The 227,171-nt window shown below is 61.8% G+C and carries 208 protein-coding genes, 1 tRNA gene, 6 pseudogenes and 1 riboswitch (2 of these 216 cut by a window edge); of the genes and pseudogenes, 134 read left to right on the top strand and 81 right to left on the bottom strand.

The genetic code is table 11. The features are described from left to right. The 8 genes from ASD03_RS03480 to ASD03_RS03450 form a co-directional block, all read left to right on the top strand. Nucleotides 1–1,534: the 3' portion of an ABC transporter substrate-binding protein gene (locus ASD03_RS03480; protein WP_025426001.1), read on the top strand. The gene continues 62 nt to the left of window position 1, outside the view; only the last 1,534 of its 1,596 coding nucleotides appear in the window; its start codon lies off the left edge, out of view; it ends in the stop codon at nt 1,532–1,534. A 214-nt stretch (nt 1,535–1,748) separates the two neighbouring features. Then, a complete protein-coding gene (locus ASD03_RS03475; RefSeq protein WP_025426002.1) occupies nt 1,749–2,753 on the top strand; it encodes an ABC transporter permease subunit in 1,005 nt (334 codons plus the stop codon). 10 nt (nt 2,754–2,763) lie between these two features. Further along, complete coding sequence (locus ASD03_RS03470; RefSeq protein ID WP_025426003.1) at nt 2,764–3,672, top strand: ABC transporter permease subunit; 909 nt, start codon at nt 2,764–2,766, stop codon at nt 3,670–3,672. Nucleotides 3,673–3,674: 2 nt separating this feature from the next. Beyond that, nucleotides 3,675–4,529: an ABC transporter ATP-binding protein gene (locus ASD03_RS03465; RefSeq protein WP_025426004.1), complete on the top strand. Its 855-nt coding sequence runs from the start codon at nt 3,675–3,677 to the stop codon at nt 4,527–4,529. Further along, on the top strand, nt 4,526–5,353 hold the full coding sequence (locus ASD03_RS03460) for a dipeptide ABC transporter ATP-binding protein (protein WP_025426005.1): 828 nt from the start codon (nt 4,526–4,528) through the stop codon (nt 5,351–5,353). Before ASD03_RS03465 ends, ASD03_RS03460 begins: the two co-directional genes overlap by 4 nt. Nucleotides 5,354–5,624: 271 nt before the next feature. Next, nucleotides 5,625–5,972 (top strand): RidA family protein, encoded by a 348-nt coding sequence (locus ASD03_RS03455; protein ID WP_025426006.1) that lies wholly within the window; start codon nt 5,625–5,627, stop codon nt 5,970–5,972. Nucleotides 5,973–6,063: 91 nt separating this feature from the next. Next, complete coding sequence (locus ASD03_RS38660) at nt 6,064–6,378, top strand: hypothetical protein (protein ID WP_144239133.1); 315 nt, start codon at nt 6,064–6,066, stop codon at nt 6,376–6,378. A gap of 207 nt (nt 6,379–6,585) precedes the next feature. After that, the gene (locus ASD03_RS03450) at nt 6,586–7,716 is read left to right on the top strand and encodes an AI-2E family transporter (protein WP_025426007.1); all 1,131 of its coding nucleotides are present in this window, start codon (nt 6,586–6,588) and stop codon (nt 7,714–7,716) included. Between the two features lie 11 nt (nt 7,717–7,727). On the opposite strand, the gene ASD03_RS03445 is transcribed toward ASD03_RS03450, so the two are convergent. Next, a complete protein-coding gene (locus tag ASD03_RS03445; protein ID WP_025426008.1) occupies nt 7,728–8,525 on the bottom strand; it encodes a response regulator in 798 nt (265 codons plus the stop codon). 164 nt (nt 8,526–8,689) lie between these two features. Between ASD03_RS03445 and ASD03_RS03440 the strand changes: the two genes are divergently transcribed. Next, nucleotides 8,690–8,914, top strand: a complete 225-nt coding sequence (locus ASD03_RS03440; protein ID WP_025426009.1) for a NepR family anti-sigma factor — start codon at nt 8,690–8,692, stop codon at nt 8,912–8,914. Nucleotides 8,915–9,037: 123 nt separating this feature from the next. On the opposite strand, the gene ASD03_RS03435 is transcribed toward ASD03_RS03440, so the two are convergent. Then, complete coding sequence (locus tag ASD03_RS03435; protein WP_025426010.1) at nt 9,038–9,286, bottom strand: glycine zipper domain-containing protein; 249 nt, start codon at nt 9,284–9,286, stop codon at nt 9,038–9,040. 527 nt (nt 9,287–9,813) lie between these two features. Here ASD03_RS03435 and ASD03_RS03430 point away from each other — a divergent pair. The 5 genes from ASD03_RS03430 to ASD03_RS03410 all read left to right on the top strand — a co-directional run bounded on the left by ASD03_RS03430 (nt 9,814) and on the right by ASD03_RS03410 (nt 13,234). Continuing rightward, nucleotides 9,814–10,137 carry a hypothetical protein gene (locus ASD03_RS03430; RefSeq protein ID WP_025426011.1) on the top strand — a complete coding sequence of 108 codons (324 nt, stop codon included), beginning with the start codon at nt 9,814–9,816 and terminating at the stop codon, nt 10,135–10,137. 58 nt (nt 10,138–10,195) lie between these two features. Further along, complete coding sequence (locus ASD03_RS03425; RefSeq protein ID WP_025426012.1) at nt 10,196–10,393, top strand: CsbD family protein; 198 nt, start codon at nt 10,196–10,198, stop codon at nt 10,391–10,393. A gap of 639 nt (nt 10,394–11,032) precedes the next feature. Beyond that, entirely contained in the window at nt 11,033–11,197 is a 165-nt protein-coding gene (locus ASD03_RS37330; RefSeq protein WP_025426013.1) for a DUF1328 domain-containing protein, read from the top strand. Between the two features lie 219 nt (nt 11,198–11,416). Beyond that, a complete protein-coding gene (locus ASD03_RS03415) occupies nt 11,417–11,920 on the top strand; it encodes a TIGR00645 family protein (RefSeq protein ID WP_081788838.1) in 504 nt (167 codons plus the stop codon). 60 nt (nt 11,921–11,980) lie between these two features. Further along, complete coding sequence (locus ASD03_RS03410) at nt 11,981–13,234, top strand: FAD-binding oxidoreductase (protein WP_025426015.1); 1,254 nt, start codon at nt 11,981–11,983, stop codon at nt 13,232–13,234. Nucleotides 13,235–13,301: 67 nt separating this feature from the next. Here the strand turns inward: ASD03_RS03410 and ASD03_RS03405 are convergent, their stop codons facing one another. Next, nucleotides 13,302–14,075, bottom strand: a complete 774-nt coding sequence (locus ASD03_RS03405) for an SDR family NAD(P)-dependent oxidoreductase (protein WP_051509154.1) — start codon at nt 14,073–14,075, stop codon at nt 13,302–13,304. A 73-nt stretch (nt 14,076–14,148) separates the two neighbouring features. Between ASD03_RS03405 and ASD03_RS03400 the strand changes: the two genes are divergently transcribed. Then, nucleotides 14,149–14,769: a TetR/AcrR family transcriptional regulator gene (locus tag ASD03_RS03400; RefSeq protein WP_025426017.1), complete on the top strand. Its 621-nt coding sequence runs from the start codon at nt 14,149–14,151 to the stop codon at nt 14,767–14,769. A 161-nt stretch (nt 14,770–14,930) separates the two neighbouring features. On the opposite strand, the gene ASD03_RS03395 is transcribed toward ASD03_RS03400, so the two are convergent. Next, nucleotides 14,931–15,332, bottom strand: coding sequence for a hypothetical protein (locus tag ASD03_RS03395; protein WP_113567036.1), 402 nt, complete (start codon nt 15,330–15,332; stop codon nt 14,931–14,933). A gap of 254 nt (nt 15,333–15,586) precedes the next feature. On the opposite strand from ASD03_RS03395, the gene ASD03_RS03390 reads away from it, so the two are divergent. Further along, nucleotides 15,587–16,726 (top strand): fumarylacetoacetate hydrolase family protein, encoded by a 1,140-nt coding sequence (locus ASD03_RS03390; protein WP_156407900.1) that lies wholly within the window; start codon nt 15,587–15,589, stop codon nt 16,724–16,726. Nucleotides 16,727–16,836: 110 nt separating this feature from the next. Here ASD03_RS03390 and ASD03_RS03385 read toward each other — a convergent pair whose 3' ends face one another. Then, a complete protein-coding gene (locus ASD03_RS03385; RefSeq protein ID WP_025426020.1) occupies nt 16,837–17,019 on the bottom strand; it encodes a YegP family protein in 183 nt (60 codons plus the stop codon). Nucleotides 17,020–17,208: 189 nt separating this feature from the next. Between ASD03_RS03385 and ASD03_RS03380 the strand changes: the two genes are divergently transcribed. Continuing rightward, nucleotides 17,209–17,847, top strand: coding sequence for a class I SAM-dependent methyltransferase (locus ASD03_RS03380; RefSeq protein ID WP_025426021.1), 639 nt, complete (start codon nt 17,209–17,211; stop codon nt 17,845–17,847). A gap of 209 nt (nt 17,848–18,056) precedes the next feature. Here the strand turns inward: ASD03_RS03380 and ASD03_RS03375 are convergent, their stop codons facing one another. Together ASD03_RS03375 and ASD03_RS03370 are read right to left on the bottom strand one after the other, a co-directional pair. Beyond that, nucleotides 18,057–18,896, bottom strand: a complete 840-nt coding sequence (locus ASD03_RS03375) for a hypothetical protein (protein ID WP_025426022.1) — start codon at nt 18,894–18,896, stop codon at nt 18,057–18,059. Between the two features lie 207 nt (nt 18,897–19,103). Then, nucleotides 19,104–19,177 (bottom strand) — tRNA-Gln (locus ASD03_RS03370). A 63-nt stretch (nt 19,178–19,240) separates the two neighbouring features. Between ASD03_RS03370 and ASD03_RS38655 the strand changes: the two genes are divergently transcribed. From ASD03_RS38655 to ASD03_RS03355, 4 genes are all read left to right on the top strand, one after another. Beyond that, nucleotides 19,241–19,501: a hypothetical protein gene (locus ASD03_RS38655; protein WP_128090403.1), complete on the top strand. Its 261-nt coding sequence runs from the start codon at nt 19,241–19,243 to the stop codon at nt 19,499–19,501. Between the two features lie 5 nt (nt 19,502–19,506). Further along, a complete protein-coding gene (locus tag ASD03_RS03365; protein WP_025426023.1) occupies nt 19,507–21,057 on the top strand; it encodes a Ppx/GppA phosphatase family protein in 1,551 nt (516 codons plus the stop codon). A 112-nt stretch (nt 21,058–21,169) separates the two neighbouring features. Then, nucleotides 21,170–21,907, top strand: a complete 738-nt coding sequence (locus ASD03_RS03360; RefSeq protein ID WP_025426024.1) for an RlmE family RNA methyltransferase — start codon at nt 21,170–21,172, stop codon at nt 21,905–21,907. 3 nt (nt 21,908–21,910) lie between these two features. Continuing rightward, entirely contained in the window at nt 21,911–22,294 is a 384-nt protein-coding gene (locus ASD03_RS03355; RefSeq protein ID WP_025426025.1) for a VOC family protein, read from the top strand. A gap of 4 nt (nt 22,295–22,298) precedes the next feature. On the opposite strand, the gene ASD03_RS03350 is transcribed toward ASD03_RS03355, so the two are convergent. Further along, nucleotides 22,299–23,708 (bottom strand): DHA2 family efflux MFS transporter permease subunit, encoded by a 1,410-nt coding sequence (locus ASD03_RS03350; protein ID WP_025426026.1) that lies wholly within the window; start codon nt 23,706–23,708, stop codon nt 22,299–22,301. Nucleotides 23,709–23,888: 180 nt separating this feature from the next. On the opposite strand from ASD03_RS03350, the gene ASD03_RS03345 reads away from it, so the two are divergent. The 5 genes from ASD03_RS03345 to ASD03_RS03325 all read left to right on the top strand — a co-directional run bounded on the left by ASD03_RS03345 (nt 23,889) and on the right by ASD03_RS03325 (nt 29,553). After that, the gene (locus tag ASD03_RS03345; protein WP_025426027.1) at nt 23,889–24,881 is read left to right on the top strand and encodes an MBL fold metallo-hydrolase; all 993 of its coding nucleotides are present in this window, start codon (nt 23,889–23,891) and stop codon (nt 24,879–24,881) included. Between the two features lie 197 nt (nt 24,882–25,078). After that, on the top strand, nt 25,079–26,581 hold the full coding sequence (gene guaB / locus ASD03_RS03340; protein ID WP_025426028.1) for an IMP dehydrogenase: 1,503 nt from the start codon (nt 25,079–25,081) through the stop codon (nt 26,579–26,581). 104 nt (nt 26,582–26,685) lie between these two features. Beyond that, the gene (locus ASD03_RS03335) at nt 26,686–27,102 is read left to right on the top strand and encodes an MAPEG family protein (RefSeq protein ID WP_057212481.1); all 417 of its coding nucleotides are present in this window, start codon (nt 26,686–26,688) and stop codon (nt 27,100–27,102) included. A gap of 304 nt (nt 27,103–27,406) precedes the next feature. Further along, on the top strand, nt 27,407–28,435 hold the full coding sequence (adhP, locus tag ASD03_RS03330) for an alcohol dehydrogenase AdhP (protein WP_025426030.1): 1,029 nt from the start codon (nt 27,407–27,409) through the stop codon (nt 28,433–28,435). A gap of 242 nt (nt 28,436–28,677) precedes the next feature. After that, nucleotides 28,678–29,553 carry a dienelactone hydrolase family protein gene (locus ASD03_RS03325; RefSeq protein WP_025426031.1) on the top strand — a complete coding sequence of 292 codons (876 nt, stop codon included), beginning with the start codon at nt 28,678–28,680 and terminating at the stop codon, nt 29,551–29,553. A 263-nt stretch (nt 29,554–29,816) separates the two neighbouring features. Here the strand turns inward: ASD03_RS03325 and ASD03_RS03320 are convergent, their stop codons facing one another. Beyond that, complete coding sequence (locus tag ASD03_RS03320; protein ID WP_025426032.1) at nt 29,817–30,767, bottom strand: LysR substrate-binding domain-containing protein; 951 nt, start codon at nt 30,765–30,767, stop codon at nt 29,817–29,819. A 208-nt stretch (nt 30,768–30,975) separates the two neighbouring features. Here ASD03_RS03320 and ASD03_RS03315 point away from each other — a divergent pair, with 208 nt between their 5' ends. Then, entirely contained in the window at nt 30,976–31,263 is a 288-nt protein-coding gene (locus ASD03_RS03315; RefSeq protein WP_025426033.1) for a DUF1127 domain-containing protein, read from the top strand. Between the two features lie 353 nt (nt 31,264–31,616). Here the strand turns inward: ASD03_RS03315 and ASD03_RS03310 are convergent, their stop codons facing one another. From ASD03_RS03310 to ASD03_RS03285, 6 genes are all read right to left on the bottom strand, one after another. Next, nucleotides 31,617–32,444 carry a DUF937 domain-containing protein gene (locus ASD03_RS03310; RefSeq protein WP_057212479.1) on the bottom strand — a complete coding sequence of 276 codons (828 nt, stop codon included), beginning with the start codon at nt 32,442–32,444 and terminating at the stop codon, nt 31,617–31,619. A gap of 300 nt (nt 32,445–32,744) precedes the next feature. After that, the gene (locus ASD03_RS03305; RefSeq protein ID WP_025426035.1) at nt 32,745–34,118 is read right to left on the bottom strand and encodes a glutamate--cysteine ligase; all 1,374 of its coding nucleotides are present in this window, start codon (nt 34,116–34,118) and stop codon (nt 32,745–32,747) included. Between the two features lie 144 nt (nt 34,119–34,262). Beyond that, the gene (locus ASD03_RS03300) at nt 34,263–35,000 is read right to left on the bottom strand and encodes a 16S rRNA (uracil(1498)-N(3))-methyltransferase (RefSeq protein WP_025426036.1); all 738 of its coding nucleotides are present in this window, start codon (nt 34,998–35,000) and stop codon (nt 34,263–34,265) included. Between the two features lie 11 nt (nt 35,001–35,011). Further along, entirely contained in the window at nt 35,012–36,517 is a 1,506-nt protein-coding gene (locus ASD03_RS03295) for an inorganic phosphate transporter (RefSeq protein WP_025426037.1), read from the bottom strand. Between the two features lie 114 nt (nt 36,518–36,631). Next, nucleotides 36,632–37,138 carry an NUDIX hydrolase gene (locus ASD03_RS03290; RefSeq protein WP_025426038.1) on the bottom strand — a complete coding sequence of 169 codons (507 nt, stop codon included), beginning with the start codon at nt 37,136–37,138 and terminating at the stop codon, nt 36,632–36,634. Nucleotides 37,139–37,343: 205 nt separating this feature from the next. Further along, a complete protein-coding gene (locus ASD03_RS03285; protein ID WP_025426039.1) occupies nt 37,344–38,132 on the bottom strand; it encodes a FadR/GntR family transcriptional regulator in 789 nt (262 codons plus the stop codon). 171 nt (nt 38,133–38,303) lie between these two features. Here ASD03_RS03285 and ASD03_RS03280 point away from each other — a divergent pair, with 171 nt between their 5' ends. Further along, nucleotides 38,304–39,578 (top strand): DUF3422 family protein, encoded by a 1,275-nt coding sequence (locus ASD03_RS03280; RefSeq protein WP_025426040.1) that lies wholly within the window; start codon nt 38,304–38,306, stop codon nt 39,576–39,578. A gap of 3 nt (nt 39,579–39,581) precedes the next feature. On the opposite strand, the gene ASD03_RS03275 is transcribed toward ASD03_RS03280, so the two are convergent. After that, a complete protein-coding gene (locus ASD03_RS03275) occupies nt 39,582–40,478 on the bottom strand; it encodes a LysR family transcriptional regulator (protein WP_025426041.1) in 897 nt (298 codons plus the stop codon). Between the two features lie 106 nt (nt 40,479–40,584). Here ASD03_RS03275 and ASD03_RS03270 point away from each other — a divergent pair, with 106 nt between their 5' ends. From ASD03_RS03270 to glcF, 4 genes are all read left to right on the top strand, one after another. Next, nucleotides 40,585–42,024, top strand: a complete 1,440-nt coding sequence (locus tag ASD03_RS03270; protein ID WP_025426042.1) for an FAD-linked oxidase C-terminal domain-containing protein — start codon at nt 40,585–40,587, stop codon at nt 42,022–42,024. Continuing rightward, on the top strand, nt 42,021–43,232 hold the full coding sequence (glcE, locus tag ASD03_RS03265) for a glycolate oxidase subunit GlcE (RefSeq protein ID WP_057211572.1): 1,212 nt from the start codon (nt 42,021–42,023) through the stop codon (nt 43,230–43,232). The genes ASD03_RS03270 and glcE overlap by 4 nt, the downstream gene beginning before the upstream one ends. A gap of 33 nt (nt 43,233–43,265) precedes the next feature. After that, a complete protein-coding gene (locus tag ASD03_RS03260; RefSeq protein WP_025426044.1) occupies nt 43,266–43,646 on the top strand; it encodes a DUF4870 domain-containing protein in 381 nt (126 codons plus the stop codon). A gap of 128 nt (nt 43,647–43,774) precedes the next feature. Next, the gene (gene glcF / locus ASD03_RS03255; protein ID WP_025426045.1) at nt 43,775–45,070 is read left to right on the top strand and encodes a glycolate oxidase subunit GlcF; all 1,296 of its coding nucleotides are present in this window, start codon (nt 43,775–43,777) and stop codon (nt 45,068–45,070) included. A gap of 63 nt (nt 45,071–45,133) precedes the next feature. On the opposite strand, the gene ASD03_RS03250 is transcribed toward glcF, so the two are convergent. Beyond that, nucleotides 45,134–45,829 (bottom strand): L,D-transpeptidase, encoded by a 696-nt coding sequence (locus tag ASD03_RS03250; protein WP_025426046.1) that lies wholly within the window; start codon nt 45,827–45,829, stop codon nt 45,134–45,136. 191 nt (nt 45,830–46,020) lie between these two features. Further along, nucleotides 46,021–46,791 carry a L,D-transpeptidase gene (locus tag ASD03_RS03245; protein ID WP_025426047.1) on the bottom strand — a complete coding sequence of 257 codons (771 nt, stop codon included), beginning with the start codon at nt 46,789–46,791 and terminating at the stop codon, nt 46,021–46,023. 251 nt (nt 46,792–47,042) lie between these two features. On the opposite strand from ASD03_RS03245, the gene ASD03_RS03240 reads away from it, so the two are divergent. After that, on the top strand, nt 47,043–47,678 hold the full coding sequence (locus tag ASD03_RS03240) for a DNA-3-methyladenine glycosylase I (RefSeq protein WP_025426048.1): 636 nt from the start codon (nt 47,043–47,045) through the stop codon (nt 47,676–47,678). Nucleotides 47,679–47,702: 24 nt separating this feature from the next. Here the strand turns inward: ASD03_RS03240 and ASD03_RS03235 are convergent, their stop codons facing one another. Together ASD03_RS03235 and ASD03_RS03230 are read right to left on the bottom strand one after the other, a co-directional pair. After that, nucleotides 47,703–48,086 (bottom strand): DUF305 domain-containing protein, encoded by a 384-nt coding sequence (locus ASD03_RS03235; RefSeq protein WP_025426049.1) that lies wholly within the window; start codon nt 48,084–48,086, stop codon nt 47,703–47,705. Nucleotides 48,087–48,236: 150 nt separating this feature from the next. Then, nucleotides 48,237–48,605, bottom strand: coding sequence for a hypothetical protein (locus tag ASD03_RS03230; protein WP_025426050.1), 369 nt, complete (start codon nt 48,603–48,605; stop codon nt 48,237–48,239). Between the two features lie 173 nt (nt 48,606–48,778). Between ASD03_RS03230 and hisS the strand changes: the two genes are divergently transcribed. The 6 genes and pseudogenes from hisS (at nt 48,779) to ASD03_RS03200 (ending at nt 57,489) form a co-directional block, all read left to right on the top strand. Further along, on the top strand, nt 48,779–50,293 hold the full coding sequence (hisS, locus tag ASD03_RS03225) for a histidine--tRNA ligase (protein WP_057212477.1): 1,515 nt from the start codon (nt 48,779–48,781) through the stop codon (nt 50,291–50,293). Between the two features lie 5 nt (nt 50,294–50,298). Beyond that, entirely contained in the window at nt 50,299–51,441 is a 1,143-nt protein-coding gene (locus ASD03_RS03220) for an ATP phosphoribosyltransferase regulatory subunit (RefSeq protein WP_025426052.1), read from the top strand. Continuing rightward, nucleotides 51,438–52,133 carry an ATP phosphoribosyltransferase gene (gene hisG / locus ASD03_RS03215; protein ID WP_025426053.1) on the top strand — a complete coding sequence of 232 codons (696 nt, stop codon included), beginning with the start codon at nt 51,438–51,440 and terminating at the stop codon, nt 52,131–52,133. Before ASD03_RS03220 ends, hisG begins: the two co-directional genes overlap by 4 nt. A 107-nt stretch (nt 52,134–52,240) precedes the next feature. Beyond that, nucleotides 52,241–52,949, top strand: a pseudogene (locus tag ASD03_RS03210) (glutathione binding-like protein). Between the two features lie 77 nt (nt 52,950–53,026). Then, nucleotides 53,027–54,265, top strand: coding sequence for an FAD-dependent oxidoreductase (locus ASD03_RS03205; protein ID WP_057212475.1), 1,239 nt, complete (start codon nt 53,027–53,029; stop codon nt 54,263–54,265). A gap of 425 nt (nt 54,266–54,690) precedes the next feature. Continuing rightward, nucleotides 54,691–57,489 carry an EAL domain-containing protein gene (locus ASD03_RS03200; RefSeq protein ID WP_025426055.1) on the top strand — a complete coding sequence of 933 codons (2,799 nt, stop codon included), beginning with the start codon at nt 54,691–54,693 and terminating at the stop codon, nt 57,487–57,489. Nucleotides 57,490–57,654: 165 nt separating this feature from the next. Here the strand turns inward: ASD03_RS03200 and ASD03_RS03195 are convergent, their stop codons facing one another. The 3 genes from ASD03_RS03195 to groES all read right to left on the bottom strand — a co-directional run bounded on the left by ASD03_RS03195 (nt 57,655) and on the right by groES (nt 60,863). After that, nucleotides 57,655–58,101: a hypothetical protein gene (locus tag ASD03_RS03195; RefSeq protein WP_025426056.1), complete on the bottom strand. Its 447-nt coding sequence runs from the start codon at nt 58,099–58,101 to the stop codon at nt 57,655–57,657. Nucleotides 58,102–58,866: 765 nt separating this feature from the next. Then, nucleotides 58,867–60,504, bottom strand: a complete 1,638-nt coding sequence (groL, locus tag ASD03_RS03190) for a chaperonin GroEL (RefSeq protein WP_025426057.1) — start codon at nt 60,502–60,504, stop codon at nt 58,867–58,869. 62 nt (nt 60,505–60,566) lie between these two features. Further along, the gene (groES, locus tag ASD03_RS03185) at nt 60,567–60,863 is read right to left on the bottom strand and encodes a co-chaperone GroES (RefSeq protein WP_004675403.1); all 297 of its coding nucleotides are present in this window, start codon (nt 60,861–60,863) and stop codon (nt 60,567–60,569) included. 468 nt (nt 60,864–61,331) lie between these two features. Here groES and ASD03_RS03180 point away from each other — a divergent pair, with 468 nt between their 5' ends. From ASD03_RS03180 to ASD03_RS03160, 5 genes are all read left to right on the top strand, one after another. Continuing rightward, nucleotides 61,332–62,180, top strand: coding sequence for a TIGR01459 family HAD-type hydrolase (locus tag ASD03_RS03180; RefSeq protein WP_025426058.1), 849 nt, complete (start codon nt 61,332–61,334; stop codon nt 62,178–62,180). 13 nt (nt 62,181–62,193) lie between these two features. Next, the gene (locus ASD03_RS03175; protein ID WP_025426059.1) at nt 62,194–63,177 is read left to right on the top strand and encodes a bifunctional riboflavin kinase/FAD synthetase; all 984 of its coding nucleotides are present in this window, start codon (nt 62,194–62,196) and stop codon (nt 63,175–63,177) included. Between the two features lie 345 nt (nt 63,178–63,522). Next, complete coding sequence (ileS, locus tag ASD03_RS03170) at nt 63,523–66,432, top strand: isoleucine--tRNA ligase (RefSeq protein ID WP_025426060.1); 2,910 nt, start codon at nt 63,523–63,525, stop codon at nt 66,430–66,432. A 128-nt stretch (nt 66,433–66,560) separates the two neighbouring features. Then, nucleotides 66,561–67,181, top strand: coding sequence for a hypothetical protein (locus tag ASD03_RS03165; protein WP_025426061.1), 621 nt, complete (start codon nt 66,561–66,563; stop codon nt 67,179–67,181). Between the two features lie 3 nt (nt 67,182–67,184). Then, nucleotides 67,185–67,664 carry a GNAT family N-acetyltransferase gene (locus ASD03_RS03160; RefSeq protein ID WP_025426062.1) on the top strand — a complete coding sequence of 160 codons (480 nt, stop codon included), beginning with the start codon at nt 67,185–67,187 and terminating at the stop codon, nt 67,662–67,664. A gap of 12 nt (nt 67,665–67,676) precedes the next feature. On the opposite strand, the gene ASD03_RS03155 is transcribed toward ASD03_RS03160, so the two are convergent. After that, nucleotides 67,677–68,126, bottom strand: a complete 450-nt coding sequence (locus ASD03_RS03155; protein ID WP_025426063.1) for a nucleoside deaminase — start codon at nt 68,124–68,126, stop codon at nt 67,677–67,679. Nucleotides 68,127–68,199: 73 nt separating this feature from the next. Between ASD03_RS03155 and ASD03_RS03150 the strand changes: the two genes are divergently transcribed. The 3 genes from ASD03_RS03150 to ASD03_RS03140 are packed head-to-tail and all read left to right on the top strand — an operon-like array spanning nt 68,200 to nt 71,720. Further along, complete coding sequence (locus ASD03_RS03150; protein WP_025426064.1) at nt 68,200–70,209, top strand: pseudouridine synthase; 2,010 nt, start codon at nt 68,200–68,202, stop codon at nt 70,207–70,209. Nucleotides 70,210–70,215: 6 nt separating this feature from the next. Then, complete coding sequence (gene rsmD, locus ASD03_RS03145; RefSeq protein WP_025426065.1) at nt 70,216–70,776, top strand: 16S rRNA (guanine(966)-N(2))-methyltransferase RsmD; 561 nt, start codon at nt 70,216–70,218, stop codon at nt 70,774–70,776. Between the two features lie 59 nt (nt 70,777–70,835). Further along, nucleotides 70,836–71,720, top strand: coding sequence for a patatin-like phospholipase family protein (locus ASD03_RS03140; RefSeq protein WP_025426066.1), 885 nt, complete (start codon nt 70,836–70,838; stop codon nt 71,718–71,720). Between the two features lie 114 nt (nt 71,721–71,834). Here ASD03_RS03140 and ASD03_RS03135 read toward each other — a convergent pair whose 3' ends face one another. After that, nucleotides 71,835–73,670 (bottom strand): monovalent cation:proton antiporter-2 (CPA2) family protein, encoded by a 1,836-nt coding sequence (locus ASD03_RS03135; protein ID WP_025426067.1) that lies wholly within the window; start codon nt 73,668–73,670, stop codon nt 71,835–71,837. A 161-nt stretch (nt 73,671–73,831) separates the two neighbouring features. On the opposite strand from ASD03_RS03135, the gene ASD03_RS03130 reads away from it, so the two are divergent. From ASD03_RS03130 to ASD03_RS03110, 5 genes are all read left to right on the top strand, one after another. Then, on the top strand, nt 73,832–75,178 hold the full coding sequence (locus ASD03_RS03130) for a TldD/PmbA family protein (RefSeq protein WP_025426068.1): 1,347 nt from the start codon (nt 73,832–73,834) through the stop codon (nt 75,176–75,178). A gap of 61 nt (nt 75,179–75,239) precedes the next feature. Then, nucleotides 75,240–76,055, top strand: a complete 816-nt coding sequence (locus tag ASD03_RS03125; protein ID WP_025426069.1) for a 3'(2'),5'-bisphosphate nucleotidase CysQ — start codon at nt 75,240–75,242, stop codon at nt 76,053–76,055. A 57-nt stretch (nt 76,056–76,112) separates the two neighbouring features. Beyond that, nucleotides 76,113–76,349, top strand: coding sequence for a DUF4170 domain-containing protein (locus ASD03_RS03120; RefSeq protein WP_025426070.1), 237 nt, complete (start codon nt 76,113–76,115; stop codon nt 76,347–76,349). A 91-nt stretch (nt 76,350–76,440) separates the two neighbouring features. Beyond that, nucleotides 76,441–77,754 (top strand): lipid IV(A) 3-deoxy-D-manno-octulosonic acid transferase, encoded by a 1,314-nt coding sequence (waaA, locus tag ASD03_RS03115; protein ID WP_025426071.1) that lies wholly within the window; start codon nt 76,441–76,443, stop codon nt 77,752–77,754. A 25-nt stretch (nt 77,755–77,779) separates the two neighbouring features. Continuing rightward, the gene (locus ASD03_RS03110; protein WP_025426072.1) at nt 77,780–78,484 is read left to right on the top strand and encodes an HAD family hydrolase; all 705 of its coding nucleotides are present in this window, start codon (nt 77,780–77,782) and stop codon (nt 78,482–78,484) included. A 55-nt stretch (nt 78,485–78,539) separates the two neighbouring features. Here ASD03_RS03110 and ASD03_RS03105 read toward each other — a convergent pair whose 3' ends face one another. Then, complete coding sequence (locus ASD03_RS03105) at nt 78,540–79,037, bottom strand: DUF2938 domain-containing protein (protein ID WP_025426073.1); 498 nt, start codon at nt 79,035–79,037, stop codon at nt 78,540–78,542. Between the two features lie 143 nt (nt 79,038–79,180). On the opposite strand from ASD03_RS03105, the gene ASD03_RS03100 reads away from it, so the two are divergent. Together ASD03_RS03100 and lpxK are read left to right on the top strand one after the other, a co-directional pair. After that, nucleotides 79,181–79,846 (top strand): metalloregulator ArsR/SmtB family transcription factor, encoded by a 666-nt coding sequence (locus tag ASD03_RS03100; protein ID WP_038575925.1) that lies wholly within the window; start codon nt 79,181–79,183, stop codon nt 79,844–79,846. A gap of 160 nt (nt 79,847–80,006) precedes the next feature. Continuing rightward, nucleotides 80,007–81,047 (top strand): tetraacyldisaccharide 4'-kinase, encoded by a 1,041-nt coding sequence (gene lpxK / locus ASD03_RS03095; protein ID WP_025426075.1) that lies wholly within the window; start codon nt 80,007–80,009, stop codon nt 81,045–81,047. Between the two features lie 70 nt (nt 81,048–81,117). Here the strand turns inward: lpxK and ASD03_RS03090 are convergent, their stop codons facing one another. After that, complete coding sequence (locus ASD03_RS03090; RefSeq protein ID WP_025426076.1) at nt 81,118–81,351, bottom strand: DUF2093 domain-containing protein; 234 nt, start codon at nt 81,349–81,351, stop codon at nt 81,118–81,120. 97 nt (nt 81,352–81,448) lie between these two features. Then, nucleotides 81,449–83,257, bottom strand: a complete 1,809-nt coding sequence (gene mutL, locus ASD03_RS03085) for a DNA mismatch repair endonuclease MutL (RefSeq protein WP_025426077.1) — start codon at nt 83,255–83,257, stop codon at nt 81,449–81,451. Nucleotides 83,258–83,565: 308 nt separating this feature from the next. On the opposite strand from mutL, the gene ASD03_RS03080 reads away from it, so the two are divergent. Next, entirely contained in the window at nt 83,566–85,290 is a 1,725-nt protein-coding gene (locus tag ASD03_RS03080) for a response regulator (protein WP_025426078.1), read from the top strand. Nucleotides 85,291–85,555: 265 nt separating this feature from the next. After that, nucleotides 85,556–86,902 carry an EAL domain-containing protein gene (locus ASD03_RS03075; RefSeq protein WP_225906253.1) on the top strand — a complete coding sequence of 449 codons (1,347 nt, stop codon included), beginning with the start codon at nt 85,556–85,558 and terminating at the stop codon, nt 86,900–86,902. 21 nt (nt 86,903–86,923) lie between these two features. Here the strand turns inward: ASD03_RS03075 and ASD03_RS03070 are convergent, their stop codons facing one another. Then, nucleotides 86,924–87,856, bottom strand: a complete 933-nt coding sequence (locus ASD03_RS03070) for a LysR substrate-binding domain-containing protein (RefSeq protein WP_025426080.1) — start codon at nt 87,854–87,856, stop codon at nt 86,924–86,926. Between the two features lie 90 nt (nt 87,857–87,946). On the opposite strand from ASD03_RS03070, the gene ASD03_RS03065 reads away from it, so the two are divergent. Both ASD03_RS03065 and ASD03_RS03060 read left to right on the top strand, forming a co-directional pair. Beyond that, the gene (locus tag ASD03_RS03065; RefSeq protein WP_025426081.1) at nt 87,947–89,497 is read left to right on the top strand and encodes a trimethylamine methyltransferase family protein; all 1,551 of its coding nucleotides are present in this window, start codon (nt 87,947–87,949) and stop codon (nt 89,495–89,497) included. A gap of 95 nt (nt 89,498–89,592) precedes the next feature. Beyond that, nucleotides 89,593–91,641 (top strand): NADH:flavin oxidoreductase, encoded by a 2,049-nt coding sequence (locus tag ASD03_RS03060; RefSeq protein WP_025426082.1) that lies wholly within the window; start codon nt 89,593–89,595, stop codon nt 91,639–91,641. Nucleotides 91,642–91,701: 60 nt separating this feature from the next. On the opposite strand, the gene ASD03_RS03055 is transcribed toward ASD03_RS03060, so the two are convergent. After that, nucleotides 91,702–92,343, bottom strand: a complete 642-nt coding sequence (locus ASD03_RS03055; protein WP_025426083.1) for a PRC-barrel domain-containing protein — start codon at nt 92,341–92,343, stop codon at nt 91,702–91,704. 365 nt (nt 92,344–92,708) lie between these two features. Here ASD03_RS03055 and ASD03_RS03050 point away from each other — a divergent pair, with 365 nt between their 5' ends. Then, a complete protein-coding gene (locus ASD03_RS03050) occupies nt 92,709–93,806 on the top strand; it encodes a hypothetical protein (protein WP_025426084.1) in 1,098 nt (365 codons plus the stop codon). 61 nt (nt 93,807–93,867) lie between these two features. Here ASD03_RS03050 and ASD03_RS03045 read toward each other — a convergent pair whose 3' ends face one another. From ASD03_RS03045 to ASD03_RS03025, 5 genes are all read right to left on the bottom strand, one after another. Further along, on the bottom strand, nt 93,868–95,592 hold the full coding sequence (locus ASD03_RS03045; RefSeq protein WP_025426085.1) for an IlvD/Edd family dehydratase: 1,725 nt from the start codon (nt 95,590–95,592) through the stop codon (nt 93,868–93,870). Between the two features lie 183 nt (nt 95,593–95,775). Next, nucleotides 95,776–96,660, bottom strand: coding sequence for an SMP-30/gluconolactonase/LRE family protein (locus ASD03_RS03040; protein WP_025426086.1), 885 nt, complete (start codon nt 96,658–96,660; stop codon nt 95,776–95,778). After that, on the bottom strand, nt 96,660–97,295 hold the full coding sequence (locus ASD03_RS03035; RefSeq protein WP_025426087.1) for a 2-dehydro-3-deoxy-6-phosphogalactonate aldolase: 636 nt from the start codon (nt 97,293–97,295) through the stop codon (nt 96,660–96,662). The genes ASD03_RS03040 and ASD03_RS03035 overlap by 1 nt, the downstream gene beginning before the upstream one ends. A gap of 16 nt (nt 97,296–97,311) precedes the next feature. Continuing rightward, on the bottom strand, nt 97,312–98,232 hold the full coding sequence (locus ASD03_RS03030) for a 2-dehydro-3-deoxygalactonokinase (protein ID WP_025426088.1): 921 nt from the start codon (nt 98,230–98,232) through the stop codon (nt 97,312–97,314). Further along, entirely contained in the window at nt 98,229–98,999 is a 771-nt protein-coding gene (locus tag ASD03_RS03025) for an SDR family oxidoreductase (RefSeq protein ID WP_025426089.1), read from the bottom strand. The genes ASD03_RS03030 and ASD03_RS03025 overlap by 4 nt, the downstream gene beginning before the upstream one ends. 167 nt (nt 99,000–99,166) lie before the next feature. Here ASD03_RS03025 and ASD03_RS03020 point away from each other — a divergent pair, with 167 nt between their 5' ends. From ASD03_RS03020 to ASD03_RS02960, 12 genes are all read left to right on the top strand, one after another. Further along, nucleotides 99,167–99,979 carry an IclR family transcriptional regulator gene (locus ASD03_RS03020; protein ID WP_025426090.1) on the top strand — a complete coding sequence of 271 codons (813 nt, stop codon included), beginning with the start codon at nt 99,167–99,169 and terminating at the stop codon, nt 99,977–99,979. 193 nt (nt 99,980–100,172) lie between these two features. After that, nucleotides 100,173–100,913: an autoinducer binding domain-containing protein gene (locus ASD03_RS03015; protein WP_025426091.1), complete on the top strand. Its 741-nt coding sequence runs from the start codon at nt 100,173–100,175 to the stop codon at nt 100,911–100,913. Nucleotides 100,914–101,082: 169 nt separating this feature from the next. After that, nucleotides 101,083–101,838: a LuxR family transcriptional regulator gene (locus ASD03_RS03010; protein ID WP_025426092.1), complete on the top strand. Its 756-nt coding sequence runs from the start codon at nt 101,083–101,085 to the stop codon at nt 101,836–101,838. Between the two features lie 449 nt (nt 101,839–102,287). Beyond that, nucleotides 102,288–103,448: an iron-sulfur cluster carrier protein ApbC gene (gene apbC, locus ASD03_RS03005; RefSeq protein WP_025426093.1), complete on the top strand. Its 1,161-nt coding sequence runs from the start codon at nt 102,288–102,290 to the stop codon at nt 103,446–103,448. A gap of 423 nt (nt 103,449–103,871) precedes the next feature. After that, nucleotides 103,872–104,849: a magnesium transporter CorA family protein gene (locus ASD03_RS02995; RefSeq protein WP_025426095.1), complete on the top strand. Its 978-nt coding sequence runs from the start codon at nt 103,872–103,874 to the stop codon at nt 104,847–104,849. 17 nt (nt 104,850–104,866) lie between these two features. Continuing rightward, the gene (locus ASD03_RS02990) at nt 104,867–106,768 is read left to right on the top strand and encodes a potassium transporter Kup (protein WP_025426096.1); all 1,902 of its coding nucleotides are present in this window, start codon (nt 104,867–104,869) and stop codon (nt 106,766–106,768) included. Nucleotides 106,769–107,005: 237 nt separating this feature from the next. Then, nucleotides 107,006–108,181 (top strand): cell wall hydrolase, encoded by a 1,176-nt coding sequence (locus ASD03_RS02985; protein WP_025426097.1) that lies wholly within the window; start codon nt 107,006–107,008, stop codon nt 108,179–108,181. A 297-nt stretch (nt 108,182–108,478) separates the two neighbouring features. Further along, entirely contained in the window at nt 108,479–108,838 is a 360-nt protein-coding gene (locus ASD03_RS02980) for an AtpZ/AtpI family protein (protein ID WP_025426098.1), read from the top strand. Between the two features lie 60 nt (nt 108,839–108,898). After that, nucleotides 108,899–109,651: a F0F1 ATP synthase subunit A gene (locus ASD03_RS02975; protein ID WP_025426099.1), complete on the top strand. Its 753-nt coding sequence runs from the start codon at nt 108,899–108,901 to the stop codon at nt 109,649–109,651. Between the two features lie 81 nt (nt 109,652–109,732). After that, the gene (locus ASD03_RS02970; protein ID WP_025426100.1) at nt 109,733–109,960 is read left to right on the top strand and encodes a F0F1 ATP synthase subunit C; all 228 of its coding nucleotides are present in this window, start codon (nt 109,733–109,735) and stop codon (nt 109,958–109,960) included. Nucleotides 109,961–110,036: 76 nt separating this feature from the next. Then, nucleotides 110,037–110,654: a F0F1 ATP synthase subunit B gene (locus tag ASD03_RS02965; protein ID WP_025426101.1), complete on the top strand. Its 618-nt coding sequence runs from the start codon at nt 110,037–110,039 to the stop codon at nt 110,652–110,654. Between the two features lie 13 nt (nt 110,655–110,667). Beyond that, nucleotides 110,668–111,153 (top strand): F0F1 ATP synthase subunit B, encoded by a 486-nt coding sequence (locus tag ASD03_RS02960; RefSeq protein WP_025426102.1) that lies wholly within the window; start codon nt 110,668–110,670, stop codon nt 111,151–111,153. Nucleotides 111,154–111,528: 375 nt separating this feature from the next. Here the strand turns inward: ASD03_RS02960 and ASD03_RS02955 are convergent. Further along, a pseudogene (locus tag ASD03_RS02955) lies at nt 111,529–112,050 on the bottom strand (ribonuclease HII); the annotation flags it as partial. Nucleotides 112,051–112,176: 126 nt separating this feature from the next. On the opposite strand from ASD03_RS02955, the gene gmtY reads away from it, so the two are divergent. Genes gmtY through ASD03_RS02925 form a run of 6 tightly spaced genes read left to right on the top strand, consistent with a single transcriptional unit; the run spans nt 112,177 to nt 120,639 of the window. Beyond that, complete coding sequence (gene gmtY, locus ASD03_RS02950; protein WP_057212473.1) at nt 112,177–113,610, top strand: gamma-mobile-trio recombinase GmtY; 1,434 nt, start codon at nt 112,177–112,179, stop codon at nt 113,608–113,610. Then, on the top strand, nt 113,607–116,765 hold the full coding sequence (locus ASD03_RS02945) for a VPA1269 family protein (protein ID WP_057212471.1): 3,159 nt from the start codon (nt 113,607–113,609) through the stop codon (nt 116,763–116,765). The genes gmtY and ASD03_RS02945 overlap by 4 nt, the downstream gene beginning before the upstream one ends. After that, nucleotides 116,762–117,145 (top strand): DUF6262 family protein, encoded by a 384-nt coding sequence (locus ASD03_RS02940; RefSeq protein WP_057212468.1) that lies wholly within the window; start codon nt 116,762–116,764, stop codon nt 117,143–117,145. The genes ASD03_RS02945 and ASD03_RS02940 overlap by 4 nt, the downstream gene beginning before the upstream one ends. Continuing rightward, nucleotides 117,142–119,301, top strand: a complete 2,160-nt coding sequence (locus ASD03_RS02935) for an AAA family ATPase (protein WP_057212466.1) — start codon at nt 117,142–117,144, stop codon at nt 119,299–119,301. The genes ASD03_RS02940 and ASD03_RS02935 overlap by 4 nt, the downstream gene beginning before the upstream one ends. After that, entirely contained in the window at nt 119,291–119,980 is a 690-nt protein-coding gene (gmtX, locus tag ASD03_RS02930; protein WP_057212465.1) for a gamma-mobile-trio protein GmtX, read from the top strand. The genes ASD03_RS02935 and gmtX overlap by 11 nt, the downstream gene beginning before the upstream one ends. Further along, on the top strand, nt 119,980–120,639 hold the full coding sequence (locus ASD03_RS02925) for a ribonuclease HII (protein ID WP_063997057.1): 660 nt from the start codon (nt 119,980–119,982) through the stop codon (nt 120,637–120,639). Before gmtX ends, ASD03_RS02925 begins: the two co-directional genes overlap by 1 nt. 399 nt (nt 120,640–121,038) lie before the next feature. On the opposite strand, the pseudogene ASD03_RS39875 reads toward ASD03_RS02925, so the two are convergent. Next, nucleotides 121,039–121,173 (bottom strand): annotated as a pseudogene (locus tag ASD03_RS39875) (ribonuclease HII); the annotation flags it as partial. A 450-nt stretch (nt 121,174–121,623) separates the two neighbouring features. Beyond that, nucleotides 121,624–122,781, bottom strand: coding sequence for a PA0069 family radical SAM protein (locus tag ASD03_RS02920; RefSeq protein ID WP_025426104.1), 1,158 nt, complete (start codon nt 122,779–122,781; stop codon nt 121,624–121,626). Between the two features lie 199 nt (nt 122,782–122,980). On the opposite strand from ASD03_RS02920, the gene ASD03_RS02915 reads away from it, so the two are divergent. Then, nucleotides 122,981–123,508: a glycosyl transferase gene (locus ASD03_RS02915; RefSeq protein WP_025426105.1), complete on the top strand. Its 528-nt coding sequence runs from the start codon at nt 122,981–122,983 to the stop codon at nt 123,506–123,508. Between the two features lie 308 nt (nt 123,509–123,816). Here the strand turns inward: ASD03_RS02915 and moaB are convergent, their stop codons facing one another. From moaB to ASD03_RS02895, 4 genes are all read right to left on the bottom strand, one after another. Beyond that, on the bottom strand, nt 123,817–124,359 hold the full coding sequence (moaB, locus tag ASD03_RS02910) for a molybdenum cofactor biosynthesis protein B (RefSeq protein WP_025426106.1): 543 nt from the start codon (nt 124,357–124,359) through the stop codon (nt 123,817–123,819). 1 nt (nt 124,360) lies between these two features. After that, on the bottom strand, nt 124,361–125,272 hold the full coding sequence (locus tag ASD03_RS02905) for a 4-(cytidine 5'-diphospho)-2-C-methyl-D-erythritol kinase (RefSeq protein ID WP_025426107.1): 912 nt from the start codon (nt 125,270–125,272) through the stop codon (nt 124,361–124,363). Nucleotides 125,273–125,279: 7 nt separating this feature from the next. Further along, nucleotides 125,280–127,112, bottom strand: coding sequence for a tetratricopeptide repeat protein (locus ASD03_RS02900; protein ID WP_025426108.1), 1,833 nt, complete (start codon nt 127,110–127,112; stop codon nt 125,280–125,282). Between the two features lie 164 nt (nt 127,113–127,276). After that, a complete protein-coding gene (locus tag ASD03_RS02895; RefSeq protein ID WP_025426109.1) occupies nt 127,277–128,293 on the bottom strand; it encodes a polyprenyl synthetase family protein in 1,017 nt (338 codons plus the stop codon). 108 nt (nt 128,294–128,401) lie between these two features. On the opposite strand from ASD03_RS02895, the gene ASD03_RS02890 reads away from it, so the two are divergent. The 6 genes from ASD03_RS02890 (at nt 128,402) to ASD03_RS02865 (ending at nt 132,367) form a co-directional block, all read left to right on the top strand. Beyond that, nucleotides 128,402–128,623 carry a DUF2007 domain-containing protein gene (locus ASD03_RS02890; RefSeq protein ID WP_025426110.1) on the top strand — a complete coding sequence of 74 codons (222 nt, stop codon included), beginning with the start codon at nt 128,402–128,404 and terminating at the stop codon, nt 128,621–128,623. Nucleotides 128,624–128,675: 52 nt separating this feature from the next. Further along, nucleotides 128,676–129,452, top strand: coding sequence for a methyltransferase (locus ASD03_RS02885; protein ID WP_025426111.1), 777 nt, complete (start codon nt 128,676–128,678; stop codon nt 129,450–129,452). Between the two features lie 76 nt (nt 129,453–129,528). Further along, entirely contained in the window at nt 129,529–130,395 is an 867-nt protein-coding gene (locus ASD03_RS02880; protein WP_025426112.1) for a S49 family peptidase, read from the top strand. Nucleotides 130,396–130,536: 141 nt separating this feature from the next. After that, complete coding sequence (locus ASD03_RS02875) at nt 130,537–130,728, top strand: membrane protein (protein ID WP_025426113.1); 192 nt, start codon at nt 130,537–130,539, stop codon at nt 130,726–130,728. Between the two features lie 110 nt (nt 130,729–130,838). Continuing rightward, complete coding sequence (locus tag ASD03_RS02870; protein ID WP_025426114.1) at nt 130,839–131,801, top strand: glycine--tRNA ligase subunit alpha; 963 nt, start codon at nt 130,839–130,841, stop codon at nt 131,799–131,801. Continuing rightward, a complete protein-coding gene (locus ASD03_RS02865) occupies nt 131,798–132,367 on the top strand; it encodes an AAA family ATPase (protein ID WP_025426115.1) in 570 nt (189 codons plus the stop codon). The genes ASD03_RS02870 and ASD03_RS02865 overlap by 4 nt, the downstream gene beginning before the upstream one ends. A gap of 87 nt (nt 132,368–132,454) precedes the next feature. On the opposite strand, the gene ASD03_RS02860 is transcribed toward ASD03_RS02865, so the two are convergent. Next, nucleotides 132,455–132,652: a hypothetical protein gene (locus ASD03_RS02860; RefSeq protein ID WP_025426116.1), complete on the bottom strand. Its 198-nt coding sequence runs from the start codon at nt 132,650–132,652 to the stop codon at nt 132,455–132,457. A gap of 248 nt (nt 132,653–132,900) precedes the next feature. Between ASD03_RS02860 and ASD03_RS02855 the strand changes: the two genes are divergently transcribed. From ASD03_RS02855 to ASD03_RS02835, 5 genes are all read left to right on the top strand, one after another. Next, complete coding sequence (locus tag ASD03_RS02855) at nt 132,901–133,449, top strand: LemA family protein (protein ID WP_025426117.1); 549 nt, start codon at nt 132,901–132,903, stop codon at nt 133,447–133,449. A 93-nt stretch (nt 133,450–133,542) separates the two neighbouring features. Next, nucleotides 133,543–134,811 (top strand): 3-phosphoshikimate 1-carboxyvinyltransferase, encoded by a 1,269-nt coding sequence (gene aroA / locus ASD03_RS02850; protein WP_025426118.1) that lies wholly within the window; start codon nt 133,543–133,545, stop codon nt 134,809–134,811. 108 nt (nt 134,812–134,919) lie between these two features. Then, nucleotides 134,920–136,860, top strand: coding sequence for a DUF2207 domain-containing protein (locus tag ASD03_RS02845; RefSeq protein ID WP_025426119.1), 1,941 nt, complete (start codon nt 134,920–134,922; stop codon nt 136,858–136,860). A gap of 113 nt (nt 136,861–136,973) precedes the next feature. Beyond that, nucleotides 136,974–139,139, top strand: a complete 2,166-nt coding sequence (glyS, locus tag ASD03_RS02840; protein WP_057212463.1) for a glycine--tRNA ligase subunit beta — start codon at nt 136,974–136,976, stop codon at nt 139,137–139,139. A 14-nt stretch (nt 139,140–139,153) separates the two neighbouring features. Continuing rightward, nucleotides 139,154–139,657 carry a DUF523 domain-containing protein gene (locus ASD03_RS02835; protein WP_025426121.1) on the top strand — a complete coding sequence of 168 codons (504 nt, stop codon included), beginning with the start codon at nt 139,154–139,156 and terminating at the stop codon, nt 139,655–139,657. A gap of 133 nt (nt 139,658–139,790) precedes the next feature. On the opposite strand, the gene ASD03_RS02830 is transcribed toward ASD03_RS02835, so the two are convergent. The 5 genes from ASD03_RS02830 to ASD03_RS02810 all read right to left on the bottom strand — a co-directional run bounded on the left by ASD03_RS02830 (nt 139,791) and on the right by ASD03_RS02810 (nt 146,718). Beyond that, complete coding sequence (locus tag ASD03_RS02830; protein ID WP_025426122.1) at nt 139,791–140,318, bottom strand: plant virulence effector HPE1-like domain-containing protein; 528 nt, start codon at nt 140,316–140,318, stop codon at nt 139,791–139,793. Between the two features lie 209 nt (nt 140,319–140,527). Then, entirely contained in the window at nt 140,528–141,799 is a 1,272-nt protein-coding gene (gene purD, locus ASD03_RS02825; protein WP_025426123.1) for a phosphoribosylamine--glycine ligase, read from the bottom strand. 148 nt (nt 141,800–141,947) lie between these two features. Further along, entirely contained in the window at nt 141,948–144,311 is a 2,364-nt protein-coding gene (locus ASD03_RS02820; RefSeq protein ID WP_025426124.1) for a bifunctional diguanylate cyclase/phosphodiesterase, read from the bottom strand. Next, nucleotides 144,308–145,348, bottom strand: a complete 1,041-nt coding sequence (locus ASD03_RS02815; RefSeq protein WP_057211582.1) for a spermidine/putrescine ABC transporter substrate-binding protein — start codon at nt 145,346–145,348, stop codon at nt 144,308–144,310. Before ASD03_RS02815 ends, ASD03_RS02820 begins: the two co-directional genes overlap by 4 nt. A 170-nt stretch (nt 145,349–145,518) precedes the next feature. Then, nucleotides 145,519–146,718 (bottom strand): MFS transporter, encoded by a 1,200-nt coding sequence (locus ASD03_RS02810; RefSeq protein ID WP_057211584.1) that lies wholly within the window; start codon nt 146,716–146,718, stop codon nt 145,519–145,521. Nucleotides 146,719–146,826: 108 nt separating this feature from the next. Here ASD03_RS02810 and ASD03_RS02805 point away from each other — a divergent pair, with 108 nt between their 5' ends. From ASD03_RS02805 to ubiA, 3 genes are all read left to right on the top strand, one after another. Further along, nucleotides 146,827–147,642 carry a helix-turn-helix transcriptional regulator gene (locus tag ASD03_RS02805; RefSeq protein ID WP_025426127.1) on the top strand — a complete coding sequence of 272 codons (816 nt, stop codon included), beginning with the start codon at nt 146,827–146,829 and terminating at the stop codon, nt 147,640–147,642. A 205-nt stretch (nt 147,643–147,847) separates the two neighbouring features. Beyond that, on the top strand, nt 147,848–148,615 hold the full coding sequence (locus tag ASD03_RS02800) for a MipA/OmpV family protein (RefSeq protein WP_225906245.1): 768 nt from the start codon (nt 147,848–147,850) through the stop codon (nt 148,613–148,615). A 76-nt stretch (nt 148,616–148,691) separates the two neighbouring features. Next, nucleotides 148,692–149,651 (top strand): 4-hydroxybenzoate octaprenyltransferase, encoded by a 960-nt coding sequence (gene ubiA, locus ASD03_RS02795; RefSeq protein WP_025426129.1) that lies wholly within the window; start codon nt 148,692–148,694, stop codon nt 149,649–149,651. Between the two features lie 433 nt (nt 149,652–150,084). On the opposite strand, the gene ASD03_RS02790 is transcribed toward ubiA, so the two are convergent. Then, nucleotides 150,085–150,651, bottom strand: a complete 567-nt coding sequence (locus ASD03_RS02790; protein WP_025426130.1) for a DUF6101 family protein — start codon at nt 150,649–150,651, stop codon at nt 150,085–150,087. Between the two features lie 327 nt (nt 150,652–150,978). Between ASD03_RS02790 and ASD03_RS02785 the strand changes: the two genes are divergently transcribed. Beyond that, complete coding sequence (locus ASD03_RS02785; RefSeq protein ID WP_025426131.1) at nt 150,979–153,429, top strand: DUF1217 domain-containing protein; 2,451 nt, start codon at nt 150,979–150,981, stop codon at nt 153,427–153,429. Between the two features lie 9 nt (nt 153,430–153,438). Here the strand turns inward: ASD03_RS02785 and ASD03_RS02780 are convergent, their stop codons facing one another. From ASD03_RS02780 to ASD03_RS02770, 3 genes are all read right to left on the bottom strand, one after another. Next, on the bottom strand, nt 153,439–154,872 hold the full coding sequence (locus ASD03_RS02780) for an FAD-binding oxidoreductase (protein WP_025426132.1): 1,434 nt from the start codon (nt 154,870–154,872) through the stop codon (nt 153,439–153,441). A 152-nt stretch (nt 154,873–155,024) separates the two neighbouring features. Beyond that, complete coding sequence (locus ASD03_RS02775; protein ID WP_025426133.1) at nt 155,025–155,999, bottom strand: L-threonylcarbamoyladenylate synthase; 975 nt, start codon at nt 155,997–155,999, stop codon at nt 155,025–155,027. An 86-nt stretch (nt 156,000–156,085) separates the two neighbouring features. Next, entirely contained in the window at nt 156,086–156,685 is a 600-nt protein-coding gene (locus ASD03_RS02770; RefSeq protein WP_025426134.1) for a DUF6656 family protein, read from the bottom strand. Nucleotides 156,686–157,001: 316 nt separating this feature from the next. Further along, nucleotides 157,002–157,204: riboswitch (cobalamin riboswitch) on the top strand. A gap of 105 nt (nt 157,205–157,309) precedes the next feature. On the opposite strand from ASD03_RS02770, the gene ASD03_RS02765 reads away from it, so the two are divergent. Both ASD03_RS02765 and ASD03_RS02760 read left to right on the top strand, forming a co-directional pair. Continuing rightward, the gene (locus tag ASD03_RS02765) at nt 157,310–158,554 is read left to right on the top strand and encodes an aromatic ring-hydroxylating dioxygenase subunit alpha (protein ID WP_025426135.1); all 1,245 of its coding nucleotides are present in this window, start codon (nt 157,310–157,312) and stop codon (nt 158,552–158,554) included. 1 nt (nt 158,555) lies between these two features. After that, the gene (locus ASD03_RS02760) at nt 158,556–159,650 is read left to right on the top strand and encodes a hybrid-cluster NAD(P)-dependent oxidoreductase (protein WP_057212461.1); all 1,095 of its coding nucleotides are present in this window, start codon (nt 158,556–158,558) and stop codon (nt 159,648–159,650) included. Between the two features lie 47 nt (nt 159,651–159,697). Here the strand turns inward: ASD03_RS02760 and ASD03_RS02755 are convergent, their stop codons facing one another. Then, on the bottom strand, nt 159,698–160,765 hold the full coding sequence (locus ASD03_RS02755) for a GH25 family lysozyme (protein ID WP_057211590.1): 1,068 nt from the start codon (nt 160,763–160,765) through the stop codon (nt 159,698–159,700). A gap of 410 nt (nt 160,766–161,175) precedes the next feature. On the opposite strand from ASD03_RS02755, the gene ASD03_RS02750 reads away from it, so the two are divergent. Beyond that, entirely contained in the window at nt 161,176–161,607 is a 432-nt protein-coding gene (locus ASD03_RS02750) for a BA14K family protein (RefSeq protein ID WP_025426138.1), read from the top strand. A 63-nt stretch (nt 161,608–161,670) separates the two neighbouring features. On the opposite strand, the gene ASD03_RS02745 is transcribed toward ASD03_RS02750, so the two are convergent. Beyond that, nucleotides 161,671–162,660, bottom strand: coding sequence for a transporter (locus ASD03_RS02745; protein WP_025426139.1), 990 nt, complete (start codon nt 162,658–162,660; stop codon nt 161,671–161,673). A gap of 197 nt (nt 162,661–162,857) precedes the next feature. Between ASD03_RS02745 and ASD03_RS02740 the strand changes: the two genes are divergently transcribed. From ASD03_RS02740 to mcpU, 4 genes and pseudogenes are all read left to right on the top strand, one after another. Then, entirely contained in the window at nt 162,858–164,639 is a 1,782-nt protein-coding gene (locus tag ASD03_RS02740; RefSeq protein ID WP_025426140.1) for an acyl-CoA dehydrogenase, read from the top strand. A gap of 11 nt (nt 164,640–164,650) precedes the next feature. Beyond that, nucleotides 164,651–165,403: a crotonase/enoyl-CoA hydratase family protein gene (locus ASD03_RS02735; protein WP_025426141.1), complete on the top strand. Its 753-nt coding sequence runs from the start codon at nt 164,651–164,653 to the stop codon at nt 165,401–165,403. Nucleotides 165,404–165,764: 361 nt separating this feature from the next. Further along, nucleotides 165,765–166,897 (top strand): annotated as a pseudogene (locus ASD03_RS40275) (cache domain-containing protein); the annotation flags it as partial. Nucleotide 166,898: 1 nt separating this feature from the next. Then, nucleotides 166,899–167,913, top strand: a pseudogene (gene mcpU, locus ASD03_RS40270) (methyl-accepting chemotaxis protein McpU); the annotation flags it as partial. Nucleotides 167,914–167,967: 54 nt separating this feature from the next. Here mcpU and ASD03_RS02725 read toward each other — a convergent pair. Together ASD03_RS02725 and ASD03_RS02720 are read right to left on the bottom strand one after the other, a co-directional pair. After that, entirely contained in the window at nt 167,968–169,218 is a 1,251-nt protein-coding gene (locus tag ASD03_RS02725; RefSeq protein ID WP_025426144.1) for a class I SAM-dependent RNA methyltransferase, read from the bottom strand. Continuing rightward, nucleotides 169,215–169,985, bottom strand: coding sequence for a TlyA family RNA methyltransferase (locus ASD03_RS02720; protein ID WP_025426145.1), 771 nt, complete (start codon nt 169,983–169,985; stop codon nt 169,215–169,217). The genes ASD03_RS02725 and ASD03_RS02720 overlap by 4 nt, the downstream gene beginning before the upstream one ends. Before the next feature lie 115 nt (nt 169,986–170,100). Here ASD03_RS02720 and ASD03_RS02715 point away from each other — a divergent pair. Continuing rightward, nucleotides 170,101–171,048 (top strand): annotated as a pseudogene (locus ASD03_RS02715) (methyl-accepting chemotaxis protein); the annotation flags it as partial. 2 nt (nt 171,049–171,050) lie between these two features. On the opposite strand, the gene dxs reads toward ASD03_RS02715, so the two are convergent. From dxs to ASD03_RS02690, 5 genes are all read right to left on the bottom strand, one after another. After that, a complete protein-coding gene (dxs, locus tag ASD03_RS02710) occupies nt 171,051–172,964 on the bottom strand; it encodes a 1-deoxy-D-xylulose-5-phosphate synthase (RefSeq protein ID WP_057212459.1) in 1,914 nt (637 codons plus the stop codon). 236 nt (nt 172,965–173,200) lie between these two features. Then, nucleotides 173,201–174,124, bottom strand: coding sequence for a pirin family protein (locus ASD03_RS02705; protein ID WP_025426148.1), 924 nt, complete (start codon nt 174,122–174,124; stop codon nt 173,201–173,203). A gap of 110 nt (nt 174,125–174,234) precedes the next feature. Beyond that, nucleotides 174,235–174,486: an exodeoxyribonuclease VII small subunit gene (locus tag ASD03_RS02700; protein WP_025426149.1), complete on the bottom strand. Its 252-nt coding sequence runs from the start codon at nt 174,484–174,486 to the stop codon at nt 174,235–174,237. 2 nt (nt 174,487–174,488) lie between these two features. Then, nucleotides 174,489–175,418, bottom strand: coding sequence for a histone deacetylase family protein (locus tag ASD03_RS02695; RefSeq protein WP_025426150.1), 930 nt, complete (start codon nt 175,416–175,418; stop codon nt 174,489–174,491). Between the two features lie 63 nt (nt 175,419–175,481). Next, nucleotides 175,482–176,456 carry a zinc-dependent alcohol dehydrogenase family protein gene (locus ASD03_RS02690; RefSeq protein WP_025426151.1) on the bottom strand — a complete coding sequence of 325 codons (975 nt, stop codon included), beginning with the start codon at nt 176,454–176,456 and terminating at the stop codon, nt 175,482–175,484. Nucleotides 176,457–176,472: 16 nt separating this feature from the next. Between ASD03_RS02690 and ASD03_RS02685 the strand changes: the two genes are divergently transcribed. After that, nucleotides 176,473–176,874: a thioesterase family protein gene (locus ASD03_RS02685; protein ID WP_025426152.1), complete on the top strand. Its 402-nt coding sequence runs from the start codon at nt 176,473–176,475 to the stop codon at nt 176,872–176,874. Nucleotides 176,875–176,886: 12 nt separating this feature from the next. Here ASD03_RS02685 and ASD03_RS02680 read toward each other — a convergent pair whose 3' ends face one another. From ASD03_RS02680 to ASD03_RS02660, 5 genes are read right to left on the bottom strand one after another with little or no spacing between them, the layout of a single operon-like run. Then, on the bottom strand, nt 176,887–178,074 hold the full coding sequence (locus ASD03_RS02680; protein ID WP_025426153.1) for a thiolase family protein: 1,188 nt from the start codon (nt 178,072–178,074) through the stop codon (nt 176,887–176,889). Next, nucleotides 178,058–179,560: a class I adenylate-forming enzyme family protein gene (locus tag ASD03_RS02675; RefSeq protein ID WP_025426154.1), complete on the bottom strand. Its 1,503-nt coding sequence runs from the start codon at nt 179,558–179,560 to the stop codon at nt 178,058–178,060. Before ASD03_RS02675 ends, ASD03_RS02680 begins: the two co-directional genes overlap by 17 nt. A gap of 4 nt (nt 179,561–179,564) precedes the next feature. After that, the gene (locus ASD03_RS02670; RefSeq protein ID WP_025426155.1) at nt 179,565–180,128 is read right to left on the bottom strand and encodes a biotin transporter BioY; all 564 of its coding nucleotides are present in this window, start codon (nt 180,126–180,128) and stop codon (nt 179,565–179,567) included. 36 nt (nt 180,129–180,164) lie between these two features. Further along, entirely contained in the window at nt 180,165–180,770 is a 606-nt protein-coding gene (locus ASD03_RS02665; protein WP_025426156.1) for an energy-coupling factor transporter transmembrane protein EcfT, read from the bottom strand. Further along, nucleotides 180,764–181,444 (bottom strand): ABC transporter ATP-binding protein, encoded by a 681-nt coding sequence (locus ASD03_RS02660; RefSeq protein ID WP_025426157.1) that lies wholly within the window; start codon nt 181,442–181,444, stop codon nt 180,764–180,766. The genes ASD03_RS02665 and ASD03_RS02660 overlap by 7 nt, the downstream gene beginning before the upstream one ends. A gap of 113 nt (nt 181,445–181,557) precedes the next feature. On the opposite strand from ASD03_RS02660, the gene ASD03_RS02655 reads away from it, so the two are divergent. After that, on the top strand, nt 181,558–182,757 hold the full coding sequence (locus tag ASD03_RS02655; RefSeq protein ID WP_025426158.1) for a winged helix-turn-helix domain-containing protein: 1,200 nt from the start codon (nt 181,558–181,560) through the stop codon (nt 182,755–182,757). Nucleotides 182,758–182,834: 77 nt separating this feature from the next. Continuing rightward, nucleotides 182,835–184,250 (top strand): metalloprotease TldD, encoded by a 1,416-nt coding sequence (tldD, locus tag ASD03_RS02650; RefSeq protein ID WP_057211534.1) that lies wholly within the window; start codon nt 182,835–182,837, stop codon nt 184,248–184,250. Nucleotides 184,251–184,264: 14 nt separating this feature from the next. On the opposite strand, the gene ASD03_RS02645 is transcribed toward tldD, so the two are convergent. After that, nucleotides 184,265–185,530 carry a D-alanyl-D-alanine carboxypeptidase family protein gene (locus ASD03_RS02645; RefSeq protein WP_025426160.1) on the bottom strand — a complete coding sequence of 422 codons (1,266 nt, stop codon included), beginning with the start codon at nt 185,528–185,530 and terminating at the stop codon, nt 184,265–184,267. Nucleotides 185,531–185,854: 324 nt separating this feature from the next. Here ASD03_RS02645 and ASD03_RS02640 point away from each other — a divergent pair, with 324 nt between their 5' ends. After that, entirely contained in the window at nt 185,855–186,904 is a 1,050-nt protein-coding gene (locus tag ASD03_RS02640; RefSeq protein WP_025426161.1) for a polysaccharide deacetylase family protein, read from the top strand. 118 nt (nt 186,905–187,022) lie between these two features. Here ASD03_RS02640 and pdxH read toward each other — a convergent pair whose 3' ends face one another. Continuing rightward, nucleotides 187,023–187,643 (bottom strand): pyridoxamine 5'-phosphate oxidase, encoded by a 621-nt coding sequence (gene pdxH / locus ASD03_RS02635; RefSeq protein WP_025426162.1) that lies wholly within the window; start codon nt 187,641–187,643, stop codon nt 187,023–187,025. Between the two features lie 140 nt (nt 187,644–187,783). Between pdxH and ASD03_RS02630 the strand changes: the two genes are divergently transcribed. The 4 genes from ASD03_RS02630 (at nt 187,784) to ASD03_RS02615 (ending at nt 191,165) form a co-directional block, all read left to right on the top strand. After that, a complete protein-coding gene (locus tag ASD03_RS02630) occupies nt 187,784–188,236 on the top strand; it encodes an RT0821/Lpp0805 family surface protein (protein ID WP_025426163.1) in 453 nt (150 codons plus the stop codon). A gap of 212 nt (nt 188,237–188,448) precedes the next feature. After that, the gene (locus ASD03_RS02625; RefSeq protein ID WP_025426164.1) at nt 188,449–189,507 is read left to right on the top strand and encodes a DnaJ C-terminal domain-containing protein; all 1,059 of its coding nucleotides are present in this window, start codon (nt 188,449–188,451) and stop codon (nt 189,505–189,507) included. 205 nt (nt 189,508–189,712) lie between these two features. Next, complete coding sequence (gene fabI, locus ASD03_RS02620; protein WP_025426165.1) at nt 189,713–190,531, top strand: enoyl-ACP reductase FabI; 819 nt, start codon at nt 189,713–189,715, stop codon at nt 190,529–190,531. A 49-nt stretch (nt 190,532–190,580) separates the two neighbouring features. Further along, a complete protein-coding gene (locus tag ASD03_RS02615; RefSeq protein WP_025426166.1) occupies nt 190,581–191,165 on the top strand; it encodes a histidine phosphatase family protein in 585 nt (194 codons plus the stop codon). 157 nt (nt 191,166–191,322) lie between these two features. On the opposite strand, the gene ASD03_RS02610 is transcribed toward ASD03_RS02615, so the two are convergent. Next, entirely contained in the window at nt 191,323–191,583 is a 261-nt protein-coding gene (locus tag ASD03_RS02610; RefSeq protein WP_025426167.1) for a DUF1344 domain-containing protein, read from the bottom strand. A 297-nt stretch (nt 191,584–191,880) separates the two neighbouring features. Between ASD03_RS02610 and ASD03_RS38650 the strand changes: the two genes are divergently transcribed. The 4 genes from ASD03_RS38650 (at nt 191,881) to ribB (ending at nt 197,595) form a co-directional block, all read left to right on the top strand. Continuing rightward, on the top strand, nt 191,881–193,254 hold the full coding sequence (locus ASD03_RS38650; protein WP_156407895.1) for a CHASE domain-containing protein: 1,374 nt from the start codon (nt 191,881–191,883) through the stop codon (nt 193,252–193,254). A 31-nt stretch (nt 193,255–193,285) separates the two neighbouring features. Beyond that, nucleotides 193,286–195,058, top strand: coding sequence for a GGDEF domain-containing phosphodiesterase (locus tag ASD03_RS38645; RefSeq protein ID WP_156407894.1), 1,773 nt, complete (start codon nt 193,286–193,288; stop codon nt 195,056–195,058). A gap of 222 nt (nt 195,059–195,280) precedes the next feature. Continuing rightward, the gene (gene aroC, locus ASD03_RS02600; protein WP_025426168.1) at nt 195,281–196,381 is read left to right on the top strand and encodes a chorismate synthase; all 1,101 of its coding nucleotides are present in this window, start codon (nt 195,281–195,283) and stop codon (nt 196,379–196,381) included. A 113-nt stretch (nt 196,382–196,494) separates the two neighbouring features. Then, nucleotides 196,495–197,595, top strand: coding sequence for a 3,4-dihydroxy-2-butanone-4-phosphate synthase (gene ribB / locus ASD03_RS02595; RefSeq protein WP_025426169.1), 1,101 nt, complete (start codon nt 196,495–196,497; stop codon nt 197,593–197,595). Nucleotides 197,596–197,737: 142 nt separating this feature from the next. On the opposite strand, the gene ASD03_RS02590 is transcribed toward ribB, so the two are convergent. Beyond that, nucleotides 197,738–198,268, bottom strand: coding sequence for an invasion associated locus B family protein (locus tag ASD03_RS02590; RefSeq protein WP_025426170.1), 531 nt, complete (start codon nt 198,266–198,268; stop codon nt 197,738–197,740). Between the two features lie 355 nt (nt 198,269–198,623). On the opposite strand from ASD03_RS02590, the gene coxB reads away from it, so the two are divergent. The 13 genes from coxB (at nt 198,624) to rnhA (ending at nt 208,686) form a co-directional block, all read left to right on the top strand. Next, entirely contained in the window at nt 198,624–199,508 is an 885-nt protein-coding gene (gene coxB / locus ASD03_RS02585; RefSeq protein WP_025426171.1) for a cytochrome c oxidase subunit II, read from the top strand. A gap of 20 nt (nt 199,509–199,528) precedes the next feature. Continuing rightward, a complete protein-coding gene (gene ctaD / locus ASD03_RS02580) occupies nt 199,529–201,217 on the top strand; it encodes a cytochrome c oxidase subunit I (RefSeq protein WP_025426172.1) in 1,689 nt (562 codons plus the stop codon). Nucleotides 201,218–201,315: 98 nt separating this feature from the next. After that, nucleotides 201,316–202,272, top strand: coding sequence for a heme o synthase (locus ASD03_RS02575; protein WP_025426173.1), 957 nt, complete (start codon nt 201,316–201,318; stop codon nt 202,270–202,272). Then, complete coding sequence (locus ASD03_RS39870) at nt 202,272–202,412, top strand: hypothetical protein (protein WP_025426174.1); 141 nt, start codon at nt 202,272–202,274, stop codon at nt 202,410–202,412. The genes ASD03_RS02575 and ASD03_RS39870 overlap by 1 nt, the downstream gene beginning before the upstream one ends. A gap of 12 nt (nt 202,413–202,424) precedes the next feature. Then, nucleotides 202,425–203,024, top strand: a complete 600-nt coding sequence (locus ASD03_RS02565; protein WP_025426175.1) for a cytochrome c oxidase assembly protein — start codon at nt 202,425–202,427, stop codon at nt 203,022–203,024. Between the two features lie 64 nt (nt 203,025–203,088). Continuing rightward, entirely contained in the window at nt 203,089–203,967 is an 879-nt protein-coding gene (locus ASD03_RS02560) for a cytochrome c oxidase subunit 3 (protein WP_025426176.1), read from the top strand. A 99-nt stretch (nt 203,968–204,066) separates the two neighbouring features. Next, nucleotides 204,067–204,561 carry a L,D-transpeptidase family protein gene (locus ASD03_RS02555; RefSeq protein ID WP_057211512.1) on the top strand — a complete coding sequence of 165 codons (495 nt, stop codon included), beginning with the start codon at nt 204,067–204,069 and terminating at the stop codon, nt 204,559–204,561. Beyond that, nucleotides 204,558–204,941 carry a DUF983 domain-containing protein gene (locus tag ASD03_RS02550; protein WP_025426178.1) on the top strand — a complete coding sequence of 128 codons (384 nt, stop codon included), beginning with the start codon at nt 204,558–204,560 and terminating at the stop codon, nt 204,939–204,941. The genes ASD03_RS02555 and ASD03_RS02550 overlap by 4 nt, the downstream gene beginning before the upstream one ends. A gap of 52 nt (nt 204,942–204,993) precedes the next feature. Continuing rightward, nucleotides 204,994–205,677 carry an SURF1 family protein gene (locus ASD03_RS02545; RefSeq protein ID WP_239637574.1) on the top strand — a complete coding sequence of 228 codons (684 nt, stop codon included), beginning with the start codon at nt 204,994–204,996 and terminating at the stop codon, nt 205,675–205,677. Between the two features lie 154 nt (nt 205,678–205,831). Then, the gene (locus tag ASD03_RS02540; RefSeq protein ID WP_025426180.1) at nt 205,832–206,197 is read left to right on the top strand and encodes a DUF1304 domain-containing protein; all 366 of its coding nucleotides are present in this window, start codon (nt 205,832–205,834) and stop codon (nt 206,195–206,197) included. 3 nt (nt 206,198–206,200) lie between these two features. After that, on the top strand, nt 206,201–207,208 hold the full coding sequence (ispH, locus tag ASD03_RS02535) for a 4-hydroxy-3-methylbut-2-enyl diphosphate reductase (protein WP_025426181.1): 1,008 nt from the start codon (nt 206,201–206,203) through the stop codon (nt 207,206–207,208). A gap of 36 nt (nt 207,209–207,244) precedes the next feature. Beyond that, the gene (locus ASD03_RS02530; protein WP_025426182.1) at nt 207,245–208,225 is read left to right on the top strand and encodes a homoserine kinase; all 981 of its coding nucleotides are present in this window, start codon (nt 207,245–207,247) and stop codon (nt 208,223–208,225) included. Further along, on the top strand, nt 208,222–208,686 hold the full coding sequence (rnhA, locus tag ASD03_RS02525) for a ribonuclease HI (RefSeq protein WP_025426183.1): 465 nt from the start codon (nt 208,222–208,224) through the stop codon (nt 208,684–208,686). Before ASD03_RS02530 ends, rnhA begins: the two co-directional genes overlap by 4 nt. 46 nt (nt 208,687–208,732) lie before the next feature. On the opposite strand, the gene ASD03_RS02520 is transcribed toward rnhA, so the two are convergent. Both ASD03_RS02520 and ASD03_RS02515 read right to left on the bottom strand, forming a co-directional pair. Then, the gene (locus ASD03_RS02520; RefSeq protein WP_025426184.1) at nt 208,733–209,218 is read right to left on the bottom strand and encodes a peroxiredoxin; all 486 of its coding nucleotides are present in this window, start codon (nt 209,216–209,218) and stop codon (nt 208,733–208,735) included. A 139-nt stretch (nt 209,219–209,357) separates the two neighbouring features. Continuing rightward, complete coding sequence (locus ASD03_RS02515) at nt 209,358–210,206, bottom strand: protein-disulfide reductase DsbD domain-containing protein (RefSeq protein ID WP_025426185.1); 849 nt, start codon at nt 210,204–210,206, stop codon at nt 209,358–209,360. A 169-nt stretch (nt 210,207–210,375) separates the two neighbouring features. Between ASD03_RS02515 and ASD03_RS02510 the strand changes: the two genes are divergently transcribed. Beyond that, nucleotides 210,376–210,981 carry a YqgE/AlgH family protein gene (locus ASD03_RS02510; protein ID WP_025426186.1) on the top strand — a complete coding sequence of 202 codons (606 nt, stop codon included), beginning with the start codon at nt 210,376–210,378 and terminating at the stop codon, nt 210,979–210,981. Nucleotides 210,982–211,100: 119 nt separating this feature from the next. Here the strand turns inward: ASD03_RS02510 and ASD03_RS02505 are convergent, their stop codons facing one another. From ASD03_RS02505 to thrC, 4 genes are all read right to left on the bottom strand, one after another. Then, the gene (locus ASD03_RS02505; RefSeq protein ID WP_057212457.1) at nt 211,101–214,007 is read right to left on the bottom strand and encodes an EAL domain-containing protein; all 2,907 of its coding nucleotides are present in this window, start codon (nt 214,005–214,007) and stop codon (nt 211,101–211,103) included. Then, entirely contained in the window at nt 214,007–214,618 is a 612-nt protein-coding gene (locus ASD03_RS02500; RefSeq protein ID WP_025426188.1) for a GNAT family protein, read from the bottom strand. Before ASD03_RS02500 ends, ASD03_RS02505 begins: the two co-directional genes overlap by 1 nt. 192 nt (nt 214,619–214,810) lie before the next feature. Further along, entirely contained in the window at nt 214,811–216,112 is a 1,302-nt protein-coding gene (locus tag ASD03_RS02495; protein ID WP_025426189.1) for a pitrilysin family protein, read from the bottom strand. A gap of 16 nt (nt 216,113–216,128) precedes the next feature. After that, the gene (gene thrC, locus ASD03_RS02490) at nt 216,129–217,529 is read right to left on the bottom strand and encodes a threonine synthase (RefSeq protein WP_025426190.1); all 1,401 of its coding nucleotides are present in this window, start codon (nt 217,527–217,529) and stop codon (nt 216,129–216,131) included. Between the two features lie 280 nt (nt 217,530–217,809). Between thrC and ASD03_RS02485 the strand changes: the two genes are divergently transcribed. Further along, nucleotides 217,810–218,358: a hypothetical protein gene (locus ASD03_RS02485; RefSeq protein ID WP_025426191.1), complete on the top strand. Its 549-nt coding sequence runs from the start codon at nt 217,810–217,812 to the stop codon at nt 218,356–218,358. Nucleotides 218,359–218,535: 177 nt separating this feature from the next. Here ASD03_RS02485 and ASD03_RS02480 read toward each other — a convergent pair whose 3' ends face one another. Continuing rightward, nucleotides 218,536–219,642 (bottom strand): ABC transporter substrate-binding protein, encoded by a 1,107-nt coding sequence (locus ASD03_RS02480; RefSeq protein ID WP_025426192.1) that lies wholly within the window; start codon nt 219,640–219,642, stop codon nt 218,536–218,538. A gap of 226 nt (nt 219,643–219,868) precedes the next feature. Next, nucleotides 219,869–220,564, bottom strand: a complete 696-nt coding sequence (locus ASD03_RS02475) for an HAD family hydrolase (protein WP_025426193.1) — start codon at nt 220,562–220,564, stop codon at nt 219,869–219,871. A 179-nt stretch (nt 220,565–220,743) separates the two neighbouring features. Here ASD03_RS02475 and ASD03_RS02470 point away from each other — a divergent pair, with 179 nt between their 5' ends. From ASD03_RS02470 to ASD03_RS02460, 3 genes are all read left to right on the top strand, one after another. Then, nucleotides 220,744–221,412 (top strand): GntR family transcriptional regulator, encoded by a 669-nt coding sequence (locus ASD03_RS02470; protein WP_057211508.1) that lies wholly within the window; start codon nt 220,744–220,746, stop codon nt 221,410–221,412. A gap of 221 nt (nt 221,413–221,633) precedes the next feature. Continuing rightward, complete coding sequence (locus tag ASD03_RS02465; protein WP_025426195.1) at nt 221,634–222,227, top strand: biotin transporter BioY; 594 nt, start codon at nt 221,634–221,636, stop codon at nt 222,225–222,227. Then, entirely contained in the window at nt 222,224–222,619 is a 396-nt protein-coding gene (locus ASD03_RS02460; protein ID WP_025426196.1) for a DUF1284 domain-containing protein, read from the top strand. The genes ASD03_RS02465 and ASD03_RS02460 overlap by 4 nt, the downstream gene beginning before the upstream one ends. Here the strand turns inward: ASD03_RS02460 and ASD03_RS02455 are convergent. Beyond that, nucleotides 222,599–223,279 carry a winged helix-turn-helix domain-containing protein gene (locus tag ASD03_RS02455; protein WP_025426197.1) on the bottom strand — a complete coding sequence of 227 codons (681 nt, stop codon included), beginning with the start codon at nt 223,277–223,279 and terminating at the stop codon, nt 222,599–222,601. The two genes, ASD03_RS02460 and ASD03_RS02455, sit on opposite strands and share 21 nt — an antisense overlap. 80 nt (nt 223,280–223,359) lie before the next feature. Here ASD03_RS02455 and ASD03_RS02450 point away from each other — a divergent pair, with 80 nt between their 5' ends. The 3 genes from ASD03_RS02450 (at nt 223,360) to ASD03_RS02440 (ending at nt 225,301) form a co-directional block, all read left to right on the top strand. After that, on the top strand, nt 223,360–223,680 hold the full coding sequence (locus ASD03_RS02450) for an NIPSNAP family protein (protein ID WP_025426198.1): 321 nt from the start codon (nt 223,360–223,362) through the stop codon (nt 223,678–223,680). A 4-nt stretch (nt 223,681–223,684) separates the two neighbouring features. After that, on the top strand, nt 223,685–224,032 hold the full coding sequence (locus ASD03_RS02445; RefSeq protein ID WP_025426199.1) for an antibiotic biosynthesis monooxygenase: 348 nt from the start codon (nt 223,685–223,687) through the stop codon (nt 224,030–224,032). Nucleotides 224,033–224,170: 138 nt separating this feature from the next. Next, nucleotides 224,171–225,301: a site-specific DNA-methyltransferase gene (locus ASD03_RS02440; protein WP_025426200.1), complete on the top strand. Its 1,131-nt coding sequence runs from the start codon at nt 224,171–224,173 to the stop codon at nt 225,299–225,301. A gap of 159 nt (nt 225,302–225,460) precedes the next feature. On the opposite strand, the gene ASD03_RS02435 is transcribed toward ASD03_RS02440, so the two are convergent. Both ASD03_RS02435 and mutY read right to left on the bottom strand, forming a co-directional pair. Next, nucleotides 225,461–226,078 (bottom strand): HAD family phosphatase, encoded by a 618-nt coding sequence (locus ASD03_RS02435; RefSeq protein WP_038575950.1) that lies wholly within the window; start codon nt 226,076–226,078, stop codon nt 225,461–225,463. A 45-nt stretch (nt 226,079–226,123) separates the two neighbouring features. Beyond that, a protein-coding gene (gene mutY, locus ASD03_RS02430) for an A/G-specific adenine glycosylase (protein WP_025426201.1) crosses the window boundary here: on the bottom strand, nt 226,124–227,171 show its 3' portion. It continues 44 nt past the right edge of the window; only the last 1,048 of its 1,092 coding nucleotides appear in the window; its start codon lies off the right edge, out of view; its stop codon occupies nt 226,124–226,126.

Genomic DNA, 227,171 nt, shown 5'->3' with positions numbered 1-227,171 from the left:
CTGGTCGAAAACGTTCGTTTACTGCTCGGAAGGTTCGCCTGAGGGTTTTGATCCGGGCCTCTACACCGCCGGCACGACGTTCGACGCAGCGGCGCACACGGTCTACAACCGCCTGCTCGAGTTCAAGAAGGGCACGACCGAAACCGAGCCGGGCCTCGCTGAGAGCTGGACCATTTCCGATGACGGCCTTGAATACACGTTCAAGCTGCGTCCGGGCGTGAAGTTCCAGACGACGGAGTTCTTCACTCCCACTCGCGAGCTGAACGCCGACGACGTCGTGTTCTCGTATGAGCGCCAGCTCAAGGCCGACAATCCCTGGAACAAATACGTGACCGGCGCTTCGTGGGAATACGCAGCCGGCATGGGCTTCCCGGAAGTCATCAAGTCGGTCGAGAAGGTCGATGACCTGACGGTCAAGTTCACCCTGACGCGCAAGGAAGCACCGTTCCTCGCCAACATCGCCATGCCGTTCGCTTCGATCCTGTCGAAGGAATATGCCGACAAGCTGCAGGCCGAAGGCAAGATGAACCAGATGAACCAGATGCCGCTCGGCACCGGTCCGTTCGCGTTCGTCGCCTACCAGCAGGATGCCGTCATCCGCTACAAGGCAAACCCCGACTACTGGGGTGGCAAGCAGAAGATCGACGACCTCGTCTTCGCGATCACCACCGACGCTTCGGTTCGCTTCCAGAAGCTGCAGGCCGGCGAATGCCACCTGATGCCGTACCCGAACTCGGCCGACGTACAGGCCATGAAGGCCGATCCGAACCTGAAGGTCATGGAACAGGCCGGTCTGAACGTTGCTTACCTCGCCTACAACACGACGCAGGCTCCGTTCGACAAGCCGGAAGTCCGCAAGGCGCTGAACAAGGCGATCAACAAGCAGGCGATCGTCGATGCCGTATTCCAGGGCGCTGCCCAGCCGGCAACGAACCCGATCCCGCCGACGATGTGGTCGTACAACGACACGCTCCAGGACGACACCTACGATCTCGACGCAGCCAAGAAGATGCTCGAAGACGCAGGCGTCAAGGATCTGTCGATGAAGCTGTGGGCGATGCCGGTTTCGCGCCCGTACATGCTCAACGCCCGCCGCGCTGCCGAATTGATGCAGGCTGACTTCGCCAAGATCGGTGTCAAGGTCGAGATCGTGTCCTACGAATGGGCCGAATACCTCGACAAGTCGAAGGCAAAGGACCGTGACGGTGCCGTCATCCTCGGCTGGACCGGCGACAACGGCGACCCGGACAACTTCCTCGACACCCTTCTCGGCTGCAACGCTGTCGGCGGCAACAACCGCGCTCAGTGGTGCAACCAGGAATTCGACACCCTGGTCAAGAAGGCCAAGGAAACGTCCGACCTGGCAGAGCGCACCAAGCTCTACGAAGAGGCGCAGGTCGTCTTCAAGCGCGAAGCGCCCTGGGCAACGCTCGACCACTCGCTGTCGGTCGTTCCGATGCGCAAGAATGTCGAAGGTTTCGTCCAGAGCCCACTCGGCGATTTTGCCTTCGACGGCGTGGATATTGTCGAGTAAGCTAATGAACTGATCCGAAAGGGGGCGTTTGCCACGGGCAAACGCCCCTCTTTGCATCTACTACAGTGGCGCGCGTCCTGTCAGACGCGCAAAGGTCGCTGTAGCAATTTGAGTTGCTGCATGTTTTTGCCCTCGAATCCGAAGGGTTCAAGGAAACATGCAGTGGTGCCAGCGCCGGGAGACAACGGCGCGGCAACGTGGCGCGGGGTAAAACATGTTTCGATTTCTCTTGGGGCGTTTGGCGGTCCTGATCCCGACTTTCATCGGGGTCTCCATCATTGCCTTCTCCTTCATTCGCATGCTTCCGGGCGATCCTGTCGCCCTGCTTTCGGGCGAGCGTGTCATGTCGCCGGAGCGGCATGCGGAAATTTCACACGCGCTCGGTTTCGACCGGCCGATCGTGATCCAATACTTCGATTATCTCTTGGGCGTCGTCCAGGGCGACTTCGGCACGTCGATCGTGACGAAGAAGCCGGTGATCGACCAGTTCTTCGAACTGTTCCCGGCGACGCTGGAGCTTTCGCTCTGCGCGATCATCTTCGCGATCGTGCTCGGCATTCCCGCCGGCGTCATCGCGGCGATCAAGCGCGGCTCCTTCGTCGACCAGACGATCATGGGCACCGCACTCGTCGGTTTCTCCATGCCGATCTTCTGGTGGGGCCTGCTGTTGATCATGCTGGTCTCCGGCATCCTGCAGTGGACGCCGGTTTCGGGCCGCATCTCGCTGATGTACTTCTTCCCGCCGGTTACAGGCTTCATGCTGATCGACTCGTTGTTGTCGGGGCAGGCGGGTGCGTTCAAGTCTGCGGTGAGCCATCTCATCCTGCCGACGATCGTGCTTGGCACCATCCCGCTGGCGGTGATTGCGCGCCAGACCCGATCGGCGATGCTTGAAGTGCTTTCGGAAGACTATGTGCGCACGGCGCGCGCCAAGGGCCTCTCGACCTTCCGTGTCGTCGGTGTCCACGCGCTTCGAAACGCGATGATCCCGGTCATCACGACGATCGGCCTGCAGGTGGGCGTCATGCTCGCCGGCGCGATCCTGACCGAGACGATCTTCTCCTGGCCGGGCATCGGCAAGTGGATGGTCGATTCCGTCTTCCGGCGCGACTACGCCGTCATTCAGGGTGGCCTCTTGGTCATTGCTGGCATCATCATGCTGGTGAACCTTGCCGTCGACCTGCTCTACGGTCTCATCAACCCCCGCATCCGGCACTAAGGAGGGCGATATGTCTCAAGCTGCTGCAACGAGCGCCGTTTCGACAGATCCGTCCCGCCGGGCGCGACTGGCCGAATTCTGGTACTATTTCTCCGAGAACCGCGGTGCCGTCATCGGCCTTGTGTTCTTCCTGTTCCTCGTCCTGCTCGCGATCTTCGCGCCGATCATCGCGCCGCATGACCCGACCGCCCAGTACCGCGATGCGGTGCTGATCCCGCCAGTGTGGCAGGAAGGCGGCCGTGCCGAATTCCTGCTCGGGACCGACGCCGTTGGTCGCGACATGCTCTCGCGCCTGATCTACGGCACCCAGTTCTCGCTGTTCGTCGGCGTCATCGTCACCACGCTCTCGCTGGTCGGCGGTATTTTCGTCGGCGTGATCGCGGGTTACTTCCGTGGATGGGTCGATACCGTCATCATGCGTGTGATGGACATCATCCTGGCCTTCCCGTCGCTGCTGCTGGCCCTCGTGCTGGTCGCCGTTCTCGGACCGGGCCTGACCAATGCGATGATCGCCATCGCACTGGTCTTCCAGCCGCACTTCGTGCGCCTGACGCGTGCTGCCGTCATGAGCGAGAAGAGCCGTGACTACGTCATTGCCGCGAAGGTGGCGGGTGCCGGCCACGGCCGCCTGATGTTCAAGACGATCCTGCCGAACTGCATGGCGCCGCTGATCGTCCAGGCGACGCTGTCGTTCTCGAGCGCGATCCTCGACGCCGCCGCTCTCGGCTTCCTCGGTATGGGTGCACAGCCTCCGACACCGGAGTGGGGCACGATGCTCGCCGAAGCGCGTGAGTTCATCCAGAGCAAGTGGTGGGTAGTGACGCTTCCGGGCGTTGCAATTTTGGTCACGGTGCTGGCGATCAACCTGATGGGTGACGGCCTGCGCGATGCTCTCGATCCCAAGCTGAAGAGGTCCTGATCATGGCGCTTCTCGAAATTGAAAACCTGGTCGTCGAATTCCAGACGGCCACCGGTCCCTTCCGCGCCGTCGACGGCGTGTCGATGAAGGTTCATGAAAAGGAAGTGCTGGCGATCGTCGGCGAGTCCGGCTCGGGCAAATCCGTGTCTATGTTGGCGGCCATGGGTCTCCTGCCCTGGACGGCCAACGTTACGGCCGACAAGCTGACGTTCAACGGACGCGACCTGCTCGGCATGTCGTCGTCCGAGCGCAAGAAGATCATCGGCAAGGATATCTCGATGATCTTCCAGGAGCCGGTCGCAAGCCTCAATCCGTGCTTCACGGTCGGCTTCCAGATCGAGGAAGTGCTGCGCATTCACCTCGGTCTCGACAAGGCTCAGCGGCGCAAGCGCGCCATCGAACTGTTCGAGGCGGTCGGCATTCCCGATCCGGCCGAACGGCTTGGGCACTATCCTCACCAGATGTCGGGCGGTCAGTGCCAGCGCGTGATGATCGCGATTGCCATTGCCTGCAACCCGAAGCTCTTGATCGCCGACGAGCCGACGACCGCGCTCGACGTGACGATCCAGAAGCAGATCCTCGACCTCCTGATGCGGCTTCAGGCCGAGCATGGCATGGGCCTGATCATGATCACGCACAATATGGGCGTGGTCGCCGAGACGGCCGACCGCGTCGTCGTGCAGTACAAGGGTCGCAAGATGGAAGAAGCCGACGTCCTGTCGCTGTTCGAATCGCCGAAGAGTAACTACACGCGCGCGCTTCTGGCAGCCCTGCCGGACAATGCGACCGGTGACCGGCTGCCGACCATCTCCGAACTTTTCGTCGATGAGCCGAGCCTTCAAGGAGCCGCCCGATGACCGTCGTTCTCGAAGCGCGCAATCTGGTGCGCGACTACCATATCCCCGGCGGCCTGATAAAAAAGGCCAAGACCGTGCATGCGCTCAAGGGCGTGAGCTTCTCGGTCGAACAGGGCAAGACGCTGGCGATCGTCGGCGAAAGCGGCTGCGGCAAGTCAACGCTTGGCCGCATCCTGACGCTGATCGATCCGGCGACATCAGGCGACCTGCTGATCGATGGCAACAAGATCGACATCACCAAGGGTGACCTGACGCCGGAGATGCGCCGCAAGGTGCAGATCGTCTTCCAGAACCCCTATGGCTCGCTCAACCCGCGCCAGAAGATCGGCGACATCCTCACCGAACCGCTGATCATCAACACCAAGACGCCCGCCGACGAACGTCGCGAGCGAGCGATGGCGATGCTGAAGAAGGTCGGTCTCGACGAGCGGCACTACAATCGTTACCCGCACATGTTCTCCGGCGGCCAGCGCCAGCGTATCGCCATTGCGCGCGCGCTGATGCTCAACCCGAAGCTTCTGGTGCTGGACGAGCCGGTCTCGGCGCTCGACCTGTCGGTTCAGGCGCAAGTGCTGAACCTGCTCGCGGACCTGCAGGACGAGTTCCAACTGACCTACGTCTTCATCAGCCACGACCTCTCGGTGGTGCGCTATATCGCCGACGACGTGATGGTGATGTATTTCGGTGAGGCCGTCGAATACGGCAGCCGCGACGAAGTCTTCGCTGATCCCAAGCACAGCTACACCAAGACGCTGTTTGCCGCGACGCCGCGCGCCGACGTTGCCAGCATCAAGGCACGGCTCGCCAAGAAACAGGCGGCCTGAGCCTTTCGGCGCCGTGTAACAAGAGCATTTCCAGGAAAAGTGCGGAGCGGTTTTCCGTCCGGAAGTGCGTAGGAGATGGAGCGTTTCCATGACTCTATCTAAAGTGGAAGCGCTCTAATAGGAGGCCGGGGAAAGAACGCCCCGGCTTCTTGGCCTTGCCGGGCCGATGGTGTAGAGCTTTCGCGCCGCCATTCACTTCTCGCCTTCCGGCGGCGGGCAGCCGCTTTTCGGTCGAACCATCAGCGTTCGACCCAACTTCAGGAACACGATCATGGAAATCAAGCGTTTCGAAACCGGCCCCCGGATGAGCCAGGCCGTGGTTTACAACAACACCGTCTACCTCGCCGGCCAGGTCGGCAATGCCGGTGACGATGTCGTGACCCAGACGAAGCAGGCGCTTGCCGAAGTCGACCGTCTTCTGGCGCTCGCCGGCACCGACAAGACCCGCATTCTCTCGGCCACCATCTGGCTCGCGGACATGGCCGACTTCCCGAAGATGAACTCGGTCTGGGACGCCTGGGCACCGCAGGGCAACACCCCGGCACGCGCCACCGGCGAAGCCAAGCTTGCAACGCCGGAATACCTCGTCGAAGTAATCGTCGTCGCGGCCGCTGCCTAAAGCATCTCTCGCAAAAATTGCGCGGCGCTGTTACGGTTCCGTCTAAACCGGAAACGCTTTAAGGCGCTTGGCGAAGCCGAGAAGGCTTTGCGTGATGTTATCTTTCCGCCGCCGTGCCCAACGCACGGCGGCGTTTTCTTTTGTCGCGACCGCCCCACCTGCGGCTCCCAGGCAGGAACCATTCGCCAGTCCGCACGTTTACCTGTGGTTCCATAAAAAAACGGGAGGGCTGTCGATGCTCTACTGGCTACCGCGGGTCTGCGTGGTTGCTTTTGCAGGTCTGTTGATCGGTTTTGGGTTCATCCCGCATACAGCCGTCGGCGTGGCGCACACATTGCTCATCATCGTCCTCGGCCTGGGGCTTCTGTCGCTGACCCTACATGTGTTTCCGCCTGAACGGCACTGAGTGATCCGGTCCGCAATTCAAAGTGCTACAGCGACCTTTGCGCGTCTAATAAGACGCGCGGCGCTGTAGAGCGTTTCCAGTTTGGACGGAGCCGCAGACGCACTCTATCTCTTTCCTTTTACGTATTTCCTGACGGAAAACCGTTTCGCACTTTTCCTCGAAAATGCTCTAGGCGTGACGCATGACAAACAACGGCGAGGGACGGCATTGGACACATCCGGGCACACGGCTGCTTACTACAAGCTGAAGCGCATCGCCGAGGAGGAAAAGGCCTCGGTCGAGGCGGCACTTCCCGCCGAGCCGAAGCGGGACGGCATCGACCTGATGGTGGCCTGGAGCATCATCGGCCTCTTCGTGATCGCCGGCTCAGCCGCCGTCTACTCGATGGAAACGATCCTGATGCCGATCACGCTCGCCGTCGTCGTCGGCATCGTGCTCGGACGCGCGGCCGACAGCCTGGCAAAGTTCGGCCTGCCGCCGATCATGGGTGGGCTGCTGCTGGCACTGTTCTTCGTGCTTGGGCTCGCCTCGGTGGTCAGCGCCCTGCTCGGACCAATGACGGACTTGGCGCAAAAGGCACCGGCCCTGGCGGAGGGGGTCGTCGAACGTGTGTTACCCTTCATCGAGCGTTTCGAATGGCTGCGCCTGGCGGTGGCGCGAGGAACCGGCAACGGAGCCCTTGCCGACACCGTCATGAAGAACGCTGGTCCGGTTCTCGGCGTTGTCGCCGCCGGGCTGACGCCGGCCCTGGTCCAGACGCTGATTTTCCTTGCAGCACTCGGGCTCTTCCTGCTGGGTCGCCTGCATCTGCGCAGGACCATCATCCTTGCCTTCAACAGCCGGGAGCGACGTCTGAGCACGATCCGGATCATGAACGCGATCGAAACCGCACTGGCGCAGTATTTTTCGATCGCGAGCCTAATCTATCTGGCGCTCGGCGTCGTCACCATGCTCATCGCGCTGGTCGGCGGCCTGGCCATGCCACCGCTCTGGGGGTTGTTTGCCTTCGTCTCCAGCTTCATACCCTATCTCGGCGTGACCATGATGACGCTGGCCCTGCTCGTCGGCGGGCTGATGACGCACGAAGCCATCCTCCTGGCGCTGGCGCCGGCGGCCGTCTTTTTCGTCGTGCATCTGGTCATGGAAAATCTGGTGATCCCGTCGATCCTGGGCAACAGGCTCGAAGTCAACCCGTTCCTCGTCTTCGTCGCCATCATCTTCTGGACATGGATGTGGGGCGCGGTCGGCGCGATGCTGGCGCTGCCGTTGTCGCTGATCGCCATGACGATCTTCGAGGAGGTGCGCGAGCAGCAGCCGGAACGGCAGCTGCCGGCCTAAGGCGTGTGCGCTTATCCGCGTGTCGAGCGGGCGTGTTCGTCGAAGAACAGGGCCTGGCTGATCAGCGCCTTGACCATGTCCGGGTTGAACGGCTTGGTCACGAGGAAGGCGGGCTCCGGCCGCTTGCCTGTCAGCAGCCGCTCGGGGAAGGCGGTGATGAAGATCACCGGTACCGCCGCATCCTTCAGGATCTCGTTGACCGCGTCGATACCGGAGCTGCCGTCGGCCAGCTGTATGTCGGCGAGAACCATCTTCGGCGCCGTCTTGCGGTAAAGATCCAGCGCTTCCTTATGCGTGCGGGCAATGCCGGTCACGCGATGGCCGAGGCTCGTCACCATATCTTCGATATCGAGCGCAATCAGCGGCTCATCCTCGATGATCAGGACTTCGGTTGCCACCTGGCGCGAAATGTCTTCCGAGGCCACCGTCAGCAGCTTGGAAAACGCCGCCTGGCTCTGCCCCATGATCTCGGCGGCATCGGCAATCGAGAAACCTTCGACCGAAACGAGCAGAAAGGCCTGCCGTGCCGCGGGCGCGATCAGCGAAAGATTGGCGGCAGCCTGCTGTTCCCAGGCGAATGGAGAGACGTTCTCCGTCCGGTCGACGGAGACTTTCTCGAACAGCGAGCAGAACAGCTTGTAGAGGGAAATGCGGTCGTTGGAACCCTCCGGGAAAAGGCTGATGTCCTCGATCAATGCTTCCAGAATTGCAGCCACATAACCGTCTCCGGCCGCCTGCGAACCGGTCACGGCGCGGGAGTAACGGCGGAGAAAGGGAAGGTGTGGTGCAATACGGGTCGAAAGTGACATCAAGTACTTCCTTGGGTCTGATGTGATTCGCTTGTTTTCTGAGGACAATGAGCATCCTGCGAAAGACGTGAATGTTTTGAACACGTTTTTCGGCCTATGGGAAGCTGGCAACAGCGATGCGTGCTCGAGGTGTTTCGAGCGCTGTCTGGCTTAGGGGTTGTGGGATGGAGCATCCTGTGGACGAGCGTGGCGTAGGGGAAGAGGAAACGGCGAAGGCTGCGAGAGGCTCAGATCCGAACGGCTTGATCGGCTCGAAGCTGAAGGCGCTCTACCGCGCGATCGAGCAGGAGCCGGTGCCTGACCTTTTCATCGACCTTCTGCAAAAGCTGGATGACGCCGAGGCGCTTGCAGCGCCGCGCGTCAAACAGGACGCACAAACGACGCGGTAACACTTTAAACCTGCTGCAATTATGCAGTAGCCGTGCCGACGAAAAAGTTCTCCCCGAGTTGTAAGCGCAAGACATGAGAAACGGGCCGAAGCCCGCTTCCCTGGACCTCTTGACGTTTGCGCCTTAGCAGGCGGCCTCGTAGCGGCGGCCGTAGCGGTCGCGATAGATGCAACGTCCCGGCTCATTGGCATTGCCAACGAGCGCGCCGGCGACACCGCCGATGGCGGCACCGACCGCAGCACCTCTGACATTGCCCGTGGCTGCACCGCCGATGATTGCGCCGCCGGTCGCGCCGATCGCCGCGCCCTTCTCCGTTTGCGTGCATGCCGCCAAGGGGAGGATCAGGCTTGCTACGATAAGTATCTTCTTCATGACGCGTTCCTATCCGAGGTTTGCTTTGTTGAACATTGAAGGATGCATTCGGCCGAGACCGGTTGCGGGGGACTGATGACGAACAGAATGACGACAATGAGGCCGTTCGCCAAAGCGAACACGCCTTGCCGACGCCAGCCCTGACCCTGGCTTCGCGCCTATCTTAACCACCTTTGGAATGCTCGCAACGGTCGGATCCGCACCGCTCATCAATGTCTCCCTTGTGGTATCGCCACGGGTGCGGCGCTTGTTATTGCTGTGGAAACGACGATCACGCCGATTTGTTCCATTGGGCAAATTCTTCCCAGACCTGTCGTCGATCCGGGGATTTGAAGGGCCGCCAGCGGCAATTGCTCCGACGTGCGCCTGCGACCTGTTTCGCCAGCCGCAACCATCGCGCTGGGCATGAAATACCGCGTCGAGTGCTCGCTCCAGCGAAGGCATCGACGAAATTTGATTCGGCCCATGGAACTTCGCGCCGTTCATAACCGTTTGCTGTTCACGTTTTTGATGGAAGGAGCATGCGGATGGAACATATCGCTGCCATCATGGTCCTCGTCGGTTGCATGCAGGGCGACGCCGCCTGCCGTGAAGTCCCGACACCGGTCGTCGGTTTTGAGACTGTCGAGGAATTTCATGAATTGCTTTCGCCGTCGATCGAGGAGGTCGGCAAGGCGTTCAAGAGCGCCTATGGCAAATGTGCCGAAGTCGATCCCGCCCTGTTTGTCGAGGATGCGACGATAGAATGGTGGATCACGCCTTCGCGTCAGCTTGAAGTCAATGTGATCGCTGACGACGGCACCTACGCTGTTGCTGCCCGCACGGACGACAAGCCGAAGTTCCGCAACTAAAGCATCTCCAGGAAAAGTGCGAAGCGATTCTCCGTCGCCGCGCTGAAAGGATCAAAGCATGAACTGGGACATCATTCAGGGCAAATGGGCGGAGTTGAAGGGCAAGGCTCAGATCGAATGGGGCAAGCTGACCAATGACGATCTCGATGTCATCGACGGGCGGCGCAAGGAACTTGCCGGCCGTATCCAGGCCCGCTACGGCATCGCCCGCGATGAAGCCGAACGCCAGATCGACGACTGGGCTTCCCGCCACTGAGAGGCGAACCCGACCGAGCCGAAAGGCCAAAAGCAAACGCCGCCGTGGTGATCGACCGTCGCGGCGTTTGCTTTTGGTTTTTGAGCCCCCACAGCCCCGCGCGTCTTATTAGACGCGCAAGGGTCGCTGTAGCACTTTGAATTGCTGCATGTTTTTATCCTTAATCGAATAGGATTTAAGGAAACAGGCAGTAGCGGAAGAACGGCGCTGCGCAATTATCTCTTCGGTTTCGGCTCGGTCTTTTTCAGTTTTTCGAGAAGATTGTTTAAGTTCTGGCTCGGTTTGTCTGTGTTGTGCGCGTAGAGATCACGCATCGTTCTACCGATGTGAAGATTACTGTCCGGCGTTTCGGCGTTTCGGTGCGCTGTTTCAGCTGCGGACTTCCAAATATGTGACATTGGCATCTTCATGTCGAACCCGCTTCATTTCTTGAGGGAACAACGTAAGACTATCACGAAGGTTCCTGGCGAATTTCGCCTCGGCTGTGCCAAATCGAGACTGTTTTGGCGATCATGGTTAACAGATGGTTTCGAACCTCCGGGGCGGGATTGAAGATTTCATCGTTGCTTGCGTCGGTGCTGGAACAAAATAGGCGGTCATGACGTTTCATTTCCAGCGACGCATACAAGGAGATATCCTATGCTTTACTACGCTCTCGTCTTTCTGGTAGTAGCAATTATCGCAGGTGTACTTGGTTTTGGCGGTATTGCCGGTGCTTCCGCAGGTATTGCACAGATCCTGTTCTTCCTATTCCTCGCCTTCCTGGTGATCTCGCTGGTCGTGGGGCTCATGCGCAGAACCTGATCCAGGCGCTGGTAACGCATTAAACCTGCTGCATAATTATCTGCTTAAATCGATTCAGCTTTAAGGATTTATGCAGTAGGAAATCAACAAGGGACGAATGTCGAAAGACTTCGTCCCTTTCGCATGTCGCGATGCTCCGGTTACATCCCTTGCCCTCCCAGGTGTGCTTGGCTATTCATGCCGAAACGGATCTGACGCGCACCAAGGAATGCGGAACACATGAAATCGCTGGAGCTCCTCGTAGAGCGGATCATTCTGTCCAGTCGCTGGCTGCTGGTCATTTTCTATCTCGGGCTTGTTGCAGCGTTGGCGCTCTACGGCATTTCGTTCATGTACAAGTTCCTGAAGATCGCCGGCATGGTCTTCGTCTACGACGATGCCCAGATGATCCTGTCGATGCTCGGCCTGATCGATGCCGCCCTAGTGGCGAGCCTGATCGTCATGGTGATGATCTCAGGATACGAGAACTTCGTCAGCCGCTTCGACGAGGCTGATGCCGAGGTCTCCTTCCTCGGCAAGCTCGACGCCGGCAGCCTGAAGATCAAGGTCGCATCGTCGATCGTCGCGATCTCGTCCATCCATCTTCTGCAGATCTTCCTCAACACGCAGCAATATACCAGCCAGCAACTGATGTGGGCGACGATCATGCATCTCGCTTTCGTGGTTTCGGCGGTTCTGCTCGGTTATCTCGAGCAGATCATGAATGGGCTGAAGAAGAAGTAGCTTGGGCCGAGCGGCGTGCATCGCTGCTGATGGTCTTGATCGAGTAGCGGGGCACTGGACATGAAGACTGACGTAGTGGTTCTCGGCGCCGGCATCGTCGGCATATCGACCGCCATCCATCTGGCGCGGCGCGGCAAGTCGGTGGTGCTGCTTGATCGTCGCGGTGCGGGCGAAGAGACATCCTACGGCAATGCCGGCCTGATCCAGCGCGAGGGCGTGTTTCCCTACGGCTTCCCGCATGATTTCGGGGCATTGTTCCGCTACGCGCTGAACAACACCATCGACGCGCACTACCATATTCGCGCGCTGCCGGGGCTGGTGCCGTTCCTGGCGCGCTACTGGTGGCATTCCGGCTTCACCCAGCACCAGCGCATCGCCAACATGTATGCGCCGCTGATCGAAAATTCGATCGCCGAGCATGAGGATCTCATCAATGCATCCGGCGCGGGCGACCTGATCCGCAAGGACGGCTGGATGAAGGTCTTCCGCACCGAGAAGGAGCGCGACGCGGCCTACAAGGATGCCGAGAAGCTGTCGACCGGTTTCGGCGTCAATCATCAGAAACTCTCGACCAGCGAATTGAAGACCCTGGAGCCTTCGATCAGGGCCGATCTCGTCGGTGGCCTGCGTTGGAGCGACCCATGGTCGATCCGCGATCCGCACAGCCTCAACAAGGCCTATCTCACCTATTTCCAGTCGCTCGGCGGCCGGCTGGTTTCCGGGGACGCGGCGACGGTGGAACACATTCTCGAAGGTCCGGGCTGGCGGGTCGCGACCCCGGAAGGGCCGCTCGAGGCGCATGAAGTCGTCGTCGCACTTGGTCCTTGGGCCGATACGGTCACGCGCAAGCTCGGCTACCATTTCCCGGTTGCCGTCAAGCGCGGTTATCACATGCATTACGGCATGCAGGAGGGCGCCCAGCTCAACAATTGGGTACTGGATGCCGAGAAGGGCTATTTCCTGGCGCCGATGCTGCGCGGCATCCGCCTGACGACGGGGGCGGAATTTGCCTGGCGCGATGCGCCGAAGACGCCGGTTCAGCTCACCCGCGCCGAGCGTGTAGCGCGCGAGTTCTTCCCACTGGCCGAGCGCCGCGACGAAGAACCGTGGATGGGCGCTCGCCCGTGCACACCTGACATGATGCCGATCATCGGCAAGGCGCCGCGTCACCAGGGCCTGTGGTTCGCCTTCGGTCATGCCCATCACGGCATGACGCTCGGCCCGGTCACCGGCCGGGCGCTCGCCGAAGCCATGACCGGCGAGAAGACGGTGATCGACATCGCCCCCTATCGCCCGGAGCGCTTCTTCTCCTGATCGTTTATCCGATCGCCAAAAGGGGCCGGGAGCATCGCTTCCGGCCTCTTCTGCATTTGGTCGCCGGTCAGGCGTTCGTGCCGCCGTCGATGGTGAATTCGGCGCCGGTCACGCCCCGGCCTTCGGGCCCGGCAAGCCAGGCGACGAGGCTCGCCACCTCGCTCGCATCGTTGAACCGGGGGATTGCCATCAAGCCGCGTTGCGGATCCGCATGCGCGCCGTCCTGCGGATTCATGTCAGTATTGGTCGAGCCGGGATGGACGATGTTGACGGTGATGCTCTTCGGTCCGAGGTCACGCGCGACCGCCTTGGTAAAGCCGACGAGCGCCGACTTGCTGAGCGCATAGAGGCTGATGCCCGGAAAGGGAACGCGCTGCGCCAGATTGCTGCCGATCGAAATGATGCGTCCGCCTTCCGGCATATGTTTTGCCGCAGCGCTCGTGGCCAGTACCACCGCCTTCACATTGACATCGACCGTACGGTCGAAATCGTCCGCGGTCACGTCCGTAATGGCGGCTGCTTCATAAATGCCAGCATTGTTGACCAGAATGTCGATGTGGCCGTGCCGCTCGACGACCGTCTGGACGGCGGTCTCCACCGCCTTTGCATCTCGATTGTCGGCGCGTACGGCGAGCGCCTTGCCGCCCGCGCGCTCGATTTCGGCGACCAGTGCATCGGCCTTTGCCTGCGACTGCCCGTAGGTGATGGCGACAATGGCGCCCTCACTTGCCAGCCGCCTGGCGATCGCCGCACCAATGCCGCGTCCGCCGCCTGTCACCAACGCGACCTTGTTTTTCAGATTCGACACGCTCTTGCTCCGTATTTGTAGTGATCGATACATATATACGCGGCGACTTGCCTCCCGCTGTCAAGTCATTTATGTATTGATCGATACAAAAAAAGGAGTTCATGCGATGTCCAGCCGTGGCCGGCCGCGCAATTTTTCGCGTGAGGAAGCGCTGAGGAGCGCGATGGAAATCTTCTGGGACAAGGGTTTCGACAACACCTCGCTTGCCGATCTGACGCGGGTGATGGGGCTCAATCCGCCGAGCCTTTACGCTGCCTTCGGCAGCAAGGCGAAGCTTTTCCTCGAGGCCGTCGACCTCTATGGCCGGACCGATGGCGCCGGTATCTGGGAGTTTCTGGACAGCGCACCGACGGCAAAGGAGGCGGTGCACGACCTATTGCGCCGGTCGGCCGAGAATTTTACCCAATGGGCCGAGCCACGCGGCTGCATGGTGGTGCTCTCTGCCCCGCAGATGGAGGGGGTCGACCCGGCGGTGTGCAACGGTCTGAAGGCGCGCCGGCTGGAAAAGCAGGCGGCATTAGAGCAGCGTCTCGAGCGTGGCGTGGCGGAAGGTGATCTGCCCGCGGGAACGGCCTGCGACGACATCGCCGCCTATGTCACGTCGATCCAGCATGGAATGTCGATCCACGCCCGCGACGGAGCCTCGCGTCAGACCCTGATGGCAATCGCCGATTGTTGCGCGGCGGGGTGGGACGCGATGGTCAAGGCGTCATCGACGAGAGAATGACGAGATCTGCTGTCGATGACGGCCGATAAGCGTCGTCTCAATTGATCGCGGTCGCCCCAATGCGCGCGCTCTTCGGCACAACCACGTCCTGGTGCGATCAACACTCGACCTTTGCCGGAAGAACGCTCTTCCGGCAAAGGCAAGCCATTGCGACAATACCGTTACTGGGCCGGTGCCGGCTGTGTTGTCGTTCCGTTCGTTGCCGGCGGGGTCGTGCCCTGCTGCGGCGTCGTTTCCGGGGCGGTCATCGTTCCGCCGGAAGGTGCGGTGGTCGTATCGGCCGGCGGCGTGGCCGTCGTATCCGTTGCTGGCGGTGTCGCCGTCTGCCCTGATGTCGACTGGTCGGTGGTGGCCGGTGGCGTTGCCGTCTCGGTCGTATCCCGCGTCAGTTCTGCCGGGAGCCAGGCGATCAAAGCGAGCACGAGGCCGGCAAGCAGGATGATGACGAGCGGCCAGCTGCTGCGCCCGGAGCGGACCGGTGCCGGATCTGTCGGCATGGGTGTCGGCTGACCTGTCACCGGGTCGATGAGCGGCTTTTCCTTGAACTCTTCACGTTGATTCATCGCGTTCACATCCTTTCTGGGCGTCCTCCGGCCTACGGGTCTTGCCGGCCGGAACGGCCTCGGCAAAGGCAGAGGACCGGGTTGTGCGGTTGCAAACTAACGTTGCGAACCTCGCATGCTCGACTGGACGCGCTCTGCAACAGGAAACGCGCGAAAACTTGCAATGTTCCATCGGGTACAACCCACCCAAATCGCATGCGCTTTACAGCCCGCTGTTTTCGCTGCAAGAAAATCATCTCTTTGGGGGAGCGATCATGACGCTTGAGGCATACCGAAGCGGAACCTTTGTCGGGCGCGTCTGGCGATCTGATATTGACGGGCCGGCGCTCGTGACCGTCAGGGACGGCGCGATTGTCGACATCACCTCGAAAATGGCGCCCACCATGCGCGATCTGTTGGAGCTTCCCGACCCGGTTGCCCACATCCGTCAGCTCGATGGCGAACGTCTCGCGTCGGTGACCGACGTACTCACGGGGGAGGGCAAGATCTCGACCCTTCGCCTGCTTGCGCCCTGTGACCTCCAGGCCGTGAAGGCCTGTGGCGTCACCTTTGCGCGCTCGATGATCGAACGCGTCATCGAAGAGCGGGCGGCCGGCGATGCCGCCCGCGCCGAGGCGATCCGCACACGCGTCACTGCCGTCATCGGCGACAGCCTGCGAAACCTTAAGGCCGGCTCACCGGAGGCAGCCCGTGTCAAGGCCGCGCTGATCGAGGAGGGCGTCTGGTCGCAATATCTGGAAGTCGGCATCGGTCCGGATGCGGAAGTTTTTACCAAGGCACAGGTGTTGTCATCGGTCGGTTCGGGTGCCGATGTCGGCCTCCAGCCGATTTCGCGCTGGAACAATCCGGAACCGGAAATCGTGCTGGCCGTTGCCTCTGACGGCGCCGTCAAGGGCGCGGCGCTCGGCAATGACGTCAACCTGCGCGATGTCGAGGGCCGGTCCGCTCTGCTTCTCGGCAAGGCGAAGGACAATAATGCCTCCTGTGCGATCGGCCCGTTCATCCGCCTGTTCGACGAGACCTACACGGTCGATCATGTGCGCAGGGCCGAACTCGAGCTGCTGGTCGAAGGCGCCGATGGCTACCGCCTGAAGGGAATGAGCAGCATGGCGGAGATCAGTCGTGACCCGCTCGACCTCGTCGCCCAGACGATCGGGCCACACCATCAATATCCCGATGGGTTGATGCTGTTCATGGGCACGTTGTTTGCCCCGGTCGAAGACCGCGACGAGAAGGGGCAGGGCTTCACCCACAGGATCGGCGATTTGGTGACGATTTCAAATGCTGAACTTGGTAGCCTGACCAACGTGGTGCGCCTGTCGACGGATTGCCCGCCCTGGACGTTCGGCATGGCCGCGCTGATGCGCAATCTCGCCAGCCGTGGTCTGATTTAGCCGCGGCTCATCAGCCGGAAATAAGCGCCCGGATTGCGCGCTAGGCAAGTGCCCGCCTTAAAGGAAAGAGGCCCGCCGATCCTCATCGGCGGGCCTCTCATGGAATTTAGTTAAGCTTGGCTGTTGTCTTCGACAGGCGCGTTCGGTCCGTTCTTCTTGATCGAATCGATGGCGTTCTGAGCGCTTGCCTTGCTCGAATAGCCTTCGGTCGAAAACATCACTTCGCTGTTGTACTTGAAGCGAACCCGATATTCGCCAGCCTTGTCTTTGTAGATCTCGAACTTATGAGCCATGTGCCCTCCCATATGTAATCGTGAATCACGCAGGGACTAGCGTGGCAGTTGCAAGCGGCGTTGACAAGATGTCGGCGGTCTCATTCAAATCTACACGTCCGCTTCACCTGACCTTGATCCTCGTATGGACGATGGAGCAATTTCCCACACAGCGGACCGGCCCCGCACTGGAAAGGCAGAAAACCCACCATGAGCATGGAGACTGACGCCCGCTTCTGGGACCGGAGCGCGCGCAAATACGCCATGGGCAAGATTGCCGATCAAGCCGGATATGAGCGCACGCTGGAGCGAACCCGCGCCCTTTTGAGACCAAGCGACCGGGTGCTGGAAGTGGGTTGCGGGGCAGGAACAACGGCGCTCCGGCTTGCGAGCCATGTGCAAAGCTATCTTGGGACGGATATTTCCAAAGGAATGGTAGCGATTGCCGAAGAAAGGTGTGCCGCCGATCCCATCCCGGGGCTAGCCTTCCGGGTCGCAACCGTCGAGGCGCTGACGCCCGAAGAAACACAGTTCGACGTCATCATGGGGTTCAACTATCTGCATCTGGTTCGCGACTTGGCCGGCACGCTGGGCCACATTCACGCCCTGCTGGCGCCGCAGGGTCTGTTCATTTCCAAGACGCCCTGCGTCGGGGATATGAACCCGCTCATTCGGCTTGTCCTGCTGCCCGCGATGCGAGCGCTCGGGCAGGCGCCTTACGCCGGCATCTTCCGGGCGGCTGAATTGGGTCAGATCATCCATGCTGCCGGTTTCGACGTGCTTGCCACGGAAAACCACGCGACCAAGGGCAACGACAGCCGTCCCTATATCGTCGCGCGCAAGAGATGACATGTCGGGCCGCGGCTCCGGCGTTCGTGACGATCTCCACGCCGAACTTTGCGAGCCTGATCTTCGCGGTATGTCTGCCGGCAGACTGCGTCAGCCTTCGACATTCGGGCGCAGCCACGCCGAGGTCTGGGGAGAGCCGGCGCGGTGTTCGGTATGCGATTTGCCGGCACACAGCGACCCGACCGCTATTTGCGAGATAGGTCTCGTGATCAAAACGCTCGGCTGTTGTTGGACCAGACCGGTCCCAGGCGCTCTTCTTCCTTGATGCTGTTCGACCCATAGGAGAACCGGAGGCCACCGAAGATCGTGCTGCTGTCGCCCGACACCGACGAACCGAAACCGGATACCTCCTCGTCGGCGTATTTGTATCCGCCGAACAATGTGACCGGGAAGTATACCGAGCGATAGTTCGCCGTCAGCTTCAGGCTGCGGATGTCGTAGTCGATGCCGCTGTCGGTGATGCGGTCGAGAGCGCCGTCGACATCGAAGCGTACGTTGTCTGTAGCATAGAAGCGAGCGCCGAGCGCGGCCATGTAATGGTCGGCGTCGAAACCCTCCCATCCCGCCTGGCCATAACCGGCCGCACCGTGGATGGTCCATGTGTCCTGGAAATAGGCGCCCTCGATGCCGCCCATATAATCGTTGATGTGGCTGTCGAACCCTGCATCGAGACGCGCCGCCTGCACGAACACACCCGCCGCATAGAGGTTGTCTCGGTAATAACCGTGCAGGGTGCCGTTATAAGTATTCGTGTCGGCGTCCCCGATCGAGGCGCGGGCGTAGCCGAGATCCGTCTGGAGATTGAAGCCGCCGCCTGCATCGAAGTTGACGGCGCCACGCAGCGCCCATGCGTCGGCATCAATGTCGCCGGGAGAATCGACGACGCTTCCGTAGGCGCCTTCGATATATCCCGTTACGCCCAGCGATGCCTGTTCGACCGGCGCTTCATAGTAGTCGGCCGCCCCGACCAATGGCCCATCCATATCGGCGGCCGCTGCGAGCGATGCGCTCGACAAGAGAAAAACAAGAAAACCGTTCGTCCGAAACATCTGCCCACCCCCTGAAAACCCTAGCAAAGAGTAAGCAAACATCGTTAATGCAATCTCAACGCGAATTCCGTTTGCAAGGCATCTGGATGTGAGGGTGTCGAACGCGACCGTGTCTTTCGAAAGGGGCATTCTAGGCATCGGCGCAAGGCGTGCGAAAGTCACGCGTGCCGAGGTGTTTACGCTACTGAATTTGTTTGTGAAAGAGTTTGGCTGGGGAACCTGGATTCGAACCAGGACTAACGGAGTCAGAGTCCGTGGGTCTACCGTTAACCTATTCCCCAAAGCCGCCGTCGGGGCGAAGCCCGTCGGGTTGGTTGGCGGGCTTATAAACAAATCAGCGGCCGATGCAAATACCTTTTGCAAAAAAAATCGCACAGGCGGCGGCGATGGTGTGCTTGGCGGCGATGTCAACAGGCCGGCGAACCGGCAACCCCGGTCTGTCCGTTGGTGTCGGGCAGGGGAAAGCCGCGCAGCCACTTTGTTGTGCACAAGCCGTTTCTCAAAAAAAGTTTGGCGAATGGGGACTGCACTGGTACAGTCGCCCCAACGAAAAATCGAGAAAGCGCCTTGAGCGGCCGAAAGGCTTTGCGCGGCGCGATGGTTGAGACAAGTGAAAGACCCCGATCACGGCGAAAAGCCGTCCGAATCCGGGGCGTCGGCAGCAGGCCGTAGCGATGGACCCAAGATGGGTCCGCGCAACGGCAAGGGCAAGCGGAAACGGCGCAAGTCGTCTGCTTTGCCGTCTGCAATTGCCAGCCAACCCGGCGGTGCCGGCATGGCAGGGCGTCCCGCAGGACCAGACGATGCGGAACCGGCGCGCAAGCGCAAACGGCGTCGTCGTTCGAAATCCGCAAAACAGCAGGCTCAGGCCGCGCCCGCTTCCGCGGGCGGTCGCGACGTGCAGCTTGTCGACCCGGCAATGGGCGACAGGAAGGGGCACAAGCGCAACAAGAAGGCGCGGCATCGCCGTGGCATTCAGGGACGGCCGCTCACCTCGGGCGAGCGTCAGCAGCAAGCACAATCGCGCCCCAGCGAGGGCGCAACCACGTCTAGGCCCGGAGCGCCTCAGTCCGGCGGGCAGGCTGCCCCGCGGGGCGACCAGCCGCGCGCGCCGTTCGTTGCCGCCAGCGAGCCGCCGGCGCCGCTTTATGCGGCGCTGGATCTCGGTACCAACAATTGCCGTCTGCTGATTGCGCAGCCGACCCGCCCCGGCCAGTTCCGGGTGGTGGATGCCTTCTCGCGCATCGTCAGGCTGGGTGAAGGGCTGGGTGCCAGCGGCCGGTTGTCCGAGGACGCGATGGACCGCGCCGTCGAGGCGCTGAAAGTCTGCGCTACCAAACTGGGTGCGCGGATGATTCGCCGCCGCCGGCTGATCGCCACCGAAGCTGCGCGCGCCGCCGAAAACGGCGAAAGCTTCCTCGAGCGCGTGGCCAAGGAAACCGGGCTCGAGCTTGAGATCATCAACCGCGAGACCGAGGCGCGGCTTGCCGTGTCGGGCTGCTCGTCGCTGGTCGATCGCGAGACAAGGTCGGTCGTTCTCTTCGATATCGGCGGAGGCTCCTCGGAGATCGCCGTCATCCGCATCGGCGATAGCAGGTCTAATCGGCTCGCCAATCACATCACCCACTGGACCTCGCTGCCGGTCGGCGTCGTGACCCTTTCCGAACGCCATGGCGGCCAACATGTCACCCCGGCAAACTTCGAAGCCATGGTCCAGGAAGTCGAGGGCATGCTGTCGCGTTTCGACAGCCCGCCGGTCGAAGCGCTGGCAACGGGCATTGCCGGCAGCGGCTTCCACCTGATCGGCACGTCGGGCACGGTGACCACGCTTGCCGGCGTTCATCTGGATCTTCCGCGCTACGACCGCCGCCGCGTCGATGGTCTCTGGCTTTCCGATGACGAGGTGTCCGCCATGCAAGCGCGGCTGCTTTCGTGGGATTTTGATGCGCGGGCGGCAAACCCTTGCATCGGCCCCGATCGCGCCGATCTGGTGCTGGCAGGCTGCGCAATCCTCGAAGCGATCCGTCGCCGCTGGCCATCGACGCGCATGCGTGTTGCCGATCGCGGGCTGCGCGAAGGCTTGCTGACCGACATGATGGCGGATGATGGCGCCTGGCGGCGCTCGCGACCGCGCCGGCATCAGCGCAGCTCAACCACATAATTCCTTCAATCGGACAACGATTTAGGCAATTGTGCGATAACTTCTGCAGATACGGCAGGCCCGGTGCGTCCGAAGGGATGTGCGGCAGTCGCCGCCACGAAGGAAACAAGACATGACGAAACCTCCTGTTGGCGGCAACCGCAGCGGTCGAAAGCTTGGTCAGAAGGTCAAGAAGGGCAAGCTCAAGGCTTCGTCCCGCCGCTGGATCGAGCGCCATATCAACGATCCCTATGTCCAGCGCGCCCAGCTCGAAGGCTACCGGGCGCGCGCGGCCTTCAAGCTCTTGGAGATCGACGAGAAGCACAAGATCCTCAATGGCACCCGTCGCATCATCGACCTGGGTGCCGCTCCCGGCAGCTGGTCGCAGATCGCCGCCAAGGTGACCAATTCGACGGATGGCGATCCGCGTGTGGCAGCGATCGACTTCCTGGAGATGGATCCGCTGCCGGGCGTTCGCATCCTGCAGATGGACTTCCTCGACCCGCAGGCGCCTGAGAAGCTGATGGAAGCGATCGGCGGCACGCCGGATCTGGTCATCTCCGACATGGCGGCGCCGACGACGGGACACCGCCAGACGGACCATTTCCGTACCATGCATCTCTGCGAAGTCGCAGCCCATTTCGCCGTCGACGTTCTCGCAGAAGGTGGGCATTTCCTGGCAAAAACCTTCCAGGGCGGCACCGAGCGCGATCTGCTCAACATGCTCAAACAGAATTTCCGCCAGGTCATCCACATCAAGCCGGCGTCTTCGCGTGCCGAATCGGTGGAAATGTTCCTGCTCGCCAAGGGCTTCAAGGGACGCCGCGTCACCGACACGGACGAACCGATGGAAGACGAGGCTGCGGACTAAATCATGCTGCTTTATGTGACGGTCGGCACCAACGATCTCGACGGCGCGGGCGTGTTTTACGACCCGGTTCTGGCGACGCTCGGATACCGCCGTCAGCGCCAGGACGAGACCGAAATCGGCTACAGCGCCGATGGCGATATCAGGTGCCGCTTCTGGGTGGTGACACCGTTCAATGGCAAGCCTGCGACCTTTGGCAATGGAGCGACCATCGCGCTTGAAGCCGAAACGCGCGCGGCGGTCGATGCCTTCCATGCGGCAGCACTTGCCAACGGCGGCACGGACGAGGGCGCCCCCGGCCTCAGGCCGTTCCACGCGCATTTCTACGCGGCCTTCGTGCGCGACCGGGATGGCAACAAGCTGTCTGCCGTCTGCGAACGGCCGGAATAATCTTTCACTTTCCTGCCGTCGTTTCGATTTCCCGCACGGGCAGCCTGTGGCCGGAAACGGATGCGCCGGCATTCTTCGCCATTGTCAGGAACGGGATTGCCGCCAGAAGGTTGGCGATGGCGATGATCATGAAGGCAGTATGGAAGTTGTCGAGTTGCAGCGGCCCGCCGCTGAGCGAGGTCTCGATTTCGAGGATCGCGCCGGCAACGGCCACGCCGAGCGCCAGGCTGATCTGCTGCAGAACCGCGCTCATCGATGTCGCCTTGCTGGCATCCGCATCGTCGATATCGGCAAACGACAGTGCGTTGACGCTGGTGAAGAAGAACGAGCGGGCAAAACCGGCGATCAAGAGAATGGTGACCATCACCAGATAGGGCGTTGCCGGCGTGAAGAAGCCGTTGGCGAAGGTGGTGACCGCTGCAATGATGGCGGCGATGATCAGCGTCGTGCGGAAGCCGGCGAAGGCGAGCACGCGGCGCGCATAGAATTTGGTGGTGATCGCGCCGACCGCGCCGATGAAGGTGATCATCCCGGACTGGAACGGGTTGAGGCCGAAACCGACCTGCAGCATCAGCGGCATCAGGAAGGGCACCGCGCCGACGGAAATGCGGAATACCGTGCCGCCGATCTGGGCGGCGCGAAACGCGCTGTCCTGAAACAGTTTGAGGTCGAGGATCGGGTGCGGATGGCTTCGGGCATGGACGATGTAAAGCAGGGTGGCGATCACACCCGTGATGACCGAGCCGATACCGATGATCGGCGGCAGCGCCGGCAGGCTGATGACCGACAGGCCGAAGACGACGCCGGATGCGGCGATGCCGCCGAGCAGGAAGCCGACAATGTCGACCGGCGGCGGATTGCGGGGTTCCATGTGGGGCAGGTAGATGCCGGAGAGGATATAGCCGGCGATGCCGACAGGCACGTTGATCAGGAAGATCCAGTGCCAGGAGAAATAGGTGGTGATGAAGCCGCCGAGCGGCGGCCCGGCAAGCGGCCCCACCAGCGCCGGGATCGTGAGCAGCGCCATGGCCGAGACGAGCTCGCTGCGCGGTGCGCTGCGCACCAAGACGAGGCGGGCGACGGGCGTCATCATCGCACCGCCCATGCCCTGCAGGAACCGTGACAGCACGAAGGCGAGCAGGCTGTCGGAGATGGCGCAAAGGATTGAACCAGCGATGAAGACGAGGATCGCCGCGCGAAAGATCTTCTTGGCGCCGAAACGGTCGGCCATCCAGCCGCTCAAGGGGATGAAGATCGCCAGCGACACCATATAGGCGGTCAGCGCCAGCTTGAGCGTGATCGGCCCGACGCCGATGTCGCGGGCGATAGCCGGCAGCGATGTCGAAATGACGGTGGAATCCATCTGCTCCATGAAGAGCGCGACGGCTAGGATCATCGGGACGATACGGTTCATGCGAATTTGCCTTGGGCGTGGTCAGCGTCAGCTCGGCTCCAAGCTAGCGCTTGCGATGGCTTTGTCGGGACCAAACCGACGATTGTGGATCAAAAGCCTGTGATCCCGCCTGTCCGTTGCTGTCAAGACGCTAGTTCTGGCCGGGTGATGGAACCGAAGCTGCGATTTCGGGAGAAAATGATGACGAGCGACATGTCGATGAACCGCCGCACCTTGATGACGGCGGGGACAACGGGTGTATTGGCGGCACCCTCAATCATGGTGGGATCTGCCGCAGCGCAGGAAAAAGCGGACAACCGGAACATGCAATCAGCACAAACGCCCATCCGGGCTCTCAAACTCGGCGCGCTCAAGGTTGTTGTCATCAGCGACGGCACGCGCGTCTCTGCCAGGCCGCATGAGACCTACGGCACGAACCAGTCGGAACAGGCCGTATCCGAATTGCTGGCCAAGAATTTTCTTCCAACCGACGCGCTGCTCAACAGCTATTCGCCTGTTCTCGTCGATACCGGGAGCGAGGTGATCCTGTTCGACACCGGCCTGGGCGAAGCCGGACGGGAAGCGGGTTCCGGCCGCCTCATCGACGGCATCCGCGCGGCTGGCTACGCGCCCGAGCGCGTCTCCGTGGTGGTGCTGACGCATATGCACGGCGACCATATCGGCGGCCTGATGGAGGGCGGCAAGCCGGCCTTTGCCAATGCCCGTTATATCATCGGCGAGGCCGAATATGCCTTCTGGAAGGACCCGGCCCGGGTCGGCACGCCGGCCGAGGGTGGCCATAAGGGTGTGCTGGAAAAGGTCGTGCCGCTCGCCGAGAAGGCGACGTTCATCGGCGACGGCGCCGACGTGGCGCCGGGCATTTCGGCGATGGCTGCCTTCGGCCATTCCCCCGGACACATGGTGTTCCGTCTCGAATCGGACGGCAAGGCGATGATGCTGACGGCCGATACCGCCAATCATTATGTCCTGTCGCTGCAGCGGCCGGACTGGGAGGTGCGCTTCGACATGGACAAGGCAGCGGCTGCCGTCTCGCGCCGCAAGGTCTTCGACATGATTGCGAACGAAAGACTGCCCTTCATCGGCTACCACATGCCATTCCCGGCCGTCGGTTTCGTGGAAGTGCACGACCAGGGCTATCGCTTCGTGCCGGCGAGCTACCAGCTCGATATCTGAGCTTTGCGGACGGGCAAAAATGTTGCCATGCAACAACAATGGGTCGAGCCCGGGACATTTCCCGGGCTTTGCTATTTTCATCCTGACATATCCGTGTTACGAGCCCTCGCCAACTTCCAAGAAAAGCTTTGAAGTCACCCGGTGGGCAAATCGCAGCCCGTTTCCCGGGGATTTTCGTTTATTGAAGGGAATTGGCCATGGCGCGTATCATCGAAACGGCAACCGGTCTGGAGGCTCTGACCTTCGACGACGTTCTGCTCCAGCCCGGGCATTCCGAAGTCATGCCGGGACAGACGAACATCTCTACCCGCATCGCGCAGGATATCGACCTCAACCTCCCGATCCTTTCCTCGGCCATGGATACCGTGACCGAAGGACGCCTGGCGATCGCCATGGCACAGGCCGGCGGCATCGGCGTCATCCACCGCAACCTGACGCCGGTCGAGCAGGCCGAAGAGGTCCGCCAGGTCAAGAAGTTCGAAAGCGGCATGGTCGTCAATCCGGTGACGATCGGTCCCGATGGCACCCTGGCGGACGCCCTCGGCCTGATGAAGATCCATGGCATTTCCGGTATCCCGGTCGTTGAAAACGGCGGCAACGGTGGCCAGAAGCAGGGCCGTCTCGTCGGTATCCTCACCAATCGCGACGTGCGTTTCGCCTCCGATCCGAACCAGAAGATCTACGAGTTGATGACGCGTGAAAACCTCATCACCGTCAAGGAAAGCGTCGACCAGCAGGAGGCCAAGCGCCTGCTGCACATGCACCGCATCGAAAAGCTTCTGGTCGTCGACGGCGACGGCCGTTGCGTCGGCCTCATCACCGTCAAGGACATCGAGAAGTCGCAGTTGAACCCCAACGCCTCCAAGGATGCGCAGGGCCGTCTTCGCGCCGCCGCCGCCATCTCCGTCGGCGATGATGGCTTCGAGCGCGCCGAACGTCTGATCGACGCCGGCGTCGACCTTATTGTTGTCGATACCGCGCACGGCCATTCGCAGCGCGTTCTCGATGCGGTCACCCGCGTCAAGACGCTGTCGAACTCGGTTCGCATCATGGCCGGCAACGTCGCCACCGCTGATGGCACCAAGGCGTTGATCGACGCCGGTGCCGATGCGGTCAAGGTGGGTATCGGTCCGGGCTCGATCTGCACCACGCGTATCGTGGCCGGCGTCGGCGTTCCGCAGCTGGCCGCGATCATGGCTGCTGTCGAAGCCGCTCAGGCCGCGGACATTCCCGTCATCGCCGACGGCGGTATCAAGTTCTCGGGCGACCTGGCCAAGGCGATCGCCGCCGGCGCTTCCGCCGTCATGGTCGGTTCGCTGCTTGCCGGTACCGACGAAAGCCCAGGTGAAGTGTTCCTCTACCAGGGCCGCTCGTTCAAGGCCTATCGTGGCATGGGTTCCGTTGGCGCGATGGCGCGGGGCTCGGCCGACCGCTATTTCCAGGCCGAAGTGCGCGACACGCTGAAGCTCGTACCGGAAGGCATCGAAGGCCAGGTTCCCTACAAGGGCCCTGTGTCCGGCGTTCTGCATCAGCTCGCCGGCGGCCTCAAGGCGTCGATGGGTTATGTCGGCGGCGCGACGATCAAGGACTATCAGGAGCGCGCCACCTTCGTGCGCATCTCCGGCGCCGGCCTTCGGGAAAGCCATGCGCATGATGTCACCATCACCCGCGAAAGCCCGAACTATCCGGGCTCGCACTAAGAGTCCTCCCGGGGGCGCCGGCCGGCGCCCCCGTTTTTCCTGATGGGGGGTGCCATCCGGCGCCCCCGTTTTCCTGTTTGGTTGTGTCGAGTGGAGTAAGAGCGGTGACGGGCTTCGAGATCTTCCGGCCGATGGTGGCGCATGTGCTGCTCGTTTTCGTCCTCTATGCCCTGCTGTCGATCCGCCGCGTCGGTCTCGTGCGGGCCGGCAAGGTTTCGGTTTCGCAGTTTCGCGAGAACCGCGACGAGCCGGGCGAGAGCCTGGTCGTCCGCAACAGCATCGCCAACCAGTTCGAACTGCCGGTGCTTTTCCACGTCTGCTGCGTGCTTCTCTACATCACCGAGGCTGACAATATCGTCTCGCTGGCGCTCGCCTGGGTGCTCATTGCTTCGCGCTATCTGCATGCCTTCGTCCATGTCACCAGCAACCGCATCCGCTACCGCCGACCGCTGTTCATGGTCGGCGTGGCTGCACTCGGTGGGATGTGGATCTGGCTTTCCGTCTGGATGGCGATGAACTGATGGCTGCGTGTTTCCTTAAATCGCAGCCGGTTTCAGGACAAAACAGGCAGCAATTCAAAACGCTACAGCGACCTCTGCGCGTCTGGTAAGACGCGCGGCGCTTTGGGTCGGGTGCCGCTCCGGCACGACTGACACAAATCTGCGACACTTTCCGACATGAACTTCGCGCCTTGATGCGTATCAAGTACCCGTCACGACTTTGCGGATAGTCTGGCTGTCGTTAGCGTAGCTTTGTCGCTGGCGCCTCGCGTGCCCGGCAAAGGCCTTTGCGCCGACGTCGAACAAGACAGCATCGGAGATCGATATGACCGCAACGATGAAAGCCGCCGTGGTGCGCGAATTCCGCAAGCCGCTCGTGATCGAGGAAATGCCGATACCAGTGCCCGGTCCCGGCCAGGTGCTGATCAAGTTTCAGGCGACCGGCGTCTGCCATACCGACCTGCATGCGGTGAACGGTGACTGGCCGGTAAAACCCAATCCACCATTCATCCCCGGCCACGAGGGCGTCGGTTATGTCGCCAAGCTCGGCTCCGGCGTCAAGCGGCTGAAGGAAGGCGACCGCGTCGGCGTGCCGTGGCTGCACACCGCCTGCGGTGGTTGCACGCCATGCCGGACCGGATGGGAGACGCTCTGCGGCAGCCAGCAGAACACCGGCTATTCGGTCAACGGCACGTTCGCGGAGTATGGCCTGGCCGATCCGGACTTTGTCGGCCGGCTGCCTGATAAGCTCGAGTTCGGCCCGGCGGCGCCCGTCCTTTGCGCCGGCGTCACGGTTTACAAGGGTCTCAAGGAAACGGAAGTGCGCCCCGGCGAATGGGCGCTGATCTCCGGCATCGGCGGTCTCGGTCACATGGCGGTTCAATACGCCAAGGCCATGGGCATGCATGTCGCAGCCGTCGATATCTTCCCCGACAAGCTGGCGCTGGCGGGAAAGCTGGGCGCCGATCTCGTCGTCGATGCGCGCGACAAGGATGCGGTCGAGCAGGTGCAGAAGGCGACCGGCGGCGTGCACGGCGCGCTGGTGACGGCCGTGGCACCCAAGGCGATGGAGCAGGCCTTCAACATGCTGCGCTCCAAGGGAACGATGGCGTTGGTCGGTCTGCCGCCTGGCCAGATGTGCGTGCCGATCTTCGATACGGTCCTGAAGCGCATCACCATCCGCGGCTCTATCGTCGGCACCCGCCAGGACCTCGAGGAGTCACTGGAGTTTGCGGGCGAGGGCAAGGTCGCCTCCCACTTCACCTGGGACAAGATCGAGAACATCAACGCCATCTTCCAGCGCATGGAAGAGGGCAAGATCGATGGCCGCATTGTGCTTGATCTCGCCGGCTGATCCGCCTGCTGCGAAGTGTGCCTTTCCGCCAAGCGGTAACGCAAGTTTGTATGTTCGATGCCGCCCGCTGACCTATTCTGTCGCGGGCGGTAATCTTTCGCGCTGCCGCCACTGCATAATTCCTTAAATCGGAACCGATTTGTGGGAGAAATCATGCAGCGAGTTTAAAGCCTTACAGCGCCCTTGGCGCACCATATCTAACGCGCGGCGCTGTTGAGGAGAAGAAACCGAAGGAGGCCGTCATGAACAAACCCGTCATCACGCAGGCAATGATCGACGCTTACGACGAGTACACCCATCTCAGTCTTGATCGCCGCCGTTTCATGGAAACGCTGACCGCACTTGCCGGCTCTGCCGCGGCCGCAGCATCAATTGCCCCCTTGCTTGCTGCTAGCAGCGCCAAGGCCGAAATGATCGCAGATACCGACAATCGCATCATCGGCGAGGACATTTCCTATCCCGGCGCCGACGGCGACATGAAGGGCTATCTGGTCCGCCCGGCAAACATGACCGGAAAGCTGCCGGCCGTCATCGTCATCCACGAGAACCGCGGGCTCAATCCACATATTCGCGATGTCGCCCGCCGCATGGCGCTCGAGGGCTTCATCGCGCTCGCCCCGGATTTTCTGTCGCCATCGGGCGGCACGCCGGCGGATGAGGACAAGGCACGCGAGATGATCGGCGCGCTCGATGCCGCCGAAACCAATGCGGATGCTGTGGCAACCGTCGCATTCCTCGAAGAGCACGCGCAGTCGACCGGCAAGGTCGGCGCCATCGGCTTTTGCTGGGGCGGTGGACTGGTCAATCGGCTTGCGGTCAATGCGCCCGATCTCAAGGCGGGTGTCGCCTATTATGGCGCGCAGCCCAAGGCCGAGAACGTGCCGAAGATCAAGGCGGCGCTGTTGCTGCATTATGCCGGCCTCGACGAACGCATTAATGCGGGTATCGAAGCCTATCGCAAGGCGCTGACCGACAATGGCAAGGACGCGACGATCTATGTCTATGACGGCGTCAACCACGCCTTCAACAACGACACGTCGGCCGCCCGCTACGACAAGGCCGCAGCCGATCTTGCCTGGAGCCGCACTGTCGAATTTCTGAAGGCGAAGCTCGGCTAGAGCAATTCCAGGAAGAGTGTGAAACGGTTTCCCGTCCGGAATTGCGTTATTTCAACGAGTTAGATCATTTCACTGTTTCGATGAAACAGTGAAATGATCTAGCCGCTCACGCCTATGAAGGCGGCGCGATCAGCAGCGCTACCTTGTAAGCGGGGAGAAGAGGCGGGCACTGGGTCCGCCTCTTCCCTCCCGTCTCGTTTCGCATAAAAAAGGCCGCGCCTCCCACGGGAAGCGCGGCCTTTTTGCTAAGTGTCGAAAAATGCTTACCAGCCCGGCAGCATGTGGCTTTGCCGCAGCCGCGGATAGCGCGGAAAACCCTTGATATCGCCGTCGATGTCGTCGTTGACGGTGATCGGCGTGATGTTGTCCAGGCAGGCGGTGATGTGGTTGGTGATCGCATTCGATAGCGATGGCGACAGACCCGGCCGCTTCATGATGCCGATCTGCACTGGAGCCAGCGCCGGGAAGCCGTCCGCAAGCGTCAGCACCTTCATGCCCGGACGCAGCGCCGATTCCGGCAGGACCGAAACCGCCATGCCGGCAAGCACGGCGGCCGCGACCACGGTCGAGGACCAACTGGTAAACAGGATCTGGTATTCCTTGCCGGTCGCATCGAGCGCGGCGCAGGCCGCCTGCCGCCACTGGCAGTCGCGTCGGCCGACCGCAAGCGGGATTGGCGCATTTTCCGGCAGCGGATGGTTGATCGAACTTACCCAACAGAGCGGCTCTGTGCGCACCACGTCCGAGGCTCGGGCACGTGGATTGTGCGTAACCAGTGCGATGTCGAGATCGCCCTTGGCCATCTTCTCCGCAAGATCCACCGAAGGTTCGCAGATGATGTAGAGCTCGACGTTCGGATGCGTCTTGGCAAACCGCACGATGATCTCCGGCATGTAGCGGTCGGCATAGTCATCAGGCGTGCCGATGCGCAGCGTGCCCTCGAGGCGATTGTCGTCGAAGGAGGCCATCGCCTCGTTGTTGAGACGGATCATCCGGCGGGCGAAGTTGAGCAGCCGGTCACCCTCGACGGTCAGGCGGTTGCCGCGCCCGTCCTTCATGAACAACGGCTTGCCGATGCGCTCTTCCAGGCGCCGCATCTGCATGGATACGGCCGACTGTGTCTTGAAAACCCGGTCGGCGGCCTTGGTGAAGCTGCCCGTGTCGGCGATCGCGACAAAGGTTTGCAGCTGATCAATGTCAAGCGGTGCGGACATGGCCGTGATACACCCATAAGATTGTTTGATGAATATCATTAAAAACATTCGTTGGACTGATCAATAAGGATTTGCGATCTATCAGGGGCAAATTTCATTGATCCCGGCCGGCACAGGTGCCGGCTAATCCCAACTTCCCTGGCCCACCCCTGCGTTTGACCTCGCGCAGGGGACGGGTCCCTTCGTGCCTGAAAAAAGGAGTACCGTCATGCGCACGACCGACCACGTCCTCGACCTCGTTGCCGGAAAGCAGGCCTATGCCTCCCGCGCCGCTGGCGTTATCGGCGTGATGACGGCTGCATGGCGCCTTCGAAGCCGATGCCAGATTGCGCGTCTGAATGAGCTGGATGACCGCCAACTGCTCGATATGGGGCTACGGCGCGAAGATGTGCACGAGGCGATCACCTCGCCCTTCTTCGACAATCCCGCCAGCTATCTGACGCGTGCGTCGCGAAACCGCGTGAGCCTCTTCTACAAGGGGATCCGTCACGATTGATTTCCCTATGGCGCATCCCGCCGCTTGAGATGCGCCAGTCGAGCATGATCCGCGCAAGCTGCCGCCAACGCGGGTCATGCTACGAATTTCGAAGTTTCGGTGCTGCTGCCTCTATCGCGCGCCCAAACGTTCCCCGCAGGGTAGAGCCAATAGACCCTGCCGCTTGGCCCGGTACATGAACCAAGACATGTACCGGGCCTTTTTCTTTTCCAGCAGGTGCCGGATTGGTGAGGGTAGCGTCGTCGAGCGTTTCCGGTTTAGACGGAGTCGCAGAAACGCTCTATCTCTTTGTTTTTACGCATTTCCAGGCGGAAAACCACTTCGCACTTTTTCTGGAAATGCTCTAATCCAGCTCAGGCCTTGTCGCCGGTGCCGGTCTTGTAGCTGTCGAACAGCGCCTCGATGTTCTTCTGATATTCCTTCTGCATTTCCAGCCCGCTGTCGAACATGCTGTTCATCATCTGCGAAAACTGGGCGACGGCAGGATTGTCAGCAGCCGGCTTGGCTGTCGTGCCGGCGCCGGTCTGCATCATGTCCTGGAACGCCTTCATGAAGGGATTATCGGCGAAGAGGTCGGGCGTCTTGGCCTTCTCTTCTTTCTTGCCGGCACCGAAGAAGTCCTGCATCGCCTGCGTAAACGGATTGTCGAAGGGGTTGGCCTGCGGCTCCGGCTTCCTGGCAAGGCCGGCCGCCTGCATCCACTGCTGCATCATCGTTGCCATCGGATTGTTGGCAAAGGCGACGTTCGCGCCTGCAAACTGGCCCGTCGCCTGCTTGAACAGCCCGCCCATCAACGTATCGGCCATGGCCGGCAGCATCTGCTTGTAGATCTCCTGGCTGATGCCGGTGACCTGGGCTGCCTGGGCCGCGATCGCGCGCGACATTTCCTTGGAGCCGAAGAGCTGGCCGAGGATGCCGTTGCCGTCGGCCATGCCTTGCGGCGTGAATGCCTGGCTCACGTCCTCGAAGTATTTGGCATAGCTGCCGCTGGACATCGCCGTCAGCAGCGCGCCGAAATCGTAGGGGTTTGTGGTGTTGCGCTTGAAGGCGGCGGAAAAGGCCGGGAGCAGCGCTGCGGTAGCTTTCGCCATCTGCTCCTGCGCAAGCCCGAATTGTCGAGCCATCAGCTCCGTGGCCTGTCCGTTCTGCGCCTGCGTGAACATGTCAAAAAGCGGTGCCATCCCCGGTTCCCTTCGGCTGCTGCCTGATTCCTTAGATCGGAACGATTTAAGGGGAAAATGATGCAGCAAGTGTAAAGCGTGGCAGCGTCCTTTGCGCGTCATGTCTGATGCGCGGCGCTGCAAGCGACGCATATCGTTGCACTATACCGGGAAATTGGAGGCTGGAAACCGCTTTTTACTGCATAATTCCTTAAATCCGGCTCGATTTAAGGACGAAATTATGCAGCAAGTTTAAGCGGTTACAGCGTCCTTGGGCGCGTCATGCCTGACGCGCGGCGCTGTAATGGCAGGCTTACCGGCTCAGTACTGGTACTCGGCAAAGACCGGATCGACGGAGCCATTCCAGCGGCCGTTGTAGAGCGACAGCAGATCCTCGGCGAGCGTTGCCTTCTTGGCAAGCACTTCGTCGAGCGGTGCGAGGAACTGGCTTTCGTCGATGCCGTCGCCGTTCAGCCGGTTGCGTCGCTTCAGGCCGCCGCGCGAGATCGAAACGACTTCGCGGGCGATGTCGTAGAGGCTGCCGGCGCGGAATTTTGTGTTGAGCGCCTGGGCGGGCACTGTGTCACGCAGTGAGCCGACCTCCTCGAAGGTCCAGTCGCGCGTGAGTGCTTCGGCGGCAGAGAGCGCCTCGCCGTCGTAAAGCAGGCCGACCCAGAAGGCAGGCAGAGCGCAGATCCGACGCCAGGGGCCGCCGTCGGCGCCCCGCATCTCCAGGAAGCGCTTGAGGCGCACGTCGGGGAAGAGGGTCGAGAGATGATTGGTCCAGTCGCCCATGTTCGGCTGCCAGTCGGCGATCTCGCCCTTGAGCGCTCCGCCCATGAACTGACGGAAGGTGACATGGGTACAGTCGTGATAGTGGTCGTCGCGAACGACAAAATACATAGGCACGTCGAGCGCCCATTCGACATAGTCCGCAAAGCCGAAGTCCGGCTTGAAAGCGGAAGGCAGAAGGCCGGAGCGCTGGTTGTCTGTGTCGCGCCAGATATCGCCGCGCCAGGACAGGAGCCCGTTCGGCTTGCCATCGGTGAAGGGGGAGCTTGCAAACAGAGCGGTCGCCAGCGGCTGCAGCTTCAAGGACACCTGCATCTTGCGGCGCATGTCCTCTTCCGAGGAGAAGTCGAGGTTCACTTGGATCGTGCAGGTGCGATACATCATGTCGAGACCCTTGGTGCCGACCTTGGGCATGTAGCGGCTCATGATGCCATAGCGCGATTTCGGCATGCGCGGCGTTTCGTCAAACGTCCATTTCGGGCTGCCACCGATGCCGAGGAAGCGAATGCCGAGTGGCTCGGCCACTTCGCGCAGGACGGCGAGGTGCTGGTTCGATTCCTTGCAAGTCTGGTGGAGGTTTTCGAGTGGCGCACCGGAGAGCTCGAACTGACCGCCCGGCTCCAGCGAGATCGCCCCGTTGCCGGAATGCTCGGCAAGACCGATGATATTGCCCTCGTCAACGATCGGATCCCAGCCGCTCTTTGCAGCCATACCGTTGAGCAGCGCCTGGATGCTGGCGTCGCCGTAATAGGGCACGGGGCTGTTGTCCGCCTTAAAGAAGGCAAACTTTTCGTGCTCCGTTCCGATCCGGAACCGCTCCTCCGGTTTCGAGCCCTCCGCCAGATAAGCGGTCAGGTCAGCGACAGAGGTTACCGGCGTCTGGTCGGTGGTATCTCGGGCCATGAGCGTCTTCTTTTGCTTGAGCGGTTCCGCCGGTCAGCGGAAGTGGATGGGGCTGCTTGAACCGTATTCAGGTGCGGTGCAAGTCAATTTCTTTCAAGATCTGTTCAAAAAAAGTATGCGCCGCGCTTGCGTGCGAACGACCGGTTAGTGCCAATCACCGACCGTTGCCTGTATGACCGCCATGGCCGCAACCGCTGCGGTATCGGCCCTGAGAATGCGGGGGCCAAGAGGAATGGCGGTGACGAAATCGAGGCTGCGCAGCAGGCTTCGCTCGCTGTCGGAAAAACCGCCTTCGGGCCCGATCAGCAGTGCCAGCTTCTTTTCCTTAATGCCGTTCAGGATCGGTAGCGGATTCTGGCTGTTGCTGCCTTCGTCGCAGAAGATGATGCGCCGATCCGCGGGCCAACTTTGCAGCAGGTCCTCAAGCCGGCGGGGCTCTTCGACACTGGGTATGCCGAGCACGCCACATTGTTCCGCGGCCTCGACGACATTGGCGCGCACCCGGTCGAGGTTGCCGATCTTGCCCTGAACATGTTGCGTCATCACCGGCTGGAGCACCCCGGCGCCCATCTCGACGGCCTTCTGCACGAGGTAGTCGAGGCGGCCGACCTTTAGCGGTGCAAAGAGATAGACGAGATCGCAAGGTGCCGGCTGCGGACGTGTCTGCTCGACGGCAGTCAGGATCAGGCGCTTCTTGGTCGGGAGCGAAAGCTCGGCTCGCCATTCGCCGTCGCGGCCGTTGAACACGAGGACGGACCCGCCTTCCTCGTAGCGGAGCACGTTGATCAAATAGTTGAACTGTTCCTTGGTCGTCTCCTGGGTTGCACCGGCATGGAGTGCATGTTCCACGAACAGTCGCTGCATGCGAAAATTGGCGCGCATGTCGATTACCTCTAGATGAACAGGCTGGAAAGGATGAAGTAGACGACGGCCGAAAGCAGGGCCGAGGCCGGAACGGTGATGACCCAGGCGGCAACGATCGTCAGAAAATGCGAGCGGCGCACCAGTCGGCGGCGGCGGACCTCGGCAAAGTTGGTCTCGGTCGATCCCATGAAGTCTGCCTGCCCGGTCTTCTGGCGCACATATTCCAGGCGACGCTGCGAGTGCCGAGTATACCATTCGCGGAAGAAGCCGACGCCGAAGACGGCGCCGACCGCCGTGTGGGTCGAGCTGATCGGCAGGCCGAGGGCGGAGGCGAGCAGCACGGTTACCGCGGTTGCCAGCGCAACGCAGAAGGCGCGCATCGGATTGAGGCGGGTGATTTCCTGGCCGACGACGCGGATCAGCCGTGGGCCATAGAGCAGCAGGCCGAGCGATATGCCGATGGCGCCGATCGCAAGTTCCCAAAGCGGTGTTGGCGATCTCTCCGTGGTGATGACACCGTCGAGCGCGGACACGATCGCCGACAGCGGACCGATGGCGTTGGAAACGTCATTGGCGCCGTGTGCGAAGGAAAGCAGCGCAGCCGCCAGGATCAGCGGCGCACGAAACAGCTTGCGTAGCGACTGATTGCGGTTGTCGAGACCCTCCGACTGACGGCGAATCCACGGTTTGCTCAGGAAATAGACGACGATGCCGACGATCAGGCCGAGGCCGAGGCCCGTCACCAGCGAGATCGAGGCAACCTGCACCAGGGCGATCACCGCGAGATAGGCGGTAAAACAACCTGCCGTCACCCCGAGAAGCACGGGCATCCAGCGCCTGGCCGATGCGATCTTGTCCTCGCGGTAGATGATGAATTCCTTGAGAAGCGCAAGGAAGGCAGCGGCGATGACGCCGCCGAGAACAGGTGAAATCGACCAACTGGCGGTGATGCCGGCAAGTTCCCACCATTGCACGCTGGAGACGCCTGCAGCCGCAATGCCCGCTCCGACGATGCCGCCAATGATCGAATGGGTCGTTGAAACCGGCGCGCCGGAATAGGTGGCGATATTGATCCAGACGGCCGACGAGGCGAGCGCCGCCATCATCACCCAGACGATCGTCTGGGCCCCGAGAATGTCTTCTCCGTAAATGATGCCCGCCTCGACCGTCAGTGTCACCTGACGGCCGGCGAGCATCGCGCCAGCGATTTCGAAGACGGCGGCGATTGTCAGCGCCGTTACCATCGACATCGCCTTGGCGCCAACGGCCGCGCCGACGTTGTTGGTGACGTCGTTGGCGCCGATGTTCATCGCCATGTAGCCGGCGATCGCGGCTGCGGCGATGATGATCGGCGCGGTCGCCGAGTTCGTCACGAAGCTTGCGGCAAATGCCATGCTGAGCAGCAGGAACAGGAGAGCGAGGCCCGGGGCTGCCAGACCACGCATCACCTGCTGCGATGCCTCCTCGGCAAGGCTGAACTTGTCCAGATCCTTGTCGAGCGTCTGCTTTTCAAGGCGCGTGCGCGACTTTGGCAATGGCGGTCTCCCTTTTCACCATGGCCACTACTGCCACCGCGAAATGCTTTCAAGCGGAATTGATGATGTCTGCAAAGCTGTGCAAAAGATGGCCGAAGATATCGCCCGCGGTGGCTAGCCGGTGACGGCCTTGGGGACCGGCGAGGGCGGTGCCGCCACGCGGCGGCCGAAGGCGAGGATAAGCTCCTTCAGTGTCGGCTCTGCGACACGGCTGGCTGCCTCCTCGCAGCTGACCCATTCCAGCTTGCGCACACCTTCCTCGGGGAAGTGCTTGCAGAGATCGTCTACCTCGAGGGCATGCACCTGGACCTTGACCGAGATCTTCAGGCCGTGATCCATGCGCTTCTTGTAGAGATAGAAGCCGGCCGGGGCCTTCTGCACTCGGCCCTTGACGCCTGCCTCTTCATAGGCCTCGCGCTCGGCCACCTCGTGGGCACGCTTGCCTTGCATAGGCCATCCCTTGGGAATGACCCAGCGGCCGGTATCACGGCTGGTGATCAGCAGAATCTCGAGCGCCTTGGACTTCTTGCGAACACGGAAACAGAGCGCTGCATATTGCATGCGCGCCGGTCGACGCAGCATCAGCTGCACATCGGATGCGAGCCGGTTCAGGAAGTTCAAGGTCGTTTGCTCTCCTCTTAGCGAATCAGTGTTCGTTGGACGTTCCAGCCAGTATGCCAGCGTCGCGTTGCGTGTAAACGTCGCACCGTGTCGGCTGCCGGATATGCGGTCAGCTTCGCTGCAAACTGTGGTCCCGATGCGACAGAATATGGTGCTTTCGCGCCTGTTTTGCCAGCGGGGCGGCAACCGGGCGTTGGTCCCGGCTTCAGCTCGCCTGATCGCGCTGCTGGAGGCGCAGCCGCGCGATGCGCGCCCACTCGCCGGTGCGCTCGGCCTCGCGGGTGGAGGCGGCAACAAAATCGATATGGCTTTGGGCAGCGGCCTTGGCCGCTTTCGGGTCTCCGGCCATGATCGCGTCGTAGATTGCCTCGTGTTGCGCGAGCAGCCGGTCACGCGCCCCTGGCGCGTCGAAGACCGAATTGCGGTGAAAAAAGATCCCCTGCGTCAGCAGCCGGTAACAGGCGCGCAGCGTGTGCATGAGGATGATGTTGTGGGCGCTTTCGCCGATCGCCTGATGCAACTCGACGTCGGAGGCTAGTTCGTCGTTGAAGTCACCACTGCGGTGGGCGGTTCGCATTCGCTCGATAATGCGCGTGAGGATATCGCGGTCGAAATCCGTTGCGCGCGTTGCCGCCAGTTCCGCGGTCAAGCCTTCGAGTTCGCGGCGATATTCGAGATAATCCTGCGTCGCCTTGTGGTGGCGGCCGATCAGCTCGATCAGCGGCTTGGAGAAGACTTCGCCGACGACATCGGCAACGAAGGTACCGCCGCCGTGGCGGCTCTCGACGAGGCCGCGCGCCTCCAGTTCCTTCAACGCTTCGCGCAGGATCGGCCGCGACACGTCGAAACGCTTCGACAGTTCCCGTTCGCCCGGCAGCCTGTCGCCGTCGCGCAGGATGCCTTCGAGGATGAGAAGCTCGATCTGTTGGACAACCTCGTCCGCCGTGCGGCTGTGGCTGATGCGGGCATAGAGGTCGATCTGGTCTTCGGTCACGCTTGGGTCTCCCATGCGCCGCAATCTAGGCATCGGCAGCCAACTGGTCAATTTCCTTGTCCACTTTGGCCGCCCTGACAAAAGTCAAACTGCGGCAATGCGTCCTTTTGCTTTTGCTCATTCGGTTGATAAGAGAGTCATGATGAACGCGTGAGGGGGATAAAGCGCTTCATGGCAAAGGGAAGTTTTGCATTTCCGGTCGCGCCGATGCGAGCGCAGGCGCTGGGCGAGGTCCATTCGCGGCCTTACGCCCTGGTGGCGACGCCGCGCGTGATCTTTCAGCTCGCCTTCATGACCGAGGGCGGCTCGATCGTCGACCACGCCGTTCTGTCGGAATTGTCGCGTTCGCGTGGCATTGCGCCGCCTGGACGCGATGCCAACCATCATGCCATGGCCTGGGGGCAGGGCACGCTGCGCTGGGAACGGCATACGGAATTTTCGACCTATTTTTGGGACGGCCCGGCGCCGGAGCATTTCGGTGGCGAGGTGGCGATCCACCCATTCGGCGACGGCTTTTCGCCGCCCGGCTCGCTCATTTCGGGCATCCGCCTCGAGATCCGCGCGGACTCACCGGAGACCCGCGAGGCGATCAAGGCTTTCGACCCGACCAGCCTCTGTTACAGCGAGACGAAGAACGGCCAGGCGATCCTCGTCACTGACTTTCGCCAGAACGGTGACGGTCTGACGCAGATCCTGGTGATCGACCGCGGCATGACCGAGGCCGGCACCGGCGCGTTGATCCAGCGTCTGCTCGATATCGAAACCTATCGGACGCTGGCGATGGTCGGCCTGCCGTTGGCGCAATCACTGTCGCCGGAGATCCGCCGCACCGAAGACGGCCTGACGGCGATCACTCAGCGCATGAAGGAGAACGTCCGCGAAGAGGCGGACGACATGCTGGCGGAGATCACCCGGCTTGCGGCCGATCTGGAGGCGGGTGCTGCACTCAGCCTCTATCGCTTCGGCGCCAGCCGCGCCTATTACGGCATCGTCCAGGAGCGCATCCGCACCCTGGCCGAGACGGCGGTCCCCGGCTACGAGACGATCGGCACCTTTCTCGAGCGTCGGCTGGCGCCGGCAATGCGCACCTGCCAGTCGGTGGAGGAGCGGCAGGCGAACCTGTCGCGCAAGCTCGCCCGCGCCACCGCGCTCCTGCGCAGTTGGGTCGATGTCGAACTGGAGCGGCAGAACAGCGCCCTTTTGAACTCGATGGATCGGCGCGCGAAGTTGCAGCTGCGGCTGCAGCAGACTGTCGAGGGTCTGTCGGTTGCCGCGATCTCCTATTACGTCGTCGGTCTGTTCGGCTATCTCGCCAAGGCGGTCAGCCATGAGCTGCCGATCGATCCCGGTCTGTTGACCGGACTTGCCGTGCCCTTCGCGGTCGCCGGCGTCTGGCTCATCGTTCGCCGCATCCGCCACCATCACGGCGACGGCGAGCACAAATAGCGCCTATCGTTCCCAATAGGGGACAGGCCCGTAGAGGCCGGCGAGATAATCGATGAACAGGCGCACCTTGGCCGGCAGGAACTGGCGGCTCGGGTAGACGGCCGATAGCGTCAGGTTCTTCGAGCCCTCCCATTGCGGCAGCACCTGCACCAGCTGGCCGCTGCGCAGCTCCGGGCCGATATCCCAGGTGGAGCGGAGCGCGATGCCGGCGCCGGCGATCACCGCCGCCCGGACGATTTCAGAGGAATTGGTCACCAGCGGCCCTTCGGGGTGCCAGACGAGCGATCCCTCCGGCCCTTCGAGCTTCCAGTTGTCGTTGTTGTGGGCGGGCAGGCAGAAATGCCGGGCGAGGTCGCCAATCTCGTTCGGGGCGCCGTTGCTGGCAATGTAGTCCGGCGAGGCGCAGAGCAGCCTGCGGACCGGCGCGAGCTTGCGCGCTACCAGGCTCGAATCGGTCAGCTCACCGATGCGCACGGCCATGTCGAAGCCCTCGGCGACGATATCGGTAAAGTCGTCGGTGAGCACGATGTGCAGCTTGAGATCCAGATGGTCCTTCATGAAGCCGGTCAGATGCGGCGCGATATGCATGCGGCCAAAGGAGGTCGGCGCCGAAATGCGAAGCACGCCCTGCGCCTGCGACGAGCGTCCTGAGGCATAGGCTTCCGCCTCTTCGATGCCCGTGAGGATGCCGAGCACGCGGTCGTAGAAGCCCTGGCCCGCCTCGGTTAGCGAGATCTGCCGGGTGGTGCGCTGCAACAGGCGCGTGCCCAGCCGGTCTTCCAGCCGCTTGATCCGTTTGGAGATGACCGCGGGGGAAAATCCGAGCGCCCGCCCTGCTGCCGACATACTGCCGGAGGAAACGACGCGTGCAAAAATCTCAAGATCGCCTAAATTCGTCATCAATCGTTGCCATTGTTTCCGAAATGGAAAAGCTCGATAGCATTTGCGAGGGGGCTATCCTAGTGGTAAAGAAAATGAACCAATTGACATATGGGCGGAGGATTTGATGGCGGAAACGATCGGCTTTCTGCAGCCAAGGCCGGCCGTCATCGCCCGGCGCCGCGAGATCGCTGCTGACCTGGCAGACCTGCTGCCATCAGGCTGCCTCATCAGCGACGAGCGCGGCTTAAAGCCGTTCGAGACCGATGCCTTCATCGCCTATCGCCGCATGCCGCTTGCCGTCGCCCTGCCCGAGACGACCGAACAGGTGGCAGCGGTGCTTAAATATTGCAGCCGCTACGGCATTCCCGTCGTGCCGCGTGGCGCCGGCACCTCTTTGTCCGGCGGCGCCATCCCCCAGGAAGACGCTGTGGTAATCGGCCTCTCGAAGATGTCGCGCATCCTCGATATCGACTTCTTCAACCGCACCGCGACGGTCCAGGCCGGTGTGACCAATCTCAATATTTCCGAAGCCGTTTCCGCCGATGGCTTCTTCTACGCGCCGGATCCGAGTTCGCAGCTTGCCTGCACCATCGGCGGCAATATCGGCATGAATTCCGGCGGCGCCCATTGCCTGAAATACGGCGTCACCACCAACAATCTGCTGGGCGTGAAGATGGTGCTGTTCGACGGCACGATCATTGATCTCGGCGGCAAGGCGTTCGATGCGGCCGGCTACGATCTGCTCGGCCTTGTCTGCGGCTCGGAGGGGCAGCTCGGCATCGTTACCGAGGCAACCGTGCGGCTGATCGCCAAGCCCGAGGGCGCCCGCCCGGTGCTGTTCGGCTTTGCCTCCTCTGAAGCCGCCGGCGCCTGCGTCGCCGACGTCATCGGTTCCGGCATCATCCCCGTCGCCATGGAATTCATGGACAAGCCGGCAATCGAGATCTGCGAAGCCTTTGCCCATGCCGGCTATCCGCTGGATGTGGAGGCGCTACTGATCGTCGAGGTGGAGGGCTCGGAGGCCGAGATGGACGCGATGCTCGCAAGCATCATCGACGTTGCCCGGCGCCACGGCGTTACCACAATCAAGGAAAGCCAATCGGCGCTCGAGGCGGCGCTGATCTGGAAGGGCCGCAAATCGGCGTTCGGCGCAACCGGACGCATCGCCGACTATATCTGCATGGACGGCACCGTGCCGCTCAGCCAGCTTTCCCACGTTCTGCGCCGCACCGGCGAGATCGTCGCTTCCTACGGTCTGCGCGTCGCCAATGTCTTTCACGCCGGCGACGGCAACATGCATCCGCTGATCCTCTACAACATCAACGACCCCGATGATGCGGCACGCGCCGAAAGCGCCGGCAACGACATCCTGAAGCTTTGCGTCGATGCCGGCGGATGCCTGACCGGCGAACATGGCGTCGGTATCGAGAAACGCGATCTCATGCTGCATCAGTTCACCCAGACCGATCTGGACCAGCAGATGGCGGCGCGCGCCGCCTTCGATCCACAATGGATCCTGAACCCGTCCAAGGTCTTTCCGCTCGAAGGACGCCCCGCCGCATGATCGTGCATTTCGAGCCTGCGAGCGAAGAGGGGATCGCAACCGTGGTTCGGGCGATGGCCGCGGAAAGGGCGTCGCTTACCGTCATCGGCGGCGGCACGCGCTCCGGCCTCGGCAACCCCGTGCGCGCCGACCGGGTGCTGTCCACCCGCCGTCTCTCAGGTATTGTCAGCTACAACCCGGCGGAAATGACCGTCAGCGCGCTCGCCGGGACGCCGCTTGCCGAGGTCGAGGCGGCCCTTGCCGAAAACCGGCAGATGCTGTCATTCGAACCGATGGACCACCGCCCGATCTTTGCAACGACCGGCGAACCGACGATCGGCGGGGTTTTCGCGGCCAATGTCTCGGGGCCGAGGCGCCTCATCGCCGGTGCCGCTCGCGACAGCCTGCTCGGCGTCCGTTTCGTCAATGGCAGGGGCGACGCGATCAAGGCTGGCGGCCGGGTGATGAAGAACGTCACCGGCCTCGATCTGGTAAAACTTTTGGCGGGCTCGCACGGAACGCTTGGAATTCTGACCGAGGTGACATTCCGCGTGCTGCCGAAGCCGCCAGCCTGCGAAACCGTCGTGGTCTCGGGCTTGAACGATGCCGAGGCGGCGGCCGTGATGGCAGAAGCCATGGCGCAAACGGTCGAGGTATCAGGTGCGGCGCATCTGGCCGAGAGCGTCCGCGGCCGGTTCATCGCCGGCGGCCTGCCCGATGGCGCAGCAACCGTTCTTCGGCTGGAAGGCTTGCAGGCCTCGGTCTCGATCCGCGCGGAAAAACTGTCGAAGGCGCTCGAAAAGTTCGGTCCGGTATCGCGGCTCGATGCGGAGCAGACGGCGGCGCTCTGGTTGGAGATCCGCGATGTGAAGCCCTATGCAGATGGCACGGATCGCCCGCTCTGGCGTGTCTCGGTTGCGCCTTCGGCCGGCCACCAACTGGTTGCCGCGTTGCGCCTGCAAACGGGTGTCGATGCCTTTTATGACTGGCAGGGCGGACTTGTGTGGCTGCGCATGGAGGCCGATCCGGAGGCGGCGCTGGTGCGCCGCTATATCAAGGCGCTTGGCGGCGGCCATGCGAGCCTCGTTCGCGCAGCTGACGGCTTTCGCGCGACCATTCCATCGTTCGAGCCGCAACCCGCGCCGGTGGCGCTGTTGAGCGAGCGCGTCCGGGAAAAGTTCGATCCACAGCGGATCTTCAATCCGGGCCGGATGCAGGCCGTCTCCTGAGGCACGGGGAAATGACGAGAGAGGGAGGTATCGATGAGTGACAATGGTCCGCAGGCTCCGCCTCCCAGAGAGACCGATCGCTGGCTGGAGCCCGGGAAGGTCAACGTCCAGGTCATTTATGTGCTCTATCTCGTCGCTTTCGCCGTGGGGATCACGTCTGTCATCGGCGTCGTGCTTGCTTATCTCAACCGCGGCAAGGGTGCGCCCTGGGTCCAGACACACTATACTTGGGCGATCCGCACCTTCTGGATTGCGCTGTTGTTCGGTCTCATCTCGGCGCTGCTGATGGTGTTGCTGATCGGGTTTTTAGGGTTTATCGCCACCGCGGTCTGGATCGTCGTGCGCTGTGTCGTCGGCCTGCAACGCGCCGCTCGCGAGGAGCCGATCAGCAATCCGGAAAGCTGGATGATCTAAACCGTGTGGCGCAAAAGTGTGTAGCGGTTTTGCGACAGCGACATGGGAAAACAAGAGCTTGAAATGCGGTAAGCGATCAGAGATCGCAACGCGCGTGAGGGGCAGAGCCCCGATACTGGAGTAGCCGCTTGCAAACGAACTTTACGCCCGCGCAGCTTGCCGATCCGCATGTGGCCGAATCCGAGGCCATCCTGCGCAAATGCGTGCATTGCGGTTTTTGCACCGCCACCTGTCCCACCTATGTGACGCTTGGCGACGAGCTCGATAGCCCGCGTGGCCGCATCTATCTCATCAAGGATATGCTGGAGAACAGTCGGCCGGCCGACACCGAAACCGTGACGCATATCGACCGCTGTCTGTCCTGTCTCGCCTGCACCACCACGTGTCCGTCAGGCGTCGACTACATGCATCTCGTTGATCATGCCCGTGTTCATATAGAGAAGACCTACAAGCGGCCATTGAAGGATAGGCTGGCCCGCGCCGTGCTGGCGCAAGTCCTGCCCTATCCCTCGCGTTTTCGCCTTGCCTTGAAGGCGGCCGCTTTCGGAAGGCCCTTTGCCAGGGTTCTGAAAAAGGTGGCGGCGCTCAAGACCTTCGGAGTGATGCTCGATCTGGCGCCGAAGGCGGTGCCGGAGCCCTCGGCGACCGCGATCACGGGCACCCATGCCGCCAGCGGCAAGCGCGTCGGCCGCGTTGCGCTGCTGAACGGTTGCGCGCAACCGGTACTGAAGCCGGAGATCAACGAGGCAACCATCCGCCTCCTTACCCGTCTCGGCATAGAGGTGGTCGTCTCGGCAGGCGAGGGCTGTTGCGGCGCGCTGGTGCATCACATGGGGCGGGAGGGCCAGGCGCTCGACGCGGCCCGGCGCAATGTCGATGCCTGGCTGAGCGTGGCAGACGAAGGTAGTCTCGATGCGATCATCATCACCGCATCCGGCTGCGGCACGACGATCAAGGATTATGGCCACATGCTGCGCCTCGACCCCGCCTATGCGGAAAAGGCAGCAAGGGTCTCGGCCATGGCGAAGGACATCACCGAATACCTGTCGACTCTGGATCTTCCAGTGCAGGATCCGCGCGGCATGACCGTGACCTATCATTCCGCCTGCTCCATGCAGCACGGCCAGAAGATCACCATGGCGCCGAAGCAACTGTTAAAACAGGCGGGGTTCGTCGTGCGCGATCCCGCAGAAGGCCATCTCTGTTGCGGCTCGGCCGGCACCTACAACATCCTGCAGCCGGAGATCTCGCAGAAGCTCAAGGACCGCAAGGTCAAGAACCTCGCGGCGACGAAGCCCGACGTGATCGCCACCGGCAATATCGGCTGCATCACCCAGATCGCGACCGGCACGGCGATCCCGATCGTCCACACGGTCGAACTGCTCGACTGGGCCTATGGCGGCGCGAAACCGGCTGGATTGTGAAACGAAAAATGCCGGCGCGATGGCGCCGGCATTGGTTTTTCTGGGCTATTTCTGGCGAGCGTATCAGCCGCCAAAGATCTGGCGGAAGATATCGACGCCGCGATCGTTGAAGTAGGTATCGCCGGTCTTGCTGCCGGGTCCGATGACGATCACCTTGGTGCCGACGTCGGCCCGGTCGTAGAGGTGCTCGATGTCGTTATTCATCATGCGGATGCAGCCCGAAGACATATTCTGGCCGATCGTCCACGGCTGGTTGGTGCCGTGGATGCGGAAGATCGTGTCGCGGCCGCCCTTATAGAGATACATGGCACGCGCGCCGAGCGGGTTGTCGATGCCGCCTTCCTGCGTGATCGGCAGGATGCGGCCCTTGGCGGCTTCGCGGCGGCGCATTTCTTCCGGCGGCGTCCAGGTCGGCCATTCAGCCTTGCGGCCCACCTTCACCACGCCTGACCAGCCGAAGCCTTCACGACCGACGCCGATACCGTATCGGGTCGCGCGGTTCGGACCGTCGATGTAGTAGAGAAACTTGTTGTTGGTATCGACAATGATCGTGCCGGGGGCTTCGTCGGTGCTGAAGCGAACCTTGGTGCGCCAGAATTGCTTCGGCGGCTTTTTCTGCGTCGCGACAAGGACGATATCACTGCTCTTGGGAGTGGTTCCGGATGTCGGCGCGGGCGTGAAAGCCTGGGCATTGGCGGCGGCAAGAATAGCGCTGGTCGCGATGGCGATCGCGACCAATTTGCTGGCATGACGTTTCATATACGATTCCCTCTAAGCCCTCGTTACATCAAGGCTATGCAAATTGGCCCGAAGTTCAAGCCCGGGATACATCCGATAGACCGAACATGGTCACGGATTTTGTATCTTTAAGCCCGTCTGTTGCCTGAAGATCACGACCAGGCAACAGCAAAACGTATGGGGAGAGGGAAATATTCTATGTCCGGCGCCAATTATATGACGATAACCTTGGTGCCGACATTCACCCGTTCATAGAGATCGACGACGTCCTCGTTGCGCATGCGGATGCAGCCTGAGGAGACCGCGTAACCGATCGTCCAGGGCGCATTGGTGCCGTGGATGCGGTAAAGCGTCGAGCCGAGATACATGGCGCGTGCGCCAAGCGGATTTTCCGGGCCGCCGTCCATGCGGGCCGGCAGGTAGTGCCCCTTGGCGGCTTCGCGCGAGATCATTTCCGTCGGCGGCGTCCAGCTCGGCCATTCCGCCTTGCGGGTGACCTTATGAGCGCCGGCCCATTCGAACCCCGGCTTGCCGACGCCGACACCGTAGCGCCGTGCCTGACCATTACCGGCGACAAGGTAGAGGAAACGATTGTTGGTATCGATGACGATCGTGCCTGCCTTTTCCTTGCCGTCGTAGGCAACTGTCTGCGGCAGATACTGCGGGTCGAACTTAGACTTGACGGGACGCTGGGCGCGGGTGGCGTTGACCGGTTGTACCAGCGGGGCGCCGACGCGGCGTTTTGCCTGCGGCTTCACGGTCAGGCCCTGATAATACTGTTTTCGGGTGGTGGTCGGTATCTGCTGGCGGTAGATGACCCGGCGCGCCTGTTGCGGCTGGCCGCCGAGCTGCATCACCCACGGGGCGGTCAGGTCTGGGCTGACGATCACCGGCGGCCGGTTCTGGTACCGGTCCTGGGCCTGCGCCTGGCCGGCGACGAGGGTGAGGATGGATGCGGCTACAACAAGGGATTTTTTCAACATCGGACGGACTCGCTACCTTTCGCCGAAACGTATCAAAATGGGGCGCGGCCAGCCGGAGAACGGGTCTCCAGGACGGACGGCATGCGCCTTGGCAATGGGGCGATCGTGTCATCGCGGCGCCACGGAATGGTAAACGGCAGCCCGCGAAAGGGAGGAAGCGCCGATAAAGCTTTGGGTAGGGTTATCCGTCGCTTTAGGAATCTGGTTTGTGAATGGTAAATGCGGAAGAGCACGATGAAACGGGGCTGGTAATGACGACCAAGGGCATAATGATTGGCGAAGACGGCCTTGGGCGTTGCGCCTGGCAGAGCAATCTCGATGACTACAGACGGTATCACGACGAGGAATGGGGGCGGCCGGTTACCGATGACCGGCGCCTCTTCGAGAAGATCTGTCTGGAGGGGTTTCAATCCGGCCTCTCCTGGCTGACGATCCTGCGCAAGCGCGAGGCCTTTCGCGCCGCCTTCGCCGGCTTCGACGTCGATGCGGTTGCCGCCTTCGGCGATGCTGACATCGAGCGCTGCCTTGGCAATACCGGCATCGTGCGCCATCGCGGCAAAATCGTCTCGACCATCAACAACGCCAAGCGCGCCCAGGAGCTTAAAGCCGAGTTTGGTTCGCTTGCTGCCTATTTCTGGTCGCACGAACCCGGCCCGGACGAGCGGCCGGCATTTGTCAGCTATGAAGCGATCGCCGCCAATCCGACGACTCCGACCTCGACGCTGATCTCCAAGGATCTGAAAAAGCGCGGCTGGACCTTCGTCGGCCCGACGACGATCTATGCCTTCATGCAGGCCATGGGGCTTGTCAACGACCACATCGAAGGCTGCCATTGCCGCGCGACGGTCGAGGACATGCGGCGGGCGCTGACGCGCCCGCAACCCTGAATTTGCATCTTTCCAGGAACGGCTTCAGCCACCGTTCTTGGCAAGCCAATCCTTCATCATCTGGATCTCGCCCTCCTGGGCCTTGATGATGTCTTCCGCCAGTTTGCGCAGTTGTTCGTCCTTGCCGTATTCGAGTTCGACCCTGGCCATGCCGATCGCGCCCTGATGATGGGCGATCATGCCCCGCACGAAGTCGACATCGGCGTTGCCGGTAAAGGCGATGTCCATGCCCTTGTGCATGCGGGCGTTGACCTCGGCGAAAGCCTTGCTGGAGGCGGAGGTGTCGCCGGCCGGCGCCGCCGCCTCAGCCGATCCGTGATGCATGCTGCTGCCGTGGTCCTGGGCCATAGCGGGAGCATAAAGTGACGCGATCAGGACTGAGGCTGCTATGATCGTTTTCAAAGACATGATGGTTTCCTTCTTCATCTCATTATCATCTCGCGCGACTGAGGCAGCGCCGTGCAATCGCCGAAATGTCGGCCGGTTGTTGCGGCCTGTCATATGGAATTTCGTTTCGTCAGCGCAGCCGATACACCCGAAGGTGAGCCACGATGACGGTCACACAAGCAGGAACGACTTGGGTGGTGGCGAGCGCGGCCCGATCGTGATCGCGTGCAATGCGGGATATGTCGCTGCCGCCAGACGCGACGATGTCGTGGTCGCCGGATCGAACATCAAGGCAATTGGCTCGATCGCGATGCAGGCCGAACAGGACGAAGGATGCGCCTGTTTTTTCGAGTGGTCCTTGCATGCCCGGATATCTTCGCAGGAGATCGCATGGCCAGCGTGAACGGCTTGCTTTTGCGACGAGTCATGGGCGGCGGTTTGTGCGGCACCGGCCGCCAGGTCCTGGGCCTGCAGCATCGCCGAAGGCGCGCCTGAGAACAGGGCTGCAACGAACAGGAGTATGACGGCGGCAAAACGCATGCCCTTTACTTAGGATGGCCCGTGGCAAAGAGAAGACGTGATCGGCACGCTGCCGGTCCGATCGTTGCCTTCGCGCACGCCTGGAGCCGCTTTGCGCCGTGCTAACCCTTGCCGCCCATGCCTCTATCCGATAGGGAAAGCTCGAAACCCGCTGACAGTCCGGAATGCTCCCCATGACCGAGAAACAAAAGAAACCGCAGAAGCTCAAGGCACGCCTTCCGCGTGGCTTTGTCGACCGTTCGGCCGCCGATATTCGCGCCACCGACGACATGATCGTCAAGATCCGCGAAGTCTATGAGCGTTATGGTTTCGATCCGGTCGAAACGCCGCTGTTCGAATACACCGATGCGCTTGGAAAATTCCTGCCCGACAGCGACCGCCCGAACGAGGGCGTGTTTTCGCTGACGGATGACGACGACCAGTGGATGTCGCTGCGCTACGACCTGACGGCGCCGCTTGCCCGTCACGTCGCCGAGAACTTCAACGAGATCCAGCTTCCCTTCCGCACCTATCGCGCCGGCTACGTTTTCCGCAACGAAAAGCCGGGCCCGGGTCGCTTCCGCCAGTTCATGCAGTTCGATGCCGATACGGTCGGTGCCGCCGGCGTCCAGGCGGATGCCGAAATGTGCATGATGATGGCCGACACGATGGAAGCGCTCGGCATCAAGCGCGGCGACTACGTGATCCGGGTCAACAACCGCAAGGTTCTTGATGGCGTCATGGAGGCGATTGGCCTCGGCGGCGACGACAAGGCGAATGCCCGCCTGACGGTGCTGCGCGCCATCGACAAGCTCGACAAGTTCGGTCCCGAAGGCGTGCGCCTGCTGCTCGGCGAAGGCCGCAAGGACGAGAGCGGCGACTTCACCAAGGGCGCCGGTCTGAACGGCGAGCAGATCGACAAGGTCCTGTTCTTCGTTGGCATCCAGGACTACGCCGAAAGTGCCGCCGAACTCGCAGCGCTCGTTGCCGGCACAGCCAAGGGCGGCGAGGGCGTCGAGGAACTCAACGCCATCCGCAGCCTGGTCGTGAGCGCGGGCTACGAGGCCGATCGCATCAAGATCGACCCTTCGGTCGTTCGCGGTCTCGAATATTACACCGGCCCGGTTTTCGAGGCCGAGTTGCAGTTTGCCGTCACCAATGAGAAGGGCGAAAAGGTCGTCTTCGGTTCGGTCGGCGGCGGCGGACGTTACGATGGTCTCGTCTCGCGCTTCATGGGCCAGCCGGTGCCGGCCACCGGTTTCTCGATCGGTGTTTCGCGCCTGATGACCGCGCTCAAGAACCTTGGCAAGCTCGGCACGTCGGACGTCGTGGCACCGGTCGTCGTCTGCGTTATGGACCGTGACATCGACAGCATGGGCCACTACCAGCGCTTCGTGCAGCAGCTCCGCCATGCCGGCATTCGCGCCGAGATGTACCAGGGCAACAAGAAGAACTTCGGCGACCAGCTGAAATACGCCGACCGTCGCGGTGCGCCGCTCGCGATCATTCAGGGCGGCGACGAGCGCGCCGCCGGTCTGGTGCAGATCAAGGATCTGATCGAGGGCAAGCGCTTGTCGGGCGAAATAGAGGACAATGCGGCATGGCGCGAGGCGCGGGTGGCGCAGGTCTCCGTGCCCGCAGGCGACCTTGTCGAAAAGGTGCGTGAAATGCTCGCGGCACAGGCCGAGGACCGGGCAAGGGCAGGCTGACGGCGATGCCTCTGATCAACCTTCCCGCCTTCTCCGCAGATCTGCTTGCCGAGTTCGAAAGTCTCGGCACGCTTCGGGTCGACACACCGGTGATCCAACCGGCGGAGCCGTTTCTCGCCATGGCTGGCGAGGATCTTCGCCGCCGCATCTTCATGACCGAGAGTGAGACCGGAGAGAGCCTCTGTCTGCGGCCGGAATTCACCATCCCCGTCTGCCTTCGCCACATCGAAACGGCAACCGGCACGCCCAAGCGTTATGCCTATCTCGGCGAAGTGTTTCGTCAGCGCCGCGAAGGCGGCAACGAATTCTATCAGGCCGGCATCGAAGATCTCGGTGATACCGATATCGCCGCCTCCGACGCGCGTGCGGTCGGCAATGCCATGCGGGTGGTTGCCAATCGTCTTCCTGGCCGGCGCCTGGCGGTCACGCTCGGCGACCAGTCGGTCTTCGAAGCGGTCGTCGGTGCCTGTGGCCTGCCGGGCGGCTGGCAGAAGCGGCTGATCCATGCCTTCGGCGACCAGAAGCACCTGCAGAAGCTGCTTGCCGAGCTTGCCGATCCAAAGGCTGCCGGCGTCTTTGGCCCCGAGGTCGAGCGGCTGGCGATCGCCGGCATGCTCGATGACGAGGTGCGGCTTGTCGCCCATATCGGCGAAACCATGGAGGCGACGGGCTACTCCACCAATGCCAGCCGCTCGCCGCAGGACATCGCCCGCCGCCTGAAGGAAAAGATGGAACTGGCGAATACCCGGCTCGATCCGGAAACGCTGGATCTCGTGCGTGAATTCCTGGCGCTCGACATGCCGCTTGCCGAAGCGCCTGCCGCACTCTTCCGCTTTGCCGAGAAGACCGGATTGACGCTCGATGGAGCGCTGGCGCGTTTTGACGCGCGCGTGGCGGCGCTTGCCGGCATCGGCGCCGATGTCGATGTCATTCGCTATCGTGCCGCCTTCGGCCGCCCGCTCGACTATTATACCGGCCTCGTCTTCGAAGTCGAAGTCGAGGGGACACCGGCGGTGCTTGCCGGTGGCGGGCGCTTCGACCGGCTCCTAACCCTGCTTGGCGCGCGCGAACATATTCCCGCCGTCGGCTTCTCGCTCTGGCTCGACCGGATCGAAGCGGCGATCGCCGCCAGCGGAGGTGCCGCATGACCATCACCATCGCATTGCCGTCCAAGGGGCGGATGAAGGACGACGCCTCGGCGATCTTCGAGCGCGCCGGCATGAAGATCGTCGCCGTCGGCAATGACCGCTCCTATCGCGGCCGTGTCGAAGGCTGGGACGATGTCGAGATCGCCTTCCTGTCGGCCTCGGAGATTTCGCGCGAGCTCGGCAACGGCTCGATCGATTTCGGCGTCACCGGAGAAGACCTTGTGCGCGAGGGGCTTGCCAATGCCGACGCTCGCGTCGAGTTCTGCGCCCGCCTCGGCTTCGGCCATGCCGATGTCGTCGTCGCCGTTCCGGAGATCTGGTACGACGTCGACACCATGGCCGACCTCGGCGACGTCGCCGCCGACTTCCGCGCCCGCCACGGGCGGCGGCTGGCGATTGCCACCAAATACTGGCGGCTGACGCAGAACCACTTTTCCGGCAGCCACGGCATCCAGCTCTACCACATCGTCGAAAGCCTCGGAGCGACCGAGGGTGCGCCGGCCTCCGGCTCTGCCGACATCATCGTCGACATCACCTCGACCGGTTCGACCCTGCATGCCAACCACCTGAAGACCCTTGCCGACGGCGTCATACTGCGGTCGGAGGCCTGCCTGGTGCGTGCACGCAAGCCGGCGCATGACGGCGACCCGATCGTCGGTCGCATTCTCTCGGCGGTGCGCGACGCGCTTTGAAACTTAAGAACCGCCGCTCAGGCGCTCTGCCGGGCGCAGCGCAGGTTGGTATCTGCGCGGCGCAAGCGGCGGGTGCCGTTCGCGCCATTCGTTTCGAGGAGCATTCCATGGCCGACCTTTCCGCCTTTCCGATCACCAAGCGCTGGCCTGCGAAGAACCCGGACATCGTCCCAGCTCTATTCCTTGCCGACGCCGAACGGCGTGAAGATCTCCATTGTGCTCGAAGAACTGGGATTGCCCTACGAGGCGCACCGGATCTCGTTCGACACCAACGACCAGAAATCGGCGGAATTCCTGTCGCTCAACCCCAATGGCCGCATTCCGGCGATCATCGATCCGCACGGCCCTGGCGGCAAGGCGATCGGGTTGTTCGAGTCTGGGGCGATCCTTCTCTATCTCGCGGAAAAGACAGGGAAACTTCTGCCTTCGGATGCGGCCGCGCGTTATGAAGCGATCTGCTGGGTGATGTTCCAGATGGGCGGCGTCGGCCCGATGCTCGGCCAGTTCGGTCACTTCTTCAAATTCGCTGCCGACAAGGTCGCCAACAACATCTATCCGGTGGAGCGCTACCGCGACGAATCGAAACGGCTGCTGGGCGTGCTGGAGGGGCGGCTCCAGGGGCGGTAATGGCTGATGGGCGATGAGTATACGATCGCCGACATCGCCACCTATCCCTGGGTCGAAGGTGCGCGCAAATTCTATGGCGGCGCCGATGTGCTCGACTACAAGAGCTTCCCGAATGTGATGGCCTGGGTCGACCGAGGACTGGCGCGTCCGGCAGCGCAAAAGGGCATGGAGATCCCGGCCAAGGGCTGACGATCGGCCGGCGTGGCCGTCGTTCGAGTTGACGAGGCTCGGGCGGAAAGGCTACGCCTTGTTGTACAAACGAATAAATGACGGGTGAGAGCGTGTCCGGAAAGCTTGTTGTTATCGGTGGCGGTCAGGCCGCCTTTGCGTTGGTCGCCAAACTGCGGGCGTTGAAGGACGAAAGACCGATCACCATCGTCGCGTCCGAGGCAAGCCTGCCCTATCAGCGTCCGCCACTTTCCAAGAAATACCTGCTTCGCGAGATGAGCCTTGATCGACTGCTTTATCGGGCGGAAGCCTGGTACGGCGAGCATGATGTCGACATCAGGCTGTCGACCACGGTGACGGATCTCGACCGAGATGCCAGCCGCGTGATGCTGAGCGACGGCACGTCGCTCGACTATGAGACGCTCGCGTTTGCAACCGGCGCCACCCCCCGTCGGTTGCCAGCCTCGGTCGGCGGCGATCTCGACGGCGTTTTCACCGTCCGCGACTTCAGGGATGCCGATCTGCTGGCTGAAGAGATGAAGCCGGGCAGGCGGGCGCTCGTCGTCGGCGGCGGCTATATCGGCCTTGAGGCCGCGGCCGTTGCACGAACGCTCGGGCTTGAGGTGACGGTCATCGAGATGGCCGACCGCATCCTGCAACGCGTCGCCTCCGCGGCGACGTCAGGCATCGTTCGAGAAATCCATCGATCGCGCGGTGTCGATATTCGCGAGGGAACAGGGCTCAACCGGCTGGTTGGCGAGAATGGCCGCGTTACCGGCGTCGAGCTTTCCGACGGGTCGGTGCTTCCGGTCGACCTCGTCATCGTCGGTATCGGCGTGACCGCCAACGACCACCTGGCGCACGACGCCGGTCTTGAAACCGCCGGCGGCATCGTCGTCGACAGCCACGGCCGCACCTCCGACCCGGCGATTTTCGCGATGGGCGATTGCGCCGTTCAGCCCTGGGGCAACATGCGCATCCGCCTCGAATCGGTTCAGAACGCCGTGGATCAGGCCGAGGCTGTTGCCGCCGTCATTGCCGGCGGTGTCGAGCCTTATGCGCCCAAGCCCTGGTTCTGGTCGGACCAGTACGATGTGAAGTTGCAGATCGCCGGCTTTGGCCTCGGCCACGACGAAACCATCGTTCGCCCCGGCCAGCGCGAGGGCAGCGTTTCGGTCTGGTATTTCCGCGAGGGCAAGCTTCTGGCCGTCGACGCGATCAACGACGCCAAGGCCTATGTCACCGGCAAGAAGCTGCTGGAGACGGGTATTCAACCGGACAGGGCCGTCATTGCCGATCCGCAATCGGATCTGAAGGCGCTTCTGGCCCAGGCTTAGAGCCTGTCGCGCAAAAGTGCGTAGCGGATTTGCGACATCGACAGGCGAAAACAGGGGCTTGAAGCGCACCAAGCGAATTCTACAGCGCCGCGCGTCTTATTAGACGCGCAAAGGTCGCTGTAGCACTTTGAATTGCTGCATGTTTTTATCCTTATATCGAAGACGATTTAAGGAAACATGCAGTAGAGACCCCGATGCGCTTTAGCGGTGTGACCGTCACAGCGTCATTGGGCCGCTTCGAAATCTTTAACTACAAGGCGTTGGCATTTCAGCCTTCGTTAAGGACGAAAGCAACGTCCTGTTTCGAAACGGACGTTGCGACCTGACTTTTCACAATTCCTTAAACGGCACGACGCCAACAGAAGCGATGAACCGGAAGTGGGCGTTCCATTTCCGGACCAGAAATTTCATTTAGGCGTTTGGCGATGTTCAAGGTTCTTACATGCCTCGTGGTCGAGCATGACCCAAAGCTGGTCGTGCTCGCCGCCCTCATCTGCTTCCTGTCGAGCTACGGTGCCGTGACCTTGCTTCAGCGAGGACGCGCATCCGCAGGCAAGGCGCGGGCGATATGGGCCGTGGCTGCCGGCATCGCCAGTGGCTTCGGCATCTGGGCGACCCACTTCATCGCCATGCTTGCCTACGACCCAGGCGTCGTGCTCGGCTATCAGATCGATCTGACGGCCCTGTCGCTTGCCGTCGCGGTCGTTCTGACGACGATGGCACTGCTGATTGCGACCTATGCGCAGGGACCTGTCGCCTGGATCGCCGGCGGCATCGTCCTCGGTTTCGGCGTCGCCTGCATGCACTTCCTCGGCATGGCGGCGCTCGATGTTCCAGGTACCATCCGCTGGGACTGGACGCTCGTCGTCGCCTCCGTCTTTGCCGGCTCCCTGTTCGATATCGGCGCCTTGCGGGCCATCACACACATCGATCGGCCGTTGAAAGCCAAAATTCTGGCGACGCTGTTCATGACGCTCGGTATCGTCGCCTTGCACTTCACGGCGATGGGTGCGGTGACGATCGAAGCCGATTTGCTGCTGCCGTCGCCCGAGGGGATGATACAGCCGCATTTTCTTGCTTTCGTCATCGCCGGAACCGCTTTCTTCCTGCTAACCATGGTCTTGCTTGCCGCAGGCTTTGCGCACCATGCCGAGCTTTCCGCCGCCGCCTCCGAGCGCGAATTCGCCCGCTTCGTGAAAAGCGTCAAGGACTACGCCATCTACATGCTCGACGCAAAAGGCCGCGTCGCGAGCTGGAATGCCGGAGCCGAAGCCAACAAGGGCTATACTGCCGACGAAATCGTCGGCAAGAGTTTCGGATGCTTCTATTCTCCCGAGGATCAGCGGGCAGGCGTACCGCAACAGGCGCTCGACGAAGCCTATGCCAACGGCAAGTTCGAGTGTGTAGGCTGGCGCTATCGCAGGGATGGCACGCGCTTCTGGGCGCATGTCGTGATCGACCCGTTCCTGCATGAGGATGGCACGCATGCGGGCTTCATCAAGATCGTCAAGGACATCACCAAGGAAAAGGTCGACGCCGACCGCATCGCCGAAGTGAGCAAGAATCTCGACATTGCGCTTGAGAACATGTCGCAGGGCATCTGCCTCTTCGACAGCGGCGACCGCCTGCTGCTATCCAACCGGCGCTGCCGCGAGATCTTCGGCTTCTCGGAGACGCTGGCCGGAAAGGGCCTGACGTTCCGCCAGATCCTCGACGAGGTTTTTGCCCGAACCTATTCCGATCCGGTCATCGCCCGGGCGAAATCGGAAGAACTCTATCAGAGGCACCGCGTCGACATGGTCGGCAAGGGCGGTGGCGACATCGTCGAAAAGCTGCCGAACGGTCGCTCGATCCTGACCAAGCACCGCACCCTCGCGGATGGCGGCTGGGTCAGCACCTACGAGGACATCACCGAGCGCCTGGACAGCGAGGAGCAGATTTCGTTCCTCGCTCGCCATGACAGCCTGACGGGCCTCCCGAACCGGCTGCAGTTCAGCAGCTATCTAGAGGAGGAACTCGATGCGGCCGCCTGGTTCTCGCGCAAGGTCGCGGTGATCGGTCTCGACCTCAATAAGTTCAAGGAAGTCAACGACCTGCATGGCCATGCTGCCGGCGATTTCGTGTTGGTGACGATTGCCCAGCGGATGAAGTCGCTGTTGCAGGAGGGCGAGTTCGTGGCCCGCTTCGGCGGCGACGAGTTCGCGGCCGTCAAGCGCTTCGAGGAATTGTCCGAACTCAACGACTTCCTCCGCCGCATCGAGAAAAGCCTGCATGAAGAAATGCGCTTCGGCGACTTCGAGTTGAAGTCCGGTGGCAGCATGGGTGTCGCGATCTATCCGCAGGACGCCGAGACGGCCGACACGCTGATCAACAATGCCGACCTTGCGATGTACCGCGCCAAGGCCGCGCTGAACCAGAGCGTCTGCTTCTACGAAGTGTCGATGGATGAGGCTGCACGCCAGCGCCGCAGCCTTGCCAACGATCTGTGGGATGCGATCGAGAAGAATCAGTTGGCGTTGCACTACCAGGTCCAGAAGTCGGTGATGTCAGGTGACGTCATCGGTTATGAGGTGCTTCTGCGCTGGCACCATCCCGAGCGCGGTATGGTGCCTCCGAACGAGTTCATTCCGCTGGCGGAAGAATGCGGCGCGATCCTGCCGATCGGCGAATGGGTTCTGCGCGAGGCCTGCCGCGAAGCCGCGGGCTGGCAGAGCACCCACAAGATCGCCGTCAATCTTTCGCCGGTGCAGCTTGCCAATGGTGACATCGTCAGCCTGGTCGAGGACGTGATTTCCGAGACCGGGCTCGACCCGAAGCGGCTGGAACTCGAAATCACGGAATCGACGATCATCGACGACAAGGAGCGCGCGCTCCTGACCCTTCGCCAGATCAAGGAGCTTGGGGTCACCATCGCGATCGACGACTTCGGCACCGGCTATTCGTCGCTCGAGACGCTGCGGTCCTTCCCGTTCGACAAGATCAAGCTCGACAAGAGCTTCATGTGGGAGGTGGAAGCAAGTCCGCAGGCAAAGGCGATCGTGCGCGCCATCCTCGCACTCGGGCAGAGCCTCTCGGTTCCTGTTCTCGCCGAAGGCGTCGAGACGCAGACGCAGCTCGATATCCTGCAGGCGGAAGGCTGTGACGAAGCGCAGGGTTACCTGCTCGGCAGACCAGCACCGATCTCAAGTCTCGCCATGGGCAAGGTGAAAGTGGCGGCCGCCTGACGGTCGCCGCCGCCTGCACGACACGGCGGCCCGGCAAACATCATTGAGGCTATTTCCAGGAAAAGTGCGATGCGATTTTCCACCAGGAAACGCGTAAAGACAACGAGCTGGAACGCTTTTGGGACTCTGTTTAAGCGCGGAAGCGCTCTGTAGGCGGGAATGCACCTACTGGCGCAGAAGCATCTTTCCCGCACCTTCGACAAGGAAGCGCGGGAAGAAGAAGATGCCGTGGATCGTACCGGAATAGCGTTCTTCGAGGCCCGAGGATTCGCCGATGCAGAACACCGGCTGCTTGTGGCCGGATTCGAGGCTGATCGTCGTCGAGAAGCAGAAGGACGAACACGTGGTTGCCGCCTGCTCAAAAAGCTCGAGCACGTGGTTGCGGTCGGCGAGGTCGTAGCAGCGCACGAAATTGAGCAGCCCGCATTCGCTCTCGTTGAGACCGTGGATCGCGGACGCCTTCTCGCCAAGCCGGAACAGGCCCGTCGACAGGTCGCCCGACCAACCTTCGGAAACGCAGAACTGTTCCAGGAATTCCTGATGCGGGAGACCGGAATGCATCTGTCCCGGAACACCGAGGGGAACTGAATTTGTTCTCGTGATCTTAAACACGGTCTACCCCAGCACGACCCCTGGCGAATGTCGTCTTCCCACCAGGCAGGCCCATCCCCAATATACAACCCTCGCCAGCCATCGACCCATAGCAGGAAGAACACGCACGATAGTCGGTTGCGTCTTTCTGTACGGAAAGGTCACGAAACTGTGACGTAGCTCGCCAAGCGAAATGATTTCGCAGGAAAGGCCGGCTTAATTTGCGATGAAATACTTATATGCTTTGCGTGATGTTCTCAAAGAGAGCTTGGACACACAGTTAATATGAAAAGTTTGAGCGATTTTTCGCTCGCTTTAGGCCCACCATCCAGTCTCTCGTGAATCTCTGTCCACTTGGGGCGGTGTTATAGTTCGTTTTTTCTCGACTTCAACGCTTTTTTAGTGCCGCCGCAGCTACCGGGTAATTTTTCCTGCGGACAGCTTTGACGTGCACGTTAGATGCAACCGCAGGATTATCGCAAAAACGAGAAAGGGCGACCCGAGGGTCGCCCTTTCCGATCCGAATGGATCATCGTGGATCTGCTTGAACAGGTCCGCGATAAGGCTGGCGCCCTATCACATCATGTCCATGCTGCCCGTTCAGCGCGCTTGACGCGCTGAACCGCTCTTAGTGCATGGGCAAAGCTTTATGGACAATGCTGCGATTGGGCTGGCGCCCTATCACATCATGTCCATGCCGCCCGTTCAGCGCGCTTGACGCGCTGAACTGCTCTTGGTGCATGGGCGAAGCTCTATGGACAATGCTGCGATTGGGCTGGCGCCCTATCACATCATGTCCATGCCGCCCATGCCGCCCATGCCGCCCGGCATCGCCGGCGAGTCCTTCTTCGGCAGTTCGGCGATCATGGCTTCCGTCGTAACGAGAAGGCCAGCAACCGAAGCCGCGTCCTGAAGGGCGGTGCGAACAACCTTGACCGGGTCGATGATGCCCATGGCAATCATGTCGCCATATTCGCCGGTCTGGGCGTTGTAGCCGAAGTTGTCCTGGTCCTTGTCGAGGATCTTGCCGACAACGATCGAAGCTTCGTCACCAGCGTTCTCAGCGATCTGGCGGGCCGGAGCCTGCAGAGCGCGACGAACGATGTTGATGCCGGCTTCCTGGTCGTCGTTCACACCCTTGACGGTGATCTTGACGGAAGAACGCAGCAGGGCAACGCCGCCGCCCGGTACGATGCCTTCCTGAACAGCAGCGCGCGTCGCGTTGAGAGCGTCGTCGATGCGGTCCTTCTTTTCCTTCACTTCAACTTCCGTCGAGCCGCCAACGCGGATTACGGCAACGCCGCCAGCGAGCTTGGCAAGACGTTCCTGCAGCTTTTCGCGGTCGTAGTCAGAAGTGGTTTCTTCGATCTGAGCCTTGATCTGCGAAACGCGGCCTTCGATGTCGCTCTTCTGGCCAGCACCGTCGACGATCGTGGTGTTTTCCTTGGAGATCGAAACCTTCTTCGCACGGCCGAGCATGTCGAGCGTGACGTTTTCGAGCTTGATGCCGAGGTCTTCGGAGATCACGGTACCACCGGTCAGGATGGCGATGTCTTCGAGCATGGCCTTGCGGCGATCGCCGAAGCCCGGAGCCTTGACGGCAGCGATCTTCAGGCCGCCACGCAGCTTGTTGACGACGAGCGTAGCAAGAGCTTCGCCTTCGACGTCTTCAGCGATGATGAGGAGCGGCTTGCCGGTCTGAACGACAGCTTCGAGAACCGGGAGCATGGCCTGGAGGTTCGAGAGCTTCTTCTCGTGGAGGAGAACGAAGACGTCGTCGAGGTCAGCGACCATCTTTTCCGGGTTGGTGACGAAGTAGGGGCTGAGGTAGCCACGGTCGAACTGCATGCCTTCGACGACTTCGAGTTCGGTTTCGGCGGTCTTGGCTTCTTCAACCGTGATGACGCCTTCGTTGCCGACCTTCTGCATCGCTTCTGCGATGTCGAGGCCGATCTGACGCTCGCCGTTTGCCGAGATCGTGCCGACCTGTGCGACTTCTTCCGAAGTGTTGATCTTCTTGGCCTTGGCCTGGAGATCCTTGACGACTTCGGTGACAGCGAGGTCGATGCCGCGCTTCAGGTCCATCGGGTTCATGCCGGCAGCAACAGCCTTGGCGCCTTCGCGAACGATCGCCTGGGCCAGAACGGTTGCAGTCGTGGTGCCGTCGCCGGCGATGTCGTTGGTCTTCGAAGCAACTTCGCGGACCATCTGGGCGCCCATGTTTTCGAACTTGTCTTCAAGTTCGATTTCCTTGGCAACTGATACGCCGTCCTTGGTGATGCGCGGAGCGCCGAAGGACTTGTCGATGATGACGTTACGGCCCTTCGGGCCGAGCGTGACCTTTACGGCGTCAGCGAGGATATCGACGCCACGCAGCATCTTTTCGCGCGCGGTGCGGCCGAATTTGATTTCTTTTGCAGCCATTTGAGAAAACTCCCGGGCTCATTGCCCATTGGTTGTCATGAAAAGGTGTGGACGACGGCAGATCAGCCGATGATGCCCATGATGTCGGCTTCCTTCATGATGAGAAGGTCTTCGCCGTTGATCTTGACTTCGGTGCCCGACCACTTGCCGAACAGAACGCGGTCGCCAGCCTTGACGTCGAGAGCAACAACCTTGCCGCTTTCGTCACGGGCGCCCGAGCCAACAGCGACGATTTCGCCTTCCTGCGGCTTTTCCTTAGCGGTGTCCGGAATGATGATGCCGCCCTTGGTCTTTTCCTCAGACTCGACGCGGCGGACGACAACGCGGTCGTGCAGCGGGCGGAAATTGGTGCTTGCCATTAGTCTAATCCCTCGATCAAATGACACTACGGATCGCTCAACGACCCGATGGATGGGTGTTAGCACTCTCTTTTGTCGAGTGCTAGCGAGGCCGAGATAAGGCTGGGTCCGGGACGAGTCAAGGATTGGCCGTTCAAAAAATTTCAGGCGACATGATTATCGGCGGCTGATGACAGGCAACGAACGGCGGCCGGGCCGGAACGTTTGCCTGCCTATTGCATGAAGCGGTCGGAATTTGGGCAGATCCGATATCGAGGATTTGCCTGGTCTCGCTGCCCGATCCGGTTGTTATCATGAGCCTCGGGGTCGGCAGGCCCTGACGCTGATGTCCCGTGGACCGTCTCCTCGGCATGAGGGAGGGGCGGGCGCCGAATCCTTGGGAATGGCGGCGATTTTCTAGGCGCGAGGCTTGTATTCTCGGCCCTTCCTTGCCATGCAAGCCGGAAACCGAGTTTGCAGGAAGCCCGCATGGCCGCAAGGATCAACAGTTTTCGGGAAATCGCAGGGCGCTATGACGTCGTGCTCTGTGACGTCTGGGGTGTTCTCCACAACGGCGTTCAGGCGTTTGCGTCGGCCTGCGAGGCCCTGGCGGAAGCGCGTGCAGCAGGGCTTACGGTTGTCCTCATCACCAATTCTCCCCGGCCAAGCCCCAGCGTCAAGGTACAGATCCGCGGGCTGGGCGTTCCCGATGAAGCCTATGATCGCATCGTCACGTCGGGCGATGTGACCCGCACCTTGATCGCCGCAGCCGACAAGAAGATTTTCTTCATCGGCGCCGAACGCGATCTGCCGTTGCTCGAAGGGCTCGGCACCGAGATCGTCTCGTCGGAAGATGCAGAGACCGTCGTCTGCGCCGGCTTCTACGACGATGAAACCGAAACGCCGGAGCACTATCGCGCGACGCTGACCGGACTTGCCAAGCGCAAGATCCCGTTCATCTGCGCCAATCCGGACCTGGTGGTCGAGCGCGGCCACCGGCTGATCCCCTGTGCCGGCGCCATCGCCAAGCTTTACGAGGAGCTCGGCGGCGAAGCCCGGATCGCCGGAAAGCCCTATATCTCCATCTACCGTGCCGCGCTGACGGAAGCCAAGGCCGTTCGCGGTCCACTCGATCTGTCGCGTGTCATCGCCGTCGGCGACGGTATGCCGACCGATGTCAAGGGCGCCCAGGATGCCGGCTTCGATCTGCTTTACATCAGTGCCGGTATTCACGCGCAAGAATACATGAACGAAAGCCGCACCGACGAGGCGAAGCTTACTGCCTTCCTGAGGAAGGAAGGTGCTTCGCCGAAGTGGTGGATGCCCAGGCTCGCCTGACGGGAAGATCGAGATGACGGTTTTTCATCGCAACGAAACCCGCGACCCGCTGCCCGAGCGTCTGCGTGGCGGCGTTGTCGCCATCGGCAATTTCGACGGTGTTCACCGCGGCCACCAATCCGTGCTGGAGCGAGCGCTGGAAGAAGCCGCGGCACGCGGCGTTCCCGCACTGGTGTTGACCTTCGAGCCGCATCCGCGCACGGTCTTTCGGCCAGACACGCCGGTCTTCCGGCTGACGCCCGCACCGCTGAAAGCCCGTATCCTCGAAGGCATGGGGTTTGGCGCCGTCATCGAATACCCGTTCGATCGCACCTTCTCCGAACTTTCCGCGTCCGATTTCATCCATCGGGTGCTCCTGGAGTGGCTGCATGCCTCGCATGTGGTCACCGGGTTCGATTTCCATTTCGGCAAGGGGCGCGAAGGCGGTCCCGCCTTTCTGATGGCGGCGGGCGGCGAAAACGGCTTCGGCGTCACCCTGGTCGACGCCTTCCGCGATGAGAATGCCTCGGTGATCTCCTCGAGCTTCATTCGCTCGCTGCTCGGCCAGGGCGACGTTTCTCACGCGGCCGGCTTGCTCGGCTATCGCTACACGGTCGAGGCCGAAGTAATCGACGGCAAAAAACTCGGGCGGACCCTCGGCTATCCCACGGCCAACATGCGTCTACCGCCCGAGGTCGAACTTAGAACCGGCATCTATGCCGTGCGCTTCCGCCGGGCTGACGGCTCGCTCTATGATGGCGTTGCCAGCTTTGGCCGGCGTCCGACCGTCGACAGCGACGGCGAGGCGTTGCTTGAAACCTTCGTCTTCGATTTTTCCGGCGATCTCTACGGCGAGGTCTGTTCGGTTTCGTTCTTCGGCCACCTGCGCGACGAGCTGAAGTTCGACGGGCTCGACCCGCTGGTGGCGCAGATCCGAAAGGACGAAGACGAGGCGAGGGCGTTGCTCTCCGGCGTCACGCCCTTGAGCGATATCGATCGCCGGATCAACTTCGCCTAAAGAAATCCGTCGCGCCGAAGCGGCGGACCTTTTCAAAAGGCCGAAAACGCCTTAAACAACCGGCCACCATGACCCGGCACCGTCGACTGACCATCGATCAGCGAATTATTGGCCCGGCTTTCCGCGCGCACTAGGCCGCCGGAAGGTCCGGGATTTCGGCGTTTCCAACGCCTCAGTCATCTCTGGAGCGCCGCGCGTCTCTTGGACACGCTAAGGTAGCTCGAACACTTTGAAGCTGCGCATGATCCTTTTCCGAAAATCGATCCCGATTTCAGGGTTATGCGCCGGATACCGAACCCTTTCGCATGCGCGATGATCCGCGCGGAAAAGACGATTGCAAAGACCATGACAGATACCGCTGAGAAGATCGACTATTCCTCCACCCTCTATCTGCCGCAGACGGAGTTTCCGATGCGTGCCGGCCTGCCGCAGAAGGAGCCCGAAACGGTTTCCCGCTGGCAGAAGATGGGTCTCTACAAGAAGCTGCGTGCCTCGGCCGCCGGTCGCGAGAAATTCGTGCTGCATGACGGCCCTCCCTACGCCAACGGCAACATCCATATCGGCCATGCGCTGAACAAGATCCTCAAGGACGTCATCAACCGCTCGTTCCAGATGCGCGGCTTCGACGCCAACTACGTGCCGGGCTGGGATTGCCACGGCCTGCCGATCGAATGGAAGATCGAGGAGAAGTATCGCGAGAAGGGCCAGAACAAGGACGAGGTCCCGGTTAACGAGTTCCGCAAGGAATGCCGCGACTTCGCTGCGGGCTGGATCCAGATCCAGGCGGAAGAGTTCAAGCGCCTCGGCATTGAGGGCGACTTCGACAACCCCTATACGACGATGAACTTCCACGCCGAAGCCCGCATCGCCGGCGAACTGATGAAAATCGCCAAGATGGGGCAGCTCTATCGCGGCTCCAAGCCGGTGATGTGGTCGGTCGTCGAGCGCACGGCGCTGGCCGAAGCCGAAGTCGAATATGCCGACGTCGAAAGCGACATGATCTGGGTGAAGTTCCCGGTCACCGAAGGCTCGGCAGATCTTGCAGGCACCTTCGTCGTGATCTGGACGACCACACCCTGGACGATCCCCGGCAACCGCGCCATCGCCTTCTCCTCGCGTTACGCCTATGGTCTCTACGAGGTTGCGACTGCAGAGAACGATTTCGGTCCGCAGCCCGGCGAAAAGCTGATCTTCGCCAAACGTCTGGCAGACGAGTCCGCCGCCAAGGCGAAGCTCACCTTCAATTTCGTCCGCGACATCGAGGGCGCTGAACTGGCCGCCGTCACCTGCGCCCATCCGCTGCATGGGCTGGGTGGCGGTTACGCGTTCAAGGTGCCGTTGCTCGATGGCGACCATGTCACCGACGACGCCGGCACCGGCTTCGTGCACACGGCGCCGAGCCACGGCCGCGAGGACTTTGACGCCTGGATGGACAATGCCCGCGCGCTTGAAGCCCGCGGCATCTCCTCGGCAATTCCGTTCACCGTCGACGACGCCGGTTATTTCACCGCCGACGCCCATGGCTTCGGCCCGGACGCCGAAGGTGGCGCCGGCCGCGTGCTCGACGACAAGGGCAAGAAGGGCGATGCCAATGATCGCGTCATCAAGGCGCTGATCGCCCGTCACGCGCTATTTGCCCGCGGCCGTCTGAAGCATTCCTATCCGCATTCCTGGCGTTCCAAGAAGCCGGTGATCTTCCGCAACACGCCGCAGTGGTTCGTCTACATGGACAAGGGCTTCGGCGACGGCACGACGCTGCGCTCGCGCGCCCTGTCGGCCATCGACGATACCCGCTTCGTCCCCGGCGCCGGCCAGAACCGCCTGCGTGCGATGATCGAGGGACGTCCGGACTGGGTGCTCTCGCGCCAGCGTGCCTGGGGCGTTCCGATCGCGATCTTTGCCGACGAGCAGGGCGAGATCCTTGTCGATGAGGCCGTCAACGCCCGCATTCTCGAAGCCTTCGAGCAGGAAGGCGCCGATGCCTGGTTCGCCGAAGGTGCCAAGGATCGCTTCCTCGGTAATGACCACGACCACGAGAAGTGGCACCAGGTCATGGACATTCTCGACGTCTGGTTCGATTCAGGCTCGACGCATACCTTCACGCTCGAAGATCGTCCGGATCTGAAGTGGCCGGCTGACGTCTATCTCGAAGGCTCCGACCAGCACCGCGGCTGGTTCCATTCGTCGCTGCTCGAATCCTGCGCAACGCGCGGCCGTGCGCCCTACAACGCCGTTGTCACTCATGGTTTCACCATGGATGAGAAGGGCGAGAAGATGTCGAAGTCGAAGGGCAACACCGTCACGCCGCAGGAAGTGATGAAGGATGCCGGCGCCGACATCCTGCGCCTCTGGGTGATGACGACGGACTATTGGGAAGATCAGCGCCTCGGCAAGACGATCATCCAGACCAACATCGACGCCTATCGCAAGCTGCGCAATACCATCCGCTGGATGCTGGGCACGCTGGCGCACGACAAGGGCGAGGAAGTCGCCCACGCCGAGCTGCCCGAGCTGGAAAAACTGATGCTGCATCGCCTGGCCGAACTCGACCAGGTCGTTCGTGAAGGTTATGACGCGTTCGACTTCAAGAGGATCGCCCGCGCTCTGATCGATTTCTCGAACGTCGAACTCTCCGCGTTCTATTTCGACGTGCGCAAGGATGCGCTCTATTGCGACGCACCGTCGAGCCTTCGTCGCCGGTCGGCGCTTGCGGTGATCCGCAAGCTGTTCGATTGCCTGGTGCTGTGGCTCGCGCCGATGCTGCCCTTCACCTGCGAAGAAGCATGGCTGTCGCGCAAGCCTGACGCTGTCTCGGTCCATCTCGAGCAGTTCCCGGCGATCCCGGCGGAATGGAAGAACGACGCCCTCGAGGCGAAGTGGGAAAAGATCCGCGCGGTGCGCACGGTCGTGACCGGGGCGCTTGAAATCGAGCGTCGCGAGAAGCGTATCGGCTCGTCGCTGGAGGCGGCTCCCGTCGTCTACATCGCCGATCCGGAGCTGTTGAAGGCGCTCGAAGGCGAAGACTTCGCCGAGATCTGCATCACGTCGGCGATCACCGTCGAGGCGGGCGAGGGCCCTGCCGACGCCTTCCGTCTGCCTGAGGTCGCCAAGGTTGGCGTCGTTCCGGAGGCCGCCGTTGGCCGCAAGTGCGCCCGCTCCTGGCGGATCACGACCGATGTCGGTTCGGATGCACTCTACCCTGAGGTGTCTGCCCGCGATGCCGCCGCCCTGCGGGAACTTGGCTTCAAGGCTTAAGGGATCATTTACCGGATGAATTGCGCTTACCGCATTCATCCGGTAAAACCTGCCCGAAATTTGGCGGATTTATCCGCCATGGCGCTGAGTGGCCGCGCACGTGACGGTGGCCGGCTAGAAGGAATTTCATGGAAATGACGCGAGAGTTGCGACTGTTTGCTAGCGTTGCCGCCATTATGACGAGCGGCCTGGTACTTTCCGGCTGCATCGGCGGTCCGACCTACGGCACCGACAAATCGGCTGGCGAGCAGTTGATCGACGATCTCGGAAGCGCTGTGAGCTTTACCCCGACGAAGCGTGATCCGGTCAAGTACCAGCCGCGCCCCGGCCTGGTGCTGCCGCCTACCGGCCAGCAGACCGCCCTCGTGGAGCCGCAGAAGTCGCTCGCCAGTCGCGAAGCCAATCCGGAGTGGGTCGAATCTCCGGAAGAGGCGCGCAACCGTCTGCGCGAAGAAGCCGACGCCAACAAGGACAACCCAAACTACGTCTCGCCACTCGCAAAGGCCAGCGCCAATGGCCGCCGCCTTTCGGCCAAGGAGCAGCAGCAAGCCTATCGCGACGCGCGCAAGATCGAGATGGGTGCCTACGCCGACAAGCGCCGCTTCCTGAGCGATCCGCCGCTCGAATACCGCCGCCTTCCGGAAGCTTCGGAAGCCGACCTTGGTGAGCCGGAAAAGCTCAAGGAGCGCCGCCGCAAGAAGGAAGCGCAGATCAAGAATTCCGGCAGCAAGTGGTACTGGCCCTTTTAAACCATGACGATCAGCATTCGCGACGCGCGACCGGAAGACGCGGAAACCATCCTGCGCTTCATCACAGAACTGGCCACCTACGAGAAGGCGCCCGACGAAGTCGAGGCGACGGTCGAGCAGTTGCAGGCCTCGCTCTTTGGCCCGGATGCGCTCACCCGTGCGGTGATCTGCGAGAAGGACGGAAAGCCGGCTGGCTTTGCCATGTGGTTCTACAACTACTCCACCTGGCAGGCGCGCAAGGGGCTTTATCTCGAAGACCTCTACGTAACGCCGGATTGCCGCGGCTCCGGCGCGGGCAAGATGCTGTTGAAGCATCTCGCCAAGATCGCCGTCGAGGAAGGCTGTGGTCGTTTCGAATGGAGCGTGCTCGATTGGAACGAGCCGGCAATCCGCGTTTACGAAGCCGTCGGCGCCGAACCGATGTCGGAGTGGACGCGCTACCGGCTTGCGGGTGCGGCGCTAGAGTCTTTCGCAGCCGGCTGAGAGTTCGCTCACTTAGCGTTTCCCGGCAAAAAAATCCCTGAGAATGTCAGCGGCTTCGCGCTCGGCAAGCCCGGAATAGACATCGGGCACGTGGTGGCATGTCGGCGAGCCGTAAAAGCGCACGCCGCTATCGACCGCGCCACCCTTGGGGTCTTCGGCGCCGTAGTAGAGGCGACGGATGCGGGCAAAGGAAATCGCTGCCGCGCACATGGTGCAGGGCTCCAGGGTGACATAGAGGTCGGCGCCCGTCAGCCGTTCGTCGTTGAGCACCATGGACGCTTCGCGGATCGCAACGACCTCGGCATGGGCGGTGATATCGTTGAGTTCGCGGGTTCGGTTTCCGGCGCGCGCGATGATCTCGCCGTTGAAAACGACGACGGCGCCGATCGGCACCTCGCCACGTTGGCCCGCCTTTTTGGCCTCTTCGAGGGCCGCATCCATGAAGCGTGTCGTATCAGCCATCGCTCAAACAATAATTTCTCTTAACCCACGGGCTCCGACCTGATAGGACAGCCGCAAAAGGCAGGCAACACAAATGACATCCAAAGACAAGCCCACGCGGCCTGGCGGCAAGCCCGCTGGCCGGGACAAGAAACCTCAATTCGCTGGCAAGAAGGCGGCAGCGCCTGAAGCCGGTGCCTCGCGGCCGCCCAAGGCAGGCCCGAAGCCCGCCGCCGCAAGCAGCGACGAGCCGCAGCGCATCTCCAAAATCCTGGCGCGCGCCGGCGTTGCCTCGCGCCGCGATATCGAACGCATGATCATGGAAGGTCGGGTGAAGCTCAACGGCGTCATTCTCGACACGCCTGTTGTCAACGCGACACTGGCCGACAGCATCGAAGTCGACGGAAATCCGATCCGCGGCATCGAGCGCACCCGTCTGTGGCTCTACCACAAGCCGGCCGGACTGGTGACCACCAATGCCGACCCGGAGGGCCGCCCGACGGTCTTTGACAACCTGCCGGACGAGCTGCCGCGCGTTCTATCGATCGGCCGCCTCGACATCAACACCGAAGGCCTGCTGCTTTTGACCAACGACGGCGGGCTTGCCCGCGTGCTCGAACTTCCGTCGACCGGCTGGCTGCGCCGCTACCGCGTGCGCGCCCATGGCGAAATCGACCAGGACGAACTGGACAAGCTGAAGGACGGCATTGCCGTCGACGGCGTGCTTTACGGCGGCATCGAAGCGACGCTCGACCGTGTGCAGGGTTCGAACGTCTGGATCACGATGGGTCTGCGCGAAGGCAAGAACCGTGAGATCAAGAACGTGCTCGGCGCGCTCGGGCTCGACGTCAACCGCCTTATCCGTATCTCCTACGGCCCGTTCCAGCTCGGCGAATTGCCGGAAGGCCATGTGCAGGAAATCCGTGGCCGGACGCTGCGCGACCAGCTCGGCCCGCGCCTGATCGAAGACGCCAAGGCGAACTTCGACGCGCCGCTCTACAACGATCAGTCGGCAACCCTTCCTGGCGAAGCGCCGGAAGGCGAAGCCTCCGACACCCGCAAGCCCGAGCGTGCCAACCGCTGGGAAAAGCCGGAAGACAAGCGCGAGCGCGCGCTTTCCCGTCTTGATACCCGTCGTGACGACCGCCGCGACGGTGGCCGTGGCAAGGATGGGCCGCGTGGTAAGGAAGGTCCCCGCGGCAAGGGTGGCCCCCGCGAAGAGCGCGGCGACGCCAAGTTCGAGGATCGGCCGAAGCGCACGCCGGCGCAACGCGCCCGCACGGCCAATGTGTGGATGGCGCCCGGTGCGCGTCCGCTGGCCGAGAAGAAGCCGAAGTCCGCTGAAGGCGATGCCTCGGCAACGCCGGCCCGTCGCGAGCGCCCGGATGGCGCTCCGAAGACCAAACGCTACGGCCGCACGAAGGATGGATTTGCGACGAAGTCATCCGGCAAGTTCGATCCCGACCGCAAGGGCGGTGCGCCCAGGGACTTCGACCGTCCGGCTTCCGCCGCACCGGTCAAGCGCCGGGATGAAGAGGGCGAATGGATCAGCGCCAGCGAACCCGCACGCCGCGGCAAGGATGAAGGCCGTGATGGCGGCTTCGGCCGGCGCAAGTCGGGCGATGCCGGAGACCGCAGGTCGCGCGATCACGGTGATCGTCCCCCGCGTCGCGAAGGCGGCGATCGGCCGGCCCGTTCAGAAGGAGGACCGCGCAGCTTCTCCGACAAGCCGCGGTTCCCGCGCGCTGAAGGCGACCGGCCTGCACGTCGCGAAGATGGCGACCGCCCACGTGGCGATCGGCCTGCCCGCGCCGAAGGTGGTCCGCGCAGCTATTCCGACAAGCCGAGAACCCCGCGCGCCGAGGGCGATCGTCCGCCACGCCGCGAAGGCGGTGACCGCCCGTTCGGCGATAAGCCTCGCGGTAAGTCCTTCGGTGGCAAGCCATCCGGCGGCAAATCCTTTGGTGAACGCTCGGGTGGTCCGCGTGGCGGCAAGCCCGGTGGCGGAAAACCGGCTGGCGGCGGCGGCAGGCCCGGTGGTGGCGGCCGTCCCGGTGGCGGTGGGCGCCCGGCCGGCGGCAAGCCGCGCGGCAGAGGAAACTAAGCGGTCGTGCGCATTGTCGGCGGAGAGTTCCGTGGCCGCAGTCTGGCTACGCCCAAGTCGAATGATATCCGTCCGACCACCGACCGGACGCGCGAAAGCCTGTTCAACATCCTGAGCCATTCGTATCCGGAGGCTCTCGATGGCACCCGGGTGCTGGATCTTTTTGCCGGCACCGGAGCCGTGGGCCTCGAGGCCCTGTCGCGGGGGTGCCGTCAGGCACTCTTCGTCGAACAGGGCGTCGAGGGCAGGGGTCTCCTGCAGAACAATATCGAGGCGTTCGGCCTGCAAGGTCGCGCCAAGGTCTTCCGCAGGGATGCGACCAGCCTCGGTTCCGTCGGCACGATGGAGCCGTTCCACCTGGTCTTTGCAGATCCACCCTACGCGATGGGATTGGGAGAGAAGGCGTTGGCGTCGGCGGCTCTCGGCAATTGGCTGGTTCCGAATGCCCTTGTCGTGCTGGAGGAGCGTGCCGACGTTCAGCCTGCGCCAACAGCCGTTTTCGAGCGGCTGGACGTCAGGGTGTTCGGCGATACACGCATGCATTTCTACCGCTTCCGTGGCGTCTGACGTCACACTTTTGATTCGCTTGCAAAGTTAGACTGCCGGCTGAACTGAGGTGCAGGTCGATGAAGCAGGACGTTTCCACCGCGGATATTTCGCCGGTCAGCGCGAGCGAACCGTCGGTCGCGCTGGCGCTTGGCGGCGGCGGTGCCCGCGGGCTCGCCCATATCCATGTCATCGAGGCTTTCGACGAGTTGGGCATTCGCCCTGTTGTCATCGCCGGCTCGTCGATCGGCGCCATCATGGGCGCCGGTATGGCGGCGGGCCTCAGCGGCAAGGAAATCCGGGAACACACGCTTGCGACGGTTGGCCACCGCCGCGAGGTCGTCAATCGCCTGTGGCAGTTGCGACCGGCTAGCTGGTCGGAAGCGATGACCAACGGCTTTCGTTTCGGTCAGTTCAACATCGAGCGCGTCTTGAAGGCGTTCCTGCCCGAAGCCATCCCCGCGACGTTTTCAGAACTGGATATTCCGCTCAAAGTTGTCGTTACCGACTACTATGGCCAGACCGAGCACATCTGCGCGACAGGCGACCTGCAGAAGGCGCTGGCGGCGTCCGCAGCCCTGCCTGCGGTCTTCATGCCGGTCAAGATCGACGGCCGGGTGATGATCGATGGCGGCATCTACAATCCCATCCCCTTCGATCATCTTCGCGGCCTTGCTGAGATCGTCGTCGGCGTCGATGTCGTCGGCGGCCCGGACGGTGATGGCGAGACGATCCCCAGCCGCATCGACAGCCTGTTCGGCGCCAGCCAGCTGATGATGCAGTCGATCATCGCCATGAAACTGAAGGAAGGTGCGCCGGATATCCTGCTGCGGCCGGATGTCGGCCGCTATCGGGTGATGGATTTTCTGCGCGCAAAGGAAGTCCTGGCGGCGACCGCCGGCATCAAGGATCAGTTCAAGCGGACGCTTGAGGAGCGAATGAAGGTGGCCGGCGTCTCCGGATAAGGCTGTCGGCCGGTCGCCGTTTCTGTTAGAGCGACAGAGCCGCAGAAACGCTCTATCTCCCTATTTTAACACATTGCCTGACGGAAAACCGCTTCGCCTTTTCCTGGAAATGTTCTAGGCGCTTTCCCGCTCGTCAGCCGGCAATCCCGGCAGGATGCTCTCGCCCGTTTCCGAGGAATGATCGACGTCGCGCTTGGGCTTGACCAGCGGCTCGGGACGCACGGGCTGCGAATGCAGCATGTCGCGCCCGGCGGTGATGCCCTCTGCCTCCTGCAGCACCAGGCGGGCCTCGTCGCGCTTGCGGATATCGTCCATGATGGCGAGCGCCTCTTCGTTGCCGACGCCCAGCGCCTCCAGCGTCTTTCGACCGAAGAGCAGGCCGGACTCGAAGGTTTCGCGCAGCTCGTAGTCGACGCCCTTCGCCCTCAGTTCGAGCGTATGCAGCCGGTCGTAGGATCGCGCGAAGATACGGGCGTCCGGATATTCGGCCTGAACCAGATCGACGATCCGGTCGGTCGTTTCCTTCTTTTGCGTGCAGATGGCGATGAGCTTCGCCCGCTCGATGCCGGCGGCACGCAGCACGTCGAGCCGGTTGCCGTCGCCGAAGTAGATCCGGAAGCCGAAGGTCGCCGCCTGGCGAACACGCGCGGCCGAGTGGTCGATGATCGTCACGTCGCGACCGCCGGCAAGCAGGATCTGCGCGGCGATCTGGCCGAAACGCGAAAAGCCGATCATCAGCACGTCGGCATCAGCACCTTCGAAGTCCTCCTCCATTTCGTCGGCCATCTCGTCCTGTTCGCGCATGAGGCGCGGGGCGAGCATGGAGGCGATCGGGGTCAGCGCCATCGAAAGCGTAACGATGGCGACGAGCAGCGATGCGCTGCCCGGCGAGAAGACGCCAGCGACCGCTCCAGCAGTAAACAGGACGAAGCCGAATTCGCCGCCTTGCGGCAAGAGCAAGCTGACGCGCACCGCATCGTTGTGATGCGAGGCGGCCAGGCGGCAGAGCCAGTAGAGGATGAAGCTCTTCACCAGCATCAGCAGAGGTACGGCAACAATGATCACCAGGTAATTGTCGATGATCACGTCAAGTTGCAGCGACAGGCCCACGGCCATGAAGAACAGGGCTTGCAGGATGCCGCGAAAGGGCTCGATATCGGCCTCAAGTTCATGGCGATAGGAGGATTCTGCCAGGAGCACGCCGGCAAGGAAGGCGCCCATGGCCATGGAAAGGCCGGCCATCTGCATCAGCGTTGCCGCTCCCATGACCACCAGCAGGGCGGCGGCAATCATCACGTCGCGCGCGCCGGTTCGGGCGATGATCTGGAACAGTGGGTTGAGTAGATAGCGGCCTGCGGCCACAAGGACCGCAACCGCTGTGATGGCGATGGCAAAGTCTTCGAGTGGCGGCGTCGTATCCTCCGGCGCTTGCGCCGCCAGAAGCGGGATCAGCGCAAGCAGCGGGACAATCGCCAGATCCTGCAGCAGAAGGATCGAGAAGGCGCGTTGGCCGAAGCGCGTATTGCGGTCGTTGCCCTCATCGAGAATCTGCATGGCAAAGGCCGTGGACGACAGCGCTAAGCCGAAGCCGGCGACGATGCTTCCGGCATGATCGAGCAGTCCGGTCAGGGCGATCCCGTAGGACAGGACCACACCGGTGATGAGGACTTGCGCCGTGCCGAGACCGAAGATGTCGCGCCGCAGCTGCCAAAGCCGCGACGGCTTCAGTTCCAGCCCGATGATGAAGAGCAGGAAGACGACGCCGAGTTCGGAACCGTGCAGGATCTCTTCGCCATCGGTGATGCTCTGGGCAACCGGGCCGATCAGGATCCCGGCCGCGAGATAGCCGAGGATCGTGCCAAGCCCGAGACGCTTGAACAGTGGCGCCGCGATGACTGCGCCCCCGAGCAATATCAACGCCTGGGAGTAGATGATCGGGGTCGTCGTCATGCTGATTGCTTTCGATATGGCCTCGTCCTGCCCAGGCAGGCAGAGGTTTCGGCGGGAGTGTCATTGCAGTGTATGGGGCAGTGTATGGGCGGGAATCATGCCAATGCCCTTGATGCATGCTTCAGTGCACAATAAATGGGGCAGGAATGAAAGGCCACATCATGTCAGAAACGATCGATTCCGCCTCCCTCGAAAAACGCGCCGCCGAACTGGTGGATCTTGCCCGCAAGGCAGGTGCCGACGCCGCTGACGCCGTCGTCGTTCGCGGGCGCTCCCGTTCCGTCTCGGTTCGCCTCGGCAAGGTCGAAGCAACCGAAGCATCCGAAAGCGACGACTTCTCGCTGCGCGTCTTTGTCGGCAACCGCGTCGCCAGCGTTTCGGCCAATCCCGGGTTCGACCTGAAGGTGCTCGCCGAGCGGGCCGTGGCGATGGCCAAGGCATCGCCCGAAGATCCCTTCGCTTCGCTTGCCGATCCGGACCGGCTGGCGAAATGCTACCCGGATCTCGAGCTTTTCGACGATCGCGAAGTTTCGACGGACGCCCTGACCGAGGCGGCACTCGCCGCGGAAGAGGCTGCCCTTGCGGTGTCTGGTGTCACCAACTCCAGCGGCGCAGGTGCCTCCGCCGGCATGGGCGGGCTCGTGCTCGTGACCTCGCATGGTTTCTCCGGCTCCTACATGGCGACCCGCTTCGGCCGTTCGGTGAGCGCGATTGCCGGCGAAGGCACGAAGATGGAGCGCGACTACGACTACGACAGCCGCATCTACTTCGACGAATTGCGTGCTGCCGAAGAAATCGGCCGGCTTGCGGGCGAGCGTGCCGTCGCGCGGATCAACCCCCGCCAGGTGCCGACTGCCAGGAATGTCACTGTTGTTTTCGATCCGCGCATGGCGCGCGGCTTCGTCGGGCATATCGCCGGCGCCATCAACGGCGCATCCGTCGCGCGCAAGACCAGTTTCCTGCGCGATATGATGGGCAAGCAGGTCATGAAGGCCGGCCTGTCGGTGACGGACGACCCCTTGATCGTCCGTGGCTCCTCTTCGCGTCCGTTCGACGGCGAAGGCGTCAGCGGCTCCAAGCTGACGATGGTCGAGGATGGCGTGCTGAACCATTGGTTTCTGTCGACCTCCGCGGCGCGCGAACTCGGTCTTGAGACCAACGGCCGCGGCGTGCGCGGCGGCCCGACGGTCAATCCGGCTTCCACCAACCTGGCGCTCGAACCGGGTTCGGTTTCACGCGAAGACCTGATCCGCAGTGTCGGAACCGGCTTCTACGTGACCGAGCTGATCGGCCAGGGCGTCAATATGGTGACCGGCGAATATAGCCGCGGCGCCTCAGGCTTCTGGATCGAGAACGGTGAGCTGACTTTTGCCGTGTCCGAGGTCACGATCGCGTCCAACCTCAAGCAGATGTTCATGGCGATCACGCCGGCCGACGACATCGACAGGAAGTTCGGCGTTGCCGCACCGACACTCGCCATCGAAGGCATGACGCTCGCCGGCCTCTGAGCTGCTGACGTCGATGCCATGACAAAAACGTTCGGCCGTATGCCGACGCATAAGGATTTGAATGTCAGACAAAGCACCATCGATCGCGACGTGGAAGGAGGATCTGGATCTGATCCTTTCCGCCGCGATCGCCGCCGGCGAAACGGCTTTGACTTACTTTCGGAACGAGCCCGATGTGCGCTGGAAAAACGAGGGGCGTTCGCCGGTCAGCGAGGCCGATATCGCCGCCAACGACATCCTTAGGGACCGCCTGCTGGGCGCCCGGCCGCACTACGGCTGGCTGTCGGAAGAGACGGACGACGATGAGAGCCGTCTCACCCGCGAAACGGTCTTCGTCATCGACCCGATCGACGGTACCCGCGCCTTCATCGCCGGCAAGGATCTCTGGTGCGTCAGCGTCGCTGTCGTCCACCGTGGCCTGCCGGTTGCCGGTGTGCTCTATGCGCCGGCGCTCGACGAGCTGTTTCAGGCAACCGTGGATGGTCCGGCGCTGAAGAACGGTGCGGGCATTCGCGTGCGCGACGTCCACGATGGCGAAGCGCTGCATGTGGCGGTCGCCGAAGACGTCGTCTCGGCCCTAGCACCGTCCTATCGCAACGGCATCGTGCGGGTACCGCATGTGCCTTCGCTCGCCTACAGGCTGGCAATGGTTGCGGACGGGCGGATCGACGGCACGGTGGTCAAGAAGAACTCACATGACTGGGATCTCGCCGCCGCCGACCTCATCCTCGAAAGGGCGGGCGGGGCGCTCAATACGCTTGAATCTCGGGCCCTGTCCTACAATCGCCCCAATGTCGTTCATGGGCTTCTTTGCGCGGCGTCGAAGGCGACGTTGCCGGGATTGCTTGCTGCCTCAAGGACCCTTGAGGGCCATTGACCTTTCTGGCCGAATGCCGCAAACCAACGCCCATACCCTAAAAAAAATGGAACTCCAATGGCTCACGACTCCGAGAAGAAACAACGTCTGCATTTGGTCTTTGGTGGTGAACTGACCACACTCACCGATGTTCATTTCCGTGACCTGGACAAGCTCGATATCGTCGGCATTTATCCTGACTACGAAAGCGCCCACATTGCCTGGAAGTCGAAGGCCCATATGACCGTCGACAACGCCCATATGCGTTATTTCATCGTTCACATGCATCGCCTGCTCGATCCGGAAAACGATTGATGCCGATGCCTTGGGCATGCGTGGCGCGTTCCCGCGCGCGCGCTGCGTCTGACCTTCGCCCGAGCTTTCCATTGGGCTGGGGATTGAGGCCATGAGCAGCTTTCGCGCCCGGCTGGCGCTCTCCAGCTATCGCTGGATTGGTTCGGCGATCTATCCGTTCGTGTGGTCCTATCTTGCCCTGCGCGCTGCGAAGGGCAAGGAGGACCCGGCGCGCCGCCGCGAGCGTTACGGCCATGCCAGCGTGCCGCGTCCGCAAGGTCCGCTCGTCTGGTTCCACGCTGCAAGCGTCGGAGAGACCAATGCGGTCATCCCGCTGATCAAGGAAATCCATCGCCGCGGTATCAATGTCGTGCTGACGACCGGCACGAAGACGTCGGCGCGGGTCGCGGCTGGGCGTCTGGGCGAGGCGGTCATTCACCAATACGTGCCGCTCGATTTCAAGCCGGCGGTCAATCGTTTCCTCGAATACTGGCAGCCGGATCTGGCCATCATCGCCGAATCCGAGATCTGGCCGATGACCATCCTGGAACTTGGGCGACGCCATATCCCGCAGGTTCTGGTCAACGGCCGCCTGTCCGACCGCACATTCGCCCGCTGGAAGAAACGGCCGGCGCTCGCCGATGCACTGTTTGAGAACCTCGCGCTCGTCATCGCCCAATCGGATGTCGATGCCGAGCGGTTTCGCACGCTCGGTGCTCTGCCGGTAATGGTATCGGGTAACCTGAAGGTCGATACCGACGCGCCGCCGCACGACCCGCAGGCGTTGAAGGAATATCGCCAGCAGATCGGCACGCGCAAAACCTGGGCGGCGATCTCGACCTTCGACGGCGAGGAAAATGCTGCCGGCGTCGTGCATCGTGCCCTCAAGGAGCGCACCGGTCTGTTGACCATCGTCGTGCCGCGGCACCCCGAGCGCAGCGATGCGATCGAGGCGGCGCTAACGGCCAAGGGGCTGAAAGTTGCGCGTCGCACCCGTCGCGATCCGCTGACATCAGACGTCGATATTTTCCTTGGCGACACGATCGGCGAGATGGGGCTCTATCTGCGCCTGACCGAGGTGGCCTTTGTCGGACGCTCGCTGTTTGCCGAAGGCGGGCAGAATCCGCTGGAGCCGGCAATGCTCGGCTGCGCCGTTCTTTCGGGTGGCAACGTCCAGAATTTCCGCGAGACCTACCAGATGCTCGCCAAGAACGGCAGCGCCAAGATCGTCCGCGATACCGAGATGCTGGCAAAGGGCGTCAACTACCTGCTCGCCAACGACGACATGCGTCGTTCGATGATCGATGCCGGCCTCGAAACCGTGCAAGAGATGCGCGGAGCGCTGTCGGCGACGATGAAGGGGCTCGAGCCCTATATCAATCCGCTCGTCGTCAAGGCGCGGCTCGAACCGCGCAACGACATCTGACCACACCGGGAGACGCAAGATCACCATGAGCGCACCGACAGCCATCGCCGGTATCCTGTTCGACAAGGACGGAACGCTGCTCGACTACGCCAAGAGCTGGGTGCCGGTGAACTACGAACTGGCGAAGATCGCAGCCAAGGGCGACGAGGGCCTGGCCCGCACCCTGCTCAAGGCCGGCGGCATGGATCCGGACACCGGCCATGTGTTGCCCGACAGCCTGCTTGCCGCCGGCAACACCGTCGAGATCTCGACCGGGTTCGTCACCGCCGGTGCGCCGTTTACCGTGGAAGCGTTGACGACGCTGCTTGACGGGTTGTTTGCCCGTTCTGCCGAGTACGCGGTACCGGTCACCGACCTCGGGTCGTTCTTCGCCGGTCTGCATGCCAAGGGCTATCGCCTGGGTGTCGCATCCAGCGACAACGAGCGCTCGATCCGCGAAACCGCCAGACGCTTTGGTTTCGACGGCTATCTGCATTACGTCGCCGGCTACGACAGCGGCTACGGTGTCAAGCCCGAGCCCGGCATGGTGCTCGGCTTCTGTGCCGCGACGGGGCTTGATCCGCAGCAGGTCGTGGTCGTCGGCGACAACAATCACGACATGCACATGGGCCGCAACGCCGGCGTCGGCATGACCGTCGCAGTGCTGACGGGCACCGGCTCGCGCCAATCGCTCGCCGATGCCTCTGACCATTGCCTGGCTGATATCACCGAGCTTGAAGCCGTTCTCTAGGTTTTGCCGAGCTGTATTTCCTTCGTTGCCGCTCTCACGAGTTTCAAGCATGGTCCTATGATCGCCAGAGGACCGATAAAGCCAACGCCGAGAGATAGAGCCCGAAGCCGAATGCCGCATGTGCGAGCAGGCTGCGCAGGCGGGCAATGTTGGGGCTCGGCGTTTTCGAGGCCGCGATGCCCGCGCCCATACCCGGCTGCATCAGGAAGAACGGTGCGACCACGGTCGCGAGGCCGACAATGAGTGCCGGGACAAGCGTCGGCCGCTCCGCCCAGTCAGTCCCCCAGATCAGCAACAGAAGTCCGGCGAAGACTACGCCGATCGCATAATGTGCAGTCCAGCCGATCAGCCGCTCGCTACGGACGGGTGCCGCTGCTGCGATACGCTGGTGCAGGAAGCGGCCCTGCGGAAAATGTCCGATCCAGCGGCCCACCATGCCGTAGTCCAGGGAAGGTATGCCGAGCAAACGTTTCACCGCCACCGCCCAGAGATCCATGACCGCAGTCGCACCGATCCCGATCAGGATGGCCTGCAACACCAGATCCTTTTCCATATTCGTATCCTCTCACATCATCTTCATGGCCGCTGCATCGACAGATCGCGCACATGCGGGCGTTCGATCTGTCATCTGACAAGTCAAAGCATCATTCAATTGAGTAATTGAATGAGTCATGGAGAAATGCTAGGCTTCTGTCAATGACCGACCTTCAACTCCATATCTTCGAGGAATTTGCCGAGCTTGCCCGCACGCTTGCGAGCCCCCAGCGCCTGCTCCTGCTCGAGCATATCGCCCAGGGCGAGCGCTCGGTGGAGCGTCTTGCTGAGCTCGCCGGCCTGAGCATCGCCAACGCGTCGCAGCATCTGCAGCAGTTGCGCCGCGCCGGTTTTGTCGAGACCCGGCGGGATGGCAAGCGCGTGCTTTATCGGCTGGGTGCCGGCCCGGTGATCGGCCTGCTCTCGGCCCTGCGTCAATATGCCGAGCACAATCGCGCTCAGATCCGCGAACTCGTCGCCGATCGCCTCGACCGACCGGACCGCCTCGAGGCGATTTCGCGCGAAGAGTTGCTGCTGCGGATGCGGGGAGGGGACGTCACGCTGCTGGATGTGCGGCCGCAGGACGAATTTTTGTCGGGTCATCTTCCCGGTGCGATCAATATTCCGATTGCGGAACTCGAACGACGCCTTGCCGAACTGCCTGAAGGAGGCGAGATCGTCGCCTATTGCCGCGGGCCTTACTGCGCCTTGTCGTTTGACGCGGTGAGGGTTCTGCAAGGCAACGGCTTTACCGTCCGCCGGCTTGAGAGCGGGTTCCCGGATTGGAAAGCAGCCGGCCTTGCTGTGGAAAGCCGGGACCTCAGCTAGACGACAAGTCTGACGCAACAGGCATTGTCTTGTGCCGCTTGCCTTTTTCCGCGTTCTGACGTTTTTTGTCGGCAGTTACGCCGTCGCCGGTTTTGGCCAGCGGCAGCCAAGATGTGCATCGTCCTTCCCGGAAGGACCAGACGGGGCCACGGAAACAAAGATGGTATCGGAAGCGCCGCCGTTCTGGTGGACAAAGGCGGATTGGCGTGCGCGGGCTTTGTGGCCGTTTTCCTGGATCTATGGACGTATCGCCGGCCTGCGCATGGACCGCGCTCGCCGAGCGTCCGTTCCGGTCCCGATCATCTGCATCGGCAATTTCACGGTCGGCGGCGCCGGCAAGACGCCGACGGCGATCGCGCTTGCGCGCGCCGTCAGGGCCAAAGGCCTGAAGCCGGGTTTCCTCAGCCGCGGCTATGGCGGTTCGCTTGATGTGACGACGATCGTCGAGCCTGAACACCACAGGGCACGCGATGTTGGCGACGAGCCGTTGTTGCTGGCGCGCGAGGCGCTGACGGTTGTGTGCCGTCGCCGCGTCGATGGTGCCCGCCGGCTGGTGGCCGAAGGCGTCGATATCATCATCATGGACGATGGTTTCCAGAGCGCGCGGCTGGCCTTCGATTTTGCGCTGCTCGTCATCGATTCCCGCCGCGGCATCGGCAACGGTTACCTCGTGCCGTCAGGCCCGGTGCGCGCGCCGATTTCCAATCAGTTGCGCCATGCGACCGCGCTGTTGAAGATCGGCAACGGCGCCGAGGCGGATGCCTTGATCCGTCGCGCCGCCCGGGCCGGCAAGCAGGTCTACCAGGCGGAGGTCGTGCGGCTCGACGACGGCTCGCTGAACGGCGTGAGAGTGTTGGCCTGGGCCGGTATCGCCGACCCGGAAAAATTCTATCGCACCGTACGGGAAACCGGCGCCGTCATCGAGGAAACCCGCAGCTTCCCCGACCATCATCATTTCTCAGAGGACGAGATATCGGACCTTCTCGACCGGGCCGCAGCACTCGGCTGCACGCTCGTGACCACGGCCAAGGACATGGTTCGCCTGGAGCCCGGCCACGGCCGGGCAGCGGAACTGGCTCGGGCAAGCCGGGTGATCGAAATCGACGTGCACTTCGACGATCCGTCGGCACCGGCAAAGATCGTGACAACCGCGCTGTCGGCCGCGCGCACCCGCAAGCTGCGGGAAGCGGAACAGAAGTAAGGCTGGATTTGGCCGTTAGAGCGTTTTTGTCGCCAGCGGAGCCATGGGAAGGCCCTCCTGACGGAAAACGTTAGCGGCGCTGGTTCGGCAGGGCGCCTGCGCGCTTTTCCGCTTCGAGCGAGGCTTCCGCGTCGACATAGGGCTGCTGACGGGCAACGCTCCAGTAGCGCAGTTCGTCCACGGGAATGGTCTTGCCCGTCATCGCGCAGATGACATGCGAGCCAGCAAGGACGATCTGAAAGTCGCCGTCGAGATAACGGACCTTCGCTTCGCGCGAGGCGCTTCCTTCAAACCGGTTCATCATTTTCTGGGCCTGTTCCGTCTTCGTGGTCTGCTGTCTGATCTAGCCCGACGCCCGGTAAAATGCCAGTGCATTTCGCCGCGCCGGACCGCTCCCGGCATCAGCTCCTGCCGAACAGTCGCTCGATGTCGGAGAGCTTCAGCTCGATATAGGTCGGCCGGCCGTGATTGCATTGGCCAGAGCCCGGCGTTGCTTCCATCTGGCGCAACAGTGCGTTCATTTCCTCAGTCCGCATGCGGCGGCCGGAGCGGACGGATCCATGGCAGGCCATGGTCGCGGCGAGATATTCAAGCCGGCTGGCGAGCCCGTTGGCCGTGTCCCATTCGGCAATCTCGTCGGCGAGCTGGCGCACGAGGCCGGCGGCATCCATCTCGCCCAGCATGGCCGGCGTTTCCCGCACTGCGATGGCGCCAGGTCCGAAGCGCTCGATGCCGAGGCCGAGGCGACCCAGTTCTTCCGCATGCGTCATCAGCCGGTCGCAATCGTCTTCGGAAAGATCGACGATTTCCGGGATCAGCAGCGCCTGGGCGGCGACAGGCTTCGAATGCAGCGCCGTTCGCATGGTTTCGAAGACGAGACGTTCGTGGGCGGCGTGCTGGTCGACGATGACAAGGCCGTCCTGCGTCTGCGCGACGATATAGTTTTCGTGAAGCTGGGCGCGCACGGCGCCGAGTGGAAACGATTGCGGCGCCAGCGCGTCCGCAACGGTCCGGTCAGGCTCTGCCAAAGGCGACGCCGTGCGGGCCGAGGGTGCGGAGAAGGCAGAAAAGCTTGCCTGCGGCGTCTCGGACAGGCCGCGCACGATGGTCTCGAAATGCGTCGGCCGGTAGGGCGAGGTTTCCGCGCTCCAGGGCTGACGCGGCCGGAACTGCTCGGCGCGGAACGCCTGCATCATTCCGCTCGCTCCGGTCGTCGATGCCCGGTCACCCTCGCGGGCCAGGGCCTCGCGGATGGCACCGATGATCAACCCGCGGATGAGGCCCGGATCGCGGAAGCGAACATCCGATTTCGCCGGATGCACGTTGACGTCGACGAGTGCCGGGTCGAGCGCGATCGACAGCACCGCCACGGGATAGCGGCCATGCGGGATCGTTTCGGAATAGGCTGCCCGAATGGCGGAAAGCAGTTGCTTGTCCTGAACCGGACGGCCGTTGACGAAAACATATTGCTGCAGCGAGTTGCCGCGGTTGTAGGTCGGCACCCCGGCAAAGCCGGTCAGCTGAATGTCCTCGCGCTCGGCATCGATCTCGATGGCGTTGTCGCGGAAATCCTTGCCGAGCACCTGCGCCATGCGGGCGAGCCGGTCGTCGCCCGTCGCCGGAAACTCCAGCGTCGTCCGGTCAGATCCCGACAGCACGAAACGCACCTTCGGAAAGGCGATCGCCATGCGACGCACCACATCCGAGATCGCCGAGGCCTCGGCCTTTTCCGACTTCATGAATTTGAGCCGGGCGGGGGTCGCAAAGAACAGGTCGCGGACTTCGACGACCGTGCCGGTATTGGCGGGCGACGGGCGGACGGGGTCCGTCCTGCCGCCGGCAATGGAAATGACGGCACCCTCGCTAGCGCCTGCCGTTCGAGTGGTGATCGAAAGCCGGGAGACCGATCCGATCGACGGCAGAGCCTCGCCGCGAAAGCCGAGTGTGCGGATATCGAACAGGTTGTCGTCGAGCTTCGACGTGCAGTGCCGCCTGACCGCCAGCTCCAGATCGGCCGGCTGCATGCCCGCGCCGTTGTCGGTGACGCGCAGCAACGTCTTGCCGCCACCGGCGGTGGCGATTTCGATCCGGGTCGCACCGGCATCGAGCGCGTTTTCGATCAGTTCCTTGGCGGCACTGGCCGGGCGTTCGATGACTTCGCCGGCGGCGATCTGATTGATGAGGGTCTCGGAGAGCTGCTTGATGGCCATGCTCTATTTTCCCGGATTCGGCGACGGAACGGAAGTGGAAATACAGCTCTGTCCCCGCCTCGTGCCTTCTATTATTGGGCTTTGGTTGTGCAACCCATTGGTGCACCAAAAAATGAGACGGAGATTTAATTGCCCCTTAATATTCTGCTGCGATTTTCCACAACAACCTGAATGATCACGGGTTTTGTCTTTGGAGCACCGCGGCGTTGCTGGACGTCGTGTCACCCCCGCTCGAAGAGACGCCTTCCAAGGCCATCCCAGCATGTCCCGAAATGAAACCGCCGCAGGGGGCGAGTGAGGACAGCGCAATGAACGATGGGGCGCCGAACGGCGCGGACATCAACAGGATCATTCTTGAGTCGAGCTGCGATGCGCTCGGCTCAGCGATGGTTGTCTGCGGCCGGGACGACACCATCCTCTTTGCCAGCCGCACCATGCTGCAGTACTTCCCCGTTCCCTCCGAGATGCTGTTGCCGGGAACGCGATTGCGCGATTTCCTCGGCGCCGTCTACGACACCGGAGTTCGCCCCGGCACAGTTCCCGAAAACAGCCGTCGTCGGACGAACCGCGAAGACTGGATTGCCGAGCATATGGCGCTGCACTGGCGCGAGCGCTACGAGAATGTCGAGCGCGCCGGCCGCACGCGCTGGGTTTCCATGCGCAAGCGTCGTCTTTCCAACGGTATCGGCATCCTTTCGATCACCGATGTCTCCGACCAGAGGAAGCGTGACGAGCAGTTGCAGACGGACCTCGAGCGGGTCGAACTGACCGAAGAGATCCTGGATGTCCAGCCCAATCCGATCTGCGTCAAGGATCGCAACCTCAACTACATCGCGGTCAACAAGGCGTTCTGCCTAATTCACGATCTCTCGCAGGACGCGATCCTCGGTCGTTCGGCCTGGGATCTGGTCGACAGCGAACTTGCCGAACGTTTCGAGCACTCCGATCGGCGCGTGCTTGAAACCGGCAAGCCGCATTCGGAAGCGGAACATATTGTCCGCGCTGATGGCAGCGACCTCTGGGTTCTCACCCGCAAGTATCGCGTTGGCATGCCAGGCCGCCATTTCGTCGTGACCTGCATGAGCGACGTGACGGATATCGCCGGCTGGTACAATGGCTCCGAGGATGGTTCCGCTCCCTCCGGCGGTCTCCAGATCAACGACTACAGCATTTTTGCGCCGGCCCAGAATTTCTACGATCCGTTCCGCGCGCTGAACGTACAGCAACTGGTCGAGGCGGGCTCGATGATCGAGACCCTTCCGGCGCGCGGTTTGCGCGTTCTGCTTGCCTCTGCCGATCGGCTGACGGAAGATCGGCTGGTTGCGCGTCTGCGCGGCTCGGGCCTTGAAGCCTGTGCGGTGCGCAACCTCGATGAGTTGACCGCCTTCGGCATGGCCGCCGAAAGCGCCGGCGTGAAGCTCGACATTCTGCTGCTGGATGGTGCTTTTCCGGATGGGCAGCATATTCCGGGGGCCTGGCGCAATTGCCCGGTCGTTACCGTCGAATCCGATCAGGATGCTGCCGCTGTTCTGACCGAGGTTTTCCGTGTTTGTGCCGAGCGCCCGCAGGCCTCGCCGCTCCTACAATCGGACTGGTCGATCTCGTTTGAGGACGAGGGCACAGCGTCCGTGCCGGTTTCACAGGTCGACGTCCTCGTTGCCGAAGACAACCAGATCAACCAGTTCGTCTTCACGCAGATCCTGGAAGGGCTCGGCGTCTCCCATCGCATTGCTGCCAACGGTCGCGAGGCCGTCGAACTCTGGCATGAGCTTCAGCCGGCACTGGTCCTCATGGATGTGTCCATGCCTGTCATGAACGGCTTCGATGCGACCGTTGCCATTCGAACAGCGGAAAAGGCGAGAAACGACAGAACGCCAATCATCGCCGTGACCGCTCAGGCCCTCGATATCGATCTGGAGCAGTGCAAGAGGTCGGGCATGGATGATCACATCATGAAGCCGGTTAGCCCCGACATGATCGAGGCCGTGCTGCGAAAATTCATGCCGGTAATGGCCATGCGAACGGCAGGTTGAACGGAATTCGTGTCAACTCGCTAGAATTGGGGATGTCGATGGCAGATCTTGGAGCGAGGCGATATCGGATTGTTAACCCCCGATTGCGATCTTCTGCACCGTATTGCCAAAAAGTGTAGAGCCCCTCCGGAATGCATCGCAGCCCCACAGCCGTCAACGTCGGAACTTCGCCGGAAGCGCACCGCCGCTTCGCGGACCGGCTTGCCTTGTCGGCCGACCGGCACGGACGGGCGGGTTCTTTTGAGATCCAGGGGCTTGGCCGATGATGTCGGGCGAAACTCCCTATCATCGCATCGGCAGGGAGGCTCCGGCTATCGGCGGCTCGGTCGATCTGTTGACCGGGCTCGGCAACGCGCGCCAACTCCGCAAGACCGTTTGCGATCTGGCTGAAGAGCGCGCCAGCGATCCCGCTCCCTTTACCATCGGTCTTGCCAATATCGATGGGTTCAAACCGATCAACGATCTGTTCGGCCCGCGAGCCGGCGACGAGATCCTCTGCCAGGTTGCCCATCGGCTGCAAGCCTGTGCACCTGAAGGCGCGACAATCATTCGCTCCGAGAACGACGAATTCGCTTTCGTCCTGCCGCTCGTCTTCGAGCGCAAGGGTGCGGAGAAAGTCGGGCAGATGTTGAAAGAGGTGCTGTCGGCGCCCTTCGATCTCGGCGATCGCAACGTCCGCCTTTCCGCTTCGTTCGGCTTTGCCGTCTATCCTTTTGCCGGCGAGGTCTTTGAAGACCTGCTGAAGAGCGCCGATACGGCGCTTTATCGTTCCAAGCGCCGCGGCCGCGGCCAGATCACCGTCTATTCCCAGGAAATCGCCCAAGAGATGAAGCGCGCGACGCAGCTCGAACAGGCGCTGCGCAACGCGATCATCGCCAACGAGGTCGACGTGCACTTCCAGCCGATCGTCGATCTGCGCAACGACGCGGTCGTCGGTTTCGAAGCCCTGGCCAGATGGTGCGACGCCGACCTCGGCTATGTCTCTCCAGCCGTGTTCGTACCTTTGGCAGAAGAGCGCGGCTTCATCGAATCGCTGGCCGAGACGCTGTTGCGCAAGGCCGCCCATGCGGCACTCGCCTGGCCGAAGGAGCTGTTCCTGTCGTTCAACCTGTCGTCGGCACAGTTGATGGACCCGGCGACCAGCACGCGTCTCCTGACGATCATCAACCAGATCGGTCTCGACCCGCGACGGTTGGAACTGGAGATCACCGAGACGGCCGTCATGGCTGACGCGGAGACTGCCCAGAAGATCGTGACTGAGCTTCGGGCAGCCGGCGTGCGCGTCTCGCTCGACGATTTCGGCACGGGTCAGTCGAGCCTTGGGCGCCTTCGCGACTTCTCCTTCGACAAGGTCAAGATCGACCGTGCCTTCGTGTCGCGGATTTCCGCCGACCGGGCCTCCGAGCATATCATCAAGGCGATCGTGTCGATGTGCGAAGGCCTGGAACTTGAGGTCGTCGCCGAAGGCATCGAGGATTTTTCCGAAGCGTTGAAGCTGAAGGCGCTCGGCTGCGGCATGGGCCAGGGCTACTTCTACGGCAAGCCGGCCGACGCTGTCGCGACGATGCGCTACCTCTCGGACCGCTATCGCGGCGTTGCAGCTCAGCTTTAGACCCTGCCGCAATAGTGGGTTTCAGTCCTTGGCGCTCTCGGCCCGGTTTCGCGTACCTTCCGCCAGCAGCCAATCCCTGACCCGTCGCGCCTGACTGTTCAGCTCGCGTGAGCGCGGCCAGACGACGTAAAACGCCAGTCCGGTCTTCAGCACGTGACCGCAGACCGGCACCAGTGCACCGGAGCGAACCTGCGGATCGGTCAGGTGCTCCCAGCCAAGCGCCACCCCTTCGCCTGATAGCACCGCCTGGATCACCAGGACATAGTCGTTGATGGCGAGACGACGCGCCTGAGGCGGGTAGGGAAGGCCGGCGCTGGCGAACCATTCGGTCCAGTCGCAGGCGCGCCGGACCGGTTCTTCCAGATGAATGAGGTTGTGGCGCAGCAAATCGGCAGGTTTGCTTGGCAGTCCATGCTGCTCGATATAGGCGGGCGTCGCCACCGCATTGACGACTTCCTCGGCCAGAAGTGCTGCATGGTAGCGCGGCCAATGGCTCGGATCGCCGCCGCGGATGCCGAGCGGGATCGGCTCCTCGTCGAGGTCGAGATCGCGCACGCTCGTCTGGATCCTCAGATCGATCTCCGGCAGATCCTCGCGCATGCGGTTGAGGCGCGGCAGCATCCACATCGAGGCAAAAGCGGTCGATGCCGCAAGCGTCACATTAGTCTCGCGCCCCTTGGAGCGAATGTCTTCCGCCGACTTCTGGATCCGTGACAGACCGACGGATACGTCGGCGTGGAATTTCTCACCAGCCTCCGTCAATTCGACGGCGCGATGCACGCGGTGGAAGAGCGGTACACCCAGCTGCTCTTCCAGCCCGCGAATGGCGTAGGAGACGGCCGCCTGCGTCATGCCGAGCTCGTTGGCGGCTCGGGTGAAATTCTGATGACGGCCGGCAGCCTCGAACACGATGAGGCTGGTTGCAGACGGGAGCAGGCGGCGTAGATTTTCCATAACTTAGGCTTATCGCATGGCTCAATTTTTTCCAGCGTTACAACGTGATTTTTCGTCAATACCATCACCTCAAATGATGGGAGGACGGCGATGGAAATGGTGGCTGTGGAAGCGGGCGAAGCACCGAGACGGACACGAGGATCAAGGCCGCAACGCGGCGGTGTCAGCGCCAAGAGCCTTGGCGTCCCCTACATCGTCCGCAATATTCCGACCTACGATATCCTGAGCGAAGAAAACCTGCTCCGAATCGAGAAGGTCGCCGACCGTATTCTTGCCGAAGTCGGCATCGAGTTTCGCGATGACCCGGCATCCCTTGATCATTGGAAACGCGCTGGCGCCAAGCTGGACGGCGTGCGGGTGACGTTCGAGCCCGGCATGCTGAAGGAGATCGTGCGCTCGGCGCCGCGCCAGTTTACCCAGCATGCCCGCAACCCCGTCCGCAGCGTCGAAATCGGCGGCAACAATGTCGTGTTCTCGCCAGCCTACGGCTCTCCTTTCGTCACCGATCTCGACAACGGCCGGCGTTACGGCACGATCGAAGACTTCCGCAATCTGATAAAGCTGGCGCAGTCGAGCCCCTGGCTGCACCATTCCGGCGGCACCATCTGTGAGCCGGTCGATGTTCCGGTGAACAAGCGCCATCTCGACATGGTCTATTGCCACATCAAATATTCCGACCGAGCCTTCATGGGCTCGATCACCGCCGAGGATCGCGCCGAAGACTCGATCGAGATGGCGCGCATTGTCTTCGGGCACGATTTCGTCGACGCCAACTGCGTCATTCTTGGCAACGTCAACGTCAATTCACCGCTCGTCTGGGACGGAACGATGACGAAGTCATTGCGCGCCTATGCGCGGGCAAACCAGGCGGCTGTCATCGTGCCCTTCATTCTCGGCGGCGCCATGGGTCCGGTCACCAATGCCGGAGCGATCGCGCAATCCTATGCCGAGACGCTGGCCGGCTGCGCCTTGACCCAGCTGGAGCGCAAGGGCGCGCCTGTTATCTTCGGCAACTTCCTGTCGTCCATGTCGCTGCGTTCGGGGTCGCCGACCTTCGGCACGCCGGAGCCGGCGATCGGCAGCATGGTGATCGGCCAACTGGCACGGCGCCTCGGCCTGCCGCTGCGCTGCGCCGGCAATTTTTCCAATTCCAAGCTGCCAGACGCGCAAGCGATGCAGGAGGGCGTCATGTCGATGCTGTCGGCGGTGCATTGCGGCGCCAATTTCATCCTGCACTCGGCCGGCTTCGTCGATGGGCTGCTCGCGATGTCCTACGAAAAGTTCGTCATGGACACGGATTTCTGCGGCGCGCTGCATTCCTACCTCGCCGGCGTTGTCGTCGATGACAACACGCTGGCCATGGACGCCTTTCTGCAGGTTGGGCCAGGCAGCCATTTCCTCGGATGCGATCACACCATGCGCAATTACCAGACCGCCTTCTGGGATTCGGCCCTGTCCGACAACGAGCCTTTTGAAAAATGGACAGAGGAGGGCGGAACCGACATGGCGGCGCGCGCCAACAGGAGTTGGAAGAAGACGCTGGCCGAATACGAAGCGCCGCCGCTGGACGTGGTGATCGACGACGCTTTGACGGACTATGTTTCTCGCCGCAAGAACGGCATGGCGGACGCCTGGTACTGAGCCGACGCCGAGCCTTCTTTGAGAATGCGCATAACAAGAATGATGCCGTGCCACCGGTCCAGCTCAGCGGACAGGCGGTGCTCAAGGGAACAGAAATGACGCTGCCGAAAGACCCACTGCTCCAGCCTTACCGCCTCAAGCATCTGACGCTCAAGAACCGGATCATGTCGACGTCCCATGAGCCGGCCTATTCCGAAGACGGCATGCCGAAGGATCGCTACCGCCTCTATCATCTTGAGAAGGCCAAGGGCGGCATGGCGCTGACCATGACGGCGGGTTCCGCCATCGTTTCGGAGGATTCTCCGCCTGCCTTCGGCAATCTCCACGCCTATTCCGACGAGATCGTGCCCTGGCTGAAGAAGATCGCCGACGACTGTCATGAGCACGACACCGCGGTGATGATCCAGCTCACCCATCTCGGCCGCCGCACCGGCTGGAACAAGGGCGACTGGCTGCCGGTTCTCTCAGCCTCGCCGGTGCGCGAGGCCGCGCATCGGTCGTTTCCAAAGGAGATCGAAGACTGGGATATCGAGCGCATCGTCGGCGACTATGCGACAGCCGCCGCCCGCATGCAGGCCGCCGGCCTTGATGGTATAGAGCTTGAGGCCTACGGCCATCTGATGGACGGCTTCTGGTCGCCTGCCACCAACCAGCGCGACGACGACTTCGGCGGCTCGCTCGACAACCGCCTGCGCTTTACCCACATGGTGCTCGACGCCATCCGCAAGTCCGTCGGGCCGGATTTCATCGTCGGCATGCGCATGGTGGCAGACGAGGATTGGGAGAAGGGGCTTTCGAAGGAAGAAGGCATCGAGATCGCCCGCCGCCTGGCAAACTCCGGCAAGGTCGATTTCCTCAACATCATCCGCGGACACATCGACCATGATGCGCCGTTGACCAAGGTCATCCCGATCCAGGGCATGGCCGCCTCGCCGCATCTCGATTTTGCCGGCGAAATCAGGGCGGCGACCAAATTTCCGGTTTTCCATGCGGCCCGCATCGCCGATGTCGCCACCGCACGCCACGCGATAGCCGAGGGCAAACTCGACATGGTCGGCATGACCCGTGCCCATATCGCCGACCCGCATATCGTCCGGAAAATCGAAGAGGGCCGGGAAGCCCAGATACGCCCCTGCGTCGGCGCGACCTACTGTCTCGATCGTATCTACGAGGGTGGCGGCGCACTCTGCATTCACAATGCGGCGACTGGGCGCGAGGCGATCGTGCCACACGTCATCTCCAGAAGCGAAGGGCCGAAGCGAAAGGCCGTCGTCGTCGGTGCCGGTCCGGCCGGCCTTGAGGCGGCGCGTGTGCTTGCCGAGCGCGGCCATGTGGTCGAGATCATCGAGGCTACCGGCGAGGCGGGCGGGCAGATTCTGCTTGCCCAGCGCAATCCGCGGCGCAAGGAACTGATCGGCATCGTCGACTGGCGGCTGTCGGAGCTGGAGAGGCTTGGCGTGCCGATCCACTACAACGTCTTTGCCGGCGTCGACGATGTTCTGGAGCGGTCGCCCGATCTTGTCGTCGTTGCTACCGGCGGCATCGCCCAAAACCCGGCTCTGGAGGCGGGGGACGAACTGGTTGTCTCAAGCTGGGATATCATCGCCGGTGCGGTGAAGCCGGAGGGACCCGTGCTGCTCTATGACGACAACGGCGCCCATAGCGGCATGACTGCGGCCGAATTGATTGCGCGCGCTGGCGTCGAGCTCGAGATCATCTCGCCCGAGCGCATGTTCGCGCCCGAAGTCGGCGGCATGAACCATGTGCCTTACGCCAGGGCGTTTGCAGATCACAATGTGCGTGTGACGATCAACACCCGCCTCCGGTCGGTTCGGCGGGAAGGCAATGGGCTGGTGGCGACGCTCGGTTCCGATTTTTCTGACACGGCATCGAGCGAACGCCGGGTGGCGCAGGTGGTGGTCGAGCACGGCACCGTGCCGATGGACGATCTCTACCGCGAATTGAAGCCGATTTCTCGCAATCTGGGCGCCGTCGACTACAAGGCGCTGCTTCGCGGCGAAAACCCGATCCCACTGCGCAACCCGGGCGCCGGCTTCGACATGTTCCGCATCGGCGATGCCGTCGCCAGCCGCAACATCCATGCCGGCATCTATGATGCGCTGCGCTACGGCGTGCTTTTCTGAACAAAACGAGCGGCGGTGAAAGCACCGCCGCTCCATCTTCTGGTCGTCTAACGATCCAGCTTACTGCTGGGTACCCTCAGCCGGTGCCGGCTGCATCGGGGTAGCCGGTGCCGTTCCGGTGGTCGAGGAGGTCGTCGACGTGTCAACCGGCTGGTTGGCGAGCTGTTCGGCGACCTGCTGCGCCTTGGTCTTGAACTCGGGAGCCGCCTTCAAGGTTTCGGCGGTTTCCGTCGTCGTCAGCTTCAAGGCATCCGTATTGGCCTGTTCGGAGATCTGAATGCGATCGAACGGGACCGCAACGTTCTTCTCACCGAGGCCCAGGAAGCCGCCGACACCGATCACAGCAGCTACAACGCCGCCATCCTTCTTGATGATCAGGTCGTTAATCTCACCGACATTTTCGTCGCCGGCATTATAGACGGTCTGGCCGACATAGGTGCTGGTCGCGATCTGGTCACTGGCCTGTTCGGTCAGGTACGTTCCGTCAGACTGGGCCGTGACAGCAGGTGCTTCGGTGGTTGCCGGCGGTGTCGTCTGCGCCTGGTCTGCAGGTGCTTCGGCACCCGGAGCCGGCTGAATTTCCATCGTCTGCGGCTCGGCCGGCTTAGGCTGGGTGGCGTCCTGAGCGAAGGTCATCGGCGCGAACGCAACACTCGCGATAAGCGCACCGGCCGCAACGGAAGATACAAGTTTCTTGGTCATCTCAAACTGCCTTTCCTTGACGTTGTCGATCAAGGCGCGGTCCTGATCGTCGCCAGGTTTCCACCGCACCGGTGATACCAAAGCAACGCCTGGCGGCAGAAACGGTTCCAGAAAAATTCGACTGATCGCGCCGGAATTCTGGCAGTCATGCGCCAAACTTCTATGGTCGCAGATCAATATCGCCGGTGGTCGTCGCTCACCTTTCGGCAGATATCGGAGCGTCATCACTCCGGCTATGTATTTTAGTGGTTTATTGAGTTCTGCTTTACATTCATACAATATTGAGTGTTCTTGCCTATACTTGCTGAAGACGGGATGGAGCATTCTTCGTGGATATTCCATCCTGTTGATCTGGACGGTTCCCCATGTTTCTGCCACGGCGATTTCTCTCCGTTTCCCTGCTTTCCGTTTTGGTGATGGTCGGCCTTGTCGGGATCGAGCGCAGCCTGTTCGGCGTGCGCTATTTTTCGGAGCGGATGCCTGAGATCGAACCCTACAATCTTTGGCATGCATGGGTGTCGCTCAGTCTGTCGCTTGCGGCTATTCAGGGGTTCACGCGCGATGCGTCCTGGCTCGGCGCACCCGCGCTTCGGATGGCCTCACGCCGCGAACTGTGGATCTGCATCGCAATGCCGGTCTTTGCAGCCGCGGCGGCCCTTCTTTTCAGCGTCGATGCCGCGATCTTCAGCGCCCTGGCCCGCGAGGACAACATCTTCGAGTGGCTTTCCGCCCTGTTGATCTTTGCCTCAAGCGTGTTCTTCGCGCTGGCGGCCATGGGTCAATTGCGCGCGGCGCGGGGTGAGGCCGATCGCGTCGCATGGCTGGCGGCCGGTGCCGCGGCATCCTTCAGCCTTGTTCTGTTCATCGTCGGCATGGAAGAGATATCCTGGATGCAACGCGTGTTCGGCATTTCCACGCCCGACGCGTTGCTGGGCCTCAACAAGCAGCAGGAACTGAACCTGCACAACATCTCAACCGGTTTCACCGAGCTGCTCTATTATACCGGCAGCTTCGTGCTTTTGACGTTAGCGCCCTTTGTCTGGCTCTACCTTCGCAAGGGTTTCGCGCTCGGGCGGTTCGAAGCATTCACGCCGAGCGTTTTGGTGTTGGCGGCAAGCGCACCGATGGCGGCGTTCAACAGCGACAACTGGAGCATGCTGCCGACCCAGATGATGGTGATGATGACGATAATCATCCTGCTGGTGATCGCCGATCTCGCACTGCGGGGCGGCTTATGGCGGGAATTCACAGTGCTCACCGCCGGCGCGATCCTGATCGTCGCGATCCAGGAACTGTTCGTGCTGCAGGCGCAGGAACTCGTGCGCATCTGGGATCCGACCGAATACAAGGAACTCTTCATTGCGGTTGGTCTCGCCATCTATGGCTATGAGACCTGGTCGCGGCTGCGCTCGTTGGCGCCGGCCACCGAGTTGCTGGTCGGTCGCCGATCGACGGCCGGATAAACGAAAACCCCGCCGAAGGGGCGGGGTTCCACTGCCGTGTCGCTTGGCGCAACAGCTATCCTCAATGGCTTTCGCGCAGAACCTCGCTGCCGCTTCCGCCAACGAGGAAATCCAGGTCGGCGCCCTTGTCCGCCTGCAGCACCGTATCCTGATAGAGCTTGTAGTAGCCGCGTGTCCATTTCTGCTCCGGCGGCTGCCAGGCGGCCATGCGGGCTGCAAACTCTTCCTCGCTGATCATCAGGTTGAGTTCGCCCTTCATCGCGTCGAGCCGGATGCGGTCACCGGTTCTGACGATCGCCAACGGCCCGCCGGCGTTCGATTCCGGGCTGACATGCAGCACGACGGTTCCAAACGCCGTACCCGACATGCGGGCGTCCGAAACGCGCACCATGTCGCGCACGCCCTTTTCGACCAGCCGGCGCGGGATCGGCATGTTGCCGACTTCCGCCATGCCGGGATACCCCTTGGGACCGCAGCCCTTGAGCACCAGGATGGTGTCTTCGGTCACCGGCAGATCCGGATCGTCGATCTTGGCCTTCAGGTCCTCGATCGTCTCGAAGACATAGGCCGGGCCCTCATGCGCCAGCAGATGTTCGCTGGCGGCAGACGGCTTGATGACCGCGCCGTTCGGCGCAAGGTTGCCTTTGAGCACGCGAATGCCGGCTGCCGCACGCAGCGGATTGTCGAGTGGGCGGATGACGTCGTCGTTGAAGACCTCGGCGTCTTCCCAATATCGGCTGATCGGCATGCCGAAGACCGTTGGCGCATCCGCATGCAGCAGATGCTGGATGCGGTTCATGACGGCTGGCAGGCCGCCGGCATAGGCGAGATCCTCGATCAGATACTTGCCTGAAGGCATGCAGTTGACGATGCACGGCACCTGACCGCCGACGCGGTCGAAGTCCTCGAGACAGAGATCGACGCCGGCACGGCCGGCGATCGCCAGCATATGCACGACCGCATTGGTCGATCCGCCGACGGCGGCGTTGGCAATGATCCCGTTTTCGAAATTCTTCTTGGTCAGGATCTTCGACAGGCGCAGATCCTCATGCACCATCTCGACGATGCGCTTGCCCGTCATGTGCGACAGCGCCATTCGGCGCGCATCGACGGCGGGGAGTGCGGCATTCATCGGCAGCGACAGGCCCATCGCCTCGACGATCGACGCCATGGTGGTGGCCGTGCCCATGGTCATGCAGACGCCGGGCGAACGCGACATGCCGCTCTCGGCCGCCATGAACTCCTGAACGCTCATCTCGCCGGCGCGCACCGCTTCTGAAAATTTCCAGACGTCGGTGCCGGAGCCGATGTCCTTGCCCTTCCATTTGCCGTTCAGCATCGGCCCGGAGGAAACGACGATCGTCGGCAGGTCCACCGAAGCCGCGCCCATCAGCTGGCCGGGTGTCGTCTTGTCGCAGCCGCCAAGCAGCACGACGCCGTCGATGCCATAGGCGCGGATTGCCTCCTCGACGTCCATGGCGAGCAGGTTGCGAAACAACATCGCCGTCGGCCGCATCTGCGTTTCGCCAAGCGAGGACACCGGAAACTCGACCGGAAAGCCGCCGGCCTCCCAGACGCCGCGCTTGACGCCCTCAGCCAGAATGCGCAGGTGGCTGTTGCATGGGGTCAGTTCCGACCAGGTGTTGCAGATGCCGATGATCGGGCGCCCGTCGAAGACATGGTCCGGAAATCCCTGGTTCTTCATCCAGGAGCGATGGATGAAACCATCCTTGTGGGTGCCGCCATACCAGTGCCGACTGCGCAGTTCTTTCTTCTTGTCGCTCATTCAAGCTTCCTCCTCACCATGCGATTGATCGCGTGGATGAATTGTATGACTTTTTATTGGCGCTTCGCTACTGCATGTTTCTTTAAAATCCCATTCGATTTAAGGAAAAAACATGCAGCACTTCAAAGTGCTACAGCGACCTTTGCGCGTCTAATAAGACGCGCGGTGCTGTAGGGTTTCCGATCAGAGGCGGAAGGACGGCTCGAACCGGCCGTTGACGCTGACGCCGAGTTCGAAGGTCTTGCCGGCATGCGGATCAGCTGCGCGCGCCGCTTCGTCCAGATCCTGCCAGGCCGACGTCACCAGCATGCGGTCGGCCTTCGCCCCGATGAAGGCCGTGCAGCTCGGCTGCGTCGTCGGCATCGCATAGCGCGTGAGACGCACGCCGTCGGGCCTATAGACGTCGACCGTGCCGCTGCCCCAGCGGGCATTCCAGATCAAGCCGTCGGCGTCGCAGACCGAGCCATCGATGCCGCCGGCCTCGCCGCTGCTGTCGACGAGCAGGCTGGGCTCGCCCGTTGGCAATCCCGTCTCGGCATCGATGTCGACGCGCATCAGGTGGTTGACATCGGTGTCGACGAAATAGGCAACGGTTCCGTCAGGCGAAAAGCAGATGCTGTTGGGAATGGTGATCCGGTCATAGAGCCTAGTCACCTGCGTGCCGGCGACGTGATAGATCGCGCCCGCTCCCTTTTCGGCGCTGCGCCCCATGGTGCCGATCCACAGCGAACCGGACGCATGAACGCGGCCGTCGTTCGAGCGGTTGCCGGGCTTGTCCTCCAGCGTCGTCACGAGGCTGAACGCGCCCGTCTGCGTATCTCTCAGGAACAGCCCCTGGTCGGAAACGATCAGTTGCCGGAGCGGATCGATGACGGCAAGGACGCTGCCGAGGAACGGAAGCGCATGCACGGCCTTGCGGCCGGTTTCGAGGTGCAGTTCGTGCAGTTCCTGGCCCTTGATGTTGAACCACCAGGCGGTGCCGCTGCCGGGGTCGTAGGTTGGGCCTTCCCCGAGGATCGAGGTCGCTCCGCAAAGGATGCTGCCGGCAAAAGGAATACTATCGCTCATCATCGTGCTCCGTAGACGGCGTCGTAGGCCTTGACTGTCGCGACGGCGCGCTTGCCGACGTCGGAGGCACTCATTCCGGGCTTGTAGAGGCTCGATCCGAGCCCGAAGCTTCTGATGCCGATCTTGGCATAGTCGGCGAAATTCTCCTCCGACACGCCGCCGACGGCTGCCACTTCGACATCGGTCGGCAGCACGGTGCGGATCGCGGCGATCCCGGAAGGGCCGAGCACGCTTGCCGGGAAGAATTTGAGGCCGGTTGCGCCTGCCGCAGCGGCCGCGAGCGCCTCCGTCGGGGTGAAGACGCCGGGCATGGTCACCATGCCCTTTTGCGCCGCCAGCCGGATCACTGCCGGCTCGACATTGGGGCTGACCATCAGCCGTCCGCCGACATCGGCAAGCTGTTCGACCTGCGCGGTCGTCAGCACCGTGCCGGCGCCGATCAGGCAGCCCTGCGGCGCCATCTTTACCGCGGTTTCGATCGACCGGAACGGGTCCGGCGAATTGAGCGGGATCTCGATCGCGGTGAAGCCCGCCTCGATCAGCGTGCCGACGACGCCTTCGGTTTCCTCGGGCTTGAGGCCGCGCAGGATGGCGACCAGCGGGTATTTCATCGGCGGAAAGGGGATACGGTTCATATCAGCAGTCTTTCGGTCAGAGGGGCCAGATTGCCTGTGCGGCAGTCGAAAGGCCGGCGCGCACGGCCTCGTCGGCGTCGACGATCCGGGGGCTAAGATTGAGGCTTGCAAGTGCTTCGCGATAGAGCGCACCGAGAGAGCCGGAGGCGACGAGGCAGACGCTATCGACGGTTCCGGCCGCTGCCAGGGCGCCGGCGATCTCAAGCCCGATCAGCGTACCCGACAGCGTCGCCTTGGCGTCCGTCGCCGTCGTGCCGTGCAGCAATTGCCCGGCCCGCACGCCGAACGGCAGGTTGGTGGCGAGCGCCGGGTCGGCGTAGGCCGCCGCGACGGCGGCGAGGAACGCGGGATGGTCGCGGGAAAAAACCTGCGCATCCGCGACCGAATGGCTGAGAATGGAATGCCTGGCGATCACGTCGAACAATTCGCCGGTCATGAAGGTCGAGAAACCGGTGACCTTGCCGCCGTCGAGCCGCACCCATTTGCTGTGGGTTCCGGGCATGCAGACGAGGTGCCGGCCGTCGCCAAGCCTGGCTGCAGCGCCGAGCAGCTGGGTCTCTTCGCCACGCATGACGTCGGGATGCTGCTGATCGCGCTGGGCAAGACCCGGCAGAATGCGGATGTCGCGGCCGACATCGGGCACCGCGACGGCGCTTGCCGCAATTCTCGAGAGGACGGCGGGCGTATCGAGGTAGCCGGCCTCCAGCCAGCCCTGCTTGGCGCCCGCCATGCCGCAGATGATGACGGGCAGGTGCGTCGGTGCGGCCACCGCCGCCAGATGTGCTTCCAGCACGGTTGAAAAGCCGGTCTTGGCGGCCGTGGTCATGCCTTCGCCGCTGCGCCGCTCTGCAAGCACCGCGCCGTCTTCGGCAATGATCCAGAGCCGAAAGCTCGTGGTTCCCCAGTCGACTGCGGCATAATAGGCTGCGGTCATCAAAGTGCGCCTCCGTCAATGATCATCGTTTGGGCCGTCATGCCCATGGAACTGTTGGACGCCAGGTAAAGGCATGGGCCGACGAGGTCCTCGGCGGTCAGGCTTCGCTTCAGGCATTGTTTCTCCAGCATCGCTGCAATCGCCGTTTCGTCGAGCCAGAGTTTCTTTTGGCGCTCGGTAACGATCATGCCGGGTAGGATCGCATTGACGCGGATATTGTCGGGGCCAAGCTTGCCGGCAAGCGACTTCGTCAATCCGATGATGCCCGCCTTGGCCGTCGCATAGGCGGGGATTTCCGCCATGTTGAGCAGGAAGGCGATCGACGAGAAGTTGACGATCGATCCGCCGCCGGCCCGGCGCATATGCGGCGCTATCGCCTGGCTCATGAAGAACAGGTGCCTGAGATTGACGGCCTGGCTTTCGTCCCAGCTCTCTTCGGTGACGCTTTCGAGCGGCTGCCGGTCGTCGCGTGCGGCATTGTTGACGAGCACGTGGATCGCGCTAAGTGTCGCCGCGGCCGTTTCGGCGGCTGTCCTCAATGCCTCGATATCGCGCAGGTCGGCATGAATGAAGAGCGGCCTATATCCGGCCTCGACAGAAAGCCTGTCGGCGAGCTCCCGGCTTGCCGCCTCGTCGATGTCGACGAAGGCGACGTGCGCCCCTTGACGAACGAAACCTTCGACGAGTGCCGCACCGATGCCGGCGCCACCGCCGGTGACAAGGATACAGCGATCCCTCAGGTCGTGAAATTGGGCCGCAGGCAACGGCATCGGTCGGGCACTCCCCATTCGCGCCGTCCCGGCACGCTTGCAGGTTTCTTTGTTCCAATATGTGGAACGTGATTTTATTATATGGAATTATCGGGCGACGGCGGTTATCTTGTCAAGATAGGATGACGGACCTTGGACCTTGATGGGACCGGAATGATGCGAGCGACATGAGCGAAGACCTGGCAGTGTTTGCGGATGGTGAGGTGGCGGGTACCGGCACGCTCGGCAAGGCCATGGCCGTTCTTGAGGCCGTTGTGATGGCGGATGGGCCGCAGCGTTTCACCGACATCCTTGCCCGATCCGGCCAGCCGCGCGGAACCTTGCATCGGCTGCTCAGCCATCTCGTCGAGGAAGGGCTGCTCGTGCAGCGGCGCGATCTCTGCTACGAGCCGGGCCTGCGCCTGCTCACACTTGCCTATCGCTCCTGGTCCAGCAATCGCTTCCGCGACGTTGCTGAACCGCATCTTCGCAGCCTGCACGAGTTGACGGGTGAGACTGTGCATCTCGGCATCCTCAGGGAAACCGAGATCGTCTATGTCGACAAGGTCGAAAGCCGGCAGACGGTGCGCATGAGTTCGCAGATCGGCAAGGCCTCTCCCGTCTATTGCACCGGCATCGGCAAGGCGGCGCTGTCGCTGTTGCCGCAACCGGAACTGGAGCGGCTTGTTGCAAAAATGGCGTTCCACGCGTTCACCCCGCATACGCATCGCTCGGCCGAAACGTTGCTGGCGGAGATTGCGGACATTCGCCGCGACGGACACGCTTTCGATCGGGAAGAACATGAGATAGAGATCCGTTGCGTGGCTGCGCCGATCCGTGTTTCGGGTAGCGATCTGACGGCTGGAATCTCGGTTACGGGACCGGCCTATCGGGTGAGCATGGAGCAACTGGCCGCCTGGTCGGGGGCGGTACGGACGGCGGCGGCGGCGATCGGGGAGGAGGCCGCGATTCGCCTCGGTCCGGGCCGCGGTGGACCTTGAGTTCACTTTACGGTAAATTAGAAACTTCGACTGGACGTAGTGTTCCAAGCTCGATAACGTTAATATATCAGACTCGCTTCGCGGTTCCCGCGGACAGAGTTGATTATGACATTGATAGAAATTTTGACGTGATCTTCATGCGGCGTCAGCGGCCGTGCTCCTCCCCGGAGCTGGATGTGGAGAAGGGCGGAAGATGATCGATTTCAGCGCGAATATGGCGTCATTGATGCTTCCTGACGGACGGTCCGTGAGGGGGCCGATTTGTTGCGAGGACGATATCAGACGGGTGATCGGCCAGGTTGCGGAGGCCTACGGCTTCCGTGGTTTCCTTGTGCTCGCCGTTCCGGATACCGGCTGTAACAGCCTTGAGGACAACGCCATCATGACGACCTATCCGGTCGAGTTCCTGAAAGGCTACGACAGCGCTGGCCTGATCAATGGCAGCCCTGTGATCCAGCGTCTGCGCCGCAGCACCATACCGTTTACCTATGATGCCCATCAACTGGCGCGCCGCCGCGCCGATGGCAAGGGCGACGCGGCCATCTGCGTCTTTGAGCAGGCGGGCATGCCGCGCGGCATCTATCTGCCGGTGCACGACGCTGGCGGCCACCGGGCTGCGATTGCCTTTGGCGGCGACCGCCCTGTGGTGTCGAACGACGAGATGCAGGAACTCAATCTGTGGGCCGGTATTCTGTTCAGCAAGCTGGCCGAGGTGCGTGAGCGCGGGCGACGCGGCTCGGGAAGCCTGTCGCGCCGCGAGGTCGAATGCCTGCGCTGGGCCGCCGCCGGCAAGACCACGAGCGAGATGGCGCGCATCCTGGCGCTATCGGAGTATACGGTGAACCACTATCTCAACCGGGCGACGCGAAAGCTGGATTCGGTCAATCGCGTGCAAACGGTCGTCAAGGCCATGCGTGCCGGTTTGATCAACTGAGAATTGGCACATCCTGCACATCAAAGCTGGATGCTGCGGCATGGCGCAGGTCGCTTGTAGGGAAATACACAGGCTTTTGGGCGCGTAGGGCAGGGAATCTCGATCATCTGTTGGCATTGGCCTGCAGGTCGGTCTATTTGATAGTTGATGAATGCCATGGAACGCGCGAATGCAGGATACGATGACCACCGGGACGACTGACGCAGATCTGCCCCGGGGCGGTGATTTCGCGTCCGAGATCGCAAAACTGGAGACCCAGTTCGACATCATCCGCTATATGCGGCGGATCACGCAGATGTTCGGCTTCAAAACCTTTCTCATCTGTTCGATCCCTTCCATTGATGTCGAGCGCCTGGCGGCAACCACGGTCATTTCCAATATGCCGGCAGAGCTGCTCAACAAATATGACAGCCTGTCGATGCTGCGCTTCAGCACCGGCGTCAAGCGGCTGCGGGAAACGACGACGCCGTTCCAGGTGACGCTCGATGCCTGGGAAGGCGAGGGCGGCAAGCCCGATTCAGCCCGGGAATACATTGCGATGCTGCGCGAGAACGCCATCTTCCAGGCCAGCTACTTCCCGGTGCATGACGCCGAAGGCGGCCGTGGCGCCGTCATCCTGATGGGGCCGGAAGCCGAACTGCCGATGACGGTGATCATGGAACTGCAGATGATCGCGATCCATGTCTACAACCGGTTGGCCGAGATCGGTTCCGTGTGGAAGAACAGCAGTGCGTCGCTGTCCGAGCGCGAGATCCAGTGCCTGAGCTGGACGGCGGCGGGAAAGACCAGCGCCGAGATTGCCGGCATTCTCGGCCTCTCCGAGCACACGGTGAACCACTACCTCAACCACGTCACCAAGAAGCTCGACGCGGTGAACCGGACGCAGGCCGTCGTCAAGGCGATGAAGAAGGGCTACATCAGCTAGCCGTCGTTCGGCGCGACGGGCCCGAAGCCTTTCGCCCCGTCTTCCGCGTGGGTCACAGCTGAAAGATGCACCGATCCTGTGCGGATTTGAGACCATTGCCCATAAACTGGGCAGATGCTCTCGGGGTCTCGGGCAACCAACGCCGCATCTAATCCACTGAAAATATTCGCTTTTTTGTTCTTCCTCGAATCTGGCACGCATCCTGCATTGCTAGATGCATGTCCAGAGGGGACTAAAAACAAGACAGCGCCCAAGAAGGTCGCGACAAAAAGGGCCGCCACCCAACCCCGTGTGATCCCTGGATCACGCTTGTGATTCCGGATGTACGGACACCAGGGTGAGTGGCGGCCCTGCTTTTTCCGTTATGTCGCATTGGCGAAGCGCCCTGCCTCGATTATCTAAGGGATAACAAACGTTATCCAAGAGATAGCAGAGAATGAGAGGGCGCGATGCCGGAAGTCACCAGAGACGTGGTTCTTGATAAGCTGCGAACGGTCCGCGGACCGGACATGGAAGGCAACATCGTCGAGCTTGGGCTCGTGTCGGATGTCTTCATTTCGGATGGCAAGGCCTATTTCTCGATCACCGTTCCGGCCGATCGGGCCAAGGAACTGGAGCCGATGCGCGCAGCCGCAGAGCGCGTGGTGCGGGAAATCCCGGGAATCAGCGCGGCGATGGTCGCTCTGACGGCCGACCGCAAGGCAGCACCAGCGGCAGCCCCGGTACAGCGTCCGCAACCGGCCGGCGCCCATGCCGGTCATGCCCATGGCCAGCGTCCGGCCGGCGGCGCGCCCGCCAAGGCAGGCATTCCCGGCGTTGGCGCAATCATCGCCGTCGCCTCCGGCAAGGGCGGCGTCGGCAAATCCACCACATCGGTCAATCTGGCGCTGGCGCTGAAGGCCAACGGCCTGAAAGTCGGCCTGCTCGACGCCGACATCTATGGCCCGTCGATGCCGCGCCTCCTGAAGATTTCCGGCCGGCCGCAGCAGATCGAGGGCCGGATGATCCGCCCGATGGAAAACTACGGCCTCAAGGTCATGTCCATGGGCTTCCTCGTTGACGAGGAAGTGGCGATGATCTGGCGCGGCCCGATGATCCAGTCGGCGCTGTTGCAGATGCTGCGCGAAGTCGCCTGGGGTGATCTCGATGTGCTGGTTGTCGATATGCCGCCAGGCACCGGCGACGCGCAATTGACCATGGCACAGCAAGTTCCACTCGCCGGCGCGGTGATCGTCTCGACGCCGCAGGACCTGGCGCTCATCGATGCCCGAAAAGGGCTGGCGATGTTCCGCAAGGTTGAAGTGCCGGTGCTCGGCATCATCGAGAACATGAGCTATTTCGTCGCGCCGGACACCGGCAAGCGCTACGACATTTTCGGCCATGGCGGCGCGCGCAAGGAGGCCGAGCGCATCGGCGTACCCTTCCTCGGCGAAGTGCCGTTGACCATGGGCATCCGCGAAACATCCGATGCGGGCACGCCTCTGGTCGTTTCCGATGCAGACGGCGAGATCGCCCGCATCTATCGCGACATCGCGACCAAGGTCTGGGCTGAGGTTTTGGCTGCCCGCGACGACAAGAGCCGTGCAATGCCGAGCATCGTCTTCGAATAGGCCTTCATCCAGCTTCGTCGGACGCCATCGTTGCGGTGGCAGCCCGACTTGGCGGTCGCCTGCTGCAGCCCCCTGGAATAGCGGCACAATTTTGTCCGCGCCCCGATTTCGATTCGGCGAAACATGCAGTAGGGTGACGCCGGAACAGTAGACGGCGCCTGTGTCATGTATCGAGGGGGCATTGATTTTGCGTCTGTATTGCGCCATATGCCGTGCCGCACTTGCGAAGGTGCCCAACTTAGCGCCCTCTCGCTGGAGATCTTGTCCTCCCGCGACGACCGAGTTGAGGATTTTGTCCTGACTGGCGGAACGCTTCATCCGATGGAATTCGATTGTGGGAATACTGTGGCGCCGATGCGGTTGCTCACTTTCGCTCGGGTTCGCACCTCTGCCCAGGGCCGCAGCTGCGGGAAGGGCGCCTGAATGATCACGGGCTATTGCTCCAACGGTGAGACTGTCACCCTGTCGGTGGCGGATGAGCTCGTTGCCCTGCGGCCAGATATCGTTTGGGTCGACCTCGTCGAGCCGAGCAAGGCCGAGGATCTGATGATGGAGAAGCTTCTGGGCATCTCGATCCCGACACGCGACGACCTGAAGGACATCGAGCCGTCGAGCCGGCTCTATACCGAGGCCGATGCCGTGTTCATGACGGCGTCGCTGGTCTATCGTTCGGAAACCGATATTCCCGATCTCACCGACGTTGCCTTCATCCTGCATGGCGGGCGTCTTGTGACCATTCGCTACGCCGAACCGCGTGCCTTCGCCCTCTTCAAGGCGGCAATGCATCGGATTCCGGGCGGCTGTCCGAACGGTGTGGTGATGCTGACCCGGTTGCTCGAAACGATTGCCGACCGCACTGCCGAAATTCTCGAGCAGGCCGTGGGCAAGATCGACGATCTGTCGCTGCAGGTCTTTGGCGACAAGGCAGTCGTCAAACGTCGTCCGCCGCATTTTCTGGAAGCGCGCCTGCGCGATGTCGCCGGCCATCACCGGCTGGTCGCCAAGACCCGCGATAGCCTCGCGTCGCTCTCGCGCCTGTTGACCTTCGTCTACACCGTTCCCGAGGTCCAGGCGGACAAGGACAGCCGCGAACTTTGCCGCTCGATCTCGCGCGACATCCAGACATTGTCGGAACATGCGTCGTTCATCTCCGGCAACATCACCTTCCTGCTCGACGCCTCTCTCGGCCTCATCAATGTCGAGCAGAATGCCATCATCAAGATTTTCTCGATCGCTTCGGTGGTATTGTTGCCGCCGACGCTGGTCGCTTCCGTCTACGGCATGAACTTTCGCGTCATGCCGGAACTCGAATGGCCGCTCGGCTATCCCTGGGCGCTGGCTGCCATGGTGATATCCGCCGTGATACCGTTTTTCTTCTTTCGCTGGAAAGGCTGGCTGTAACAGCCTGTAGGACACGCATGACCCAATCGCATGCCCCTTCCACACAAGGGTCGAAAGACCTGCGCCGGCTGCTCGTCCTCGGCCTCGGCTCCATCGGCGTCGTCTATGGCGATATCGGCACCAGCCCGCTCTACGCGTTTCGCGAAGCGCTGCGCCCGGTGTCCCACGACGGCGTCACCGATGTCGAAATCATCGGCCTGATCTCGCTGATGATCTGGACGCTGACGATCATCGTCACGATCAAATATGTGCTGTTTCTGCTGCGCGCCGACAACCAGGGGGAGGGCGGCACGCTCTCGCTGCTGGCGCTGCTGATGAAAACGGGGAATGGCCACACGGCCATCCTGTTCTTCATGGGCATTGCCGGTGCCGCGCTGTTCATCGGCGATGCGATGATCACGCCGGCTCTGTCAGTGCTTTCGGCCGTCGAGGGCTTGAAACTCGTGACCCCGGCGCTGTCGGACTATGTCGTTCCCATTGCCGTGGTCATCCTGCTCTTGATGTTTGCCGTGCAGTCCAAGGGCACGGCCGCGGTCTCCAACTTCTTCGGCCCGATCACGCTCGTCTGGTTCCTGGTCATGGGTGGCATCGGCCTTGTCCACATTTCCGACGACCTGTCGATCTTCAAGGCTTTCAATCCTTATTATGCCGTCAGCTTCATGTTCAATGAGGGCTATGTCGGCATCATCGTGCTCGGCGCCGTGTTCCTGACGGTGACCGGCGCAGAGGCGCTCTATGCGGACCTTGGCCATTTCGGCCGCCGGCCCATCCAGTGGGCATGGTTCCTGGTCGTCTTTCCGGCGCTGACGCTCAACTATCTCGGCCAGGGCGCGTTCATCCTGAAGAACCCCGAGGCGATGTCGGACCCGTTCTTCCTGATGTTCCCGAAATGGGCGCTGCTGCCGGTGGTCATCCTGGCGACGTTCGCGACGATCATTGCCAGCCAGGCGGTGATAACGGGCGCATTCTCATTGACGCGGCAGGCGATCCACCTCGGCTTCCTGCCGCGCATGGCGATCTTCCACACGTCGGAGACACACACGGGGCAGATCTATCTGCCCAACGTCAACACGCTGCTGATGTTCGGCGTCATGGCGCTGGTCTTCGTCTTCGGCTCGTCGGAATCGCTCGCCACCGCCTATGGCATCTCGGTCACCGGCGCGATGGTGGTCACGACAGTTCTCTCCTTCGAGTTCCTGCGTGCGCGCTGGAACTGGTCGGCGCTCTGGGCCGGCGCCGTGCTGCTGCCGCTGTTCGCGCTGGAATTCGTCTTCCTCGGCGCCAACATGCTGAAGATCCATGACGGCGGCTACGTGCCGGTGCTGATCGCCGCGACCTTCATCGTGATCATGTGGACCTGGAAACGCGGCACGGAAATTCTCCATGCCAAGACCCGCCATATCGACATTCCGCTGGCAAGCTTCGTCAAGTCGATCGAGCGCAAGAGCGAACATGCGCCGGTTTCGGTGCCCGGCACAGCGGTGTTCCTGACGAGCGACCCGGAATCGACGCCCGCGGCCCTGCTGCACAACATCAAGCACAATCACGTGCTGCATCAGCAGAATTTCATCCTGACGATCCGCACCGCCAATACGCCGAAAGTGCCAAAGGCCGAACGCGTCAGCGTGCAGCCGCTTTCCGAACGCTTCACCCTGCTCGAAATGCGCTTCGGTTTCATGGAGACGCAAAACGTCTCGCAGGCGCTGGGGCTCTTCCGCAAGTCGGGGCTGAAGTTCGACATCATGTCGACGTCGTTCTATCTCGGACGGCGCAAGCTGGTACCGGACGCCCAGTCCGGCATGCCGCATTGGCAGGACCGCCTGTTCATCGCGCTCGCCAATGCCGCGATCGACCCTTCCGACTACTTCCGCCTGCCGACCAACCGCGTCGTCGAACTCGGCTCGCACGTCATCATCTGACGATACCGGCTGCAAAGACGGCCGGCGGGCCGCAAGGCCCGCTCTTCCGGCCTTTCAGTGAAGACGCATTAACCAAACATCAAGGTTAATGCTTCATTTTCAAGGCTCGAACGAAGCATCGTCGGCACAGCGTCCGGCGGCTTCATTGTCCTAGCGTCCTGCGCGGAACCTGTCCGCTGGCTCATCGCCGGCGAGGGCAGAGCCGTGCCTTCGATCAGCGTTGCGTGGAGTCGGTTGGTGCGTAAGAGTAGCAAACTGCGTCGCGAATCTCGTGTTAACTTCTCCGCCTGGCTGGCTCCGGCACTCATTGGCCTTGCGGTGTATATCGGTTTCCCCACGGTCGCGGCCTATTCCGACCTTGCGACCTTCCTGTCCGGTATCAATCGTGGCGGTGAGCGCTGGCGGATGTACATGACGCCGTCGCCAGCGGGATCGATCCACGAAGTCGAGATGGTCTTTGCCGATCCGATCACGACGGGCGCGCTCGATGGCGGCGCCGGTATCGATCTTCCCGATGGCAGCCGCGTCGCTCTGACCGCAGAAAGCAAGCACGCCGGCACGCCGGATGAAGACCGCGTCAACCGCAAGGGCAAGAAGGGCCGTATCGTCGCCGTCACCCCTGTCACCCCACCCAAGGATTTTACCGCCGGTTCGATCCTGCAGCGCACGAGTTCGCTGATGGAGCCCGGCTTCGAGGGCGCCGAAAAAATGGTCTTCGCCAATCCGAAGATCAAAGGCAAGGAGATCGAGATCGCCACGGCCTTCTACAAGAAGAAGCCGCCGAAGACGGATCCCGGCGTCTCGCCGATGCTGGCCAAGCTTGTCACCAACGACAAGCCCGACATTCTTGCGACTGCCTATGTCCGGCCCGAGCCGGACTATGCGCGTGAATCGCCCTTCGATTCGATCCTGCGCGAGGACAAGAATGCCGGACGTTTCATTCCCGATATCTCTCCCGAGGACCACGCCTGGGCCGCGACCCCGCTACCGGCGGGCGTCTTCAGCAAGGAAGAGCAGACATGCCTCGCCGAAGGCATCTACTTCGAAGCGCGCAGCGAACCGCTGAAAGGCCAGGCGGCCGTCGCACAGGTGATTCTCAACCGGGTGCGCAATCCGACCTATCCGAAGACGATCTGCGGCGTCGTCTATCAGAACAAGGCATGGCGCAATCGCTGCCAGTTCTCATTCGCCTGCGACATGATCCGCGATTTGATCTATTCCCGCTCGCACTGGAAGGAAGCAAAGGAAGTTGCCATGGCGGTCACCGCCGGCAAGATCTGGCTGCCCGAAGTCGGCTCAGCAACACATTATCACGCAACCTATGTAAACCCGGCCTGGGCAAAGACGATGAAGCGTGTCGGCAAGATCGGCCTGCACGTCTTCTACCGGACCTACGGCGGCGGCTGGAGCTGACCAGTTCAGCTGCCGACCCCTTGCGCACAAGCACCGATCGCGGGCCGGAGATTCTGGCTCGCGATCTGCCGATTCCCGGCCTTGTCTGTCAGTATGATGGCGTCGAATGCTATCAAGTGGATGAAATCATTGAAAAATATTGTCCACGCCGAAGCGCTTTGCACGCCTTGACTATGCGGAAGCCTAAAACTATGTTGCGCGCGACTTCAAATGGGGCTGAAACGTGGCTTGAACAGCAGCCTTTTGTGTGGCCGAAATCATGGTCGTGACCGTGTGGGACAACAAGGGGAGAGCCACGTGACGGAGAAACCCGAAGAAAGTCTGGAAGCAAGGCTGAAGCAGCTCGGCGAAAAGATTGAGTCCAAGCGACCCAGTGAGCCGGATGGTGCTGAAGCCCGAGCCGCTGAAAGCCGCAAAGGCTATGCGGCGGCAATGAAGCTCTCCAGCGAGTTCATCGCTGGCATCGTGGTTGGGGCGTTTCTGGGCTATCTTTTGGACCACTTTGCGGGTACAGGGCCGTGGGGCATGATCATTTTCCTGCTCCTTGGCTTTTGCGCCGGTGTGTTGAATGTACTGCGTTCGGCGGGGATGGTGGCGACACTCGACTCGGTCAAGCGCAGTTCTGGGAATGACAAGACGGACGGAGATGACGCCTGAGGCGTCGCCCGGAAAACACGGTATCCGCTCTAAAGGCGGGCAGAACGAAAGAGAAGCGCGGTGTCAAACGATCCGACCCACCAGTTCCTGGTCAACAAGATTGTCCCGATCGAAATTGGCGGAATTGACTTTTCCTTCACCAATGCGTCGCTGTTCATGGTTGCGACCGTGGGTGCCGCTGCCGGTTTCCTTTATCTGACCACATCGCAGCGCGGGCTGATCCCGACGCGCATGCAGTCGGTTTCGGAAATGTCCTATGAATTCATCGCTTCGATGCTGCGCGAAGGCGCTGGCAGCGGCGGCATGAAGTTCTTCCCGATGGTTTTCTCGCTGTTCATGTTCATCCTGACGGCGAACCTGCTCGGCATGTTCCCTTACTTCTTCACCATCACCAGCCAGATCATCGTCACCTTCGCCTTGGCGCTGTTCGTCATCGGCACGGTGCTGTTTTATGGTTTCTACAAGCATGGCTTCGGCTTCCTGAAGCTCTTCGTGCCTCACGGCGTGCCGGGCATCCTGTTGCCGCTGGTCGTGTCGATCGAAATCATCTCGTTCCTTTCCCGTCCCATCAGCCTTTCGGTCCGTCTCTTCGCCAACATGTTGGCCGGCCACATCACGCTGAAGGTTTTCGCTGGCTTCGTCACCTCCCTGAGCGCCCTTGGCGCGCTCGGCATCGGTGGTGCGATCCTGCCGCTCATCATGACCGTCGCTATCACCGGTCTTGAATTCCTCGTCTGCTTCCTCCAGGCCTATGTCTTCGCGGTACTGACCTGCATGTACCTCAACGACGCTGTCCATCCCGGAAGCCACTAAGGAATACAGTCGCTTGCTTCCGGCCGGTCCTCCGTCGGAAGCGCAATCCTAAGCCGCAACACCATTCGAAGGAGTTCAATCATGGAAGCGGAAGCAGCAAAGTACATCGGCGCAGGTCTGGCTTGCCTCGGTATGGCCGGCACGGCTCTCGGCCTCGGCAACATCTTCGGCAGCTACCTCTCTGGCGCGCTGCGCAACCCGTCGGCTGCTGACGGCCAGTTCGGCCGCCTCGTATTCGGCTTCGCCGTTACGGAAGCTCTGGGCATCTTCTCGCTGCTCGTAGCCCTGCTCCTCCTCTTCGCCGTCTAATAACGGCTGGAGTTTCGGCCGCGACCTGTCAAAGGGTCGCGGCCGCGCATATTCTTGAGTGCACCTGGAGGTGAGCATGTTTGTGACCGCGGCCTATGCCCAGCAGTCAACCACCACTGAAGGCGCCGAAGCACACGATGCCGCTGCGGCCGGTGAGGTGCACACCGAAACGGGTGTGGCCCACGAAGGCGAGGCTGGCTCCGGCGTGTTCCCGCCCTTTGATTCGACCCATTTCGCATCGCAGCTGCTCTGGCTCGCGATCACGTTTGGCCTCTTCTATCTCTTGATGTCGAAGGTCATCATTCCGCGCATCGGCGGAATTCTTGAAACCCGTCACGACCGCATCGCTCAGGATCTCGACGAAGCGTCGCGCCTGAAGGGCGAAGCTGACGCTGCCATCGCATCCTATGAGCAGGATTTGGCAACTGCCAAGGCCAAGGGTCATCAGATTGCAGACGGCGCGCGCGAAGCTGCCAAGTCCAAGGCTGTCGCCGACCGCAACGCTGTCGAAGCCGATCTTTCCAAGAAGATCGCCGCTGCGGAAGACCGCATCGCCGACATCAAGGCCAAGGCACTCGCAGACGTCGGCGCTATCGCCGAGGAAACTGCAACGGCCGTCGTCAAGCAGCTCATTGGTGGCACCGTCACCAAGGCTGAGATCGTCGCTGCCGTCAAGGCATCGGCCGTTAACTGAGGAGCACTGAACCATGCATCTTGATGCGACCTTCTATGCCCTCGTCGGCTTGATCCTGTTCTTCGTCCTGATTGCCTACCTCAAGGTTCCGGGCATGATCGGCAAGGCGCTCGACGGACGCGCCGACAAGATCGGCAACGAACTGGCGGAAGCCAAGCGCCTGCGCGAAGAAGCCCAGGCCCTCGTTGCCGAATACCAGCGCAAGCGCAAGGATGCCGAAGCGGAAGCTGCCGGTATCGTTGCCGCTGCCCAGCGCGAAGCAGAAATGCTGACCGCCGAAGCCAAGCAGAAGACGGAAGAATTCGTCACCCGCCGGACCGCGCTGTCGGAACAGAAGATCAAGCAGGCCGAAAGCGACGCGATCAACGCCGTTCGTTCGGCTGCCGTCGATCTGGCCATCAGCGCTGCCGAAAAGATTGTTGCTGCCAAGGCTGACGCCGGCGCCCAGAGCGAGCTGTTCAAGAAGGCACTTGGCGAAGTCAAGTCGCGCCTGAACTAAGCCTCGGCTGCAAGATACGATTTAAAGGCCCCGCCACGTGCGGGGCTTTTTGTTTTTGGGATAGCCTTGGGTGATGCGTGCGAGCGCCAGTTCGGGATGTCTTCCGTGACGTCCGGAACCTGTTTGGGCTCGATAAGGGGGGAAACCCCGCGGAACGCCGGCCGATGGTCAGGGGCGGGCGGCGGATTACCGCAGATGCGGTGACCGGAGCGGCTCGGCAGGGGGCGGAGACATGGCTACAGCAAAGCCTGCCGCGTCACCGCTCGTCTGTCTCCGTCTATGACGCGCTGCGCCGTCAAGCGCACCTTCCGGGGGGGCCGCCATCGGCATCGGTTTGTGTCGATCCAGACGGCGAGGTTTCAACGATGCCGAACGTCAATCCTTGCGCAGCGGACGGAAGCTCATGCGATGCAGCGGGCAGGGGCCCTTGGCATCGATTGCCTTGCGATGCACCACTGTCGCGTAGCCGGCATGAGCCGCAAAGCCGTAGCCGGGGTGAGCGACATCGGCCCGTTCCATCATCCGGTCGCGCGTCACCTTGGCGACGATCGATGCCGCGGCGATCGAGAGCGAGCGGGCGTCGCCCTTGACCACCGCCTTGGCGTGACAGCCAAGACCGGGCGGAACATCGCGGCCATCGACCAGCACGAAACGCGCGGTCAGGGACAGGCCGTCGACGGCCCGTCGCATCGCCTCGAGGCTTGCCTTGCGGATATCGATGGTATCGATCGTGGTGGCCGAGGAAGAGGCGATGGAAACGGTGGCGGTTGCCAGGATCTCATCGAACAGCCGTTCGCGCTCAGCGGCGCTCAATTTTTTGCTGTCGTTCAGGCCTTCGGGGATGGCATCCGGGTCGAGGATGACCGCGGCGGCAACGACGGGTCCGGCAAGCGGCCCAAATTACCAGCGTGCATGTTGTACGATTAGGGGCCGATCACTCAAAAATAGCCAGTCAATTTTACGCACTTGCAAAACCTGCTGTGCTCTCTTACGGATATACGAGTATACGATTGAGGGTGTCTTATGCGGAAATTGAGCCCACGATTTCATGACGCGGTCACGATACCCACGGTCGGGCGACACAAGGGCGTACGGGTGCTCATCACTGAGCGCGGGCCGCTTATGCCCCTTCTCAGCTTCTTCCTAATTCCGAAAAATCGTCACAAGAGCCTTTCATGGCAAACGAAGGCTTGCAGTGCCGTTGGGTGCCTTTACGATTACCTGTATGCAGTCCGCGACGCTAAGCAGCCTGATCGGCCAATTACATATCTAAGTGACTTTGTGCAGGCGCTCCTATCCGGAACGATGGGACCCGATGGCGACGATCCGACTGGCCTGTATTGGCCTCCGTCGAGCTGGTCGCGCATTTCCGAAGCACTGTCTTTCATCAATGCCTTTTCAGATTACTGTGCCAGGCAGTTCTCCACAGACGTCTTGAATCCCAAGAATGCCACGACGTTCCATGAGCGGGTTGCAGCTTACCGGAAACTCGACATCCGCAACGAACATTCGCTACTGAAGCATCTTGGCGTGTCCAGGGTCGAGAAGGAGCGGGTAAGTCTGGCAAGAGCTGTCCAGTCTCCGAAATCGCCGAAGGTTAGCCACCTTAATCCGCCACGGTTCCCACCGGATGCGCTCATTAGCCTTTTATCGAAGGGTTATAGACGCGGTAACGGACGTCGGCTTAGCGACCGCTACAATCTCCGTGACGTAATGATTTGTATCCTTCAGAGGTTCGGCGGTCTGCGAGCAAGCGAGCCTTTCCACCTTTATGTGACCGACGTTCTGGAGAACAAGCATAAACCGGGGTCGGCTGAGGTCCGGTTATATCATCCTGAACTCGGCAGATTTACATACCTCGACCCTCTCACTGGCAAACTCGTCCATGCGACTAGGACGGAGTTTTTACGGGTCAGATATAATGGGCTGGTGCCACGCAACCAGCGAACCGACAAGAAGCGAGCAGGGTGGAAAGAGCTGATGCTTGATGTCGGACCACCGCACTACTACGCAGTAGTTCGCTGGTTTCCTTCAGTCTGGGGAAGTATATTTTGGCGACTATATCAAGTATACGTTCGTGAGGTGTTGCCGGGTAAGCTCGATCACCCCTACCTGTTCGTCAACTTGGACAAGGGAGAGAGCTTTGGCTCCCCTTATTCTCTGTCGGCCTACTACGACAATCATGCCGCTGCGATGGGTCGCGTAGGTCTCTCAGTGAGCAAACCGGAAGGAACAACCTCGCATGGGTTCCGGCACGCTTATGGCCACTCCCTTGAGGTAGCTGGCGTTCCGGACAAAATCATTCAGGTTTGCATGCACCACAAGTCGCTTCATTCGCAGGGTGTTTACACACTGCCTGATGCGCTGGAGGTAAGTCGAGCGCTTGAAGCAGGAAGAGGCGTTCTCGCTGAGGCCGATGATTTCCAAAGCCTTGAAAGGATGTTGAGTGCTCCATGAAGCATGAACACGTCACAGAGAACTGGCACGCAAACCCGACGCAGGTAGTGTCGAGGATTACGAATCGGCCCATCTTCGTAAACAACTCTGAGAGCTATTGCGTGCTCCCAAGCTGGAACGATACCACGATTGAAGCCGCTTCCATCTCCTGGCAAGAGCATCTCCGCTTTCTAGCCGCGTCGAAGTCGGGTATCTCGAATTTGGTCCGTCGCAACCCAGAAGCGATAAAGCTTGGATATAGCGCCGAGGCGGCCGATCTGATTGCCAAAATCTTGGAGACAAAGGTTGGGCTCGACGCTTTGCCTTTCCTAGAGGCATTCATCGTTGCAATGCGCGAGGTTTTTCCAAAGAGCAAGCGGGGTAGGCTAGGCGGGTCACTACGTTTTACGGAGTTTTTGTTCGTCCTTTGGAAGCACAGACTCATCGCGTTTCCAGCATCACAGGTGTGGGCTCTCAAAACATCAGACATTCCCACCGCTGTGATCATCGATTTCTCCGAGCGTTACTTCGGAGACATGGGAGAGGTGCTGGAGAGGCTCGTTGAACCCCTGAAACATCCAGGGCAAGGGAGGGCAATGATCCGTTTGATGCTTGCGTGCTCGAAGCCACAGGAAGTCGGAGATATCGATTACGGTGTTCTCGAACTCTTCAAACCCTACGCTTTGAAACGCAACCACCAGACGCTCGTCTACGGCATATGCGACCAGCTTCATGCTCAACACAGAAATACCTACAGCGGAAACCATAAAGCGGAGTCAGCACTACCGCAGTCGTATCGCGAGATATTCATTAGAAAGAAGGGTGAGGACCGCTCAAGCGAAACATTCGCATGGGCAACAACTCGGGGCGGCGAACGTATTGAGACGTGGCGAAGTCAACTGGCTGCTTATCTCGCATCAATCCCAAACCGCATTGGCTTGCGATATGAAATTGGACAGCTCAACCTTGTCCTGGATTACGTGATCGAAATGGCAGATGTTCCTGACACGCCAGCCGAGTATTGTCGGCGGGGCTACGCGCCCACGATCTCGCTTGCTTCCTTCCAAGAGACATCGCGCAATGCCGGTGAGAATGGATCAGCGCAGACGCTTCGGAGCATCGCCAAATTCTTTGATTGGGTGATCGCCACCTATGCTTCCGATGATGATGGCGTCCGCTACAGAGAATACCAGAATCCTATTGATATCGAGGAGCTGCCTGCGTCCAGCAGGTCAAAGGGCCAAACTGATCGCGCTGCCATGCCGTTGCGTTTCCTGAAGATGATCCGGGAAATCATAGAAGGCGATGACTTCGCTTGGCCGAAGACCCTTGCTTCGGACTATCTGGAATATCTTGATCCACAGACGGGACAGCGTTCGAGAATCTGGAGCCCCGTTCGAGCAGAGTTCTTCCTTTTACGCCTTATGTTGCCAATCCGCTCGCTTCAAACACGCCTTCTCGACAGTGGTGAGGGTGACTTCGATGTATGGACCTTGGAAAACGGTTGGGAGCGCAACAACGGTCGACACTCACCCGCAAGGGAGACGGACCGCCGAGATACTGGCTTGGTTCGCCGAATTTGGGATCATCACAGTGGTCGGGCGTTCAACGGTCTGTTCATCACCACAAATAAGACCCAGGACCGCGAGGAGCTGTTTACCGAAAACGGCTATGAAATCCCTTGGGAGAACGCGGACGTTATGCAACTGTTCTGCAGGTTGCGCGACTGGCAGGTGAAATATAATCCGATAGTGAGGCCGTTGTCTCGCGCGGAGCTTAAAAGTGACAAGAAGCTGGTTGTGTCGGCCGACGTCGCAGAGCGCCTCGACAAGTTGTTCTTCCTTTTCCGAGACGCTGCGGATCGCGACTTCCCACATGAACCACCAACGGAAGGTAGGCTCACCAGTTTTTGGCGTTTGCTTATGCAGGAGCTTGAGCGACGTCTTGAGGAAACGGGCCAGCGGAACAGCGACGGTAGCAAGATAAAGCTTGTTACTCACCGAGAGAAGGGCACCCCGAAAAGCTCTATCTTCGACATGCACTCGCTCCGGGTGTCTGGATTAACTGCCTTCATCAATGCAGGCGTTCCCATTCACATCCTCAGCGAGTTCGTCGCCGGGCACGCAACGATCTTGATGACGCTGTATTACCATAAGCCAGGCGCTGCAGAAATTACCCGCGTTCTCGATAGCGCGTTGGAGGAGATGAGCGAAAACGAGCGCGGGAACTGGGATGCCTTTCTCAGGAGCCAACCGGCTGAACTGATCCACGACATTGCGGCTTACAATAGTGAAGAAGGTTTGCTCGCTACAAAGGCGACCCAGTCATCTCTCTGGGCTCCCATGGCGGGTGGAATTTGCCCGAACGGCGCTACACTGTGTCACATAGGCGGGCCACTTCTGAATGAGGGTAAGCGAGTTTATGCGCCTGTCCCCGGTGGCCCCAAGAACTGCTGGCTGTGTCGATACTTCGTAACGGGACCAGCGTACCTCGGTGGGTTAGTCGCGGCCTTCAATCAAACCGGCGGCCAAATTCGAGAACTCTTCGGTTTCTTACAGGAAAACCAATCAAACCGACGAGTTCTCGTTTCCGAGCACGGAACGAACCCTACGGACCGCAAAATCTCGGCGGAGCTGATCACGCTAGATGAGGCTGTACAATCGACCCAGTCCAAGTTGGACCTGCTTTCGCAGACTTGGCTTGGTCAGCTTCGTCTCATACAGAAGATCGAGAAGATACTTGAGACACGCAGGGACGACCAAAAGAAAAACGCACTGGTTCTAAACGGCCAACTCGGCGATCTCCGTGTCTCACTTGAGGAGTCGACCGAGTTCGAAATGTGGGACCGAATCTGCCAGTCCTCAATATTCTATCCGAACGTCGACGCGCGTTTGCCCGCTATTCGCCGAGGGCGACTATTCGATCTCATGCTCAAGAGGAGCGGTCGCTCTTCCGTTTTCGCCACGCTCACTGACCGCCAATTAGTTTCCGTCGGCAATGAGGCGGCCAATCTTCTGCGATCCATAATCGGTGACCCGAACACGGAAGACTTGCTCGCCGGACGTCGCGCGTTGGATGACCTCGGCATAGGGCAAGAGTTCGAGAAGTTCGTGCAGCACTATGTAGACGGTGATGCCGTTGCAGCTATCGGCTATCAGAGGAGAGCGGGAGGATGACGTTATCCACGCAAGAGATTGGCTTGCAGAATCTGGCCAAATTAGAGGCTTGGCTGGAGTCGTGTCAAAGCCTTCCTGGCCGAGGTTCGAAAGTGAATCTCTCTGCGGTTGCGCTCGGGGCGGGTGTTGATCGGCAATTCCTGTATCGCCCTGACGCGCGTGAAAAAATCGCTGAGACGGTCGAGAAAAAAGGCCTTTCTATGCCTAGTCAGGCAAAAGCTCCGCAAGCGGAGGTTCCTGCGTGGGCATCGCAGCGTATTCTTCAGCTCGAAAGCCAGCTTACCGCAGCGCGTGCGGAGGCTTATGAGCTTCGTAGGCGACTGCAACGATACGAGCACATTGATCGTCATCTCGCCTCGACCGGACTGCTGCCCAGATGACCCAGCCTGTTGTCATAACCAACATCTTGCGGTCCCAACCACCGATAGTATTCTCCGGACAGACCATTGAGGGTAAGACCACCCGCTTCATAGATAAGGGGCAAGTGCTCGGGCGTGAACCTATCGTCGGTGAGACATGGGAGATTACCGGGACATGGCAGGTACACCCCGAGCATGGTCGCCAAGTATCCGTAACCCAAGCCACTCCCAGTCGACCGACTGGGCGTCTGTTCATCCAAACCGTCAGCGGGCACAGGGGCTTTCCGGGAATTGGCGTGGCTAAGGCCCGACGGTTATGGGATCGACTCGGTGAAGGTATCTACGCGCTTCTCAACGCCGGTAGTCCTTCTCCTTTTATACCCATTGTGGGGAACGACCTGGCAGAGGTGCTCGTGTCCGGTTGGCAAGGATTGGACACCGAGGCGAACACCTATCGCTGGCTAACGTCCCTCGATCTTCCGGCGCAGCTCGCGGAGAAGATCATCTCGATCTATAGTGGTCTTCCAGTCCCTGCCGATTTTATTGAAGAATCCAGAGCCGTCGGAGCCGCGATATGGCACCTCCAGCGCGATCCCTATCGTATGCTTGCGTTCGCCAATTGGGAGAACGTAGATCGAGCGGCTCAGCGGATGGGCGTTACCATCGACGACAAGCGACGCTCTGTGGGGGCAATTGAAGCCTCTCTGATGAAGCGTCTTCAGGCAAATCACACCTGGACGTCAGCCGATGAACTGGTGAAGCTTGCTGAGCGATTCTTGAGCGGTTCAAGCGCTGTCCGCAAGGTAGCCGTCACAGACGCTGTTAACGCTGGTGCAATCGTTCCTGTAGCTGATGGCTTCGAACTAGCCGGTTGCGAAATCATGGAACGCTTCTGCGCCGAGAGATTGACGTCAATGGCGGCAGGGAGGTTTGAGGCCGCCCAACTGAGCTTGCGACGCCAGTGGACCGAGATCGAGATCGAGCAAGAACTCGACGCGTTCGACCGATCTGAAGGCTATGCACTCAACGCCGAACAGCGTCGGTCGGTGCATGCAACGGTGTTGCACCGTGCGTCTCTTTTATTGGGGGGACCCGGAGTCGGAAAAACCACTGCCCTCAAGGCTATCCATCAAGTCGCGGAGAAGATGGACATATTGGTCCATCAAGCGGCGTTATCGGGTCGCGCAGCACAGCGCATGAAAGAGGCCACCGGCCGTGCTGCATTTACCATCGCCGGGCTGCTGGTGCGTGTCGATCAGGGTGAAATCGAACTGGGCGACGACGTGATGCTGATCCTTGATGAATCATCGATGATTGATCTCGGCAACCTCTATCGGTTGATATCTCACTTCAGGCCTGGACTTCGGCTGCTATTGGTAGGTGACCCCGGACAGCTACCGCCCATTGGCTTCGGACTTGTATTCCATGTCCTTGCTAATGATCCGCACTTTCCCAAGACCGAGCTTGCCAAGGTCATGAGACAAACTGCTGAAAGTGGAATTCCAAGGGTCTGTTCTGCCATTCGCTTTGGACAGCCGCCGAAGCTCATTCGAGGCTTTGCCGATGGGGAGGGCGTCGCTTTTGTCGAAGCGAAAGTCGACGAGACGGTCGATCAAATAATGGACGTGCTTGCCACACTTGGCGGGATTGGAAACGCGCAAATTATCGGTTCTGTAAAGCGTGGTCCTGCCGGGACCTTCGAAATCAATCGACGACTTCAGAGTCTGGCAGGGAGCGGCAAACATCTCATCTGCGCGAAGTTCTATCCAGGAGAGCCGATTATAGCCACACGCAACGATTACGACCTGGGCATCATGAATGGCGACCTTGGCCGCGCTCTTAGCGAGACGGATAGCCACGAGCTTGAGGCCGAATTCAATGGTCGGAGGATCGTTATCCCTCCCATCTACCTATCGAACGTTGAATTGGCTTACGCGATTACATGCCATAAAAGTCAAGGCAGCCAGTTTGAAAACGTTATCGTTCCAATCACACGGTCGAGGCTCCTGGATCGCACGTTGTTGCTGACGGCCGTCAGTCGCGGCCAGAAGAAGGTATTTTTGATCGGAGAGCGGTATGTCTTTGACAGCGCGATCACCTCACCTTCTGTATCAGATCAGCGTCAGGTCGGTCTTCGGCATCACCTGGCCTCCGTGAAGGAATGCTATGGTGGGTAAGAAGATGGAAATCGAACCAGGGTTGGCTACGAAGAAGCGCGACGCTCTCGACGACCTTTATGATGAGATCGTGGCTCGAACCGACAACCAACGTAGGTTGAACTCTCTTGCGAACCTCTACAACACCCTTCGGCACCTAGTATCGGTCGGATCGAACATCACGTCAGTCGCCGCCATAGCGAGCGCGGTTGAGTCGCTCGGCTTCCACGCGCCGAAAGCTCAGTCGATCAGAAACGTTGAGGGCAAGGATTTCCGCGATCTGATTGGCGCTTACATAACGTTGAATGGCGTGGCGGCACCCAGCGAACCATCCAACGACGAAAAATTGGTCGGCGGTATCGACGATTTGCAAGTCGCTGCGCAAGTCCGATGGATTCTCAACGAAAATCGCAGCCTGAAGCGACGCCTCGATCTTCTGCACGCCGCCTTTCAAAAGCTGGAACCCGTCAAATTGATCGGTGCATCAACGTCAGTGGGCGAAGCTGGCGATAGCGATGACCTTGTCGGCTTCACTGAAATGGAGATTGAAGCAGTGAGCCAGTTCCTGGCAAACATATCTGATATATACTGCACCATCGATGAGACATCTGGGGCTCTCCTCTACAAGGAAGACCTAGAGATTGCGCCGCCGGGGTTTGGTCAAGCCCTTGCTAAGCTAACCGAGAAGACGACGCACTAATGCCTTTCACCGCCCGAGATAGATCAAAATACCCTGTAGTTATCGGCTGCGACGAGGTCGGGCGTGGAGCGCTCTGTGGTCCAGTTCTGGTTGCTGCCGTATGGTTTGAGCCGGAGGTCATCCCGCGAAAGCTGCTACGTGAACTCGATGACAGCAAAAATCTGTCCGCTGAAAAACGGTTGGAACTCACAGCGTGGATTCGACAGACCTGTCGGATCGCGGTTGCCGCGAACTCGGTGGACGTGATCGACGCCCGTAACATCCGCAATGCCACTTTAGATGCAATGCGACGCGCCGTCGTCAAGCTGCAGATCAGTGCGCCAGTTATGATCGATGGACGCGATATTCCGCCTGGGTTGTCGGGCGATTGTACGGCCATCGTCAAGGGAGATAGTAAAATCCCTCAGATTGCCGCTGCTTCGATTGTCGCGAAGACCGTAAGGGACAGCCTTATGGCGAGACTTGCTTCTAGGTATCCCGCATATGCATGGGAGCGCAATGCTGGCTACGGGACGAAGCATCATCTTGGCGCAATCAGGGATCACGGCACTACGCCGCATCACCGTCGCTCCTACGCGCCGATAGCGCAGTATTCTCTCGACCTCCAAGTGCCAACCGTGACGCTCTTCGAAGAAGTAGACGCGCTGGAATGCGCTTGATAGTGGGATAACGTCAGTTCCCGGTTCGATCCTACTGGAGGATCGAACATTCGACGCCATCGATGTTCCCCGTCCCGATACGCAAAGCAGGCCGTGTAAGGCGATTTATGTCACCGTAGGGGAATGGCCTTGGCCATTGACATGGATCGACGTCATGGCAGGCTGGATTGAAGGGCGAGAATGAAAGAAACAGAGTATCCGCCGCAAGGCGGATTCCGCTCATACGTGAGCGTCACTTCACACATCCCGACATGAATGGATGCGAAACGCCGCCGAGTTAGGCAGAGCCGATGCTCTCGCCGGACCCACCAATCGTACAGTGTAATCGTATATGTACCTATGCAATGTGCCCGCCGATCATACAGTTCTGTCTAATCGTATAATCATAGCTGGTAAGTCCGGCCCTCGGCCGGCCTCGTCGGCGCCAGCGACCGGCCAGGCGCCGTCCCTTCTGGCAGCCAGTTCAAAGCTGAAATCGGGCGCAAGGATAATATCCGGGAAAAGGGGAGAATCGGTCGATCTGCGATGTGACATGCGGCGAAACTCGCATGATCGACCGATTCTCTTCAAGTCCCCCGATCTGAGTGCGGCGGCAGCCGGGGGGTATGCCAGCGTCATCCTGATGAGGCACGGAGGAGACGCCGGAATTCAATTCTGTCGCCGCGCGCCAGATATGACGCGCGAGGGACGCTGCTCGCATGAACTTGCGCCGTGACCTGCTTCCCAAGTCGCAGCCGATCCAGGGAACCGGGCGTCTCAAGACCGATGCCTGCCCATTCCGGCCAACCATTGAGGTTATTTTGCCTTCAGGCCACACCTCGCATTCCTGACCTGAGCGGTCGAAAACTCCACTTCTCCAGCGACATACGCAATACCGATTGCCGCTAGGGCGTTCCGATTTAGACGGAATCGCGGAACGCTCTATCTCCTTGTTTTTACGCATTTCCTGACGGAAAACCGCTTCGCACTTTTCCTGGAAATGCTCTAGAGCAGCGATAGCTGGACGCCGGTTCCGAGTGGCGGCACGAAAATGTCGTCGCGCAACTGTCGACGATTGAGGTTGAGACCGAGGCGTTTGGCCGCAAGTTCAAACCGGCGGCCGATCTGCCAGGCATAGGGACCGGCGCCCTTCATGCGCTTGCCGAACTCGGCGTCATAATCCTTGCCGCCACGCATCGAGCGGATAAGCGACATGACGTGCCGATAGCGGTCCGGATAGTTCCGCAGCAGCCAGTCGCGAAAGAGCGGGCTGACCTCCAGCGGCAGGCGCAGCAGCACATAGGTCGCTTCCAGCGCTCCTGCCGATCGGGAGGCTTCCAAAACCCGTTCGATCTCATGATCGTTGAGGGCCGGGATGATCGGCGACACCAGCACGCCGGTCGGAATGCCGGCTTCGGTGAGGGCGCGCATCGCTTCCAGTCGTTTGGAAGGGGTCGAAGCACGTGGCTCCATCGTACGCGCCAGCTTTCGGTCGAGCGTCGTCACCGAAATGCCGACCCGTGCAAGTCCCTTTTCTGCCATCGGTGCAAGCAGATCGATGTCGCGCGTCACCATCGCCGACTTCGTCACGATCATGACAGGATGGTTGGCGGCCTGCAGCACTTCGAGGATCTGGCGCATGATCCGCCATTCCTTCTCAATCGGCTGGTAGGGATCGGTGTTGGTGCCGATCGCAATCGGCCTCACCTTGTAGTCCGTGCGGGCGAGCTCGCGCTCCAGCAGGCGTGGGGCGTCGGGCTTGGCAAAGAGCTTCGCCTCGAAATCGAGGCCGGCCGAAAGCCCCATATAGGCATGTGTCGGACGGGCAAAACAATAAATGCATCCATGCTCGCAGCCGCGATAAGGGTTGATCGAGCGATCGAAGGAAATGTCGGGAGAATCGTTGCGGCTGATCACCGAGCGCGGCTTTTCCACCTGCACCTCGGTCTTGAAGGGAGGCAGGTCCTCAAGGCTCTCCCAACCGTCGTCGAAGACCTCGCGCGCCTGCGGCTCAAAGCGGCCCGACATGTTCAGTCCGGCACCCCGCCCGCGGCGACGGTCATTCTCGATCCTGAGACCGGTCCCGCTCATCAATGCTTCGGCAACCTCTGCCGTGTTGGCGGGTGCAAGCGCACCCTGCCTGATCTGAGACAGCTCTTTCATCGGAATCTCCGAGGGATCACCCGTTTGATCCCGTTTTGTTCTGATTATTTTCCTATCGCGAAAACAAGAACAATTCAAGAACAAAAATCGCGCGTGCTGAAACGAGAGCGACCGGCATGACTTGGCGATCGGACAAATCGCGGGCGCGGTCATGCCACGCGGATGTAGCATTTTACGCTGCAATGCGGTAGGAACAGCTATGCTGACGATCATCATGGAAACACGTGACAACGAGGCGGAACTGGCACAGACGCTGTCCGTGCTCGTGGCAGGCGCCGTCGAAGGTTTGGTCAGCGATGTCATCATCCTCGATCATGGCTCGAAGGACGGGTCGGTGCGCGTGGCAGATGCCGCCGGCTGCCGTTTCTGCGTCGATTGGGATCTGGGCGAAATCGTGCGCTCCGCGCGCGGCGAGTGGCTGATGCTGCTTGAGCCCGGTGCTCGGCCGATAGGGCGCTGGGTGGATGAGCTCGTCGAGTATGTGTCGCTTCACAAGGGGCCGGCCCGTTTCTCGCCATCGCGAATGCACCGCAAGCCGTTGCTGCATCGTCTCGCGCGGCGCGTAAAGCCGCTGGAGGCGGGCTTCCTCGTGCACAAGCGCGACGCCTTGGCGATCGCGCGCGGGAAGATGCCGCTGGGCGAAATGACGAATATCCGCGCCGTTCGAAAGCTTGCGACGGAGCTTGTCCCCGCCTGGGTCGCCGTTGACAGCAGGCAGAGCGCCTAGAGTAAATTCGCTCCAACAAAAAAGGTGCCTGTCCTGCGGACGGCACCTCCAAGCGGCTACCAAATTTCCTTGCTAGCAAAGTCTTGTCCGAGCGACCGGGCGAGCCGCGCGTCGTATGTTTTTGTTCCCATCGCTTGGGGGGACATCGGCGATGGGCCGTCTTTGCTCCGGTCGAAGGATTTGCTCGGATCTCGTTGCGATCCCTCAATGCGAGCTGACGTTGGAAGCTGTAGCAGGCGGTTGCGGGTTTCGCAGTTCCCCAGGGAACAGGCTTGTCTCGCGGCACAATTGGGTCGCCGATTGAGGCGTCAGCCCCGTTTCAGATGCTCGTCGAGCCGCGGCATGATCTCGACGAAGTTGCACGGCATGTGCCGGTAGTCGAGTTGTTGCTTGAGAATGCCGTCCCAGGCATCCTTGCAGGCCCCGGGGGACCCCGGCAGGACGAAGATGAAGGTGGCGTTGGCGACACCGCCTGTCGCGCGCGACTGAATCGTCGAGGTGCCGATCTTCTCGTAGGAAATCCGGTGAAAAACTTCGGAGAAGCCATCCATGCGTTTCTCGAACAGCGGTTCGAGCGCCTCCGGCGTGACGTCGCGGCCGGTGAAGCCTGTTCCGCCGGTGGTGATCACCACGTCGATTGTCTCGTCGAGCGTCCAGGCCTCCACCTGATCGCGGATCCTTTGCCGATCGTCCGGCACGATTGCGCGTGCCTCCAGACGATGACCGGCGTCGCGCACCCGCGCCTCAAGCGTGTCGCCGGATTTGTCGTCGGCCAGCGTGCGCGTGTCGGACACTGTCAGTATGGCGATGCCGACGGGGACGAAAGGGCGATTGTCATTGATCCCGGCCATTCTATTTCCCTCTGCCCACGGTTCTGCCGGCGAGAACGTACCATTCAGGATGGGCGGCAGAAAGAGTGTAGGCGGCGCGCTGCGCGCTTTCGTCGCTGTCGAACAGGCCGAAGCAGGTGGCGCCTGAACCGGACATCCGCACCAGCGCGGCTCCGGTTGTTGCCAGCGCGCCGGAGACGTCGGCGATTACCGGCTGCAGCCGGCGCGCCGGCGGCTCCAGGTCGTTGCGCATCGCCGCCATGGCCGAAAGCCAGGCCGCAGGGGAGCCGAGGCCATCCGGGATCACAAGCGGTGGGTTGTTCTTCTTTTCCAGCGTCCGGAAGATCACCGGCGTCGAGACCGCGACCAGAGGATTGACCAGCACGATCGGGAAGGAGGGAAGCTCAATGGCAGGGGTGATCTCTTCGCCGATGCCACTGGCAATAAGCGACCTGCCGTCTAGGCACATTGGCACGTCGGCGCCGAGTTTCAGCGCCAAGGCGGCGAGCAACGCCGGTTCGATGCCGGTCTTCCAGAGGTCGAGAAGGCCGCGAAGCGTTGCGGCCGCATCGGCGGACCCGCCGCCGATGCCCGAGGCGATGGGCAGGTTCTTTTCGAGATGAATGTGGACCGGGCCGGTGTCGACGCCCTGCGATGCCAGAGCCTGGCGCAGCAGGTCCCGCGCCTTGAGCACGAGATTGCCATCCTGGTCGTCACCCGTCGTCGACAATTCGGCGGCGAATGGCCCGGACAGAGTGAAACGGTCCTGCTCCGACGGAGTCAGGCCGATCCGGTCGCCGCGATCGGCAAAGGTGACGAGACTTTCGAGAAGATGGTGGCCGTCGGCCCGTTGGCCGACGACATGCAGTGCCAGGTTGATCTTGGCGGGCGCCGCCCGTGTCAGCGCGAAGCCCGCAATCTCGCCTTGAAGCATGCTGTGATCAGGACTTCTTGTCCGGCGCAGGCGCCTCCGGGGTGACCTTCTTCGGCGCTGTTTCCTTGGCGTCGGCAGAGGCCGGAACCACTTCCTTAAGCGCCGGCAGGCCGTTTTCGATCTTGGCCTTGATCTTCGGGATCTCTTCCTCTTCGGGCTTCAGCTCAAGCGTCTGGGTCCATTGGAACACGGCTTCCAGCTTGCGGCCGACGCGCCAATAGGCATCGCCGAGATGGTCGTTGATGGTCGGGTCGCCGGCCATCAGCTCGGCTGCCTTTTCAAGCTCGACCACCGCATCGTCGAAGCGGTTCATGCGGAAATAGGCCCAGCCGAGCGAATCGACGATGTAGCCGTCGTCCGGCTTCAACTCGACCGCCTTGCGGATCATGTCGAGCCCTTGTTCCAGATTGATGTTCATGTCGACCCAGGAATAGCCGAGATAATTCAGCACCTGCGGCTGATCCGGGTTGAGTTCCAGGGCCTTGCGGAAGCTCGGCTCGGCCTTGTCCCAGAGTTTCTGGCGCTCATAGGCGATGCCGCGCTGGAAGAACACGGTCCAGTCGCTGCGCTTCGGCACAGGGCCGATCGCGTCGACGGCGCGGTCGTAAAGCTCGCCCATCTCCTTGTAGTCCTTGGCATCGGAAAGCACGCTGCCATAGGCGAGATAGTTGCGGATATTCTTCGGGTCGACGTCGATCAGCGCCTTCAAGTGCTTCTTGGCTTCATCCACCTTGCCGATGCTGGCAAGGCTGAGGCCAAGCTGCAGCTCGGACAGGCGGCGCATCGGCGAAGCCTCGGGCACGCTCTGGTAAAGCTCGATCGCTTCCTTCGGCTTTTTCAGGTTCTCGGCGATGCCGGCAAGCATCACGAGAATGTCGGCGCTGTCAGGGTCGAGACGACGCGCCGTCTGCAGATAGAGCGAGACGATGTCTTCGGCGCCTTCACGGTTGAGCGCGCCGCCGATGGAAAACAGCACGGCTGCCGCACCCTGCGATGCGTTCTTAACCTGCTGCTCCTGGGGTAGGCCGGTCTCGATGTTTTTCCGAAGTGCCTCGAGCGGGGTGTAGTTGTTGACCATGTTCTCGCCGACGGCGACCGTGTCGAGCGCCTTCTGTTTGTTGCCTTCGCGCGCCTCGAAGCGCGCCAATGCCTCGACCGCCCGCATGAACGTGTCAGGCGCAGCACTGCCGCCTTCGCGATCGAGGATCGCGTCGTTGAGCTTGGCGCGAGCGGTGGCCTTGTCACCGGAAGCGATGGCGATCGCGCCGGCATGATAATTCTTGAATACGCGGAACCAGTCCGGTCCTTCGAGACCGTTGACCTGCGCCAGCGCCTCTTTGGGCTTGCCCTGGCCGAATTTGGCCCAGGCCGAAAGCAGGCCGTTCATCAGCCGGTCGAGGTCGTTCGGGCCCTCATAGTTCAAGAGCTTCTGCGCGTTGCGGTATTCGCGCTTGCGGATCGCCTCGATCGCACGGATGACGGTGGTGATGCGCTCGACAGCGGGATCGGATTTCAACTGCTCGGCGATCTTGGCGCCATCGTCGAACTTGCCGGCCATCAGCAGGGTGATCATCAGCCGCTGCTTGACTTCGTTGTTGTTCGGCTCGAACTGCAGGGCGATGCGGTAAAGCTCGTTGGCTGCGGCAAAGTCACGGTCCGTGTCGGCCGTGCGGGCAGCCAGGAACGCACCTGCAAAGGTGTTGACGGACGTGATGTCGAAAGGCTCGGTCTCTTCGACGGCGGCCTTTTCCTCGGCGAAAGCCTGGTAGCTGCCGCTGACCGAGGCAAGAGCCATCAGTGCAGCGCCGCTGAGAAGGCGGAGGATCGTCTTTTGCCGCATGTCAAACCTTTCATTGCCGATCTCTCGGCCTTGCGCACGACTGAGGGTTGTTTTGGAATCAGCCACGTGTTGCCTGGCACAACTCTTGAGGAACAGAATGGCTTTTTTGGCGCAACGCGGCAAGAAATTCCTCTTGGATGTCCAGGTTCGGCCGGGCGCGCGCGTCAGCTGACCCGGTCGATGCAGAAGTCGATGACCTCGACCAGCGCCGATTTCCACGGCGAAACCGGGAGCGGTGCCAAGGCATCGCGCGCGATCGTGCCATAGTGCTGGGCACGGGCGATGGTATCGCTTAAGCCCCCATATCGCTTGATCAGGCCGAGCGCCTTTTCAAGGTTGGCATCGCTGCTGTCGCCGCCTTCGATCGCCTGACGCCAGAAGGCGCGGTCCTCCGGTGTGCCGCGACGATAGGACAGGATCACCGGAAGGGTGATCTTGCCTTCGCGGAAATCGTCGCCGACATTCTTGCCGAGATCGCTGGCAGAACCGCCATAGTCGAGCACGTCGTCGACGAGCTGGAAGGCGAGGCCGAGATTCATGCCGTAGGATTTGAGCGCATTGCGGTCGGATTTGCTGGTCTGGGCGACGATCGGCCCGACTTCTGCGGCCGCGGCGAACAGCGCTGCGGTCTTGGCGCGGATGACCTGGAGATAGTCGTCCTCGGTCGTCTCCATGTTCTTGGCGACGGAAAGCTGCAGCACCTCGCCCTCGGCGATCACCGACGCAGCGGTCGACAGCACGTCGAGCGCATCGAGCGAGCCGACATCGACCATCATGCGGAAGGCCTGGCCGAGCAGGAAGTCGCCGACGAGCACGCTTGCCTGGTTGCCCCAGATCGTCCGAGCGGTGGATTTGCCGCGGCGCAGGTCGCTTTCGTCCACGACATCGTCATGCAGCAGCGTTGCCGTATGCATGAACTCGACGCTGGTGGCGAGCTTGACGTGAGCGTCGCCCTCGTAACCGAACATCGCGGCGGAGGCGAGCGTCAGCATCGGTCGCAGGCGCTTTCCACCGGAGGAAATCAGGTGGTTGGCGACCTCAGGAATCATCTGGACGTCGGACCCGGCCCTCGACAGGATGAGCTGGTTGACGCGTTCCATGTCGGGAGACGTCAAGTCAACGAGCGGTTTCACGGACGCCAGTTTGTTTTTGCTGTCTTCCAGCGGTATCACTACGCCCAACACCGGGACTCCTGTTTTCATTGTCGCTTTCGACAATAGGAAGGGGGGGCACGTGCGGCAAGAGGCGAATTGTCCCGCTTGCTGAAATAGGACAGGAAAAACCGCTGGATGAAGGAATTGATCCGCACCAACGACGTCGTTCTGCTCTCTTTTGCCGAGAGCTTGATGAAGGACGCCGGTATCAACAGCCTGATCGCCGATCAGGGCATGAGCATTCTGGAGGGATCGCTGGGCCTGCTGCCGCGCCGTTTCCTCGTGCCGGACGACGATGCCGATGCCGCGCGCCGCATCCTCGTCGAAGCGGGGTTGGAAGCGGAGTTGCGGGCATGATCAGCGGTTCGTCGGCGCCTATGTGTGACGATCGGCCATGAGCGAAGGACCTATGACGCTTGTCGAGTCTGAGACGGTCGATGCATTCCACCGCGGCAGGTTCCATGTCGTGCAGCCGCTGGGGCAGGGACATCGCTCCGGCATGGATGCGATGTTGCTCGCTTCGCTGGTTGCTTCTGACCGCGCCTGCCGTGTGGCCGACCTTGGCGCCGGAGCGGGTGCGGCCGGCATGGCGGTCGCCTCGCGGCTCGATCTGGCCGAGGTCGTGCTGGTGGAGCGTTCGCCGACCATGGCGGCGTTTGCACGCCGAAGCCTCGCGCTTCCCGAAAACGGGCGTTTCGCCGAGCGGGTGTCGGTGATCGAGGCGGACGTTGCGCTTACCGGCAGGGCGCGCCGTGCCGCCGGCTTGCCCGACGATGCCTTCGATCACGTGATCATGAACCCCCCTTTCAACGATGCTTCCGACCGCCGCACGCCGGACAGCCTCAAGGCAGAGGCGCATGCGATGAGCGACGGCCTGTTCGAGATCTGGATCAAGACGGCGGGTGCGATCATGAAGCCGGGCGGACAATTGTCGCTGATCGCCCGGCCGGAATCGATCGCGGATATCATTGCCGCCTGTGGCCGCCGCTTCGGCGGTATCGAGATTACGCCGCTGCATCCGCGCACCGGCGAGAATGCCGTGCGCATCCTCGTGACCGCGATCAAGCAGAGCCGCAAGCGGCTGGTGCTGCGAGCGCCGCTGATGGTGCACGAGGAGGGCGCCCATCGCTTTGCCGGCGATGTCGACGATCTCAACAACGGACGCGCTGCCTATCGGCGCCGTTGATTTACCGTATCCGGCATTGCGTTTGGACGACCAGTGCATACATGCAGGAACAAGTGTTCGTATTGCAGGAGTTGAAATGGCCGGGTTCTTCAAAAGGCTGATGCCGAGGCGTTTTCGGCGGGATGGCATTGCCATCCCCGTCGTGCGGCTTCACGGCGCAATCATGGCCGGTGGTGGCCAGTTTCGTCCGGCACTCAATCTGGCCTCAGTCGCGCCGCTGCTGGAGAAGGCCTTCGCGGTGAAGGAGGCTCCGGCCGTTGCGATTTCGATCAACTCTCCCGGCGGTTCGCCGGTGCAGTCGCGACTGATCTACCAGCGCATCCGCGATCTCGCCCAGGAAAAGAAGAAGCGCGTGCTCGTCTTCGTCGAGGACGTGGCCGCTTCCGGCGGTTACATGATCGCGCTTGCCGGCGACGAGATCATCGCCGATCCGACGTCGATCGTCGGTTCCATCGGTGTCGTCTCCGGCGGCTTCGGCTTTCCGGAACTGTTGAAGAAGATCGGTGTCGAGCGGCGCGTCTATACCGCCGGCGAGAACAAGGTCATGCTCGACCCGTTCCAGCCAGAGAAAGAACGCGACATCGAGTTCCTGAAGAGCCTGCAGCTCGATATCCACGACACCTTCATCCAGATGGTGAAGGCCCGCCGCGGACAGCTGCTGGCCGACCATCCCGACGTTTTTTCCGGGCTTTTCTGGACTGGGCGGCGCGGATTGGAACTGGGTCTGATCGACGGCCTCGGCGATCTGCGCGGCGAGGTGAAGAAGCGCTATGGCGAGAAGGCGCGGCTCGAACTGATCCAGCCGGCGCGCAGCCTTTTCGGGCGGCGCCAGACCGGCGCATCGATTGCCGGCGATATCGCTGCACCGATCGCGGCTTCTGCGATGGCGGGTCTTGCCGAAGCAGTAGAGGAAAGGGCATTGTGGGCGCGTTTCGGGCTTTGAGCCGCGACCGGTGCGACGAGCCTACAGCGCCGCGCGTCTTATTAGACGCGCAAATGTCGCTGTAGCACTTTGAATGGCTGCATATTTTTATCCTTAAATCGACTTCGATTTAAGGATAAAAATATGCAGTAGGGAGGAAAGATGCCGCAGCTTATCCTGCTCCTGATCGCAGGCTTCGTTCTATGGATCGGCTACCGCAAGTTCATTGCGGATGCCCAGAAGCTGACGCGTCAGCGCGACCAGACGCGCCGCGAGCAGCAGACCGGCGCGAGCGGAACCCTCGTCAAGGATCCCGAGACCGGCGAATACCGGCTCAAGCGCGAAGACGACTGAGATTTTTCGTGCACCTTTGCGTGCACGGAGAGCCGCCTCAGCGCTTGACCCCTGTCGCCCGGCGTGGCACCTGTCCGGCTCTCATTTCGTGAAGAATTCGGACGTTCCCCATGACCACCGCCTCGCTGCCCGACCACATGAACCCCAAGCGCTCGTTCCAGGCTCTGATCCTGACGCTGCACAACTATTGGGCCGACAAGGGTTGCGCGGTGCTGCAGCCCTACGACATGGAAGTCGGTGCCGGTACGTTTCATCCGGCAACGACGCTGCGTGCGCTCGGTCCCCGTCCGTGGCGCGCAGCCTATGTCCAGCCGTCCCGTCGCCCGACCGACGGCCGCTATGGCGAGAACCCGAACCGTCTTCAGCACTATTATCAATATCAGGTGATCCTGAAGCCGAACCCGTCCAACCTGCAGGAGCTTTATCTTGGCTCGCTGGAGGCGATCGGCCTCGACCCGTTGCTGCACGATATCCGCTTCGTCGAGGACGACTGGGAAAGCCCGACGCTGGGCGCCTGGGGCCTTGGCTGGGAATGCTGGTGCGACGGCATGGAAGTGTCGCAGTTCACCTATTTCCAGCAGGTCTGCGGCATCGAATGCTCTCCGGTTGCTGGTGAACTGACCTACGGTCTCGAGCGTCTGGCGATGTATGTCCAGGGCGTCGACAACGTCTATGATCTGAACTTCAACGGCCGCGAAGGCGACGAGAAGATCAGCTATGGCGACGTGTTCCTGCAGGCGGAGCAGGAATATTCGCGGTACAACTTCGAATACGCCAACACCGCCATGCTGCATCAGCACTTCATCGATGCCGAGGTAGAGTGCCAGGCTCTGCTGGCGGCCGGCGCGCCGGGCAACGGCACAAACAACCACCTGCACAAGTGTGTCTTCCCCGCCTACGACCAGTGCATCAAGGCGAGCCACGTCTTCAACCTGCTCGATGCGCGCGGGGTGATTTCGGTCACCGAGCGGCAAAGCTACATTCTGCGCGTCCGCACATTGGCAAAGGCCTGTGGCGAGGCGTTCCTACTGACCGATGCCGGCGGCGCGAACCTCAACCGGGACGCCGCTTGATCGCCGAGCCAGCCAGCCTCATCGTTCATATCAATGGCTGGCCGGGCACCGGAAAGCTGACCATCGCACGCCATCTCGCCGATCATCTCGGCGCGAGGCTTGCCGACAACCATACGCTGATCAATCCGGCCGAGGCACTGTTTACCAGGGGCACGCCGCTCTATTGGTCGCTGCGGGCGACGATCAGAACGGCGGTGCTCGACCATGTGCGCCAGGCCGATGCCGGTCAATCCTTCCTCTTCACCGATGCGCTGTCGGATGACGCATTCGACAGCCGGGCGTTCGAAGACTATGTGGCGCTGGCTAGCGAGCGCAGCGCCCGTTTCGTCGCGGTCGTTCTCGACTGTTCGATAGAGGAAAACCTGAAGCGGCTGACGCGCGCCGGCCGCTCCAAGGTCCACAAACTGACCGATCCGCAGGTGCTGATCGATCTCAGAGGCCGGCACGCTCTGTTGAAAGGAAAATGCGACCAGCTCATCGAGCTCGACGTCACCAATCTCGGCGCAGATGAAGCTGCCGACGCGATTGCGACGCGGATAGCTCGAGGCTACTGCATGTTTCCTTAAATCCTATTCGATTTAAGGATAAAAACATGCAGCCATTCAAAGTGCTGCAGCGTCGCGCGTCTAATAAGACGCGCGACGCTGTAGATCTCAGATCGTGTCGCTGGCGTCGACGCTGATCTTCCAGACGGGCTTCAGCGTGGGGTAGGTGCCGGTGTAAACCTGACCGGAGTAGGTCTGCAGCGCCCGGCGGACACCAGTCGGTCTTTCGGCCGAACCGACGCTCGCATAGGCAACGAAGAGCGCCGAAAAGGCGATCACGTTGATGAGGGTTGCGAGCGTTTTCATGGTCTTCACTTCGTATCCGGGGTTGTTCGATGGCGCGACTATCGCCCATCGTCCGGATCCCTGCGGTTCCCGATGGAACAGGAATCGAGGTGTTTTGGTCTGGGGATAGGCCGTAGCGGTGAACAGTGTGTTCAGCGCCTTCGGCTTGCATTTGGGGAGGAGTGCGTTTCTCCGCCCGAATGCTGCAGAAAGGTCTTTGAAGCTGGAAAGCCGGTGCTAATCTCTGCCGAGTTTTTTGGAGGTATCCCATGATTGGTCTGGCCATCGGCGTCGCCGTGATCCTGTATCTCGTTTTCGTCTACAACGGCCTCGTCAAGGCACGGCAGATCGCCGAGGAAGCCTGGTCGGGTATCGACGTGCAGCTCAAGCGACGCGCCGACCTCATCCCCAACCTGATCGAGACGGTTAAAGGATACGCAGCGCACGAGAAGTCGACGCTCGAAGAGGTGATCGCGATGCGCAATCGCGCTCAGGCCGTTCCAGCAGGTGATGTCGAGGGGCGGGCAGCCGCTGAAGGCGCCCTGTCGCAAGCGCTCGGCAAGCTCTTTGCCCTCGCCGAAGCCTATCCGGATCTCAAGGCCAACGAGAACTTCGCGGAACTGCAGCGCTCGCTGGAGACGATCGAGGGCGAGATCCAGATGTCGCGCCGCTACTACAACGGAGCGGCACGCGACTTGAACGTCAAGGTCGAGAGCTTCCCGTCGAACCTCATCGCCAACGCCTTCCGCTTCGTGAAGGCCGGCTATTTCGAGATCGCCAACGAGGCGGATCGCGCGGTGCCGCAAGTCAAATTCTGATCGGGGACGTTACCCGATTACGCCACCTGCTGATAAGAGACACGCCTGCCGAGGCCGACAGCCTCGGCGCTACTTGCATAAAGAGACCCGAGCATGAGTGATACCGTGAAGAAGCTGACCATCCTGCCGACCGACCACCCCCTGCGCGGCCACGTTCGCCCGCCGGGTTCGAAGTCGATCACCAATCGGGCGCTGCTTCTCGCGGGTCTGGCCAAGGGCACGAGCCGGCTGACGGGTGCGCTGAAGAGCGACGACACGCGCTATATGGCCGATGCCTTGCGGGCGATGGGCGTTGAGGTCAGCGAACCGGACGACACGACATTCGTCGTTACCGGAACCGGCCGGCTTGCGTCGCCGTCCGCGCCCCTGTTCCTCGGCAATGCGGGAACTGCGACGCGCTTCCTGACAGCCGCCGCCGCTCTGGTCGACGGCCCGGTTGTCGTCGATGGTGACCAGCACATGCGCAAGCGGCCGATCAAGCCGCTCGTCGACGCGCTTCGCACGCTCGGCGTCGAGGTGACGTCCGAAACCGGATGCCCGCCGGTCACCGTCAATGGCAAGGGCGGCTTTCCCGCCGGACGGATCGAAATCGACGCTGGCCTTTCCAGCCAATACGTATCGGCTCTGCTGATGGCTGCCCCTGGCGCCAAGGGCCCTGTCCGCATCGAGCTTGCCGGCGACGAAATCGGCGCGCGCGGCTACATCGATCTGACGGTTGCGGCGATGCGTGCGTTCGGCGCCGAGGTCGAGCAGTTGAGCCCATCCATCTGGCAGGTCGCGCCGACGGGCTATCGCGCCGCCGACTTCGTGATCGAGCCTGACGCGTCGGCCGCGACCTATCTCTGGGCCGCGGAAGTATTGACCGGAGGGGCCATCGATCTCGGCGTTCCTGCCTCGGTGTTCTCGCAGCCTGACGCACGCGCCCACGCCGTCATTTCCAGCTTCCCGCATCTTCCCGCCGTCATCGACGGATCGCAGATGCAGGACGCGATACCGACGATCGCCGTTCTTGCCGCCTTCAACGAGACGCCCGTGCGCTTCGTCGGGCTCACCAATCTGCGCGTGAAGGAATGCGACCGTGTCCGTGCCTTGTCGCTCGGCCTGACCGCGATCCGTCCGGGGCTTGCCCACGAAGAGGGCGACGATCTCATCGTCTCCTCCGATCCGGCGCTCGCCGGCCAGACATTGCCGGCGTCGATCGACACCTTTGCCGACCATCGCATCGCCATGAGCTTCGCCCTTGCCGGGCTCAAGATCCACGGCATTGCCATCGAGGACCCCGGCTGCGTCGCCAAGACCTATCCTGCCTATTGGGATGCGCTTGCATCGCTTGGCGTTACCTTCACCGGTGATCGTCCTTGATCTCGCGCCTCAAAGCTTTTCCAGGAAGAGTGCGAAGCGGTTTTCCGCCATGAGACGCGAAAAACCATGAAACCGCTCCTCAAGATCGATCGAAAGGTCTGAGACCGCATGACCCGTTTCGTCGCCCTGCTTGGCATCTTCTTCTTCCTGCTGGCGACAGCGGGTGTCGGCCGGGCGGACGAGGTGTTTTCGTCCTATCATTCGGTGATCGATGTCGCCGAGAACGGAACGCTGACGGTCACCGAGACGATCACCGCCAATGTCGAGGGAAACCAGATCCGGCGGGGCATCTTTCGTGACCTGCCGCTGACCTTCACCGATGCCAAGGGCCGCCGCAGCAAGGTGGATTTCAAGCTGCTTTCGGTCGAACGCGACGGCGAGGAGGAGCCCTACCGCACCGAATCGATCTCGGGCGGCATCCGCATCTACACCGGCTCTGCCGAGGTCTTTCTGCCACACGGCGAGCATACGTTCCAGTTCACCTATGAGACCAGCCGGCAGATCCGCTTCTTCGACGATCATGACGAACTCTACTGGAACGTGACCGGCACCGAATGGGCGTTCCCGATCGACGAGGCGAGCGCAACCGTCAATCTGCCGGAAGGGGTGCGGCCCGAGGCACTCGACGTTTTCACCGGCGGTTATGGCGCAACCGGCAAGGACGCGCTGGCGTCGGAGGAAGGCAGCGAAATCTTCTTTGCAACCACCCGGCGGCTCGAGCCGAAGGAGGGTCTGACGATCGCGGTCAAGATGCCGAAGGGCAGCATCGACCAGCCGACCACGAGCCAGGAAAACACCTGGTGGCTGCGCGATCATATGGCGCTTGTCATTGCTGGAGCAGGTCTCGTGGTGGTGGCGCTCTACTATGGCCGCGCCTGGCTGAAGGTGGGCCGGGACCCGGCGCGCGGCGTGATGGTGCCGCGCTGGGACGCGCCTGAGGGCATTTCGCCGGCGCTTGTCAACTATATCGACAACAGGGGCTTTTCCGGCGAGGGGTGGACGGCTCTGTCGGCATCGGCGCTCAGCCTCGCGGTGAAGGGCCATGTCGTCCTTGAAGATCTGAAGAGCGCCATCATCATTGCCGCGACCGGCAAGGGCAGCAGCGAAAAGCTGCCGACCGGCGAGGCGAGCCTGATGAAGGCCGTCAATGCCGCCGGCGGCAAGTTGAAGATCGACAGGGCCAATGGCACGAAGGTGCAGGCGACGGGTGCCGACTTCCGCAATGCCATGGAGCGCGAGCACCGCGGCAAATACTATCTGGCCAACACCGGTTACATCATTGCCGGGGTGCTGCTTTCGGTTCTTGCGATCGCCGCGGTGTTCCTGTTCGGCGATTTGAGCGAGGACAGCATCCCGCTGGTGATCGTCCCCGTCTTCATCGCCTTTTTCGTTTCCATCTTCGCCGTTTCCTTCGGCAAATCCCTGCGGCGCGAAAAGAGCCTGATGAGCCGGATCATGTCGATCGTGGTGATCGCCTTCATCGGCTTCGTCGCCTTCACCATCTTTTCAAGCATCCTTGCGGTCGTCTTCTACTCCGCCTCCGAGACCGACGAGCTGCCGCTGCTGTTTGCGATCGGCGGCATCGTACTTGTCAACGTGCTGTTCTTCTTCCTGATGGGCGCGCCGACGCCGCTCGGTACCCGGATGATGGATGGCATCGACGGCCTCAGGCAATACATGACGCTTGCCGAGAAGGATCGGATGAATATGCAAGGTGCGCCCGAAATGTCGCCCCGGCATTTCGAGACCCTGTTGCCCTATGCCGTTGCGCTTGGGGTGGAAAAGCCGTGGACGCAAACCTTCGATCACTGGCTGCTGGCTGCCGCTGCCGGGCCAGCTGCCACTGCCGCCTACCAGCCTGCCTGGTACCATGGCGATGGCTTCGGATCGAGTTCGTTCGGGGATCGGATCGGCGGCTTTGCCGGCTCGATGGCCGACACCATGACCTCCTCCTTGCCGCCCCCGCCGAAATCCTCGTCGTCGGGCTTTTCCACGGGCGGCGGTTTTTCCGGCGGCGGTGGCGGCGGTGGCGGCGGCGGCGGCTGGTGATCGTACCGCGACCCTCCTGCCTCTAAATCAAATTCATCGTCGGGCTTGGTGACATTTTCGCCAGAGCTTGCTAAGTCGGCGCCAACCGTCCGGAACAGAAAAAGTCATCTCCCATGCCCGATCTTCTTATCGAACTCCGCTCCGAGGAAATTCCTGCCCGCTTGCAGCGCAAGGCGGCCGGCGACCTCAAGAAGCTGCTGACCGATGCGCTGGTGGAAGCGGGTTTGACCTATGAGGGTGCGCGTGAATACTGGACGCCACGCCGGCTGACGCTCGATATCCGCGGCCTCAATGCCCGTTCCGCCGATGTGCGCGAAGACCGCAAGGGTCCGCGTACCGACGCCAACGAAAAGGCGATCGAGGGCTTTCTGCGCGGTGCCGGCCTTTCTTCGATCAGCGAGGCCCATGTCCATAGCGATCCGAAGAAGGGTGATTTTTACGTCGCCCATATCGTCAAGCCGGGCCGTCCGGCCGAAGAGATCGTCGCTGAGGCGATGCCCGAGATCATCCGCAACTTTCCCTGGCCGAAGCCGATGCGCTCCGGGGCTGCCTCGGCCAAGCCGGGCGCTCTGCGCTGGGTCCGTCCGCTGCAGTCGATCGTCTGCACCTTCGGCTCGGAAACCGACGAAACCCATGTGATCCCCTTCGAGGTCGACGGCATCGTCGCCTCCAACGTCACCTACGGCCACCGCTTTCACGCGCCCGAAGCGATCACCGTGCGCCGCTTTGCCGACTATGCCGAGAAGCTGGAGCGGGCGAAGGTCGTGCTCGACGGCGAACGCCGCAAGCAGATGATCTCGGCTGACGCACATAATATCGCCTTTGCCAACGGCCTCGAACTCGTCGAGGACGAAGGCCTGCTCGAGGAGGTTTCCGGCCTCGTCGAATGGCCGCAGGTGCTGATGGGAAGCTTTGAAGAGAGCTATCTCGAAATCCCCTCGGAAATCATCCGCCTGACGATCAAGACCAACCAGAAGTGTTTCGTGACCCGCGCGCCGGGTGCGGAAACGCTCTCCAACAAGTTCATCCTCGTTTCCAACATCGAGGCGAAGGACGGCGGCAAGGAGATCGTTCACGGCAACGGCAAGGTCGTGCGCGCCCGCCTGTCGGACGCCGCCCACTTCTGGCACCGCGACCAGGGCAACCTGCCGGACCTGGAAACATTGAAGCCGTCGGCTGAAAAATTCGACCTCGATCTCCACAAGCCGCTCGACCAGCGCATGGCGAAACTCGATGCGCTGAACGTCACCTTCCATGCCAAGCTCGGCACACAGGGCGAACGTGTTGCCCGCATCCGTGCGCTTGCCGCCGAGCTTGCCAAGGTAACCGGCGCCGACGCCAAGTTGGTCGATCGTGCCGTGGTGCTGGCAAAGGCTGACCTGCGCACCGAAGCCGTCGGCGAGTTCCCCGAACTTCAGGGCATCATGGGTCGCAAATATGCGCTGCTCCAGGGCGAAGACGCTTCCGTCGCAACGGCAATCGAAGATCATTGGAAGCCGAATGGCCCCTCGGACCGCGCGCCGACCGATGCCGTCGCCGTGACCGTGGCGCTGGCCGACAAGCTCGACACGCTCGTCGGTTTCTGGGCGATCGACGAAAAGCCGACCGGCTCCAAGGATCCATACGCCCTGCGCCGCGCCGCGCTCGGCGTTATCCGCCTCATCCTTGAAGGCAAGGCGCGCCTGCCGCTCACGCCGTTCCTCGAGATCGCGCTGACCGCCCTGCGGGCGCAGAAGCCGGCGCTGACGAGCGATGTGTCGGCGGACCTGCTCTCCTTCTTCCACGATCGCCTCAAGGTCTATCTGCGCGATCTCGGCGCCCGTCACGACCTGATCGATGCGGTGCTGACGTCGGATGCGGACGATCTGCTGCTGATCGCCCGTCGCGTCGAGGCGCTGACCGCCTTCATCACCGACGAAGAGGGCAAGAACCTGCTCGCCGGCACCAAGCGCGCGACGCAGATCCTCGCAGCCGAAGAGAAAAAAGGTACGGCCGTGGCCGACGCCGTCGACGCTGATCTCTTCCGTCTCGACGCCGAAAAGGCGCTGCACGCTGCGGTTCAGCTGGGCTCGGGCGAGGCACGCGAGGCGATCGTCAAGGAGGACTTCCGCTCCGCCATGCAGGCCCTGTCGAAGCTGCGCGAACCGGTCGACCAGTTCTTCAACGACGTTCTCGTCAATGACGATGACGTGTCGATTCGGGCAAACCGCCTGGCACTGCTCGGTCTCATCCGCTCGGCGACCGGCACGGTTGCCGATTTCTCCAAGATCGCGGGATGACGGGGGAGGTGTGCATGACGGCGAAGATCCTCGTCAGCGCCTGCCTCATGGGCCATGCCGTGCGCTACGATGGCGCGTCGAAGCCGCTCGTCCATCCGGCCATCGACCGCTGGCGCCTAGAGGGCCGGCTCGTCACCATCTGTCCCGAAATGTCGGCCGGCATGCCGGTGCCGCGTCCGCCGGCCGAGATCGCGTCCGGCATGTCCGGCACCAACGTGCTCGACGGCGGGGCAACCGTCGTCGAGAATACCGGCCGCGATATCACCGGTGAGTTTCTGGACGCCGCCGAGAATGCGCTGGCGCTCGCGCGCGAAACGGACTGTCGTTTCGCGCTGTTGATCGACGGCAGCCCGTCCTGCGGATCGGGTTTCGTCTACGACGGCACGTTTTCCGGCGCACGCCACGCGGGGCAGGGGGTTACGGCCGCGCTGCTCGCAAGGAACGGTATCGAGGTTTATTCCGACAGGGAGATTGAAGCCTTGGTCGAGCGGATCGATGGCCCACGCCAACCCAGATAACACGAGCCCAGATAAAAAGATTGCGCCCCTGCTTCTCTCAGGGGCGCAATCTCTCGCTGTTTCAGCGAATTGCCCGTCAGCCCTTGAATGCAGGGGAGGCTGGCCGGGGCAGGGAACTTTCCCGTTTAGGCCCTCAGTTTAGCCGAAGTTCGAGGCCGGTCGGATCAAATTGCCGTGAGCTTTCGGCGGCCACAGATGCCGCGACTGCCGGCTCTGCCTGTGTAAGGGTCTGAACCGCGGCAGTTTTGGCGGTCTCGTCGATCACAGACGCAGCCAAGTCATGATTGCCCGGGTTCGCGATATCGATATCGGCCGCAGCGGTCGCCGTATCCGCCTGTTCGGCTCCGTTCGCGGCTGCTTTGACAGCCTCCTCAGAAGGCTTGCTGACGAAAACAACCGGCGAGCCGCCGAGCCAGGCTTCGGTGCGCACAAGCCGCATCTCACCGTTGATTTGCTTGAGCTCGACCTTCTCGCTGCCATTCTCGATCTCAGGCACCACATAGGTGACCTTCTTCTTGATCTGCAGCGGCGGGCATTGTGCGCAGGAGACAGAGGCCACGCTGGAATTGACGGCCTCCCCGGAAACGACAGCTTCGATCGACTGTGCCCAGGCGCTGCCGGCGGCGAGCGCAACGGCGGTGGTGATCAGCAACAGGCGCATCGGTCTTCTCTCCGAGTTTGTTCTACAGCGCCGCGCGTCTTATCAGACGCGCAAAGGTCGCTGTAGCACTTTGAATTGCTGCATGTTTTGTCCTGAAATCGGCTACGATTTAAGGAACCATGCAGTCGGCAAGAATATGCGTTCTCTCTTACTTTCCCGTCAGGAGAATTGGTAAAAATTGAATGATCCGGCGCATTTACCGGCGGCGGTCAGGCCTTCTCGCGGGCAACCGCGCGCCAGCCGATATCGTGGCGATAGAAGCCGTTGTCCCAGGAAACGCCGTCGACTGCCGAATAGGCGCGGTCCTTGGCAGCGCTTGCGCTTTCGCCGATCGCCGTGATGTTCAGCACCCGCCCGCCCGTTGCAACCAGGCTGCCGTCCTTCATCGCTGTGCCGGCGTGAAACACCTTGGTCTCAGGCGAGGCCTCGGGCAGCGCAGCAATGGGCGAGTTCTTGTCGTAGCTGCCCGGATATCCCTTCGACGCCATGACCACCGTCAGTGCCGTTTCGTCGCGCCATTCGGCTTCCATGCCCGCAAGCGTGCCCGTCGCCGCGGCATAAAGCAGTGGCAAGAGGTCGCTCTTCATGCGCATCATCAGCACCTGGCATTCCGGGTCGCCGAAACGCACATTGTACTCGATCAGCTCCGGCCCCTTGGCGGTGATCATCAGCCCGGCGAAGAACACGCCGGAAAAGGGATGTCCGCTCTCCGCCATGCCGCGCATGGTCGGCTCGATGATCTCCTTCATCGTGCGCTCGGTCATTTCTGATGTCATCACAGGCGCTGGCGAATAGGCGCCCATGCCGCCGGTATTCGGGCCGGTGTCGCCATCGCCGACGCGCTTGTGGTCTTGTGCCGAGGCAAGCGCGAGCGCGGTCTTGCCGTCGCTGAGGCAGAAGAAGCTTGCCTCCTCGCCGTCGAGATAGGCTTCGACCACCACTTCCGCGCCGGCCGCGCCGAAGGCGCCATCGAAGCAGTCATCGACAGCAGCGAGCGCTTCGTCGAGTTCCATGGCAACGGTCACACCCTTGCCGGCGGCGAGTCCATCGGCCTTGATGACGATCGGCGCGCCCTGCTCGCACACATAGGCCTTGGCGGATTCAGCGTCGGTGAAGCGACCGTAGGCGCCGGTCGGGATATCGTATCTGGCGCAGAGGTCTTTGGTGAAGCCCTTGGAACCTTCAAGCTGGGCCGCGGAAGCGGAAGGGCCGAAGACGGCGACACCGGCAGCGCGCAGCACGTCTGCAAGGCCGGCCACGAGCGGGCCTTCCGGCCCGACCACGACGAAATCGATCGCCTCTTTCAGGCAGAAGTCCGCAACGGCGGCATGATTGTCGGTGTCGAGCGCAACGAGCGTTGCTTCCTCGGCAATGCCAGGATTGCCGGGCGCGGCATAGAGCTTGGTCAATTTCGGCGACTGCGCGATCTTCCATGCCAGCGCATGTTCGCGTCCACCCGATCCGATCAGAAGAACCTTCATTGCCTGCCCCCGACATGCCGAAATTGTTGCGTTGCGGTTAAGGCGAGGCGGCTGTCAGGTCAAGGGGGCAGGGGGCTATGGCGCACGATTCCCGCCTCGGAGTGCACCTTGTCCGGAGCGTCACGGGAGAGAGTAGACCGACATGCGCTCAGGCGATTGCCTGCTGGTTCTTGCGATCATCCTGCTCCTGGCCGTAGCGGGCGGTGCGCGTCAGCGCCCAGATGCCGAGATCCTCAAGTGGTAGCGGCTTGCTGATAAGGTAGCCCTGGAAGAGATCGCACCCTGCAGCAGTCAGCATCGAGAGTTTCTCCGGCGTGTCGACGCCTTCCCCGACCACGGCAACGTCCTTGGCGTGGCACAGCGCGATCAACGCCCTCAGAACCGGCAGTGATTGCGATGCCGTGAGGTTAGAAACGAGCGCCCGGTCCAGTTTGATCGTATCGGCGGTGTATTCGATGATCTGCTGGACAGAGGTATAGCCGGCGCCGAAATCGTCGATCGACAGGCGGAAGCCCTTTTGGCGCAGTTCGTCGATGTTGCGGCGGAGCTGGTCGCTGAACTTGACCGCGAAAGTCTCGGTCAGCTCAATTTCGATCGATTGCGGCTGCAGTCCATGGCGGTTGATACAATCGGAGAAATAGTCGGCAATCGCCTTCGAATGCAGTTCGGCCGAGGAAATGTTGATCGCCAGGATCGTATCGGGACCGAAGAGTGCCTTTAGCTGCCGGCAGTCGGACATGGCCTGGTTGATCACCCACCAGTCGATCTTGGTGAAGAGGCCGGAGCTTTCGGCGATCGGCACGAATTCGTCCGGCGTCACGTTACCGAGTACCGGCGAATACCAGCGCAGCAGCGCTTCGCAGCCGGTCACGCGACCGTCGGTGTCGACGATCGGCATGTAGACCAGATGGAATTGCTCGTCCGGATCGAGCGAGCGCAACTCGTCCTGGATCTGGCGCAGACGGGTGCGCTTGTCGTGCAGGGCGCGCGAGAACCGGGAAGAGCGGTTCTTGCCGCTAGTCTTTGCCTGATACATCGCCGCGTCCGCATTTGAAATCAGCTCGGCAAGGTTGGTCGCGTCATCCGGGCAGATGGCAGCGCCGATGCTGGCCGTCACCGGATAGCTCTTGCCGGAGACTTCGAAGCCATCTTCGAACAGCGCCAGGATGGCCGCAGCGACTTCGCGGACCGTGCCGTCGCCCGGTCGGGAGCGGACCAGCACCGCGAATTCGTCGCCTGAGAGCCGCGCCAGGATCGCCGGCTTCTGGCCGCGTCGCTCGGTGATCGCTTCGACATTCTCGGCGATGCGCGTTGCCAGGGTCTTTAAGAGTTCGTCGCCGATCTCGTGGCCATGCTTGTCATTGACGAATTTGAAGTTGTCGATGTCGATGAACAGCAGGCTGCATTTTTCACCCGAGACAATGGCCTCGCGCACGATGCCGGCGGCAACCGCGTTGAAATGACCGCGATTGCTGATGCCGGTCAGCGTGTCGGTCCAGGAGCTGCGCTGCACCAGCTTGAGCGATTGTTCGGACTGGCGATGCAGCTCTCTGATGTTTTCCGTCAGTCGCCCGATCTCGCCCTTCTCCTCCATGTTGCGGATCTCGTCATGGGCGCCGACCATGACGGCCATAACGTTGGCGTCGAGCTTGGCGATCGGGTCGGTGATGAACCGACGGATGAGAACGATGATCAGCCAGATCGAAAACAGGCTCATCGCCACGGCACCAAATGCCAGCAGCAGTTTCTGCTGGGCCATCAGCCGGTCGAAATGATTGCTCGAAACCGTCAGCGTCGCATAGAGCGATGGCCCGAGATGCACGCTTGCCGAAAGGTCGTCGGTAATCGCGAGCGGCCACGGCTGAAGGACGACGTCGGCGCCGTATTCCTGCTTGAGTGTTTCCTGCATGTCGAGGAAACGATCCGGCTGGATCGCCACCTGGATAAGCAGCGCGCCCGATTTCTTGCTCGGCAGCGGTCGCGTGAAGGTAACGGGATCGAGGAAGTAGGAATAGACGATCCGCGCCTTGTGCCCGCCGTCGTAGAGGTAGGTCCAGTCGACAAGCTTTTCTTCGCGTATCAGTCGCCGTGCCAGATTGAGCTGCGCCTCGTCGATTTCGGCGAAGGGATCCCAGCTGTTTTCGAAATAGTATTCTGATTGCAGGTTCGATGTCAGGATCGACAGGGACACGTAGCCCGTCGGGTCGTCGGAGAGCGACTTGACACTTTCCTGCAGCCGGACGCCGAGCGCATTGGCCCGGTAGTTCTTGTCGGTTTCAGAGATGTACTGGCGCAGCGAATTGCTGTTCAGGAGCGCATTGAGAAAGCCCTTGCTGCGGCCGATCTCGTTCTGGAAGACGGCGGCGGCATGTTCCAGCCGCTGGGACAGCTTGGCATGTTCCAGCGCCCGGATCGATCGGCTCTGGGTGACATGGACCGAGATCGCCGCCAGCAGATAGCCGGCCAGCACCACGGGAAAGATCAGGATGAGTGCGCGCTTGCCGAGGGTCACTGGAAATTCGCCAATGTGCTGATGATGCGCCGGCGCAGCTGCACCGACGTCGTTGACAGTTCCTGCTGGTACTGACTCTTGGCCAGAATGTCTGGCGACGGGTAGATCGCCTGGTCCGCGCGCATCGCCTCCGGCAACAACGCAAAGGCGGCTTTGCTCGGCGTCGGCATATTGAGCGCCTGTGCGTTTGCGGCGGCACTTCCGGGCGAGCCGATATAGTCCAGGAAGGCGAGCGCCCGTGCCTTGTTCGGCGACTTGGCGACGACCGACATGCAATCGAGCCAGGAAAGCGTGCCTTCCTTGGGCACGACATAGCGCCAGATGCCCGGTGTACCGGCCTTTTCGTTTAGGACGTGCTGATCGCCGCTATAGCCAAGCGCCAGATGGATGTCCTTGCCGATGGCCTGGTTCTGGATCGAGCTTATGACGTATTCATAGGTCAGAACCGCCGGTGCCTGTTGCTTCATCAGGTTGAAGGCGGTCTTGAGCGTTGCCTGGTCGTTGGTGTTGATCGACTCGCCGAGCAGCATGAGGGGGGCGACAAAGGCCTCGTTGTGGTCGTCGTACATGGCGACGTGCTTGGTCAGCGCCGGAGCCGGCTGCATCAGGTCGCGCCAGGACGTGGGCGCTTCAGGCAGCATGTCCGATCGGTAGAGAAGGCCCATCGTGCCCCAGAGATAGGGCAGGCCATGGTTCGAGCAGCGCTTGCGCCAGCTTTCGTCATAATCCCTGAGCGAGGCGACATTGGTCTCGTCGACAGCCTCGAGCACGCCTCTGCGCCCAAAGAGCGCGGCGCCGTTCTCGCCGGTCACCACCAGATCGACGATGCTGTTCGGGTCGGCCAACACCTCGTCGCGGGTATCGCCGTTGTCGTAGTAGACCTGATGGATTCCTACGCCGGTTATTGCCGTCCAGCGGTCGAGGATCGCCTGATCGATATAGGATTCCCAGATCAGCAGGTTGAGCGTTTCGGCTTGCCCCGCCGTTGCCAGGAGCAACGTCGTCAAAAAGGCGGGAATCGCCGATCGCCCTCGCATTGTCTACCCCTGCCCAAGCCCCATCCAGCGACCGTAGCGCGCAAAAATTGATGAATGATTACGCAGGGCTGCGGGAAATAGCATGGTTGGAGCAAGGCGTTGCCGGGCGGAAAAACAGAACGGGCGCCGCATGGCGGCGCCCGTTGAAAAGTCTGCTGCTGGATGTCTGCCTAATGCCGCGCGGGCATCCTCGGCAGAAGGATCGTCAGAATGCCGAGCAGCGGTAGATACGAGCAGACCGTGTAGACGAACTCGATGCCCTGCCGGTCAGCAAAAATGCCGAGAAGAGCCGCACCCATGCCGCCGAAGCCGAAGGCGAAACCAAAGAAGACACCGGCAATCAGCCCCACGCGTCCCGGCACTAGTTCCTGCGCGAAAACGACGATCGCCGAAAACGCCGAGGAGAAGATGAAGCCGATGATGATCGACAGCACGCCCGTCCAGAAGAGGTTCGCATAGGGCAGCATCAGCGCGAAGGGGATGACGCCGAGGATCGAGAACCAGATGACGAAGCGCGCGCCGTAACGGTCGCCGATCGGACCGCCGAGGAAAGTGCCGGCGGCGGCAGCGCCCAGGAACAGGAACAGCATCAACTGTGCTTGCTGAACGGTAACGCTGAACTTCTCGATGACGAAGAAGGTGAAATAGCTGGAGATGCTGGCCATGTAGACGTTCTTGGTGGCGGTCAGCAGCACCAGCACGGCGACGGCCCAGATCACGCGGTTCTTCGGCAGCGGCAAGGCGCGGCTCGGCGCCGGCTTGCTCATCGACGAGCGACGGTGGCGCACATACCAGGTGCTGACCCAGGTGAGCACGAAGAATCCGATGACCGCGACGATCGAGAACCAGCTGAGGCTGCCCTGGCCGAAGGGGATGACGATGAAGGCTGCGAGCAGCGGCCCCATGGCGCTACCGGCATTGCCGCCGACCTGGAACAGCGATTGCGCCAGGCCATGCCGCCCGCCCGAAGCGAGGCGAGCGATCCGCGAAGATTCCGGATGGAAGATCGCCGAGCCGACGCCGATCATGCTTGCAGCCAGAAGCAGCATCGGGAAATCATGCGCGTTGGCGAGCAGGATGAGGCCGGAGCAGGTGGAAAGCATCGCTACCGGCAGCGAATAGGGCAGTGCCCAGCGGTCGGTGATGATGCCGACGGCCGGCTGCAGCATCGAGGCTGTCAACTGGAAGGTGAAGGTCAGAAGCCCGATCTGCACGAAATCGAGCGAATAGTTCGCCTTGAGCAAGGGATAGAGCGCCGTCAGCAGCGACTGCATGATGTCGTTCAGCATGTGGCAGAAGCTGACTGCCAGGATGACGGAGAATGCCGTCTTTTCCGGGGTTATGCTCCCCGTTGAAGTAACCGTTGCCATGGATGTTTCCTTGCCGTCTCGATGGTTGTGTGCGGCGACGGATATCTCTACTGATCTTGCCCATGGCCTGCTTTTGTGATGTGGTCGAGTTCTTTCGCGAGTGGGCCAATGCCGATCCATCGAATAAATTTGCCCGAACTGCCCGACGCCGACCATTTCAGGAACCTGGACTGGATCGAGACCGGAAACTCCGCCGTGCTCGCTCTCGGCCGCGATTATGGCGCGGGCCTGACCGTTCCACTCCACAGCCATACCCGCACGCAATTGTGGTGGGCGCGGCAAGGCGTTGTCCTTGTGCGTACCGCCCACGGACGTTGGCTCGTCCCGCCGGGGCACGCCTTACTGATCCCCGCGGGGGTCGAGCATTCGACCGAGATGATCAGCGATGTGCGCATGCACTCGATCTATTTCACCCCATCGCTGCTGCGCGCCGAACGGCCGATGGTAATGGAAATCACCCCGCTTGCGGGCAGCCTGGTCGATGCGCTTGTCAGCGTCGAGAGCGAGACCATGTCGGAACGGCGGGAACAGCTGATCATGGATCTCCTGCTCGAAGAGATCGCTCTTCTGCATGAGCGGCCGCTCGGCCTGCCTTTCCCGCGTGAGCAGAAACTGGCGCTTCTCTGCCGGCAGTTCCTGGAGGCACCGTCGGCGACCGCCAATATCGACCAGTGGGCCGATCGCCTGGGTCTCAGCCGACGGACATTCACGCGGATGTTCCGCAACGAGACAGGGGTCAGTTTCGTCACCTGGCGCCAACAGGCCTGCATCTTCGCATCGTTGCCGCGCCTTGCGGACGGTGAATCCGTCACCAATGTCGCGCTTGATGCCGGCTACGAGAACGTTGCGGCCTTCACCACGATGTTTCGCCGCATGCTTGGAAGCGCCCCCAGTCACTACCTGAAAATGTACCAGGGCCGGTAGGCATCGTCGCCGGCATGGCAAACGGGAGTTGAATTGACCTGGTTAACGGAATCGTAGGAACAAGGGGCAATAAGTCGCCCCCGTGTCCTTTCAGATGGCGCCAATGGCCGGCGCGCAGGGCACGTTCAAACTTCGCCCCGGCGAATGATTCTTCCGGAGTTGTTCCTTGCGTATCCGTTCTTTTCTTCTCCTTTCTGGAACCCTTTTGTTGTCCGCAGGCACCGCCTCGGCTGCTGACGGCCAGTATTTCTGGTCGGGCGACTGGTACTTGAAGGTCGGCGCCACCGGCTTTCTCGGCCCGAAATACGAAGGCGCCTCCAAGCGCATGTTCCAGGCCGCGCCGCTGATATCGCTCGGCAAGGCCGGCAGCACCGTTCGCTTCTCGTCGCGCAACGACAACATGTCCTATGCGCTGCTGGACCAGGGCGGGTTCCGCGCCGGCGTCGCCGGCAAGCTGATCTTCGAGCGCGACGAGAATACCTCCAGCGACCTTAGGGGGCTCGCCCCCGTCAAGTTCGGTGGAGAACTCGGCGGCTTCGCCGAGGTCTATCCGACCGATTGGCTGCGCGTGCGCGCGGAAGTCCGACAGGGCATTCGCAGCCACCACGGTATCGTCGCCGATGTCACCGCCGATGCCTTTACCGACATCAGCAGCAATGTGCGCATTTCTGCCGGTCCGCGTATGACGGCCGCCACCAGCGACTATTTCAGCGCCTATTACGGCGTGAACGATGCCGAATCGGCAGCATCAGGCCTCAGCACCTATAATCCGCATGGCGGCATTGATTCCGTCGGTGTTGGTGCGGCGATCAATTGGCAGGCAACGGAAAAGCTTGAGACCGGTGCCTATGCCGAATATCGCCGCCTGATGGGCCCGGCGGCCGACTCGAGCCTCGTGCGCGAGCGCGGCAGCCGCAACCAGTTCCTCGTTGGCCTGTCGGCCACCTATCGCTTCGACTTCACGCTTCCCTGAACGGTGGCGCCAAGCGGCGGGACGGTGCGGCATCGAACCGCTTGACCGCCCCGGCGCGTAGCGTCAAACAGGAGGCATGAACACGTCCTCCGCCGATTCCGGGCGCGTCCACGACGCGCCGTCGAACAACTGGGTCTACCGCGTGCTGCCGCGTGCGCTGTGGCCCTATGCGCAACTTGCTCGCTGGGACCGCCCGATCGGCTGGCAATTGCTGATGTGGCCCTGTCTGTGGTCGGTCGCTCTGGCCTCGGGCACGGCGGCGGCAGCGGGGCAATTTTCGCTCGGCCGGTTCGTTTTTCATAGCTTCCTCTTCATCGCCGGCGCCATCGCCATGCGCGGCGCGGGCTGCACCTTCAACGACATCGTCGATCATGACATCGACATGGAAGTGGCGCGAACGCGCTCGCGCCCCTTGCCATCGGGCCGGGTCTCCCGCTTTCAGGCAAAGGCCTTCATGGTGCTGCAGGCACTTGTCGGGCTGGTGGTGCTGCTACAATTCAATGCCGTCACCATTTGGCTCGGTATCCTGTCGCTGGGGCTTGTCGCAATCTATCCCTTCGCCAAGCGGTTTACCGACTGGCCGCAGTTCTTCCTCGGCCTTGCGTTTTCCTGGGGGGCGATCATGGGCTGGTCGGCCGAGTTCGGGACGCTTTCGTTTGCGCCCGTGCTGCTCTACGGCGCGGCGATCGCCTGGACGATCGGCTACGACACGATCTACGCCTACCAGGATAGGGAAGATGACGAACTTATCGGGGTGCGGTCGACGGCTCGCCGCTTCGGCGACAATCCACGCCCTTGGTTGATCGGGCTCTATGGACTTGCCATCGCGCTGATGCTTCTGGCGTTTCTCGCCGCAGGGGCCGGGCTGTTTGCCTATCTCGGTTTGCTGATCGCGGCCGTGTTGCTGATCTATCAGATCCTGGTGCTGAACATCCACGACCCTTCGCAATGCCTCGCATTGTTCAAGTTCAATGGTGTCGTGGGATTGATCATTTTCGCCGGGCTGGTCGCGGCCCTTTTCGTTCGGCTGATATGAAAAACCCTCCGTTTTGGCGGAGGATCCTGCAGTCTATCCGAAATGTTTGATACACGTCCGCCGGCACTTTCCCGAGAGATCTGCGAGAGCCTGATCGCTCAGCCCCAGCTGATTGCGCTGGCAGCCTTGCGCTTCTTCGCCTCGGTGCGCGCACGGAAAATCGCAACGATTGCGTCAATGGTGGCGGCAAGAGACTTGCGCATCGGGTATCTCCTTCTTTCGTGACCTTGGCTATGGGTCGGATATGGCACGAAGAAGGCGAGGCGGCTGTTTCCGAAGGAACACCCGCGATTTGGCTGTGAACGTTTTGGCGTTACAGCGCCGCGCGTCAAGTATGACGCGCTAAGGACGCTGTAGCACTTCAGACTTGCTGCATACAAAAACCGGCCGCAGGGAACGGCCGGCTTTTGCACTGGAGGTATTCGGTTAAGCCCTAGCTGCGGGCGATGATTTCGCGCCCGTCGATCTTCATGTTGACGCCAAGCCGGCCGGTGGAGCGGCGCACGAGGAAGCGCGGCCTGCGGTCGGCAAAGAAGGAGTGGCGGCGCCGCGGCTTGAGCGGTGCGGTGCGAACCTCGCCGAGATGCTCTTCGAGGGCGCGAGCGACGCCATCGGCTTCGACCATCAGCATCGGAATGCGATAGGCTTCGGCCCAGGCGCGCCAATCGGCAGCAATGTCGGAAAGATCATGTGCAACGAGCAGCGGAACACAAAGGTCCGGATCGTCATGATGAAGTTCAAGCGTCACTGTAACGTCTCCGTCGCCGTGGTCGATCGCGCGTGCCGCGACCCCTTTGAATGCCCGCGCCGGCAGTGCGATCGAAAGCGGCAGGCCGCTTGATGGTAGCACCTTGCGCAGAACCGCGCCACGCTCGTCCAGGCTGATCGTGACATTGCCTGTGTGGCCACGCAGGACGTAGCTTGCCTGCTGAGGAAAGCGCTTCGGATCGAGCCGGAGCGTGTTTTCGACCCATGCGGGTTGAGAGAGTGTATTGCGCATTTCAATCGCCCTTGTTTTTCCTTGAGAGCCGATTTCCGGTCTTCTCTTCGGGACTTTTCGTCCTCTATGGGCTGGAGAATAGGCGGCTCCCCTTCCGGCCGACTTAAAAATCGCGGTTAAGAAAACTTTGCGTTTTTCGATGGTTAGCAAAAGCCGAGCAGCCAAGGTTTCCGTTTCGTCAACGCGGTGGCTCGCATTCTTGGCAATGGCCTGGTCGCGGCCGGCGAAAAGCCACACACAAGCCTGTCGTGCAATCATGCCGTGTCAGAATTCTGTTTCGGGGGATTGGTGTGACCCGCCCCTGGGTTAAGCGACGGGGCAGCAGGCATGGTTTCGACCTATCTCAATTACAGCCGGATCACGAGCGACTTGAGGACCAGCCTCGATCGTGTTGCCGACCGGCCGCTGGTCGCGCGCGAAGCGCAGTACTACAAGGAAAATATCGGCAACGTGAAAACGGTCGACGATTTCCTCGACGATTACCGGCTCTATTCCTACGCCATGAAGGCACACGGTCTCGAAGACATGACCTATGCCAAGGCCTTCATGCGCAAGGTGCTTGAAAGCGATCTGAAGGATACGGACAGTTTTGCCAACCGCCTCACGGACGAACGCTATCGCAACTTTGCCGAAGCGTTCAGCTTCAGCACATCGTCAGCCGCGGCACAGACGACGGCGCAACAGGATGCACTGATCGGTCTCTATAATGAACGGGTCGCCAATCTCGACACTGTTCTCAAAGGAGACAACGCCTATTTCAACGCAGCTATGGATCTCGTCACCAACGTCGATCAGTTCCTCGGAAATGAACGTTTGCGTTCCTATGCCTTCGGCATCTTTGGCATCGATGCGCGCAACTACTCCTATGATCAGGTCAGATACGCGTTGACCGCCGAGCCGGCGGATCTTGCCAATTCCCAGACCACGGCGCAGACCCGGCTTACCGAAGCCACGAAGACGCTGACTGACTTTGACACGCGGGCAACTGCGATGAAGGACATCGCGACGCTGACGGCACAGCTTGCAGAGGCGCCAGCGGCGGACAAGCCTGGGATCCAGGCGCAGATCGACGCCAAGAACGCCATCGTCGCCGATCTCAACACCAAGCTGCCGCCGGTCGGTAACGAGTCGACCGCATTGATGAATCAACTTTCGACCGAAGTGAACATGCTGAATAGGCAGATCAGCATGCTCGATGCCTACAGGCAATTGAACGGCGCCTTCAACTTCGAAGCCGATGGTAGCGTGGCCGCGGGCAGCAAGGCGATCACCGACGAAAAGAAGAAGATGCTGAATGAGGCCTATATCTTCAGCAGCCCTCGGCTGACGCCATCGGGAGCCATCCTTAACCGGGATTATTTCGAGCAGAAGATCGGTTCGATCACGACCGTTGCGGAGCTTGTGGCCGACCCGCGCATCGCGGACTACGTCAGAACGGCTTTCGGCTTGCCCACCACCACCGTGAGCGCGACGATCGAGAACATTCTCACCAGCGACATCAACGACCCGAACAGCTACGTCAACAAGTTTGGCGGTGAATACAACAAGGCCTACAAGGCCCTGCATGCCGCGTTCAATTTCCAGCCCGACGGGACGCTGCCGGCAGGCGCCAAGGCACAGACCGCCGAACAGACCAATACCACCACCAGCGGCTATATGGTCCACTACAACGACGCGGACGATGCAGAGGACGAGGGCAAGATCAGCCGCTACAAGCTGCTGATCAAGACCATGAGCAACGTCGATAGTCTCGTTGGCAACAGCGAATTGCGGTCCTTCGTACTCAGCGCCTTTGGCCTCGAAAACGAAGACCTGACACCGCGCAAGCTGAAGCAGATTCTGACCAGTGATCTCAACAATCCGACGAGCTACGCCAACTCCTTGCGTGATGAACGCTATATCAAGCTGGTGAAAGCGTTTAATTTCAACGCGGACGGTACGCTTGGCTCACCCAAGCTGGCGCAGAACGAGGCCGACATCGTCAATACTGCCAAGGCCTACATCGTCGAGAAATCGCGCTTCGGCACGGAGGACGAAAAGAAGACCGCCAAGGCGAAGGCGGAAGGGGAAAGCAAGTACTACACGACGCAGATTCAGAAGATCGAGACGCTTGACGATTTCCTCAAGGACAAGCGCCTCGTCGATATCGTGCTGATCGGCGCCGGCATTGACCCGGAGGGTGTCAAAACCGACTACCTCAAGCAGATGTTCACCTCCGACCTCAACGATCGCAAGAGCTTCATCAACACCGATCCGAACGGCTTGAAGTATCGCGAGATCGTTTCCGCCTTCAATTTCGACAAGGACGGAAAGATAGTTACAGGCGAAGCCGGGCAGATACAGACGCGGCGTGGGCTCACTATGACGTTCGACCTCTACCTCAACCAGACGCTTGAGGAGAGCGAGGGCGAGGACAATGCCGGTGTTCGGCTGGCGCTTTATTTCAAGCGCAAGGCGCCGGAAATCACCACACCCTACGACCTGCTCGCCGACAACGCACTGATGCAGGTTGTTCGGACCGCCTACAGCATGCCCGAGGGCCTCGCGAGCGCCAAGATCGAGATGCAGGCCGCTTACATCGAGCGCCTCATGGATATCAAGGACCTTCAGGATCCCGAGGAACTCGAAAAGCTGCTGAAGCGTTTTACCGCGCTTTATGACGTCGAGAACAACACCGACGTCAATCCGGGGCTTGCCATCCTGACGGGCGGCAGCGGCGGCGGCATCAGTGCCGACGCATTGTTCTCGCTTGCACAGCTGAGAGCCGGCGGCCGGTAAAAAGCGTCGTCAGTCTGCCCGCAACACCTTGTCAGGGTTCATGATGCCCGCCGGGTCGAACGCGTGCTTGATGCGGCGCATCAACTCGATTTCGATCTCGGGGCGGACCTCGGCGAGCTCGTCGCGCTTCAACTGCCCGATGCCGTGTTCGGCCGAGATCGAGCCGTTGTACTTCAGCACGATGCCATGAACGATGGCGTTCATTTCCCGCCAACGGTCGAGGAATGCCTGTTTGTCGGCGCCGAGGGGCTGCGAGATGTTGTAGTGAATGTTGCCATCGCCCATATGGCCGAATGAGCAGATGCGTGCGCCCGGCATCGCCTGCATGACGGCCGTATCGGCCTCCTTCATGAAGGCGGGGATGCTCGATACGGGGACGGAAACGTCGTGCTTGATCGAGCCGCCTTCCGGCTTCTGCGCTGGCGACATGCTTTCGCGCATGTGCCACAGCGCCTTGCGCTGTTCTTCGCTGGTCGCAATCACTGCGTTCTCGACCAGGTCGGCGACGATGCCCTGCTCCAGCAGTTCGTGCACCATGCGTTCGGCACTCTCGGCGGAATCGGAGGTGGAAATGTCGATGAGTACATACCACGGGTGAACGGTTTCCATCGGGTCGCGCACGCCTGGAATATGCTTTGTCGTGAACTCGACGCCGAGGCGCGGCATCAGTTCGAAGCCGGTGAGCGCAGTGCCGCAGAGGCTCGAGGCCTTGTCGAAGAGGGCCAGCGCATGTTCGACGCTGCCGACGCCGGCAAAGGCCACCTGATGGCCAAGGGGCTTCGGAAACATCCTGAGCACCGCGCCGGTGATCACGCCGAGCGTACCTTCGGCGCCGATGAACAGGTCGCGCAGGTCGTAGCCGGTATTGTCTTTCTTCAGCCGGCGCAGCCCGTCCCAGATCTCGCCGGTCGGCAGAACCACTTCGAGGCCGAGGCAAAGCTGGCGCATGTTGCCATAGGCTAACACTGCGGTGCCGCCGGCATTGGTCGAGAGGTTGCCGCCGATGCGGGCCGAGCCTTCCGACCCGAGCGACAGCGGAAACAGTCGATCGTTATCATCGGCCGCCTTCTGGATATCGGCAAGGATGCAGCCGGCGTCGGCAACGATGACATTGCCGACGGGGTCGATGTCGCGAATCCGGTTCAGCCTCTGCAGCGACAGGACGATATCGGCCTTGCCCTCGCGCGGGATCTGACCCGCCACATGGCCGGTGTTACCGCCTTGCGGAACGATTGCCGTTCGGGTCGCGCTTGCAAGCTTCATGATGCGCGACACCTCCTCGACCGAACCGGGGCGAAGCACCATCGGGGTGGTGCCCTTGTAGAGCCCGCGGGATTCGATGAGGTAGGGCGCGAGGTCCGCCGGGTTCGTCAAGGCATTGGCGCTGCCGACGATGTCGATGAAGGAGGCGATCAGTTCGGGAGAGGGGAGCGTCGTCGTCATGGCCCTGCCTTCGCAAATGCGCCCGACGGCGCTACTGCATAATTCCTTAAATCGGAATCGAATTAAGGACAAAATTATGCAGCGGGTTTAGAGCGTTACAGCGTCCTTTGCGCGTCATATTTGACGCACGGCGCTGTAAAAGTGCCTGTCGGTCAGTCTCTGGGGGCGGCAGCACGCTGCAGCCGGTCGAGGATCGCCTCTCCCAACCCTTCCGAAGGGATGGGGCCGAAGGCGATGGTTGCGGAGCCGCTGGCATCCGCCCTCTTCATATAGTCGAAAAGATTGGCAGCTGCCTCGCGCAGGCTGCCTGCCGGGCTGAGGTCGAGTACGATCGCGGCGTGCTCTTCGCCGGGGAGCGACGCATTGCCGAACCGGATCAGCGCTTCTCCCGGACGCACGTCGGCGGCGTCGAGCCGGACAGCTGCGCCCGGCGCGTAGTGCGAGGCGAGCATGCCCGGGGCCTCGATAGTCGCTCCGGCGCTCTGCGGCCTCGAGACGGTAAGGCCGGTCAGCCTTTCGATTTCGAAGACGTCGAGACCGCCCGGACGCAGCAGGCGCAGCGCGCCGTCCTCGACCTTGATGATCGTCGATTCAAGCCCGATCTCCGCAGAGCCGGCGTCGAGAATGAGCTTGAGGCGCGGCCCGAGATCGGCTTCCACATGGGCAGCGCTTGTGGGACTGATCTTGCCCGACGTATTGGCGCTCGGTGCGGCGAGCGGGCGGCCGAAGCGGGCAATCACCCGACGTGAAAAGCCATCAGGCATGCGGATGCCGAGCGTGTCGAGGCCGGCCGAGGCAAGCGCGTGCACGGTGCTTGTTGTGCGCTGGGGCAGGATCAACGTCAGCGGGCCGGGCCAGAACGCTTCGGCCAGGCGCCGCGACAACGAATCGAATGTCACATGGGCTTCAGCCATCGCCATGTCTGACACATGCGATATCAGTGGGTTGAAGCGTGGACGCCCCTTCATCTCATAAATACGGCTGATCGCATCGGGATTGGTGGCGTCCGCTGCCAGGCCGTAGACCGTCTCGGTCGGAATCGCGACGGGCTCGCCTTCGGCAAGCACCGCACAGGCACGCTCGATCGCCCGTTCCGGCTCGGTCCGTGTATCGATGATTTCGGCCATGTCGCTTCCGTTTCCCTTTCCGAGGCTTCCTTAAAGGAGCCACGGTGAAAACAGAACGATTTTCTTCAGGCAACCGGGTCTGCGCTTCAGAGGCTGCGAATGATGCGCTTCAATGCCTCGTCGCGCGCGCCGAGCATCAGCACGTTCTTGAGCGCGACTTTCGGGTCGTCGGTACGAAAGAGCAGCCCGTTGTCGCGAACGCTGCGATTGATGGTCATCTGCCCCTCTGGCGCATCGGGCTCGATGGCAACGGCGAAGTACATTCGGGAATAGCCGGTCTGGATGCGTTCGAAGAAGTGTTTCTCGTCGCCGAGGTCACAGAAGAAGTTGGCGAAATAGAACGACCAGGTGACGTCCTTGGACGGGGCGAGATGTGTTCTCGCCGCCGTGACATGGCAATAGCCGAGATGCGGCCGACCGGTGAGCGTGCGGTGGAAGATCATCTTGGGAAACTGGATCGAGGTATGGAAGCCGTTCATCCGCTTGTGCGTCGTTTCGCCGGCGGTCGTCAGCTTGTGGGCGGTGCGCTCGGCAACCTCGTCATAGCTCAGATAACGCCGCTCGCGCTGCGACCATTGACGCCTTTCTATGCGGCCGGTGCGCAGGAACTCGGTGTGGACCGCTGTCTTCGGAGCGATCGTTGGCAGCTTCTCGGCTGCGGCGTCGTAGTATTTGAGCTTTGCCATGAACTTCAATGCGCTGTTTGCCGGTTCGGCCGGTTTCTCCGTCAGGCGACGCTAATGCATTATGGTTAATGGAAGATTTCACTCGCGTCGGTGGGCCTTGCCCCGCGTCACGGGAAGACATGTCGCAAAATGGCGAAGGATCCGCGCTTTCTCGCAAGCCTTGCCGGAAAAAGCGACAATTGCTCAATCCTTGAGCTATCCTATTGTTTACAATGAAAAATGATCAATCACAGGGCGTTTGGTGCGCTTGATGTGCTGTGTCGTCTTTCTGGAATCGGATGTCGTTAATCGGCAGCTACGACGATGGCTTCCGCGATTAGATATGCCTACTCAAGGTGCTGTCTTTTAGGGAAGGCGGAGAATTGGGAAGCCGGTCAAAACCCGGCGCTGCCCCCGCAACGGTGGTGGAGCGAAAGCCACGGCACAAAGCCACTGGACGGTTCCGTCCGGGAAGGCGCCGGGCTGGTCCTTGCGGACGGCTCCTGAGCCCGGAAACCAGCCTTGACGCGAACAGACCGTAACGGGTTGCGGCGGGCAGCCGGATCGGAGCCGTCATCGCACAGGCAATGCGCCCGTGCGGGTTCCAGTCCTGCCTCTCCGAAACAAGGCGAACGAGGACAGGACATGGACATCAAGGGCGATATGCTCCGCAAGCTGAAGGGTCGACGCGACGGCTACAGCCTCGACCGGGCCTTCTACATCGACCCCGACTACTACAGGCAGGATCTCGAAAGCATCTGGTACAAGGACTGGTTGTTCATCGGCCACGACTGCGAGATCCCGCGTGCCGGTAACTATTTCACCGTCCAGGTCGGCGATTATCCTGTCATTATCGTTCGCGACCGACAGGGCACGATCCGCGCCCTGCACAATTCCTGCCGTCATCGCGGTTCTCGCGTCTGCGCGCAGCACAAGGGCTCTTCGGCCAAGCTCGTCTGTCCCTATCACCAATGGACCTATGAGCTCGACGGCGCGCTGCTCTTTGCCCGCCAGATGGGCGAGGATTTCGACAAGGCGGCCCACGGCCTGAAGCCGATCCACTGCGAGACCGTCGGCGGTTACATCTTCATCAACCTGTCCGAGCAGCCGATGGATTTCGGCCCGTTCCGCGACATGGTCGCGCCCTATCTTGCGCCGCACCGCCTGGGTGAAACCAAGGTCGCCTTCGAAAGCACGATCATCGAAAAGGGCAACTGGAAACTCGTCTGGGAAAACAACCGGGAGTGCTACCATTGTGCCGCCAACCACCCCGAACTTTGCCGCACCTATCCCGAAGCGCCGACGGCGACCGGTGTGCAGGGCGCCAAGGATGATCCCGTCATTGCCGCGCATTGGGCGAAATGCGAAGCAGCCGGACTGCCGAGCGAGTTCCGGATGTCCGAGACCGGCCAGTTCCGCTCGGCGCGCATGCCGTTGATCGACGACGCCGAGAGCTACACCATGTCCGGCGCCCGCGCCGTGCGGCGGCAACTGTCGGCAGACGTTAGCCAGAAGCATATCGGCACGCTCCTGCTCTTCCATTATCCCTCGACCTGGAACCATGTGCTGGCCGACCACGCCATCACCTTCCGCGTCCTGCCGCTCGGCCCGGAGCTGACGCAGGTGACGACCAAGTGGCTGGTCAACAAGGACGCGGTTGAAGGCGTCGACTACAATCTCGAGCAACTGACGCATGTCTGGACCGAGACCAACGATCAGGACCGCCAGATCGTCGAGGAGAACGCCTTTGGTATTCGCTCGCCGGCCTACCAGTCAGGCCCCTATTCGCCCGAACACGAAGGCGGCGTGATGCAGTTCGTCGAGTGGTATTGCAAGTTCATGGAACAGCGCCTGCAGGGCGAGGCTGCTCCGCTTTCCCGGGTCGCCTGACATGCAGATGGCATCCTCGTTCCATCATTTCGACGAGCTTCATGTCTGGATCGACAGGCAGAACATGCTCGAATGCACATCGGCCGTGATCGAGACCGCCGATGTGATGACCTTTACCTTCCGGGCGGAAAAGCCGGCCTGGTTCCGCTATCTGCCTGGGCAGTTCGTCACGCTCGAGCTGCCGGTCGCCGACGAGCCGGTCATGCGCACCTACACGCTGTCGTCGACGCCCTCCCGGCCGTTGTCGATCGCCGTCACCGTCAAGGCGCAAGCCGATAGCATCGGCACGCGCTGGATGTTCGATCACCTGAAGCCCGGCATGCGGCTGAAGGCGTTCGGTCCGCTCGGCGATTTCAGCTTCGTGCGCCATCCCGGCGAAAAATATCTCTTCATATCGGCAGGCTCCGGCGTCACGCCGATGATGTCGATGACGCGCTGGATGGCGGACTGCGTTCCCGAGACCGACGTCACCTTCATTTCCTGCGCCCGCCGGCCAGACGACCTTCTGTTCCGCTCGGAACTGGAAGTGCTGGCGCGCCAGATGTCCGGGCTAAACCTCGGCTTCGTGGTCGAGGGGCATGAGTCAAGGCACGGATGGCACGGGCTGCGCGGCCGCATCGACGGCGCCAAGCTGCCGCTGCTTGCACCCGACTTCATGGAGCGCACAGTGTTTTGCTGCGGTCCGGAGCCGTTCATGCGCGGCGTGCGCGAGTTGCTGAAGGCGGCCGGTTTCGACATGAGCCGCTATCACGAGGAAAGCTTCCAGCCGGCGGCAGCACCGGCAGCCGAGGAGATAGCAGTCAGGGCAGGGGCGGCAGCCGACGCCGAAGCGCAAGGCGCCAAGGTGGTCTTCACCATGAGCGGCAAGGAGATCGAGGCCAAGCCCGGCCAGACGATCCTGCAGGCGGCGCGGGCCAACGGCGTCAGGATCGGTGCGGCCTGTGAAGGCGGCATCTGCGGTACGTGCCGGGTGATGAAAGTCGCCGGCGAGGTCGAGATGAACCACAACGGAGGTATTCTCGACGACGAAATCGATGAGGGCTACATCCTCGCCTGCTGCTCGCGGCCGCTTGGAGATGTACAGATCGAAGCCTGACAATGCTTGATGGTCGCGGGGAGCGTGTTCTTTCCGCGACCGACCCGTCAGCGGCTGGCCGCGGCCGCCAGCCGCACGGCGCGGTCGTGCCGACCGAAATCGATCGACCCGGTCGCCATCATGTCGACGCCTTCGCCGGCGGCGCTGGCAGCTTCGGCGCGGCTGATAAGCAACGGCTGGCTTTCGATTTTCGCCGTCGCCTGGGCAGCGCTGGCGGCGCCGACCCCGTCGTCGGCTCTGGCAATGAGAACGAGCGGCAGTGCCTTTTCCGGCAACAGGGCGCCGCCGGCCCAGATCGGTCGCAAGGTGGCGCTGCTCATAGCCGCGACATTGACGTCGATGTCGTCAAGTGTACCGGGCACACGATAGGGACAGCGGCGTTTGCCGCAATTGATCCCTGACGAGAATTGCCACAGCGCATAGCTGTCCCAGTTGCCGATCGGAAACACATTGCGGATATCCGGCTTGTAGCGGGCATACCACAGGGGTAGTCGCGACAGCAGTCGGTGCTTCGCGCGGTTGGCCGCGATGTATTTGGCCGTGACATGATTGGTGTAGAGCATCGGGTAGCGGCCGGTGCGGGTCTTGATATGTCCGGCAAAGATCGCCGCGTCTTCGAGCGACATGAATTTGTCCGGGTCGATGCCTTCGAGATCGAGCACCATCAACTCGTCGTCGCGCGGGCTCGCATAATCGAGAAAATGGTTGGCCTGATCGACCGGGTTGCCGGGGCGGGCAAGATGATAGGCGCCCCACAGCAGCCCATGGGAGCGGGCGATCATCCGCCGTGTCTGGTAGAGCTCGCGGCTGACGGCGTATTTGCGCCACATCGTCTTGCAGTGGGCGACAGTGTCGCCGCCATGATCGCCGGTGCAGGAGAAGCTTTCCGGCAGGCCGTCGGAGGCCTTGGCGATGAAGCCGGAGATACGCTTGTCGGAAAGCATTGTCTCCCAGTCGATGCTGTTCATTTCATAAGCGTCGACGATGATGGCGTTGGACTTCGACTTCCAGGGCTCCAGTTCGCCGGCGCGTGCGTTCACCGCCGCGAAAGCCAGACCCAGGAGGGTCGCGAGGCGCAGAATCATCCGTAAGGTGGAGATATACCGCTTTGCCATTCAGTGAGATTGCCGACTCTACAGTTAATTGATCGTAAATCCCAGTCCCCGAGCCGACTGTGCTTGAGACGGTGGCGAATGTATAGAGACTTATGGCTGTATATCAGAGGGTGCTTCTATTGCTGTCGCTGTCCCTTGTCGGTCCGATATCTGCAGCTCCATGTGTACTGTCACAGGCGTGAAGCCAGTCTCTTTCGCCGTCCGTCGAGGCGGCAGGCGAGTCAACTTTGTATGCCGGAACATGGAACAAAACCCGTCACTTAGACGTTAGCCGGCGACCGTTTTCGATCGGACCGTAATCAGGATACGTATCGACACGCGGCTGAAATCGCGCAAACTGGCGGTTGTGAAGGTGGCTCGCTGGCGTCGGAAGCGGCGCAAGTGCTCGTATGGAGAGTTATATGAGAACAATGACAGGCAAGTGGTTCGCCGCAGCGATTGCTGCCGCGGTCTTGATGACTTCGGCTGTGCCGTCCCAGGCTTTCATGCCGGCTCCGCTGCGTGTTGAACGGCAGAGTGATGCCACCGAGGTCCAGTATCACCGCCCCGGCTACGAACGGCGCGGCGGATATTATTATTACAATGGCTATCGCGGCTATAACTATCGCCGTCCGGGCTATCGTTATTATAATGGCTGGTGGTACCCGATGGCGGCCTTCGGCGCCGGCGTGATCATCGGCGGAGCCGTTGCCCAGCCGCCGCGCTACACGCGGCCTGCGCCTGCCTATGGCAGCCGCCATGTGCAATGGTGCTACGACCGCTACCGCTCCTACCGGGCCTACGACAACACCTACCAGCCCTACGGCGCGGCGCGCCGGCAGTGCTACTCGCCCAATAGCTAAGAGGGCAAGGAAGAGACAGCAAAAAGGCCGGGCATTGTCCGGCCTTTTCTGATGCCGGCAAGGTCAGAGAATGCCGATCCGCCTGAGGATCCACCACGCAAGGCCCATGGAAAGCGCGATGAACAGCGCGGCATACAGCGTGCCGCTGCCATCGGCGAAGGGAAGGGCGCCGGTGTTCATGCCGAAGAAACCGGTGACCAGCGTCGGCGGCAATAGGAAGGCTGTCATCAGCGACAGAATATAGAGGTGCCGGTTGGTTTCGGAGGAAATCTTGCTGTCGATCTCTTCGTGCAGCAATCGGGCGCGCTCCTGGAGTGCGAAGACGTCGCGATCCACGGCCTCGAGCCGATCGTAGAGGCGCTCGGTGACGTCGATGAAACCGGGCGGCACCTCGTCTTCGTCCGACGCGCCGGCGCGGCGAAGGAGAGCAAGGATCGTGCGCAGGTGCCGGTGAAGGCGAACCACGGTGCGGCGCAATGGCGCCAGGCCCGGCTGCTGCCGGTGACCGGCTTCGCCATAGACGTGATCTTCGATGACATTCAGCTCTTCGGTCAGTTCGAGCACCAGCGAGATCAGCGTGCGCTGGAATTCGACCACCAGCATCTCGAAGAGGTCGATCGGCCGCGCGCATTTGGTGCTCTTTTCGACTGCGGCCTTTACCCGGTCGATGCTGCGCAGCGGGTGCAGCCGCGTCGTGATGATCACCCTGTCGCTGACGGCAAAATGCAGCCAGCCGATCGTCTTCGTCACCGCATCGAAAGTGCGCTCGAAATCGACCAGCGTTCCGTGCACGATATCGTCGGAGACAGTGATGGCCGCCTGGGTGTCGTGGCTGGTCAGCGTCGTTACGGCTGCCGGCGGCAGGTTGCCGATCCGCTCGATGAGCGCCGGCGTTCGCGCGTCCGAAAGCGCCAGATGCAGCCAGACCCAGCCGTCGCCCTTGATGAGACCGTCGATCGAGGCATCGTTGGCGATGCGCTGGCATCGGCTTTCGCCAGGCAGGAAGCGGTAGGCCCAGACCAGGCCGGGTATCTCGGGGGAAATCAGGTTCATTTGAACGCCTTGGCGAGGGCCATCGTTACTGGCTTCTATGCGCCGTTGATGACAGTTTTGTTACGATGCCGTCCGCACCGGCAACCATCACAACGCGGGCTGAATTGACGTTGACGTTTACGTAAAAATCAATAGTGTTCGGCCAAACGAAGATGCGCCGGCAGCTGCGAAAGCGCCCGGTATCTGGGAGGATCATCATGTACAAGGCACCCGTTGACGAGATTGCATTCACGCTGAAGCACGTGGCCGGAATGGCCGGGGCGCTGGAAAGCGGCGCTCTCGGCGACCTCGGCGAGGATCTCGTGGATGCGATCCTGTCGGAGGCAGGACGTTTCGCGACCGAGGAAGTGGCGCCGCTCGGCGACGTCGGCGACAAGCAGGGTTCCCGTCTCGTCGATGGCAAGGTTCAGACGCCTGACGGTTGGCGCGATCTCTATCACAGCTGGATCGGCGGCGGCTGGAACGGGTTGACGGCTCCGGAAGAATTCGGCGGCCAGAACCTGCCGCATATGCTGCATGTCGCGGCCATGGAAATGTGGAACGCCGGTTCGATGGCATTTGCGCTCGGGCCCACGCTTACCATGGGCGCCGTCGACGCGCTGGAGAAGCATGGCTCCGAGGCTCTGAAGGCAACCTACCTGCCGAAGATGGTATCCGGCGAATGGACCGGCACCATGAACCTGACGGAGCCGCATGCCGGCTCCGATCTTGGCGTTCTCAAGACCCGGGCCGAACGTCGCGACGACGGCACCTATCGCATTTTCGGCCAGAAGATCTTCATCACCTGGGGCGAACACGATTTCACCGACAACATCGTCCACCTCGTCCTGGCGCGGCTGCCGGATGCGCCTGCAGGCACCAAGGGCATTTCGCTGTTCCTCGTGCCGAAGTTCCTGGTGAACGCCGACGGTTCGCTCGGCGAGCGCAACGATCTGTTCTGCCATTCGCTCGAGCACAAGCTCGGTATCCACGGTTCGCCGACCTGCACGATGATCTATGGCGACGGCAAGTTCGGCGCAGAGAAAGGCGCGATCGGCTACCTCATCGGCGAAGAAAACCGCGGCCTTGCCTGCATGTTCACGATGATGAACAACGCCCGTCTTGCCGTCGGCATGCAGGGCGTCGCGATTGCCGACGCCGCCACCCAGAAGGCAATCGCCTTTGCCAAGGAACGCACGCAGGGCAAGGCGCCCGGCTGGTCCGGCCAGGGCATGAGCCCGATCATCGAGCACCCGGATGTTGCCCGCATGCTGCTGACGATGAAGGCCCTGACACAAGGGTCGCGCGCCATCGCCTATGCCTGTGCGCATGCGGTGGACATGGGCCATGCGGCAGACGGCGACAAGGCGAAGTTCTGGCAGGAGCGCTCCAGCCTGCTGACGCCGATCGCCAAGTCGTTTGCGACCGATGCCGGCGTCGACGTTGCCTCGCTTGGCATCCAGGTTCATGGCGGCATGGGCTTCATCGAGGAGACCGGTGCCGCTCGTTACCTGCGCGATGCCCGCATCGCCCCGATTTACGAGGGCACCAACGGCATTCAGGCGATCGATCTCGTCACGCGCAAACTGCCGCTTTCGGGCGGCGAACACGTCCGTGGCTTCATTGCCGAATTGCGCGAGATAGGTGGCGCGGTCCGCGCCTCCAACCGTGAGGGATTCGGCGAAACTGCGGCGCGACTAGATGCTGCGCTCGACGATCTCTCCGAGGCGACGGAATGGCTGATTGCTGCTGTTTCGGCCGGTAAACTCTCCGAGGCACTGGCAGGAGCCACGGCCTGTCAGCGCCTGTTCGGTCTCGCCTTGACCGGCGCCTACCTCGCCAAGGGCGGTCTGGCCGAAGCGTCTGACGGTAAGGACGAGCAACGCATCGCGCTCAGTCGGTTCGCCGCGGAAAACATGCTGGCGGAAACCTCCGCCTTGAAGGATCGTGTCGTTACCGGTGCCGACAGCCTTGCTGCCGCGCGCGCCGTCTTGGGTTGAGGGGAAATATCATGACCGACCAGGTGCTTGTCGAACGTCCGGAAGCCTATCCGGGCGTGCAGGTCATCCGCTTCAACCGGCCGGAAAAGAAGAACGCCATCACGCGCGACATGTACGCGAAGATGACCAATGCGCTGACGGTTGCCGGCAGCGATCCGGCCGTTCGCGTGACCGCGTTCCTCGGCACCGAAGGCTGCTTTTCCGCCGGCAACGACATGGCCGACTTTCTGGCGTTTGCCATGGGCGGCAGCATGGGCACCGAGGTCATCGATTTTCTGAAGGCGCTCGCGGGTGCGGCCAAGCCGGTCGTCTCCGGTGTCGACGGGCTTGCCATCGGCATTGGCACGACGATCCACCTGCATTGTGATCTGACCATCACTTCCGCCCGCTCGGTGTTTAAGACGCCCTTCGTCGATCTGGCCCTGGTGCCGGAAGCGGCGTCGAGCCTGATTGCGCCGCGCATCATGGGGCATCAGCGTGCCTTCGCTCTGCTTGCCGCCGGCGAACCCTTGGAAGCGCGCGACGCGCTCGAAGCCGGACTGATCTGGAAGATCGTCGGCCAGGATGCCGTCGAGGAAGAGACGCTTTCGCTCGCCGCCCGCCTTGCCAAGAAGCCGCCGGAGGCGCTGCGCATCGCCCGTGATCTCGTCCGCGGTGACCGCAGTGATGTGCTCACGCGTATCGACGAAGAGGCGAAGCACTTCGCAGCGCAGCTGAAAAGCGCCGAGGCAAGGGCTGCTTTCGAGGCCTTCATGCGTCGCTAGGACGTTTTCCCGGCATCCCTTTCGGTGCCGGACAAGCAAAGTCGGGGCGGTCCTTTAACCGTCCCTGTGTGAAGATCGCGTTGCCGCCGGCATCCCGAACTTGCATATGACAATTTTAATCGCTTCTTAAATAGCGATCGCTAGCGTGCGGCGCGATAGGCCTACCCTCACCAGGGTGGCCCCGGCCGCATGAGGCATGGCTGGCCCCGCCTTTTTGGCATGTTCAACGTTTTCCCGAGGCTTGACCAACCGCCACTCCGGCGGCTGAGCGATGCTGCGCGTGAAAATCATCGAGAGCTCATGTCCGGCGAAGCACGCCGGCCCCTGTTAGGAGCCCATCTTGTCCAAGCGATCGAACCTCATGACGCGCATTCTCGTCGCCGCGTCCGGTGTCGTTGTTACCGCCTTTGCCGGCTTTTCCGTCTATATCGACACGCTTCAGTACGACACAACCACCAAGGCGGTCGAAGAAAACATCTCGTCCTCCGGCGTCCAGGCCGCACAGAGCGTCGCCAAGTGGCTCAACGGTCGCGTCACGTTGACGGCGATGGTGGCCGACGCCGCCGGTCGGACGACCGATGACAACGGCGTCCAGCCGATCCTCAAGAACGACGTGCTGACCAACGAGTTCATCTCGACCTATGTCGGCAACGAGAGCGGCAAGTTCATCACCTGGCCGGACAATCCGATGCCGGCGGGCTACGATCCGCGCCAGCGCCCGTGGTATCAGCAGGCCGTCAAAGCCGACGCGCGTGTTCTCACCGAGCCCTATGTCGACGCCTCGACCGGCGACCTCATCATCAGCGCTGCCGTTCCGGTCAAGCGCGACGGCAAGCTTTACGGCGTCACCGGCAGCGACTTCTCACTGGAAACGCTGGTCTCGATGGTCAAGGGCATCGACGTCGGCGGCGAAGGCTTCGCCTTCCTCGCCAGCAAGGACGGCCAGATCCTCGTTCACCCGGATTCCAAGCTCGTCACCAAGACGCTTGCCGACGCCTTCCCGATCGACACCCCGACGATCAGCTCCGGCATCATGAACACCGAACTCGATGGCAAGCCGATGATCGTCAGCTTCGTACCGGTTCAGGGCCTGCCCTCGGTCGAATGGTATGTCGGCTTCGTCATCGACGCCGATGTCGCCTATTCCGCGATCGACCAGTTCCGCATTGCCGCAACCGTCGCGACCATTCTCGCCGTCGGCGTCATGCTCGTCTTCCTCGCAACCTTCCTCAACCGCCTTGTCATCCGCCCCGTCACCGACATGACCGGCGCGATGGAGAAGCTTGCCGCCGGCAATCTCAACGTCGAAATCCCCGGCGAAGATCGCCGCGACCAGATCGGCTCGATGGCCGCCGCAGTCGCCGTCTTCCGTTCCAATGCGGTCGAGCGTGCCCGCCTCGAAGACGAGGCCGACGCCAACCGTTCACTGTCGGAGCGCGAGCGCCTGGAACGCCAGGCTCGCGATGCCCGTGATGCTGCCGAAGTGCAGCAGGCNCTCGAAGACGAGGCCGACGCCAACCGTTCACTGTCGGAGCGCGAGCGCCTGGAACGCCAGGCTCGCGATGCCCGTGATGCTGCCGAAGTGCAGCAGGCCGTCGATGGCCTGGCAAGCGGTCTCGGCCGCCTGGCCGACGGCGATCTCGCCTACCGCATCGACAATCCGTTTGCCGATCGTCTCGATCGTCTGCGCGCCGACTTCAACAACTCGGTCGCCAAGCTGCACGACACGCTCTGCGCCGTTGGTGCCAATGCCCGCGGCATCGACGCCGGTGCGACGGAAATCCGTTCGGCCGCCGACGATCTGGCCCGCCGCACCGAGCAGCAGGCAGCCTCGGTCGAAGAGACGGCAGCTGCGCTTGAAGAGATCACCACCACGGTCAAGGATTCTGCCCGCCGGGCGGAGGAAGTCGGCGTGCTGGTCGCCCGCACCCGGGCCGGTGCCGAAAAGTCCGGCGAGGTCGTTGCCAACGCCGTCGAGGCGATGCATGCGATCGAAAAATCGTCGGGCGAAATCTCCAACATCATCGGCGTCATCGACGACATCGCCTTCCAGACCAACCTGCTGGCGCTGAATGCCGGCGTCGAGGCGGCCCGTGCCGGTGATGCCGGCAAGGGCTTTGCCGTCGTTGCCCAGGAAGTGCGTGAACTGGCACAGCGTTCGGCCAATGCCGCCAAGGAGATCAAGGCGCTGATCACCACCTCGGGCAACCAGGTGCGCAGCGGCGTGACGCTGGTCGGCGACACCGGCAAGGCGCTGGAGACGATCGTTGCCGAAGTGCAGGAGATCGACGCGCGAACAGTCGACCGGCCTTCAGGAGATCAACACGGCAGTCAACACCATGGACCAGGGCACGCAGCAGAACGCGGCAATGGTGGAAGAGCAGATGGCGGCAAGCCATGGCCTGGCTTCGGAAGCCGCTTCGCTCAATGCGCTTCTGGCCCAGTTCAACCTCGGCAATACCCAGAGCGCCTATGCGCCGACACCAACGTCGCGTCGGCGGGCGGCATAGGTCGGGTGCATCGGTCTGAACGATGAGAAAGGGCCCGGACATCCGGGCCTTTTTCTATTTCTCGAGCGTTGCGACTGCCTCGACATGGGCCGACCAGAGGAACTGGTCGATCGGCGTGACCGACGTGATGCGGTAGCCGGCAGCAACGAGGATCGCGAGATCGCGGGCAAGCGTTGTCGGATTGCAGGAGACGGCGACGATCTTCTTGACGCCGGAGCGGGCGATTTCCTGACACTGCACGTCCGCGCCCGCGCGTGGCGGGTCGAAGACGATGGCATCGTAAACCTTCAGTTCCTGCGCCATGAGCGGGCGGCGGAAGAGATCGCGCTTCTCGATCGTCACCGGCTTCAGCCCTTGCGTGTTGCGGGCGGAGAAGTCGAGCGCCTTCAGCGCCTTGTCCTCGCCTTCGACCGCGTGCACGCGGGCCTTGCGGGCGATGCGCAGGGCGAATGTGCCGCTGCCGGCAAAGAGGTCCGCAACCCGCTTTGCCTTGCCGATATGATCGAGCACCAGTGCTGCCATCGCCTCTTCAGCGGCAAGCGTTGCCTGGGTGAAGCCGCCGGGCGGCGGCGAGACGGAGACGCCGCCGAATTCGATCACCGGCTTCGTCGGCTCGACGATGATCTCACCATTGAGGCTGACGCGGGCAATGCCGCGTTCTCCGAGAACCGTCTCGACGGTGCGCCGGCGCTCGCGATCGCCAAATCCCTTGATGCCGTCGACCGAAAGGTCGAGACCGGAAAGCGTTTCGAGAACGGTGATGCGGAACGGTTCGGCGTTGACGGCCATGGCCGCGCCGATCTTGCCGATGGTGGCGAGCCGCGAGACGATGCCCGGGCTCGTGACGGGACATTCCGAAATCGCCACGATGTGGTGGCTTTCCGCCTGGTTGAAGCCGAGGAGCAGGTCTTTTTCGGTCTTGCGCGCCGTGAACACGGCGCGGCGGCGCTCGCCGGGTTGGGCTGTTATCAGCGGCGCGACATCAGGCTTCAATCCCTTCGACTTCAAGGCGTTGATCACCAGGTCGCGCTTGAAGGTCTGGTAGAGGCCGTCGGCCGCGTGCTGCAACGTGCAGCCGCCGCAGGTGCCGTTCTGACCGTCCGGGCCGAAGTGGCGACAGTGCGGTTCGACCCGGTCAGGCGATGCTTCGCGCAGCGAGATCAGCGTGCCCTGAGACTTGTTGACCGCAAGGGCCGCGCTCTCGCCCGGCAGCGTGAAGGGCGCATAGACCGGACCAGCCTCGGTTTCGGCAATGCCGTCGCCCTGCGCGCCGAGACGGGCGATGGTCAGGGTCTGCGTGCTCATGGCTTTTTCCCGGCCAGCAGGAACTCGACGTTGCCGTCGCCGCCTGATATCGGCGAGGGGATCAGCCCGAGGCTCTGCCAGCCCATGTCTTCGACCAGCCAGCGCTCGAGTTCGGCGGCAACCGCCGGCGCGCTGTCGGGATCCTTCAGCAGTCCGGCCTTGCTGATCGCATCGCGACCGGCCTCGAATTGCGGCTTGACCAGCAGGATGCAGTGCGCACCGCGAAGCGCCATCTCGAGTGCCGGCGGCAAGGCGAGCTTCAGCGAAATGAAGGAGACGTCGGAAACGATGAAGGTCACTTCACGGTTGTCGATGTCGTCCTCGGTCATCGCCCGGGCGTTGAGGCCCTCGATGCTGGTGACGCGCGGATCGCCCGAGATCCGCGGATGGATCTGGCCATGACCGACATCGATGGCAACCACGTGATCGGCACCGCGCTTCAACAGCACCTCGGTGAAACCGCCGGTGGAGGCGCCGATATCGACGCAGCTTTCACCGGTCGGATCGAGCGCGAAATGATCGAGCGCTGCGGCAAGCTTCAGCGCTGCGCGCGAAACATAGTCCTGCGCCGGGTCATCGATGGTGATGGTCACGCTCTCGGCAAAGGCCAACGACGGCTTGGTGACCGTGCGGCCGTCGACCTTGACGGTGCCGCGCTGGATCGCGTCGCGGGCACGGGCACGGCTAGCCACCAGTCCTGTGTTGAGCAGCAGCTGGTCCAGGCGGACTCTGTTCTTGTGTTCTTCATTCTGGCGTTCTTCTGACATGTGTTTCTCATGGAGGGTTGGCGGCCTATTGGCAAGCCCCCTCGCTGCACGGCTGCTCGGCAGAGCGGGTAAGACGTGGTGATAAAACCCCCAAGGAGACAGGGAAGTAATCACATCACGCGAAATAAGCGAAAGTGCTGACGACCTGTCGCGGCGCACGGAGCAGCAGGCCGCATCGCTGGAACAGACCGCGGCGGCCCTCGACGAGATCACCGCCAACGTCACGAGCTCGACGCGGCGGGCCGAAAAGGCGCGCATCGTGGCCGGAGAGGCGAATTCAAGCGCTGCCAAATCCGGCGTCGTGGTGGCGAGTGCCGTGGAAGCGATGCGCCGGATCGAAAGCTCCTCCGGCCAGATCTCCAACATCATCGGCGTTATCGACGAGATCGCCTTTCAAACCAACCTCCTGGCGCTCAATGCCGGTGTCGAAGCGGCGCGGGCGGGCGAGGCCGGCAAAGGCTTTGCGGTCGTTGCCCAGGAGGTGCGCGAGCTGGCCCAGCGCTCGGCAAAGGCCGCCAAGGAGATCAAGGAGCTTATCCGCAATTCCAGCGTCGAGGTCGAAGGCGGGGTCAAGCTGGTGCGCGATACCGGCGAGGCGCTGAAGGCGATTGGCGGCCATGTGGCCACCATCAACCAGCACATGGACGCGATCGCCATCTCGGCGCGCGAACAGTCGGTGGGGCTCAGCGAAGTCAACACCGCCGTCAACCAGATGGACCAGGTGACGCAGAAGAACGCGGCGATGGTCGAAGAGGCCAATGCCGCCAGCGCCCAGCTCGCCAGCGAGGCCGGCCGTCTGCGCGAGCTCATCGCCCGCTTCACGCTGCCGGGCCGCACGAACAGCATGACCGCCCCAAGCGATCTGCGCACCATGGCACCACTATGGCGGCGCCATCTGCACCGATACGCTCGGCGAGTGCCGCCCGCCCCGTGTCTTACGGCAATGCGGCGGTGGCGCAGGACGATTGGCAGGAATTCTGATCGTCGCCACGACACACAAGAAAGCAAAAGCCCCGGTTCATCGCCGGGGCTTTGGTGTTTCGGACTGCCTTCGATCGCGTAGCCTTAGCCGGCAGCGCCGATGCCGATATCCTGCTTCTGGCCGAGTGCCTTGAACACCGTAGAAACGATGCCGGCGCGGTCGAGGCCGGCCAAGGCATACATCGCTTCGGGCTTTGCCTGCTCCATCCAGATGTCAGGCATCACCATCGGGCGCACCTTCAGGCCACCGTCGAGCAGGCCGTCTTCTGCGAGGAACTGCAGCACGTGGCTGGCAAAACCGCCGACTGCGCCTTCCTCGATGGTCACAAGCACTTCGTGATGGCGGGCAAGCTGGCGGATGAGGTCGTGGTCGAGTGGCTTGGCAAAGCGCGCGTCGGCAACCGTCGTCGAAAGACCCGCCGCGTCGAGATCTTCGGCGGCCAACAAACAGTCGGCAAGGCGCGTGCCGAAGGAAAGCAGCGCCACCTTGGAGCCTTGCTTGACCACGCGGCCCTTGCCGATTTCAAGGATCTGGCCGCGCTCCGGCATTTCGACGCCCACGCCTTCGCCGCGCGGATAGCGGAACGAGATCGGGCCGGCATCATAGGCGACAGCGGTCCGCACCATGTGCTTCAGCTCTGCCTCGTCGGCGGCTGCCATGACGACGAAGCCGGGCAGGGTCGCGAGATAGGTCGTGTCGAAGGAGCCGGCATGGGTAGGCCCGTCGGCGCCGACGAAACCGGCGCGGTCGATCGGAAAACGCACAGGCAGGCCCTGGATCGCCACGTCGTGGACCACCTGGTCGTAGCCGCGCTGCAGGAAGGTGGAATAAAGTGCGGCAAACGGCTTGTAGCCTTCAGATGCCAGACCGGCCGCAAAGGTCACCGCGTGCTGTTCGGCGATTCCGACGTCGAAGCAGCGCTTGGGGTGGGCGAGGGCGAACTTGTCGAGCCCGGTGCCGGATGGCATGGCGGCGGTGACCGCAACGATCTTGTCGTCGAAACTGGCTTCCTGCGTCAGGGCTTCGGCGAAGACCGAGGTGTAGGCGGGCGCGTTCGGCTTTGCCTTGGCCTGCGCGCCGGTGATGACGTCGAACTTGTTGACGCCGTGATACTTGTCGGCAGCGGCTTCGGCGGGCGGATAGCCCTTGCCCTTCTGCGTCACCACATGGATCAGCACCGGCCCCTTGGCGTTGTCGCGAACGTTGCGCAGTACCGGCAGCAGGTGCTCGAACGAGTGACCGTCGATCGGGCCGATATGATAGAAGCCCATTTCCTCGAACAGCGTGCCGCCGGTGACGTAGCCGCGGGCATGCTCGACCGCGCGGGTGATCGCCCGGTCGACCGTCTTGCCGAGATAGGCCGTCAGTTTCTTGCCGACTTCGCGGATGCCCATGTAGGTGCGGCCGGAAGCGAGGCGCGCCAGATAGGCGCTCATCGCGCCGGTCGGTGGCGCGATCGACATGTCGTTGTCGTTGAGGATGACGATCAGGCGGGCATCGAGCGCGCCCGCATTGTTGAGCGCTTCATAGGCCATGCCGGCCGAAAGCGCACCGTCGCCGATGATGGCGATGACATTGCGGTTCTTGCCGTCGAGGTCGGCGGCGACAGCCATGCCGAGGCCGGCGGAAATCGACGTCGAGGAGTGCGCGGCACCGAAGGGGTCGTATTCGCTTTCGGCGCGACGGGTGAAGCCGGACAGGCCGCCTTCCTGGCGCAAGGTGCGGATGCGATCGCGACGGCCGGTCAGAATCTTGTGCGGGTAGCACTGATGGCCGACGTCGAAGATCAGCCGGTCATGCGGCGTGTTGAATATCTTGTGGATGGCGATCGTCAGCTCGACGACGCCGAGGCCCGCGCCGAGATGGCCACCGGTACGCGAGACCGCATCGATCATCTCTGCACGAACTTCGCCGGCAAGCTGCGGCAGATCCTTGTCGTCGATCTTCTTCAGATCGTCGGGAAAGGTCACCTTGTCGAGCAAGGGGGTTGCCGGCATCGGGTTCGTTGGCAGTTGTGTCACGCTGCATGCCTCATGCGCACCGCACGGATCGGGTGCGCGATAGTTGGTGGTACCGTTAAAGCGGCTCTTTAGACGCAATTGTTGCTGAATGCAAAATTAGGCTTTCCTGCGTCGTTGTCCTAGACACTACCGTATGATTCCCTGAATCGAAATCGATTTAAGGAAGCATGCGGCAACTGGAAGCGGCAAGCGGTCGCGGTTGTTCGATGCCCTCAACCGGTGGGAAGGGGCACGAATTCCTCCTCGTCGCCGGGCACGATGTCGAAGCGGCCGGTGCGCCATTCTTCCTTGGCCTTCTCGATGCGGTCCTTTGACGATGACACGAAATTCCACCAGATGTGGCGGGCCGAGCCGAGTGCTGCGCCGCCGAACAGCATGACATGACAGCCGAGCGGACCGGCGGTGACGGTGATTTCGTCGCCAGGCCGGAAGACCAACAGCTGATTGTCGGCGAAGTGGTCGCCGGCGATGATCGCTTCGCCTGAGAGGATATAGATCGCACGCTCTTCCCAATTGGCGGCAAACGGCGCGCTTTTGCCGGGCGCGATGTTGAGGTCGACATAGATCGTGTCGGTAAAGACCGAGACCGGCGACTTCTGCCCTTCGAAGCTGCCGATCACCACCCGGGCATCTATGCCGCCGTCATTGAGCTGCGGCAGCATGTGCCGTTCGGTATGGTCGAAGATCGGGTCGATCTCTTCCTTGTGGTCGGGGAGCGCCAGCCAGGTCTGCAACCCGGAAACCGAGCGTTCATGCCCGCGCTGGTTTTCCGGTGAACGCTCGGAGTGAACGATGCCGCGGCCGGCGGTCATCAGGTTCACGTCGCCGGGGCGGATGACCATTTCGGTGCCGAGGCTGTCGCGATGCTTGATTTCGCCGTCGAACAGATAGGTCACGGTCGAAAGGCCGATATGCGGATGCGGCCGAACGTCGATCGCCTCGCCGGCACGCAACAGCGCCGGTCCCATCCGGTCGAAGAAGATGAACGGCCCGACAAGCCGCCGCTTCGCTGTCGGTAGTGCGCGGCGAACCTGCAATCCGCCGATGTCGCTGGTGCGCGGGATGATCAGGTGTTCGATGGCGTCGCAGGCGGGCTTGTCGCCGGCGAGCGGGTCGGGGCCTGGAAAGAAGGACATGGTGCACGCTCCCGTTGTTCGTATGGTCTGAGCCTAGCGCCTAACGCACGTTGCGGGTAGGCGCTAGGCGAAGACGCAGCGTTTCCGGACGTTGACCAATCCCCCGTCGTTTACTCCGCGTCGAGCGGTTCCACGCCCTGCGGCTTGCCGGCACGGTCGAGCCTGATTTTTTCGATCCGGTCTTCGGCAGCCTTCAACAGCGCCTCGCAGTGCTTCTTCAGCGCTTCGCCGCGCTCATAGATCTCGATCGACTTGTCGAGCGCGACGTCGCCGCGTTCCAGTGCCGAGACGATGCGCTCCAGCTCTTCGACGGCTTGCTCGAAGGAGAGGGCCGAAACGTCCGGTTGCGTCGTGGTGGTCATGGTTACCCTCTCATCAATCTCAAAATATGCATGCCGGCCGACTCGGCCAGTCCCTGCAGGTCATAGCCGCCCTCGAGCAGGCTGACCATGCGGTTGCCGGCGCTGCGGTCGGCGATCTCGTGCAGGCGGCCCGTCGCCCAGTCGAAGTCCTCGGCGACAAGGTTGATCTGCGCCAGCGGATCGCGGTAGTGGGCATCGAAGCCGGCCGAGATCAGGATGAAATCCGGCCGGAAGTTCGTCAGCGCCGACAGCACACGAGAGCGGAACGCCTCGCGAAAATGCTCGCTGCCGGCATTGGGCGAGAGCGGCGCGTTGACGATGTTGCCTTTCACGCCGGTTTCGTCCTTGGCCCCGGTGCCGGGATAAAGCGGCATCTGATGAGTGGAGCAGAAAAGCACCGACGGATCGTCCCAGAAGATGTCCTGAGTGCCGTTGCCGTGGTGCACGTCCCAGTCGACGATCGCCACGCGCTCTGCCCCATGCGCCACCTGTGCGTGGCGGGCGGCAATCGCGACGGTGTTGAAGAAGCAGAAGCCCATGGCCTTGTTCTTCTCGGCGTGGTGGCCGGGCGGACGCGCCGCGACGAAAGCGTTGTCGGCCTTGCCCGTGAAAACTGCATCGACCGCCTCAACCGCACCGCCGATGCCGGTCAATGCCGCCTCGAGGCTGAACGGGCTGGCATAGGTGTCAGCTTCCAGATTGGCGATGCCCTCTTCGGGGATGGCGCGCTTGACGGTGCGCAGATGCTCCTCCGGATGGGCGAGCAGCACCAGGTCTTCGCTCGCCTTCGTCGCCTTTATGCGCTTGAGGTCGGCGAAATTCGGGTGCTCGAGCGCAAGGTTCAGCGCTTTCAGCCGGTCCGGCCTTTCAGGGTGACCTTCCGGAACCTCGTGTTCCAGGAAGATCGGATTTTCATAGAGCAGCGTGGTCATGCGCCGAAACTAGTGCTCCAACCTGCCAACGTCCATGGCGCGCCCAAGCGAAAGCACTGATTTTCAACAGCGCGTATCAAGCAGCAGCTTGCCGTCGCGGCGAGGATCCGCCTGATGCGCCAAGGCCTCATCCAGGCAACTGAGCGGGTAGGTTTGCGCAATCCGGCTTGAGAAAAGCCCGGTGCGCAGACCGGCAAAACTCTGCGCAAAAGCCGCTTCGATCGCTGGCCGACCGGCGGCGTGCACCCAGGTTCTCAGCCACAGAAAGGAGAAGCGTACATCCGGCCGAGCCTGGATTGCCGGTATCGGCACGGGCACACCGCTAAGCGCGCCATACTGGATGAATGCGGCGCCGAGCTGGAGCGTCTGGCCGATGAGCTCGCCGGCAAACGGGCCGCCGACCGCGTCGACAATGGCGTCGAAGGCAAGGCCCGAAGGGATATGCCCTTTATCGGCGATGACGATTTTGCCGGGTGTGTCGGACGCAAGCCGCTCGGCGCTGCGTTGGCTGCGCACGATCCCTATCGGTTTTGCGCCTTCGCCCGACATGAGCTTCAGCAGCATGCCGCCGATGGCCGAACCCGCTGCGGTCACGCCGATTCTCTGGCCGTTCACCGATCCGAAATGGGACTTGAGCGCTTCGATGAGCCGGATCGTCGTCAGCGGGTTGACGTAGCTGGTGGCCGCCTGGCGGTCGTCGATATCGTCAGGCACGGCAAAGCACCATTCGGCCGGCCGTACCAGATATTGCTGCCAAAGGCCGCTTGCGCCGATCGGGATCACGCGATCGCCGGGCTTCAAGGTCGTAACGCCAGCGCCGATGCGGCTGACGGTGCCGACGCCCTCGAAGCCGGGCACGAAGGGCAGGGTCGTCCGGGCACTATAGGCGCCGGTGACGGGAATGAGGTCGGAGGGATTGATGGCCGACAGGGAGAGCGCGATCTCGACCCCGCCGTGCCCCGGCGGGATTCGCTCGGCATCGACGAGCGCAATCACTTGTCGCGGATCGCCGAACTGGCTAACGAGGGTGGAGCGCATTCTAAGAGGACCTCGCATGGACGGCAGGGAGCGGGAAAACGTCACGGAAATCCGCATTCCGTTTCGCGATATAGACATGCATGGCCACATGCACAATGCCGCCTACTATGCCCATGCCGAAGCGGCACTTTCCCAACTCTGGCGGCACCGGCCGTCGGTCGTCCATGAGCCTGCCTATCTCGTTCGCCGCTCGGCCTGTGTCTTCCATCGCGGCCTGCGCTATGACGAGCCGGCGCGCTTCATCGTTACTGTCGCCAAGATCGGCGGAAGCTCGGTGAGCTTTGCCGTGCGCGTCGAGGCGGCCGGCCAGCTTGCGGCAGAACTCGAGATTGTCTGGGTTGCCGTCGATCGCGAACGGCACACGCCGCTGCCGGTGCCGGCCGCAACGCGCGAATGGCTCGGCAGCTACATTCTCTGAACCATCACGAACCTATTCGGTAGGCCGCAGGCTGCGGAACAGCGCGACGCCGCCCATGCCGCCGCCGATGCCCATCATCGCCAGTGCCTGCGTTTCGCGCGGGACTGCCAGCATCTGCGTGAACAGCCGCACCACGAGGATCGCGCCGGATGCGCCATAGGGATGGCCGAGGGCGATGGCACCGCCGTCGAGATTGACCCGTTCCGGCGAAATATCGAGTTGATCTAGGCTGCCGAGCACCTGCGAGGCGAAGGCCTCGTTGAATTCGATGAAATCAATCGCATCGACATCAAGCGCCGGATTGCGCGCTTTCAGTTTTTCCATCGCCGGCACCGGGCCGAGCCCGAGCAGATCGGGATGCACACCGGCGGTCGTCGCATCGATGAATTCGAGCGCAAAGGAAAGCCCCAGGCGTCGCGCTTCGGCAAGGCTGGTCACCAGAACCATCGCTGCGCCGTCGTTGATCGGGCAGGCATTTCCGGCGGTCACCGTGCCGTCCTGGACGAAGACGGGTTTCAGCCGCTGCAGGGTTTCGAGCGATGCATTGGCGCGCGGGCATTCGTCGGCCTCGACGATCCCCGCAGTCGTTTCGATCGGTACGATCTCGCGCGTAAACCGGCCCGCGCCCTGGGCGGCGACGGCGCGTCGCTGGCTTTCGAGCGCAAACGCATCCTGTCTTTCGCGGGAAATGCTGCAGGCTGTGGCGACGTTTTCGGCGGCAACGCCCATGTCAGGGTCACCGATCTCGTCCGGTGCCATGCGCGAACGCTTGATCGGTTGAGGCTCTTCGCCAGGGGTCGTCGGCGGCCTCAGGCGAATATGGGCGCGACTGGCGCTTTCGGTGCCGCCGGCAAGGTAGAAGCGACCGGCGCCCGACTGGATGAGACGGGCGGCAAGGGTGATGGCCTCGAGCCCGGCGCCGCACTGCCGGTCAATGGTCAGGCCGGGTGTCGATACCGGAAGTCCGGCCTCAAGTGCCGCCAGCCGTCCAAGGTTGCCGGCGCAGTTGGCGGCATTGCCGAGGATGACGTCATCGAGCGCCTCCGCCGCCAGGCCGACATCGGCGAGGATGCGGGTGATCAACGGCGCAGCGAGCCGTGCCGGCTCGACCTCCGCGAGCACGCCGCGCACGCGCCCAACAGGCGTACGCAGGGCCGCCACGATCACCGGTGTGCGCGATGGGTCAGACGAAGGGCTCAAGGGCGTCATGTCCGTCCACAATCCATTGCTTGAGAGTCCCGGCGGCCACCTTACCAGATTGCGTCATCGGTAAGGTATGGCAAAGCCAGATCCGTCGTGGATGTTTATAGCGCGGCAGATGGCTGTCGAGATGACGGTCGAGCGCCGCTCGGTCGATTGTTGCACCATTCGGCTCGATGACGGCGACGAGTTCGCTGCCGAGATCGGGATGGTCCAGTCCGAGAACGAACGCCGCATGCACATCGGCATGCCCGACAAGCGTCGCCTCGACCTCCTGCGGATAGATGTTGTTGCCGCCGGAAAGCACCATGCCGCCGGAGCGCCCGACGAGATGCAGCGTGCCGTCGGCACTAAGGAATCCGAGGTCGCCGACGGTTGCGAGCCTGCCGACACGCCTGAGGCCCGCACCATCTCCGGTGCCGATATAGCCGCTCGAAATCAGGTCGCTGTTGACGAAGATCGTGCCGGCTTCGCCTGACGGTAGCGGCTTTTCGCTCTCGTCGAGCACGATTAGGCCGACACCGGGAAAGGCGCGTCCGACGGCGGTCGCCGATGCTGTGTCGCCGGGACCGGCAACGCTGATGAAGCCGAGTTCGGATGCTCCGTAATACTCGACGATGTCAGCTTGCGAAAACGGTGTCGCAGCGGCTGCGCGATCGGCGGGTGTCAGCTTGGCGCCGGCAACGGTGATCTTCTGCACCGACGCCAATGCCGCATGGGAAGGCGATGCGCAGAGCCGCCTCAGCATCGTCGGTACCAGCACGAGCCGTCTGACATCCTGCGAGGCGATGGTCTCGGACGCACGCGCCGCATCGAAATGCGCCATGCCGACGAATTCGGCGCCGGCAACAAGCGTTTCGGCGAACGCATAGAGCGTCAGCCCATGGGCGAGCGGGCCGGGGGCGAAGGTGCGCGTGTCGCTGTTAATGCCAAAAAAATCCTGGCCCATCTTCAGGCTGCGCCGCCATGACCCGCGATCGCGCACGATCGCTTTCGGCATGCCCGTGGTACCGGAAGTGAAGACGACGAGAAACGGCTCGTCATCGGCGCCGATGGCGATCGGCGTCATGTCTTCGTCTGAACCGGCGGCGAAAAGCAGGCTTTGACCGGAAGCGGTCGCATCGAGCCGCAGCCCCTCGCCGTCGGCGCGAACCGTGATGTCGGGGCGCAATTGCTCACGCATTGCCGCCCGCGTTGTCTCCGGCAGATGTGGGTCGATCAAAACAACGCAATGCCCGCCTGATGTTGCGGCGACGAATGCGGCAGCGAAAAGGGGATGGTTGCCGATCTCCAGTGCGATCAGCTTTGTGGTGGCGGGCAGGACGTTTTTATTCCCGGTGTCTGCCGTCAATCTCCCGAACGCGGAAACGAGCTGGCCGGCGCAAAGCGCAAGCTCCCGGAATGTGAAAACCCGGCCTTCCATGCGGAAGGCCGGGACTTGCGGGATTTGTTCCGCGTGGCGCGCAATGGCGGCGGCAAACGGCATCGGTTCAGGCGCGAACCGGCAGCAGCGGATAGCCGGCGAAGACGGCGCGTGCGGCAAGCGTCGCGATGGCGGCCTTCAGCAGGTCGCCGGGAAGGAATGCGAGCGAACCGGTGGCAACCGCGAGCAGCGGCGTGCCGGTGACGGCCGATACCCAGGGCATGCCGATCGCATAGAGCACGACGATGCCGCCGATTACCGAGGCGAGGAAGAAGCCGACGAACTGGTGCAGTTCAGCCTGGCCTTCCCGGACGAAGCGCTGCGCGATCAGGCCGGTGACGAAGGTGGCAACGACCCAGCCGAGAATGAAGCCGCCAGACGGGCCGGCAAAGACGGCGAGACCGCCACGACCGCCTGATAGCACCGGCAGACCAATGGCGACGAGCAGAATGAAGAGCAGGAAGGCGAAAGCGCCGCGCTTGGCGCCGAGAATGCAGCCGGCGAGCATCACGCCCATGGACTGCGCGGTGATCGGCACGGGAATGAAGCCGAGCGTGATCGGCGGAATGAGGCCGAGCACGACGACGATCGCGGCAAAGAGGGCGATAAGGACGAGATCTCTGGTGTTCATGCTGTTCCGGTTCCTTGCTTATTAGGATGCGCGAATTTATTGACGGCGAAAACCACGCGCGTCAATCGCCGCGGCGATCGTATCCGCATCTTTGAGCGTCAGGATGATCAGTGGTCCGATGATCGTCAACGGTCGCACCGGCAGCCCACGCGCCCGGTGTGCTTCGCGAATGGCCTGATAGCGCGTGAAAATGTCTGGCACAAAGCGCAGGACGAGCCCAAGCGCCAGGCTGACATCGGCAGCGCGCACCCAGCCCAGGCGTTCGAAGGGCGTCAGCAGCACCGTGATCTCGTCCATGAAGCCGCCGATCGTCGTCGTTGCGGTCACGGCAGCGGCGAAAAGCACCAGGGCCATCAGGCGCAGGGTCAAGACGGCGACTTCGTTCAAGGGGAGAAGGAAGAGGTTCACGGCCGCGAGAAAGAAGATCGTGAAGAAGACGAAGCCGACGCGTTTCAGCGCTTCGCGCCAGGAAAGGCCGACCGAGAGATAGAGCCCGCCGGAAATCACAAAGGCGATCAGCTGCACGACGAGCGAGCTGGTGAGGAAAAGCAGGATGCTGAGCGCCACCAGTGCCAAAAGCTTCGCACGCACCGGCAGCCGGTGCAGCCAGCTGTTGCCCTCGATGTGCAGGCTCGTCAGCATCCGGCGATCTCGTGGTAGTGGCGGATCGTTTCCTGCGGCGCGCCATCGGCGGCAAGCCGTCCTTCGTGGAAGAGCAGCAGGCGCTCGACATTTTCGACCAGCGGCAGGTCGTGGGTGATGACCAGCGTGTCTTCGTCAAGTGTCGCGATCGTGTCGGCGACGCGCCGCCGGTTGCGTAGGTCGAGCTGGTTGGTCGGCTCGTCGAGGATCAGGATTTTGGGATCGGTGACGACGACGCTGGCCATGGCGATCAGCTGGGTCTCGCCGCCGGAGAGTTCGTGAACCCGGCGCCGCGCCAGGTGCTCGACGCCGAAGCGCGACAGCACCGCTTGCGTCCGCTTGTCGATTTCCTCGCCTTTGAGGCCGCGGTTCTTCAGGCCGAAGCCGATGTCATCGGCAACGACGGGCATGATCAGCTGGTGCTGCGGATTCTGGAAGATGAAGCCGGCTTCGGAAAGCACGGCGCGCTCGTCCTTGACCGTATCGAGGCCATTGACGGTGACGCTGCCGGCAGAAGGTTTGACTAGACCGTTGATCAGCCGCGCGAAGGTTGTCTTACCGGAGCCATTGAGGCCGATAATGCCGACACGCCTTTCGGTGATCGTCAGCGTCAGCGGCTGCAGCGCCACCCGTTCGCCGAAGCGGACCGAGCAATCGGTAAAGCGGATGTCCATCCCGTCCCTCGCGGTTTGCGGTTGCTCTATAGGCCAAGTCGGCGGACAAGGGCAATGCGCTTTGCGCCAAGGTTCCGTTTGAAATATGGGAATAAAAGCCTACTCTTTCTCCCATGACGATTCGGCTCTCCAATAGCGATGCCCGGCGCATCTTCCTCGCAAAGCAGGGCCTTTCCGGCGCGCCGCACCGCGCGCTCGGCAAGGATGGCCTACTGAAGCTGATCCATGACATCGGCTTCGTTCAGGTTGACAGCATCGCGACGGTGGAACGCGCCCATCATCAGATCCTGTTCTCGCGCAACCAGACCTATCGCCGCGAACATTTGACATCGCTGCTTGAAGACGACCGCGAACTGTTCGAGCACTGGACCCATGACGCTTCGATCATCCCCAGCAGCTTCTACCGCTACTGGAAGCACCGCTTCAAATGGGAAGGCGAGACCATCGTCGACCGTTGGAGCAAGTGGCGCGGCGAGGGATTTGAAAAAGGCTGCGACGAAACCTACGAGCGCATCGCCAAGGGCGGTCCCGTGCTTGCCCGCGACCTCAAGGAGGCCGAACACGAGTCCGGCGGCTGGTGGAACTGGCATCCGTCGAAGACTGCGCTTGAGGTGCTGTGGCGCACCGGCAAGCTGGCGATCGCCAGGCGCGAGAATTTCCAGAAGGTCTACGACCTGACAGAGCGGGTGATCCCGCCGCACCACCAGGATGGCGAGGTGGAGCATCACGAGTTCATAGACTGGGCCTGCCGCAGCGCCCTTGAACGCTTGGGCTTTGCCACCCACGGCGAAATCGCCGCGTTCTGGGATCTGGTCTCTCCGGACGAAGCGAAGGCCTGGGTGGCGGAACATCGCGACGAACTGATCGACGTGTCGATCGAGCCGATCGACGGCGGCAAGCCACGGTCGTCCTATGCGCTTGCGGGTTTTCCTGACGAGCTTGGCGATATTCCCGACCCGCCGGGCCGCGTGCGCGTGCTGAGCCCGTTCGATCCGTTGCTGCGCGACCGCAATCGCACCGAGCGGCTGTTCGGCTTCTTCTATCGCATCGAGATCTTCGTGCCTGAGCCGAAGCGGGAATACGGCTACTATGTCTTCCCGCTGATCGAAGGCGATCGCCTGATCGGCCGCATCGACATGAAGGCCGACCGCAAGCGCGGCAGTCTCGATGTGCGCCGGCTCTGGCTGGAGCGTGGCGTCAAGCCGTCCTCTGGGCGCATGGAGCGCATAGATGCAGAACTCGAACGCGTCGCCCGCTTCGCCGGGGTCGAGCGCATCGAACGCCTCGATGGCTGGAACGCTTCGCTCTCCTGATCGATATTTTTCTTGGCTTGAACCGCTCGCCTTCCTAAATGGAGGCCATCGAACTTATGACGCGGGAGCGCACGACTATGAACACCGATCTGATGAGCCTCTTCGATGCCGACGAGGCAGCGATCCGCAAGGTTCTGTCGGAGACGCTTGCCGGCGCCGACGATGGTGAGCTGTTTCTCGAACATGCCCAGGCCGAAGTGCTCTCCTTCGACAACGGCCGGCTGAAGGGCGGCAGCTTCAACACCGACCAGGGTTTTGGTCTGCGTGCGGTCGCCGGCGAATCGGTCGGCTATGCCCATGCCGGTGAGCTGTCGCTGGCAGCACTTCGCCGTGCCGCCGATGCAGTCGGCCAGGTGACGCGCGGTTATGCCGGCTCCTATGCCGCAGCGCCGCAACGCACCAACACGAAGCTCTATGGCGACGAAAACCCGATCGGCGAGCCGAGCTTTGAGGCGAAGGTCGCGCTTCTGCAGGAAATCGACGCCTATCTGCGTGCACGCGATCCCAAGGTCAGGCAGGTGACGGCCTCGATCGCCGCAAGCTGGCAGCTGGTCGATATCCTGCGCGCCGATGGCCACCGGGTTCAGGACATCAGGCCGATGACGCGCATCAACATCTCCGTGGTTGCCGGCGATGGCGACCGTCAGGAAAGCGGCTCCTACGGCATCGGCGGACGCCGCGGCTTCGGCGACTTCATCACCGAGGAGAACTGGAAGAAGGGTGCCGACGAGGCACTACGCCAGGCGCTCGTCAATCTCGACGCGATCGATGCGCCGGCCGGTACCCTGGACGTGGTGTTGGCCTCGGGTTGGCCGGGTGTGATGCTGCACGAAGCCGTCGGCCACGGCCTTGAAGGCGACTTCAACCGCAAGAAGACCTCCGCTTTTGCCGGCCTGCTCGGCGAGCAGGTTGCTGCCAAGGGTGTGACAGTCGTCGATGACGGTACGATCGAGGCCCGGCGTGGCTCGATCTCGATCGATGATGAGGGCACGCCATCGGGCTACAACGTGTTGATCGAGGACGGCAAGCTCGTTGGCTACATGCAGGACCGGCAGAACGCCCGGCTGATGGGCATGCAGCCGACCGGCAACGGCCGGCGCCAGGGTTATGCCCATGTGCCGATGCCGCGCATGACCAACACCTACATGCTGTCCGGCGACCGGACGCCCGAGGAAATCATCGCCTCGGTGAAGAAGGGCATCTATGCCGTCTCCTTCGGTGGTGGCCAGGTGGACATCACCTCCGGCAAGTTCGTCTTCGGCTGCACCGAGGCCTACATGATCGAGAACGGCAAGATCGGCGCGCCGGTCAAGGGCGCGATGCTGATCGGCAATGGCCCCGACGCGATGAAGCGCGTGACGATGGTTGGCAACGACACCAAGCTCGACACCGGCATCGGCAACTGCGGCAAGGCCGGGCAATGGTTGCCGGTCGGCGTCGGCCAGCCGCATCTGCGCATGGACCAGATCACCGTCGGCGGCACGCAGGCCTAAGGCCGATGGCTCCCTTAGCCTCGCGAGGGCAGCAGCACGCAGTCGTAGGAGCGCTTCTTCAGCGCGCTGCAGGCGGAAGCGGCAGCATCACGGCTGCTGAAGCCGACGAAGCGGGCGCGATAGATGGTGCCGGCGCCTTCGCCCACCGCTTCCGTATAGGGAGACGCCTCCGCCAGCATGTCGCCTCCGGCTGCTTGCGCCTGTGCCAGAAGCGCGCGGGCCGCTTCAGCCGAAGGTGCCGCCGAGATCTGGATCTGCCAGCGGCCGGCGGCTGGAACGACAGCGGCGTTTTCCTCTTCGACCATGGCCGTCGGCCGTTCGGCCGGCACGACCGTCGTGGATGACGCGGCGATCAATGCCGCAACGCTGTCGCCCTTGGCACGATGGGCTGCCGTGAAGGGCAGCGGCACGTCCGACATCGTGGCGGCAGATGCGACCTCGACCTCAGCTGCAGCAGCACTCCGCGTCTTGGCAGCGGCCACCAACTGGCGGCCATTGGAGGCTTTGCCGACATGGCGGTTGAGCAATGCCGCCATCTTGTCGTCGCGGCTGCGCGCCGTGCGCCCGCCCATCACCACGCCGATGACGCGGCGGTTGCCGTCCCTGACGGCACTGACGAGATTGAAGCCGGAGGCATTGGTGTAGCCGGTCTTGATGCCGTCCATGCCGTCATAGCGGTACATCAGGTTGTTATGGCCGCGAATCTTGCGACCGCGAAACGTGAAGCTCGGCGTGGCAAACAGCCGGTATTCCCTGGGGTAATCGCGTATCAGCGCCACCGCGAGCGTCGACATATCGCGTGCGGTGGTCACCTGCCTGCTTGCGGGCAGGCCGGATGCGTTGATGAAGACGGTGCGGCTCATGCCCAGTTGGCGCGCCTTGGCCGTCATTTTCCTGGCGAAGTTCTGCTCCGAACCGCCGAGCCTTTCGCTCATCGCGGCGGCTGCGTCGTTCGCCGAGCGGACGATCATGGCATAGACTGCTTCGCGCACGGTGATCGTGCTACCCGGCTTCAGGCCCAGTTTCATCGGCGGCTGGGCCGCCGCCGCCCTCGATACCTTGATCTTGCTGTCCCAGTTCATGTCGCCGCGCCGGAGCGCCTCGAAGGTGAGGTACAGCGTCATCATCTTGGTGAGCGATGCCGGGTGGTTCAGCGTGTCCGCATTCTCCGACGACAGGACTTTGCCCGTGCGCGCATCGAGCACCAACGAAGCGCTGCCGGCAAACGCCGTCGCAGACCCCAGAGCGAGAGCGCACATCGCCAAAAGGAGGCGGCGGATAGCTTTCATGTCAGTCCCCATCGAAATGCGCCGTCGGACAGGCGCGCTGTGCCTTTTTGTGACAAGGCCGTGTCTTTGCTGCAACTTTGAGGCAGAATGCGATTTCTTCCTGCGACTTTCGTCGGGGTGGTAAACCAGAAATTAACGCCGACGTCCTTCAGCAAGGTTTAACGCTCCCGCCATTAACCTCCATGGTGGTGCACCAGGTCTGGCGCGCCAGGGACACTGTAACGCTTGAAACCCTCCAGACGATCTTCTCCGTAAATCGACCGAGGCGCAAGGAGTTCTGCAGTGATCGATACAGGCTGATTTGAATGGACTGATATGGCGGGTGGGATCACGGCAAGCATCAGGACGAGGGCGCGGCGCGCGGCAATCGCCGGTGGGCTTGAGTTGGCGCACGGTCTAAGCCGCGCTGGCCTGATGCCTGATGCCCGTCGGCGCGGCGCTATTTTCACCCTGCATCACGTCCGCCCGCGGGTTGCCCGGGCCTTTGATCCGAACGCCCATCTCGAAATCACCCCGGAGTTTCTCGATAGGGCCATCACCCGGCTGAAGCGGGACGGCTATCGCTTCATTGCGCTCGACGATTTGCCGACGGCGCTTGCCGACGAGGGTGCAGCGCCCTTCGCCTGCTTCACCCTCGACGACGGGTATCGCAACAATCTCGACCATGCCCAGCCGGTCTTTACGCGGCACGGCGTGCCGTTCACCGTTTTCGTGACCGGCGGGTTCGTCGACCGCACCCATACGCTCTGGTGGGAAACGCTGGCCGATCTGCTCTCGGCAACCACGCAGTTCCGGTTTGATTTCGGTAGCGGCGTGGAGGTACTCAAGGCTGAAAGTAGCGCCGACAAGCACGCGATATTTGGCCGTATGGCCGCCTACATCCACAGTCGCGAGGAAATTGTTTCGGTTGCCGAGCTCGACGCGGCGGCGCTGGAACATGGGATCGATGCGTTGGCTATCACCAAAACGCTGACGCTCGACGAAGCCGGTCTCCGTCTCCTGATTGAAAACCCGCTCGCCAGCCTCGGGGCGCACACCATAAGCCACCGCGCCGTCGCGCGGCTCGGTGATGAACAGGCAAGCCAGGAGATCGAGGCATCCGCCGCCCGCGTCGAAGCCATTGTCGGCCAAAGGCCGCGCAGCTTTGCCTATCCCTATGGGGATCGCCCGGCTGTCTCGCCGCGCGATCAAAGGCTTGCAGCCGATCTCGGCTTTACGGTTGCGGTCACCACCATGCCGGGCACGGTCGCGGCGGCGACGCCGCTAGACGCCTTGCCGCGCATTTCACTTAACGGCCATTTCCAGCGTGCCCGTTACGTTTCGGCGCTCGCCTCGGGCATTCCATTTCGGCTCGGTCGAAGCTAGAATCTTTCCGCTTTAGACGAAACGGAAGCGCTCAAGCTTCTCACTTTTGCGCATTTCCGGGCGGAAAACCGCTGCACACTTTTCCTGGAAATGCTCCAGCCGCCGCCTACCGCGTCCATCATGGGTACATCCGCACCTTTTCCCAGCCACCTTCCGGTGTCTCGCGACGGAACTCCAGGCGGTCGTGCAGTCGGAATGGCCGGTCGTGCCAGAACTCGATCGAGGTCGGGCGGATGCGAAAGCCGGACCAGTATTCCGGACGGGGGATTTCGCCAAGCGCATGGCGGGCCGTGTATTCGGCAACCGCTTTTTCCAACGCGAAGCGGCTTTCGAGCGGACGGGACTGTTTCGAAGCCCAGGCGCCGATGCGGCTGCCGCGCGGTCGCGACTTGAAATATTCGTCCGCCTCGGCCTCCGAGACGATTTCGACAGGCCCGCGCAGCCGTACCTGGCGCCGGAGCGATTTCCAGTGGAAACACATGGCGGCCTTGCGGGCGCCGAGAATTTCGCGGCCCTTCTGGCTTTCGAAATTGGTGTAGAAGACGAAGCCGCGCTCGTCGAAATCCTTGAGCAGAACCATGCGCACATTCGGCAACCCGTCGGGGTCGACGGTCGCCAGCGCCACGGCATTCGGGTCGTTGATCTCGCTGCCTTCCGCGTCTTTCAGCCATGTGCCGAAAAGGGAAAAGGGCTCATTTGCTTCCGTGAAGTCACCGCTTGTTAACTCATTCACCGCCATATTGCCTTCTAACGCCGTGATGTCTGGCGCGGAAACGCTTCGGGATGAGCCCGAGCGGTGTTTCCGCATCGAAAATGTCAGAGCCTGCTTGTTGACTTCCTCGGGAAACGTGCGGCTCTTGCGAGTCTGACAGGATTGCCGTGCAAGACATAGCAAAGTGGATCGATGGCAAGAAGGGGTATTCCTTCTCGGTGATGCGTGGCGCGGCAATTTGCCTGCCCGTGCTCATTATGTCCGGTTGCATGGGAGCCGGCCTCGACATGTTCGGCAGTGGTGTCGATCGCACCGTTTCAACCGGTACCGTTCCCGTTGCCAAAACCTCCGACGGCCTTTCCGATGCGGTCCTGATTCGCAACGCCGTGACCTCAGCCGAACTCGGGCAGGGGTCGCTCAACCCTATTCCCTGGGCAAACGCCACGTCCGGCAGCGCCGGCGTCATCAGCAGCATTCAGGAAGACAACGCCAGCGGCATGCTTTGCCGTCGTTTCACCACGACCCGCCATTCCTATGAGGGCATTGCCAAGTTCGACGGCAGCACCTGCAAGCTCAGCGATGGCGAGTGGTATCTCACCAGCTTCGGTCCGCGCTCCTGAAATCCTGCGTTAACCACGTTTCGGCAAACCGCGGCAGGAACGGTTCGATCGTCGTTTTGACCTGCTCCGTCGTCGCCCCGGCTAACCGATATTTAGCAAGTTCTGCCCATCCTCGCCGCTGAACGGGACGTGCCACAGCACTTGATCCCCGGTTTGAGGCATAAGGCGGGCATCCGGGAGAGGCCGCCGATCAGAGAAGATGGTAGCAAGCCATGCGTGATCCCTATGCAATTCTCGGCGTCCGGCGCACCGCCGGTCAGGACGAAATCAAGGCGGCGTGGCGCTCGGTCGCCAAGGCCATCCATCCCGACCACAATCAGGACGACCCGACTGCCGCCGAGCGCTTTGCCGAAGCAGGCAAGGCCTACGAGCTGCTGCGCGACCCGAAGCTGAGAAGCCGCTACGACTATGCCCGGCGCGAAGCCGAGCTGCGCCGCATGGAGGCGATGAAGGCGAAGATGCGCGGCCCCGAGCCGGAGGAGCAGCCGGTCGATGCGGAAACCGCCGAAGAGGCGGTCTCGCGGATCTTCGGCACAGAGAGCCGTACCAGCGCCGCCAGGCCCGCGCCGAAGCCGGCAGCGGCCAAAGCACCCGAAAGGCCAGCCGCTGCCCCCGAGCCGAAACCCGAGCCTGTCACTGAGCCGAAGCAGGAGGCGGTCGCCAAGACGGAGCCGCCGCTGATGCAGCGTGCCGCAGCACCCGCCGCCGAGCTGGTGGCCGCCATCGTCAGACGCATTCGCGGCCGGGCGGCCAAACCCGCCGACAAGGTTCCAGATCTCGCTGTCGATCTGACCGTCACCATCCAGGACTTGATCGATCGTCAACGCCTGTCCTTGGAATTGCCCGACGGTGAAACCTTCAAGGTCCAGATACCGCCGGGTGCCGTCGACGGACAGACGATCCGCCTGGCGGAGCAGGGCTATCGCGTCACCCGCATGACACGCGGCGACGTCGTCGTCACCCTGCGCGTCGACCAGAGCGGCGATTTCCGAACCAGTGGACTCGATCTGTTCACGACACTGTCCGTCGATCTGCAGAGCGCCGTGCTGGGCTGCGAGCATGTCATCGCTACGCCGATCGGTGAGGCGACCGTTGTCGTTCCGGCCTGGTCCGGGTCGGACAAGGTCATTCGCGTCGACGGCTTCGGGCTGCCGGGTGCCTATGGCGCGCGCGGCGATCTGCTGGTCGAGTTGCGGCTCATTTTGCGCGACACGCCTGATGACAAGGTCACCGACCTCATGAAATCGCTGCGCGACGGCTTTTATTTGTGACGGTTTGCTGACACACTGAACCAATATTACGGGGACTAACAGTTCCTGATCCCGGCCGCGCTTGAACCACCGGAGCGGCTATGCCATAGGCAATTCTCGACAATTTGCCGCACGCGCGCTGACAGCGCAGATCTGGCGTTTTTGAATTTTGTGAAGTCTGGCGTCGGCCATCGTCGATGCCGGCAGATAGTATTGGGGACAATGCATGGCTCAGGCATCGGGTTTGATGAAGGGCAAGCGTGGCGTCATCATGGGCGTCGCGAACAACCGTTCGATTGCATGGGGGATCGCGAAGTCCATCCATGGCCAGGGCGGCGAAGTTGCTCTGACCTATCAGGGTGATGCACTGAAGAAGCGCGTCGAGCCGCTCTTGGCGGAAATCGACGGTTTCATGGCCGGCCACTGCGATGTCAGCGACGAAGCCACCATCGACGAGGTTTTCTCGACGCTTGAAAAGCACTGGGGCAAGATCGACTTCGTCGTTCACGCGATCGGTTTCTCCGACAAGGACGAACTGACCGGGCGCTACGTCGACACGTCGCCGGAAAACTTCGCCAAGACGATGCAGATCTCGGTCTATTCCTTCACCTCGGTCGCCCGGCGCGCTGAAAAGCTGATGACGGACGGCGGCTCGATGCTGACGCTGACGTACTACGGCGCCGAAAAGGTCATGCCGAACTACAACGTCATGGGTGTCGCCAAGGCCGCGCTCGAAGCGAGCGTCAAATACCTGGCGGTCGACCTTGGCCCGAAGAACATCCGCGTCAATGCGATCTCTGCCGGCCCGATCAAGACACTGGCCGCCTCCGGTATCGGCGACTTCCGCTACATCCTGAAGTGGAACGAGTACAACGCACCGCTGCGTCGCACCGTCACCATCGAGGAAGTCGGCGATGTCGGCCTCTACATGCTGTCCGACCTGTCGCGCTCGGTCACGGGTGAGGTTCACCACGCCGACAGCGGCTACCATGTCGTCGGCATGAAGGCGGTAGACGCTCCGGATATCTCCGTCATCAAGGATTGATCGGCGCCGCCGACCGGCCCGAACAGCCTCCTGCCCGGAGCGAAATGTTGTGCTGATCTATGTGATCCGTCACGGACAAACGGACTGGAATGCGGAAAGCCGCCTCCAGGGGCAGAAGGACATCCCTCTCAACGATACCGGCCGCCAGCAGGCGACCGGAAACGGGCTTGCGCTTGGTGCCATCCTCGGCGCCGACGCCGCGCAGTTCGACTTCGTCGCGAGCCCCCTCGGTCGCACCCGCGAAACGATGGAGCGCCTTCGCCGGGCCATGGGTCTTGATCCCACCGCTTACCGCACCGACGACCGGCTGAAGGAAGTCTCCTTCGGCGATTGGGAAGGTTTTACGCTACCGGAGCTGAAACGGTCCGTGCCGGAGCGCATCGCCGAGCGACGCAAAGTGAAATGGGATTTCATCCCGCCCGGCAATGATGCCGAAAGCTACGAGATCCTGTCCTGGCGGATTGCCGCATGGCTCAAGGACGTGAGCAAGCCGACGGTCTGCGTCAGCCATGGCGGCGTCATCCGTGCGCTGTTCAAGCTTTTTGGTGAGATGGACGAAGATGAGGCGGCTTCTGCTGCCATCCCGCAGGATCGTCTGTTGCGGATTGCCGGAAATTCCATCGGCTGGATCTGAGGCTTCCGTCCTGAACGGACCGGTAGAAATGCTCTACCTTTTTGTTTCCACGCATTTCCTGACGGAAAACCGCTTCGCACCTTTCCTGGAAAGCTCTGACGAAGCCGGGTCAGCACACCCGCCCCTCAAGGGGCGGGACTTGGGTTCTTAAATAGTCTTACTGAACGATTTCCAGATCGTTGATCACGCGCTTGCCGTCGACCTCAGTGTAGAACACGAGAACTTTGACGCCGGCGGTGAGACCTTCAAAATTGAATTCTTCAGGCGCCTGATAGCTTTTGCCGTCGTCGAGCTGAAGGCTGAGGCGATCGGTATCGACCCCGGTAATAACGGCCTCTACATCGGCACTTTCGGCAACGGCCGACAAAGGCGCAAGCAAGCCGGCGGTAGCCATGAGCGCGGCAATGACAAAACGCATCTTTCTTGCCCTTTTCAATGTATCTGCGATTATTCTTGTCATCACCCTTTGATCCCCGATTGTGGCAAAAATTGCCTTGCACCGTAGCTTTTGACAGGCTTTCCCTCCATTTCGGGGATGCCCGGCCGGTTGATGGAGACTGAACGCCAAACGTGCAGTTTTCAAGCATTCCGCCGGCTGAGCCGGCGGTGCATCAGCACTGTATCCCCATGAATTGTAGGGTTTTCCAAAGAAATGTGACGAAAGCCAATCTTAAGACTCGATCGCTACCTTCGGTTGGGGATCGAGGGGAATAGAGTGAAGATTGTTGACGTTCTGCGCCAACGCATTCGGGCGGCAGCCAGATTTGCGAAACCGTCGCTGATACCGGCCGCCATCGCGGGCATCGTCGTCTTTAGCGGCGGCCATGTCTATGAGCGCCAAAACCGCGAAAACGCCCGCAGTGATCTCAGGATCGACGTCGAGAATGAACTGAACCTCATTGCCAATCGCCTCCAGTCGGAGGTCAATACCAATATTGCGGCCCTCAACGGTTTCGCCAACAGCATTGGTGTCCATCCCGAGATGACCGCCGATGATTTCACCATCATGTCGACCAAATTGCTGCTGCAGAATCCGCAAATGGTGCGTGCGTCGGCGGCCCCGGGCGGCGTTGTTCGCATCGCCTTTCCGCGCGAAAGCCAGCAATGGTTCGTCGGCACCGACTTCAACAAATTCGGGGCGACTCGCCGCGCCGTTGAGCGCGCATCGTCCACGGTAAAACCGGTCATGATCGGGCCGATCCGTTTGCCGAGCGGGCGCAACGGCTTTGAACTCTTCCTGCCGGTCTTCGCCAAGATCCAGGGGCGCATGGAGCGATGGGGCTACGTTGAAGCAATCCTCGATGAAAGGGCTCTCTACCGATCCGCCCGCCTGCTTGAGGAAGGTGTCGAAACGCCGGAATTCACCGGCGACCACCGTCATGTCGACGTGCATCTCGCAATCCGCGACGTGTCGGAACCGGAGCGTATCCAGGATGCCTTCTTCGGTGACGACAGTGTGTTTCGAATGGCACCGGCCAAACGCCAGCTCACTCTGCCTGGTGGTGTCTGGGAGTTGGCGGCGACACCGATCGGCGGCTGGGAAAAGTTGCCCCAAAACAGCAGGGACCTGCGCTTGGCGATCGCGGCGGCGGTCGCCGTCGTTGTCATTCCTATTCTGCTGGCCGGCGGGCTGGTCAACGAGCGCCAGCGCAACATCGCCAAGCTCCGGGCGCGCGAAGGCGAGGTGATGACGCTTTCGCATCGTCTCAACCTGGCGCTCGAAGCTTCCAAGATCGGCATATGGGAGATCGACCAGGCCACGCAGGAGCGCTCCTGGGACGATCGCATGTTCCATCTGCATGGGCTTACGGTCCATGATGACGAGCCGACCTACGATGAATGGCGCTCGACCGTGCACCCGATGATGTCGGTATCGCCGCCAACGCGCTCTTCCGCAGCCTTGATGAGGGCCTGGAGTACCGCTCGCAGTATCGGGTCGTGCTGGCCGACGACAGCATACGCCATATCCGCAATGTCGGCTCCGGCCATCAGGGGGTTGATGGCCGGTCCAAGATCACCGGCATCAGCTGGGATGTCACCGATGACGTGCTCAAGAATGAAAGGTTGGGGCTGCCAAGGCCCAGGTTGACCAGCAGAACCTGGAGCTCGAGCAGGCCCTCATGGGGCTTTACGAGCGCGAGCAGGATCTGGAAAAGCTGTCGCGTCGGCTCGATCTGGCGCTCGACAGCTATCGCTGCGGCATGTGGGAAGCGGATCTCGACAGCAACGTCACCTATTGGGACGAGCGCATGCACCAGCTCTACGGGTTGGTCTACACCGACGGCGCAACGAACGAAGCGACATGGCTCAACGCGCTGCATCCCGACGATCGCGGATCCGCGCTATCGGCGGTCAACACGGCGATCGGCGCGCGCGAAACCTATGTACACCAGGCCCGCGTGGTGCTGACGGAGGGCGCTGTCCGCCACATTCGTTCGGTCGGCAAATTGCATGTCTCGCCGGAGGGGCGCAGGAAACTGGTCGGCATCGCGCTTGATGTGACCGACGACGTGGTGATGACCGAGCAATTGCGCGCCGCCAAGGCGATGGCCGACGCCAAGAATGCCGAGCTCGAACAGGCACGCATCCGCATCGAGCACAATTCGCTGCACGATCCGCTGACGGGCCTGGGCAATCGCCGGATGCTGGACAAGGCGCTTGAGCGTCTGACCGGCCAGAACACCGATGCGCTCCAGAGCATTGCCATCCTTCACATCGACCTCGACCGTTTCAAGCAGATCAACGACACGCTCGGCCATGCGGCCGGCGATGCGATGCTGGTTCATGCGTCGGAGATCCTGCGTTCCAACATGGCGCCGGGTGACATGGTGGCGCGCATCGGGGGCGACGAATTCGTCGTCGTCGTCACCGGCGCGCCGGGCGCTGCCGAACTTGCGGCGCTCTGCGATCGGATCATCGCGGAAATGCGCCAGCCCGTCGATTACAACGGATTTCCCTGTCGCTTCGGCGTCAGCATCGGCGTCGCTGTGGCCCGCCAGGCGCATGCCGACGCACGCAAGCTGCTGGTCAATGCCGACATGGCGCTCTACCGGGCGAAGGAAAACGGCCGCAACCGCTATCAGTTCTTTACCCAGATGCTCCAGGCTGAAGTCGTCACCGCCAAGCGCGTCGCCGATGAAATCCTCGAAGGCATCGAGCGCGACGAGTTCGTGCCCTGGTACCAGCCGCAGTTCGACGCCTCGACATTGGCACTCTCCGGTGTGGAAGCGCTCATCCGCTGGCGCCATCCGCGCCAGGGCATTCTGACGCCGGACAAGTTCCTGGCGATCGCCGATGAACTGAACGTCACCGCGGCGCTTGACCGCCTCGTCCTGGAGAAATCGCTGGCCGACCAGATGCGATGGGCGGCTGCCGGTCTGCGGGTGCCGAAGATCTCCGTCAATGTCTCGGCCAAGCGCCTGCAGGACGAGCGGCTACTCGCCTCGCTCGAAGGCTTGAGCATCGTGCCGGGGCAGATTTCCTTCGAGCTGGTGGAGTCGATCTTCCTCGATGAAAGCGACGACATCGTCACCGCCAATATCGAGGGTATCAAGAAGCTCGGTATCGACATCGAGATCGACGATTTCGGCACGGGCCATACGTCTATCGTCAGCCTGCTCAAGATCAAGCCGAAGCGGTTGAAGATCGACCGGCAGCTCGTGGTCCCGGTTCTCGGCGCCCGCACCGAACAGGCGTTGATCCGGTCGATCATCGATATCGCTCGCTCGCTCGGCATCGAGACGGTGGCAGAAGGGGTCGAGACCATGGCACATGCCGAGATGCTCGGCATTCTCGGCTGCGATCTGCTGCAGGGCTATGCCTTCTCGAAGCCGCTGAGCGCAGAGAACTTCTTGGCATTTGCGACAGATCGGGGGTTGAGACTCGCTTCCTGAGGCGCTTGCAAATTCCCGATATATGTCCCGCAAAAATATGCCGCGGTTTCGCGCGACACGCCCAGGAACAAGAGAACTGAAGCGCAACGGGTTGATCTGAAAGATCGCGACGTGCCTAAGCGGTGGTCGGAAAGACTTCCCCCTGTCCCGGCTTTGCACTAAGAGAGGGGCGCCCGTACATGAAACATGTACGTCCGTTGCTTCTCAGAGTTCGGTTGCCTTATGTCGCACAATACCTTCGGTCACCTCTTCCGCGTCACCACCTGGGGCGAAAGCCACGGCCCGGCGCTTGGCTGTGTGGTGGACGGCTGCCCCCCCGGCATTCGTTTCACGCTCGGCGAACTTCAGGCCTGGCTCGACAAGCGCAAACCCGGCCAGTCACGCTTCGTCACGCAGCGCCGTGAGGACGATCTCGTCAAGGTTCTCTCCGGTGTGATGCTGGATGAGGACGGTGAGACGATGATTTCCACCGGCACACCGATCTCGATGCTGATCGAAAACACCGACCAGCGTTCGAAGGATTATTCGGAGATCTCCAAGCGTTATCGCCCGGGGCATGCCGACTACACCTACGACGTCAAATACGGTATTCGCGATTACCGCGGTGGCGGCCGTTCGTCGGCGCGCGAAACGGCGGCGCGCGTTGCTGCCGGCGGCATCGCCCGCAAGGTGGTGCCGGGGCTGGTCGTGCGCGCTGCACTCGTCCAGATCGGCAAGCACAAGATCGACCGCGCCAACTGGGATTGGGCCGAGGTCAACAACAATCCGTTCTTTGCGCCGGACCCGGCGATCGTGCCCGTCTGGGAGGCATATCTGGATGGCATCCGCAAGTCCGGCTCGTCCATCGGCGCCGTCGTCGAAGTGGTGGCCGAGGGCGTGCCGGCCGGCATCGGTGCGCCGATCTACGCCAAGCTCGACCAGGACATCGCTGCAAACCTGATGTCGATCAACGCCGTCAAGGGTGTCGAGATCGGCAACGGCTTTGGCGCCGCCGAAATTACCGGCGAGGAAAATGCCGACGAGATGCGCATCGGCGAAGACGGCAAGCCGGTCTTCCTGTCCAACAATGCCGGCGGCATCCTTGGCGGCATTTCGACCGGCCAGCCGGTCATCGCCCGCTTTGCGATCAAGCCGACTTCTTCTATCCTCACCGAGCGTCGTTCGATCGACAGTGACGGTAACGAGGTGGATGTGCGCACCAAGGGACGTCATGACCCCTGTGTCGGCATCCGCGCCGTGCCGATCGGCGAGGCAATGGTTGCCTGCACGATTGCGGATCACTACCTGCGTGACCGCGGCCAGACCGGCCGGCTTACTGCATAACTCCTTAAATCGGGATCGATTTAAGGGCAAAATTATGCAGCAACTCAAAGTGTTACGGCGACCCTTGCGCTCCTAGACAGGCGCGCCGCTGTAAGTAATTCGGGAAGAACAAGATGTCCTATGACCAGAAGCGTGTCGTTGATGCCATCCGTGCCTTCGAAGCCGGCGAGATTGTCGTCGTCACCGACGATGGCGGCCGTGAGAACGAAGGCGACCTGATCGTCGCCGCGGTCCATTGCACGCCGGAGAAAATGGCCTTCATCGTGCGCCACACCTCGGGCATCGTCTGCACGCCGATGCCGCGCGAAGAGGCAAAGCGCCTCAATCTCAATGCCATGGTGGCAGAGAACGACTCGGCGCACACCACCGCCTTTACCGTCTCGGTCGACTTCAAACACGGCACGACAACCGGCATCTCCGCTGACGATCGCACGCTGACGGTGCGCAACCTTGCCAACCCCAATGTCGGCCCGACCGATTTTGTGCGGCCGGGCCACATCTTCCCGCTGGTTGCCCGCGAAGGCGGCGTTCTGATGCGCTCGGGCCACACGGAGGCGGCCGTCGATCTCTGCAAGCTCGCAAGCCTGCCGCCGATCGGCGTCATCTGCGAACTGGTCAATGACGACGGTACCGTCACGCGCGGCCCGCAGGTCAGCGCGTTTGCCGAAAAGCACGGTTTGAAGCAGGTTTCCGTCGCCGACCTGATCGCCTACCGTCAGCGCAAGGAAACGCTGATCGAGCAGGGCGGTTCGTTCGACATCGAGACACCCTACGGCATGGCCAAGGGACATTCCTACTCGCTCCCCTGGGATCCGATGCAACACCTCGCCGTCGTCTTCGGCGACATCCGCGACGGCGTCGACATTCCGGTTCGCCTGCACCTTGAAAATGTCGGTGCCGACGTTTTCGGCAAGGACTGCCAGATCGACCGGATCATGAAGCGCATGGCCGAAGAGGGCAGGGGCGTCATCGTCTATCTGCGCGAAGGCTCGGTCGGCGTCGGCGTGTCGCAGACCGCCCGCAAGGGCAAGCATGAACGCGAAGCCCATGACGAGGCGCAGGCTCGTGAAAGCGAGTGGCTGGAGATCGGCCTCGGCGCACAGATTCTGAAGGATCTCGGCATCAGCTCCATCCGGCTCATCGCCTCACGCGAGCGCCACTATGTCGGCCTCGAAGGCTTCGGCATCAAGATCGCCGCGACAGACATCATCTGACGCTGAGCGATTGCACGTCTGCACACCTCGCAAGCCCGGACGAACATCCGGGCTTTTGCTTTTTTTGCGCGGTTCTTGGTGTTCGAAACGAAAAAGCCGCGCACGAGGCGCGGCTTTGAAAATCGGTCTGTGGCGAGTGCCATCACGGCAGGGCGTCGTAGCCTTCGCCGAAGCCTTTGAGGTCGACCGGAATGCCAATGCCTTCTTCCGGCGACTGGAAGACGATGAAGGTTGCCGTCGCGCCGGAACGGAAGGTCTTCAACAGTTCGTCTTCGAGCACGACCTCGGCATAGCAGCCGTCGGAGAAGCAGCGCACGAAATAGGCGCGGCCGATATCCTTGCCGTCGACGTTGAGGCCAAGGCCGTTCGGCAACAGCACGCCGAGCGGCGCCAGAACGCGCAGGATCTTCGCCTTGCGGTCGGCGGTCTTCAGCACGACGACCGAGAGGCCGACTTCCGGCCGGTCCTCGGCGATGACGTTCTGCATCAGGGCGCATTGGTCGGTTGACGCACCTGCCGGCTGATCGCAGACGATCGACCATGCGCCATGGTTGGACTTGACCGTTCCGGGCGCGCCAGCGGGTTGTTGGGCAGCACTCGCCGTAGGAAGGGCGAGGACGGCAAATCCGAGAGCGGCAAGAGCCGACAGTCGGGAGAAAAGGGGCAGGCCCATGTAAACCTCAAAACGTCGAATCATCAGGGCTATTCTTGAAGCGCGCGGGAGAAAATGAAAAGCCCTGTGGGGTACATTCCAGCGCCATATGGCGGAAATTGGGCTCGCGGAGCGCCATTGTCGCGCTGATGTGGCGTGATAGCGCCGTCAGTGGCGCAGACCGGGACATATAAGTCGATTCGCTGGGGGTTCCGAGGGGTGCCTGTGAGAAAAGTCGCATTTGTGCAAAAATGCCGCATGGGGTTGATTGCACAGATGTTGCGGCGTTGGGCAAACTGTGGTTTGAAGCGCTGCAGTATCGCAGGGATTCTGCGTTCCGGTTTGATCCTGATCAAGCGCATTGGGGAGACATATTGTGAAAAATAAGGCTTATGCAGTTATGGCAGCGCTTGCCTGTCTGCTTTTTGCTTCGAGCGCCTTCGCTGACAAGCCTGTCGATTGGCAGACGAACTTTCAGACGGCTGCGACGGGCATTATGGAAGAGATCACGTGGTTTGAGCACTATACCCTGTGGTTCATCATTCCGATCACTCTTTTTGTCCTCCTGCTGCTGATTGTCGTGGTGGTCAAATTCCGTGAGAGCGTCAACCCGGTTCCCTCCAAGACCAGCCACAACACCGCTATCGAAGTTGTCTGGACCGTTGGTCCGGTCATCATCCTGCTATTCCTGGCGATCCCGTCCTTCCAGCTTCTGACCGCGCAGCTGACGCCGCCGCAGAATCCGGACCTGACGGTCAAGGCGACGGGCAACCAGTGGTACTGGTCCTATGAATATGAAGTCGGCGAAAGCCCGCTCTCCTTCGACAGTCTGCTGATGAAGGAAGAAGATCGTGCGGGTCTCGGCAAGGAAGACAAGGCCGAATACCCGCGTCTGCTCGCCGTCGACAACGAAGTCGTCGTTCCGGTCGGCAAGACCGTTCGTGTGCTCGTCACGGCTGCCGACGTCATCCACGCTTTCGCAATGCCTGCCTTCGGCGTTAAGATCGATGCCGTTCCCGGCCGCCTGAACGAAACCTGGTTCAAGGCTGACCGCGAAGGCCTCTATTACGGCCAGTGTTCCGAGCTCTGCGGCAAGGACCACGCCTATATGCCGATCGCCATCCGCGTTGTTTCGCAGGAAAAATACGACGCCTGGCTCGCTGCCGCCGCAACCAATATCGGCGATGCGAACAAGGCGCTCATGGCGTCCATCGACGGCGCGGCCAAGGCCGTTGACGTCGCTGCCAACGCCGCACAGTAATCGGAAGGGGAGCTCGACCCATGGCTGGAACAGCCGCTCATCACGACCAACGCCATGATCACTCCGATCATGGTCACGCAGACCACGCGCACAAGCCGTTGACCTTCTTTCAGCGCTGGTTTCTGTCAACCAACCACAAGGACATCGGCACGCTCTACCTGATCTTCGCGATCATCGCGGGCATCATCGGCGGCACGCTGTCGGTGTTCATGCGCGCCGAGCTGCAGGAACCGGGCATCCAGATCTTCCACGGTCTGGCGCAGATGGTTTACGGCTTCGAGGGCGATGCTGCCATCGACGGCGGCAAGCACATGTTCAACGTGTTCACGACCGCGCACGCGCTCATCATGATCTTCTTCATGGTCATGCCGGCGCTGATCGGGGGCTTCGCCAACTGGATGGTTCCGATCATGATCGGCGCGCCGGACATGGCGTTCCCGCGCATGAACAACATCTCCTTCTGGCTGATCATTCCGGCCTTTCTGCTGGTTCTGCTTTCGATGTTCGTCGAAGGTCCGGCAGGCGCCTATGGTGCGGGGGGCGGATGGACGATCTATCCACCATTCTCGACATCAGGCATGCCCGGGCCGGCGATGGATCTTGTGATCCTTGGCCTGCACATCGCCGGTGCCTCGTCGATCCTCGGCGCGATCAACTTCATCACCACGATCCTGAACATGCGCGCTCCGGGCATGACGCTGCACAAGATGCCGCTGTTTGCCTGGTCGGTTCTGATCACCGCCTTCCTGCTTCTGCTCTCGCTGCCGGTTCTGGCAGGTGGCATCACCATGCTGCTGACCGACCGCAACTTCGGCACGGCCTTCTTCGCGCCTGAAGGCGGCGGCGACCCGATCCTGTTCCAGCACCTGTTCTGGTTCTTCGGTCACCCGGAAGTGTACATCCTGATCCTGCCGGGCTTCGGCATCGTCAGCCACATCGTTTCCACCTTCTCGCGTAAGCCGATCTTCGGCTACCTCGGCATGGCCTACGCCATGGTCGCGATCGGCGCCGTCGGCTTCATCGTGTGGGCGCACCACATGTACACCGTCGGCATGTCGCTCGACACGCAGCGTTACTTCGTCTTCGCGACGATGGTTATCGCTGTTCCGACCGGCGTGAAGATCTTCTCGTGGATCGCGACGATGTGGGGTGGTTCGATCCGCTTCACGACCCCGATGGTCTGGGCGATCGGCTTCATCTTCCTGTTCACCGTCGGTGGTGTCACGGGCGTTCAGCTCGCCAACGCCGGTCTCGACCGTTCGCTGCACGACACCTACTACGTGGTTGCTCACTTCCACTACGTTCTGTCGCTCGGCGCCGTGTTCGCGATCTTCGCTGCCTGGTACTACTGGTTCCCGAAGATGACCGGCTACATGTACTCCGAGTTCCTCGGCAAGCTGCACTTCTGGGTCATGTTCATCGGTGTGAACTTGATCTTCTTCCCGCAGCACTTCCTGGGTCTCGCCGGCATGCCGCGCCGCTACATCGACTATCCGGATGCCTATGCCGGCTGGAACATGGTGTCGTCCTACGGCTCGTACATCGCAGCCGTCGGCGTGCTGATCTTCCTCTTCTGTGTCGCTGAAGCCTTCGCAAAGAAGCGCGTCGCTGGCGACAATCCGTGGGGCGAGGGTGCGAACACGCTGGAATGGCAGCTGTCTTCGCCGCCGCCGTTCCACCAGTGGGAACAACTCCCGCGCATCAAGTGATGGGAAAGAAACAGAAGCCGCCGATCCCGGCGGCTTCACCCCGCCGGAGAACCGGCAAAAGACGGCCCGTATGGGCAAAAGACGATCAAGGACGAGACATGACGGTCATCGACAATCACGAAGCAGTTGGCAGGGGTGGTGCACCGCGCCTGTCCGAGGCCTCTGCACGCGATTATTTCGAGCTTCTGAAACCCCGCGTCATGTCGCTCGTTGTGTTCACTGCGCTTGCAGGCCTCGTGCTTGCACCCGGACATATCAATCCCTTCATTGGTTTCATCGCCATCCTGTGCATCGCTGTTGGCGCCGGCGCCTCAGGCGCGCTCAATATGTGGTATGACGCCGACATCGACGCGGTCATGACCCGCACGGCCAAGCGCCCGATCCCTGCAGGCAAGATCCTGCCCGAGGAAGCCCTCGCCTTCGGCCTGACGCTCTCCGCCTTTTCCGTGATCATCCTCGGGCTCGCCGTCAATTGGCTCGCAGCCGGGTTGCTCGCCTTCACCATCTTCTTCTACGCCGTCATCTATACGATGTGGCTCAAGCGCTCGACGCCGCAGAACATCGTCATCGGCGGTGCTGCCGGTGCCTTCCCGCCGATGATCGGCTGGGCGTGCGTGACCGGCGGCGTATCGGTGGAAAGCATCGTCCTGTTCCTCATCACCTTCCTGTGGACGCCAGCGCATTTCTGGGCGCTGGCGCTGTTCAAGATGGGCGACTACGGCGCCGTCGGCGTGCCGATGCTGCCCAACGTCTGCGGCCAGGCAACCACCAAGAAGCAGATCGTCATCTATGCAGTCCTGACGGCCCTGATCGGCATCTGTCCCACCTTGCTCGGTTTTGCGAGCATCGGGTATGGCGCGGTTGCAGCGGCACTAGGCCTGGGCTTCGTTTGGTATTCGATCGGCGTGCTGCGCATGCCTGAGGCGGATGAGCGCATGCTGCCCGCCAAGAAGCTTTTCGCCTTCTCGATCATGTATCTGTTCGTGATCTTCTCCGCCCTGATGGCGGATCACCTGATCGTCAATATCTGGCTGAATGCCGGGAGTGTTGCCTGATGGAAACCGTCAAGCTGAACGAAGCCCAGAAGAAGTCCCGCCGCGGCCGCAACATTGCGCTCGGTATCGTGCTGGCTGGCCTGGTCGTCCTCTTTTACGTCGTCACGCTGATCAAGTTCGGCAACGGCATGGTCAACTGAGGGAAGCGCGATATGACGACCTCTCAGGACCCTCAGCAGAAGCAGCGCTCCAACGGCGCTATCGTCGGTACTTGCATTGCCTTCGTCGTCGGCATGACCGGCATGGCCTATGCGGCCGTGCCGCTCTATGACATGTTCTGCCGCGTCACCGGCTATAACGGCACGACGCAGCGCGTCGAGCAGGCATCGGATGTCATTCTCGACGAAAAGGTCAAGGTGACCTTCGACGCCAATACCTCCGGCGGCCTGCCGTGGGAGTTCAGGCCGGTTCAACGCGACATCGATGTGCGGATCGGCGAGACGGTACAGGTGATGTACCGCGCCAAGAACCTTTCGTCGAAGCCGACGACCGGGCAGGCGACGTTCAACGTCACGCCGATGCAGGCCGGTGCCTATTTCAACAAGGTTCAATGCTTCTGCTTTACCGAGACAACACTGCAGCCGGGAGAGGAGATGGAGATGCCGGTGGTATTCTTCGTCGATCCGGACATGGTCAAGGCGGTAGAGACCAAGGACATCAAGACACTGACACTTTCCTACACCTTCTACCCACGCGAGCCGTCGAAGCCGGTCGCACAGGTGAAGACGGGCGAAACTGAGAACAAACTTTGACTGGAGGCCCGTTTCGGCTATGCCGAAAGGGCGACAAGAGAAAGACCTATCGGGGATTACTGACATGGCCGATGCACATCAGAAGAATCACGACTACCACATCATCGACCCGAGCCCCTGGCCGTTGCTTGCCTCGATCGGCGCATTCGTCATGGCGTTCGGCGGTGTCGGCTACATGCGCTATCTCTCGGGCGGCTCCTTCAAGCTGTTCGGCGCTGACCTTGCCAATCCGTGGGTCTTCTTCATCGGCCTCACAGTCGTTCTCTACACCATGTACGGCTGGTGGTCGGACACGGTGAAGGAAGCGCACGAGGGTCACCACACCCGCGTCGTCTCGCTGCACCTGCGCTACGGCATGATCATGTTCATCGCTTCGGAAGTGATGTTCTTCGTCGCCTGGTTCTGGGCCTACTTCGACGCCAGCCTGTTCCCGGGCGAAGCCATTCAGGCAACCCGCGCCGCCTTCACCGGTGGTGTCTGGCCGCCGAAGGGCATCGAGGTTCTCGACCCCTGGCATCTGCCGCTCTACAACACCGTCATCCTGCTGCTTTCCGGCACGACGGTCACCTGGGCGCACCACGCACTGCTCCACAACGACCGCAAGGGCCTCGTCTACGGCCTGTCGCTGACGGTCGTGCTCGGCGTGCTGTTTTCCTACGTCCAGGCCTACGAATACGCTCACGCTCCGTTCGCCTTCAAGGACTCGATCTACGGCGCGACCTTCTTCATGGCGACCGGCTTCCACGGCTTCCACGTTCTCGTTGGTACGATCTTCCTGCTCGTCTGCCTGCTGCGCGCGCTGCGTGGCGACTTCACGCCGAAGCAGCACTTCGGCTTCGAAGCGGCGGCCTGGTACTGGCACTTCGTTGACGTCGTCTGGCTGTTCCTCTTCTTCTCCATCTACATCTGGGGTGGTTGGGGCGCGCCGGTCGCTCACATGTAAGAAGATTTGAGCGCAAGCTCTTCTCGATAAGGCGGCTGCGACCATGCAGCCGCCTTATTTTTTGTTTGCATTACGGCGGAATCGATGGGGCGAGCCGACATGAATATTCGCGTGGCTGCGGTGACGACGGCCTGGCTTCTGGCAGGATGCTTTTCAGCCTCTGCCGGCGATCCGGCCGACCGCGTGGTGGTGCACAAGGAGAAGCGCATCCTGCAGCTCTACCGGGGTGGAGAGATGCTGCGCCAGTATTCGGTCGCTCTTGGCGGCAATCCCATCGGTCACAAGGAACGCGAAGGTGACCGGCGAACGCCGGAAGGCCTCTATGTCCTCGATTGGCGCAACGACAAGAGCGGCTATCACCTGTCGATGCACGTCTCCTATCCGAGACCCGAGGATATCAAGGCAGCGGCAGCTAAGGGCGTCGACCCCGGTGGCATGATCATGATCCACGGCCAGCGCAATTATTTCGGCTGGCTGGCGTTTATGACGCAGATGTTCGATTGGACGGACGGCTGCATTGCGGTTACGAATGCCGAAATGGATGAAATCTGGGACCTGGTTCCCAACAACACCCCGATCGAGATCAATCCGTGAGTGACGACAAAGCCCTCTATCCGCCGGTCGACCCGGTCATGGCAGGTATCAAAGGCCATTGCCCGCGATGCGGCCAGGGAAAGCTGTTCGATGGGTTCCTGACGGTAAAGCCCGCCTGCGCCAGCTGCGATCTCGACTATCGTTTCGCCGATTCCGGCGATGGTCCTGTCGTCTTCGTCATCCTGATTGTCGGCTTCATCGTCGTCGGTGCGGCACTGTGGATGGAGGTAAACCTCAATCCACCGCTCTGGCTGCATTTCCTGCTCTGGATACCGCTGGCGATCGTGCTCAGCCTCGGCCTGACGCGCATGCTGAAGGGCATCCTTATCAACCTGCAGTATCGCAACAACGCGCGGCCCGGCGAGATCGACCGTGGCTGAGATCGAGACCAGGAAGAAGGGCAGCCTTGTTGCGCGCCTCGGCGCATTCGCCGTGCTCGCTATCGTCTTCGCCATCCTCATTTCGCTCGGCACCTGGCAGATGCAGCGGCTGCACTGGAAAGAGGGCCTGCTTCAAGCGATCGCTGAACGGCGGTCGGCGCCGCCGGTGACGCTTGCCGAGGTCGAAAAGATTTCAGCCGAAGGCGGCGATATCGATTATCGCACCGTCAATGTTTCCGGCACCTTCGACCACAGCAAGGAGCGGCACTTCTTCGCGACCTACAACGGTCGCACCGGCTACTATGTCTTTACGCCGCTGAATATCGAGGACGGCCGTGCCTTGTTCGTCAACCGCGGTTTCGTTCCCTTCGAACTGAAGGATTCGTCGACCCGTCTCGCGGGCGAGCTTCCGGCGTCCGTGGCCATCCATGGCCTCGCAAGGCCGAAGCTCGCCGAAAAGCCGTCGTCGCTGGTCCCGGACAATGACCTCGCCAAGAATATCTTTTACTGGAAGGACCTCGACACGATGGCATCTTCGGTCGGGCTTCCCGCCGAGAAGGTCGTACCGTTCTTCGTCGACGCCGATGCTACGCCCAATCCGGGTGGGCTTCCGATCGGCGGCGTTACCCAGTTCGACCTGCCGAACAGCCATCTGCAATACGCGCTGACCTGGTACGGTCTTGCCGGAGCCCTGGTCGTCGTCAGCGGCGTTTTTCTGATGCGGCGCAAGCCATAGGCGGGCCTCTACAGCGCCGCGCGTCTTATTATCGCAAAGGTCGCTGTAGCACTTTGATTTGCTGCATGTTTTTATCCTTAAATCGAATAGGACTTAAGGAAACAGGCTGTAGCGCCGTGCTATCCCTGACCGACGCAGTTGGGGGACATGTGGAATGGGTTTGATATCGACGATCCTGATCGCGCTGACGGCGCTGTTGCATCTCGGTTTTCTCGTGCTGGAGATGTTTCTGTGGACGAGGCCTGAGGGACGTTCGGTGTTCCGCATGACGGTGGAGCAGGCGGAAGCGACCCGGGTGCTCGCCGCCAACCAGGGGCTTTACAACGGCTTTCTCGCGGCTGGTCTTTTCTGGTCTCTTCTGCAGCCGGAGGCGTCATTTGCCTTCGAGTTGAAGGTGTTCTTCCTTGTGTGCGTGATCGTTGCCGCTATATATGGCGCGTGGTCCGTCAAGCCGCGCATCCTGTTGATCCAGGGCGGCCCGGCGATTGCAGCCCTTGTTTTCGTTCTACTGGCATCCTGATCCATGGCATCATCCGCGGCAAAATCCCCGATCACCATTCGCCTTTGCGGGCCGCGCGGTTTCTGCGCCGGCGTCGACCGGGCGATCCAGATCGTCGTCCTGGCGCTGAAGGAATTCGGCGCGCCGGTCTATGTTCGCCACGAGATCGTGCATAATCGTTATGTGGTCGAAGGGCTGGAAGCCAAGGGTGCCATTTTCGTCGAGGAACTCGACGAGATCCCGCCGGAGCATCGCAAGCAGCCGGTGGTGTTTTCCGCCCATGGCGTGCCGAAATCGGTGCCTGCGGATGCCGATACACGCAATCTCTTCTATCTCGACGCCACATGTCCGCTGGTCTCTAAGGTGCACAAGCAGGCGATGCGCCACAACCGGCTGGGCCGCCACGTGGTGCTGATCGGCCATGCCGGTCACCCCGAAGTCATCGGCACCATGGGGCAACTGCCGGAAGGCGCGGTATCGCTCGTCGAGACGATCGAGGATGCGGACGTCTATATGCCGCCGGATCCGGAAAATCTCGGTTTTGTTACCCAGACCACACTCTCCGTCGACGACACTGCCGGGGTCATCAAGCGGCTGCATGAGCGCTTCCCCAATCTGACTGCGCCGGCTGCGGACTCGATCTGCTATGCCACCACCAACCGCCAGGAAGCGGTCAAGCAGGCGGCACCCGGCTGCGATCTGTTCCTGGTTGTCGGTGCGCCGAACTCGTCGAACTCCAAGCGCCTGGTCGAAGTGGCGCTGAAAGCCGGCGCGAAAAAGTCCGTTCTCGTGCAGCGGGCAGCGGAAATCGACTGGGATTCGATCGGCGAAATCTCGACCGTCGGCCTGTCTGCCGGCGCATCGGCGCCTGAGGTCATCGTCAACGAGATCATCGAGGCGTTCCGCGAGCGCTACGACGCCGTCGTTGAACTTGCCGACACCGTCGAGGAAAATGAGAACTTCCTCGTCAACCGCGAGATCCGGCACGTGCCGCTGACCGCCGCCGACATGGCCTTCGTCAACGGCGAATAACCCGCATATCTTGCCCGCATTTGAAAGTGAACGACCGTGGCAGTTTACACCGATATCACGGAAGACGACCTGAGCGCCTTTCTCGAGGCCTATGACGTCGGCCAGCTGACGTCCTACAAGGGCATCGCCGAGGGGGTCGAAAACTCCAACTTCCTGCTGCACACGACAAAGGGCGCCTATATCCTCACGCTCTACGAGAAGCGGGTGAACGCAGGTGACCTGCCGTTCTTCCTGGGGCTGATGCATCATCTGGCCGATCGCGGGCTTTCCTGTCCGCTGCCCCTGCCGCGCTCCGACGGCGAACTGCTGGGCGAATTGTCCGGCCGTCCGGCCGCCATGATTTCGTTCCTCGAAGGCATGTGGCTTCGCAAGCCGGAGGCCAAGCATTGCCGCGAGGTCGGCAGGGCGTTGGCTGAGATGCATGTCGCTAGCCAGGGCTTCGACCTGAGGCGCACCAATGCGCTTTCGGTCGGCGGTTGGCGGCCGCTATGGGTCAATTCCGAGGCGCGCGCCGACGAGGTGCAGACCGGCCTTAAGGACGAGATTTCCGCCGAGCTTGCGCATCTCGAGAGCCATTGGCCGAAATCGCTGCCGGATGGTGTCATCCATGCCGATCTGTTCCCCGACAATGTCTTCTTCCTCGGCGACCAGCTTTCCGGCCTGATCGACTTCTATTTCGCCTGCAACGATTATCTCGCCTACGATGTGGCGGTCTGCCTCAACTCGTGGTGCTTCGAAAAGAACGGCTCCTACAATATCACCAAGGGCATGGCGCTGCTTTCGGGTTATGAGAGCGTGCGCAAGCTGACGGCGGATGAGGTCGAAGCCCTGCCGCTGCTCTGCCGCGGTTCGGCACTGCGCTTCTTCCTGACGCGCCTCTACGACTGGCTGATGACGCCGGCCGGCGCCTTGGTGGTGAAGAAGGATCCGCTCGAATATTTGACGAAGATCCGGTTCCACCGGGCGATCGTTTCCAGCGCCGAATACGGCCTCCGGATCGAAGAGACCTCTGCATGAAACACGTTGATATTTTTACGGACGGCGCCTGCTCGGGCAACCCCGGGCCGGGCGGCTGGGGCGCGGTGCTGCGCTACGGCGAGGTGGAAAAGGATATGTGCGGGGGCGAGGCGGAAACGACCAACAACCGCATGGAGCTTCTGGCGGCGATCTCGGCGCTGGATGCGCTGAAGAACGCCTGCGAGGTCGACCTGCATACCGACAGCAAATATGTGATGGACGGCATCTCCAAGTGGATCCACGGCTGGAAGAAAAACGGCTGGAAGACCGCGGACAAGAAGCCGGTGAAGAACGGCGAACTCTGGCAGGCGCTGGACGAGGCCAACCGCCGCCATAAAGTCACCTGGCACTGGGTTAAGGGCCATGCCGGCCATCCGGAAAACGAGCGCGCCGACGAACTCGCCCGCAAGGGCATGGAGCCCTACAAGAAGGGGCGCCGTCCGGATCCTCTCGCAAAATGAAAAACGGGCCGCATGGCCCGTTTTTCATTCGCAGTGACGTCTAAGCCTAGAGCTGCTCCAGCATCGCGGCGGCGCCCGATACGGTCGCCTGGCCCGGGCTTTCCTCAAGATTGAGCGTCTTCACCACGCCGTCTTCGACAAGCATCGAATAACGCTTGGAGCGGACGCCGAGCGTGCCGGCGGACAGATCGATATCCATGCCGAGTGCCTTGGTGAACGCGGCATTCCAGTCCGAGAGAAAGTGGATCTTGCCCATGCCGCCCGACGATGTCGCCCAGGCACCCATGACATGCAGGTCGTTGACGGCAACCACGGCGATATCATCGATACCGCGCGACAGGATCGCGTCACGGTTTTCGAGATAGCCGGGCAGATGGTTGAGCGAGCAGGTGGGGGTAAAGGCGCCCGGCACGGCAAAGAGCACGACGCGCTTGCCCTTGAAAAGCTGTTCGGTCGTCACTTCCACCGGACCATCGGCGGTCTTTTCCTTGAAGGTAGCAGCGGGCAGCTTGTCTCCGACGGCAATGGTCACGGCATTCTCCTTGCGTTGCGCGCATGGCCAGACCGGCGTTCCGGCAGGGCGTTGTCGCGGCTTGAGTTGTGCGTCCGGGTGTCTCCGGCGATTGTTTTTGGACCCAACCGCCTGAAACCGGCAAGACTATAGAGGCGCATCAATCAAAGGCAAGGGTCGTTTCCATGCTGCGCCCGCCGGCGCGCACGGTGAGGATGACCGGCTTTCCCTTCAGCGTCTTATCCTTGCCGGAGAGCCGAACGGGGATCTCGGCCTTTAGCTCCGCACCTTCCGCCTGAGTGATTGCCGGCTTGCCGAAGGAGACGCCTGAGGCGCCGGCAAGAAACAGTTCGCGGTGCTCCTTGCCGGTGTCCGGCGGTAGCTTCAACGAGAGGCGCACCGCTGCCTTGTGCTCGTCATAAACGGCGGTTGTCACCTTGAAATCCTCGGAGGGCGGTTCCGGCAGGGCGGCGACTGCACCGTCGATGCGGGCGGCATCGAGCGGGTTGTCGAAGTCGTCATGCTTGAGCGTCAGATTCAGTTCGCCCTGCACCGGGATGCAGATGTCCTCGCAGATCCCGAGGAACACCGAGGCGCGGATCTTCACGTCTCCCTTGCCGTGCAGGCGCTTCAGCGTCAAGGGGAAGGCGACTGACTTGTCGTAGCCGACATAGCGCACCACCCCGTCGTCGAAGGTCTTGGGCACGGGAAAGCCGATCTTTTCAAGAACGACTCCTTCGGCCGGATCAAGCGTGATCTGCGGGGGAATGCCGCTAGCGCCGGGCTCGCGCCAATAGGTCTTCCAGCCGGGGTTCAGCTTGACCTCGAGCGTCGCCGGGATCGTGCCATCCTTTTGCAATGGCGCGGCAACAATGCGGATCATGCCGCCGGTTGATGTCATCCATTCGCTGGTCGCCGCCTGGGCGCTGGCAGGCAGAAAAAATGCGAGGAGAAGGCTTGCCGTGCCGATGCGCTGGACCATGTTCTGATATGTGGGACGTTTGATCATGGCCAAAGCAATATCGCTTTTGCCGGCAACGCTCCAGACGCCCCTTTGGGCGCGGAGATCATAAATGTTTGATCAAGCAGAACAGGGTAAACGCGGTACGTGCATTATTTGGCGGTCGCGACGTTGAAGCGCTTTTCATTTCGCGACGAATTGGTAGGCTGTCCGCATTATGGCGATACCCATGGCACAGAAGAAACGGGAACGCGGTTTCCTTGACGGTCAGTTCCTGATCGCCATGCCTGGGATGTTTGACACGAATTTTGCCCGCACCGTCATCTTCATCTGCGCCCATTCGGACGACGGCGCCATGGGCTTCATCCTCAACCGGCCGCAGCAGCTGACCTTCCCCGATGTGCTGATGCACCTCGAAATCCTCGACGAGGACGAGGCAATCCGTCTGCCGGCGATGACCCGCGATTTCCAGATTCAGGCGGGCGGCCCGGTCGAGACCGGGCGTGGTTTCGTGCTGCACTCTGACGATTATTTAAGCGATTCCAGCATTCCGGTCAGCGACGATATCTGCCTGACCGCCACGCTCGACATCGTCCGTGCGATCTCGCGCGGGGAGGGGCCGCACCGGGCGACGATGATGCTGGGTTATGCCGGCTGGGGTCCCGGCCAGCTTGAGGCGGAGATCACCCAGAACGGCTGGCTGACCTGCCCGGCGCGCGAAGAGCTGATCTTCGACAAGGCGCTCGGCGACAAATACGATCGCGCTCTGGCATTGATGGGCGTCAGCCCGGCGATGCTGTCGATCGAGGCCGGCCACGCCTGATACCCGGCGCCGAAGATCCGGCCATGAACTGTAATCCAGATTGCCTCAATCAGATTCGTCCATGAGACATCCGAGGCTGCGTGTATCCGCAGCCTTGCAGTGGCGCACCCTTGTGGAGCTTAAGCCCGTTTCATCAGCGGAAATCGCTCTTTCAACAGCCGCAGGATCGACTCCGAACCGATCGGCGGGCCGAACAGGAAGCTCTGGCCGTAGTCGCAGCCCATCTGTGAAAGCTGGATAGCGTCTTCCTCGGACTCGATGCCTTCGGCCACAACCTGCATGTCGAGTTCGCGTGCCATGGTGATCACCGAGCGCAGCAGAATGCCGCGCTTATCGCTCGGGTCTCGCACCAGCGCCTTGTCGATCTTGATCGTATCGAAGGGGAAGCGGGTGAGATAGGAGAGCGACGAGTGGCCCGTGCCGAAGTCGTCGAGCGCCAGCTTCAAGCCGGCTTCCTTCAGCTTCTCAAGCACCAACCGCGCCTGCTCCGGATTCTCCATGACAAGAGATTCGGTCAGCTCCATCTTCACCTTGGCCGGGTCGCAACGGTTCTTGTTCAGCACGGCACGAACGTCGTCATAGAGCTCGTTGTTGAGCAGCTGCGCGCTGGAGAGATTGATCGACACGAAGATCGGCAGATCGCCGGTCTGGATCTGCCATTCCGTGAGGTCGCTGGTCGCCTTGTCGAATGCGAACATGCCGAGCTGGTTGATCAGGTCGGAATTCTCGGCGATCGGGATGAACTCGGTCGGCGAGACATTGCCGCGCTTGGGGTGATCCCAGCGCATCAGCGCCTCGAAACCGGCAATCTCGGCGTCGCTGAGCCGCACGATCGGTTGGTAGACCAGCGACAGTTCCTTGCGCTCGATCGCTCGCTTGAGATCGGCTTCGAGCTGCATGCGATCCGAGCCGGAGGTTCTAAAGGCTGGACGGAAAGGCTCGACGCGGTTGCCGCCTTCCTTCTTGGCGCGGAACATCGCAAGCTCCGCGTCGTCGATCAGGCCGGCAGCGCTCTGCTCCTGGTCGAGCCAGGAGACGAGGCCGATGGACGCGGTGAGGTTGATTTCGCGGTTGCCATAGTTGAGCGGCACCATGATCGCCTTGCTGACCGCGTCGGCGAAATCGGCGACCTTGGCCGGGTCGCGCTCCGACATCAGGATCAGCCCGAACTGGTCGCCGCCGAGGCGCGCGAGCGTGTCTTGCGGGCGCAGCAGCCGGCGCAGCCGGCGCGTCAGTGCGATCAGGATGTTGTCACCGGCGGCAATGCCGAGCAGGTCGTTGACCTGCTTGTAGCGATCGATATCAATCGCCAGAACGGTCGGGCGTGCGGTCGTGGTGTCGGCCATCAGCAGGATGGCCTGCAGGCGGTCGAGGAAGACCTGACGATTGGGAAGGCCGGTCAGATTGTCATGCAGCGCGTTGTGCAGCAGACGTTCGACCGAGTTGCGCTGCTCGGTGATGTCGATGATCGTGCCGACGCAGCGGATGATCTCGCCATTGGCGCCAAGCACCGGGCGGGCGCGGATCGACAGCCAGTGATAATGGCCATCCTCTGCACGTACACGGAATTCGTGGTTGAGCTTGCCGCGGCGGTGTTCGAGCAGGACGTCGAGCGTGGCACGGAAGCGATCGCGGTCATCGGGGTGCAGGCGCGGCAACCAGTTGCGCAAGGGGCCGTGCATCGAGCCCATGGAGAGACCGAGCTGCAGGGAGATATCGGGAATGCTGACGACGCGGTCACGCGCCACATCCCAGTCCCAGACCGTATCGCCGGAACCCGTCAGCGCCAGCGACTGGCGCTCAAGATCGGAGAACAGGCCCTGCTGGTAGGCGCCGCCGGCAAAGGCGTGCTGCATGACGGTGAAGCCGATCAAGAGCACGATCAGGACGAGGCCGCCGCCAAGTGCTGGCTGGACGATGTCGTTTGCCAGCTGGCCGGTGACGGTCAGCCACGCGCCGAACAGCCAGACCAGAATGAGCAGCCAGGCGGGGACCAGCAGGATGGCGCGGTCGTAACGGTTGAAGCCGAGATAGGCGATCAGCACGATCCCGACCGTTGCCGTCAGTGCGAATGAGAGGCGGGCGATACCCGATGCGATTGCCGGATCATAGACCGCAACGCCGAAGAGCAGGCCAAGGCCGAGGATCCAGGCGAGTGTCGCATAACCCAGATGCTGGTGCCAGCGATTGAGGTTGAGATAGGTGAAGAGAAAGATCACCAGGCCTGCCGCGAGGAACACCTCGGTTCCCGCTCGCCATATTCGCTCGTCGCCGGCCGTGACGCTGATGAGCTTGGACAAGAAGCCGAAATCGACGCAGATATAGGCAAGCACCGCCCAGGCGAGTGCTGCCGTTGCCGGCAGCATCGAGGTTCCCTTGACCACGAACAGGATCGTCAGGAACACCGCGAGCAGGCCGGCGATGCCGAGAACGATGCCGCGATAGAGCGTGAAGGCGTTGACCGTGTCCTTGTAGGCGTCCGGTTGCCAGAGGTAGATCTGCGGCAGCTCAGGCGTCGCCAGCTCTGCGACGAAGGTGATGACCGCGCCTGGGTTGAGCGTGATCTGGAAGACGTCCGAATCGTCGCTCGGCAGCCGTTCGAGCGCAAAGCCCTCGCTCGGCGTGATCGACAGCATGCGTTGCGACCCGAGGTCGGGCCAGAAGAGCTTGGAATTCACCAGGCGAAAATGCGGCGCGACGATCACGCGGTCGAGCTGTTCGCCCGAAACGTTGGCGAGCGCGAAAACCGCCCAGTCGCCCTGGTGGTTCTCGGTGCTGGAACGCACTTCGATGCGCCGGACGATACCGTCAGCGCCTGGCGCCGTCGAAACCTGGAAGGCTTCGCTGCGGCCGCTATAGATCTCGGTCGTCGCGGTCAGGTCGAGTGCGGTGTCTTCGCGTGAAATCTTGACCGGCTCAAGAGCATGGGCAATGCCGCTAAAGGCGCAGAACAGCGTCGTGAGAGCGATCAGAAACGCTGCCAGCTTCGAGGCTGACCATGCGAAGGGCGAGCGGGTTAGAGGCATCAAAGGGGCAATTTCCTGTTCGGTACGGCATCATCGGACAGGAGAGAGAAAAGCACATGGTCACGCCATTGCCCGTTAATCCTCAAGTACTGTCTTAAGTAGCCTTCACGCTCAAAACCGGCCTTTTCAAGGAGCCGGATGCTTCTTGAGTTCTCCGGAATACAGGCTGCTTCAATACGGTGCAACTCAAGGCTCGAAAAGATGTAGGGAATCGCAAGCTTGAGGGCGGCAAACATGTGGCCGTGGCCGGCATGACGCTCGCCCATCCAGTAGCCGATCATGCAGTTTTGCCCGGCACCGCGACGGATGTGGCCGATGGTGATCCCGCCGAGCAGGGTCTCCGCGGGCTTGTGGAAAAGAAAAAGCGGTACGGCCTGGCCGGATGCGAATTCCTGCTCATTGCGGATGACGCGGCCGCGAAAGGCGCTTTCCGTCATTTCGTCGGCGCGCCAGGTCGGTTCCCACGGTTCCAGAAAGCCGCGGCTCTCGCTTCGAAGGTGGTACCATTGGCGATAATCGGCGTAACGGGGGAGGCGGAGCAGGTAATCCTGGTTGGCGATCTCGATCGTCTCGGGCTGTCGCGACAGGAACCGAAAAACCGATCGTGTCATATGTGCCTCCGAGGCCTTCCAGTTGAACGCGCGGAAGATCCTTAACCGCCCGGCGCACGGCGCCCTTTGCGCTGTCGCAAATCCGAGCGTTGCACAACTTTGCGCACAAATCGAATCCGATTTTACGAAAAGTCGCAAACACTTCGCCGGCCGGGCGCCATGGCAGTCCCGGCCGAGATCCGGTGGTCCGGATCAGCTTGCGACGGCGTGCGCGACGGTGGTTTTTCCTGTCAGTGACGACAGGATGTCGTTCATCGGCGCCAGCTGTTCGAGTGGTCCGATCGCCGACAGCGTCGGGGCGGTGTCGAAGAACAGGCGACCTGCCAGATCGGTCAGACGCTCGATGGTAATGCCAGACAGGCGCTCCATCAGTTCGTCGTTCGGGATCGGGCGGCCATAAAGCATCATCTGGCGGGCGATCTGGCCAGCGCGTGCGGCCGGGCTTTCCTGGCCCATCAGCAGCTGGGCGCGGATCTGGGCGCGGGCGCGCTCGATTTCCTGCTGTTCGATGTTCATCGACGACTTGCGCAGTTCGTCGACAATCACGGGCATCAGCTCCGGCAGGTTCTCGCCGCCGGTTGCCGCATGCACGCCGAAGATGCCGGTATCGGAGAAGCCCCAATGGAAGGCATAGACCGAGTAACAGAGGCCACGATGCTCGCGCACTTCTTGGAATAGGCGCGAAGACATGCCGCCACCGAGGATGTTGGCGAGGATCTGCGAACAGTAGAAGTCGCGGGCGTGATAGGCCTTGCCTTCGAACCCGAGCAGGATCTGCGCGTCCATCAGGTCGCGGGTCTCGCGGCTTTCGCCGCCAGTATAGATCGCGGTTTCGAGAACCGGCGTTGCCAGCGGCGTGCGCGGCAGCGTCGAGAAGCGCTCCTCGACCTGGCGCACGAAAGCCTCGTGCTCGACGGCGCCGGCCGCGACGACGAACATCCGGTCGGTGGTGTAGTTGCGGCCGAGATATTGGCGGATCTGGTTGGCGGAGAACGACATCACCGTCTCCGGCGTGCCGAGGATCGGGCGTCCGACCGTCTGGTTGCGATAGGCAGTTTCGGCGAAACGATCGAAGACGACATCGTCGGGCGTGTCGTCGGCAGCGCCGATCTCCTGCAGGATCACCTGTTTTTCACGGCGCAGCTCTTCCTCGTCGAAGCTCGATTCGGTGAGGATGTCGGCAAGGATGTCGACGGCCAGCGGCACGTGATCCTTGAGGACGCGTGCGTAATAGGATGTCGTTTCGGTCGAGGTCGCGGCGTTGACTTCGCCGCCGACATTCTCGATTTCCTCGGCGATCTGGCGGGCGGTGCGCCGGCCGGTGCCTTTGAAAGCCATGTGCTCAAGCAGATGAGCGATGCCGTGTTCGCCCACGGTTTCGTTGCGTGAGCCCGATTTGATCCACACGCCGAGCGCCACGCTTTCAAGGTGCGGCATCTGCTCGGTTACCACCGTCAACCCGGAAGGGAGCCGGGTGCACTCAACTTTCATCATACGTTTCTTCTCGTTCTTACCCCTGGAGACGGGTGCGCTCGCCGATAAAGGTCTCGACGCTCTTCAAATCCGCATCCAGGATATCGAAACGCTCCTCCCTGTTCATCAGGTCAGCAAGCCACGTCGGAAGCGCCGGGTCAATACCACTTGCCGATTTTACGGCGTCGGGGAATTTCGCGGGATGGGCGGTTGCAAGCGTCACCATTGGGGCCGACGCCTTCTCGTGCTTGGCCGCCACGAAGACGCCGATGGCGCTGTGCGGGTCGAGCAGGTAGCCGGTTTTCTCCAAGGTCTTGGCAATGGTCCTGGCGACGTCCTTTTCGGAGGCGCGCCCGGCCTGGAACTCCTTGCGGATCGCCTTCAGCGCCTTTTCGCGGATGGCAAAGGAGCCTGATTGCTTGAGGCTGTCCATCGCGGATCGGACTTCGGCCGGATCGCGATCGTTGGCTTCGAACAGAAGCCGTTCGAAATTGGACGAGATCTGGATGTCCATCGACGGAGACGTGGTCGCCTTGACCCCGCGCATTTCGTAGCGGCCGGTCTTCAGCGTGCGGGCGAGAATGTCGTTTTCATTGGTGGCGACAACAAGCTTGTCGATCGGCAGGCCCATGCGCTTGGCGACGTAGCCGGCGAAGATATCGCCGAAATTGCCTGTTGGCACAGTGAAGGAAATCTTGCGGTCCGGGCCGCCGAGCGCGATCGCCGTCGTGAAGTAATAGACGATCTGGGCCATGATCCGCGCCCAGTTGATCGAGTTGACGCCCGAAAGCTTGACGCGATCGCGGAAGACCGCGTCGTTGAACATGCCTTTGACCAGGTTCTGGCAATCGTCGAAATTGCCTTTCACGGCGATGGCGTGGACGTTGCCGGCCTTCGATGTCGTCATCTGGCGCTGCTGAACGGCAGAGACCTTGCCATGCGGGAAGAGGATAAAGATGTCAGTACGTTCGCGACCGGCAAAGGCGTCGATGGCAGCACCTCCGGTATCGCCCGAAGTCGCGCCGACGATGGTCGCCCGTTCACCGCGCTCGGCGAGCACATAGTCCATCAGGCGGGCCAGCAGCTGCATCGCCACGTCCTTGAACGCAAGCGTCGAGCCGTGGAACAGCTCAATGACGAAGGCATTGGGGCCGGTCTGGACGAGAGGCGCGATGGCGGGATGACGGAAGGTCGCGTAAGCCTCGTCGATCATCTCGCGAAACTTCGCTGAGGGGATCTCACCGTGGATGAAGGGCTCGAGCACGGCAAAGGCGATATCCTGATAGGACTTGCCGCGCAGCGCCCGGATTTCTTTCTTCGACAGCGTCGGCCATTCCCTGGGAAGGTAGAGACCGCCGTCGCGCGCAAGGCCCGCAAGCAGCGCATCGCAGAAGCCGAGAGGGGCGGCCTCGCCGCGCGTCGAGATATACTTCACCATCCTAGTCCTTCGTCTTGCCTTCGGATCGCGGCGACCCTATGCGAACCGGCCGCAGCGCGTCTGTCTTATTGCGTCAGTCCTTGACAAAGTCCCCACGCATTCTTGTCACCAATGCAAATTTCCGGCCCGAGCGTCGTTTCGGAAAATTCCGATCGAGATGGCTGACCCGATCGATTTTTCAATTCGCCGCTGCTATAGACGATGCCCGAAGGCCATGAAAGGCCTTCCGGCCGAGATTTCGGTCAAGGAGTTTCAACCGGTTCAGTAGAGGTTGTTCAACGTGTTTGGCAAAGTATCCCGGCCTGTCCTCGCAATATCCTTTCTCGCGATCCTCGCCGGCTGTAACAAGACGCAATCCGGCGGAGCGATCGATGCGGGCGGCAGTGCCGCAGCAGCTACGCCGGCCGTTGTCCAGGCTGCATGCCCGCAGGTGGTTTTGAGAGAAGGCACCTCGTCGTTCCGCACCTACGCCAAGGGCGGCAAGGACGATCCGACCAAGGTCATCTATCAGGCGTCGCTCGCCGATACGACGCGGCAATGCGTGCAGAGCGAAACCGCGCTCACGGTGACCGTCGTGGTTCAGGGTCGGGTCGTCAGCGGTCCCGCAGGCGGTCCCGGCAAGATCACAATGCCGATCCGCGTCGCAGCGGTCGACGAAGACAAGACGCTCTATTCCGAGCTGACGCAGCATGTCGTTGAGATCCCGGCAAACGGCTCGACGCAGTTCGTCTTCACCAAGACGGACGTCGCGCTCCCGGCCGGCGCAGGCTCCAACGCCAAGGTCTTCGTCGGCTTCGACGAAGGTCCGCCGGCAAAGCGCAAGAAGTAAGCGGCTCTGCCGCATGTTTCCTTAAATCCTATTCGATTTAAGGATAAAAACATGCAGCAATTCAAAGTGCTACGCAACTTTTGCGCGTCTAATTAAGATGCGCGGCGCTGTAGCAGCTGCCTGAAACGAAAAACGCCGGGGCAAGCCCCGGCGTTTTCATTTGGTGACTGTACCGGATTACTCGGCAGCGACGCTCTTGCCGCCTTCCCACTTGTAGAGCGAGAAAGCCTGCGAGGTGAGGTCGCCAGCTTCGCCGTAGGTGAGCTTGCCGAGCACGGTGTCGATCGCTTCGCCGGACTTGATCGCGGTCGCAACGGCGGTCGCATCCTCGGCGGAGCCGGCCTTTTCGATGCCGGCCTTCAGGACCTGCACTGCCGCATAGGCGTTAAGGGTGAAGGCTTCGGCCGGAATGTTCTTCGCCTTCAGTGCCTCGACGGCCGGAGCCGACGCCGGGTTGCGGGTCGCGTCGCTTGCGTTGGTGTAGATCGTGCCGGTCGCAGCGTCGCCGCCGATCGCCCAGAACTCGGTGTTCGACAGGCCGTCGCCGCCGAAGATCTGCGCTGTCACACCCTGGTCGCGCATCTGGCGTGCGAGCAGGCCGCCTTCCGGATGATAGCCGCCGAAGTAGACGACATCGACCTTTTCCGCCTTCAGACGGGTGACGATGGCGCTGAAGTCCTTGTCGCCCGGGTTGAGGCCTTCGTAGACGACTTCGGTGATACCGCCTGCGTTGATCCCCTTCTTGAAGCCGTCGGCGAGGCCCTTGCCGTAGGGAGCCTTGTCGTGCAGGACGGCGACGCGCTTGTCCTTAAGGTTCTTGACCACATAGGCAGCGGCAACCTCAGCCTGCTGGTCGTCGCGACCGCAGGTGCGCAGCACGTTCCACAGACCGCGGGTGGTCAGATCGGGCGTGGTCGCCGTCGGCGTTATCATCAGGATGCCGTTTTCGGCGAGAACGTCGGACGCCGCCATCGAGGTGCCTGAAAGCACCGGACCGACGACGAAGTGGATGCCTTCACCAGCAGCCTGGTTTGCTACCGATACGGCCTGCTTCGGGTCGCCGGCATCGTCCATCATCTTCAGCACGATCTTTTCGCCGTTGATGCCGCCGGCTTTGTTGATCTCCTCCGCGGCAGCTTCCGCGCCGTTCTTGACCTGCTCGCCATAGGCCGCGACCGGGCCGGTGAGCGGCGTGATGACGCCAACGGTGATATCGGCAAAGGCGAACGGCCCGAAGGCAACGCTGGCCGCCAGGGTCAGGCCCGTCAACATTGAAAGACGCATGATGTTTCCTCCTAGAAATACCCCTGAGGGGCTTGGCTGATATGGCCCTCGTGCGCGGTGCGAAAACCGGGGAGATCTTCGGAGGGACAGCCATGGCACATCAATGTGACATCCTGTCCCTCGGCGCCTAATCGGACGCCCGCCGTGATGGCCGAGAGCTTTTTCCCGCCCCGGTGAACATCCGGAGCGAAAGGGTCTGTAGCGGCTAGCGCCCGGCTTTGCCGGATCAGGCCGTCATCGACTCCGACCACTCGGATAGAGCGGCGATCACGCCCGGCAGCGCCGACATGCGGGAAATCACCGTTTCGGCGCCGGCATCGGTCAGCTGGTCGGCATGCGAGGGATGGGTGTGCGAGCCGCCGGTAAAGCCGACGACGCGCATGCCCGCTGCGCGCGCTCCATGGATGCCGTGAACGGAGTCCTCGATGACCAGGATGCGGGAAGGGGCGACGCCCATCTGCTTGGCGCCGTGCAGGAAGATGTCCGGCTTCGGCTTGACGCGGTCCGCTCCAAGGTCGCGGGCGGAATAGATATGGCGGCCGAAATGATCCTTGATCCCGACCTTGCCGAGCATCATCGCGAGCCGCGCCGAGGTCGAGTTGGAGCAGATGCAGTGCGGCAGCGTCAGCTGCGCCAGCATCGGCTTGACGCCTTCGATGATCTTGAGATCGCGCGCGAGGCGTTCGTCGAGGATCGTGTCGACCTTGCTGATGAGCGAGGCCGAAAGCGGGATGCTCGCTTCCTTTTCGATCTGCAGCAGCGTGTTCTGCCAGGTCATGCCGGCAAAGCGCTCTGCCATCTCCTCGGTGCTGATCGGATAGCCTGCTTCGGTCAAAAGGGCCGCCTCGACTTCCGAGGCGATGATTTCCGAATCGACGAGAACGCCGTCGCAATCGAAGATGATGAGGTCGATACCGTTCATTTAGGTCAGTTTCCCTGGGAGAAGGAGGCGCCACAGGCAGGGGGAGATCGCTTTCGCGGCGCGTGCTTTTGTACGCCGAAGGTTTATACGATGGCGGCCGAAATCTCAACCTTTGGAAATCGTCGAAAGGCCGCAGTCGCTTGCTCGACAGGTCCTGCCGGCACCTCTATCTGTAGCCGATGAACAAGCAACGGGACGATACGATCGCAAGCCGCATCAGCCGGGTACTGGCCGAGAGGATCATCTCGGGTGTGCTGACGCCGGGCGAGCGCCTGCGCCAGGATCACATCGCCGAGGAATTCGGCGCCAGCCACGTGCCGGTGCGCGAAGCGTTCCGGCTTTTGGAGGCGCAGGGGCTTGCCGTCAGCGAGCCACGTCGCGGCGTTCGTGTTGCGGCGTTCGACCTCAAGGAAGTCCGCGAGGTCGCCGAAATGCGGGCGGTTCTCGAGGTGCTGGCGCTGCGCCATGCGATCCCACATCTGACCGCTGCCATCCTCGATCGTGCCGAGGCGGCAACGGTCGCCGCGGACACGTCGCGCGACGTCCGTTCCTGGGAGGCTGCCAACCGCGCTTTCCATCGGCTGATCCTGGAGCCCTGCGGCATGCCGCGACTGCTCGCCTCGATCGACGACCTGCATGCCGCCAGCGCCCGCTTTCTGTTTTCGGCCTGGAGGAGCAGCTGGGAAGCGCGCACCGACCATGACCACCGCGCGATCCTTGCCGCCTTGCGGGAAGGGCGGGGCGACGAGGCAGCCAAAATCCTCGCGCGCCATGTCGGCTGGATTGGCAAGACGCCGGTCAAGACAGCTGCCGGCGAGACGCGAGAGGCGTTTTCCATCGTCGGATAGGTCTTTGAGCGCAACCGTTACGCTTGGGTCGCCGCCATGGGCGCAAAATTATAGATAATTTATTTGCCTTGTTTTTCAGTCTGTTGATGGAATCGACGTGCGATTTTGCGCGCCGTTGTCGGTCTCGGATTGACTGGTACGTCAGTCGGGGCTAGTGCGGCCATCTTATAGATAGAATAAAAAATTATCTATAATCGTGAATGCAACCCACGGAGACCCAGATGTCCAATCTCGCTTCCGCCCACGCGCCCCTCTTCGATCCGCTCCGCCTCGACGGTAAAGCCTGGCCGGTCAAGGCGCTGTTCGTGCTTCTCGGCACCGGCTTTCTCGCGCTCTCCTCGCAGATCAGCGTGCCGATGGTCCCGGTGCCGGTGACCATGCAGACCTTTGCCATCACGATGATCGGCGTCATCTATGGTTGGCGGCTTGGCGTTGCCACCGTCCTTACCTGGCTGACTGAGGCCATGCTCGGGCTTCCGGTTCTTGCCAATGGCGCCGGCGGTCTTGCCCATTTCGCAGGGCCGACGGCCGGTTATCTCGCCGCCTTTCCTTTGGTCGCTGGTATCGCCGGCTGGCTGGCACAGCGCGGCTGGACCGGCGATCGCGTTGTCCTGAGCTTCTCCGCCCATTTCGCCGCCAACATGCTGTGCCTTGCAGTTGGCGCCGCCTGGCTTGCGACGTTGATCGGTTTCGAACAGGCAATCGCACTCGGTGCTGCGCCCTTCGTGCTCGGCGCGGTGCTGAAGTCGGCACTTGCGGCGGCCGTGCTGAAAGCCGTCCAGCGCTATGTGCAGAAGCCGACGGACCTGCTTTGACGGTCCGGCTGCGCGGGCACCATCTGCTGTGCCTGCTGACCTTCGTGGGCGAGGGCTACACGCCCACGTTCACGCGCAACTATGTCAGGATCGCCGAACGCCTGTCGTCAGGTGAAAGCGTCACGGTTGTCGACGGCCCGGACGATATTTGCGTGCCGATGTTGTGTGACGCCGGTGCCCATTGCCGGGAAGACAGCATTGCACGGCGAGACAGTCTTGCACTCGCGGCCATCGCGAACATCCTCGACAGATCAGTCGCCGACGGAAAGGCCGCGGCGGTCTGTGTCGAATGCGAATGGGCCGGCCTCTGTAGCCGCGTTGCCGATAGCGGTTTTAGGGATGTTCTGGTGCGAGCAGGCACGGACCCGTGTTCACTGCGGGAAGAGGTCTGAAAAGGCCCTTTCGCCGCTATCGGTGAAGCGGATGGCGCGGCTGTTGTTCTCGCGTTTTGCCCAGCCCTTGTCGATGAACAGCGTCAGCAGCGCCTCGCCCAGCGAGCCTGCCAGATGCGAGCGTCTCTCGCTCCAGTCGAGGCAAGTTCGGCAGATTGGCCGGCGGGATTTCTTCAGCGATGCGTAGCTTATGCCGAGCGCCTCGATGCGGATCTGGCCCGTATCGGTCAAGGCGAGATCGTCGCCGGCGACCTCGATCTGTTTCGCCGCGATCAGGCTGTCGAGCATGCGCACGCCGTAGTCACCGGCTAGGTGGTTGTAGCAGACACGGGCCTTGCGCAGGGCCGGATCCCTGGGCCCGGGGCGATGCCGGTTCATGCCGCGGCTGGCGGCAAATCCCATGAGGTTCTCTAGCATCAGCCCGACCTCGTCTTCGGCCAGCTGGTAGTAGCGGTGACGGCCCTGTTTACGCTGGGTCAGCAGGCCCCCGGCCTCGAGCTTGGAAAGATGGGAACTCGCCGTCTGCAGCGTGATGCCGGCATGGGCCGCAAGCTCTGTCGGCGTCAGTGCGCGCCCGGCCATCAGCGCGGTCAGCATGTTGGCGCGGGCAGGGTCGCCGATCAGCGAGCCGATGAGTGCGATGTCTGGACCTTCCTTCATACTTCGATGGTAATCGAAGCATCAAAGGCCGGCAAGCGGGCATAGTGGGTTCATCGAAAGACAAACACGAGGAACTCAAGATGATCACCTGCTTCATCCGCTACGAAATCGACCCCTTCAAGAAGGAGGAATTCGCCGCCTATTCCCGCAACTGGGGTGAGGCGATCCCGCGCTGCGGCGCCGACCTGATCGGCTATTTCGGGCCGCACGAAGGTTCGGCGACAACCGCCTATGGCGTCTACAATATCGACAGCCTTGCTGCCTATGAGGCCTATCGCGCCCGGCTTGCCGCCGACCCTCTGGGCAGCGAGAACTACGCATTCGCGCGCAAAGAGCGTTTTATTCTGAAGGAGGATCGCATCTTCCTGAAAAACGTTTCGTCACCGGCTGGAAGGGACTGAGCTCATGATCACCGTTATCTTTGAAGTACTGCCGGCCGAGGGTCGTCGCGATACCTATCTCGGCATCGCCGCCGACCTGCGCCCGCTGCTGGACGGCATCGACGGGTTCATCTCGATCGAGCGCTTTCAAAGCCTTGCCGATCCGAACAAGGTCCTGTCGCTTTCGTTCTGGCGCGATGAGGCCGCCGTTAAGGAATGGCGCAACGGCGCCGAGCACCGCGCCGCCCAGGAGGCCGGCCGTCACGGCGTCTTTGCCGACTACCGTCTGCGCATCGCGTCAGTCGTTCGCGACTATGGCATGAACGAGCGGCATCAGGCGCCGGTCGACAGCCGCGCCTTCCACGAGGCTTGAGGGCCATCGGCATGCCAAGCGGTTGGCTATGCATCGCAATTACAAAATTTTTCCTGATGACCTTCAGGCTTTGGTAACCATCTTCGGTAACCATACGCTCCATAGTCCGTCCCGAGTAAGCGTATTTGCGAGTTGTCCATGTCATCAGTTGTTTCGCTTGCCGAAGTCTCCCGTTCCACCCGTCCGCTGGGCTGGCTCGATTCCATCATCAAGGGTGACTGCGTGGCAGCGCTCAATGCGCTTCCCGACAATTCGGTGGATGTCGTTTTCGCCGATCCGCCCTACAACCTGCAGCTTGGCGGCATGCTGACCCGCCCCGACCAGTCGGTCGTCGACGCCGTCGATGACGAGTGGGACCAGTTTGCTTCCTTCGAAGCCTATGACGCCTTCACCCGCGCCTGGCTGCTTGCCTGCCGTCGCGTGCTGAAGCCGACCGGAACGCTTTGGGTCATCGGCTCCTACCACAACATCTTCCGCGTCGGCGCCATCCTCCAGGACCTGCATTTCTGGATCCTCAACGACATCATCTGGCGCAAGACCAACCCGATGCCGAACTTCAAGGGCCGCCGGTTCCAGAACGCCCATGAAACGCTGATCTGGGCGACGCCGAACGCCAGCGCCAAGGGCTACACCTTCAACTACGATGCAATGAAGGCGGCCAATGACGACGTGCAGATGCGCTCCGATTGGCTGTTTCCGATCTGCTCGGGTCACGAGCGCCTCAAGGGCGACGATGGCAAGAAGGTGCACCCGACCCAGAAGCCGGAAGCGCTGCTTGCCCGCATCATGATGGCATCGACCAAGCCCGGCGACGTCATCCTCGATCCGTTCTTCGGCTCCGGCACCACCGGCGCCGTTGCCAAGCGCCTCGGCCGTCACTTCGTCGGTATCGAGCGCGAACAGGATTACATCGACGCGGCATCGGCGCGCATCGACGCCGTCGAGCCGCTCGGCAAGGCCATGCTTTCTGTGATGACCGGCAAGAAGGCCGAGCCGCGCGTGGCATTCAATACGCTGATCGAAAGCGGATTGATCAAGCCCGGCACCGTCCTGACCGACGCCAGGCGGCGTCATAGTGCCATCGTGCGCGCCGACGGCACGCTTGCCTCCGGTGGCGAGGCCGGCTCCATTCATCGCCTGGGCGCCAAGGTCCAGGGTCTGGATGCCTGCAATGGATGGACATTCTGGCACTTCGAAGATGGGAACATCCTGAAGCCCATCGACGAACTCAGAACCGTCATTCGAAATGACCTGGCAAAACTGAACTGATCAACCAGTTCCGCCAGGTCCTTCGAAAAGCCCTCTGCCCGGTTTTTGTACCTTCAGTCCCGGAAGGAGAGCTTTAAACGCCCGGAATCCGCAAGGTTTCCGGGCGTTTGTATGTTTCCCTCAACCTCGGGGACTTCCAGCTATTGGCGCGCTGCCATGTCAGCGCTGGATGCCATAGGCCGCGAGATCGGCCTTCAGCTTCTCCGGGTCGGTGAAATGCACCGCGTACCAGCCGGCGAGGCGCGCGCCCTCGACATTGGGCATGCTGTCGTCGATGAACAGTGTCGCTGGCGGATCGAGGTCGAAGTTGCGGGCATGAGTCTCGTAGATCGCCACATCCGGCTTGATCAGGCCGACATCGCCCGACACGGTGACGCCGCGCGGCAGGGTGAGGAACGGATAGAGCTGCAGCGCCTCGCGGAACGTATCGGAGGCGAAGTTGGTCAGCATCGTCACGTCGCGCCCCTCGGCGATCAGGTTCTCCATCAGGGAAACCGTTTCGACATAGGCGTGCGGGACCATCTCCTGCCAGTGCTTGCGGAAGGCGCGGATATGCTCTTCCCGTTCAGGGTGATCCTTGATCAGCAGAGCCTCGGCTTCTTCCCAGGAGCGGCCGCGGTCCTGCTCGATGTTCCAGTCGTGGGAGCAGACATTGGCGAAGAACCACTGCCGCTCGGCCTCGTCGGGAATGATGCGGCTGAAAGGCAGATTCGGGTCGTAGTGGATCAGCACCCTGCCGATGTCGAAGACGATGTGGCGGATTTCGATGCTGCTCATGAACCTGTTCCTCTTTACGAACTTTTACAGCGCCGCGCGTCTACGCTAGACGCGCTCGGCCTTGAAGGCATCTGGTATCGCCTGGGCGATCGCCTTCTTCATAACCGTCGGCAACGCCTGGGTTTTCAGCGAAGCGACCGGCTCCCACCAGCCGTCGTTTCCGGTCTCGGCGCGCGCGACATTGGCCCGGTAGACCGACAGGCGCAACTCGAAATGCGTAAACACATGGGTGATCGTGCCGCAGTCTTCCCAGGCCGCCGCAAAGGGCTGGGCCTCGACTGAAGTCTCGCCGTCTTGCCGCGCCGTCCACGCCGTGCCGGGCACTTCGGTCATGCCACCGAGTAGGCCGGTTTCGCTGCGCTTGCGCAGATAGACCGTGTCGCGGGCATCGATCGCCACGAAGGCGGCGCCGAGCCTCAGCGGCTTGTCCTTCTTCTTTGCCTTGCGCGGAAAAGTCTCGGGGTCGGAGACGGAAAGCGCCAGACAGTGTGGCCGGAAGGGACAGAGCGAACAGGCGGGGCGCTTCGGCGTGCAGATCGTCGCGCCGAGATCCATCATCGCCTGGGCGAAATCGCCGGGCCGGTCGGTGGGCGTCAAGGCCGCGACTTGGCTACGCATTTCCGGCTTGGCCGCCGGCAGCGGCGTTTCGATGGCATAGAGCCGCGAGATCACCCGCTCGACATTGCCGTCAAGTACGGCGCTCTGGCGGTTGAAGGCGATGGCGGCGACGGCGGCGGCCGTATAGTCGCCGATGCCGGGCAGGGCCTTCAGCCCTTCTTCCGTGTCCGGGAAACGGCCGCCATGATCGCGGGCGACGGCCTCGGCGCATTTCTTCAGGTTGCGCGCCCGTGCGTAGTAGCCGAGGCCGGCCCAGGCCTTCATCACGTCTTCATTGTCGGCGGCGGCGAGATTTTCGACCGCCGGCCACAAGGTCAGGAACTTCTCGAAATAGGCCTTCACCGCCTGCACGGTCGTCTGCTGCAGCATGACCTCCGACATCCAGATATGGTATGGGTTCGCGACCACGCCTTGCCGCGCCATCGACGGCGAGACCCGCCACGGAAGCTCGCGGTGGTGCCGGTCGTACCATTCA

This window comes from Ensifer sp. Root127 (assembly GCF_001425225.1).
Taxonomy (GTDB): domain Bacteria; phylum Pseudomonadota; class Alphaproteobacteria; order Rhizobiales; family Rhizobiaceae; genus Ensifer; species Ensifer canadensis.
Note: the sequence above shows the minus strand (reverse complement) of the source record. Positions and strands in the feature narration are given on the sequence as shown.

Excerpts from the sequence above, each read along its gene's own strand:
- ASD03_RS03305 (WP_025426035.1), bottom strand. The coding sequence starts at position 34,118 with ATGGCCCGAGATACCACCGACCAGACGCCGGTAACCTCTGTCGCTGAC.
- ASD03_RS02705 (WP_025426148.1), bottom strand. The coding sequence starts at position 174,124 with ATGTCCTTCTTTCCAGGCCCCGACCCGCTCGCCGGCGACAAGCCCGCC.
- ASD03_RS02810 (WP_057211584.1), bottom strand. The coding sequence starts at position 146,718 with ATGGCAACGGTTACTTCAACGGGGAGCATAACCCCGGAAAAGACGGCA.
- ASD03_RS03100 (WP_038575925.1), top strand. The coding sequence starts at position 79,181 with ATGACCGACCTTCAACTCCATATCTTCGAGGAATTTGCCGAGCTTGCC.
- ASD03_RS03055 (WP_025426083.1), bottom strand. The coding sequence starts at position 92,343 with ATGACCAAGAAACTTGTATCTTCCGTTGCGGCCGGTGCGCTTATCGCG.
- ASD03_RS38645 (WP_156407894.1), top strand. The coding sequence starts at position 193,286 with ATGGGGCTTTACGAGCGCGAGCAGGATCTGGAAAAGCTGTCGCGTCGG.
- ASD03_RS02470 (WP_057211508.1), top strand. The coding sequence starts at position 220,744 with ATGAACAAGCAACGGGACGATACGATCGCAAGCCGCATCAGCCGGGTA.
- ASD03_RS02565 (WP_025426175.1), top strand. The coding sequence starts at position 202,425 with ATGACGACCTCTCAGGACCCTCAGCAGAAGCAGCGCTCCAACGGCGCT.
- ASD03_RS02990 (WP_025426096.1), top strand. The coding sequence starts at position 104,867 with ATGACCCAATCGCATGCCCCTTCCACACAAGGGTCGAAAGACCTGCGC.
- tldD (WP_057211534.1), top strand. The coding sequence starts at position 182,835 with ATGAACACCGATCTGATGAGCCTCTTCGATGCCGACGAGGCAGCGATC.
- ASD03_RS02960 (WP_025426102.1), top strand. The coding sequence starts at position 110,668 with ATGCATCTTGATGCGACCTTCTATGCCCTCGTCGGCTTGATCCTGTTC.
- ASD03_RS02510 (WP_025426186.1), top strand. The coding sequence starts at position 210,376 with ATGGCGATACCCATGGCACAGAAGAAACGGGAACGCGGTTTCCTTGAC.
- ASD03_RS02655 (WP_025426158.1), top strand. The coding sequence starts at position 181,558 with ATGACGATTCGGCTCTCCAATAGCGATGCCCGGCGCATCTTCCTCGCA.
- ASD03_RS03475 (WP_025426002.1), top strand. The coding sequence starts at position 1,749 with ATGTTTCGATTTCTCTTGGGGCGTTTGGCGGTCCTGATCCCGACTTTC.
- ASD03_RS03430 (WP_025426011.1), top strand. The coding sequence starts at position 9,814 with ATGGAACATATCGCTGCCATCATGGTCCTCGTCGGTTGCATGCAGGGC.
- ASD03_RS03470 (WP_025426003.1), top strand. The coding sequence starts at position 2,764 with ATGTCTCAAGCTGCTGCAACGAGCGCCGTTTCGACAGATCCGTCCCGC.
- ASD03_RS02445 (WP_025426199.1), top strand. The coding sequence starts at position 223,685 with ATGATCACCGTTATCTTTGAAGTACTGCCGGCCGAGGGTCGTCGCGAT.
- ASD03_RS37330 (WP_025426013.1), top strand. The coding sequence starts at position 11,033 with ATGCTTTACTACGCTCTCGTCTTTCTGGTAGTAGCAATTATCGCAGGT.
- ASD03_RS02945 (WP_057212471.1), top strand. The coding sequence starts at position 113,607 with ATGAAGCATGAACACGTCACAGAGAACTGGCACGCAAACCCGACGCAG.
- ASD03_RS02860 (WP_025426116.1), bottom strand. The coding sequence starts at position 132,652 with ATGAAAACGCTCGCAACCCTCATCAACGTGATCGCCTTTTCGGCGCTC.
- ASD03_RS02660 (WP_025426157.1), bottom strand. The coding sequence starts at position 181,444 with ATGGACATCCGCTTTACCGATTGCTCGGTCCGCTTCGGCGAACGGGTG.
- ASD03_RS02900 (WP_025426108.1), bottom strand. The coding sequence starts at position 127,112 with ATGCGGCAAAAGACGATCCTCCGCCTTCTCAGCGGCGCTGCACTGATG.
- ASD03_RS02835 (WP_025426121.1), top strand. The coding sequence starts at position 139,154 with ATGACGGCGAAGATCCTCGTCAGCGCCTGCCTCATGGGCCATGCCGTG.
- ASD03_RS02790 (WP_025426130.1), bottom strand. The coding sequence starts at position 150,651 with ATGCGCAATACACTCTCTCAACCCGCATGGGTCGAAAACACGCTCCGG.
- ASD03_RS02480 (WP_025426192.1), bottom strand. The coding sequence starts at position 219,642 with ATGCGTCTTTCAATGTTGACGGGCCTGACCCTGGCGGCCAGCGTTGCC.
- ileS (WP_025426060.1), top strand. The coding sequence starts at position 63,523 with ATGACAGATACCGCTGAGAAGATCGACTATTCCTCCACCCTCTATCTG.
- ASD03_RS03090 (WP_025426076.1), bottom strand. The coding sequence starts at position 81,351 with ATGATGAACCGGTTTGAAGGAAGCGCCTCGCGCGAAGCGAAGGTCCGT.
- ASD03_RS03035 (WP_025426087.1), bottom strand. The coding sequence starts at position 97,295 with ATGAACCGTATCCCCTTTCCGCCGATGAAATACCCGCTGGTCGCCATC.
- gmtX (WP_057212465.1), top strand. The coding sequence starts at position 119,291 with ATGGTGGGTAAGAAGATGGAAATCGAACCAGGGTTGGCTACGAAGAAG.
- ASD03_RS03050 (WP_025426084.1), top strand. The coding sequence starts at position 92,709 with ATGTTTCTGCCACGGCGATTTCTCTCCGTTTCCCTGCTTTCCGTTTTG.
- ASD03_RS03390 (WP_156407900.1), top strand. The coding sequence starts at position 15,587 with ATGACGCTTGAGGCATACCGAAGCGGAACCTTTGTCGGGCGCGTCTGG.
- ispH (WP_025426181.1), top strand. The coding sequence starts at position 206,201 with ATGGCATCATCCGCGGCAAAATCCCCGATCACCATTCGCCTTTGCGGG.
- ASD03_RS02915 (WP_025426105.1), top strand. The coding sequence starts at position 122,981 with ATGCTGACGATCATCATGGAAACACGTGACAACGAGGCGGAACTGGCA.
- ASD03_RS02695 (WP_025426150.1), bottom strand. The coding sequence starts at position 175,418 with ATGACCACGCTGCTCTATGAAAATCCGATCTTCCTGGAACACGAGGTT.
- ribB (WP_025426169.1), top strand. The coding sequence starts at position 196,495 with ATGTCCTATGACCAGAAGCGTGTCGTTGATGCCATCCGTGCCTTCGAA.
- ASD03_RS02450 (WP_025426198.1), top strand. The coding sequence starts at position 223,360 with ATGATCACCTGCTTCATCCGCTACGAAATCGACCCCTTCAAGAAGGAG.
- ASD03_RS03250 (WP_025426046.1), bottom strand. The coding sequence starts at position 45,829 with ATGAAACGTCATGCCAGCAAATTGGTCGCGATCGCCATCGCGACCAGC.
- ASD03_RS03060 (WP_025426082.1), top strand. The coding sequence starts at position 89,593 with ATGACGCTGCCGAAAGACCCACTGCTCCAGCCTTACCGCCTCAAGCAT.
- ASD03_RS03230 (WP_025426050.1), bottom strand. The coding sequence starts at position 48,605 with ATGCGTTTTGCCGCCGTCATACTCCTGTTCGTTGCAGCCCTGTTCTCA.
- ASD03_RS02965 (WP_025426101.1), top strand. The coding sequence starts at position 110,037 with ATGTTTGTGACCGCGGCCTATGCCCAGCAGTCAACCACCACTGAAGGC.
- ubiA (WP_025426129.1), top strand. The coding sequence starts at position 148,692 with ATGAACACGTCCTCCGCCGATTCCGGGCGCGTCCACGACGCGCCGTCG.
- ASD03_RS02590 (WP_025426170.1), bottom strand. The coding sequence starts at position 198,268 with ATGGGCCTGCCCCTTTTCTCCCGACTGTCGGCTCTTGCCGCTCTCGGA.
- ASD03_RS03465 (WP_025426004.1), top strand. The coding sequence starts at position 3,675 with ATGGCGCTTCTCGAAATTGAAAACCTGGTCGTCGAATTCCAGACGGCC.
- ASD03_RS03130 (WP_025426068.1), top strand. The coding sequence starts at position 73,832 with ATGTCAGAAACGATCGATTCCGCCTCCCTCGAAAAACGCGCCGCCGAA.
- adhP (WP_025426030.1), top strand. The coding sequence starts at position 27,407 with ATGACCGCAACGATGAAAGCCGCCGTGGTGCGCGAATTCCGCAAGCCG.
- ASD03_RS02875 (WP_025426113.1), top strand. The coding sequence starts at position 130,537 with ATGCCGCAGCTTATCCTGCTCCTGATCGCAGGCTTCGTTCTATGGATC.
- ASD03_RS03155 (WP_025426063.1), bottom strand. The coding sequence starts at position 68,126 with ATGGCTGATACGACACGCTTCATGGATGCGGCCCTCGAAGAGGCCAAA.
- ASD03_RS03440 (WP_025426009.1), top strand. The coding sequence starts at position 8,690 with ATGGAGCATCCTGTGGACGAGCGTGGCGTAGGGGAAGAGGAAACGGCG.
- ASD03_RS03025 (WP_025426089.1), bottom strand. The coding sequence starts at position 98,999 with ATGCCGTTGCCTGCGGCCCAATTTCACGACCTGAGGGATCGCTGTATC.
- waaA (WP_025426071.1), top strand. The coding sequence starts at position 76,441 with ATGAGCAGCTTTCGCGCCCGGCTGGCGCTCTCCAGCTATCGCTGGATT.
- ASD03_RS38655 (WP_128090403.1), top strand. The coding sequence starts at position 19,241 with ATGCAAATACCTTTTGCAAAAAAAATCGCACAGGCGGCGGCGATGGTG.
- aroA (WP_025426118.1), top strand. The coding sequence starts at position 133,543 with ATGAGTGATACCGTGAAGAAGCTGACCATCCTGCCGACCGACCACCCC.
- ASD03_RS03200 (WP_025426055.1), top strand. The coding sequence starts at position 54,691 with ATGTTCAAGGTTCTTACATGCCTCGTGGTCGAGCATGACCCAAAGCTG.
- ASD03_RS02560 (WP_025426176.1), top strand. The coding sequence starts at position 203,089 with ATGGCCGATGCACATCAGAAGAATCACGACTACCACATCATCGACCCG.
- thrC (WP_025426190.1), bottom strand. The coding sequence starts at position 217,529 with ATGGTGAAGTATATCTCGACGCGCGGCGAGGCCGCCCCTCTCGGCTTC.
- ASD03_RS02760 (WP_057212461.1), top strand. The coding sequence starts at position 158,556 with ATGCAGATGGCATCCTCGTTCCATCATTTCGACGAGCTTCATGTCTGG.
- ASD03_RS03245 (WP_025426047.1), bottom strand. The coding sequence starts at position 46,791 with ATGTTGAAAAAATCCCTTGTTGTAGCCGCATCCATCCTCACCCTCGTC.
- ASD03_RS03020 (WP_025426090.1), top strand. The coding sequence starts at position 99,167 with ATGAGCGAAGACCTGGCAGTGTTTGCGGATGGTGAGGTGGCGGGTACC.
- ASD03_RS03445 (WP_025426008.1), bottom strand. The coding sequence starts at position 8,525 with ATGTCACTTTCGACCCGTATTGCACCACACCTTCCCTTTCTCCGCCGT.
- ASD03_RS03270 (WP_025426042.1), top strand. The coding sequence starts at position 40,585 with ATGGCGGAAACGATCGGCTTTCTGCAGCCAAGGCCGGCCGTCATCGCC.
- ASD03_RS03280 (WP_025426040.1), top strand. The coding sequence starts at position 38,304 with ATGGCAAAGGGAAGTTTTGCATTTCCGGTCGCGCCGATGCGAGCGCAG.
- ASD03_RS03455 (WP_025426006.1), top strand. The coding sequence starts at position 5,625 with ATGGAAATCAAGCGTTTCGAAACCGGCCCCCGGATGAGCCAGGCCGTG.
- ASD03_RS03275 (WP_025426041.1), bottom strand. The coding sequence starts at position 40,478 with ATGACGAATTTAGGCGATCTTGAGATTTTTGCACGCGTCGTTTCCTCC.
- ASD03_RS02675 (WP_025426154.1), bottom strand. The coding sequence starts at position 179,560 with ATGCCGTTTGCCGCCGCCATTGCGCGCCACGCGGAACAAATCCCGCAA.
- ASD03_RS02920 (WP_025426104.1), bottom strand. The coding sequence starts at position 122,781 with ATGAAAGAGCTGTCTCAGATCAGGCAGGGTGCGCTTGCACCCGCCAAC.
- ASD03_RS02780 (WP_025426132.1), bottom strand. The coding sequence starts at position 154,872 with ATGACGACGACGCTCCCCTCTCCCGAACTGATCGCCTCCTTCATCGAC.
- ASD03_RS02890 (WP_025426110.1), top strand. The coding sequence starts at position 128,402 with ATGAAGGAATTGATCCGCACCAACGACGTCGTTCTGCTCTCTTTTGCC.
- ASD03_RS03345 (WP_025426027.1), top strand. The coding sequence starts at position 23,889 with ATGACGAGCGACATGTCGATGAACCGCCGCACCTTGATGACGGCGGGG.
- ASD03_RS02575 (WP_025426173.1), top strand. The coding sequence starts at position 201,316 with ATGACGGTCATCGACAATCACGAAGCAGTTGGCAGGGGTGGTGCACCG.
- apbC (WP_025426093.1), top strand. The coding sequence starts at position 102,288 with ATGCCGGAAGTCACCAGAGACGTGGTTCTTGATAAGCTGCGAACGGTC.
- ASD03_RS02765 (WP_025426135.1), top strand. The coding sequence starts at position 157,310 with ATGGACATCAAGGGCGATATGCTCCGCAAGCTGAAGGGTCGACGCGAC.
- ASD03_RS03350 (WP_025426026.1), bottom strand. The coding sequence starts at position 23,708 with ATGAACCGTATCGTCCCGATGATCCTAGCCGTCGCGCTCTTCATGGAG.
- ASD03_RS02785 (WP_025426131.1), top strand. The coding sequence starts at position 150,979 with ATGGTTTCGACCTATCTCAATTACAGCCGGATCACGAGCGACTTGAGG.
- ASD03_RS03355 (WP_025426025.1), top strand. The coding sequence starts at position 21,911 with ATGCTGCTTTATGTGACGGTCGGCACCAACGATCTCGACGGCGCGGGC.
- ASD03_RS02970 (WP_025426100.1), top strand. The coding sequence starts at position 109,733 with ATGGAAGCGGAAGCAGCAAAGTACATCGGCGCAGGTCTGGCTTGCCTC.
- ASD03_RS02455 (WP_025426197.1), bottom strand. The coding sequence starts at position 223,279 with ATGAAGGAAGGTCCAGACATCGCACTCATCGGCTCGCTGATCGGCGAC.
- ASD03_RS03415 (WP_081788838.1), top strand. The coding sequence starts at position 11,417 with ATGAAATCGCTGGAGCTCCTCGTAGAGCGGATCATTCTGTCCAGTCGC.
- ASD03_RS03395 (WP_113567036.1), bottom strand. The coding sequence starts at position 15,332 with ATGAATCAACGTGAAGAGTTCAAGGAAAAGCCGCTCATCGACCCGGTG.
- ASD03_RS02775 (WP_025426133.1), bottom strand. The coding sequence starts at position 155,999 with ATGGCCGAAATCATCGATACACGGACCGAGCCGGAACGGGCGATCGAG.
- ASD03_RS03180 (WP_025426058.1), top strand. The coding sequence starts at position 61,332 with ATGGCCGCAAGGATCAACAGTTTTCGGGAAATCGCAGGGCGCTATGAC.
- ASD03_RS03235 (WP_025426049.1), bottom strand. The coding sequence starts at position 48,086 with ATGTCTTTGAAAACGATCATAGCAGCCTCAGTCCTGATCGCGTCACTT.
- guaB (WP_025426028.1), top strand. The coding sequence starts at position 25,079 with ATGGCGCGTATCATCGAAACGGCAACCGGTCTGGAGGCTCTGACCTTC.
- ASD03_RS03110 (WP_025426072.1), top strand. The coding sequence starts at position 77,780 with ATGAGCGCACCGACAGCCATCGCCGGTATCCTGTTCGACAAGGACGGA.
- ASD03_RS02440 (WP_025426200.1), top strand. The coding sequence starts at position 224,171 with ATGTCATCAGTTGTTTCGCTTGCCGAAGTCTCCCGTTCCACCCGTCCG.
- ASD03_RS03045 (WP_025426085.1), bottom strand. The coding sequence starts at position 95,592 with ATGAGCGACAAGAAGAAAGAACTGCGCAGTCGGCACTGGTATGGCGGC.
- ASD03_RS02685 (WP_025426152.1), top strand. The coding sequence starts at position 176,473 with ATGGACGGCAGGGAGCGGGAAAACGTCACGGAAATCCGCATTCCGTTT.
- ASD03_RS02935 (WP_057212466.1), top strand. The coding sequence starts at position 117,142 with ATGACCCAGCCTGTTGTCATAACCAACATCTTGCGGTCCCAACCACCG.
- ASD03_RS02830 (WP_025426122.1), bottom strand. The coding sequence starts at position 140,318 with ATGCGCCTGTTGCTGATCACCACCGCCGTTGCGCTCGCCGCCGGCAGC.
- fabI (WP_025426165.1), top strand. The coding sequence starts at position 189,713 with ATGGCTCAGGCATCGGGTTTGATGAAGGGCAAGCGTGGCGTCATCATG.
- ASD03_RS03040 (WP_025426086.1), bottom strand. The coding sequence starts at position 96,660 with ATGAGCGATAGTATTCCTTTTGCCGGCAGCATCCTTTGCGGAGCGACC.
- ASD03_RS02555 (WP_057211512.1), top strand. The coding sequence starts at position 204,067 with ATGAATATTCGCGTGGCTGCGGTGACGACGGCCTGGCTTCTGGCAGGA.
- ASD03_RS02540 (WP_025426180.1), top strand. The coding sequence starts at position 205,832 with ATGGGTTTGATATCGACGATCCTGATCGCGCTGACGGCGCTGTTGCAT.
- groES (WP_004675403.1), bottom strand. The coding sequence starts at position 60,863 with ATGGCAAGCACCAATTTCCGCCCGCTGCACGACCGCGTTGTCGTCCGC.
- ASD03_RS03105 (WP_025426073.1), bottom strand. The coding sequence starts at position 79,037 with ATGGAAAAGGATCTGGTGTTGCAGGCCATCCTGATCGGGATCGGTGCG.
- ASD03_RS03125 (WP_025426069.1), top strand. The coding sequence starts at position 75,240 with ATGTCAGACAAAGCACCATCGATCGCGACGTGGAAGGAGGATCTGGAT.
- ASD03_RS03080 (WP_025426078.1), top strand. The coding sequence starts at position 83,566 with ATGAACGATGGGGCGCCGAACGGCGCGGACATCAACAGGATCATTCTT.
- rnhA (WP_025426183.1), top strand. The coding sequence starts at position 208,222 with ATGAAACACGTTGATATTTTTACGGACGGCGCCTGCTCGGGCAACCCC.
- ASD03_RS03385 (WP_025426020.1), bottom strand. The coding sequence starts at position 17,019 with ATGGCTCATAAGTTCGAGATCTACAAAGACAAGGCTGGCGAATATCGG.
- ASD03_RS39870 (WP_025426174.1), top strand. The coding sequence starts at position 202,272 with ATGGAAACCGTCAAGCTGAACGAAGCCCAGAAGAAGTCCCGCCGCGGC.
- ASD03_RS03410 (WP_025426015.1), top strand. The coding sequence starts at position 11,981 with ATGAAGACTGACGTAGTGGTTCTCGGCGCCGGCATCGTCGGCATATCG.
- ASD03_RS03150 (WP_025426064.1), top strand. The coding sequence starts at position 68,200 with ATGACATCCAAAGACAAGCCCACGCGGCCTGGCGGCAAGCCCGCTGGC.
- ASD03_RS03205 (WP_057212475.1), top strand. The coding sequence starts at position 53,027 with ATGACGGGTGAGAGCGTGTCCGGAAAGCTTGTTGTTATCGGTGGCGGT.
- moaB (WP_025426106.1), bottom strand. The coding sequence starts at position 124,359 with ATGGCCGGGATCAATGACAATCGCCCTTTCGTCCCCGTCGGCATCGCC.
- ASD03_RS03325 (WP_025426031.1), top strand. The coding sequence starts at position 28,678 with ATGAACAAACCCGTCATCACGCAGGCAATGATCGACGCTTACGACGAG.
- ASD03_RS03315 (WP_025426033.1), top strand. The coding sequence starts at position 30,976 with ATGCGCACGACCGACCACGTCCTCGACCTCGTTGCCGGAAAGCAGGCC.
- ASD03_RS03460 (WP_025426005.1), top strand. The coding sequence starts at position 4,526 with ATGACCGTCGTTCTCGAAGCGCGCAATCTGGTGCGCGACTACCATATC.
- ASD03_RS02880 (WP_025426112.1), top strand. The coding sequence starts at position 129,529 with ATGGCCGGGTTCTTCAAAAGGCTGATGCCGAGGCGTTTTCGGCGGGAT.
- ASD03_RS02665 (WP_025426156.1), bottom strand. The coding sequence starts at position 180,770 with ATGCTGACGAGCCTGCACATCGAGGGCAACAGCTGGCTGCACCGGCTG.
- ASD03_RS02500 (WP_025426188.1), bottom strand. The coding sequence starts at position 214,618 with ATGACACGATCGGTTTTTCGGTTCCTGTCGCGACAGCCCGAGACGATC.
- ASD03_RS02495 (WP_025426189.1), bottom strand. The coding sequence starts at position 216,112 with ATGATGAAAGTTGAGTGCACCCGGCTCCCTTCCGGGTTGACGGTGGTA.
- ASD03_RS02610 (WP_025426167.1), bottom strand. The coding sequence starts at position 191,583 with ATGCGTTTTGTCATTGCCGCGCTCATGGCTACCGCCGGCTTGCTTGCG.
- ASD03_RS02700 (WP_025426149.1), bottom strand. The coding sequence starts at position 174,486 with ATGACCACCACGACGCAACCGGACGTTTCGGCCCTCTCCTTCGAGCAA.
- ASD03_RS02845 (WP_025426119.1), top strand. The coding sequence starts at position 134,920 with ATGACCCGTTTCGTCGCCCTGCTTGGCATCTTCTTCTTCCTGCTGGCG.
- ASD03_RS02805 (WP_025426127.1), top strand. The coding sequence starts at position 146,827 with ATGCCGATCCATCGAATAAATTTGCCCGAACTGCCCGACGCCGACCAT.
- ASD03_RS03175 (WP_025426059.1), top strand. The coding sequence starts at position 62,194 with ATGACGGTTTTTCATCGCAACGAAACCCGCGACCCGCTGCCCGAGCGT.
- ASD03_RS03310 (WP_057212479.1), bottom strand. The coding sequence starts at position 32,444 with ATGGCACCGCTTTTTGACATGTTCACGCAGGCGCAGAACGGACAGGCC.
- ASD03_RS02755 (WP_057211590.1), bottom strand. The coding sequence starts at position 160,765 with ATGGCAAAGCGGTATATCTCCACCTTACGGATGATTCTGCGCCTCGCG.
- ASD03_RS02625 (WP_025426164.1), top strand. The coding sequence starts at position 188,449 with ATGCGTGATCCCTATGCAATTCTCGGCGTCCGGCGCACCGCCGGTCAG.
- ASD03_RS02750 (WP_025426138.1), top strand. The coding sequence starts at position 161,176 with ATGACAGGCAAGTGGTTCGCCGCAGCGATTGCTGCCGCGGTCTTGATG.
- aroC (WP_025426168.1), top strand. The coding sequence starts at position 195,281 with ATGTCGCACAATACCTTCGGTCACCTCTTCCGCGTCACCACCTGGGGC.
- ASD03_RS03260 (WP_025426044.1), top strand. The coding sequence starts at position 43,266 with ATGAGTGACAATGGTCCGCAGGCTCCGCCTCCCAGAGAGACCGATCGC.
- lpxK (WP_025426075.1), top strand. The coding sequence starts at position 80,007 with ATGGTATCGGAAGCGCCGCCGTTCTGGTGGACAAAGGCGGATTGGCGT.
- ASD03_RS03140 (WP_025426066.1), top strand. The coding sequence starts at position 70,836 with ATGAAGCAGGACGTTTCCACCGCGGATATTTCGCCGGTCAGCGCGAGC.
- ASD03_RS03425 (WP_025426012.1), top strand. The coding sequence starts at position 10,196 with ATGAACTGGGACATCATTCAGGGCAAATGGGCGGAGTTGAAGGGCAAG.
- ASD03_RS03435 (WP_025426010.1), bottom strand. The coding sequence starts at position 9,286 with ATGAAGAAGATACTTATCGTAGCAAGCCTGATCCTCCCCTTGGCGGCA.
- ASD03_RS02725 (WP_025426144.1), bottom strand. The coding sequence starts at position 169,218 with ATGAGCACGCAGACCCTGACCATCGCCCGTCTCGGCGCGCAGGGCGAC.
- ASD03_RS02640 (WP_025426161.1), top strand. The coding sequence starts at position 185,855 with ATGGCGGGTGGGATCACGGCAAGCATCAGGACGAGGGCGCGGCGCGCG.
- purD (WP_025426123.1), bottom strand. The coding sequence starts at position 141,799 with ATGAAGGTTCTTCTGATCGGATCGGGTGGACGCGAACATGCGCTGGCA.
- hisS (WP_057212477.1), top strand. The coding sequence starts at position 48,779 with ATGACCGAGAAACAAAAGAAACCGCAGAAGCTCAAGGCACGCCTTCCG.
- ASD03_RS03360 (WP_025426024.1), top strand. The coding sequence starts at position 21,170 with ATGACGAAACCTCCTGTTGGCGGCAACCGCAGCGGTCGAAAGCTTGGT.
- ASD03_RS03405 (WP_051509154.1), bottom strand. The coding sequence starts at position 14,075 with ATGTATCGATCACTACAAATACGGAGCAAGAGCGTGTCGAATCTGAAA.
- ASD03_RS03240 (WP_025426048.1), top strand. The coding sequence starts at position 47,043 with ATGACGACCAAGGGCATAATGATTGGCGAAGACGGCCTTGGGCGTTGC.
- ASD03_RS02740 (WP_025426140.1), top strand. The coding sequence starts at position 162,858 with ATGTACAAGGCACCCGTTGACGAGATTGCATTCACGCTGAAGCACGTG.
- ASD03_RS02690 (WP_025426151.1), bottom strand. The coding sequence starts at position 176,456 with ATGCGCTCCACCCTCGTTAGCCAGTTCGGCGATCCGCGACAAGTGATT.
- glcE (WP_057211572.1), top strand. The coding sequence starts at position 42,021 with ATGATCGTGCATTTCGAGCCTGCGAGCGAAGAGGGGATCGCAACCGTG.
- groL (WP_025426057.1), bottom strand. The coding sequence starts at position 60,504 with ATGGCTGCAAAAGAAATCAAATTCGGCCGCACCGCGCGCGAAAAGATG.
- ASD03_RS02435 (WP_038575950.1), bottom strand. The coding sequence starts at position 226,078 with ATGAGCAGCATCGAAATCCGCCACATCGTCTTCGACATCGGCAGGGTG.
- ASD03_RS03160 (WP_025426062.1), top strand. The coding sequence starts at position 67,185 with ATGACGATCAGCATTCGCGACGCGCGACCGGAAGACGCGGAAACCATC.
- ASD03_RS02940 (WP_057212468.1), top strand. The coding sequence starts at position 116,762 with ATGACGTTATCCACGCAAGAGATTGGCTTGCAGAATCTGGCCAAATTA.
- gmtY (WP_057212473.1), top strand. The coding sequence starts at position 112,177 with ATGCGGAAATTGAGCCCACGATTTCATGACGCGGTCACGATACCCACG.
- ASD03_RS02995 (WP_025426095.1), top strand. The coding sequence starts at position 103,872 with ATGATCACGGGCTATTGCTCCAACGGTGAGACTGTCACCCTGTCGGTG.
- ASD03_RS03010 (WP_025426092.1), top strand. The coding sequence starts at position 101,083 with ATGCAGGATACGATGACCACCGGGACGACTGACGCAGATCTGCCCCGG.
- glyS (WP_057212463.1), top strand. The coding sequence starts at position 136,974 with ATGCCCGATCTTCTTATCGAACTCCGCTCCGAGGAAATTCCTGCCCGC.
- ASD03_RS02465 (WP_025426195.1), top strand. The coding sequence starts at position 221,634 with ATGTCCAATCTCGCTTCCGCCCACGCGCCCCTCTTCGATCCGCTCCGC.
- ASD03_RS03015 (WP_025426091.1), top strand. The coding sequence starts at position 100,173 with ATGATCGATTTCAGCGCGAATATGGCGTCATTGATGCTTCCTGACGGA.
- ASD03_RS03375 (WP_025426022.1), bottom strand. The coding sequence starts at position 18,896 with ATGTTTCGGACGAACGGTTTTCTTGTTTTTCTCTTGTCGAGCGCATCG.
- ASD03_RS03135 (WP_025426067.1), bottom strand. The coding sequence starts at position 73,670 with ATGACGACGACCCCGATCATCTACTCCCAGGCGTTGATATTGCTCGGG.
- hisG (WP_025426053.1), top strand. The coding sequence starts at position 51,438 with ATGACCATCACCATCGCATTGCCGTCCAAGGGGCGGATGAAGGACGAC.
- ASD03_RS02505 (WP_057212457.1), bottom strand. The coding sequence starts at position 214,007 with ATGCCTCTAACCCGCTCGCCCTTCGCATGGTCAGCCTCGAAGCTGGCA.
- ASD03_RS03165 (WP_025426061.1), top strand. The coding sequence starts at position 66,561 with ATGGAAATGACGCGAGAGTTGCGACTGTTTGCTAGCGTTGCCGCCATT.
- pdxH (WP_025426162.1), bottom strand. The coding sequence starts at position 187,643 with ATGGCGGTGAATGAGTTAACAAGCGGTGACTTCACGGAAGCAAATGAG.
- ASD03_RS03120 (WP_025426070.1), top strand. The coding sequence starts at position 76,113 with ATGGCTCACGACTCCGAGAAGAAACAACGTCTGCATTTGGTCTTTGGT.
- ASD03_RS02870 (WP_025426114.1), top strand. The coding sequence starts at position 130,839 with ATGACCACCGCCTCGCTGCCCGACCACATGAACCCCAAGCGCTCGTTC.
- ASD03_RS02670 (WP_025426155.1), bottom strand. The coding sequence starts at position 180,128 with ATGAACACCAGAGATCTCGTCCTTATCGCCCTCTTTGCCGCGATCGTC.
- ASD03_RS03300 (WP_025426036.1), bottom strand. The coding sequence starts at position 35,000 with ATGCGCGCCAATTTTCGCATGCAGCGACTGTTCGTGGAACATGCACTC.
- ASD03_RS03065 (WP_025426081.1), top strand. The coding sequence starts at position 87,947 with ATGGAAATGGTGGCTGTGGAAGCGGGCGAAGCACCGAGACGGACACGA.
- ASD03_RS02815 (WP_057211582.1), bottom strand. The coding sequence starts at position 145,348 with ATGCGAGGGCGATCGGCGATTCCCGCCTTTTTGACGACGTTGCTCCTG.
- ASD03_RS02905 (WP_025426107.1), bottom strand. The coding sequence starts at position 125,272 with ATGCTTCAAGGCGAGATTGCGGGCTTCGCGCTGACACGGGCGGCGCCC.
- ASD03_RS02925 (WP_063997057.1), top strand. The coding sequence starts at position 119,980 with ATGCCTTTCACCGCCCGAGATAGATCAAAATACCCTGTAGTTATCGGC.
- ASD03_RS02720 (WP_025426145.1), bottom strand. The coding sequence starts at position 169,985 with ATGTCAGAAGAACGCCAGAATGAAGAACACAAGAACAGAGTCCGCCTG.
- ASD03_RS03075 (WP_225906253.1), top strand. The coding sequence starts at position 85,556 with ATGTCGGGCGAAACTCCCTATCATCGCATCGGCAGGGAGGCTCCGGCT.
- ASD03_RS02770 (WP_025426134.1), bottom strand. The coding sequence starts at position 156,685 with ATGGCAAAGCTCAAATACTACGACGCCGCAGCCGAGAAGCTGCCAACG.
- ASD03_RS02855 (WP_025426117.1), top strand. The coding sequence starts at position 132,901 with ATGATTGGTCTGGCCATCGGCGTCGCCGTGATCCTGTATCTCGTTTTC.
- ASD03_RS03400 (WP_025426017.1), top strand. The coding sequence starts at position 14,149 with ATGTCCAGCCGTGGCCGGCCGCGCAATTTTTCGCGTGAGGAAGCGCTG.
- ASD03_RS03220 (WP_025426052.1), top strand. The coding sequence starts at position 50,299 with ATGCCTCTGATCAACCTTCCCGCCTTCTCCGCAGATCTGCTTGCCGAG.
- mutL (WP_025426077.1), bottom strand. The coding sequence starts at position 83,257 with ATGGCCATCAAGCAGCTCTCCGAGACCCTCATCAATCAGATCGCCGCC.
- ASD03_RS02515 (WP_025426185.1), bottom strand. The coding sequence starts at position 210,206 with ATGATCAAACGTCCCACATATCAGAACATGGTCCAGCGCATCGGCACG.
- ASD03_RS02735 (WP_025426141.1), top strand. The coding sequence starts at position 164,651 with ATGACCGACCAGGTGCTTGTCGAACGTCCGGAAGCCTATCCGGGCGTG.
- ctaD (WP_025426172.1), top strand. The coding sequence starts at position 199,529 with ATGGCTGGAACAGCCGCTCATCACGACCAACGCCATGATCACTCCGAT.
- ASD03_RS03070 (WP_025426080.1), bottom strand. The coding sequence starts at position 87,856 with ATGGAAAATCTACGCCGCCTGCTCCCGTCTGCAACCAGCCTCATCGTG.
- ASD03_RS03380 (WP_025426021.1), top strand. The coding sequence starts at position 17,209 with ATGAGCATGGAGACTGACGCCCGCTTCTGGGACCGGAGCGCGCGCAAA.
- ASD03_RS02475 (WP_025426193.1), bottom strand. The coding sequence starts at position 220,564 with ATGAACGGTATCGACCTCATCATCTTCGATTGCGACGGCGTTCTCGTC.
- ASD03_RS03320 (WP_025426032.1), bottom strand. The coding sequence starts at position 30,767 with ATGTCCGCACCGCTTGACATTGATCAGCTGCAAACCTTTGTCGCGATC.
- dxs (WP_057212459.1), bottom strand. The coding sequence starts at position 172,964 with ATGCCGGCAACCCCCTTGCTCGACAAGGTGACCTTTCCCGACGATCTG.
- ASD03_RS02885 (WP_025426111.1), top strand. The coding sequence starts at position 128,676 with ATGACGCTTGTCGAGTCTGAGACGGTCGATGCATTCCACCGCGGCAGG.
- ASD03_RS02745 (WP_025426139.1), bottom strand. The coding sequence starts at position 162,660 with ATGAACCTGATTTCCCCCGAGATACCCGGCCTGGTCTGGGCCTACCGC.